170 protein-coding genes, 4 tRNA genes and 1 pseudogene (1 of these 175 running past the window's edge) are annotated in these 220,843 nt (G+C 38.9%); 98 read left to right on the top strand and 77 right to left on the bottom strand.

Annotated elements, in window-relative coordinates; translation table 11 throughout:
* From ABDV71_RS08610 to ABDV71_RS08695, 18 genes are all read left to right on the top strand, one after another.
* A protein-coding gene (locus tag ABDV71_RS08610; RefSeq protein ID WP_343532041.1) for a DUF5004 domain-containing protein crosses the window boundary here: on the top strand, positions 1-38 show its 3' portion. The gene continues 460 nt to the left of window position 1, outside the view; only the last 38 of its 498 coding nucleotides appear in the window; its start codon lies off the left edge, out of view; it ends in the stop codon at positions 36-38.
* 7 nt (positions 39-45) lie between these two features.
* The gene (locus ABDV71_RS08615; protein WP_343532042.1) at positions 46-816 is read left to right on the top strand and encodes a hypothetical protein; all 771 of its coding nucleotides are present in this window, start codon (positions 46-48) and stop codon (positions 814-816) included.
* An 8-nt stretch (positions 817-824) separates the two neighbouring features.
* Positions 825-2,294, top strand: a complete 1,470-nt coding sequence (locus ABDV71_RS08620; RefSeq protein ID WP_343532043.1) for a SusE domain-containing protein — start codon at positions 825-827, stop codon at positions 2,292-2,294.
* 117 nt (positions 2,295-2,411) lie between these two features.
* Complete coding sequence (locus ABDV71_RS08625; protein ID WP_343532044.1) at positions 2,412-4,802, top strand: glycoside hydrolase family 31 protein; 2,391 nt, start codon at positions 2,412-2,414, stop codon at positions 4,800-4,802.
* Between the two features lie 10 nt (positions 4,803-4,812).
* Positions 4,813-6,660, top strand: coding sequence for a glycoside hydrolase family 13 protein (locus ABDV71_RS08630; RefSeq protein WP_343532045.1), 1,848 nt, complete (start codon positions 4,813-4,815; stop codon positions 6,658-6,660).
* An 18-nt stretch (positions 6,661-6,678) separates the two neighbouring features.
* Positions 6,679-7,353 carry a beta-phosphoglucomutase gene (gene pgmB / locus ABDV71_RS08635; RefSeq protein ID WP_343532046.1) on the top strand — a complete coding sequence of 225 codons (675 nt, stop codon included), beginning with the start codon at positions 6,679-6,681 and terminating at the stop codon, positions 7,351-7,353.
* A 23-nt stretch (positions 7,354-7,376) separates the two neighbouring features.
* Entirely contained in the window at positions 7,377-9,695 is a 2,319-nt protein-coding gene (locus tag ABDV71_RS08640) for a glycoside hydrolase family 65 protein (protein ID WP_343532047.1), read from the top strand.
* A 132-nt stretch (positions 9,696-9,827) separates the two neighbouring features.
* Positions 9,828-11,504 (top strand): alpha-amylase family protein, encoded by a 1,677-nt coding sequence (locus tag ABDV71_RS08645; protein ID WP_343532048.1) that lies wholly within the window; start codon positions 9,828-9,830, stop codon positions 11,502-11,504.
* A gap of 17 nt (positions 11,505-11,521) precedes the next feature.
* Positions 11,522-12,889: an MFS transporter gene (locus ABDV71_RS08650; RefSeq protein WP_343532049.1), complete on the top strand. Its 1,368-nt coding sequence runs from the start codon at positions 11,522-11,524 to the stop codon at positions 12,887-12,889.
* A gap of 18 nt (positions 12,890-12,907) precedes the next feature.
* Positions 12,908-14,800, top strand: coding sequence for an alpha-amylase family glycosyl hydrolase (locus ABDV71_RS08655; RefSeq protein WP_343532050.1), 1,893 nt, complete (start codon positions 12,908-12,910; stop codon positions 14,798-14,800).
* 350 nt (positions 14,801-15,150) lie between these two features.
* The gene (locus ABDV71_RS08660) at positions 15,151-15,738 is read left to right on the top strand and encodes an RNA polymerase sigma-70 factor (RefSeq protein WP_343532051.1); all 588 of its coding nucleotides are present in this window, start codon (positions 15,151-15,153) and stop codon (positions 15,736-15,738) included.
* 125 nt (positions 15,739-15,863) lie between these two features.
* Positions 15,864-17,075 carry a FecR domain-containing protein gene (locus tag ABDV71_RS08665; RefSeq protein WP_343532052.1) on the top strand — a complete coding sequence of 404 codons (1,212 nt, stop codon included), beginning with the start codon at positions 15,864-15,866 and terminating at the stop codon, positions 17,073-17,075.
* Positions 17,076-17,267: 192 nt separating this feature from the next.
* The gene (locus ABDV71_RS08670; protein ID WP_343532053.1) at positions 17,268-20,663 is read left to right on the top strand and encodes a SusC/RagA family TonB-linked outer membrane protein; all 3,396 of its coding nucleotides are present in this window, start codon (positions 17,268-17,270) and stop codon (positions 20,661-20,663) included.
* A gap of 12 nt (positions 20,664-20,675) precedes the next feature.
* Positions 20,676-22,106, top strand: a complete 1,431-nt coding sequence (locus tag ABDV71_RS08675) for a SusD/RagB family nutrient-binding outer membrane lipoprotein (protein WP_343532054.1) — start codon at positions 20,676-20,678, stop codon at positions 22,104-22,106.
* Between the two features lie 8 nt (positions 22,107-22,114).
* The gene (locus tag ABDV71_RS08680) at positions 22,115-23,413 is read left to right on the top strand and encodes a DUF5689 domain-containing protein (RefSeq protein WP_343532055.1); all 1,299 of its coding nucleotides are present in this window, start codon (positions 22,115-22,117) and stop codon (positions 23,411-23,413) included.
* A 17-nt stretch (positions 23,414-23,430) separates the two neighbouring features.
* A complete protein-coding gene (locus tag ABDV71_RS08685) occupies positions 23,431-24,801 on the top strand; it encodes an SMP-30/gluconolactonase/LRE family protein (protein ID WP_343532056.1) in 1,371 nt (456 codons plus the stop codon).
* Between the two features lie 99 nt (positions 24,802-24,900).
* Positions 24,901-25,836, top strand: a complete 936-nt coding sequence (locus ABDV71_RS08690; RefSeq protein ID WP_343532057.1) for a phosphodiester glycosidase family protein — start codon at positions 24,901-24,903, stop codon at positions 25,834-25,836.
* 43 nt (positions 25,837-25,879) lie between these two features.
* Positions 25,880-26,779, top strand: coding sequence for a sugar phosphate isomerase/epimerase family protein (locus ABDV71_RS08695; RefSeq protein ID WP_343532058.1), 900 nt, complete (start codon positions 25,880-25,882; stop codon positions 26,777-26,779).
* Positions 26,780-26,832: 53 nt separating this feature from the next.
* Here the strand turns inward: ABDV71_RS08695 and ABDV71_RS08700 are convergent, their stop codons facing one another.
* From ABDV71_RS08700 to ABDV71_RS08715, 4 genes are all read right to left on the bottom strand, one after another.
* Positions 26,833-28,239 carry an alkaline phosphatase gene (locus ABDV71_RS08700; RefSeq protein ID WP_343532059.1) on the bottom strand — a complete coding sequence of 469 codons (1,407 nt, stop codon included), beginning with the start codon at positions 28,237-28,239 and terminating at the stop codon, positions 26,833-26,835.
* A 391-nt stretch (positions 28,240-28,630) separates the two neighbouring features.
* Positions 28,631-29,503, bottom strand: coding sequence for a phosphatase PAP2 family protein (locus ABDV71_RS08705; protein ID WP_343532060.1), 873 nt, complete (start codon positions 29,501-29,503; stop codon positions 28,631-28,633).
* Positions 29,460-30,713: a HAMP domain-containing sensor histidine kinase gene (locus tag ABDV71_RS08710; RefSeq protein WP_343532061.1), complete on the bottom strand. Its 1,254-nt coding sequence runs from the start codon at positions 30,711-30,713 to the stop codon at positions 29,460-29,462. The genes ABDV71_RS08705 and ABDV71_RS08710 overlap by 44 nt, the downstream gene beginning before the upstream one ends.
* Entirely contained in the window at positions 30,710-31,387 is a 678-nt protein-coding gene (locus ABDV71_RS08715; RefSeq protein WP_343532062.1) for a response regulator transcription factor, read from the bottom strand. Before ABDV71_RS08715 ends, ABDV71_RS08710 begins: the two co-directional genes overlap by 4 nt.
* A 107-nt stretch (positions 31,388-31,494) precedes the next feature.
* Between ABDV71_RS08715 and ABDV71_RS08720 the strand changes: the two genes are divergently transcribed.
* Together ABDV71_RS08720 and ABDV71_RS08725 are read left to right on the top strand one after the other, a co-directional pair.
* Positions 31,495-33,936, top strand: coding sequence for a TonB-dependent receptor (locus tag ABDV71_RS08720; protein WP_343532063.1), 2,442 nt, complete (start codon positions 31,495-31,497; stop codon positions 33,934-33,936).
* Positions 33,937-34,249: 313 nt separating this feature from the next.
* The gene (locus ABDV71_RS08725; RefSeq protein WP_113649210.1) at positions 34,250-34,447 is read left to right on the top strand and encodes a YqaE/Pmp3 family membrane protein; all 198 of its coding nucleotides are present in this window, start codon (positions 34,250-34,252) and stop codon (positions 34,445-34,447) included.
* A gap of 19 nt (positions 34,448-34,466) precedes the next feature.
* Here ABDV71_RS08725 and ABDV71_RS08730 read toward each other — a convergent pair whose 3' ends face one another.
* On the bottom strand, positions 34,467-35,348 hold the full coding sequence (locus ABDV71_RS08730; RefSeq protein ID WP_343532064.1) for a hypothetical protein: 882 nt from the start codon (positions 35,346-35,348) through the stop codon (positions 34,467-34,469).
* Positions 35,349-35,484: 136 nt separating this feature from the next.
* Between ABDV71_RS08730 and ABDV71_RS08735 the strand changes: the two genes are divergently transcribed.
* Positions 35,485-36,456: a hypothetical protein gene (locus ABDV71_RS08735; RefSeq protein WP_343532065.1), complete on the top strand. Its 972-nt coding sequence runs from the start codon at positions 35,485-35,487 to the stop codon at positions 36,454-36,456.
* Here ABDV71_RS08735 and ABDV71_RS08740 read toward each other — a convergent pair.
* Positions 36,453-37,415, bottom strand: a complete 963-nt coding sequence (locus ABDV71_RS08740; RefSeq protein WP_343532066.1) for a phytanoyl-CoA dioxygenase family protein — start codon at positions 37,413-37,415, stop codon at positions 36,453-36,455. The two genes, ABDV71_RS08735 and ABDV71_RS08740, sit on opposite strands and share 4 nt — an antisense overlap.
* Positions 37,416-37,501: 86 nt before the next feature.
* On the opposite strand from ABDV71_RS08740, the gene ABDV71_RS08745 reads away from it, so the two are divergent.
* The 10 genes from ABDV71_RS08745 to ABDV71_RS08790 all read left to right on the top strand — a co-directional run bounded on the left by ABDV71_RS08745 (position 37,502) and on the right by ABDV71_RS08790 (position 52,268).
* The gene (locus ABDV71_RS08745; protein ID WP_343532067.1) at positions 37,502-38,182 is read left to right on the top strand and encodes an aspartyl/asparaginyl beta-hydroxylase domain-containing protein; all 681 of its coding nucleotides are present in this window, start codon (positions 37,502-37,504) and stop codon (positions 38,180-38,182) included.
* Positions 38,169-39,113, top strand: a complete 945-nt coding sequence (locus ABDV71_RS08750; RefSeq protein WP_343532068.1) for a hypothetical protein — start codon at positions 38,169-38,171, stop codon at positions 39,111-39,113. The genes ABDV71_RS08745 and ABDV71_RS08750 overlap by 14 nt, the downstream gene beginning before the upstream one ends.
* On the top strand, positions 39,113-39,637 hold the full coding sequence (locus ABDV71_RS08755; protein WP_343532069.1) for an adenylyl-sulfate kinase: 525 nt from the start codon (positions 39,113-39,115) through the stop codon (positions 39,635-39,637). Before ABDV71_RS08750 ends, ABDV71_RS08755 begins: the two co-directional genes overlap by 1 nt.
* A 31-nt stretch (positions 39,638-39,668) precedes the next feature.
* Positions 39,669-40,493 carry a hypothetical protein gene (locus ABDV71_RS08760; protein ID WP_343532070.1) on the top strand — a complete coding sequence of 275 codons (825 nt, stop codon included), beginning with the start codon at positions 39,669-39,671 and terminating at the stop codon, positions 40,491-40,493.
* A 1-nt stretch (position 40,494) separates the two neighbouring features.
* Positions 40,495-41,079: a tail fiber protein gene (locus tag ABDV71_RS08765; RefSeq protein WP_343532071.1), complete on the top strand. Its 585-nt coding sequence runs from the start codon at positions 40,495-40,497 to the stop codon at positions 41,077-41,079.
* A gap of 2 nt (positions 41,080-41,081) precedes the next feature.
* The gene (locus ABDV71_RS08770; RefSeq protein ID WP_343532072.1) at positions 41,082-42,236 is read left to right on the top strand and encodes an ABC transporter substrate-binding protein; all 1,155 of its coding nucleotides are present in this window, start codon (positions 41,082-41,084) and stop codon (positions 42,234-42,236) included.
* Positions 42,237-42,241: 5 nt separating this feature from the next.
* Positions 42,242-46,240, top strand: coding sequence for a T9SS type A sorting domain-containing protein (locus ABDV71_RS08775; RefSeq protein WP_343532073.1), 3,999 nt, complete (start codon positions 42,242-42,244; stop codon positions 46,238-46,240).
* A 108-nt stretch (positions 46,241-46,348) separates the two neighbouring features.
* Entirely contained in the window at positions 46,349-46,747 is a 399-nt protein-coding gene (locus ABDV71_RS08780; RefSeq protein ID WP_343532074.1) for a hypothetical protein, read from the top strand.
* A gap of 57 nt (positions 46,748-46,804) precedes the next feature.
* The gene (locus ABDV71_RS08785; RefSeq protein ID WP_343532075.1) at positions 46,805-51,136 is read left to right on the top strand and encodes a CusA/CzcA family heavy metal efflux RND transporter; all 4,332 of its coding nucleotides are present in this window, start codon (positions 46,805-46,807) and stop codon (positions 51,134-51,136) included.
* 1 nt (position 51,137) lies between these two features.
* Positions 51,138-52,268 carry an efflux RND transporter periplasmic adaptor subunit gene (locus ABDV71_RS08790; RefSeq protein WP_343532076.1) on the top strand — a complete coding sequence of 377 codons (1,131 nt, stop codon included), beginning with the start codon at positions 51,138-51,140 and terminating at the stop codon, positions 52,266-52,268.
* 71 nt (positions 52,269-52,339) lie between these two features.
* Here the strand turns inward: ABDV71_RS08790 and ABDV71_RS08795 are convergent, their stop codons facing one another.
* A complete protein-coding gene (locus tag ABDV71_RS08795) occupies positions 52,340-53,398 on the bottom strand; it encodes an NAD(P)-dependent alcohol dehydrogenase (protein ID WP_343532077.1) in 1,059 nt (352 codons plus the stop codon).
* Between the two features lie 275 nt (positions 53,399-53,673).
* On the opposite strand from ABDV71_RS08795, the gene ABDV71_RS08800 reads away from it, so the two are divergent.
* A complete protein-coding gene (locus tag ABDV71_RS08800) occupies positions 53,674-55,113 on the top strand; it encodes a S41 family peptidase (protein WP_343532078.1) in 1,440 nt (479 codons plus the stop codon).
* A gap of 342 nt (positions 55,114-55,455) precedes the next feature.
* On the opposite strand, the gene ABDV71_RS08805 is transcribed toward ABDV71_RS08800, so the two are convergent.
* Positions 55,456-56,751, bottom strand: coding sequence for an erythromycin esterase family protein (locus tag ABDV71_RS08805; RefSeq protein ID WP_343532079.1), 1,296 nt, complete (start codon positions 56,749-56,751; stop codon positions 55,456-55,458).
* 277 nt (positions 56,752-57,028) lie between these two features.
* Here ABDV71_RS08805 and ABDV71_RS08810 point away from each other — a divergent pair, with 277 nt between their 5' ends.
* Both ABDV71_RS08810 and ABDV71_RS08815 read left to right on the top strand, forming a co-directional pair.
* A complete protein-coding gene (locus ABDV71_RS08810; RefSeq protein WP_343532080.1) occupies positions 57,029-57,979 on the top strand; it encodes a histidine kinase in 951 nt (316 codons plus the stop codon).
* The gene (locus ABDV71_RS08815) at positions 57,976-58,653 is read left to right on the top strand and encodes a LytTR family DNA-binding domain-containing protein (RefSeq protein WP_343532081.1); all 678 of its coding nucleotides are present in this window, start codon (positions 57,976-57,978) and stop codon (positions 58,651-58,653) included. The genes ABDV71_RS08810 and ABDV71_RS08815 overlap by 4 nt, the downstream gene beginning before the upstream one ends.
* Before the next feature lie 134 nt (positions 58,654-58,787).
* On the opposite strand, the gene ABDV71_RS08820 is transcribed toward ABDV71_RS08815, so the two are convergent.
* On the bottom strand, positions 58,788-59,243 hold the full coding sequence (locus tag ABDV71_RS08820) for a S41 family peptidase (protein WP_343532082.1): 456 nt from the start codon (positions 59,241-59,243) through the stop codon (positions 58,788-58,790).
* On the bottom strand, positions 59,240-59,884 hold the full coding sequence (locus tag ABDV71_RS08825) for a S41 family peptidase (RefSeq protein WP_343532083.1): 645 nt from the start codon (positions 59,882-59,884) through the stop codon (positions 59,240-59,242). The genes ABDV71_RS08820 and ABDV71_RS08825 overlap by 4 nt, the downstream gene beginning before the upstream one ends.
* 551 nt (positions 59,885-60,435) lie before the next feature.
* On the opposite strand from ABDV71_RS08825, the gene ABDV71_RS08830 reads away from it, so the two are divergent.
* From ABDV71_RS08830 to ABDV71_RS08845, 4 genes are all read left to right on the top strand, one after another.
* On the top strand, positions 60,436-62,235 hold the full coding sequence (locus tag ABDV71_RS08830) for an ATP-binding protein (RefSeq protein WP_343532084.1): 1,800 nt from the start codon (positions 60,436-60,438) through the stop codon (positions 62,233-62,235).
* A 115-nt stretch (positions 62,236-62,350) separates the two neighbouring features.
* Positions 62,351-62,977 (top strand): response regulator transcription factor, encoded by a 627-nt coding sequence (locus ABDV71_RS08835; RefSeq protein WP_343532085.1) that lies wholly within the window; start codon positions 62,351-62,353, stop codon positions 62,975-62,977.
* A 193-nt stretch (positions 62,978-63,170) separates the two neighbouring features.
* On the top strand, positions 63,171-74,426 hold the full coding sequence (locus tag ABDV71_RS08840; RefSeq protein WP_343532086.1) for a putative Ig domain-containing protein: 11,256 nt from the start codon (positions 63,171-63,173) through the stop codon (positions 74,424-74,426).
* A 9-nt stretch (positions 74,427-74,435) separates the two neighbouring features.
* Positions 74,436-75,350 carry a PorP/SprF family type IX secretion system membrane protein gene (locus ABDV71_RS08845; protein ID WP_343532087.1) on the top strand — a complete coding sequence of 305 codons (915 nt, stop codon included), beginning with the start codon at positions 74,436-74,438 and terminating at the stop codon, positions 75,348-75,350.
* Positions 75,351-76,577: 1,227 nt separating this feature from the next.
* Here ABDV71_RS08845 and ABDV71_RS08850 read toward each other — a convergent pair.
* The 4 genes from ABDV71_RS08850 to ABDV71_RS08865 form a co-directional block, all read right to left on the bottom strand.
* Positions 76,578-76,650, bottom strand: a tRNA-Gly gene (locus ABDV71_RS08850).
* 72 nt (positions 76,651-76,722) lie between these two features.
* Positions 76,723-76,807 (bottom strand) — tRNA-Leu (locus tag ABDV71_RS08855).
* Between the two features lie 51 nt (positions 76,808-76,858).
* Positions 76,859-76,931: transfer RNA gene (locus ABDV71_RS08860), tRNA-Gly, on the bottom strand.
* A 187-nt stretch (positions 76,932-77,118) separates the two neighbouring features.
* Complete coding sequence (locus ABDV71_RS08865) at positions 77,119-77,598, bottom strand: regulatory protein RecX (RefSeq protein ID WP_343532088.1); 480 nt, start codon at positions 77,596-77,598, stop codon at positions 77,119-77,121.
* 48 nt (positions 77,599-77,646) lie between these two features.
* Here ABDV71_RS08865 and ABDV71_RS08870 point away from each other — a divergent pair, with 48 nt between their 5' ends.
* Together ABDV71_RS08870 and ABDV71_RS08875 are read left to right on the top strand one after the other, a co-directional pair.
* Entirely contained in the window at positions 77,647-80,103 is a 2,457-nt protein-coding gene (locus tag ABDV71_RS08870) for a bifunctional UDP-N-acetylmuramoyl-tripeptide:D-alanyl-D-alanine ligase/alanine racemase (protein WP_343532089.1), read from the top strand.
* A 118-nt stretch (positions 80,104-80,221) separates the two neighbouring features.
* Complete coding sequence (locus ABDV71_RS08875; protein ID WP_343532090.1) at positions 80,222-80,812, top strand: DUF502 domain-containing protein; 591 nt, start codon at positions 80,222-80,224, stop codon at positions 80,810-80,812.
* Here ABDV71_RS08875 and ABDV71_RS08880 read toward each other — a convergent pair.
* Positions 80,809-81,303, bottom strand: a complete 495-nt coding sequence (locus ABDV71_RS08880) for a hypothetical protein (RefSeq protein ID WP_343532091.1) — start codon at positions 81,301-81,303, stop codon at positions 80,809-80,811. The two genes, ABDV71_RS08875 and ABDV71_RS08880, sit on opposite strands and share 4 nt — an antisense overlap.
* Positions 81,304-81,645: 342 nt before the next feature.
* Between ABDV71_RS08880 and ABDV71_RS08885 the strand changes: the two genes are divergently transcribed.
* The 4 genes from ABDV71_RS08885 (at position 81,646) to ABDV71_RS08900 (ending at position 83,750) form a co-directional block, all read left to right on the top strand.
* Positions 81,646-82,026 (top strand): hypothetical protein, encoded by a 381-nt coding sequence (locus ABDV71_RS08885; RefSeq protein WP_343532092.1) that lies wholly within the window; start codon positions 81,646-81,648, stop codon positions 82,024-82,026.
* A gap of 262 nt (positions 82,027-82,288) precedes the next feature.
* Positions 82,289-82,438, top strand: a complete 150-nt coding sequence (locus ABDV71_RS08890; RefSeq protein ID WP_343532209.1) for an AraC family transcriptional regulator — start codon at positions 82,289-82,291, stop codon at positions 82,436-82,438.
* 58 nt (positions 82,439-82,496) lie between these two features.
* The gene (locus tag ABDV71_RS08895) at positions 82,497-83,333 is read left to right on the top strand and encodes a sigma-70 family RNA polymerase sigma factor (protein WP_343532093.1); all 837 of its coding nucleotides are present in this window, start codon (positions 82,497-82,499) and stop codon (positions 83,331-83,333) included.
* A gap of 72 nt (positions 83,334-83,405) precedes the next feature.
* On the top strand, positions 83,406-83,750 hold the full coding sequence (locus tag ABDV71_RS08900; RefSeq protein ID WP_343532094.1) for a YciI family protein: 345 nt from the start codon (positions 83,406-83,408) through the stop codon (positions 83,748-83,750).
* A gap of 531 nt (positions 83,751-84,281) precedes the next feature.
* Here the strand turns inward: ABDV71_RS08900 and ABDV71_RS08905 are convergent.
* Positions 84,282-84,989: a TIGR00730 family Rossman fold protein gene (locus tag ABDV71_RS08905; RefSeq protein WP_343532095.1), complete on the bottom strand. Its 708-nt coding sequence runs from the start codon at positions 84,987-84,989 to the stop codon at positions 84,282-84,284.
* A gap of 15 nt (positions 84,990-85,004) precedes the next feature.
* Positions 85,005-86,513 carry a sodium:solute symporter gene (locus tag ABDV71_RS08910; protein ID WP_343532096.1) on the bottom strand — a complete coding sequence of 503 codons (1,509 nt, stop codon included), beginning with the start codon at positions 86,511-86,513 and terminating at the stop codon, positions 85,005-85,007.
* A 518-nt stretch (positions 86,514-87,031) separates the two neighbouring features.
* On the opposite strand from ABDV71_RS08910, the gene recR reads away from it, so the two are divergent.
* The 7 genes from recR to trpA all read left to right on the top strand — a co-directional run bounded on the left by recR (position 87,032) and on the right by trpA (position 94,433).
* The gene (gene recR, locus ABDV71_RS08915) at positions 87,032-87,649 is read left to right on the top strand and encodes a recombination mediator RecR (protein ID WP_343532097.1); all 618 of its coding nucleotides are present in this window, start codon (positions 87,032-87,034) and stop codon (positions 87,647-87,649) included.
* A gap of 3 nt (positions 87,650-87,652) precedes the next feature.
* Positions 87,653-88,468: an SDR family oxidoreductase gene (locus tag ABDV71_RS08920; protein WP_343532098.1), complete on the top strand. Its 816-nt coding sequence runs from the start codon at positions 87,653-87,655 to the stop codon at positions 88,466-88,468.
* The gene (locus tag ABDV71_RS08925; RefSeq protein ID WP_343532099.1) at positions 88,468-90,447 is read left to right on the top strand and encodes a tetratricopeptide repeat protein; all 1,980 of its coding nucleotides are present in this window, start codon (positions 88,468-88,470) and stop codon (positions 90,445-90,447) included. The genes ABDV71_RS08920 and ABDV71_RS08925 overlap by 1 nt, the downstream gene beginning before the upstream one ends.
* Positions 90,448-90,636: 189 nt before the next feature.
* Entirely contained in the window at positions 90,637-91,626 is a 990-nt protein-coding gene (gene trpD, locus ABDV71_RS08930) for an anthranilate phosphoribosyltransferase (protein WP_343532100.1), read from the top strand.
* A gap of 78 nt (positions 91,627-91,704) precedes the next feature.
* On the top strand, positions 91,705-92,328 hold the full coding sequence (locus tag ABDV71_RS08935) for a phosphoribosylanthranilate isomerase (RefSeq protein ID WP_343532101.1): 624 nt from the start codon (positions 91,705-91,707) through the stop codon (positions 92,326-92,328).
* A gap of 72 nt (positions 92,329-92,400) precedes the next feature.
* Positions 92,401-93,582 (top strand): tryptophan synthase subunit beta, encoded by a 1,182-nt coding sequence (gene trpB / locus ABDV71_RS08940; protein ID WP_343532102.1) that lies wholly within the window; start codon positions 92,401-92,403, stop codon positions 93,580-93,582.
* 83 nt (positions 93,583-93,665) lie between these two features.
* Positions 93,666-94,433: a tryptophan synthase subunit alpha gene (gene trpA, locus ABDV71_RS08945; RefSeq protein WP_343532103.1), complete on the top strand. Its 768-nt coding sequence runs from the start codon at positions 93,666-93,668 to the stop codon at positions 94,431-94,433.
* A 177-nt stretch (positions 94,434-94,610) separates the two neighbouring features.
* On the opposite strand, the gene ABDV71_RS08950 is transcribed toward trpA, so the two are convergent.
* The 6 genes from ABDV71_RS08950 to ABDV71_RS08975 form a co-directional block, all read right to left on the bottom strand.
* Complete coding sequence (locus ABDV71_RS08950; RefSeq protein ID WP_343532104.1) at positions 94,611-95,381, bottom strand: HEAT repeat domain-containing protein; 771 nt, start codon at positions 95,379-95,381, stop codon at positions 94,611-94,613.
* 30 nt (positions 95,382-95,411) lie between these two features.
* Entirely contained in the window at positions 95,412-95,945 is a 534-nt protein-coding gene (locus ABDV71_RS08955; RefSeq protein ID WP_343532105.1) for a hypothetical protein, read from the bottom strand.
* Positions 95,942-96,505: a GNAT family N-acetyltransferase gene (locus ABDV71_RS08960; protein WP_343532106.1), complete on the bottom strand. Its 564-nt coding sequence runs from the start codon at positions 96,503-96,505 to the stop codon at positions 95,942-95,944. Before ABDV71_RS08960 ends, ABDV71_RS08955 begins: the two co-directional genes overlap by 4 nt.
* On the bottom strand, positions 96,495-97,664 hold the full coding sequence (gene nhaA / locus ABDV71_RS08965) for a Na+/H+ antiporter NhaA (protein ID WP_343532107.1): 1,170 nt from the start codon (positions 97,662-97,664) through the stop codon (positions 96,495-96,497). The genes ABDV71_RS08960 and nhaA overlap by 11 nt, the downstream gene beginning before the upstream one ends.
* Positions 97,665-97,918: 254 nt before the next feature.
* Positions 97,919-101,254, bottom strand: a complete 3,336-nt coding sequence (locus ABDV71_RS08970) for a choice-of-anchor J domain-containing protein (protein ID WP_343532108.1) — start codon at positions 101,252-101,254, stop codon at positions 97,919-97,921.
* Between the two features lie 122 nt (positions 101,255-101,376).
* Positions 101,377-101,997, bottom strand: a complete 621-nt coding sequence (locus ABDV71_RS08975; protein WP_343532109.1) for an L-threonylcarbamoyladenylate synthase — start codon at positions 101,995-101,997, stop codon at positions 101,377-101,379.
* A gap of 90 nt (positions 101,998-102,087) precedes the next feature.
* Here ABDV71_RS08975 and ABDV71_RS08980 point away from each other — a divergent pair, with 90 nt between their 5' ends.
* Both ABDV71_RS08980 and ABDV71_RS08985 read left to right on the top strand, forming a co-directional pair.
* Positions 102,088-103,728, top strand: coding sequence for an FMN-binding glutamate synthase family protein (locus ABDV71_RS08980; protein WP_343532110.1), 1,641 nt, complete (start codon positions 102,088-102,090; stop codon positions 103,726-103,728).
* A gap of 1 nt (position 103,729) precedes the next feature.
* Positions 103,730-104,875, top strand: a complete 1,146-nt coding sequence (locus ABDV71_RS08985) for a TlpA disulfide reductase family protein (protein WP_343532111.1) — start codon at positions 103,730-103,732, stop codon at positions 104,873-104,875.
* A gap of 141 nt (positions 104,876-105,016) precedes the next feature.
* Here ABDV71_RS08985 and asnS read toward each other — a convergent pair whose 3' ends face one another.
* Positions 105,017-106,453: an asparagine--tRNA ligase gene (gene asnS, locus ABDV71_RS08990; protein ID WP_343532112.1), complete on the bottom strand. Its 1,437-nt coding sequence runs from the start codon at positions 106,451-106,453 to the stop codon at positions 105,017-105,019.
* A gap of 142 nt (positions 106,454-106,595) precedes the next feature.
* Here asnS and ABDV71_RS08995 point away from each other — a divergent pair, with 142 nt between their 5' ends.
* A complete protein-coding gene (locus ABDV71_RS08995; protein ID WP_343532113.1) occupies positions 106,596-107,948 on the top strand; it encodes a HAMP domain-containing sensor histidine kinase in 1,353 nt (450 codons plus the stop codon).
* Here the strand turns inward: ABDV71_RS08995 and ABDV71_RS09000 are convergent.
* The 11 genes from ABDV71_RS09000 to ABDV71_RS09050 form a co-directional block, all read right to left on the bottom strand.
* The gene (locus ABDV71_RS09000) at positions 107,918-108,961 is read right to left on the bottom strand and encodes a GAF domain-containing sensor histidine kinase (protein ID WP_343532114.1); all 1,044 of its coding nucleotides are present in this window, start codon (positions 108,959-108,961) and stop codon (positions 107,918-107,920) included. The two genes, ABDV71_RS08995 and ABDV71_RS09000, sit on opposite strands and share 31 nt — an antisense overlap.
* A gap of 634 nt (positions 108,962-109,595) precedes the next feature.
* Positions 109,596-110,216, bottom strand: coding sequence for a class I SAM-dependent methyltransferase (locus ABDV71_RS09005; RefSeq protein ID WP_343532115.1), 621 nt, complete (start codon positions 110,214-110,216; stop codon positions 109,596-109,598).
* A 324-nt stretch (positions 110,217-110,540) separates the two neighbouring features.
* Positions 110,541-111,731 (bottom strand): ADP-forming succinate--CoA ligase subunit beta, encoded by a 1,191-nt coding sequence (gene sucC / locus ABDV71_RS09010; RefSeq protein WP_343532116.1) that lies wholly within the window; start codon positions 111,729-111,731, stop codon positions 110,541-110,543.
* A 189-nt stretch (positions 111,732-111,920) separates the two neighbouring features.
* The gene (locus tag ABDV71_RS09015) at positions 111,921-112,541 is read right to left on the bottom strand and encodes a hypothetical protein (RefSeq protein ID WP_343532117.1); all 621 of its coding nucleotides are present in this window, start codon (positions 112,539-112,541) and stop codon (positions 111,921-111,923) included.
* Between the two features lie 12 nt (positions 112,542-112,553).
* A complete protein-coding gene (locus tag ABDV71_RS09020; RefSeq protein WP_343532118.1) occupies positions 112,554-113,291 on the bottom strand; it encodes a ferritin-like domain-containing protein in 738 nt (245 codons plus the stop codon).
* A 12-nt stretch (positions 113,292-113,303) separates the two neighbouring features.
* The gene (locus ABDV71_RS09025; protein ID WP_343532119.1) at positions 113,304-113,600 is read right to left on the bottom strand and encodes a hypothetical protein; all 297 of its coding nucleotides are present in this window, start codon (positions 113,598-113,600) and stop codon (positions 113,304-113,306) included.
* Between the two features lie 11 nt (positions 113,601-113,611).
* Positions 113,612-115,282 (bottom strand): DUF4173 domain-containing protein, encoded by a 1,671-nt coding sequence (locus tag ABDV71_RS09030; protein WP_343532120.1) that lies wholly within the window; start codon positions 115,280-115,282, stop codon positions 113,612-113,614.
* Positions 115,279-115,605: a hypothetical protein gene (locus ABDV71_RS09035; protein ID WP_343532121.1), complete on the bottom strand. Its 327-nt coding sequence runs from the start codon at positions 115,603-115,605 to the stop codon at positions 115,279-115,281. Before ABDV71_RS09035 ends, ABDV71_RS09030 begins: the two co-directional genes overlap by 4 nt.
* A gap of 58 nt (positions 115,606-115,663) precedes the next feature.
* Positions 115,664-115,975, bottom strand: a complete 312-nt coding sequence (locus tag ABDV71_RS09040; RefSeq protein ID WP_343532122.1) for a hypothetical protein — start codon at positions 115,973-115,975, stop codon at positions 115,664-115,666.
* 57 nt (positions 115,976-116,032) lie between these two features.
* Complete coding sequence (locus ABDV71_RS09045; RefSeq protein ID WP_113649151.1) at positions 116,033-116,329, bottom strand: transcriptional regulator; 297 nt, start codon at positions 116,327-116,329, stop codon at positions 116,033-116,035.
* A gap of 76 nt (positions 116,330-116,405) precedes the next feature.
* The gene (locus tag ABDV71_RS09050) at positions 116,406-117,038 is read right to left on the bottom strand and encodes a hypothetical protein (RefSeq protein WP_343532123.1); all 633 of its coding nucleotides are present in this window, start codon (positions 117,036-117,038) and stop codon (positions 116,406-116,408) included.
* 226 nt (positions 117,039-117,264) lie between these two features.
* On the opposite strand from ABDV71_RS09050, the gene ABDV71_RS09055 reads away from it, so the two are divergent.
* From ABDV71_RS09055 to ABDV71_RS09075, 5 genes are all read left to right on the top strand, one after another.
* Positions 117,265-117,915 carry an ABC transporter ATP-binding protein gene (locus ABDV71_RS09055; RefSeq protein ID WP_343532210.1) on the top strand — a complete coding sequence of 217 codons (651 nt, stop codon included), beginning with the start codon at positions 117,265-117,267 and terminating at the stop codon, positions 117,913-117,915.
* An 11-nt stretch (positions 117,916-117,926) separates the two neighbouring features.
* Positions 117,927-118,421 carry a hypothetical protein gene (locus ABDV71_RS09060; protein WP_343532124.1) on the top strand — a complete coding sequence of 165 codons (495 nt, stop codon included), beginning with the start codon at positions 117,927-117,929 and terminating at the stop codon, positions 118,419-118,421.
* A 20-nt stretch (positions 118,422-118,441) separates the two neighbouring features.
* Positions 118,442-119,047 carry a haloacid dehalogenase gene (locus tag ABDV71_RS09065; protein WP_343532125.1) on the top strand — a complete coding sequence of 202 codons (606 nt, stop codon included), beginning with the start codon at positions 118,442-118,444 and terminating at the stop codon, positions 119,045-119,047.
* Between the two features lie 40 nt (positions 119,048-119,087).
* Positions 119,088-120,668: a S41 family peptidase gene (locus ABDV71_RS09070; RefSeq protein WP_343532126.1), complete on the top strand. Its 1,581-nt coding sequence runs from the start codon at positions 119,088-119,090 to the stop codon at positions 120,666-120,668.
* A gap of 147 nt (positions 120,669-120,815) precedes the next feature.
* On the top strand, positions 120,816-121,082 hold the full coding sequence (locus tag ABDV71_RS09075; RefSeq protein ID WP_343532127.1) for a hypothetical protein: 267 nt from the start codon (positions 120,816-120,818) through the stop codon (positions 121,080-121,082).
* Positions 121,083-121,120: 38 nt separating this feature from the next.
* Here ABDV71_RS09075 and ABDV71_RS09080 read toward each other — a convergent pair whose 3' ends face one another.
* Positions 121,121-122,056, bottom strand: coding sequence for a M28 family peptidase (locus ABDV71_RS09080; RefSeq protein WP_343532128.1), 936 nt, complete (start codon positions 122,054-122,056; stop codon positions 121,121-121,123).
* Positions 122,057-122,180: 124 nt separating this feature from the next.
* On the opposite strand from ABDV71_RS09080, the gene ABDV71_RS09085 reads away from it, so the two are divergent.
* Positions 122,181-123,164 (top strand): aldo/keto reductase, encoded by a 984-nt coding sequence (locus ABDV71_RS09085; RefSeq protein ID WP_343532129.1) that lies wholly within the window; start codon positions 122,181-122,183, stop codon positions 123,162-123,164.
* 57 nt (positions 123,165-123,221) lie between these two features.
* Here ABDV71_RS09085 and ABDV71_RS09090 read toward each other — a convergent pair whose 3' ends face one another.
* The 7 genes from ABDV71_RS09090 to lpdA all read right to left on the bottom strand — a co-directional run bounded on the left by ABDV71_RS09090 (position 123,222) and on the right by lpdA (position 131,078).
* Positions 123,222-124,010, bottom strand: coding sequence for a PhzF family phenazine biosynthesis protein (locus ABDV71_RS09090; protein WP_343532130.1), 789 nt, complete (start codon positions 124,008-124,010; stop codon positions 123,222-123,224).
* A gap of 254 nt (positions 124,011-124,264) precedes the next feature.
* Positions 124,265-125,713, bottom strand: coding sequence for a glyceraldehyde-3-phosphate dehydrogenase (locus ABDV71_RS09095; protein WP_343532131.1), 1,449 nt, complete (start codon positions 125,711-125,713; stop codon positions 124,265-124,267).
* 129 nt (positions 125,714-125,842) lie between these two features.
* Positions 125,843-126,703, bottom strand: coding sequence for an RNA polymerase sigma factor RpoD/SigA (locus tag ABDV71_RS09100; protein WP_055130013.1), 861 nt, complete (start codon positions 126,701-126,703; stop codon positions 125,843-125,845).
* A 556-nt stretch (positions 126,704-127,259) separates the two neighbouring features.
* Positions 127,260-127,853: a hypothetical protein gene (locus ABDV71_RS09105; RefSeq protein WP_343532132.1), complete on the bottom strand. Its 594-nt coding sequence runs from the start codon at positions 127,851-127,853 to the stop codon at positions 127,260-127,262.
* Positions 127,819-128,622, bottom strand: coding sequence for a metallophosphoesterase (locus tag ABDV71_RS09110; RefSeq protein ID WP_343532133.1), 804 nt, complete (start codon positions 128,620-128,622; stop codon positions 127,819-127,821). Before ABDV71_RS09110 ends, ABDV71_RS09105 begins: the two co-directional genes overlap by 35 nt.
* A gap of 30 nt (positions 128,623-128,652) precedes the next feature.
* Positions 128,653-129,495: an MBL fold metallo-hydrolase gene (locus tag ABDV71_RS09115; protein ID WP_343532134.1), complete on the bottom strand. Its 843-nt coding sequence runs from the start codon at positions 129,493-129,495 to the stop codon at positions 128,653-128,655.
* Between the two features lie 194 nt (positions 129,496-129,689).
* Entirely contained in the window at positions 129,690-131,078 is a 1,389-nt protein-coding gene (lpdA, locus tag ABDV71_RS09120; RefSeq protein ID WP_343532135.1) for a dihydrolipoyl dehydrogenase, read from the bottom strand.
* Positions 131,079-131,415: 337 nt separating this feature from the next.
* Between lpdA and ABDV71_RS09125 the strand changes: the two genes are divergently transcribed.
* The 3 genes from ABDV71_RS09125 to ABDV71_RS09135 all read left to right on the top strand — a co-directional run bounded on the left by ABDV71_RS09125 (position 131,416) and on the right by ABDV71_RS09135 (position 137,042).
* A complete protein-coding gene (locus tag ABDV71_RS09125) occupies positions 131,416-134,553 on the top strand; it encodes a carboxypeptidase regulatory-like domain-containing protein (RefSeq protein ID WP_343532136.1) in 3,138 nt (1,045 codons plus the stop codon).
* Between the two features lie 180 nt (positions 134,554-134,733).
* Complete coding sequence (locus ABDV71_RS09130) at positions 134,734-135,990, top strand: M12 family metallopeptidase (RefSeq protein WP_343532137.1); 1,257 nt, start codon at positions 134,734-134,736, stop codon at positions 135,988-135,990.
* Positions 135,991-136,187: 197 nt separating this feature from the next.
* Positions 136,188-137,042, top strand: coding sequence for a dienelactone hydrolase family protein (locus ABDV71_RS09135; RefSeq protein WP_343532138.1), 855 nt, complete (start codon positions 136,188-136,190; stop codon positions 137,040-137,042).
* A gap of 131 nt (positions 137,043-137,173) precedes the next feature.
* On the opposite strand, the gene ABDV71_RS09140 is transcribed toward ABDV71_RS09135, so the two are convergent.
* Both ABDV71_RS09140 and ABDV71_RS09145 read right to left on the bottom strand, forming a co-directional pair.
* The gene (locus ABDV71_RS09140) at positions 137,174-138,355 is read right to left on the bottom strand and encodes an AIR synthase related protein (protein ID WP_343532139.1); all 1,182 of its coding nucleotides are present in this window, start codon (positions 138,353-138,355) and stop codon (positions 137,174-137,176) included.
* Between the two features lie 369 nt (positions 138,356-138,724).
* Positions 138,725-140,908, bottom strand: coding sequence for a glutamine synthetase III (locus ABDV71_RS09145; RefSeq protein WP_343532140.1), 2,184 nt, complete (start codon positions 140,906-140,908; stop codon positions 138,725-138,727).
* A 286-nt stretch (positions 140,909-141,194) separates the two neighbouring features.
* Between ABDV71_RS09145 and ABDV71_RS09150 the strand changes: the two genes are divergently transcribed.
* The 4 genes from ABDV71_RS09150 to ABDV71_RS09165 all read left to right on the top strand — a co-directional run bounded on the left by ABDV71_RS09150 (position 141,195) and on the right by ABDV71_RS09165 (position 145,201).
* Complete coding sequence (locus ABDV71_RS09150; protein ID WP_343532141.1) at positions 141,195-142,046, top strand: TonB family protein; 852 nt, start codon at positions 141,195-141,197, stop codon at positions 142,044-142,046.
* Positions 142,047-142,128: 82 nt separating this feature from the next.
* Positions 142,129-143,094, top strand: a complete 966-nt coding sequence (locus ABDV71_RS09155; RefSeq protein WP_343532142.1) for a hypothetical protein — start codon at positions 142,129-142,131, stop codon at positions 143,092-143,094.
* Between the two features lie 83 nt (positions 143,095-143,177).
* A complete protein-coding gene (locus ABDV71_RS09160; protein ID WP_343532143.1) occupies positions 143,178-144,029 on the top strand; it encodes a GNAT family N-acetyltransferase in 852 nt (283 codons plus the stop codon).
* On the top strand, positions 144,029-145,201 hold the full coding sequence (locus tag ABDV71_RS09165; RefSeq protein WP_343532144.1) for a glycosyltransferase: 1,173 nt from the start codon (positions 144,029-144,031) through the stop codon (positions 145,199-145,201). Before ABDV71_RS09160 ends, ABDV71_RS09165 begins: the two co-directional genes overlap by 1 nt.
* A 5-nt stretch (positions 145,202-145,206) precedes the next feature.
* On the opposite strand, the gene ABDV71_RS09170 is transcribed toward ABDV71_RS09165, so the two are convergent.
* From ABDV71_RS09170 to purL, 3 genes are all read right to left on the bottom strand, one after another.
* Positions 145,207-150,099 carry a C25 family cysteine peptidase gene (locus tag ABDV71_RS09170; RefSeq protein WP_343532145.1) on the bottom strand — a complete coding sequence of 1,631 codons (4,893 nt, stop codon included), beginning with the start codon at positions 150,097-150,099 and terminating at the stop codon, positions 145,207-145,209.
* A 13-nt stretch (positions 150,100-150,112) separates the two neighbouring features.
* Positions 150,113-151,036: a glycosyltransferase gene (locus ABDV71_RS09175; RefSeq protein WP_343532146.1), complete on the bottom strand. Its 924-nt coding sequence runs from the start codon at positions 151,034-151,036 to the stop codon at positions 150,113-150,115.
* A 107-nt stretch (positions 151,037-151,143) separates the two neighbouring features.
* The gene (gene purL / locus ABDV71_RS09180; protein ID WP_343532147.1) at positions 151,144-154,809 is read right to left on the bottom strand and encodes a phosphoribosylformylglycinamidine synthase; all 3,666 of its coding nucleotides are present in this window, start codon (positions 154,807-154,809) and stop codon (positions 151,144-151,146) included.
* 163 nt (positions 154,810-154,972) lie between these two features.
* Between purL and ABDV71_RS09185 the strand changes: the two genes are divergently transcribed.
* The 5 genes from ABDV71_RS09185 (at position 154,973) to ABDV71_RS09205 (ending at position 158,546) form a co-directional block, all read left to right on the top strand.
* Entirely contained in the window at positions 154,973-155,356 is a 384-nt protein-coding gene (locus ABDV71_RS09185; RefSeq protein ID WP_343532148.1) for a VOC family protein, read from the top strand.
* 1 nt (position 155,357) lies between these two features.
* On the top strand, positions 155,358-156,062 hold the full coding sequence (locus ABDV71_RS09190) for a methyltransferase (RefSeq protein ID WP_343532149.1): 705 nt from the start codon (positions 155,358-155,360) through the stop codon (positions 156,060-156,062).
* Positions 156,063-156,377: 315 nt separating this feature from the next.
* Positions 156,378-156,869, top strand: a complete 492-nt coding sequence (locus ABDV71_RS09195; RefSeq protein ID WP_343532150.1) for a metallophosphoesterase family protein — start codon at positions 156,378-156,380, stop codon at positions 156,867-156,869.
* Positions 156,870-156,893: 24 nt separating this feature from the next.
* Positions 156,894-157,943 (top strand): class 1 fructose-bisphosphatase, encoded by a 1,050-nt coding sequence (gene fbp / locus ABDV71_RS09200; protein ID WP_343532151.1) that lies wholly within the window; start codon positions 156,894-156,896, stop codon positions 157,941-157,943.
* 84 nt (positions 157,944-158,027) lie between these two features.
* The gene (locus tag ABDV71_RS09205; RefSeq protein WP_343532152.1) at positions 158,028-158,546 is read left to right on the top strand and encodes a DUF2911 domain-containing protein; all 519 of its coding nucleotides are present in this window, start codon (positions 158,028-158,030) and stop codon (positions 158,544-158,546) included.
* A gap of 278 nt (positions 158,547-158,824) precedes the next feature.
* Here the strand turns inward: ABDV71_RS09205 and rnhA are convergent, their stop codons facing one another.
* Together rnhA and ABDV71_RS09215 are read right to left on the bottom strand one after the other, a co-directional pair.
* On the bottom strand, positions 158,825-159,298 hold the full coding sequence (gene rnhA, locus ABDV71_RS09210; protein ID WP_343532153.1) for a ribonuclease HI: 474 nt from the start codon (positions 159,296-159,298) through the stop codon (positions 158,825-158,827).
* Positions 159,299-159,459: 161 nt separating this feature from the next.
* Positions 159,460-162,696, bottom strand: a complete 3,237-nt coding sequence (locus tag ABDV71_RS09215) for a S41 family peptidase (protein ID WP_343532154.1) — start codon at positions 162,694-162,696, stop codon at positions 159,460-159,462.
* A gap of 424 nt (positions 162,697-163,120) precedes the next feature.
* On the opposite strand from ABDV71_RS09215, the gene ABDV71_RS09220 reads away from it, so the two are divergent.
* From ABDV71_RS09220 to ABDV71_RS09240, 5 genes are read left to right on the top strand one after another with little or no spacing between them, the layout of a single operon-like run.
* Positions 163,121-164,353 (top strand): Pycsar system effector family protein, encoded by a 1,233-nt coding sequence (locus tag ABDV71_RS09220; RefSeq protein WP_343532155.1) that lies wholly within the window; start codon positions 163,121-163,123, stop codon positions 164,351-164,353.
* Positions 164,337-166,385 carry a polyphosphate kinase 1 gene (gene ppk1, locus ABDV71_RS09225; RefSeq protein WP_343532156.1) on the top strand — a complete coding sequence of 683 codons (2,049 nt, stop codon included), beginning with the start codon at positions 164,337-164,339 and terminating at the stop codon, positions 166,383-166,385. Before ABDV71_RS09220 ends, ppk1 begins: the two co-directional genes overlap by 17 nt.
* Positions 166,386-166,387: 2 nt before the next feature.
* Positions 166,388-167,287 carry an SdiA-regulated domain-containing protein gene (locus ABDV71_RS09230; RefSeq protein ID WP_343532157.1) on the top strand — a complete coding sequence of 300 codons (900 nt, stop codon included), beginning with the start codon at positions 166,388-166,390 and terminating at the stop codon, positions 167,285-167,287.
* 3 nt (positions 167,288-167,290) lie between these two features.
* Positions 167,291-170,881 carry a metallophosphoesterase gene (locus tag ABDV71_RS09235; RefSeq protein WP_343532158.1) on the top strand — a complete coding sequence of 1,197 codons (3,591 nt, stop codon included), beginning with the start codon at positions 167,291-167,293 and terminating at the stop codon, positions 170,879-170,881.
* Positions 170,882-170,884: 3 nt separating this feature from the next.
* On the top strand, positions 170,885-173,245 hold the full coding sequence (locus ABDV71_RS09240; protein WP_343532159.1) for a hypothetical protein: 2,361 nt from the start codon (positions 170,885-170,887) through the stop codon (positions 173,243-173,245).
* Between the two features lie 117 nt (positions 173,246-173,362).
* On the opposite strand, the gene ABDV71_RS09245 is transcribed toward ABDV71_RS09240, so the two are convergent.
* Complete coding sequence (locus tag ABDV71_RS09245) at positions 173,363-174,175, bottom strand: hypothetical protein (RefSeq protein WP_343532160.1); 813 nt, start codon at positions 174,173-174,175, stop codon at positions 173,363-173,365.
* Between the two features lie 294 nt (positions 174,176-174,469).
* Here ABDV71_RS09245 and ABDV71_RS09250 point away from each other — a divergent pair, with 294 nt between their 5' ends.
* The gene (locus ABDV71_RS09250) at positions 174,470-175,018 is read left to right on the top strand and encodes a GyrI-like domain-containing protein (RefSeq protein ID WP_343532161.1); all 549 of its coding nucleotides are present in this window, start codon (positions 174,470-174,472) and stop codon (positions 175,016-175,018) included.
* A gap of 47 nt (positions 175,019-175,065) precedes the next feature.
* On the opposite strand, the gene ABDV71_RS09255 is transcribed toward ABDV71_RS09250, so the two are convergent.
* The 4 genes from ABDV71_RS09255 to ABDV71_RS09270 are packed head-to-tail and all read right to left on the bottom strand — an operon-like array spanning position 175,066 to position 176,724.
* Positions 175,066-175,464, bottom strand: coding sequence for a glyoxalase (locus ABDV71_RS09255; RefSeq protein WP_343532162.1), 399 nt, complete (start codon positions 175,462-175,464; stop codon positions 175,066-175,068).
* A gap of 10 nt (positions 175,465-175,474) precedes the next feature.
* Complete coding sequence (locus ABDV71_RS09260; protein ID WP_343532163.1) at positions 175,475-175,924, bottom strand: SRPBCC family protein; 450 nt, start codon at positions 175,922-175,924, stop codon at positions 175,475-175,477.
* A 5-nt stretch (positions 175,925-175,929) separates the two neighbouring features.
* The gene (locus ABDV71_RS09265; protein ID WP_343532164.1) at positions 175,930-176,298 is read right to left on the bottom strand and encodes a DoxX family protein; all 369 of its coding nucleotides are present in this window, start codon (positions 176,296-176,298) and stop codon (positions 175,930-175,932) included.
* Between the two features lie 3 nt (positions 176,299-176,301).
* A complete protein-coding gene (locus ABDV71_RS09270) occupies positions 176,302-176,724 on the bottom strand; it encodes an SRPBCC family protein (RefSeq protein WP_343532165.1) in 423 nt (140 codons plus the stop codon).
* A gap of 133 nt (positions 176,725-176,857) precedes the next feature.
* On the opposite strand from ABDV71_RS09270, the gene ABDV71_RS09275 reads away from it, so the two are divergent.
* Positions 176,858-177,835 carry a helix-turn-helix domain-containing protein gene (locus ABDV71_RS09275; protein WP_343532166.1) on the top strand — a complete coding sequence of 326 codons (978 nt, stop codon included), beginning with the start codon at positions 176,858-176,860 and terminating at the stop codon, positions 177,833-177,835.
* A 327-nt stretch (positions 177,836-178,162) separates the two neighbouring features.
* Positions 178,163-180,904: a thiopeptide-type bacteriocin biosynthesis protein gene (locus ABDV71_RS09280; RefSeq protein WP_343532167.1), complete on the top strand. Its 2,742-nt coding sequence runs from the start codon at positions 178,163-178,165 to the stop codon at positions 180,902-180,904.
* On the opposite strand, the gene ABDV71_RS09285 is transcribed toward ABDV71_RS09280, so the two are convergent.
* The 3 genes from ABDV71_RS09285 to ABDV71_RS09295 form a co-directional block, all read right to left on the bottom strand.
* The gene (locus tag ABDV71_RS09285; protein WP_343532168.1) at positions 180,816-181,925 is read right to left on the bottom strand and encodes a histidine kinase; all 1,110 of its coding nucleotides are present in this window, start codon (positions 181,923-181,925) and stop codon (positions 180,816-180,818) included. The genes ABDV71_RS09280 and ABDV71_RS09285 overlap by 89 nt on opposite strands.
* A 414-nt stretch (positions 181,926-182,339) precedes the next feature.
* Positions 182,340-183,086, bottom strand: coding sequence for a LytTR family DNA-binding domain-containing protein (locus ABDV71_RS09290; RefSeq protein ID WP_343532169.1), 747 nt, complete (start codon positions 183,084-183,086; stop codon positions 182,340-182,342).
* Positions 183,087-183,464: 378 nt separating this feature from the next.
* Positions 183,465-183,540 (bottom strand) — tRNA-His (locus ABDV71_RS09295).
* 340 nt (positions 183,541-183,880) lie between these two features.
* On the opposite strand from ABDV71_RS09295, the gene ABDV71_RS09300 reads away from it, so the two are divergent.
* The 5 genes from ABDV71_RS09300 to ABDV71_RS09320 all read left to right on the top strand — a co-directional run bounded on the left by ABDV71_RS09300 (position 183,881) and on the right by ABDV71_RS09320 (position 190,077).
* Positions 183,881-185,377, top strand: coding sequence for an ankyrin repeat domain-containing protein (locus ABDV71_RS09300; protein ID WP_343532170.1), 1,497 nt, complete (start codon positions 183,881-183,883; stop codon positions 185,375-185,377).
* A 30-nt stretch (positions 185,378-185,407) separates the two neighbouring features.
* Entirely contained in the window at positions 185,408-185,890 is a 483-nt protein-coding gene (locus ABDV71_RS09305) for a DUF2271 domain-containing protein (protein WP_343532171.1), read from the top strand.
* Between the two features lie 8 nt (positions 185,891-185,898).
* Positions 185,899-188,094 (top strand): PepSY domain-containing protein, encoded by a 2,196-nt coding sequence (locus tag ABDV71_RS09310; RefSeq protein WP_343532172.1) that lies wholly within the window; start codon positions 185,899-185,901, stop codon positions 188,092-188,094.
* 174 nt (positions 188,095-188,268) lie between these two features.
* A complete protein-coding gene (locus ABDV71_RS09315; protein ID WP_343532173.1) occupies positions 188,269-189,303 on the top strand; it encodes an FAD:protein FMN transferase in 1,035 nt (344 codons plus the stop codon).
* A gap of 294 nt (positions 189,304-189,597) precedes the next feature.
* On the top strand, positions 189,598-190,077 hold the full coding sequence (locus ABDV71_RS09320) for a hypothetical protein (RefSeq protein WP_343532174.1): 480 nt from the start codon (positions 189,598-189,600) through the stop codon (positions 190,075-190,077).
* Here the strand turns inward: ABDV71_RS09320 and ABDV71_RS09325 are convergent.
* Positions 190,074-190,280 carry a hypothetical protein gene (locus ABDV71_RS09325; protein ID WP_343532175.1) on the bottom strand — a complete coding sequence of 69 codons (207 nt, stop codon included), beginning with the start codon at positions 190,278-190,280 and terminating at the stop codon, positions 190,074-190,076. The two genes, ABDV71_RS09320 and ABDV71_RS09325, sit on opposite strands and share 4 nt — an antisense overlap.
* A 254-nt stretch (positions 190,281-190,534) precedes the next feature.
* The gene (locus ABDV71_RS09330) at positions 190,535-191,155 is read right to left on the bottom strand and encodes a LysE family transporter (protein WP_343532176.1); all 621 of its coding nucleotides are present in this window, start codon (positions 191,153-191,155) and stop codon (positions 190,535-190,537) included.
* 221 nt (positions 191,156-191,376) lie between these two features.
* Here ABDV71_RS09330 and ABDV71_RS09335 point away from each other — a divergent pair, with 221 nt between their 5' ends.
* The 7 genes from ABDV71_RS09335 to ABDV71_RS09365 all read left to right on the top strand — a co-directional run bounded on the left by ABDV71_RS09335 (position 191,377) and on the right by ABDV71_RS09365 (position 201,377).
* Positions 191,377-192,807, top strand: coding sequence for an MFS transporter (locus ABDV71_RS09335; RefSeq protein WP_343532177.1), 1,431 nt, complete (start codon positions 191,377-191,379; stop codon positions 192,805-192,807).
* A 153-nt stretch (positions 192,808-192,960) separates the two neighbouring features.
* On the top strand, positions 192,961-194,259 hold the full coding sequence (locus ABDV71_RS09340; protein WP_343532178.1) for a sugar MFS transporter: 1,299 nt from the start codon (positions 192,961-192,963) through the stop codon (positions 194,257-194,259).
* An 87-nt stretch (positions 194,260-194,346) separates the two neighbouring features.
* Complete coding sequence (locus ABDV71_RS09345; RefSeq protein ID WP_343532179.1) at positions 194,347-194,802, top strand: dCMP deaminase family protein; 456 nt, start codon at positions 194,347-194,349, stop codon at positions 194,800-194,802.
* A 17-nt stretch (positions 194,803-194,819) separates the two neighbouring features.
* Entirely contained in the window at positions 194,820-196,889 is a 2,070-nt protein-coding gene (locus ABDV71_RS09350) for an ATP-binding protein (protein WP_343532180.1), read from the top strand.
* 465 nt (positions 196,890-197,354) lie between these two features.
* Complete coding sequence (gene guaA / locus ABDV71_RS09355; protein WP_343532181.1) at positions 197,355-198,881, top strand: glutamine-hydrolyzing GMP synthase; 1,527 nt, start codon at positions 197,355-197,357, stop codon at positions 198,879-198,881.
* Positions 198,838-200,058, top strand: a complete 1,221-nt coding sequence (locus tag ABDV71_RS09360; RefSeq protein ID WP_343532182.1) for an ABC transporter substrate-binding protein — start codon at positions 198,838-198,840, stop codon at positions 200,056-200,058. The genes guaA and ABDV71_RS09360 overlap by 44 nt, the downstream gene beginning before the upstream one ends.
* A gap of 155 nt (positions 200,059-200,213) precedes the next feature.
* The gene (locus tag ABDV71_RS09365) at positions 200,214-201,377 is read left to right on the top strand and encodes an RsmB/NOP family class I SAM-dependent RNA methyltransferase (RefSeq protein WP_343532183.1); all 1,164 of its coding nucleotides are present in this window, start codon (positions 200,214-200,216) and stop codon (positions 201,375-201,377) included.
* Positions 201,378-202,029: 652 nt separating this feature from the next.
* Here ABDV71_RS09365 and ABDV71_RS09370 read toward each other — a convergent pair.
* The 12 genes from ABDV71_RS09370 to ettA all read right to left on the bottom strand — a co-directional run bounded on the left by ABDV71_RS09370 (position 202,030) and on the right by ettA (position 210,506).
* The gene (locus tag ABDV71_RS09370) at positions 202,030-202,416 is read right to left on the bottom strand and encodes a VOC family protein (RefSeq protein ID WP_343532184.1); all 387 of its coding nucleotides are present in this window, start codon (positions 202,414-202,416) and stop codon (positions 202,030-202,032) included.
* A gap of 84 nt (positions 202,417-202,500) precedes the next feature.
* Positions 202,501-202,884 (bottom strand): hypothetical protein, encoded by a 384-nt coding sequence (locus tag ABDV71_RS09375; RefSeq protein ID WP_343532185.1) that lies wholly within the window; start codon positions 202,882-202,884, stop codon positions 202,501-202,503.
* A gap of 14 nt (positions 202,885-202,898) precedes the next feature.
* Positions 202,899-203,273: a glyoxalase gene (locus ABDV71_RS09380; protein WP_343532186.1), complete on the bottom strand. Its 375-nt coding sequence runs from the start codon at positions 203,271-203,273 to the stop codon at positions 202,899-202,901.
* Between the two features lie 142 nt (positions 203,274-203,415).
* A complete protein-coding gene (locus ABDV71_RS09385; protein ID WP_343532187.1) occupies positions 203,416-204,183 on the bottom strand; it encodes a DUF4262 domain-containing protein in 768 nt (255 codons plus the stop codon).
* Positions 204,184-204,213: 30 nt separating this feature from the next.
* On the bottom strand, positions 204,214-204,660 hold the full coding sequence (locus tag ABDV71_RS09390; protein ID WP_343532188.1) for an SMI1/KNR4 family protein: 447 nt from the start codon (positions 204,658-204,660) through the stop codon (positions 204,214-204,216).
* Positions 204,661-204,696: 36 nt separating this feature from the next.
* Positions 204,697-205,182: an SMI1/KNR4 family protein gene (locus tag ABDV71_RS09395; RefSeq protein ID WP_343532189.1), complete on the bottom strand. Its 486-nt coding sequence runs from the start codon at positions 205,180-205,182 to the stop codon at positions 204,697-204,699.
* A gap of 34 nt (positions 205,183-205,216) precedes the next feature.
* Positions 205,217-205,723: a hypothetical protein gene (locus ABDV71_RS09400; RefSeq protein ID WP_343532190.1), complete on the bottom strand. Its 507-nt coding sequence runs from the start codon at positions 205,721-205,723 to the stop codon at positions 205,217-205,219.
* A gap of 346 nt (positions 205,724-206,069) precedes the next feature.
* Positions 206,070-206,468, bottom strand: coding sequence for an NUDIX domain-containing protein (locus ABDV71_RS09405; protein ID WP_343532191.1), 399 nt, complete (start codon positions 206,466-206,468; stop codon positions 206,070-206,072).
* 43 nt (positions 206,469-206,511) lie between these two features.
* A complete protein-coding gene (locus ABDV71_RS09410) occupies positions 206,512-207,087 on the bottom strand; it encodes a MarC family protein (protein ID WP_343532192.1) in 576 nt (191 codons plus the stop codon).
* Between the two features lie 86 nt (positions 207,088-207,173).
* Entirely contained in the window at positions 207,174-208,307 is a 1,134-nt protein-coding gene (locus ABDV71_RS09415) for a DUF1343 domain-containing protein (RefSeq protein ID WP_343532193.1), read from the bottom strand.
* Between the two features lie 326 nt (positions 208,308-208,633).
* Positions 208,634-208,867, bottom strand: a complete 234-nt coding sequence (locus ABDV71_RS09420; protein ID WP_343532211.1) for a hypothetical protein — start codon at positions 208,865-208,867, stop codon at positions 208,634-208,636.
* A complete protein-coding gene (gene ettA, locus ABDV71_RS09425; protein ID WP_343532194.1) occupies positions 208,827-210,506 on the bottom strand; it encodes an energy-dependent translational throttle protein EttA in 1,680 nt (559 codons plus the stop codon). The genes ABDV71_RS09420 and ettA overlap by 41 nt, the downstream gene beginning before the upstream one ends.
* Positions 210,507-210,578: 72 nt before the next feature.
* Between ettA and ABDV71_RS09430 the strand changes: the two genes are divergently transcribed.
* The 4 genes from ABDV71_RS09430 (at position 210,579) to ABDV71_RS09445 (ending at position 212,352) form a co-directional block, all read left to right on the top strand.
* Positions 210,579-210,746 (top strand): hypothetical protein, encoded by a 168-nt coding sequence (locus tag ABDV71_RS09430; RefSeq protein ID WP_343532195.1) that lies wholly within the window; start codon positions 210,579-210,581, stop codon positions 210,744-210,746.
* A gap of 629 nt (positions 210,747-211,375) precedes the next feature.
* The gene (locus tag ABDV71_RS09435) at positions 211,376-211,843 is read left to right on the top strand and encodes a hypothetical protein (RefSeq protein WP_343532196.1); all 468 of its coding nucleotides are present in this window, start codon (positions 211,376-211,378) and stop codon (positions 211,841-211,843) included.
* Between the two features lie 24 nt (positions 211,844-211,867).
* Positions 211,868-212,062, top strand: coding sequence for a hypothetical protein (locus tag ABDV71_RS09440; RefSeq protein ID WP_343532197.1), 195 nt, complete (start codon positions 211,868-211,870; stop codon positions 212,060-212,062).
* Between the two features lie 32 nt (positions 212,063-212,094).
* Positions 212,095-212,352 carry a hypothetical protein gene (locus ABDV71_RS09445; protein WP_343532198.1) on the top strand — a complete coding sequence of 86 codons (258 nt, stop codon included), beginning with the start codon at positions 212,095-212,097 and terminating at the stop codon, positions 212,350-212,352.
* Between the two features lie 1,306 nt (positions 212,353-213,658).
* Here ABDV71_RS09445 and ABDV71_RS09450 read toward each other — a convergent pair.
* Positions 213,659-215,134: a PLP-dependent aminotransferase family protein gene (locus tag ABDV71_RS09450; protein ID WP_343532199.1), complete on the bottom strand. Its 1,476-nt coding sequence runs from the start codon at positions 215,132-215,134 to the stop codon at positions 213,659-213,661.
* A 119-nt stretch (positions 215,135-215,253) separates the two neighbouring features.
* Here ABDV71_RS09450 and ABDV71_RS09455 point away from each other — a divergent pair, with 119 nt between their 5' ends.
* The gene (locus ABDV71_RS09455) at positions 215,254-217,122 is read left to right on the top strand and encodes a TonB-dependent receptor (RefSeq protein ID WP_343532200.1); all 1,869 of its coding nucleotides are present in this window, start codon (positions 215,254-215,256) and stop codon (positions 217,120-217,122) included.
* A 178-nt stretch (positions 217,123-217,300) separates the two neighbouring features.
* Here ABDV71_RS09455 and ABDV71_RS09460 read toward each other — a convergent pair whose 3' ends face one another.
* The 4 genes from ABDV71_RS09460 to aqpZ all read right to left on the bottom strand — a co-directional run bounded on the left by ABDV71_RS09460 (position 217,301) and on the right by aqpZ (position 219,627).
* Positions 217,301-217,765, bottom strand: a complete 465-nt coding sequence (locus tag ABDV71_RS09460) for a hypothetical protein (protein WP_343532201.1) — start codon at positions 217,763-217,765, stop codon at positions 217,301-217,303.
* Positions 217,766-217,883: 118 nt separating this feature from the next.
* The gene (locus ABDV71_RS09465) at positions 217,884-218,297 is read right to left on the bottom strand and encodes a hypothetical protein (protein WP_343532202.1); all 414 of its coding nucleotides are present in this window, start codon (positions 218,295-218,297) and stop codon (positions 217,884-217,886) included.
* Between the two features lie 32 nt (positions 218,298-218,329).
* Positions 218,330-218,800: a DinB family protein gene (locus ABDV71_RS09470; RefSeq protein ID WP_343532203.1), complete on the bottom strand. Its 471-nt coding sequence runs from the start codon at positions 218,798-218,800 to the stop codon at positions 218,330-218,332.
* Between the two features lie 137 nt (positions 218,801-218,937).
* On the bottom strand, positions 218,938-219,627 hold the full coding sequence (gene aqpZ, locus ABDV71_RS09475; RefSeq protein ID WP_343532204.1) for an aquaporin Z: 690 nt from the start codon (positions 219,625-219,627) through the stop codon (positions 218,938-218,940).
* A 490-nt stretch (positions 219,628-220,117) separates the two neighbouring features.
* Between aqpZ and ABDV71_RS09480 the strand changes: the two are divergent.
* A pseudogene (locus ABDV71_RS09480) lies at positions 220,118-220,457 on the top strand (DUF559 domain-containing protein).
* Positions 220,458-220,843: the final 386 nt, after the last annotated feature.

Genomic DNA, 220,843 nt, shown 5'->3' on the forward strand with positions numbered 1-220,843 from the left:
TCATTCTTTCTTACCAATATGAATTCACTAAAAAGTAATGCCGTTATGAGAAAATTAATATTATCAATTATATTTAGTTTAAGTACACTGTGGGCTTTTTCACAAGTGACTTTTAGCCCGGCATCTTTTACCGCAGAAGATGAAGTAACCATTACTTTGGATGTTGCCGGAACTCCTTTGGCAGGTGTAGACGATATTTATATCTGGATATTTTCCAATGATGGTGTAGGAGGAGGAAAAGATGGACTTGTAAATGGCCAGTGGGGAAACTCTTCCGAAGCGGCTAAGTTTACCAAAATTGCAACCAATAAGTTCACTTTCAAATTTATTGGGACAACCTTATTTGGCCAAAGTCCCGCAGAACTGATCAATTTTGGCTTTTTAGCTAAAACTAAAGACGGATCTAAACAAACACAAGATTTTAAGCCGTATAAGTTCGATCCATTAATTTTTGTCCCTTCGCAGTTCAGGGTATTTCCTGCCAAGTTAGATCAAACAGACATGGCTACAGTATACTTTCATCAAGATTTGGCAACAGAGCAATCCTTACAACGATTGTACGATGTAAAAGTAACCATCATCTTTTATGATGCTGGAGGAAATGAATTTGCAAGGAAAGCGGATGTAATCGCCAAAAAAGAGTCGGATAAACTATACTCATACTCTTTTATCCCTGAAAAATTGATTACGCTTCCGGCAGGCACCACACTTTCTAAGTTCAGCTATCAATTTTCGGGCAATCTTAGAGATGCCAATGGTGGAAATACAGCCACTTACGGCCCTGTGATTGAAATGGCTTATTTAACCTTTAATTAATTATTGAGATGAAGAATAAACTATTTTATTTATTACTGTCATTATCAGTAATAGTTTTCGGATGTAAGAAAATCGATTTTGATAATGAATCGAAGGGCGAAGCATTAGGTGCCTTTACACTTTCGGCACCAGAGAATAATGCTATTCTGGTATTGAATAGCGCTACCCCTAATGCTCAAATACAAATTACATGGTCGGCGGCTAAACCAGGCGTATCCACGCCACCTACGTATACATTTGTAGCGGCATTAAAAACTGGTTCCTTGGCGCAACCTTTATTGGAGGTACCTTCTAACGACAATGGAAAAAGCAATAAATTGACCATCACGCAAAAGCAATTAGATGACCTACTGAAGGCCAAGAACATTGCTGAGGGGGCAAAAACTGATTTGATTTGGAATGTGGTGGCCAATAATGGTAGCAAAAAAGAGTTTGCAAATGCAAATCACAGCCTTTCCATTACCCGTTTTGGGGATGGCATCAGCAATTTTGTATTATATGGACCTGTATCTTCATTTACGACAAATGTAGTGCTTAACCCTAATTCTGCGACTGATCTGCTCACCTTTAAATGGCAGAAAGCTTTTCCTGGGAAAACAGCCAGCGCCGTTACGTACAAGCTCAAATTGGTAGCAGAAGGTGGAAGTTTCGATAGTCCAATCTATGAAGCGGTTTCTAATAATGCTGGCTCGGATTCTACATTTACCATCAGCCATCAAGCATTAGATTTATTGTTAACTTCTAAAGGTTTTACCGACCAAGCAGCGTCGGCAAGGTTACAGTGGACCATAGAAGCTACTTCTGGCAATGTAAAGAAATATGCGGATTACGTAAATGATTTGAGCATTATAAGAGAAATCAATCTATTCATGGTAGGTTCTGCAAGCGAACACCAATGGGACAACACGAACCCTACCTATATGTTCAGGGATGCTGGTAACGGCAGTCTGTACACCTATACCGGATATCTAAGCGCTGGCGAATTTAAATTTATTACCGCCGTAGGCAGCTGGAATACCCAATATGGTAGTGACGGGGCTGGTGGCGTTAAGGTGAAACCACAGAGCTCAGATCCAGATCCTGGTACCTTTAACGTGGTTACTGCAGGCTTCTATACAGTGAAAATAGATATCAAGGCTTTAACCTTTTCTATCACACCATACAACACCTCATCGGCTACCACATATGCATCTATTGGTATTATTGGTAGTTTTAATGGTTGGGGTAACATCAATGCGATGTCCAAAACTACCTTTAACCCACATATTTGGCAGATCGTACAGCAATTTGACCAAAATTCTGAACTGAAATTCAGAATTGCTACAGGTTGGGAAGTTAACTGGGGTGTTCCTTCAGGAAACGAAACGAAGAAGTACGGCGTGGGAACCCGAGACGGTAGCAACCTTTCCGTTAAAGCGGGCAAGTACAAAATATTTTTCAACGACCTTACTGCAGAGTATATTTTTTATAACCAATAGCTGATTGCTTTCCGGAAAGCTTTATCTACTACAGGTAGCAACTTTTCGGAAAGCGATGTTTTTAATATGAAACGTTTTTCCCTTTTTTTCCTGTGCTATATCTATATACATTGCTCAATGGCCCAACACGGGCCGGTAATGCCTGTTGGAAACATTACGCAGGTTGAAACACAAGCGCAAAGTTTAAGTTTTAAAACCGAAAATGCCTATGGCGAAATCAGGGTTTATTCGCCTAGTATCGTCAGAGTAAGGTTAGATAAGAAGACTTTGGCAAAAGATTTTTCCTATGCAGTAGTGATGGCACCGCAACCAACCAAGCTTAACATTACGCAAAATGAAAATGAAATTGTGCTGCAAACGGATTCATTGAAGGCAGTGGTTTCCAAGAAACCATTTGCTGTGGCATTTTATACGTTGGATGGAAAGCTGATCAACGAAGATGAAAAAGGCCTACAAAATTCATGGGTTGCCGAAGAAGTGACCGCGTATAAGCATATGCAAGAAGGAGAACGTTTTGTGGGCTTGGGAGAAAAAACCGGAAATCTAGATCGAAAAGGTAATGGTTACACCAATTGGAATTATGACGCTTTTGGCTATTCAACGGGACAAGACCCGCTATATTCCTCCATTCCTTTTTACATTGGCATACATAACGGTCTGAATTATGGTGTTTTCTTAGACAATACCTATCAAACCGACTTTAATTTTGGAGCTAGCAATAATCGATTTTCTTCCTTCTCGGCACAGGGTGGGGCACTAGACTACTATTTCATCTACCATCAAAAAATGGCAGATATCATTACTTCATATACCGCTTTGACCGGGCGCATGAAAATGCCTCCGCTTTGGAGCCTTGGCTATCAACAAAATCGTTATAGCTACTATCCAGAAACTGAGGTGATGCGTATAGCGCAAACTTTAAGGGAAAAGAAAATTCCAGCGGATGGCATTACCTTGGATATTCATTACATGGATCAATACAAGCTTTTTACATGGGACAAAAGTAGGTTTGGCGACCCCTTGGCAATGAACAAAAAGTTAAATGCCTTGGGTTTTAGAACCACAGTGATTGTTGATCCCGGCATTAAGGTTGAGAAAGGTTATGAAGCTTATGAAGATGGGATAAAAAAAAGAATATTTGTCAAATATCCAGATAGTACGGATTTTACGGCGCAAGTTTGGCCGGGGTGGTGCCATTTCCCAGATTTCACTGCCGTTAAGGGCAGGGATTGGTGGAAGGAAAAAATCAAGTTCTTTTCTAATACGGGGGTAGATGGCATTTGGAACGACATGAATGAAATTGCCAGCTGGGGCCAAAAAATGCCCTCGAATATTATTTTTAATTACGAAGGGGCTCTAGCTAGCCACAAACAAGCCCATAATGTTTATGGTATGCAGATGGCGAGGGCGAGTTTTGAAGGCGCTATTGCGGCAACCAATAAGCGTCCGTTCAATTTAACAAGAGCTGGTTATGCCGGTTTACAACGTTACACGGCCATCTGGACAGGCGATAACCGCTCTGAAGAAGACCATATGCTGTTAGGTGTGCGTTTGATGAGTAGCCTGGGTTTAAGTGGAGTTGCTTTCACGGGAATGGATATTGGTGGTTTTACAGGCAATCCATCGGTAAGTTTATATGCCCGTTGGATACAGATTGGTGCATTTAACCCTTATTTTCGTAATCATACTGCGGTAAATACCAAATCATCCGAGCCTTGGAGCTACGGAGAAGAGGTGACCGAAATCTCTAGGAACTATATCAACCTGCGTTACCGTTTACTGCCATATCTGTATGCCACATTTAACCAAGCTGTTACTACAGGCCTGCCAGTAGTGCGTAGTTTGGCTATTGATAACACTTTTGAACCCAAGGTTTACGACACTCAGTTTCAAAACCAGTTTTTATTTGGTCCCGCATTTTTAGTGGCCCCTTTCGAAAGTAACAAGAATTACGGTAACATATTTTTCCCGAAGGGAAAGTGGTATAATTTCTATACTGGAGAAGTTATTGAAGGCCACACGGAAAAGGTAATTGGTTTAACCATGCAAAAGCTCCCGGTTTTTGTGAAAGAAAGTAGCATTATCCCTATGCAATCTTTGGTGCAAACCACGGCCGAAAAACCAACAGATACTTTGGTAATCCACATCTATAAAGGAGATAGCAACAACAGCTTCAACTACTACGAAGACGATGGTGAAAGCTACAATTATGAAAAAGGCGACTTCTATCAAAGAAATATCGTATATGATGCCGTTAAAAAGCAAATTGTGTTTCATAAGGTAGAAGGGAAGTACAAGTCAAAATTCACCAAATTAAAAATTGTCTTCCATGGTTTTAATATCGCCGATAAAATCAATGTTGGTAAAGCTGTACAGGATGATTTTGTGTCTTTTCTTACACCAATTTCGCGTTTCGACCCGCAAGGTACAGCCAATTCAGTAGAAGGTTATAAAGTCAAAAGCGTGGTGGTGGAAAACGTCGACAAGCAATTCGAAATCAAGTATTAACTCTATAAAGATGAAGAAATTATACGCCGTTTTATTCGCCCTCTTTTTTGGAGCAAACTTATTTGCACAGCTTCCCAAGTTGCAACGTGTAGAGCCCGCTTTTTGGTGGACCGGTATGAAAAACCCAAAGCTCCAATTGTTGGTGTATGGAAAGGATATTTCAGCAAATAGTGTGGCAATCAACTATGATGGGGTAAAGCTGGTAGAAGTACACAAAGTAGAGAACCCCAACTATCTGTTTTTAGATTTAGAGTTGTCTTCAGATGTAAAACCCGGTAAGTTTCCCATCGTATTTAGTTCCAATAATAAAAAACAGGCCGAGTTTGTTTACGAACTTAAACAAAGGGTCAAAAATGATCAGCTGCACCAAGGAGTAAATACAAAAGATTTTATCTACCTGATCATGCCAGATCGCTTTGCCAACGGCGATAAAACCAACGATGTAGTAAAGGGGATGAACGAAACTGCACTAAAAAGAGATAGTATGTTCTATCGTCATGGGGGAGACTTGCAAGGCATTATCAACCATTTGGATTATTTGCAGGAATTGGGAGTAACCACACTTTGGCTAAATCCGGTATTGGAAAACAATCAGCCGAAAACTTCTTATCACGGCTACGCCAACACAGAAAATTATAAGATAGATCCAAGATTTGGAACCAACGAACTATACAAAAAACTGGTAGACGAGTGCCATGCTAGGGGAATGAAAGTAATCAAGGATTTGGTACATAACCATTTCGGGACGGAACATTTTACCATTAAAGATTTACCGATGAAAAATTGGATACATCAATGGCCTGAATACACAAAAACTACCTACCGGGAACAGGTGCATTTTGATCCATACGTATCTAAAAGAGATAAAGATTTGATGGAAAAGGGCTGGTTTGACAAACACATGGCAGATTTAGACCAAACCAATGTTTTTGTACGGAATTACCTTACCCAAAGCCATATTTGGTGGATAGAGTATGCCGGGTTGGACGGATTTAGGCTAGATACCTATGCCTATAACAACTTAGAGTTTATGGCCGACTGGGCTGGTAAGGTTACTGCCGAATATCCAAATTTCACATTCTTTGGTGAAACATGGGTACATGGCGTACCCAATCAGGCTTATTTCACTGAGGGTAACAAAATCAACCAGGGAATTGATACCAAGTTGCAAGGAGTTACAGATTTCCAGGCGCTTTGGGGTATTAATGAAGCTTTAACAGGAAAATTTGGATGGATGGACGGCTTAGTAAGGCTATATAACGTATTTGCCAACGATTATCTGTACAAAGATCCAACACGCAATGTAGTCTTTTTGGACAATCACGATATCAGTAGGTTTTATTCGGTAGTAGGCGAAGACTTCAGCAAATATAAATCGGGTATTGCGTGGTTGTTAACCACCCGTGGCATTCCACAATTTTATTATGGCACCGAAATCCTAATGAAAAACTATGCTAACCCAGACGGCTTGGTCAGAGATGATTTTCCAGGGGGATGGCAAGGAGATAAAAGCAATAAGTTTACTGCTACGGGCAGAAGCAACAAAGAAAACGAAGCTTTCAACTACGTGAAAAAATTGGCCAATTACCGTAAAAACAATGATGTACTACAAACTGGTAAAATGATGCAGTTTATCCCTGAGGAGGGAATTTATGTGTACTTCAGGTATAACGACCTTAAAACGGTGATGGTCATTATGAATAGTAATGCAGAAGAAAAGATACTGCCTACTAAACGTTTCGCCGAAAGAATTTTATCATCAACTGCAGCAAAAAACGTGGTAACGGAAGAAATGATTAACGACATCAGAACGATTAAAGTTCCTGGAACTTCTACCCTGGTGTTGGAGTTACAATAAATTTAAAAACATCGCACAATGAAAAATCAATCACCAGAAGCCTTAAAAGCTTGCCTCTTTGACCTGGACGGCGTTTTGGTTGATACAGCCATATACCATTTTAAAGCTTGGCGCAAATTGGCCAATAATTTAGGTTTCGATTTTACGGAAGCACAGAATGAGCAGCTTAAAGGGATCAGCAGGGTAGAGAGTTTGAATAAAATTTTGGAATGGGGGAAGGTAGAGAAAACCCAAGAAGAGAAACAGTTACTTGCCGATCAAAAAAATGAATGGTATGTCGCAATGATTTCAAAAATGACTCCTGAAGAGGTTTTACCGGGTACGGTAGCTTTTCTTACTGCTGTTAAGGCTGCAGGTTATAAAATAGCTTTAGGTTCTGCCAGTAAAAACTCAGCATTAATTTTAGAGAGAACACTGCTTAGCCATTTTTTTGATGAGGTGGTAGATGGCAACTTGGTTAGCAAGTCTAAACCCGACCCTGAAGTTTTTTTAAAAGGAGCTTCGCTTTTAGGGGTGCAGGCCAGCGAATGTATAGTATTTGAAGATGCCGTAGCGGGTATTGAAGCCGCGAAGAGAGCAGGTATGAAAACAATAGGCATAGGTAAACCTGAAATACTTACGCAAGCGGACATAGTAGTTAGGGATTTAAGCGAGATAACAGTTGTTAGCCTAAAACAATTAAGTGATTTATAAAGGAAGAAGATAGCGAAATATAGATGAAGAATTATATCAAAGCACACGAATGGAATATTATTGAGGAAGGTTTTGATCCTCATTTGAATAAAATATCGGAAAGTATTTTCAGCTTAGGCAATGGTAGAATGGGCCAACGTGCAAATTTTGAAGAAACTTACTCCGGTGAAACCTTACAGGGCAATTACGTTGCGGGTGTTTATTATCCCGATAAAACCAGAGTAGGCTGGTGGAAAAATGGTTATCCGGAATATTTTGCAAAAGTACTTAATGCCGCTAATTGGATTGGCCTAAGCATTAAAATTGATGATGAAGAGCTAGATTTAGCCAAAGCCAGCGTACAAGAATTTTCTCGTGTGCTTAACATGAAAGAAGGCCACTTGCAACGTAAATTTAAAGCTACCCTGGCCAGTGGTAAACAGGTCCAAGTTTCGGCTACACGCTTCTGTAGCATCGCTGATGACGAAATAGGTGCATTGGAATATACCATAAAGGCATTGAATTTTGATGGCAAGCTAACCATTACTTCCTTTACTGATGGAGATGTAAAGAACCAAGATAGTAATTACGATGAGAAATTTTGGGACTTTGTAGCCGATGACTTACAAGGGAATGATACTTTTTTGACCCTAAGGACTAAAAAGACAGCTTTTGAGGTATGTACAGCAAGCCATACAGCTATTTATAAGCAAGGCAAGGAAATTTCAGCGGAGCTGGAAGCGATCAAAAAAGAAAAATATATCGCACAGCAATGCAAGGTAGAAATCAAAAGTGGCGAAGAGCTTAGTATCGTAAAAATAGTTGCCAACCTTTCGTCAGAAAACCACGCTAAAAATGAACTCCTACAAAAAGCGAAAGTCGTTTTGGAGAAGGCCGTAAGCAAAAGTTTTAATACCCTGTTAACAGAACAAAAGCAGGCTTGGGCCCAGAAATGGGAAGAAAGCGATATCGTGATCGAGGGCGATGTTGCCGCGCAACAAGCCATCAGGTTTAATATCTTTCAATTGTTCCAAACCTACACTGGTAAGGATGATCGTTTAAATATCGGCCCAAAAGGCTTTACCGGTGAGAAATATGGTGGTTCTACTTATTGGGATACCGAAGCTTATTGTGTACCGTTCTATTTAGCTACGGCACCGCAGGAAGTGAGCAGGAATTTATTGGTTTATCGCTATAAACAATTAGATAAAGCGATAGAGAATGCACAAAAGCTAGGATTTAAAAACGGTGCAGCCCTATATCCAATGGTCACTATAAATGGTGAAGAATGCCATAATGAGTGGGAAATAACTTTTGAGGAAATCCATCGCAATGGTGCTATCGCTTATGCCATCTATAATTATATTCGTTATACCGGAGACGAAGACTATTTGCAACAGTACGGTTTAGAAGTTTTGGTTGGCATTGCACGTTTCTGGAAGCAGCGAGTAAATTGGAGCATGGACAAGCAGCAATATGTAATGCTAGGTGTTACAGGGCCAAATGAATACGAAAACAACATTAATAATAACTGGTATACCAACTACCTGGCCGTTTGGTGCTTAAAGTATGCACAAAAAGCAGCGCAAATAGTTGCCGAAAAACATCCCGAAAGATATCAAGCTTTACTTGCGAAACTAAAATTAGACAAAGATGAATTTGTAGATTGGCAGCATATTGTCGCAAATATGTATTATCCATATGACAAAAAATTAGGAGTTTTCCTACAACAAGATGGTTATTTGGATAAAGAGCAGATTTTGGTGAAAGATTTGCCAGCAGCAGATCGACCTTTGAATCAAAAATGGAGCTGGGACAGGATTTTGCGTTCTTGCTTCATCAAGCAAGCGGATGTATTGCAAGGTTTCTACTTTTTTGAAGATGATTTCGACTTTGATGCCCATAAGCGTAATTTCGATTTTTATGAGCCCCGCACCGTACATGAAAGCTCGTTATCACCTTGCGTACATAGTATTTTGGCTGCAAAATTAAATGACGAAGCTAGGGCTTATGAGTTTTACCTAAGAACTTCTCGCTTGGATTTGGATGATTATAACAATGATACCGAAGATGGCCTTCATATTACTTCGATGGCCGGAACTTGGATGAGCGTAGTAGAAGGTTTTGCTGGGATGAGGGTACGTGACGATAAACTTGTTTTCAATCCATTCTTGCCGGAAAAATGGAAATCGTTTGCTTTTACGGTAGGTTTCAGAGGTGCAAATATCAAAGTAAATATCAATGCTTCTGAAATCAATATTACAAATACTACCCAACAGCCCGTTCAACTGGTTATCCATCAGCATGATTATTTGCTCAACGGAAATACCGAGTTAAAGGTTGCCAATTCTTTATTGGTTTAAATTGATGTGATGATGAGCAATGGAGTGCAACATTTATTTAGAGTGATCAACATGAGGCTGGTTGGAATGTTCTTAGTGTCGATAGTTTTTTTACAGCTCTTTTCCTGTAAAACGATAGAGAATCAGCAAAAAATGAAGAAAGACAATTTAGTGGTTTATCAGCTTTTGCCCCGATTATTTGGGAACAAGGTTACCACCAATATTCCTTATGGGACCATAACGCAGAATGGCAGTGGTAAGTTTAATGACATTACCGATAAAGCATTAAAAGGGTTAAAAGAGTTGCAGGTAGATTATGTTTGGTATACAGGAATAATTGCACATGCCAGTTTAACCGATTATAGCAAATACGGTATAGCAAAAGACGATGCTGATGTGGTGAAAGGAAGAGCTGGTTCACCCTATGCCATCCGTGATTATTATGATGTGGATCCTGATTTAGCCGTAGAGGTAGACCACAGGATGGCCGAATTTGAAGCATTGATCAAACGAACCCACAATCAGGATATGAAGGTGATCATCGATTTTGTTCCCAATCACGTAGCCAGAAGCTATCAATCTAATGCTAAGCCTGCGGGTGTTACTGATTTTGGTGCAAACGACAATACATCGGTCGCATTTGATGTGAAGAATGATTTCTATTACCTGCCAGGGCAAGCTTTTCGAGTTCCTGTTTCTGATCATCAAAAAAATGAACTGTCTGCTTTGCAGGATGGCAAATACGAAGAAAACCCCGCAAAAGCAACGGGTAATAATGTGTTTAAGGCGCAGCCTTCGGCAAGCGATTGGTACGAAACCATCAAATTAAATTATGGTATAGAATACTTGGATGGAAAAGAAATAAAGCATCTGGAACCTATCCCACCGGTATGGACAAAGATGAAGGAAATCTTAGTTTACTGGGCAAAAAAGGGAGTAGATGGTTTCCGTTGTGATGTGGCCGAAATGGTACCCGTTGAATTTTGGAGTTGGGTAATCCCCGAAGTCAAGAAAGTTAATCCAAAGCTGATTTTTATTGGCGAAGCCTACGATCCAAAAGTGTATGCCCAATATATTAACAAAGGCAAATTTGATTATTTATATGATAAAGTGGGATTATACGATGGCCTAAAAAAGTTAATTAGAAATGAAGAACATGCCAATGCGCAAGATATAAGGAATGTTTGGCAAAAGGAAACCGCGGGTTTTGATCATAGAATGCTTCGATTCCTAGAAAATCATGACGAAGAACGTATTGCTTCCAAAGGATTTGCTGGAGAGGCTAAATTAGCTTTCCCGGCCATGGTCGTTTCGGCTACCTTAGGAAAGGGACCGATAATGCTGTACTTTGGGCAGGAGGTAGGTGAGCCAGGGGCAGGTGTTGAAGGTTTTGGACAAGAAGATAATCGTACCACAATTTTTGATTATTGGGGAGTGCCTAATCATCAACGTTGGATGAACAACGGAAAGTTCGACGGCGCAAAGCTGTATGAAAATGAAAAAGAAATTCGTCAGTTTTATAAAGAATTAATGCAAATAAGGGCAACAAGCGATGCCATTACAAATGGTGAAATCCGTGAAATTCCGCTGGGCGATCAAAAAAGAGCTTACGCCTACTTGAGGTATTCCCAACAACAACGATTATTGATCATCGTGAACTTCAATAGGACAAATCGCCTGGCACAACAGATCAAACTACCATCAGATATACTAGGGATTAAACCAATAAAAGAAGCCAAAAACTTATTGAACAATCAAAAATTGCCAGTTAAAGATGGAAGCATAACGACGACCATATTGCCCACCTCGGCACAAATTATAGAATTTTAAGCTAAACAAAGGAAATCATGACTCAAAAACCAATACAGAAGCCAGTGTTAAACCTATCGCAAATCATTAACATGAGCGTGGGTTTTTTTGGTATACAGTTTGGATGGGATTTACAGCGAGCCAATATGGGGCGCATTTATGAGAATTTAGGGGCAAATCCTGATCAAGTTCCCTTGTTGTTTTTGGCGGCACCACTTACGGGTTTGATTGTACAACCAATCATTGGCTATTTGAGTGATAGAACTTGGCACCCAACGTGGGGTAGGAGAAGACCATATTTTTTTATTGGTGCATTAATAGCATCGATAGCTTTGGTTTTTATGCCGCACAGCAGCGAGTTATGGATGGCGGCCAGTTTGCTGTGGATATTGGACGTGTTTGGCAACGTGGCCATGGAGCCATTCAGAGCTTTTGTATCGGATAAGCTTCCAGATCATCAGGTGAATAGAGGTTTTATCATGCAGAGCATGATGATTGGCTTAGGCGGGAGCATCGCCTCAGCCTTGCCATGGATCTTTAACAATATGTTCAGTGTAAGCAACGTAGCCAGTTTCGGCGAAATTCCCCACAACGTAAAGTACTCGTTCTATTTGGGGGCATTTTTCTTTTTTGCTGCCGTTTTATATACCGTATTAACCACTAAAGAGTATCCACCTACCGAAGAAGAAATCATAGAAAGCAAAAAGGGTAAAGGTTTTATCAATGGAGTTAGAGAAATTTTAGCCGCTTTTAAACAGATGCCAAAGCAAATGCGAATCATTTCCTTGGTGCAATTTTTTACCTGGCCAGGTTTATTCCTAATGTGGTTTTATTACACCACCGCAGTGGCGGTGAACGTATTCGGAGGAAAAGATGCCAGCGATCCGGTATATGCGGCAGGTGCCGATTTTGGTAGTTTAACCTTGGCATATTATAGTGTGGTTACCTTCCTGTTTGCCCTGATATTGCCTAAAATAGCTGATGCCTTGGGCAGAAAAGCCACTCATGCCATCTGTTTATTGTGTGGTGCTTTAGGGTTGATCAGTGTAGCTTGGGTCCACGATAAAAATATGTTGTATCTGTGTATGACAGGAGTAGGTATTGCTTGGGCAAGTATTCTATCTATGCCGTATGCCATGTTAAGCGGGTATTTGCCGAAAGCCAAAGTGGGTATTTACATGGGGATTTTCAATTTTTTCATCGTAATGCCTGAAATTATCGCGTCGCTAGGTTTCGGTTGGCTGATGAGGAACGTCCTAAACAACGATCGTTTATTAGCTGTGCAATTGGGTGGAGGTTTAATGATCTTGGCCGCAGTAATCTGTTATCTATGGATAAAAGACAATAGAAAAGAAGATAAGATTTTAGCAACTGAATTGGCCATAGAGGAAAATAAAACGGTTTAATCTCTAATTTTTTAGTCCATGAAGAAAATTATCTATTTACATGTGTTTTTGATATGTTTGGCTTTGGGGTGTAAGAAAAGCGAAAACCCAGGTCCAACACCGGAGCCAGTTGTACCAACTGTATCGTCTACAGAATTACCTGCGGAGGCTAAAGAAGGTGTCGTTTTTACAAACAATGGAACAACGGCTATCGTGACACTGTATGCCCCGGGTAAAAATTCGGTTGCTTTATTGGGCGATTTTAATAACTGGTCGGCCACTACATCCAAAATGACCAAAACCCCAGACGGTAGCTATTTCTGGATCAAGATCGACAATCTGAATGCAGCTGCAGAGTATGCTTATCAATTTTTGGTAGATGATCAATTGAGAATTGCGGACCCTTATTGTGAAAAGATTTTGGACCCTGTAAATGATGCCTATATTGATCAGGCAACCTATCCCAATCTCAAAACCTATCCAACAGGAAAAACTACAGGCATCGTGAGTGTAATGCAGGCCAGCCAACCAACCTATACTTGGAAAAATAGTTCATTCGTTCGTCCGGCCAAAAATAACCTTGTCATTTACGAGCTTTTAATCAGAGATTTTACTGCAGGACATACGTATAATTCTGCGTTGCAAAAGCTAGATTATTTGGTAGGATTAGGTGTAAATGCCATAGAATTAATGCCTGTAAACGAGTTTGAAGGGAATTTGAGCTGGGGTTATAATCCTTCATTCTACTTTGCTCCAGACAAGTATTATGGTACCAAGAACGATTTGAAAAAATTTATAGACGAATGCCACGGCAAAGGAATCGCGGTTATTCTGGATATGGTTTTGAACCATTCTTTTAGCCAATCGCCAATGGTACAACTATATTTTGACGGTAGTAAGCCCACCGCTAATAATCCTTGGTTTAATGTAGAGGCCAAACACCCCTACAATGTGGGATATGATTTTAATCATGAAAGCGGAGCGACCAAAGCATTTTCAAAAAATGTAATGAAGTTTTGGATGCAGGAGTATAAAATTGATGGTTTCCGTTTTGATTTGTCTAAAGGGTTTACGCAAAGGCAATCCAATGATGAGGCTAGTTTTTCGACCTACGATGCTTCAAGGGTTAACATTTGGAAAGATTACAATAATTATATCAAAAGCATAGACCCTCATAATTTTTATGTGATTTTGGAGCATTTTGCTGATGTTACTGAAGAAAAAATACTTGCGGATGAAGGAATGATGTTATGGAACAACATTAATCATAATATGAACGAGGCAACCATGGGCTGGTTGGGCAATTCTAACTTTCAATGGGGGTTTTACACTGATCACGGCTTTACTAGACCGGAAAATTTGATTACCTATATGGAAAGTCATGATGAAGAACGTTTAAATTATAAAAATTTAACCTATGGAAATGCCGCGGGATCCTATAATGTTAAAGTGCTAAATACAGCGCTAAAGAGACAGCAGATGGCTGCAGCCTTTATGTTGGCTATTCCGGGGCCCAAAATGGTTTGGCAATTTGGTGAATTGGGTTACGAAGTAAATATCGATTACAATGGTAGGACAGGAGAAAAACCCATCAGGTGGAATTATTTTGATGAGGTTGATAGAAAAGAACTTTATAACATATATGCTAAGCTGATTAGGCTAAAAAAAGCAAATGGCATATTTAATTCAACCAATTTTAGTTATAACCTAACAGGCGGAGTTAAATATATTAAGCTTACGGAGGGAAGTAATACAGTGGTGGTGGTAGGTAATTTCGATGTAGTAGCCCAAACAGCTAATATTGATTTTGGTAGTGGTGGTACTTGGTACGATGCGATGGGCGGCAATATTTCCCTGTCTTCTAATCATTACGGCCAAAATCTATTGCCTGGAGAATATCATGTTTATAGTAAAACAGCTTTGGTACCATAGTTTCATAATGTATTTGTAAGTATGTCGTCTTGAATCATTTGCTATCATCAATTTATCGCCGAAGAATAATCAGCCGATTTTTCCCAATCGCTAACTTCCATTTGGTTTGACCAACAGCTAGATTTTCACGCAGATGGTTTGCATAAGCTTTTTACTAATCTCTATTTAATGTTTGCTTAACATTAAGGCTGTTATTTTGTGGTTGAGATTCAAATAGCACATCGATCTATAAAATTTTAAGAAAATTTACCTTGTTGTTGGTTGATTTTCTTTTTGTTACTTTTACCTGTGTGCTTCATTTCAAAAGAAAGTAAACGATAGGTCATAAAACAATATTTTGGTGTTAAGATATGCTTCCTTTTCGGAGATTTAGTAATGAACAAATAAAAGACTTACGAGAAGGAAATGAACCTGCGTTCCAACACGTATATCTGTTCCTTGCACCAAAAGTATACAGTTTCGCTTATCGCTTTTTGAAAGATAAGACACAAAGCGAAGAGATAGTACAGGAAGCCTTTATCACGCTTTGGGAAAATAGACAGAAATTGGATGAGGAAAGGCCATTGGAACCTTATCTGTTCACCATATCCAAACGTTTGGTATTAGATAGTCTCAGAAAAGCAACCAGTTCCCAGGCTTTAAGGGAAAAGCTAATGCTTAAAATTTCCGAAAACCATAACGAAACTGAAGAGAGCATTATTCTTTCTGATCTGATGGCCTTTGCTGAAAAAGCGATACAAGAACTGCCCAAACAGCAACAAATTGTTTTTCGCCTAAGCCGTTTTGAAGGACTTTCCTATGAAGAAATAGGTGAACGCCTAAACCTCTCAAAAAATACCGTAAAAAATCATCTGGTAGTGGCCGTCAAAACCTTGAAAACGCATTTAGGTAACGAAGAAATGATTTACGCGCTACTGCTGTTGATCAATTTCTTTTGAAATTATCATATTGATTATAAGTTGTTTGTGCTTTTTTTGAAAAAATATCACCATTCAACTAGTCCTAAAGTTCCCTTCACACGTATTCTTTATATGTAGCCGCAATTTGCTGCTCTATAACCAATATGAACTCGGAAAACCACAGGTTGCAATTTTTGTTACAATCACTGATTGACCATACCATTACTAAGCAGGAACTTGAAGAGCTTGCAGAGTTATTGAAGCAATCGGACGATAATGAAGCTGTTAACGTACAAATGAGGCGCAGTTGGGAAAGTAACGAAGCTCCTCTTAAGAATCTTGATGAAGGATTATACGCCAAAATTGTTAGTGATTCTCGCTTTATAGCTGCTGCTCCCCAAAAGCAAACCATCATAGCAAAGTTAACTGCTCGAAATACTTTAAGATATTACGCGGCTGCCGCGGTACTCATTTGCTGTTTTTTGGGTTTGTATCTTTATAGGTATCAAGCATTGGAGCCAACAAGCAAGTCAAATACTTCTGAGTTTGCTCATAACAAGGGGATAAATGAACAAGTTGACCATGTCGTGTTAACACTTTCCAATGGGAAGAAACTGGTATTGGATCAGGCCGCCAACGGGCATTTAGGCAATGATAACAATGCTTTGATTTCAAAAACCAAAGATGGCCAAATTGTCTATAACCTTGGGAATATAGATACAGATAGTAGCGGTGAATTGGCTTATAATGCTATCTCTACACCCATAGGAGGTACTTATCAACTTATTTTGTCAGATGGGACTAAAGTTTGGCTTAACTCTAAATCAACGCTTAAGTTTCCGGTAGCTTTTAGTAAAACCCAAAGAAATGTAGAATTGGTAGGAGAGGGCTATTTTGAGGTTGCCCATGATAAAACCAAAACTTTCATGGTGTCGGCAAAGGATATGGATATACAAGTGTTGGGTACACATTTTAATGTTTCAGCTTACGATGATGATAACACCGTGAAGGCAAGTTTAATTGAAGGTTCTATAAAAGCAAATCACAACAACTCAGCTATACTATTGAAACCGGGCCAACAGGCTGTATTGAGAAACGGCTCTTCACAAATGATAGCTAAAAGTTTTGAAACTGATGAAGTAATGGATTGGAAGAATGGCTATTTCATATTTAGAAACGAACCCATTGGCGAAATCATGAAAAAGATAAGCAGATGGTACAACATAGAAGTCAAATACCAGGGCAATGTCAGTAATGAAGCGTTTGGCGGAAAATATCTGAAAAGCAATTCGCTTGCCGAGCTATTGAGCAGTTTGGAACTGACAGGTACCGTAAAGTTCAAAATCAACGGAAGGAGGGTAACTGTAATGCAATAATTCTACCACATCCAAACAGTTACATAAAATCAGGAGAGCTTGGACCCTCTCCCGATTTGCAAGCATCAAATGCTTTCCGGTAACTAAACTGACAAGAAGAGACAGATTAATTTAACCAGTATTCAAATGTATAAAAATTATACTTCTTTATTACGTGGAGTTTTCTGCGTGCCTTTAAAAATATTGCTCATAATGAAACTCATTATTGTTTTATTAACTATGGTAGGTTTGCAGGTAGCATGTGCTACGAGTTTTGCCCAGCAAATTACCCTATCTAAAACCAATGCAAAACTAGAAAGCGTAATTGCCGAGTTGGAAAAACAAACGGGTTATAACTTTATTTATAACTCTGGAATGATCAGCAAGATCAGTAACGTAACGCTATCCGTAAAAAATGCTTCTTTAAAAGAGGTGCTTAACAAAGCGTTAGAGAACCAATCGTTGAGCTTTACCATCAATGGTAATACAGTGGTCATTGTAGAGAAGGAACAGAAGCAGACGCAAATCAAAATTACGGGTACCGTAGTGGATAAGGATAATATGCCTATACCAAATGTTTCGGTAACGCTTAAAGACAGCAAGGTAGTTGAACTCACCAGTTCCGAAGGGAAGTTCAGTATCAATGTGCCCAACAGTAATGCAGTTTTGGTGTTTAGCTTTTTGGGCTTCGAAACTACTGAAGTAAAAGTGGGTAATCAGACCAATTTAAAAGTAGTACTCAAAGAAAATATCAATGCCCTAAACGAAGTGGTAGTAACCGCTTTGGGTATTAAACGTGAGGAAAAATCTTTAGGTTATTCGGTAACCCAAATCAAAGGCGAAGAATTGACCGATGCCATGTCCAATAACTGGACCGATGCTTTGACGGGTAAAGTTGCGGGTTTAAATATGATTAAATCAGGTGGTGGCCCAGCGGGTACCAACAAGATTATTTTAAGGGGCGAAAGTAGTTTAAGTGGCGATAATTCGGCACTTATTGTGGTAGACGGTGTAGTGGTAAGCTCAAAAATATCGGAAAGCAATGGTTCCTATTTAGGTACAGAAAATCCAGTGGATCACGGTAACGGAATCAGCGATTTGAATCCTGAAGATATTGAAAGCGTATCTGTATTAAAAGGGCCTGGTGCTGCGGCGCTTTATGGTTCAAGAGGAGCCAATGGAGCCATTATCATCACCACCAAATCCGGTAAGGAAAATCAAAAAGGTTTAGGTATTTCGTTCAACTCAAACGCTAGTTTTGGCACCATCAACAGATGGCCTGATTTCCAATACGAATATGGACAAGGCGCTATTGGTGTTAATGATTATTACTCTTGGGGAGTTACCGAAGATGGGCCGAACACTAAAAACACAGGCGCAGCCTGGGGCCCTAAATTTGACGGTCAGGAATATTACCAATGGGATCCGAACCTATTGACCAGAGGCAATGAAAGAACACCTTGGGTGCCTTATAAAAACAATAGGAAAGATTTCTTCGATGTTTCACAGACCTATACCAACAGCCTATCCATAAGCGGTGGTAATGCAAAAACCACTGCACGCTTAAGCTTCACCAATCTTCAAAATAAATGGATTGTGCCCAACACGGGCTATGATAGGAATACGATAGCTTTAAACGTTGCACAAAAAGTAAACGATAAACTTTCTATCACTACCAAACTAAGTTATAACAATAAAAGCAGCGATAACCTTCCCTCAACAGGCTATAACAATCAAACCGTGATGTATAACATCATTGCCTTAGTACCAAATGCAAACCTCGATTGGTATAAAACCTATTGGATTCCAGGCAGCGAAGGTTTAAAGCAATTAAGAATGTTCAGTAACGGTTTAGATAACATTTACCTATCGGTATATGAAATGCTGAATAAAATGAACAGGAACCAACTGATTGGTACGATTAGTGCAAATTATGAATTCTCTAAAAACCTAAATCTGATGGTAAGAAGCTCCATCGATTGGGCAGCAGAAGGAAGATCGCAACAAAAACCAAAGGATGCCGCAAGATTTCCAGAAGGGATGTTTCGTACGCAGGACCTAGACCAAAAAGAAACCAATAGCGACTTCTTATTAAATTATAAACAGAAAATAGGTAAAGATATAGAAGCCTCTTATTCCGTTGGAGGTTCGGCAATGATCAATAAATACAAAATTATTTCCATCAGTGCCGACAGGTTAAGATATCCTGGGATATACAGCTTCTCCAATGTGCAGGACAGGACCGAAGTAGTTTCGAGCACGAGAGAATATGCCGTAAACAGTTTATACGGTATGGCACAGTTTTCATTCAGGAATTATTTGTTCCTTGATATTACGGGCAGAAACGACTGGGCTTCAGTTTTGGCCACCAAGTCATCTCAAAAAAACGTGTCCTTCTTTTATCCTTCGGTAAACGTCAGCGCCCTATTCTCCGACATGTTCAAACTGCCCAAAGCCATTACCTTTTGGAAACTCAGAACCTCTTGGTCGCAAGTTGGCGGCGGCGGCGTAGTACCTTACCTAACAGGCTATTATTATAACCCTCGTACCACTTATCCATCTGGAATGGCTAATCCCAGCTATATTGCCAATGAAGATTTAAGGAATGAGCTATCGAGCACCATTGAGGTAGGTACCGATATACGTTTATTCAAAAGTAGGTTAGGCTTAGATGTAACCTATTACAGAAGCAATATCAAAGACCAGATCTTGAATGTTCCTTTGGATAGGGCAACAGGATATAACTATAGCGTAATGAATTCTGGTCTGGTACAAAATAAAGGTATTGAAATTCAACTGAACGGCGTACCTGTAAAGTCTAGGAAAGGATTAAATTGGGAAGTTACAGGGACATTTGCTGCCAATCGAAATAAAATTGTATCACTTGCAGACAGTGTAGATACCTATGTAATGCAAACTGGCCCTCGTGGTTCAATGGAAGCGAGAGTAGGAGGTCGTATGGGCGATTTATATGGATTGGGTTACTTGCGTTCACCAGATGGACAAATTGTATATAACTCGCAGGGCTATCCCATGCTTACCGAGCAGGCTATCTATTTAGGTAGGGCCACACCAGATTTCAACTGGGGGATTAGCAATGATTTTAGGTACAAACAATGGAGATTAAAAGTGTTGATTGATGGTCAATACGGAGCAGTTGCCTACTCCCACACCCATTCAGCAGCCTCAGTTGCAGGTAAACTGACCAACAGCTTACCAGGAAGATATACCGGAATTATTGGAAAAGGTGTGCAGCGAAACCCTGATGGGACCTATCGTCCTAATGATGTGGTTGCCGAGCAGGTAGGAACCTATTACACCGAACACTTTAAAGGTGATAACGTAGAAGCAAACACCTTCAGTACCGATTTCATTAAACTAAGAGAGATGAGATTGGATTATACCCTACCAGCAAGTTTAGTGAAGAAAATGAAACTGCAAAAAGCCGTGGTGGGTATTTATGGTCGGGATTTGTTTGTGTGGAGTGATTGGCCAGCCTACGATCCAGAATTTGGAACCTTAGGCAATAGCGACGTTCAAAGAGGATTTGAAGTAGCGCAATTCCCATCCGTAAGAACATTTGGCGTTAACGTATCATTTAGTTTTTAAGAAGAAGCCGAGATGAAAAAGATTATAGCAGCATTAATCATTACAGGAAGCTTAGTTTCTTGTACCAAGAATTTTAGTGAATTAAATACCAGCAAAGACGGTGCAGTAATGACTACTCCCGAAACTTTGTTGGGACCAGCAGTGCATGATGTATTAAAGAGGAACCTGAACAGATGTTTAAGGCTTACCCACGAGCTCATGCAAGTGCATGTAACCCTTTCTGATGGCGATGAAATACATCGATATGTGATCAGACCGCAGGAGTCTGATTATATGTGGAACAATTGGTACCTACAGTTGACCAACATTAGAGATATGTATGCCGGAGGTGATGCCATCAATAGCAATGCCTACATGGGCATTTCCTTGGTCTTAGATGCCTGGATATCCTCATTGTTAACAGACGTGTACGGAGACGTCCCTTATTTTGATGCCAATAAAGGTCGTGAAGGTATTTTACAACCTCGTTTTGATAGACAAAAGGCCATATACGAAGACTTGTTCAAGAAGTTGGAAAAAGCTAATGAACTATTTAAAACAGCCACTTTAGCCGATACAGAGGCCAAGTTGGATCCCATTTACGCAGGCGACTTAACTAAATGGAGAAAGTTTGGAAATAGTCTTTATTTAAGATTGTTGTTAAGAGTTTCGGGAACCGGAGAACTTAATGCCATCAATAAAATAGGAGAGATTGCAGATACCAAGAAAAGCAATTATCCCGTTTTCACCAACAACAACGATTCGGCTATTTTAAAATTCCAAACTACGGCACCTTACCTATCGGAATTTGCCGAATATCGAGACCTCGATTTTCAGGTAAATAATAGCTTGGGCGAATTTTTCATCAATAACCTAAATGAATGGAACGATCCACGTCGTGAAAAATGGGCCTCTAAAAAAGACAATGCCTACGTAGGGATTCAAAGTGGTTATCCCGTTGGACAAGTACCAGCACCGCAATCACAATATTTAGCCGCTTTAAAGAGCGAGCCACTTTTGGGAAATATCATTAATTATCCAGAACTGCAGTTTATTTTAGCGGAGTGTGCCTTAAAAGGATATATCCCGGGCGATGCACAACCTTACTATGAAGCAGGTGTCACCGCGGCCATCACCATGTGGGGGCTTACCGTGCCTACGGGTTACCTCACCGACTCGAGTGCACAATGGTACCCTAATGATGATGCCTCATTGAAACTCCATAAAATCATTCTTCAAAAATATTATACCTTATTTTTTACGGATTTCCAATCGTGGATAGAATACCGTCGTACCGGCTTCCCAGTTTTACCTAAAGGTTTTGGCTTGCAGAACGATGGAATCATGCCAACCAGATTAAAATACCCAGTGAATGTACAACGTGTAAACAGAGAGAATTACTCCATTGCGGTGGCTAATATGGGTGGCGACGATTTAAAGACTAAAGTTTGGTGGAATAAATAATGATGGAAATGAAAAAGAATTTAAAAATAGCAATAGGATTTATCTTAGCCTTGTTCGCTTTGGCATCATGTTCAAAAAATGAAAACGAGGCCTTGGGTACCATTAGTCCAATCATAGGAGTCAACTATGTTAAGGCACTTCATAATGGTGATGACGTTAATTTAGTGAAAGAAAAATTGATGGGCGCCACACAAATTGCGGGAGTGGTGATTTCAGATAAAAACAGTGGAAATTTTGACAGTAAAGAGTTCGTTTTACAAAATACCAACAAAGGCACCATTGCGGGGTTGGTCATTAAATTAAACGATCCCAATACGACCATCAATTACGGAGATTCGGTTAAAGTAGAAATCGAAAACTGTATACTGACAAGAGAAAAAGGAGTGATGAAAATCAAAGGAAACAGCCTAACACTTTCAAAAGTGACAAAAGTTTCCTCAAATAATACCCTTAAACCAATTGTTTTAACACCAACGCAGTTGTTCTCGCAATTTTATACCAGAGAAAGCACCTTAATTCAACTAAATAATACCACTATTCCCGATTTGATAGGTGGCGAAGTTTTTGCCGGAGAATATCGGTTAAGTGAAAATACTGCCATCTCTCTATTCCTAAACACAAGTGCCAATGCCAATTTTGCCCAAAAGTTTTTGCCTATGGTGGCTTCTTTTATTGGAATTCCCACTTATTACAATGCAAGTTCTGATTACTATAATACGGCGAAATTGCTCTTTAAAATGCCTAACGAAGATGCAGTCTTTAATCAAACAGGTTCCGTTTATTTAAACTTTCCGGAAGATTTTGAAGCGGCAGCAGCAAGTTCCAAATCACAATTTGTAATGCCTGCCATTAACGATAAGGTATCCTTTAAAACAGGAACGTGGCGAATTTACCAGGGAATTATTGGCGATAAGATTAATCAGGACAAGTTTAACCCTGTAGGTAAGCAGGCCATTAGGTTACAGGAGCAATTGAGTGTAGCAGCCTATTTGGAAATGGATTTCGATTTGCCAAATGGTGCTTCGCAAATTACCTTTTCTTATGGTGCTACCAATCCGGCAACGGGCACTGCTGTACCAAGCACTTTCATCTTGGAATATTCGCAGGACGGAGGTACCTCTTGGACACAGGCAGGCAACTCCTTAACCAGCGATGCAACGGTAGCGAAAGAAGCATCGTTCAGCTTAAATATTGTTGGAAACGTAAGGTTCAGGATCAATAAACTAGGGTTGGGAGCCAACGGGGCTGTGGTTAAAAATGGTCTGTTAAACATAGACGATTTTAAAGTTTATCAAAATGTCGATTAAATATTAATCATACAATTATGAAAAAGATATTATCTATTTTTTTAGCAGTAGTAGTCTTATTTGTCGCCTGCAAGAAAAATACATCAGAAAATACGCCTACAAATCCTTCCATTACCAGTATTGTGCCTGCCGTAGCGCAAGCAAACCAAGTAGTGGCCATTAACGGAAAACGTTTTTCAAAAAACACTGGAGAAAACATTGTGAAATTTGCGGGTGTAAGGGCCGAGGTAGTTTCGGCAACAGAAACCGAATTAAAGGTGAAAGTTCCCGCTAATGGTAGCACGGGCAATGTCACCATTACCATCAATAATCACACTTCCAAAGGCCCTATCTTCACTTATGGGGTTGCCGGAAACGACCCTATAGAATATGAGTACATTACCTCAACCTATGCAGGTTCCGCTACCGCTGGCAATGTTTATGGGGTGTTATTGGAAGCGCAATTTTCAACACTTGAAGGTGTAGCCCTTGACGAGAGCACTGGCGACCTGATTTTGGCAGATAGAGGCAACCAGATCATTAAGCGAATTAAGAAAAACGGAACGGAGGTTGAATTTGTAGCGGGTGTTAAAGGTGCAGGTACCGTAAATGGCCCTGTTGATGTGGCAAAATTTAACAACCCTTATAAAGTTGCGGTAGATAAATTTGGAAATATTTATACGGTGGATAATGGGGGTGCACGCATCAGAAAAATTGATATCGCCACCAATATGGTCTCTACTTTTGCAGGACCAACAGGTGCTAGCGTAACCACAGGATTTATTGATGGGCCAAGTACTACCGCCAGATTTAACGTTCCTATCGACGCGGTGGTAGACAATGAAGGATATGTTTATGTGGCCGATGCCAATAACAGCGCTATCCGAAAAATTAGTCCCGATGGAAATGTGACGACCTTGGCAGGAGCCGGCCCTTCGCAAAATGCTTTGGTAGATGGCGTATGGCCCAACGTAAGGTTAAACAGGCCTTCAGGAATTTGCCTGGATAAAGATGGGATGCTATTGGTCGCAGACAGGTACAATAACGCTATCCGAAAAATTGATCGACATACCGGAAAAACAACCACCATTGCAGGAACCGGTACCGCAGGTTTTAAGGACGATGAAGCACTAAAGGCCACTTTTAATCACCCTTTTGGTATTCACGCCGATAAACACAACAATATTTATGTGACCGAATTGAATAACAACGCGGTAAGGATGATCACACCAGAAGGCCGTGTAATTACCATTGCCGGCAATGGTGCCCTTGGCTTTGCAGAAGGAAAGGCCGGAGTATCTCAATTTTATAATCCTACAGACGTAACCGTAGATGACGATGGAAATATTTTCATAGCAGATATGAGTAATAACAGAATTAGAAAGATTGTTAAAGTTCCCAAAATCTAAACCATATCATGGGAGATTCCAATTTGGGATCTCCCTATTTTTGATAGAAAAACTTCATAATCATGGCAGTTAAAGCCATTCCCAAATCATAAATATCAAATGAAAGATAAAATACACTGGTTAATATTTTTGGTAGCTTTTTGGGCTGTTGGTTGTGCCCCAAAAAAGAACGCAGTTAGCTCAAATGCCACACTAGAACTATTGGATAAAAAAGACTGGAAAATTGATACCCTGCGTAAGGACATCGTTTGGTATCATTACAGTTCAACCAGCGACCCTGAATTTGCCAACCAAAATGTAAATGTAGTGAGCTTTGATCCGCGGGTTAAAATGGGCAATGCACTGTTGGAGTATAAAAAAGAGAAAGATTCCTTATCTGTATTTGCCTCGAGAATAACTGGGGCAGTTGCAGGGATTAATGCTACCTATTTTATTGAAAAGAAAGACTCTGCAGACTATATGCATCTTCGTTTAAAAGGTAGGGACATTCAGCAGGTAAAAGTACCCAAAAGCAGTATTTATTGGTGGAAGCATCAAGGTATGATGACTTTTAACGATGAAGGTACCCAGTTCGATATACAATTTTCTCCAGAAGATTTCACCAAAGTTAAAGCCTCCAATATCATTACCGGAGCACCCATGTTGATTGATAATTTCAAGCCCGTCGGTTTAACCTTTGCCGATACTGCTGGTTTAAAAGTCGATTTGAAAAAGCTTCATTATGAGCACTACCTTAAACACCAAGGTGTACGTCATCCGCGTACGGCAGTAGCCGTGACCAAGCAGGGCAAATTATTATTGATCACGGTTGATGGTAGGAATACCATGGCTAAGGGCATGTCGGCAAAAGAACTTACCCAGTTTTTGAGACGTTTCTTTAATCCAAAAGCAGCCATGAATATTGATGGCGGAGGCTCTACCATGATGTGGATCAAAGGCCAAATTCCCAATGGCATTGTAAACTATCCTACAGACAATAAAAAGTTTGACCACTACGGTCAGCGTATGGTCGAAACGGCCTTGTTCATCAAATAAATTGAATTAGAGATAATTGAAATAATTCCAAATCATAAAGAAAATGAAATTTAAACTACTTATAGTTACCCTGATCAGCTCGATCAGTATGAATGCACTTGCCCAAGGCAAGTTAAAAATTGGTTTTTCCATTGGTATTAATGCATTGACCCCTAAAAAAATGCAGCAAATTAAAGCGGCAGATATTGATTGTATTGAAACAGGTTTAACAGCTTACATCAATAAAGACTCTCTGACCTTTAAATTTTCTGATGCAGAAATGATCAGCAAGATTAAAGCTGCCAAAAAAGCGGCAGACGACGCTGGGGTGCAAATTTGGTCTATCCACATGCCCTACGGAAAAGAAATAGACATTTCCTTTGTAGACGAAGAACGACGCAAAAAAGTAATTGCCTTTCATAAAAAAGGTCTTGAGTATGCCAAGCTTTTACAGCCTAAAATCATTCTATTTCATCCTAGCTATTATTTAGGTTTAAACGAACGCGAAGAGCGTATCAAACAATTGGTGAAATCGGTAAAAGAACTCAATGCAGAAGTAAAAGCAGTTAAAGCCACTATGGTGGTAGAAAACATGTTGGGACCAGCGTTATTGGTGAGCAAAGGCGATCAGGAACGCCCGCTATTACGTTCGGTAGAAGAAGCCACCACCATATTCAAGATGTTCCCTAACGATGTTTATGCTGCGGTAGATCTGAACCATATTTCAAAGCCTGAGGAGTTATTGCTTGCCCTAGGTAAAAGAGTGAAAACACTACACGTAGCCGATGGTGATGGAAAGGCCGAAAGACACTATTTCCCCTGCGATGATAAAGGCGAGAACAACTGGAAAGCCATTTTTGAAGCTTTGGCAAAAATCAACTATAATGGACCTTTCATGTACGAGAGCAGCACCAAGGACTTGAAAGCTTACAGAGAATGTTATAACAAGCTTAGTGCGCTGTAGTTTCTGAGCGGAAAGACTTACGAAGTTTCGAAAACTTCGTAAGTCTTAAAAGCCTATGCCTTTACGCCAGTGGCATTCAGCATTAACTGGTGGAGTTCCGTATTGCGAACAAAAGGACTCATTAAAGTGCTGCCAGGGCCAAAGGCCGCTAATTCTACGTAATCGGCGGAGTGTTCCATAGAACCCCAATTTACCGAAGTATAATTGCTTTGTATCTTTCCGAAAAGTTCAAAAGGTAGTTTGCGCACATTATATAGCCCGCCGCCATCTAGTTTTTCGTAATGCGTTAAAATGTCTTTTGCTTGTTCATTAGAAATAGCATAGCCCTGTGCATCATGAATCAAGGCAATAAGGTTGGCAGCCGTATCATTTGGTTTGATATTGTTCAATACCCAATCATTGCTATGTTTGAATTTTTGCAACAAGTCAAATTTTTGATCGGCATTTTCCTCTCCAAAAAGTCCTGGGTTTCCATTTCCATGATCCGTAGTTATGATCACCAAGGTATTTTTGTCCCTTTCTGCAAACTCGATTGCTTTTTCTACGGCCAAATCAAATTCTAGTTGATCAAATAGTAAACCCGGCGTATCATTAGAATGGGCGGCCCAATCTACTTTCCCACCCTCTACCTGTAGCACAAAGCCATCCGTGTGATCTTTCATTAGATCAATAGCTTTTACGGTCATTTCCGCCAAAGTAGGGATGGTAACCTGCTGGTTTTTATCGTGGGCATAGTCTAGACTATAAGGAAGGGCATCATTGTCAAATACGGCAAGTATCGGCTTTTGATGGTTTAGTGCTAACATTTGTTGCTTTGTTTTGGCAAGCTGATAATCTGCTTTTTCAAATTGCGAATACACATCTACTTTATCGCTCCTTTTCTTTGCATTGAAATATTTATCGCCGCCGCCCATCATCACATCAAACCTAAGCGGTAGATATTGTAAAGCGATCTCATTTTGGTTGCTTCTAGATTTATTACAGATGCAAAAGCCTGCAGGCGTGGCATGTGTAATGGGAACCGTAGTTACGCAACCTACTTTTTTGCCTGCTGTCTTAAATTTTTGAAGTATTGGCGTGTTGCATGAACCATCGGCATTTACATTTAGCTTTCCGTTGTTTACCCTAACACCACCTCCCCAAGCAGAGCTTGAAGCTGCGGAATCTGTCACCATCGAATCGGCAGAAGCGGTGTCCATAAATGCTCTTACCACTTTGTTTTCACGGTACAGGGAAATCCATTTGCTTTCGCGGCCGTACATGCGTTGAGACATCAGATTGGCCATGGTGAGGGTACCATTACTCATGCCATCGCTCACCAAAAAAATAATGTTTTTGGCAGTCCCAGCAATGCTTTCTTCTAATGGACTAAATAATTGCCCAAAAGACTCTGTGGTGCTTAACAGCGAAATGCCTAGGGCTGATAAGGTGCCCTTTTTAAGAAAATCCCTTCTGATCATGTTACAAAATTAGCGGCCGAATATTAAGTGCACATTAACTTGCGTCGTACATCAGGTTAACTTTGTTGGCTTTTGTCATTCCGAGGTACGGCCTGCCCCGATTTCTCGGGGAGGAATCTCCTCTTTTTCCTACTAGATTCTTCGCTGCGTATGTTAGACTTACGAAGTTTTTAGATGCGCAAGTAAAATTAAACTTCGTAAGTCTTATTGTATTAGATCCTTCGCTACGCTCTTGATGACAAGCGTAACGCTTATAGCCCATCGAGAAATAATCATAAAAATTGCCGCCACCGGCATGAACAAATTATCAATAGGATGAAAGCTTGTCGCTCTAGAGAGGAAAATTTTCATCCAAATTAATATTGGATATGCAATTGATAGGCTTAATCAGTTATGGATGTGTTGAAACCTGACTGTTAAAAGTGTATTTTAAGCTAATACCACTAGCACCGTTTTGATATAAAGGAGCAGCTTGGAAATTCTGCTGGTTAAAACCTAATGCGTGTTTAAGATAAGGATAAACTAAATAGCTGAGTTTGGTAGACAGGATGCCAAAACCTGCGCCAGCCACCACGTCACTAAACCAATGTTTGTTATTGTACATCCGGAGTGTACCTGTAGCTGCGGCAACGGCAAAGCCAGCATAGCCAATCCAGGGCGATTGGTCTTTAAATTCCTGATGTAATTGTTCGGCGGCGGCAAAAGCGGTAGCGGTGTGACCAGAAGGGAAGGAGTTGTAGTTCGAACCATTAGGCCTCATGCGTCCGGTACTGCTTTTTAACCCCTGTACAATTGCCGCGGTAAAGCCAGTGCTTAGTAGGGCAATAAAGGTTTGGTCCTGTACACTGTTTCGGCCCTTAATACCCATCATATCTAAGGTATACATTCCTGCCAGTGGTGTATATTGTAGATAATTGTCAATTTTTGCCACAAACTGAGGGTTATGTTCCATAAGTTCCGTTTTGGTACTCCAATCTAATTGCAGCAAAGGTTTGTTGTTAAGCGACACAATCCCGTAGGTAATTAAAGTAGCAGGAAAAATATAAGGTTGGTAATTTCTAAAGATAGAAGGATTTGGAGCAATATCATTATGAAATGATACTGTATCAGCAAGCTGTGCCCATAGCATAGACGGGAGTAGGCATAGAGATAATAACAAGGTTTTCATCACCGACATAATTTTAACCAAGCTAAATCTCAAACCTGAAGTAATTCTGTAGTTAGAAAAGCAAAGTGAAAGTGTGTAAGTTGTTGCGGTAGACATAACTTATTTGAAAGTTCTGTAAATTGATGATCTGTTTTGCAATGGCAAGGCCCAAACCCATTCCCTCCGAAGCTGGATTTTTATAAAAGCGTTCAAAAACCTGTTGGTTGTCTAATCCATTTTCATTTCCTGTATTTGAAATTACTAATTTATTTTCTGACAAGTCGATATGAATATTCCCCCCTTGATAATTGTGTCTAATGGCGTTACTAAACAGATTGTTCAATAAAATATCTAGCAAATATTTGCTCATGTTTATTTCCTTTGGCTGTAATTGTTGTGAGTATTTGATGCCTTTGTTTTGCATGAGCTCCTGAAAATGTATGGCCTTTTCTTCAATAAAATGCTTTAGGTTTAGGCTTTCCTGTTCAGTTACCAATTTATTTTCAATTTTTGCCAGCAAGAGGAGCGAGCTGCTCAAACGGCTTAATCTGCTCACGGCATGATAGATCTCTTCGATCAGTACACCTTGTTTCGAATCCAGTGGACTTTCCTGTAAAAGCAGGTCCAGTTTAGCGTTAATTACCGCAAGCGGGGTCATCATTTCATGGGAAGCATTATCTGTGAAAGTTTTGAGTTCCCTATAATCTTTTTTAACCCGCTCGGCCATAGTGGCAACTGCTGTATTCAATTCGTTAAATTCATCAATTTTAGTGTTGTTACTACGCATGTCCTCTTTTTGAGCAAGGTTAAAAGCTTTCATGCGATTTAAGGTTTGATAAAAAGGTTGCCAAATACGATTAAGGACCAACCTGTTGATTAATAAAAGCGAAACCAACAGTAAAATGGTTACACCAATGGTAATCAGGAAAATGATGCGAACCAAACCTTCCGATTCGGCTCTGGATTTACTGATGGTAACCAAATAATTTTTTTTATCAAGGGCAATGGTAGTGGCTAAATTTCTGCCCGGCTCCAGTTCTTTTTCCTCTTCGTTATAAAATTCGCTGTAATAAAAATCCCTTTCAATACTTTGCCCTTCTTTCAACAGCTCGTATTCAACCTTTTGATGTAAAAAATCGCCGGGAGAAGGTAGGCGATGATAGTTTTTTACATAGGCTTCAATTTCCCTTTCTTCGATCACTAAGTCTCTGTCCATTTTTTCGGTAAGAATAAAGTGGATGGCTACGTAGTAGATGATGCCCGTAATGGTTAGCACAATAAGTGAAGTAAGAAGATTGGCCTGGTTGTATTTCTCCGCAAGTTTCATGGCATCCCAAATTTATAGCCCACACCGTACATGGATTTGATGTAGTCTTTACATCCAGCTTCTATCATCTTTTTCCTTAGGTTTTTAATGTGCGTGTAAATGAAATCGAAATCATCTGACAGGTCCATTTCATCGCCCCAAAGATGTTCGGCAATGGCATTTTTGGTAATCACTTTGCCTTGGTTGGCAATAAAATAGATCAGTAGGTCATATTCCTTTTTGGTAAGGCTAAGCAATTGTCCTTCTATTTTTACCTCTTTGCCCATGAGGTCTATTGAAATTTCTTGGAAGCTCATCACATTGTACCCCTGAAAGTTCTTTCTACGTACAATGGCCATAATCCTGGCCTTTAGTTCCGAGAGGTGAAAAGGTTTCACCAAATAGTCATCGGCACCAAGCCCCAGTCCATTTAAACGGTCATCTAAGGAGTTTCTGGCAGAAATGATCAGCACGCCATCCTGTTTGCCCATTTTTTTAATCTCTTCCAGTATTTTCATGCCATCGCCGCCAGGTAAGCTAAGATCTAATAAAATACAATCATAGCTATACAGACTGATTTTTTCCAGTGCGGTATGATAATCCATAGCCAGCTCGCATACATCGCCCTCTACTTTCAAATAGGCGTATATGCTTTCCCTAAGTTCTTCTTCGTCTTCTACGATTAGAATTTTCATGATATACCTGTTAACGATTAAGGGAAAGGTAGCGTATAAATCTGTAGTAAATCTGAGTGCATGTAAGTACCACAACTTCTAATTTTCAACAGATTTGGCTCCTAACTATGCAATATAAAAACAATGGAGGAACCATCATGTCATTTAGGAAAATACTTTTTTTATTATTGTTGTTAGCAGCCAATCTTTTGCATGGGCAATCCGTTAAAGTTACCGTTTCGGGTTTGCTTAAAGATGGAAAAACTGGAACTGCGCTGACCTATGCCAATATTGTGGTCAAAGCAAAAGCCGACCAGCGCTTTGTGACCGGAACCATTAGCGATATGGAGGGCAGGTTTAAACTGGCAGATATGGCCAGTGGCGAATACCAACTCGAAATCAGTTTGGTGGGCTACCAAAAGAAAAACCAAGCTCTTAATATAGGAACTTTAAATCCGTTTTTAGATTTGGGCGAATTGGCATTGACGGAAGACTCACAAACATTAAGTACAGTAAACATTGTAGGGCAAAGTAATGACGGCCTTTCGACCAAAATGGACAAACAGACCTACAATTTGAGTAATAATGTTGCCCAGTCGGGAGGTTCGGTGCTACAGGCCATGCAAAATCTACCTGGAGTAACTATTCAAGATGGTAAGATACAATTAAGGGGAAATGATAAGGTGGCGGTATTGGTTGATGGGAAGCAGAATGCTATGACTGGATTTGGTTCACAAACGAGTTTAGACAATATTCCCGCATCAGCGATTGAACGGATAGAAGTTATCAATAACCCTTCGTCTAAATACGATGCCAACGGAAATGCGGGCATTATTAACATCATCTATAAAAAAAACAAACAAGAGGGCTTTAATGGCAAGGTTGGTTTAACCACTGGGCTGGGCGCTTTATGGGTAAGAAGGGAAAATTTGCCGGAAATTAGGCCACAGTATCAAGCTACGCCAAAAATTAATCCATCCCTTTCGCTCAACTATCGGAAAAACAAGCTCAATACCTTTTTACAGGCCGATTGGCTTTATACGCAAACGCTTAATAGAAATGAATTTGCCACTAGAACTTACGATGATGGAACCATCATTAATCAGCAGGTAAAACGTAACCGAACCACTACCTATAGCACGGTGAAAACGGGTATAGATTGGAATCCTGACGAGCAGAATTCCTTAACGGTATCTACTTATTTCAATAGGGAAAAGATTTTGGATAGGGGTGATATTCCTTATTTTAATGCTGACCTATCCAATAGGTTAAGGTTATGGCAGTTTTTGGAAGATGAGGTGAAATATACCGTTACAGGTTCGGCAGCTTATCAGCATAAGTTCAAACAGCCTGGACATTTGCTCAATGCAGGATTAAATTATACTTGGCATAGGGAAGATGAAAAGTATTTCTTCACCAATATGATGCCCACCTTTACCGGTGAAGACGCTTTTAAATTATTGTCTGATGAGCACGTGATCGATTTTAATTTGGATTACATCAAGCCTTTGAAGCAGGGTCGGATTGAATTGGGCACTAAAGTCAGGAGACGGTCTATACCCACCAATATGCAGTTTTTTCCAGGGCTAAACTCACCTATAGATGTTAATGCAGGAGGTTGGGCCAATTATAAGGAAACCATTCCGGCGGTATATGCCAGTTATGTTTTTGAAAACAAGGATGTTGAGGTGGAGGCAGGTTTGAGATACGAGTATGTAAAGGTGCAATACGATGTAAACCCTAACCATAATACCTATAAAAGCGATGGTTATGATTACTTCCAACCTTTTCCCAATTTACGTTTTGCCTATAAAATTAACGAACGTAATAAGCTGTCGGCCTTTTTTAACAGAAGGGTAGATAGACCGAATGAGGTGGACATCCGTATTTTCCCAAAATACGACGAACCTGAATTGCTAAAGGTGGGCAATCCAACGCTTCGTCCACAGTTTACCAATACCATGGAGTTGGGGTATCGTTTGCAATGGAATAAGGGAAATATCTATGCGTCTTTATATCATAAAATGATTAATGCTACCATTACCCGAATTGCCACCGCTGTACCAGGAAGCACCATTTTGTATAATATTTTTCAGAATGCAGGAAAGAGCTATAATAGCGGTAGTGAAGTGGTGTTGCAACAGGAAGTTGCTCCATGGTATTCGTTCAATACCAGCTTTGCCATTTATCAAAATAAAATAAATGCCTTTAGCATCACCAACCAATATCCTGTACCAACTACTTATAACGTTGGTGAAGAAAAAATTACTTCGGGCAATGCAAAGCTGAACAACATCTTTAAACTTAAAGGACAAACCCAAATCCAGTTATCTGGTGTTTATTTAGCTAAGGATATTATTCCGCAAGGGACTATTGGGGCTAGGTTTTCAATGGATTTAGGGGTGAAAAAACAGATACAGAAAGGTAAAGGCGAACTGTTTTTGAATGGCAATGATATCTTGAATACGCTTAGACTTGATAAGAGGATTGTAGGAAATGGCTTTGTGCTGGCCAGTAAAGACTACCTGGAAACCCAAGTGTTTAGGCTAGGTTACAGCTACAAGTTTTAAGCAATTGTAAAAAGCCTTTCTTGTTTTGCAAGAAAGGCTTTTTACTTTTAGATGGTATGTTTTTTCGATGTCGTTAATCAACCTGTTGTGATGGCCTGATTGGAAATCCGAAGGATTTTAATCTTTATAGCAAAGAAAAGTAGAAGAAGTATGCGACTCCGTAGGAGTCGTACCAAAGGCAGTAGGTTTTTTATAAATATTTGACCTCTTTGAGGTCTTTAAAAAGCCTAGCCATTTGCAAATTCAGAAAGTCAATGCTATCTTGGTAAAGACAAACGGCTTTGAAATCGCCAAAATTTATACAGAACGAACAATGACCTTAATTGCTATCTTCTTCCCATTTATTTCATTTATCCTTAGGGGTAGGATCATCACCGGAATCATTTGTTTGATTTTGCAGATTACCTTGATTGGATGGATTCCTGCAGCAGTTTGGGCGGTAATTTCCTTGCAAAATTCCCGAGCAGATAGGAGGAATGAAAGGCTGATAAGGGCGATGAATAGAAGGTAAGAGAATGTACTGACCTAAATTAATCACATAACTTATCGATACTTTCAAGTACCTGATGATAATAATTCAACTTGTTAGGGGCTTTAATCGAAATTACCTCTACACCATTCACTTTTAGCAAATCAAGCTTGTGCTTTGATAAGGCAACATACCCTTCCGGAATGTAATAGTAGATTTTATTGGTAATGGAAATCTTGTTCTTGTAAAACTTGCTGCGGGCCCTAAAGGTCAATAACCACCAAAGGTCTGTTTCTATAAAATCCAATGCTAGGCCAAGAATAAAAATGTCCTTGGTGAAAAATAGATCAATCCACGACTGATTGGCCAGGGCTTTTTTAGATTGTAGTCTTTTCAATAACGACGCTTTGGCCACGTTGGGGCTAGTGTAATCCGTGCCTGTTACCACGTAGTTGCGCATGTTTTGTAGTTGACCGCAATAGTGCTCAAAGCCCAAATTAATAGACATGGGGTGGTTTGCTTCGCCATGCAAATGCCAGTAATTAGTGCCATTCAACTCATTTCTTCTAAAAATACTATATAAACGTTCAACCACCACGCCAGTGTTTTTGAGCAAATTGGTTCCTTGCAGGGTGTAATCGTAATTAGTAGTCATGATGTTTGCTGCAGACAATGCCCTGATTTGATGATGAATATCATTTTGGTCAATTTGAGCTACATTAGCGGCAATAAAAGCCTTCAAATCTCTCTCTTCAATCTGCTTGGTTTTAATGGCGGCCAAAAAAATCTCCTCGTAAAGCATGGGAAAGGGCTTTTCCTTATGAATGGTCACTCTGTCTGAAACTTGGCAAAAATCGGTAATCTTTTGCAACAGTTCTGCCCAGCTTACTCCCGGAGAAATGTTATTAATGTCGTTTCCAATCAGCAGTGCAATATCTTTCATCTTGGCCATTTGAGTAAAGCGAAGATATTATTTTAGTTCATTGTTTGGGTATTTTTAAGACAAGCATTTTTATTTGTAGCTTTATTGCATATGCTAAATAGGTTTTAAAGCAGTTCACTTAATTATAAGAAGATTAATGCTCGCACTTGAAGTTAAAAAGCAATTACTGTCGGTTTCTCAAGATATTTTATTGGATGAGGATTTTCATGAATCATTGGCTCCTGCAATAATGAAATATCATCAATTGTTGTGCGAAGTGCTCAGGATAGATCCGAATGGAGAGCAGGACAGGGCGCATATTGAAACCGAGAAAGGAAATGCTATTGGCACCTTTTGGGCCGCAAATTGTGTGAAGGAAATTTTTAGAACACAACGCTTTGTGAAAGGTTTGGAACAAGCTATTAAAGACTTACTGAATAGCGGGCAAAAACCAGTGCATATACTATATGCGGGTACGGGACCGTTTGCAACTCTCGCCCTGCCTATTATGCTCACGTTTCAGCCTACCGATGTCCAGTTTACTTTGTTGGAAATCAATCAAAACAGCTATGAAAAGCTTAAAGAACTACTGGAAACATTAGATCTTTTACCCTATGTGAAACGTTTTGATTTGGCAGATGCTACAAATTACGTTTTAAAGGATCATGATGTTGACATAGTATTGAGTGAAACGATGAATTTGGCGTTGTTTAAAGAGCCTCAAGTAAGCATTATGATGAACCTAAGTCGGCAATTAAAAGGTCGTAAAATATATCTGCCTCAGGAGATCAAGGTAACTTTATGTAAGCAAGGAAACGGTAATAATTTAGAGCGTCTAAAAACACTTATTCAGTTTGATCAATCTTGCCTCAAAAAATTGCTTAAAAGAACCAAACTTAAACAAGAGGTATTTGAAAAAGTGGATTTGGATGTAGATTTGAAACAAGGAGATAGATTGTGCTATCTTACAGAAATTCATATTTATAAGGAACTGAAGCTTGGACTGAACGATAGTTCTCTAACCTTGCTAAAATATGTAAAACCAAGCATACAACTAGGTGAACATCAATTAAGTGTTCAATATCAGGTTAGCAATAATCCTGGATTTGTTATTGAAAACAGGAGTTAGCGCTCAAAGCTAACATACTGTACAAATCTAGGACAGTCGCTATTGTTTGGGCTTGCGGCGTGTGGGATGCTTTGTAGCCAAAGAATAAGATCACCCTTTTTGCCATCAATGTACTTGATTTTTTCCTGTTTCTTAATTTCTTCAATGGCCGTTTCAGGTGTTTGTTGGCTTAGTACTTTTTCTATGTTTTGATGAAAACCGGGAACTAAGGTAAAAGCGCCTCTATTGGCAGGTACATCATTCAAATAAACCAAACCTTGTATATAGTACTTTGGCCCTTCTGCAAAATCAATATCCCAATGTAAGTTACTGCCCAAAAACTTGAAAGAATTGGTTTCGGGTGGGTTGTAGCTTACTTTTTCACAGTTGGGTATTAAATTGTTTGATTGATATAGGTCTGCAAAAATGGCAAACAACTTTTCGTTGTTTCTTATTTTTTCGATGGGCTTTCCCTGATAAAGTTGCAACATTAGGCCCATCAGTTTTTCATTTTGTGGGTACCAGGTTGCTGACTGCTGTAAATCTATTTGTAGGGTTTCGCAAATTAAGGCAACCACTTCATCGCAATCTTGTTCTGGAATAATATTGTTTAGGTGTAAATAGCCCTGTTTTTCCCAAAAATCAAAGGCTGTTGGCGTAAGTATGGTGGGCACTGTAAAGGTTTCTTCCTTTTCTCTATGCACAAGCCATTGGTTAAATAAAATGCGCTTTTCTTCATAAAAACTTTCTCCCTTTAAACTCACTAACCAATTTTTGAAATCAGAATCGCTGGTACAGTTATGATAGAGGAACTCATAAACCTCAAATAGACCTATTTCAAAAAGATTTAAGAAATACTTTTCTGTTTTGGTAAAGTCACTATCTGCTAATGAGTTTGGTTGCTGTGGATTGTTCTTGGAACGGTATATGCTCAAAAAGGGGAAATCATTTGCAGACGAATCCATGGGGAAAGTTTTCAAGTTTGTAAATTAGATGCTGGTATTATCAAATACTTCCCTAATTTAGGCTTATTCAACATTTATTCACAATTAAACCTCTTAATGTTTTGTCGGCTATTAAATTTGATCTCACCTATGATGCCCTCTTGTTGGCTCAGGAATTAGAAAAAGCATTGAATGATAATTGGATAAGCCATTACAATACAAAAGATTATTATGGTGAATGGAAAAGTATATCGCTGAGGTCTGCATCAGGTTCTTCTACCGATATTTACGCCAATTATGGGAATGAACCTTTTAAGGATACCCCACTTTTGACAGAATTGCCCTATGTCCAAAGTATCTTGGCCGACTGGAAATGCGAAAAAGAAGCAGTTAGGTTTTTAGCACTTTACCCTGGAAGTGAAATCAAACCCCATAAGGACCTAGGATGTAGTTATCAAGATGGTAATTTCAGATTGCATATTCCAATTTTAACAAGTGATCAGGTAAGTTTTGTAGTCGATCAGCAAAACTATCAACTCGATCCTGGCACCTGTTGGTATATGGATTTCTCAAAAATACATTATGTGAAAAATGATGGAGACACGGTAAGAGTACATTTGGTCGTCGACTGTTTGCGGAATAAATGGACTGATGAACTTTTTGAAGCAAATGGTTATCAGGAGCCCTCACGAAAAATGTCCTTAGAAGAAGTTGGGAAGATCATTGCCCAGTTAGAAATCCATCAAACAGAAGTGGCTAATCAACTGGTAGAGCAACTCAAAGCGGAATATGGACTATCTTAAACACTGGATTCCATATGATTTGAAGTTCGTAGATGGGCAATGGCACTGCTTGTGGCTTGCCATAGGTCAGCACCATTTAAACGAACCTTTTTTTGATGAAAGCATCAGTCTGTTGAAAATCAAAAAAGGTGATAATAGATATATCTCTACTACCGGCTTAGAAATTTTGTTGTTTGCCTTGGAACGTGAAGCAGTTCCAATAAGCTGTTTTATTTTTCACGTATCTAGATGCGGTTCAACGCTGTTGTCGCAAGCCTTGTCGGTAAATGCAACGAATATTGTGGTTCCCGAAGCCCCTATTTTTGATCAGATACTGAGAATGAGAGAATTTGATCAGAGCCTTTCTGATGATGACCTCAAAAACATTTTTCAAAAAACAGTGGCTTGGTATGGCCAAAACAGAACCGGGGAATATCAACAATACTTCATTAAGCTAGATAGTTGGCATGTTCATTTCTATCAACAATTAAGGTTTTGGTATCCAAAAGTCCCTTTTTATTTTTTAACTAGAGAGCCTTTTGCCATCATCAAATCTCATATCAAAAGAAGAGGCATTCATACTATACCAGGCTATATTCAGCCCATATGGCTCAATATTCAGTTAAGAGATGAACATTTTCGGGACTTTAATTATTATACTGAATTGGTAATTGATGGTTTTTATCAAAAGAACATACATGTCTTCAACGAAAATGATGAGCTAAATTATTTTTATGATTATGGAATGGGAGTGGAAAACATGCTTTATCATTTCTATAGTAAAGTATTTAATGAAAGTAGGCCATCTGAGTCTAGCCTGCTTAGATTGACCAAACACAGTAAACACCCTGAACAGACTTTCAGTGGCGATAGCGAAGTGGTTTATGAGATAAAACATTCGAAATTGTTGGAGAATTATCATCAGTTGTTAAAACAAATCAAATCGCTATAATGACGAAGGTAATTCAATTTACAGGCTTATCTGGGGCGGGAAAAACTACTTTGGCTAGTGGTATTAGCAAGGTGTTAAGTGAAATGGGCTTTAAAGTGCTAATTATAGATGGTGATGAGTTTAGGCGTACGTATGCGGCTGACTTAGGCTTTTCAAGAGCGGATAGGCTAAAGAACATTACTCGTATGGCAAATTATGTGAACAGGCAGAAAAGTAGCTATAATTTCATTTTTATCTCAGCGATCAATCCTTTCGAAGAAACCAGGCAGTTGTTAAGGACACAATGCGCCGCTGAGCTGGTATATGTTAAATGCCCATTGGAAATACTTATTCAAAGAGATACCAAAGGTTTGTATCGTAGGGCTATGCTTCCCAAGGAACATCCAGAATACTTGGGAAATTTAACGGGTTTAAACCAAGTTTTTGATGAACCAGTTGAAAATGTGTACGTTATAGATACTAGTGTTTTGTCGGAGGAAGAGGCAATAGAAACTATTAGAGAAAAATGTTGTATTCCATTTTAAAATAGATATTTTTACATTATAACTCTTTCTCATGACAACCCGAAGATCCTTTTTAAAGGGCCAACTCGCTCTCTGTAGTTCGCTTTTACTTGCTTCTAGTTTCGATGGATTGGCTAAGGCTACCAAAATTGTCAATATTAAGGACAATAAGGGTATACTTAACTTGATGTGTTGTGCTGATGTAGGTCATTTGAAACATTATGTTCATTCCATTAAAAACTTTGAGCTATCAAGTATTAACCTTTTTGCTGGAAGCATTGCTGTTAGCCCTCAACTTGGAGAATTGCTTTATGGTTTGGAAGCAGCCAATTATCATGCGATTAATTTTAGTTGGCAAAAAGGCCAAACGAGCATAAATGATTTAGTAAAGGTAATAGGCAATGCCTCCTTAAGTTTTGTAAACTGTAATTATGCTTTTGAAAGCAAAAGGCTTCAAGAGTTGATTTTACCTTATATCATTATACATCATGGTAGCACCAAAATAGGAATTACAGGCATAGGTGCCCAAACAGATGAAAAGGGGATCTCCTGTAAGAATCCAATTGTTTCTCTGAACAAAGTAGCTCAACACTTGAAAGAGCAAGAGCATTGTGATAAGGTTATTTGTTTGGCCGATTTAGGCTTCGATAAACAAGCAGCAATCAATAATCTCAAACTAGCCCAAGCCACCAGCAATGTTCAGCTCGTTGTTGGTGCAGGGGAGAACCCAAAAGGCGCTACCGCTTGGAGTTTAAGAAATAGCGCTAAAGATGAGGTACTGGTAAGTGCTAATCAAAACACTCATCGTTACACGAACCTATTGCAGTTCAATTTTAATCAAAATCAATCTTTAACTTTTAATACTAAAAATATTTAATATGGACGAATATCTGGCAATCATCAAAATGTTCGCTGCTACTTTTGCGCCTAGGGGTTGGGCATTTTGTTCTGGTCAACTTATTGCAGTAAACACTAATTCCGCTTTGTATGCCTTGCTGGGAACTAATTTTGGTGGCAATGGCCAAACAACTTTTGGTCTTCCTGATTTAAGAGGAAGAGTTCCTGTAGGTTCTAATGGTGGGATTGCAGGCCCTGGTTTAGGCGCTTATGTTTTAGGACAGGTGGGTGGAACAGAAAACACTGTTTTAACACTTAACAACTTGCCAGGACATACCCATACTGCTACAGGTGCTGCCGTAAAAGGTAGTTCTGCTATAGGTAATACCGATACTCCTATCAACAATTATTTGGCGTTAAGCCCAAAAATAGGTTCTGGTCCTAATGCTGCAACTTTAAAGACATATGTAACGCCAGCTGCAGCAGGTACAACTGGTGACATTGCTGGAGTATCGCAACCTACAAACGCTCCATCAGGTTCAAACTCCCCTTTCAGTAATATGCAACCTTATTTAGGAATGAATTATATTATTTGCATGGAGGGAATATTCCCTAGTAGAAACTAACAATGAATAGGGCTCTCAAAATAGGCTTCTTACTACCTTATTCTGGCATGTACCCATTTTATGGCCAACATATGATGACGGGCATTGCTTGTGCTTTGGTGAAGAATAAAATAGCGGCAAGCCAATTTCAGTTTATTCCTGCATATGTGGGTAATGGAGAGCGGACTAAGTATGGGGAGGAGTCCAAAAGGCTTATTTTTTTTGAAGGAGTAGATATTTTAGCAGGTATGGTTAGCATTAAGGTAATTGAAGACCTTAAGCCTATCCTACAAAATTTTAACAAACTTGGTTTGTTTTCAGATTTTGGTGAATATATTCCTACAAGCGAGACAACAGGAGCAAATATATTTAACCTTTCTATGAATCTTTGGCAAAGTCAGTATGCTTTAGGTAAATGGGCAGTTAAAGAATTTGGTCCTGACGGGCAATTGGTAATGCCCATTTATGAAGCAGGCTTTAATCTTAGCGCCTCTTTTACCGAAGGAGCCGCTGTTGCAGGATCAACAGGAGTAAATAGTTTGGTATTACCTCAGGATTATGCCAACAACCAGCATCTTGACCTATCACCCTTTTTTGAAGCCCTAGAAAAACAGACGCCAAATTTTGTGCACGCTATTTTTACCGGAAAGCTGGCTAACCAGTTTTTGTGGCAATGGCGTAAATCAAAATTCTATGACACTGTCCCTTTAGTGGTTACCGAAAATATGGCTTATAGCGAAGCCCTATTTGAAGTAGAAGATATGAATATCAAAATGTACAGCGCTAGGTCGTGGCATAGGGAAATGCAGCATCCAAATAACAAAGTATTTGTAAAACAATTTGAAGATTTTGCCAAGCAAGAAGCTAATGTATTTGCTTTATTGGGATATGAAAGCGGTCTCGCGCTATCGGCAATGCTACCACAATTGTTAAAAGGAGATGCTGCCGAGGCGATATTCCAATTGAACAAAAAGGGAGTGGAAGGCCCTAGAGGGCTAGTTGGCAATCAGCATCTGGAAGTGAATAACTTTCCGCCAATAGATATTGTAAAAATACAAACGGGTACACCCAAAACGGTACAAACCATTTTAGCTTGTGAAAACGCTTTAGGATTTGATACCACAGATGTAATAGCACACACACAAAGTGGATGGCTTAATCCCTACATTTCAGTATAGAAGATATGAAGAAATTTTACCTTAATCTCGTTTTGTTTATCTTGTTGCTTGCCTCAAATGGGGTATATGCACAATATACTGCTACTAATTTAGAAACTGGTAATCAAAATGTGGCCCTTGCCAAAGATGCCAATGGCAACATATATACAACCCGTTTTCAATCGGCAGGCTTATATAAAGTGGTTAAATATACCAATGGTACGGGATCACCAACCGATATATATACAGGTTTGCCCGTAGTGTTATTGGATTACCCCCTGGGGTTGGCGGTAGCTGGTAATGGAGATGTATATGTTAGCTCCAGTGTTGGCGATGCAGATGGAAAAATCATTAGGTTAGATGCTAGTAATGGCTATAATGCTACCATTGTGCAAACTGGAAGGTATTTTACTGGATTAGCTTTTGATAATCAAAATAGATTATATGCGCTAGAATATAATTCAGGTAACTATGCAGTAGTGAGGTATAGTAATCCAAGTATCGTAAACAGTGCCGGAACAAATCTGTATAGTAGCATTCCAAGTGCTCAAGAACTTTCCTATCCTACCAGTATATCGGTAGCCACTGATGGTACCATTTATTTCAATAATGTATTTAATATTGATGGTGGCTCTACTTATAAAGGTGGCATAGTTAAACTAACTACTACCAATGGGATTACTTATACCAAAGCAGATTTAAATACTACCAATTATACATCGGCATTATATATTGATGAATTTAACAACCTTTATGCTATAGAATCGCCTGCTGGTACCTATAAGCTCTATAAATATACCGGGGGTGTAGGTCCTGCAGTTGAGTTTTATTCTGCGGCTTTTTCGGCCGGTTATCCGTATTTAGCTTACGGTATTACCGCTCATAATAATACTGTGTATGCCATTGACGGTGATAATGGGTCTGCCGGAAGTAGATTGCTCAAATTGGCCCCGAATGATGTGACACCACCTTCAGTGCCTGCAAGTTTAGCAGCTGCTTCGGCGGGTGGTAGCAGAATTAATTTAAACTGGACGGCAAACGCCGCAGGTGAGAATATTTCGGGCTATCGAATATATGGTGGTACAACTCCTGAACCAACACAGCTAATTGCATCAATTCCAACCGGAACTACCACCTATACCCAAACGGGACTAACCGCCGGACAACAATACTATTATAGGATTTCTGCTGTTGATATTTATTTTAACGAAAGTAATAAATCAACTGATGTATCTGCTGTCCCTAAAAAACCTGTCATCACTTCGGCTACTTTTGACGCAAGTAACAAACAACTTACTATAACAGGTACTGATTTTTTAACCCTTACAGGTGCTACAAACGATATTTTGGTATCTAAGTTAACACTTAAAGGAGAGAATGGGGCAACTCGTGTTTTAACCACTGGAAATGTGGAAATTACCAATAATACAACCTTTTCGGTTATCTTAAATGCGGGCGATCAAGTGGTTCTTAATCCCATTTTAAATAAAAACGGAACTAGCTCAACGGGAGGAACTACTTATAATTTGGCGGTAGCAACAGGATGGGCAGCCGGAGAAGATATAAGTGTAAATATTGCTCAAGCCGCTATCCCGGTAATAGTTAGCAATGTTGCTATACCTACCATCACTTCTGCCAACTATAATGCTTCAACAGGAACTTTGGTCGTAACTGGTACGGGCTTATTGGCACTTGCCGGCAATGCAAATGATATCGTTGCAAATAAATTTACCATTAGGGGAGAAGGAGGAAGTACTTACAGCCTTACTGATACTCAAAATGCAGATATCGGTTCGGGCACTTCATTTACGTTGACCTTGAGCGCCACTGATAGAGCGGGTGTGAATCTGCTTGTCAATAAAAATGGTACCAGCTCAACAGATTTAACTACCTATAATTTGGCAGCTGCTGAAGATTGGAATATAGGTGCAGATATTGCTGTGGTTATTGCAGATTTAACGGGAAATGGTATTATGGCTAGCAATGTAGCAATACCTACTATAACTTCTGCTGCTTACGACGCCTCAACGGGTTCATTGGTAGTGACTGGAACGGGCTTTTTAAGTTCAAGCGGTGCTAACAATGATATTGTAGCCAATAAGTTCAGGTTTACAGGGGAAGGTACAGGCAACTATACCTTAACTGACACACAAAATGCGGAAATTACCTCAGGCACTTCATTTACGTTGACCTTGAGTGCCACTGACAGGGCTGCTGTGAATCTGCTTGTCAATAAAAATGGTACAAGTTCAACAGGCGGCACTACCTATAACCTGGCAGCGGCTGAAGATTGGAATGCTGGCGCAGATATTGCTGTGGTTATTGCAGATTTAACTGGAAATGGTATTACGGTTAGTAATGTGGGGATACCTACTATAACTTCTGCTACTTACGATGCTTCAACGGGTTCACTAGTAGTAATAGGGACAGATTTTTTGAAGCTGAACGGCGCTAACAATGACATTATAGCCAATAAGTTCAGGTTTACAGGCGAGGGTACAGGCAACTATACCTTAACTGACACACAAAATGCGGAAATTACCTCAGGCACTTCATTTACATTGACCTTGAGTGCCACTGACAGGGCTGCTGTTAATCTACTTGTCAATAAAAATGGTACAAGTTCAACAGGCGGCACTACTTATAATTTGGCGGCCACTGAAGATTGGAATGCTGGAGCAGATGCAGCGGTGGTTATTGCAGATTTAACAGGCAACGGTATTACAGTTAGCAATGTTGCCGCCCCAAACATTACCTCAGCGACCTATAATGCTACAACAGGAATATTGGTGGTAACAGGATCAAACTTTTTAAAACTAGATGGTGCCGCTAATGATATTGTTGCTAGGAAATTCAGGTTTATAGGTGATGGAGGAAACGGTTATTCGCTTACTGACACTCAAGATACAGAAATTACCTCTGGCACTTCGTTCACATTAACCTTGAGCGCTACCGATAAAGCGGGTGTAAACCAAATTCTCAATAAAAATGGAGCCACTTCAACAGGTGGTACTACCTATAATTTGGCAGCAGCCGAAGATTGGAATGCTGGTGCGGATCCGACATCAGTTATTGAAGATTTAATAGGTAATGGAGTTACCGTAAGTGGAGTTGCGTTACCTAGTATCACAAGTGCAACTTATGATTTTGCCACAGGAACTTTTGTGGTAACCGCTAGTAACCTATTATCGCTTAGTGGTGCAAATAATGATATTATAGCCAATAAATTTACATTTAAAGGTGAGGGTGCAGCAATTTATACGCTAACCAATACATCTAATGTAGATATTATTTCGGCTACTACTTTCACTTTGGTATTAAGTGCTACTGACAAAGCAGGTGTAAACTTATTGGCTACTAAAAATGGGACAAGTTCTAATGGAGGCACTATCTATAATTTGGCAGCAGCCGAAGATTGGAATGCTGGTGCAGATGCTGCATTAACTATTGCAGATTTAACAAACGCAGTGACGGTTGCTAATTATGAGTCGCCACTTCCAATCGAATTGGTGTCTTTCTCTCACAAGAAGACAAATACAGAGATAGTATTGAACTGGTCTACCAGCGCTGAATCGAACAATAAAGAGTTTAAATTATATAGATCTTTAAATGGAATAGATTTTAACATAATTGGTACCGTAGCAGGAGCAGGCAATAGTTCACAACTGCGCAACTATACTTTTACAGATAGTCAGCCAATTATTGGAACCTCGTATTATAAGCTTACTCAAATCGATCGCGATAATACAGTTAAACTGGAGAAAATAATTCCTGTAAGTTTCCAATTAAGTGCAGATCAGGTGGTTGTCTATCCAAATCCAGTGCTTAGTCAACTCTACATTAAAACAAATAATCTGCGTTTTAATAAGGCAATCATTTCTGATGTAAGTGGTAAAATTATGGGTGTTTACAACATTACTTCTAATGATGAGACTCTGAACTTAACAAACCTTCCAAAAGGTCTTTATTTCCTAAATCTAACCGGAGATAATGGGAAAATAGTGAAGAAAATCATTAAGAATTAATCAAGATCAGCGCTTTGGATGGTTTAAAACTATTCAAAGTGCTGGTCTTTATGTAACAATTGATTGCCAATCATTGCATTTTTGCCTCATTTGGCTAATTTTGGGGCGTTGAAAAGAACCTTACACATATTACTGCTGAGCTTGTATCTGCTTTCCACTACTGAATTACAGGAGTTGGCCAAGCTGCCCGTGCTCTTTCAACATTATTTTGAGCACAAAAGTTTGGATAGTAACATTACCTTCTTTGCCTATTTGGAACATCATTATAATGATATTCCCCACACGGATAATGACGAAGCAAGAGACAATCAGCTTCCCTTCAAAACACAGAGCCTTTCGGCAGCAAATGCATTAAGTCCTGCCTTGCCGCCTTCATTTAGCTTAAGCCTTAAAAAAGTCTATCAAATACTGCCCAAACAAAAAATATTGATCAATAATGATCATGCTCCCAATTCGGCCTATACCGGAAAAATTTGGCAACCGCCAAAAGCTGTAATTCTTTCTTAATACTGAACGGCACATAATGCCGTAGCGATTAATTAGAAACGATTATCCCCATTTTTCATGCTGAATAGAATTATTGAGTTTTCTATTAAGAACAAACTCATTATTGGGCTATTTACCATTAGCCTTATTATATACGGAAGCTTTGAGCTGACCAAATTACCTATTGATGCCGTGCCTGATATTACCAACAATCAGGTGCAGATCATTACTACGGCACCCTCTTATGGTGCTACTGATATCGAGCGATTGGTAACTTTTCCTGTAGAACAGGCCAATAGCAACATCGCTGGAATTAAAGAAATAAGAAGTTATAGCCGTTTTGGACTTTCCTTGGTGACCCTTGTTTTTAACGATGATGTAGATGTATACTGGGCTCGACAACAAGTGGCCGAACGCTTATTGGTGGTGCAGGAACAAATTCCACAAGGGATTGGAAAACCAGAAATGGGACCTATCTCTACAGGTTTGGGCGAAATTTACCAATATGCGGTTAAGCCTAAAAAAGGTTACGAAAAACGATATGACATTACCGAACTGCGTACCATTCAAGATTGGATCATCAGACGCCAATTACTGGGTGTTAAAGGTGTAGCCGAAGTAAGCAGCTTTGGTGGAAAGCTTAAACAATACCAGGTCACGATTGACCCTAATAAATTGGTGGCACATAAGGTAACCATCAGCGATATTTTTGATGCCCTGGAAAGCAACAACCAGAACACAGGTGGAGCCTATATCGAAAAACAATCGACCGTGCTTTATATCAGGAGCGAAGGATTGATTGGTAGTAAAGAAGACATCGAAAACATTGTAGTAAGGAATAACCAAGGGTCAACGCCTTTATTGGTAAGAGATGTAGCCAATATCGAAATCGGGTATGCTACCAGATATGGTGCCTTAACCTTTAACAATGAAGGCGAAGTTTCGGGCGCCATTGTAATGATGCTGAAAGGTGCCAACAGCAATGTAGTGATTGACGACATCAAGGCCAAAATCAAACAGATTGAACAAACCCTTCCTGAAGGTGTGGAGATCGTACCTTTCTTGGACCGTACCAGTATGGTAAACAATGCCATTAAAACCGTTGAGACTAATTTGTTGGAAGGAGCATTGATCGTGGTGTTTGTACTGGTGATATTTCTGGGCAACTTAAGAGCGGGCTTCATTGTAGCATCGGTTATTCCATTGTCCATGCTGTTTGCGATTATCATGATGAACCTATTTGGGGTGAGTGGCAACCTCATGAGCTTAGGTGCCTTGGATTTTGGCTTGATCGTTGACGGGGCCGTGATCATTGTAGAAGCAGTGATGCACCAGCTCAGTCACAGTAAAAAATTTGCAGGCCTATCCATCCTGAAACAGAATGAGATGGACTTGGAAGTGAAAAGTGCTTCGTCCAAAATGATGAATAGTGCCGTGTTTGGCCAAATTATTATCCTCATTGTTTATCTGCCTATTTTTAGTTTGCAGGGCATTGAAGGGAAAATGTTTAAGCCCATGGCACAAACAGTTGCGTTTGCATTGCTGGGGGCATTTATCCTTTCTTTAACCTACATCCCAATGGTGTCTAGCTTGTTTTTAAGCAAGAAGATTAAAATGGCCCCTAACATTTCCGATAGGGTAATGGCCAAGGTAGAGAATAGCTATTCCAACATGCTCCGCAAAGTATTGGGCATTCCAAAAATGGTGATTGGGGTAGTGTTGGCCTTATTTGTAGCTGCAGTAGTGGTCTTGTCTAATTTAGGCGGCGAGTTTATTCCATCTATCGAAGAAGGAGATTATGCGGTAGAAACTAGGGTGCTTTCGGGCAGTAATTTAAATACCACTATTGAAAACGTACAAAAGGTAGCCGGCATTCTTAAAGCCAGATTTCCGGAGGTAAAAAACATTGTGGCCAAAATAGGAAGTAGCGAAGTGCCAACGGAACCATTGCCAATGGATATGGGCGATATGATCATTAACCTCAAACCCAAAAACGAATGGACCTCGGCCAAAGGCTTTGAGGAATTGTCAGAAAAGATGGGCGAAGCCGCCAGTGAAATTCCCGGGGTAACCACCAGCTTTCAATTTCCTGTACAAATGCGTTTCAATGAGCTGATGACAGGAGCTAGGCAAGATGTGGTGTGTAAGATTTTCGGGGAGGATTTTGATACGCTGGCACTGTATTCCAAAAAGCTGGGCAACTTGGTGAAAAAGGTACAAGGAGCTACCGAAATCTACGTAGAACAGATTTCTGGAACACCCCAGATTGTAATCCAATATAACCGAGCAGCCATTGCTCAGTACGGCTTGAACATTGCCGATATTAATAGAAATATCAATACCGCATTTGCCGGGCAAAGCACGGGACTGGTGTTTGAAGGCGAGAAACGTTTTGATCTGGTAGTCCGTTTGCAAAACGATAAACGGAAAAGCATAAAAGACGTACAAAATCTACTGATCCCAACGCCACGTGGTAACCAAATACCTTTGGCACAGGTAGCAACGGTTGCTTTGGTAAATAGCCCAAGCCAAATCCAACGCGAAGATACCAAGCGCCGTATATTGGTAGGTTTCAACGTAAGTGGCCGCGATGTGGAAAGCATTGTAAACGAGCTACAGGAAAAGGTAAGTGCCGAAATTAAACTGCCTACAGGGTATAGCATTACCTACGGCGGTTCCTTCGAAAATCTGAACGAAGCCAAATCAAGATTAATGATTGCCGTACCGGTATCGCTCATCCTGATTTTCCTCTTGCTATATTTCGCCTTTGGTTCCATCAAATACGGGCTACTCATTTATACGGCCATTCCATTATCTGCCATTGGAGGAATATTCCTGTTGGCATTGCGAGGCTTGCCATTTAGCATCAGCGCCGGAGTAGGTTTTATTGCCCTATTTGGTATTGCGGTATTAAATGGTATTGTATTGGTTGCCGAGTTTAACAACATTAAAAAAACAGGAGAACAGGATATGAAGAAAATAGTGTTAAAAGGGACTAAGACCCGTTTAAGGCCTGTGCTTATGACTGCTTTTGTGGCCTCTTTGGGCTTTTTGCCTATGGCTATTAGCAATGGCGCTGGTGCTGCGGTACAACGTCCTTTAGCTACCGTAGTCATTGGCGGGTTAATGATCGCCACCTTACTCACCTTATTTGTCCTTCCTATTTTATATGTAAGTTTCGAAAAAGGGTTGAAGCTAAGAAAGAAACGTTTGAAAGCATTAACCATGGTTTTCGTTTGCTTTGGCCTTTCTTCTGCTAATGCTCAACAAAGTATTACGCTAAGTGCCACTTTAGATAGTTTGTACAAAAATAATATTAGTTTAAAAAGCAGCCAGTTAATGGCAGATTATAGTCAACAATTGAGCAAAACTGCTACTACCATTGCTCCTTTGAACATTAATGGCGAATATGGCAAGTTCAATAGTAATCTGGTAGATAATAAACTGAGCATTAACCAGAGTTTTAGCCTACCAAGTGTTTATGCCAAGCAAAAGGATAAATTGTTGGAAGAATGGAAGGCGGCTTTGCTACAAAGGGAACTAAGTAAAGCAGAACTCACTAAAATTACAACTCAGGTTTTTTATGACCTGCTAATAGTAGCGCAACAACAAAAGCTTTACCAACAAGCCGATAGTTCTTACAGAAAGTTAAAGCAATTGGCGGAGCTAAGGTTAAAAAGCGGAGAAAGTAACTTGCTGGAAAAAGCCAGTGCCGAAAACCAATTGCTGCAGGTAAATACCAAATTGAAAAATCTTCAGATACAAGAAGCAACTCTACAACAACAGTTGGCCTTTTTGATCAATACACCATTGTTGTTGAAACCAAAAGCAGAAAACTTACGCGTAGGTATCACATTTGCTGACACCCTAAGCTGGATGAATCATCCCTTAATCAAACTCCAACGACAGGAAGAGAAGGCTGCTTTGGCCAGTACAAAAGCAGAACAAGCTAAACTACTACCTGAGTTCAATGTAGGTTACAATAATACCACGTTGAGGGACGATATTAAATTTGATCAGAGCGACCGCTTCCAATCTTTTCAACTAGGTTTGAGCATTCCCTTGTTTGGCGGATCGCAACGTAATAAGATTAAATCGGCGAAGGTTTATCAGGAATACCGAAAGTCGGAAACCGAAAATGCCAGTAGACAATTAAGCACGAATTTAAAAGCTGTTTATATACAGTATCAGCAACAGCAGGATGTGGTAAGCGGGCTTGAAAAAGACGGGTTGAAGACGGCTAAGGAAATCACCACGACCTTAAACAAACAATTACAGAACGGAGAAATCAATTACTTGGAATGGACCATGTTGAACAACCAGGCCATTGCCATTAGGGAGAGCTATTTTGAAGCCATCCAACAATTGAACAAAAGCATTACAGAACTTAATTACCTTTTAGCGCAATAACATGAAGTACCCATTATATTTAGGAGCCTTGGCCATTGCCATGATATTTGCCTGCAGTAGCAATAACGAAACCAAGGAGCAGGCCGAAGCTCCGGTGAATGAAAATGAAGTAAGCTTAACACCCGAGCAGGCAAAGCACATTAATCTGCAAACTGGTGTAGTAGCCTATGGAGAAATTAACGAAACCCTAAAGCTTCAAGGCAAGATAGATGTACCGCCTCAAAACCTAGTGTCGGTAAGTATTCCATTAGGTGGCTATCTTAAAACCACCAAAATGCTTCCAGGTACACATGTGAGCAAGGGACAGGTCATTGCGGTGATGGAAGACCCGCAGTATATCCAAATGCAACAAGACTATCTGAACATCAGCAATAGATTAAGTTATGCCAGTAAAGAGCTTGCTCGACAAAAAGAGCTTAACCTAAGCAAGGCCAATAGCGATAAAACATTGCAGCAGGCAGAAACAGAATACAAAAACCTTAAGGTGGAACAAACTGCATTGGTAGAGAAGTTAAAGCTGATCAATATTAATGCAGCACAACTGCATGAAGGGAAAATCTCTAAGTCAATCAACATCTATTCGCCCATTAATGGTTATGTAAGCAAGGTGAACGTGAATATTGGAAAGTATGTAACCCCATCAGATGTGATTTTTGAACTCATTAATCCTAGTGATATCCATTTGAACCTCACTATTTTTGAAAAGGACTTGCATCAAATCAATATTGGCCAGCGGGTAATTGCCTTTACCAATGTAAAGCCAGACGTGAAATACGAAACGAAGGTAATTCTGGTAAGCCATAATGTGGGTGAGGGCGGTAATAGCGAAGTGCATTGCCATTTCGAAAAATATGACAAAAACTTGGTGCCAGGGATGTATATGAATGCCGAACTACAATTCAAAAACCAAAAGGTTCAGTTCTTGCCAGAAGAGGCGGTGGTAAGTTTCGAAAATAAAGACTATGTATTTGTAGAAACAGCCCCTCGCAAATTTATCATGAACGAAGTGCAGGTAGGGGAAACCTCAGAAGGTAAAACCGCCATCACTACTGATCTGAAAGGTAAACAAGTAGTGGTAAAAGGAGCTTATTCTTTGTTGATGAAATTGAAAAACACCAGTGACGAAGAGTAGATCGAAAACTTTGTCAATCTTATCGGTAATTAATCCATAAGATTGACAAAGTTCTCAATATTGCGACAAGACTACTTCTTCAACGAAGCCATATCAATTACAAATCGATACTTGATGTCGCCTTTCAATAAACGTTCATAAGCCTCATTGATCTGGTTCATGTCAATCATTTCGATGTCGGCAGTAATGTTATGTTTGCCACAAAAATCAAGCATTTCTTGCGTTTCGGCAATACCACCAATCATTGAACCTGAAAAGCTTTTACGGCCTATAATTACACTAAAAGCAGCTACAGGCAATGGTTGTTCAGGAGCACCTACCAAGGCCAAAGAACCATCTACACGAAGTAGGCCCAAATAAGCATTAATATCATGCTCAGCCGATACCGCATCTAAAATAAAATGTAATTTGCCTCTGTATTTATTCATTTGTACAGGGTCGGTAGATAGTACTACTTCATCAGCACCCAAACGTTGTGCTTCCTTAAATTTACTTTCCGAAGTGGTAAAAGCCACTACATGAGCGCCCATGGCTTTGGCAATTTTGATGCCCATATGGCCTAAACCACCAATGCCCACAATACCTACATTTTTACCTGGACCAACATTCCAATGTTTCAATGGCGAATAAGTGGTAATTCCAGCACATAACAATGGTGCGGTAGCCGCAAGGTCAAGGTTTTCTGGGATGCTAAGCACGTAGTTTTCGTCTACTACAATACTTTCTGAATAACCACCGTATGTTTGCACATTTGGTAAGTATTTGTCTGGAGAATTGTAAGTGCCTACCATACCGGGCTCGCAGAACTGTTCTAAGCCTTCTTTGCAATATTGGCACTCGCGGCACGAATCTACAATACAGCCAATACCTACAGTATCGCCCACCTTGAACTTTTTAACATGGCTACCTACATTTACCACCTTTCCAACAATTTCATGTCCAGGTACATTTGGATAAACAGTGTTGTGCCATTCATTTCTAGCTGTATGTAGATCAGAGTGACATACACCGCAGTAAAGAATTTCAATTTTTACATCATGGGCAGCTGTCTCTCTCCGTGGAATGCTAAGGCCTTGTAATGGTGCATCGGCAGCCTCGGTGCCATATGCTTTTACGTGGATTGTATTCATGATTATTATTTTTGTTTTGGGGTTTGTAACGCTAAATTTATTAAAGTTTGGCCGCATTTAATAGCATAAACAAAACAGTTTGGTGGCCTATTTCCATTAATGACTCGGAGTTTACAAAAAGTACGTATGTTTAGTGCTATGTTTTCAACATAGACCAACTATCCCCTCAACAAAATGGCTTCCTGTGGATTTGCGATGGCAAGCATGCTGAACGATTTTTACAATTTTATATTGTTCATGATAGCTTTCTTTGCATTATAAACACACCGTAAATAATGAAACTTAAAGCAATTCTTTTCATCGTTCTTCTTTTCGCTCTAAACGCTCTAAACCATCTTTATGCACAAGAAAGTGTCTGTAACTGTAGCGACGCTTTGAAAAAGCTCGTGGTAAAGATAGAAAACGAGTATCCCGGCTTTGAAGAGAAGACTAAAGACAAAGTACTTTACGCCAGTTTTAAGGCCCAGTTAACAGAACAAGCCTCCCAGACCGAAAAAACAAACTGCTTTGAACTCTTAAAAAAGTATACCGCTTTTTTTAGGGATGGACACATTTGGATTAATCCTGCAACCACCATCAATACAAAGGGTTCGGCAAGTACGGAACTGGTTAAAATAGATATAGAGAAGTTTCGCGAAAAACTGAAGACGAACAAGGACCCTTTGGAAGGCATTTGGAAAAACAAATTTGAATGGACCGGTGGGGTAGTCTATGAAATTGGCATAACCAAAAATAGCGATGGCACCTACATAGGTTTTGTAGTGAGTGCTAGCTCTAACTTTTGGCAAGCTAAGGAAACCAAATTTAAACTGTTTCCGGGTGGCAAGTTTGAGTATTATACTTTCGATAAAAAGCTAAAAACAGGTACATACGAAATCTATGATCATAGCATCATTTACTTTAAAGAGGCAAGGGCCGCTTTTGTCAAGGAACTACCTGCCACTCATTTAACCGAGGAATTTACCAGAAGAAAAGTAGGGGAGTTTTACGGATTTGGAATACGCCAGCTTAGCCCTAAAACAACCTTGATCACCTTACCCTTTTTCGACTATCCTTTCGTGAAAATCATTGAAGAGATGGTGGTCAATAATCAATCTTTGATAGCAAACAGTAGCAACCTGATCATCGATGTAAGAGGGAATTCGGGAGGAACAGATAATGCCTATCAAATGTTGTTGCCCTATATCATGACCAATCCCATTAGAAGCATGGGAGTTGAATATTTGGCAACGCAAACCTTAATTGATGGGCTTGGAAGTTATATTAAAACAGTAGCTCAAGACAAAACAAAACAGGAGGAAATAGAAATGGTGAAAAGATGGATCACGCTTTTTGAAAAAGATAAAGGAAAGTTTGTAAATGTAAATGATCAGACATTCTCTATACAAAAAGTTGATTCATCGGAGAAAAGTCCTAGTCAAATCCTTGTGTTAACTGATAAGAGGGTGGGAAGCTCTGCCGAAAACTTTGTAATGAAATGTAAACAAAGTAAAAAAGTGAAGGTAATGGGCAATGTAACTTCCGGCGGACTGGATTATGCTTCTGCAAGATTCTTCAATTTTGGTTGTCCCGAATACATGCTGCAGTTACCAACCTTTCGTTCGCTAAGATTACCAGACTATCCTATTGATAACATCGGCCTTCAACCCGACCTTTATTTAGACAAAAGCGTTAAAGATTGGCTTCAATTTGCGTTGGACTATTTAGAAAAATAAGGTTTGGCGGTTATATAGCATGTAAGTTAAAAGGATTACATACATAGACTTACGAAGTTTTCAAAACTTCGTAAGTCTTGGCTCCGTCCTCTCGACATTCCAGTCCCCTCTGTTTTCAAGGGAAATCTCCCTAAAAATGAGAGAAGAGTGCTTGTGAAAGTGCGAATTATTAGCCATTATTAAGCTCTATCTGTCATTCAGAGCGCAGCGAAGAATCTTGGAGTGTTGTTATAGGAGATTCCTCGTTATACTCGAAATGACAGGTGAGTAATAGTAAAGGACCTCTTTACTACTTAACGGTATTTGTTTAATTGTTCATTGATAATTTAGAATTGGTCATTATTATAACTTACTAGGTGCATGTGTTTGCTTAACAAACAGAAAAGCATCGTAGAGCTCGGCAAGGTTCACTTTGTCATACAAACTTGCATCGCTTTTAATGCCATAGCCTACAAAACGTTGTGGTTTAACCAGGTTTGGACCGAAAGTATCGGTGAAAAAATAATGACTGGTTTTGGGCGATGTACTTAACAAGGCTTCCCACGAACCTTTAAGCGGAGCCTCAAGTGTATAAGGTAACATCACGGTAGTGTTTACTGGCCTAGCATCACTTGTGGCACCAAACTGGCCAAGAGCAGTGGCTGTGCCTAGCGCAAAATAATTATTGGGAAATAGTTTTAGGAGGTATTTTCCTGTGCCGCCTACCGAATTATCGAATACCTCTTTTTTCGCTAGATGTGCATCATGTGCCCAAATAATCACTTTATCGTCCTTGCTTTTTACAATCAACGAAGTGTTATGCGCCATCAGGCTATCTCTGGATACATATTTGGCTTTAGGGTAAAACGGTTCAAAGCCTTGTTTAAGGTTTACAAGTGCCAATAGCAGATCAGCTTCGATATCGGTGGCAATATTCATACCCTTGATTTGCTGTTGTATCGAATCGGTAGTTACATAAGCCTGACCACACAACTTGTTCAAGTTTTTCCAATCAATTTTAAAGTCTTTTTGGTTCATGCCAAACCAAGCCTCATCTTGTATGTTGGCGGCAGCGCTAAGGTTCAACAGCGCGTGGTCAAAAGTATTGATGCCAGCTTTTTTAAACAATAGGGTTAACATCTCTATATCTGGCTTTTGTACAGGGTAGTCTATGCCATGTACCGAAACCTTGCGCACATGGTTTTTATTGTAGGTTTTGATCCAGTCTAACATCTCTTTGGTCTCCTTATTCTGCCAAATACCTATCATGTATTTTTTCATCAGGGCGGCCACATCGGCCGAACTGTTCAGTTGTTGGTTCAGTAACCACATTTCGGTCACATCGTTTTCAAAGGCCACGTGGTTAAAGCCCTTTTCCTCAATCAATATCCTGCTGATGTAGTATCTCAATTGATAAAATTCTGCGGTTCCATGGGTTCCTTCTCCAAGGCCCACAATCTGTTTGGCGCTCATCTTCGCAATCAATGGCTTAACAGAAGCTTTAAATGTTTCATAGTTTTTAAGCGATACCTGCTTGAGCAATTTCTCTTGGGCGTTGCTTAGTTTGTCGACCGTATCGGTTCGTTGTGCAGTAACAGATAAGCTTTTGAACTGAAGGATGATGGTGAGGCAAATACCCAGTAATGTAATGTGTTTCATGTTTCTTTGTTTTCTGTTGCAAATGAATGAAGATGGAGGAACTAGGTCGGTAATTATTCGACCAGTAGCTTTGACGGCACGGTGAATACACATTGGCTTATATTCGTCGTGCAAAAACACCGCTTTGTCGTGCAGGTAAAAAGGTTTCAACTATTTTGTCGATTTTTGGAAAGTGATCAAAAGAACAGCATTCAATTTCTCCACTATATTCGAAATCCTTGTTTGGGTATTTTATGTGGCTCTTTATAGATATTCCTATCTAGTAGAAAACTCTGGGTTGAAAAATACCCCACATAACAACCTGCCTTACCCCATGATTTGCCTGTTTAGCATTTGTAGCGCTCTGCTGATCATTCCTTATTACCGATGGGCTGTTCCCAAGTTGTTGCATTTAAAGAAATATGCTTGGGTAATCCTCATCACCATTGTCTATTTTGTTTTGCTGACGCCATACATCAACATAATACTTTCGTGGGTTTTCAAGCAGTTTACTTACGGAGATCCGGTATATGTTTATTTTGATCAACGGTACAATGGTTTCTTTTTAGATTGGAACCTGATCATGACCGATTCTATCGCCTTTTTGAGCATAGCTTTCTCTAGGTTTTCCTATCAGAACGAGGCCATGCGTCATAAGGTAGAAACCGACCATCTGCAGCTTCAATTGAGTTTGTTAAAGGCGCAGCTTCAGCCACATTTTCTGTTCAATACCCTTAATAGTTTGTACGGAATGAGTTTAACACAATCCAAGGATACGCCTAGGTTTATTTTGTTGCTGTCGCAGATGATGCAGTATATCTTGTACGATTGCAACCAGGAAGAGGTGGGTTTGGAAGAGGAATTGAATTTTTTGAAAGGTTATTTTGAGATTGAGCAGAAGAAGTTTCCAGATGCAACTATTCAGTTTGATATTCCACGCGAAATTCCAAAATGGAAAATGCCCCCATTATTATTTTTGCCCCTGGTAGAAAATGCCTTTAAGCACGGACGCCACAAACTGGAAAACAAGGCAGGGGTAAGGGCCACGCTCAAAATTGAAAAGGGTTTGTTATCTTTCTATATCGAAAATGAAATGTTACCTATTCAGCCTTTAAAAAGTAAGCACGGTGGTATTGGTTTGGTAAATATCAAAAAGAGATTGGAACTGTATTATCCGGGCAAAAACCAACTCGAAATAACAGAAACAAATGACATATACAGGGTAAACCTAAGTATTAAAACAACATGAGATGTGTGATTTTAGATGATGAGCCTTTTGCTCATGATGTGTTGAAGCATTATATTGAACAAACTCCTGGGATGAAACTGGTAGCGCAGTTTAGAAATTCAGTAGAAGCTTTTGAGTATTTGGAACGGAATGTTGTTGATCTGCTCTTTTTGGATATCGAAATGCCGCTCATTAATGGCATTAGCTTTTTAAAAGCACTAAAGCAAAAGCCAAAAACCATTTTTACTACCGCTTTTAAGGATTATGCTTTTGAAGGTTTTGAATTGGGTGTTGAGGATTATCTGTTGAAACCTTTCTCATACGAGAGGTTTATGAAGGCGATGGAAAGGCTAAGCCCTGCTGCTAGTGAAGCAAATGTTTTTGATGATCAATTAACCATTAGGGTAAAAGAGGGCCATTTGAACATTAAACAACAAGATATCAAGTTGATTGAAGGGAACAAGGATTATGTTAAAATTGTAACCAATACAGAAACACATTTGCTATACCACACCTTAAAAGGAATCTTGGATAAGCTAAATCCAGCATATTTTATTCAATCGCACCGATCATATGTAGTAAATAGACTATTTATTTCCCGTATTGTACAGGATAATTTGATCCTTAATGATCAGCAGTTTATTCCCATAGGACAATCTTATAAGAAGCAGTTGATGGAGAAATTGAATAGTTAGGGTAGTGGTTGGTAGTTAGGGATTGGTTCACTGGTTCGTCCCATTGCTCCTTTGTATTCCATTAGCAATCAATCATTCACCATTTAACCTATGTTTAGTGTATCATCATACTATATCTCCACTTTGAAGAAAAGCTACCTCTCCATCGCTTGCTTAACATAATTGACCTTATCTATTTCTTTGGCGTCAATTCTTACTGTTGGTTTTATCCCGATGTTGTCGATAGGGTTTTCTGGAAGACGTTTAGAACGTCCAATGGGAATCACCAAATTGAAATCTTTACATGGAATATCAAAAAACTGGGTGTTGTTATAATCTAAGGTGCCTGCAGAATTCTCGCCATATATTTTAACCTTTTTGCTCTGTATTGCGTTTAATAGAAACGACTCTGCAGAACTTGCTGTATTTCGGTCGATTAAAACAGCGACTTTTGAAGGGTATTGATAGATGGTATCTCGTGTGATGTCGAAACTTTCCTTTCCAGATGGGTTCACAAACTGATTGGGATATTGCTTCATCAAATCAATCAACTTCACTAAAAAGTCCTTGCCTGCTTGTGAAAGCTCTTCATCTTTTAGGTTCTCAGTCAATATTTTGATGTTTTCTTTGGATGAGAGATATTCATCGGGTTTGATTTTGATGGTGTCACTATAGATATAAGGATCAATCCGCTAAAAGCATAATCTGTGCCGCCAGTATTTCCTCTTAAATCGATGATCCAATGGGCTGAATTTGCTAAGGATGATTTGTATTTGCTAAGTAAGCTGTCAATAATTTGCTTTTCACTCCATTCAAACGAAGGTAGCCTTAACAAGATTGTTTTGTTGTCGAGAATTTTAAAGTTGGTTTTCCACTCTAGTTTTTCCGTTGAAGGTGAGATAACAACTGGTTTAGCAAATTGCTGGCTTAACTTTTTTGCCAATTCAGGGTATTTTTTTCTATACCTCCAATCAAGCTGAACACGAAGGTGATTGTCTTTAAAATAGTTGGTAAATGTTCGAAGCAGTACATAGCATGAATCGACACTGTTGGCTTTTAAAGCTTGTTTTTTTAACGAAGCCGCAAACTTTTCATATGCCTTGCGCTGGTTGCCTTTAACTTTATCATTGAAACCTGCATAATCTGCTTTTACATGGGTGATGGTGTATTCAAGATTCTGGGCGCAATCGCATTGTTGTGCAAATGAAATTAAAGGAATAGATAAAATTAGGATAGTAATGAGTCTTTTCATATCAGTACGAATATACGTTTTTAGGAGCTGAGTTGTTAGTGACTAGGGGTTAGTAGTTAGGTATTAGTGGCTAGGGATTAGTCAAGCATCATCGTTGTCATTCACAAGCACCACCGTTGTCATTCAGAGCGCTAGTGAAGAATCTCTTTGAAAGATGCTATTAGAGATTTCTCGTTGCACTCGGAATGACAAACATTGTTTATTAGTTTTTACAAGGGTTAACCCTCTCTCCGCTGTGCGGTTTCTCTCCCTAAAAAGGAGAGAAGAGTGCTTGGGAAAGTTTGAAGTATTGGTTCATCAGTGTCGCTTTTGTCATTCAGAGCGTAGCGAAGAATCTTTTGGATGCTATTATTGGAGATTTCTCGTTTCACTCGAAATGACAGGTAAGGCGACATACTAAGTTTGTTTATTGTTCATTATTCATTGTCCATTGGCGTTTGTTTATTGTTCATTAACCATTAAAACCAAAAGCTTTCTTATCTTAGCAACGTAAGCCCAAACATCTTTTGAAGTCTCTATACGTTATTATTTTTTGCTGTATCACTCATGTCATGGGTTTATCTGCCCAAGAGCTGTCAGTTGTCAACCTAAAAGGGCAGGTGCTCGATTCTTTACGCAAAGAATATCTGAAGGACCACGATCAACGGGAGCAGCTCGAAAAAACATGGCACAAACTCGGCGTAAACAACAATAATAAAGAGCTGATGGCCTTTGTAGAGGTGATGAAACTATCGAGGGTGAAAAAGAATGTTCCCCAACTGGTAGAAAAGTTCAGCGAAGAGATTGGAAAAAAGTACAAAGATTATCCCAATGTACAGGCCATGGCCTATCAAATGGTAGGCTATCATTACTTTATTGGCGAAATCAATTACGAAAAGGCCTTTGCCGCCTATGTAAACCTCGAAAAGTTACTGGATGTTTATGGCCCGAAAACCATTGGCAACTATGCCGACTACTGCGCGGAGATCGCTTCGGCCTATTACAAGTTCCGTAATTATAAAAAGGCCATTGAAATGGGAAAGAAGGGCGTAAGCTATGCCGCCAATCCCTGGGATTTTTATAACACCATTGGTCTTTGCCTTCGTGAACTGCACCAATTGGACTCGGCCATCTATTACCTTAACAAAGCGGTAGATGCGGCGATCTCCAAAAAGGCTCGCGACATTTACCGCACCATCTCTTTAGGCAACATTGGTTATTGTTACTATCTGAGAGGGCAGTACCTTAATGCAAAGCCACTGCTTCAGGTGGATCTACAGGGCGCACTCCATATAGACGATAAGGGACTTGCGGCAGGAGCAGAAATCCCTTTGGCCGATATCTATCTGAAAGAAAAGAACCTTGTAAAAGCCAACCAATTGCTGGACAGTGCTAGGAGCCACATTGCCAAGAGCAATCAGTTAGACCGTTTGGAGAAATATTACCCCGTGCGTAGCCGTTACTATCAGTTGGCGGGCAACGTACAATTGGCCTTGGCCTATCGCGATTCGGTGATTCGAGCCATTAAACGGAACGATTCTATTTTCAATTCATTGTTGGTGCTGCGGGTACAGCAGCGTACCGATATGGAAAAGCTTGCCGAAGAAAGGGGTAAGCTGGAAAATTATAAGAAGCTGTCGCAAACACGCATCATTGCCATCATTGTTTTCTTTATCCTCCTGTTGCTCATCTTCTTTTTAATTAGGCGCTATCGTGGCCGGATAGAGAAGGACCGCAAACAGATCGAAGAACTTAACCGTATGATGGAACTAAGGCAACGGCTAAGTGCAGACATGCACGACGATATTGGCAGTACCCTTAGCAGTATCTCTATTTACACGCACTCTTTATTAATGCAGTCGGATAATGTTGCGGAGAAAGGAGTTTTGGAAAAGATCAAACAGAATGCACAGAACGTACAGGAAAACCTTGGGGATATTATTTGGAGCGTTAACCCCAACATGGATTCGATGGAGCAGATCATTTCCCGTATGCGTGCCTTTGGTGCCGATATGACGGAGCATGCCGGCATTGCTTTGCATTTTGAGATTGCCGAGGGAGTGGCCGAACTGCCCTTGAACATGATGAAAAGGAAAAACCTTTACTTGATCTATAAGGAAGCAGTTAACAATGCGGTAAAATACAGTGGATGCTCACAATTAAATGTTTCGCTTCAGTTAAAAGCGGAACGTTTGGTCATGGAAATTGTAGACCATGGAAAGGGTTTTGATACCAAGGCGGCGTCACAGGGAAATGGGTTGAGGAACATGCATCGAAGAGCCAAGGAGATCAATGGAGAACTGTTGATGAATAGTACCAAAGATGTAGGGACTAGCATTGCCCTGAATATTGGCCTCGTACCTGATAGCTAATATTAGCTATTGTAAAATAGCCCGTCTGTCCTAATTTTGTACGTTGCTTTTGTAAAAGGTAAAGCTGATCAAACAGCTTGGAAACAGGGATAGGCAAAACAAAATCTCACTACATATGAAAAAGAGGATTATCTTATTTGACGACGATACCACCCGTAGGGATAGCCTTTCTATGCTCTTGAACATGTGCACTGATATGGAATGCGTGGGTACTTTTCCCAGTGCTACCCATGCCGTAATTGAAGTGAGAAACCTGCTGCCCGATATGGTGTTGATGGATATAGATATGCCGGGAGGTGATGGCATTACAGGTACCCGCGAAATTAAGGCCGAGTTCCCCGAACTGCCCATTATTATGCAAACCGTTTTTGACGATAACGAACATATCTTTGAAGCCATTAAAGCAGGTGCCAATGGTTATCTACTCAAAAAAACACCTCCCGATAAACTGTTGGTTCAACTTAGGGAAGCTTTGGAAGGCGGAGCGCCCATGACCTCGAGCATAGCCATTAAGGTATTACAGTTTTTTCAGGAAAAGCCCATTACTTCCTATAACCTTAGCGATCGTGAAAAAGGCATCCTTAAACTATTGGTTGAGGGGCATAGCTATAAAATGATTGCCAACAAAAGCGGCATTGCCTATTTTACCGTCTGCAACCATATCAAAAAAATCTACGAGAAGCTGCACGTAAACAGCGCCACCGAAGCAGTAAGGTTGGCCCTGCAAAAGAAACTGGTGTAGTTTACCTGATCCACATTGTTATGGCCTCAAAGTACCTGTATGCTTAGGTAAAGGCAGCCATTGATGGCTACTATTAGCTATTGATGTAGGTTTCATTTTATCCTTTTTTTGGCTTGTAAAAATTGATTGTTAACGCTTTTAATAAACCGATCAAAAAGGAACCCGTTCCGCCAAACTATTTATAAAGGAAAATATGCTAAATTTCTACACCTCGACCTTTGCCCAAACCAAAGGCCGTTTTCTCCATTGCTGGGAGGTGGCCAATTCACGTGCTCTTAATTTCAGGCAGGTATGCTTGATTTTAATGGTGATCGTATTGTACCCCTTTGTTACGCTAAAGGCCCAACAAAGGCCCAACATTAGTTACAGTCAAAGTAGCTACAATTTTAGTAAAGGTGTTGCTATTGCGCCAATAGCGGCACCAAGCAACAGTGGGGGTACCATTCCCGCTAAAATAAGAGGGGGTGTAGAGGAGTCGTTTGGACTTGGCGGATACAATGCGAACAGGATTTCTAAAAGAGAGGATGGCAAGATGATGTCATTCATCTTGGGAAAAAACACCATCCATAATGTTGACTTAACGAATAGAAGGGTAACCGACTCGTTAATAAATAGGGACAAACCCTGGGGCATTGTAAAAGATAGTAAGGGTAATGTGTATTGGACAGAAACGGGCTCCTATCAAATTGTTACTAATCCTAACCGGAATGACGAAACGAGTTATTTGGCGGGTGCTTTGGCTTTGGGAGAGAATGCACCGAAAATAGGTGGGGCCATCTCGTTTTTCAATAATGTAAGCTCCCTTTATTCCTATTTTTCGGGAGGTGATGACCTACTCAGGAAAATTACGGGGCAGGAGGCCAAGCCTAACTACATCTTAAGGTTTTCGGGCAAGATCTATAAGTTAACCCCTGGTTCCAATACTCCACAGGTTTTTCTTTCGGATGTGCAAATGCCAACGGGATTGGCCATAGATCAAAATGATAACCTTTATGTAAGCTGCTTTACCGCTAATTTTACGGTAAAGGGCGGCATTTCTTTCTCTGGCGGAGAGGTAGAAGTGGTTGACGATGAAAGTGGAACCTACAATGCAAAGATAATTAAGATTACACCAGAGAAGCAGCAGACCGACATAGGAAGCTGGCCAGGTATTGATTACCCTACGCAATTGGGTATAGATGCTCAAGGAAATATTACCCTAATGTACCATTATGGCAATAATATGGTTAATATCGGTATCACTAGGATTAGAAAATATCCAGAAGGACAAACTACCGGAAATACATATCCCAAAGCTGTATTTTTATTAAATGGTGGAACGGTTGCAGGTCAAGCTTACCCTGCGTATCAGGATATGGCTGTAGATGCTGGAGGAAACGTATATCTGTCAGATTTTTATGCGGATAAGATCATGATGTTGCCCATGGGAGGTAGCTCATCAAGTGCTTTGCAGGTCTTTTCGGAAAATGCCTTGTCGCCATGCGCCTTGTACATAGATTTGAACAATAACCAACTTTGGGTAAAAGAAGGTAGATATACCACTACCGGAGCCATTAAGAAATTGAGTTTATATGGCTATGCGGTAACTCCAAGTTTGCCCTTAGGTCTTTCGCTAACAACTAATGGAACCATTACGGGTACGGCCAGTACCGTAAGTCCAAATAGACCGTATACCATTACAGCAAGTAATGTGGGAGGTTTTTCAAGCGCCAATCTTAACATTGAAATACGACAGATTGCGGCACCGAATATCAGCTATGCTACCAATGTATATAATTTGCCAATAGCACAGGCAGCCACCATCCCAACGCCAAATAATGCTGGCGGTTCCTTTAATCAGCAAATTGGACCATTAAAAGTGGACAAGGTATATAAAGGGGGCACCAAAATGAGGGGCTTTGCCTTTGATGCCGACGGCAATAAATACTTCTGTCAGCCAGATTCTAACCGCATCATGAAAATTGATGCCGCAGGAAGAATGTCGGTATATATATCAGGGCTGAACGAACCTTACGATATAGAGATTGACCGTACTACGGGTGTTTTTTACTTCACCGAAAAAAGAGGTCTAACACTAAAAGCAATGTATGCGGGTTTTGCCGCGCCTACAACGCTGCTTACGGGTAGTGTAACCTCTATGGCCATTGACCAGGGAAACTATCTATATGCCTGTAACCCAGGCTTAGGGTTGATCTACCGATACAACCTAAAAACCAATGATCTCGAGACTTTTGCAAGTAACGTGGGGAGAGTTTTCTGGATATCTATTTATAATAATGCTATTTATGGGTTGACTGCGGACGGGGTAGTCAAAAAAATCCCAATCAGTAATCCAAGTGCTATCACTACAGTTGCAAACTTAGGCAGCAATGGTTTTGAAATGGCCATGGACGATTACGGGAATATATTTGCTGCGGGCGACCGTCTTTTTAAAATTGCTGCAGGTAGCACAACCGTAGAAACATATACGATACCAAATAACAATGCGTGGTATTTCGAAGGTTTAGGCGTTGATCGGGATAATAACTTATATGTAACCTCTGTTGCTTCTGGCTATCAAAGTTTTGAGGTTATTAAAGTTACTGCCGGAGGTTTTGTGATCTCGCCATCATTACCAGCAGGACTTACTTTTAATAACAATGGTACCATTACGGGTACGCCAACCACCATTACCGCCGCTAAAGATTATACGGTAAAAGCAGCTAATCCGTTGGGAGAATCGAGTGCCGTGATCAGGATTGGGGTAAATAATGTACCAACCACTAATCTTCAATATGTATTCCCTGCCACTATTCATAGAACAATAGCCTTAGGAGAAATTTTGCCAACGGTAACAGGTGGTAAGCCAGATAGTTTCAGTATTGCCCCAACACTTCCCGATGGGCTTGTGTTTAACACTACTACAGGTAAAATTTCGGGAACGCCAACTGCAAACAAAGTAGCAACAACTTATACTATTACCGCTAACAATACAGTGGGTAGCGCAACTGCTACCATTAATTTTGCAGTGACCGAAATTCCACCATCGAGTTTAACTTATGCCATGGCTAGCAATGTTTTACAAAAAGATATTGCAGTAAACCTAAACCCAACGGTTACGGGTGGTAGTATTGGCGTAACTTACGCGGTTAGTCCAGCTTTGCCTGCCGGATTAAGTTTCAGTACCAGCACTGGTGTTATTTCAGGTACGCCAACAACCATTACTGCTCAAAAATCATATACCATTACTATTAGTAACAATGGCGGTAGCCAACAAACCAGTTTCAATCTTTCGGTAAAACTGGATCCACCTAGTAATTTGGTTTATACCATTGCTGCTAGTTTGCTGCGCGATGTTACCCTTGAAAATGTTACGCCAAGCTATAACGGTGCGGGAGTATCAAGTTTTAGCATTACGCCCACTTTGCCTGCAGGATTAAGCTTTAATACTACTACGGGAGTAATTTCTGGTAAACCTACGGCAGTAAGCGCAGCTACTAGTTATACCATTACGGCCACCAATTTGGGTGGTAATACTACCACAACCTTTTCATTGGCGGTAAGGGTTGATGAACCAAGTAGTTTACAGTATGCTATTGCCAACAGTATTTTGCGTAATCAGGCATTAACAGCCATAACGCCAACTTACGAGGGTAGCCCGGCAGCATCTTTTAGTGTCAGCCCAACTTTACCTACCGGATTAAGCTTTAATACTACAACCGGAGCCATTAGCGGAACACCAACGGTAATGACGGCAACTAAAAGCTATACGGTTACGGCCACCAACGATGGGGGTACTGGTACGGTAACATTCCCACTTGAGGTGAGGGTTGACCCACCAATAAATTTGAAATATGATTTTGCGCACACCAGTTTGTTACGAAACAATGCCCTACCAACGGTAACACCAACCTACACCGGTAGTCCAGCCACTGGCTTTAATATTAGCCCAGCTTTACCTGCGGGTTTAGCATTCAATGCAACTACTGGAGCCATTAGTGGTACACCAACCGCTATTACAGCTGCACAAACCTATACGGTTACGGTTGTTAATGACGGCGGTAGTAGCACGGCAAGCTTCTCGTTATTGGTTACGGAACTTGCGCCTACCAGTTTACAATATACATTTAGCAATTCATCGCTATTGCGAGATGTGGCCATTACTGCGGTACGTCCGTCCTATGGAGGTGGTACGGCAACTTCATTCACCATTAGTCCTGCCTTGCCTGCTGGGCTAACGCTCAATGCATCAACAGGAGTAATATCGGGTACACCTACGGTAATTAGTGGCAATACTAATTATACTGTTACTGCAGGCAATACCGCAGGTAATACCACGGCTTCATTCTCCTTGTTGGTAAGGGTTGATCCACCAGCAAACTTGCAGTATACCATTACGTCAAGTGTGTTAAGGGATATTGTTTGGAGCAATAAATTACCTAGTTATACAGGCGGCAGTCCTATTGCCAGTTTTAGCATTAGTCCTACTTTGCCTGCTGGTTTAGGCTTCAATACTTCTACGGGTGTTATATCAGGTACCCCAACCGCTATTTCAACCAATAAATCTTATACGGTTACAGCTACTAATGACGGTGGAAATACTACTTACTCATTTGATCTGGCTGTTCGTGTTGATGCTCCAACTAATCTTCGCTATGATTTTAGGGACACCGAACTGCAAAAAGATGTAGCCATGTTAAGTGTTACACCAAAATATAGCGGTAGTCCAACCAATACCTTTAGTATCAGTCCAAGTTTACCAACGGGATTGGTTTTTGATAGTTCAACGGGTCAAATATCGGGTACGCCTACAGTGCTCAGTTCGGTAACCAACTATACGGTTACAGCTACCAACGATGGTGGTACTGGTAATGCCAGCTTCTCGTTATCTGTTTCTCGTATTCCAACACCAGAAATTACTTACGCCACTACCAAATACAGCTATACTAAAGGTACACCAATTACTGCGATTCCTGCCCCAACCAATACAGGTGCAATATTTCCGCAACAAAGAATTGGCGAGGCGCTTTACACTGGATTAACTCAACCAACTGGGGTAGCTACCGATGCTGCTGGTAATACCTACATTGCCGATTATGAAGGTGGAAATGCAAAAATCAAAAAACTAGAAAAAGGCGGAACAGAAATTACCGACTTTGTATCGTCGGGCTTAGGGGCCATAGCTCCTTATGATCTAGCGGTAGACGTAGTCGGAAATGTTTATATGTCGGCAGGCGGCACCATTAAAAAAATTACCCCTGCCAAAGTAGTATCTGATTTTGCTACTGGCCTTAACAATGTTGGAGGCTTGTTTATAGACACCGACAATGATCTTTATGTTGCTGAATATAGTGCAGGCCAGATCCTCAGGTTTGCCAACTGTAACGCCACGGCAAAAACCATCCCAATAACAGGGCTTAATATTGGTGCAACGCTAGCTACACCTGCAGAAAACCCGAGAGATATTGTGGTAGATAAACAGAAAAATATTTATGTGCTACAGGCGGGTCTGTTGTCAGATTATCGGGTATCCTTTATGTTCCTGTTTAAATACTTTGCTTCGGATAGCTATGCAAAAGGTACCAGAAATCGTATCCTAACCTCGGTAGATTTCAGTAGCTACATGACCATAGATAAAAAGGACAACTTATATATCAATACTGATGGAAATAGTGTCATTATCTTAAATAACTATGTAGACAAGGGAGGTAGGCTTTACTCGCAATTAACATCGGGTAAAATGAAAGGAATTTCATTAGATGCCGATCAGAATGCATTTTATGTCTTAGCCGAAACCAATAGCGCTTTGGGTAAAAACTTCCAATTTGGTTATAATACTGCAGGCTTGCCCAATGGTTTGGTTTTAAATGCCAACGGTACCATTACCGGTACACCAACGGCTGTAAGATCGGAAACTAATTACACCGTTACCGCCAATTCATTTTATGGCAAAAGTACAGGTACACTGCAAATAACGGTGGTTGATACCGTGCCCAAGTTTCAATATGCACAACCAAACCAAGTGTTAACCGCTGGTGTAAGTAATTTGAACATTGCACCAACCAAAACAGGAGGGCCTATCAATTCGTATTCGGTAACACCTACGCTTTTACCAGCGGGAATTAGCTTTAATACCACAACAGGTACTTTTAGCGGTACACCTACTAAATTACAAGATACCATTAGCACCTATGTGGTTGCTGCAACCAATACAGGTGGTACAGGGAAAGACACCGTTACTTTTAAAATTAATGATAAAATACCAAGCGGTTTGGTATATCCACCAAACTACGTGCTTTATGTAAATAAACAATTTAGGGGAGAAGTACCCACCATTTCGGGTGGTGCGGTGACCAAATGGAGCATTTCGCCAGCATTGCCCGAAGGTTTATCTATAGATACCTTAACAGGTGTTATCATAGGTTATGCTAACGTGACCAGCAGTGCTGCAAACTATACGGTGAAAGCTGAAAATAGTGGCGGTGCTACCACAGGTGTGGTTAACCTAACCGTTAAGGATTTGCCTCCAAGCATTTCTTATGCCCAGCAAAATACCTTCAAATTTAAAAAGGATGAAACCATCACTAAAATAGCACCACCAGACAATACTGGCGGTCCGATAGTGTCATACAGCATTTCAGGGCTACCTAATGGTCTTACGCTCAATACTGATGGCTCTATTTCTGGTAGGCCAAACAGCTTAACGAAGTCTACAGAGTATAAAATCATTGCCAATGGTGGGCAATGGGGCAAAGACACCACCAGCCTAAGCATTGAAGTAGTTTCGCTTCCACCAAATACCATCACTTATAACAGTCCGGTAACCTTAATTAAAGGAACTGCCATCACCAATATTGCACCAAGCTATACCAGTACAGGCGGTGATCCGGTAGAACAATTTACCATTACCCCAGAACTACCTGCTGGATTAACCCTTAACCCAACTACAGGGGTAATTAGTGGAACACCTACACAAATTTTAGGTAGCAATGGTCAGCTATATTATGTAACGGCCAGCAACGGAGCGGGCAACAATAGTACCTCTTTATTGTTCCTTTTAAAGGATTTGCCACCAGCAATCACTTATCAAACAGAACATGTGCTTACTAAAGGAGTAAACGCTTCGTTGGCGGTTAATTCAACAGGAGGTGCAGTAACCAAATACACCGTTAGCCCGGCATTGCCAACAGGCTTATCGCTCGATTCGCTAACGGGGCACGTTTATGGTACCCCAAGTGCCTTAACGCTTAGAGCCAAATACAGCATTACAGCAACTAACTACGGTAACCCGGCTAAAACGGCTGATGTTTATCTGACCATTGTAGATCAAAAGCCAGCGATCAATTATGAAGCATCACATCAATTGGTAAGAACTGTTGAAATAACACCGATTACGGTAAATTCTACAGGTGGAGCGGTAATCAGTTACCAAATAAGCCCAGCCTTGCCAGAAGGACTAAGCCTTGATGCCCTTACGGGAACCATTAGCGGTACGCCAACATTAAGTGCGGTAGAGAAAACCTATACCGTTACTGCAACCAATACAGGGGGTAGCATTACGGCAACCATGAATATTGCCGTGAAAAATGCGAAACCTGTAATTGCTTACAATAGTGCTTACGTATTCAATAAGAATATAGCTGTGAGCGATATTGCACCTCAATCTACAGGAGGTAACCAAATTACGTTTAGCCTTAATCCAGCTACATTACCAAATGGATTGAGTTTTAACACCCAAACAGGGGTAATTAGCGGAACACCTATTGATACGGCAGTATTGCGTACTTATGACGTATACGCGGTAAATGATGGTGGAAAAGATACCGCAACGTTTACCCTGAAGGTTAATGAGAAAATCCCAGGTGATATCAGCTATGCTGAATTAGCGGATGATTTCTACGTAGGTCATGCCATTAACCCTATGGTACCAATTGTTGGTGCCGATGGTGGTGCAATTGCTCGTTTTACCATCAGTCCAACCAACCTAGCCCCAGGCTTGTCTTTCAATACGCAGACAGGGGTGTTAAGCGGTACACCAACAGCAGACTATGTGAGGACAAGTTACACGGTTACCGCACATAACTCTGGTGGTATAAAACAAACCACTATGACCTTTGCGGTGATTAAACTTTCGGCAACCCTAGCCAAAACAGATGCAAAATGTAATGGCAGTGCTACTGGAAGTGCAACGGTAACCGTTATTGGCGGAAAAGCACCTTATAGCTACACTTGGTCGCAGGGGGCTACGGCCGCAACGGCTAATAACTTAGTCGCTGGAACTTATACCGTTGTCATTAAAGATGCTAACCAAACAACCATTACCCGTACGGTGACCATTGAAGAACCATCAGCATTAATCATCACCAACATTTCTAAAGTTGACAACCAACAAAGTGGCGGTGCAAGCGGTACGGCAACAGCCACCGTTACTGGTGGGGTAGGTCCGTACACTTATTCATGGTCTGCCAATAACAGCACTACTGCTAACGCAATTGGATTAAGTGAGGGCAGTTATACTTTAACCGTTACCGACGCTAACCAATGCGTGGCTACCAAAACGGTATTTATTGATGCTCCTCCGGCAGCACCAATGGGGCTAATGGCCACAGCGGGTAACGCACATAACATTTTAACTTGGTCCGCCAGTTCAGAAACTGATTTGTCGGGTTATAAAGTGTACGGGGGTACTACAGCTAATCCAACTCATCTGTTGCAGGTTGTTACCGCACCAATTGTTACTTACACTCATAATAACCTTAACAATGGAACACCTTATTATTATCGCATCACATCGGTTGATAAAGGTGGGTTTGAAAGTGTGTACAGTACTGAAGTAAGTGCAACGCCACAAGGCACACAAAGCATTTCATTTGCAGTGTTGCCAGCTAAAACCTATGGCGATGCCGATTTCAGTGCAGGAGCTACCACAAGTTCTGGTCTTACGGTAACCTATACTTCCGATAATCCACAGGTAGCTACTGTTGTTGCTGGAAAAGTGCATATCGTGGGTGCTGGAACTGCCAATATCACTGCGGCTCAAAACGGTAATCAAAACTGGCTTGCTGCGGTGAGTCAAACCCAACAGCTTACCGTAAATAAAAGAGCTTTAACCATTTCGGCCAATGCCCAAGATAAAACTTATGATGGGCTTAGAAATGCTCAAGTAAGCCTTAATGATAATAGGGTTACTGGAGATGAAATAAACGTAGCTTATACTACCGCTTTATTCAACAACAAAAATGTAGGAGCAGGTAAGTTGGTAACAGTAAGTGGTATCAACATTAGTGGAATAGCTGCGCTAAACTACACGCACAATGTTAGTGCAACCACCATTGCGGATATTAATGTGAAGGCATTGACGATTACGGCAATGGCACAAAACAAAACTTACGATGGAAATAATAATGCCAGCGTTACTTTAAATGATGATAGGATAAGCGGAGACCAATTGGAAACTTCTTATACCTCGGCAAGCTTCAACAATAAAAACGTTGGAACAGATAAAGTGGTGAACGTTTCGGGCATTCGCATTAACGGTACCGATGCTGGAAATTATACCATTAACACCAGTACAGCTACTACGGGTAATATCACCACAAGAACGCTTATCGTAAGTGCAAGTGGTATCCATAAGGTTTACGACGGTAATGTAAGCGCAACCGTTAATGTTACCGACAATCGTGTTGCTGGTGATGTGTTGAATGTACAGTACGCCAATGCCGTATTTGCGGATAAAAAAGTGGGAATAGCTAAAGAAATAGCCGTTAGCGGTATTCAGATTAACGGAGCTAACGCCGCAAACTATACGGTGAATACAACAGCTAGTACCACGGCCAACATTACCGCTAGAAACTTAACCGTTACAGCGGCAGGAAATAGCAAGGTTTATGATGGTGGTTTTACGGCTACGGTAAACTTAACCGACGACCGGGTAACAGGCGACCAACTCACTGCTGCATATGCTATTGCCATGTTTGGCGACAAGAACGTGGGCACTAACAAAAGTATAGCTGTCTTTGGAATTACCATTAGCGGTACCGATGCCGCTAACTATTTGGTTAATGCTACCGCAAACACTTCGGCGGCAATTACGCCTAAGGTACTTACGGTTACTGCCGACAATAAAACCACCATTCAAGGTTTGGCCTTGCCAGCATTGACGGTTAAATATGCTGGTTTTATCAATGGAGAAGATAACAACAGCTTAACCACGCTTCCATCATTAAGCACCAGCGCAACAAGTACTTCGCCACAAGGTGACTATCCAATTACGGTTACAGGTACTACTGCTCAAAATTACAGCATCACTCCAGTAAATGGTGTGCTTACTGTAATCCCAGGAACACCAACAAGTTTGACCTTTAATCAAGGTTTACTTTTAGAAAACAGTGTTTCCGGTACCATCGCAGGTGTTTTAAATAGCACTGCTCCAGATCCAAATGCAGTATTTACCTATAGCTTGGTTACTGGCGCTGGAGATACCGATAACAGTAAATTTAGAATTGTTGGGAATAGTATCCATACCGCGGCGGTGTTTGATTACGAAACGCAAAATAGCTTCAATATCCGTGTAAGGACAACCACCCAATACGGTTCAAGTTTAGAGCAAACATTTGTGGTTAATGTAACCGATGTGAACGAAGTGCCAACTTTGGCAAACATTGCCAATCAGACCATTTGTTACACTTCTACCACGCAAACAGTAGCTCTTAGTGGCATTACTGCTGGTCCAGAAACTAATCAGAATGTAACGGTAAGTGTCGCTAGCAACAACAGCCGTTTGTTTAGTTCGCTTACTGCTGGCAATGTAAACGGTGGAAATGCGCTGGTTAATTATAGGCTTGCTTCGGGACAAAGTGGTTCGGCCACCATTACGGTAACCATTACCGACAATGGAGGTATTGCCAATGGCGGGGTAAATGTAATCAGCAAAACGTTCGACTTGGTGGTAAATGCCTTGCCAGAAATAGAGATCACGTCTGATTTGGGTACCTCATTCTCGAAAGGACAAACGACAACCTTAACCGCTACTGGTGGTGTTACTTACCAATGGTCTGGTCCGTCAGGAATAATAGGGGATAGAAATACAGCTACGTTGAAAGTAAGACCTGATCAGGCAAATAGTACCTATACCGTAACCGTAACTACCACTGCGGGATGTACTTCTACTCGTCAAATTACTTTGACCACGGCTGAAGACATCCGCCAGATTGCTGGAACGAACATCGTTACACCAAACGGCGATGGGGTGAACGATAACCTAATCATTAAAAATGTAGACCTATATCCTGATAATGAATTAGAGATTTTTGATAGGGCAGGAAGAAAGATCTATACAAAAAAAGGCTATCAAAATGAGTGGAACGGAATGCTCAACGGGATACCATTGGCCGAAGGAACCTACTATTATATCATCAATTTCAAGAATGTAGGGAAGTACAAAGGTTTCATTACAATTATTAAAGATTAACCAACATTAATGATTCATAAGATGAGGATGTTAAACAGTATAAAAGTTCTGCTATCGGTGGCATTTGTGGCTGCCGCTAGCAACCTGAAGGCGCAGTTGAACCCATTGGCAACCATGTACTTTCAAAATCAGTATGTAAATAACCCCGCCTATGCGGGTACGGATAAGGATTTAAGACTGGATGCGGGCATCAGGTTACAGGACAACCGAATGCCAGGCGCACCCAAAACCCAGTTTATTACGGCAACTTATGCCTTGACCGATAAAGCGGGATTAGGTTTTAACCTCAATGCTGAACAGGTAGGTCTGATCAAGAAGGTTAGAACGGTGGCCACCTATGCCTACCATTTGCCTTTAAATGCCGAGGATAGGATTAGTTTTGGCCTATCGCTGGGTTTTACCGACCAACTTGTAGACTACAATACAATCAATGGACAGGTGAATGATGGAACCTTAGGGAACTTTAACCAAAGGGAGACTTATGTTGATGGAGATTTTGGAGTGCGCTACAAGCGGAAACAGTTTACTTTAGAAGGTGCTATTCCCAACCTAAGCAATTTTTATAGAGATAAAGCAAAGACAGGTAGTGCAGCTAACTTGGCAAGATATTATGCCGCGGCTTCTTATCAATATTATTTAGCTGGCACTGTTTTAGAACCTAAAATAGCTTTTAGGGCAGTAGATGGTTTTAAGGATATTTTTGATGTAGGCTTAAATGTTAGGTTTGTAGATGATAAGCTAAATCTTTTTGGCTTATACCACACCTCCCAAAGTGCCACTTTTGGTATAGCGGCAAAGCTAGCGTCCAATATGTCGATGAATTTCATGTATACCTCCGCTACGGCAGTATTGGCAGGCGAAAGCAGTGGTTCCTATGAAATCAATTTAAGATTGGATTTGTTTAAGAAAAAAAATAAGCATTAGGCTAAATGATAGCTCTCTTTAAAAGCCTTTCAGAAATGGAAGGCTTTTTTTGTGCTTGGTCATTGTTTATTTGTTCATCGGTTGTTAGTTTTATTGATTATTGGTTCACTTGTTCATTAGTCTATTCCGTTCCTGTCTTGTCATCATACTTGTCATTCAGAGCGTAGCGAAGAATCTCCATGTTTGTTTGGTCATTGGTTTTTGTTCATTGCTTGTTAGTTTTATTGGTCATTGGTTTTTGATTATTGGTTCACTTGTTCATTTAGCCTATTCCGTTCCTATACCGTCACCTCGACTGTACCGGAGAGGTCTTTGGGCTTTGTCATTCAGAGCGCACGTGTACCGATGATGGAGTGCAGGTGCGCTTGAAAGGGGGAGGGTGGAGAGTTCCGCTCTTTTTGGATACGATTCAACCTTTTTGGTGGCTTCTACACATAAAATGAACTGCTCAATATGTGCCACAATTCAAGGGCCCTTATTTCTAGTTGACGTACCATATCGTTGTTGTGGCAATTAATTTACATAAGCTTTGGCCATCGCAGTGCTAGCAGGTGAAAATAGTGGTTCTTATGAAATCAATTTAAGATTGGATTTGTTTAAGAAAAAAAATAAGAATTAGGCTAAATTATAGTTCTCTTTAGAAATCTTTCAGAAATGGAAGGCTTTTTTGATTAATCTGTTAGTTTATAGGGAAAGAATTGCTTTCTAAAGAGATACTAAATAAAGTAACAGAAATAATTTGTAATGTATGAGATAACAAAAAATGAATACTGCAAATTTTAAAAAAGAGAAAGCCAAAAAACATTTAAAGTTTTTTGGCTTGCGTAATAAATTTGGTGAATAGTTTATTCTCTAAATTAATCTTTTGGCCTGTGTTTGTGTGGTTTCAAATCAGGATGTTTTGGCTTTGTCTCAGGTAAAACTCTTCTTCTTTTGTCATCTTGGCCATTGTCTTTTTTTGGTTTTGGCCCTGGTTTAATTGCTTGAACTTGTTCCATAATATTTAAGATTATAATTTATGGCATAAATGTATCTGTTTAAACCCAACATAATTTATGGGTTTCCGTAATAGCAAAAATCGATACTTTTCAGTAGCATAGAAATTTTGTGCTCAGGGCCGGGATCGAACCTGTTGCTTGTTAATGGCATCCTGATTGGATAGGGACGTGTCTATTAGCCCCATCGCCATCTTAAAAAGAAAAGCCTTCCCATCAGGAAGGCTTTAAGAGCGAAAGACGAGATTCGAACTCGCGACCCCAACCTTGGCAAGGTTGTGCTCTACCAACTGAGCTACTTTCGCATTTTCTTTTCAAGGAATCATCAACATGAAATCTCGAAAAAAAACCTTCTTTATCTAAATAAAGAAGGTTTGTACTGAAGGCGGGAATCGAACCCGCACGCCTGTTGAGGGCACAGGATTTTAAGTCCTGCGTGTCTACCAGTTCCACCACTTCAGCAAGCAATAAATGCTTTTTAAATTAAATGCCCCCTGGTAGGAAGGCATTTAGAGCGAAAGACGAGATTCGAACTCGCGACCCCAACCTTGGCAAGGTTGTGCTCTACCAACTGAGCTACTTTCGCATTGTTAATATCATCCGATATTTCAAAACTTTTTGACTTTTTTAGGAGGCCATTTCCGTTTTGGTGATGCAAATATACGCAGATTTATATTTCTGCCAAGAAATATTTAATAAAAAATTAACAGTTTATTCTAACTGGTTGTTTTTCATATTTATATACTTGCAATGCCATGAAATCATTATTTAAATCAGATTGATTTCAGCAAAAGAAAAATTAAATCTTTTTCATAACCTTTGCTCTGAAGATAGTTGACAAGCTTCAATTGACGCTTTAAAAAATTTTTCTCTCGCTCTAAGGCCTGCTTTTTCTCCAGTAAAATCCGCAAAGTCTCCAAATATTCATCTTCATCAATACTGTTGATCGCCTTTTTGATGATGGGTTCAGGTACTCTTTTTAATTTTAGTCCCTGTTTGATCTTGAACTTTCCCCATTTTTTAATCTTGAACTTTCCCGAAACATAAGCCATAGCAAAACGCTCTTCGTTTAAGAAATTCTCTGCAATTAAAGTGGAAATGATTTCTTCCACCTCATTCGGTTTCATTTGCCATTCGTAAAGTTTGTCCCTCATTTCCTGTTGCGAACGTTCCTGAAAGGCGCACCAATTGGCAGCTTTCTGCAAAGCCGTCTTTTTATCGTAATTGTATTTCTTTTCTTTATCGGTTTTCATAAATATTTGCTGAAATTCGTAAAAAATTCCCATTAACCCATCACGGCCATGACGAAAGAAAGCTATACCATCCAACAAATCGCCGAAATTTTAAATGGCAAAAGCTTTCTAATCAATCCACTAGCAAATATCAAAAGCCTCATTGTCGACAGTCGTAGTTTGGCAGATGCGCCTCACAGTTTATTCTTTGCCATCAAGGCACAGAGAGACGGGCATCAATTTATTGTTAATGCCTACCAGCAAGGGATCAGAAATTTTGTGGTTGAAAAGGCCATGGAAGCAGACCAGTTTCCTGAAGCCAATTGGATTGAAGTGCCCGATACATTGGCGGCACTGCAAAAATTAGTGACTTATCATCGTAGCCAGTATCAATTAAAAGTAATTGGTATTACAGGTAGTAATGGAAAAACCATTGTTAAAGAATGGTTGTATCAGTTGCTGTCGGTAGATGAACGAGTAGTACGTAGTCCTAAAAGTTATAATTCGCAAATAGGGGTGCCTCTGTCGGTTTGGCAACTGAATGACAACCATCAGTTGGGGATTTTTGAAGCCGGTATTTCCAAGCCCAATGAAATGGAGAAACTGGCCGCTATTATTCAACCCACCATAGGCGTACTGACCAATATTAGGGAAGCACATGATGAAGGCTTTGCCAGTAAGGAGGAGAAGTTAAAGGAAAAACTCAAGCTGTTTAAAAAGGTGGAGACTTTTGTTTACGCTCCCGAACATATCATCGCAAAAGATATAGATCTACCAGGAAAGCAAAAATTTACCTGGAGTTTTGTTCAGCCAGCAGATCTGCAAATCAGAGAGGTGATTACGGAAAATAACAAAACACGTATCCTTGCCAAATATCAGTATCAGGAAATTGAGGTTGTTGTTCCTTTTACCGATGCGGCATCTATAGAAAACGTGGTAATTTGCTGGGCAACTTTACTGGCCATGGGGTATGTTGTGGAAGAAGTGGTTGCTAGACTTTCAAAGCTAACCAGAGTGGCCATGCGTTTGCAATTGGTGAATGGGATAGACCAGTGTTCATTAATTGATGATAGTTACAGTGCAGATATTTCGTCCTTGGCCATTGCTTTAGATTTTCTCAATCAGCAGAACCAGCATCCTAAGCGTACGTTGATTTTATCTGATTTACAAGAGACGGGTAAAACGGCAGATGAACTGTATCAGGAAATTGCCTTGTTATTAAAGCAAAAGAAAATACATCGATTAATTGGGGTGGGTGAACACATATCTGCCCATGCGGATTTGTTTGAACTGGAAAAAAACTTTTTTAAGGATACCGATGAATTTTTATCTAATGTAGGCCAGCTCGATTTTAATCACGAAACCATCTTGGTCAAAGGCGCTCGTAAGTTTGAGTTCGAAAGAGTCATTAAGCGCTTGGCGCAGAAAATACATGATACGGTATTGGAAATTAACCTTAATGCACTGCTGAGCAATCTTCAATCCTATAAAAGTAAATTAGCACCTGGGGTAAAAACCATGGCTATGGTGAAAGCTTTTTCTTATGGTAGTGGAAGTTTCGAAATCGCCAATTTACTACAGCATCATAAAGTAGACTACCTAACCGTAGCTTATGTAGACGAAGGCATTACTTTACGTAAAGCGGGCATTACCTTGCCATTAATGGTAATGAGTCCAGAACCATCAGCTTTTGATGCCATGCTAAGGTATAAGCTAGAACCCGAAATTTATAGTTTGGAATTGCTACAGGACTTTCTCCATTTTCTGCCGAATGAGGTAAATGATTTTCCGGTACATATTAAATTGGATACTGGTATGCATCGCTTGGGATTTCAAGAGGAACATTTGCCCGAACTTTTACAACTATTGAAGGACAACCAAAAGCTGAAGGTTGTTTCTGTTTTCACCCATTTGGTAGCAACAGATGACGAACAGCATGATTCGTTTACCGAGCAACAGGTGACCGGCTACAATGGAATGTACCAACAACTAGTTGCTGAACTTGGTTATTCGCCCATTAGGCATGTACTGAACACCTCTGGCATTAGCCGCTGGACAAAATATCAGTTTGATATGGTAAGATTGGGCATAGGCCTATATGGTTTTGATGCTGCCCATAAATCCATTGATGAACTACAAACAGTGGCGGTGCTAAAAACAACCATCTCACAAATTAAACATTTGGCTGCTGGAGAAACGGTAGGCTACAGTAGGAGAGGAGTTTTGCCCAATGGGGGAACCATTGCTACCGTTAAAATTGGTTATGCCGATGGTTATAATAGAGCATTTGGCAATGGGATTGGCAAAATGTTGGTGGGAGGCAGACTGGTGCCTACCATAGGTTCTATTTGTATGGATATGTGTATGCTAGATATTACTGGCTTAGCACCAGCGGTGGGCGATGAAGTGATTGTGTTTAATCACGAGCATAGTATTGTAGACTTGGCCAATGCTATTGGCACTATTCCTTACGAAATACTCACCAATGTATCCCAAAGGGTTAAAAGAGTGTACTACTACGAATAGTTGGTTGGTTGGTTGGTTGGTTGGTTGGTTGGTTGGTTGGTTGGTTGGTTTTTTGGATGACCAAACAACTAAACACCCAAAAAACAAAACAACCAATTTAAAAGGTTAATTTTACACCATGAATAAGATTGGAAAAGCTTTGTTGAACTACCTGATTAGAGGATTGTTAATTGTGGTGCCCATTGCGCTAAGCATCTTTATTGTGGTGTGGGCAGTAACCACGGTAGATAGCTGGGTCAACATCAATAGCATTTTTGGGGTAGATCCAAATACGGGCGAGAGCAGAAATATCCCGGGGCTAGGTTTGGTATTGGTCATTCTGATTATTCTAGGTGCAGGTATTTTCGTTACCTATTTCGTTACCGAGCCCATGTTCAATTGGTTTCAACGCTGGCTAAATAAATTGCCACTGTTTAATTTTATTTATACCTCTATTAAAGATCTAACAGAAGCTTTTGTTGGTGATGAGAAAAAATTCAACCATCCGGTATTGGTAGAGGCCGAAGGCGATATGAGGCGTATAGGGTTTCTTACACAAAATGATTTGAGCAAACTGGATATGCTTGATGAAGCCATTGTTTACTTCCCATTTTCCTATTCCTTTGCGGGACAGATCTACATCGTTAAAAAGGAAAAAATTAAGCCTTTGAACATGAGCGCTGCCGACGCAATGAAATTAGTGGTGAGTGGTGGCGTTACCCATCTTTAAATCCCTCTAAGTATTACCAAAACGGCAACTAGAGAAATAAAGGCTACCAATAAGCGAGAAAAGAACTCTCTGATATAAAGTCCTGTAAGCAGGGCCAGCTCATCGTTTAAGTTTTGTCCTACCACCATGCCTGAACCCGAAGATGATTTATAATGAATTTGGGTGTTCTGATGGTTGCTAATGCTCCATTGATTGAGCCAGCCATTGCTGTAATTCCATGATAAGGGAATCTGTCCAGGCAAGCTGATAACTGCACGCATTTGCCATATGTTCATCTTGATACTGCCCAATTCAACGTGGTTGTCGCCGTATATCGTAACAGTAGTATCTGTATAGCTTTTACATTTAAACTGATAATTGGTCTGCGACATGATGCCAATGGCATGGTTGTTCCAAGTATTGAAAATAAGATTGCCGCAAATTTGTCCATCGCAGAAGATTTGATAGGAGCTATCAAATACGCCCTTTGTCCATGTTACTGTTTTTTCCATGATAGCTTTTTTGTATTAGATGGTTTAAATATCCTTGCGTTACAAAATATCAACATTGGATATATAAAAACCAAATTTACACAACATACGAAGCTATTGCTTGTTTGGATTGTAACGATATTTAGAGAAAGTTCAAAAAATAAAGTTTCAGTAAAATACATCAAAGATTAAAAACAGGTAAAACGGTTGTAATCCTTTATTTAGAACCGTTTTATGATTTTTACGTAGCGCGGTAAAAAGCAGGAAAAAGGTGAGCCTCACAGCAAAATAAAATGAGCCTTTCAGAAAAAGCAAAGCAGGCACAAAATTTCTAAATTTGTATAGGAATAATATCAGCAGGTTATGAATGTACAGCAAGAAGATAAATACGACACATTAAGCTATTCAGGAATTTTTCTTTCCTGCTTTTCCGAATATGGCACACACTGTGTACATTCCAAACCCGAACACGTTTTGGTGTATATCTATTCGGGCGAACAGGTAATCGTTGACAGGAACAAAAAGACCATAATAAAAGCAGGAGAATGTGCATTTATCAGGAGGGATAACCGTCTGCAAATGTTTAAGAACAGTAAAGGCGCAGATTGCTACAAAGGTATTTCGCTTACATTCCAACGGAATGTATTGCGGGAGTTTTACAGCAGGATGAATAAAGCGGAGATACCCAAAAGTGTACCTATATCCGATAAAAAGGTTTTCAAGCTAAATCCAAGCCTACAATAGAGAGTTTGCTCCAGTCGCTTACGCCATATTTCGACAGCAATATAAAACCGACAGAGGGCGTAACTCATTTAAAACTATTGGAGGGTATTTACGCTTTGCTCAATAGTTCGGAGCAATTTTACCCGATACTTTTCGACTTCGCCGACCCGTGGAAAATTGACCTTTTAGAATTCCTGAATGAAAACTATATGCAAGAATTTTCAATGGAACAAATTGCAGGGATTTTAAAAAGATAAGCAGCCTTACACCGCAAAAATGGCTTATTAATAAACGTCTTGAAATGGCTTACATCAAACTTAAAGAAGAAAAGAAAAAAGTACAGGAGGTTTATTCAGAAGTTGGATTTAAAAATCTTTCCCATTTTTCTACTGCATTTAAAAAGCAGTATGGCATACCACCAACAGAAGTGTAATAGTTTTAAAACTTGTCACATTCTTACCTTTGAAATTGTCTAACTCTAAAGTCAAAAAATGGACGATTTGAAACGATTAAACAAAAAGCTATTTCCTTATGCTTACAACATTTTGGGAAATATTGACGATAGCCAGGACGTCATTCAGGAAGTTTTGATAAAATTCAATGAAAAAGAGTTTAGTACAATTTCCAATCCAAATGCGTATCTGATAAAATCGGTTATCAACCAAGCCATCAACCTAAAAAAGAAAAACGACAGAGAAAGGCAACAAAAAATCACATTGCCAGAGCCAATAGTTACCAATCAGGGCGAAAACAAAATTGAATTAGACGAAATACTCAACTATTCAATGCTTGTGTTGCTCGACACATTGAATACAAAAGAAAGAGCCGTTTTTTTACTCAAAGAAGCGTTCGATTACGAACACGATGAAATCGCTGAAATATTAGAAATTTCGGTAGAAAATTCAAGGCAACTACTCACAAGAGCCAAAAAGAAACTGAAATTACGGAAACCCGAAATCACAACTTCGTCCGCAAAAGACCGAAAATATTTGGAGAAATATGTGGAAACAATCCGTAAAGGCGATGTCAAAACTTTGGAACAATTGCTGTCTGACGAAGTGCAGGTTTTGGCAGATGCAGGAAGCAAATTAAAGGTTATATCTCAATTAACTTCAGGAATTGACGACACAGTTAAACTGATGACCTATGTTTTTGAATACTATCAAAAAGACCTTGAAATAAAAATCGAAGAAATCAATCATCAATCCGCACTATTGTTTTACAAAGGTACAACATTGATAAACTGTCAGATATTTGAGCTAAACACCGACGGAAAAATCACAAGTATTTTTTCTGTCGTTGACCCGGGCAAACTGATGAAAATTTAAAATCCCCTCTGCTTTTTGTCACGTTCCGCAATTTGGAATTGTCTGGTAAGAAACAATTAAAATTTTTAGACAATGAAAGAATTTGCATTAATTTTCAGATTAAAAGACATTTCCGATTTCAGACCATCTCCAGAGCAAATGCAGGAACGTATGAATTGGTTAGCAGGAATTGCTTCACAGAACAAATTAGTGGACAAAGGCAACACGCTTCTGCCAAATGTAGGAAGTGCCAAAACCATAAAACCTAATAACGTGGTAACGGACGGAGTTTATGCCGAAATCAAAGAGTTTATCAGCGGTTATGTTCTGGTAAAAGCCGATACCATTGATGAAGCGGTAGAAATTGCAAAAACCAATCCGATTTTTGACCAGGTAGGCGGGAACATTGAAGTGAGAGAAGTTCTGAAAAGGGATTAACATTTGATAATATAAAATTGAGCCTTACAGAAAAGTAAATTGAGCCTTACAGCAAAACCGTTGTAAGGCTTTGTTTTTAATTTTGTATCATAAAATGTAGGGCAATGGAAACAGCAACAACAGATATACTAAATTAGGTGCGGTAGATGATGTAAACGGTTTGGCAACCGCATTGGGTTCAGGAAATGTAACCGTTACTTTCGAAACGGAATAAGAAATCCAATAACATTGAAATAGCTAACGGATAGATTCTATAACAAAACGTTGAACGAATTGTAATGGCAATAATGGATTAGAGATTGAAGTTGTATATTTTTGAGAGAATAGATTTCGTATATTTGCTATTGAGCTAACGGAAACACGTTGAAAAGCAAAGCATAAGCACCGTTACCAAATCGTTACCTAACTTCTTTGAGTATCTCTATAAAAGCCTTGTATTCAGCCAATATAGCTTTTTCATAAAAACTTTAAAATAAAAAAACCTTACAGAAACTTGTCTATAAGGTTTTGTGTTTCTAATCAGCTGAAAGCCTAGAAATTTGGTTTCAGTACATACTTGTCATAGAACCTAAAGATATGTTCGGCCGCTTCTTCGGCGGTGTCCACCAACCTAAATAAGTTTAAGTCCTCAGCATGGATATTATGCTCTTTCTCTAGCATGGTGTCTTTTAGCCAATCAACCAATCCGCCCCAATAAGCCGAGCCGACCAACACAATAGGAAAACGGGCAATTTTGCCGGTTTGAATCAATGTTAAAGCTTCAAAAAGTTCGTCCATGGTTCCCATGCCACCTGGCAATACAATAAAGCCCTGCGAGTATTTCATGAACATTACCTTTCTTACAAAAAAGTAATCGAACTCTAGCAAACGGCTAGGTTCAATGTACTTATTGTGGAACTGTTCAAAAGGCAGATCAATATTTAAACCTACAGACTTACCGCCATTCATATGGGCACCTTTATTTCCAGCCTCCATAATACCTGGGCCACCGCCTGTAATTACCCCATAGCCACGCTCAGTTAACAAACGTCCACATTCAACAGCTATTTGATAATAAGGATTCGTTTCTGCAGTTCTGGCCGAACCAAAAATACTTACACATGGGCCAATCTTCGATAGCTTCTCAAAACCATCTACAAATTCGGCCATAATTTTAAAAATCTGCCAGCTATCAGTTACTTTAATTTCTTGCCAATCTTTGTTGGCAAATGCGCTTCTTATCTTCTCTTCACTATTCATACTTTTAATTGGGTTTTAAAATCTAGTTTGCTGATCTGTTTTTTTGCTGATCAGCAATAGTCCCATAAAAGTAATAAATCCGTTGATTAAAATAAGTTCTACACTAAAAACATATCCACCCAAAAGCTTTTCTGCATTGGTAGCAAATATATAGCAAAGGATAGGGGAAATAATGCATACGAAAGGAACTAGTTTGTCGTGTAGTCCACGCGATTTTACAAATAGTCCAAATGAATATAATCCCAGTAATGGACCATAGGTGTACGAGGCAATCAGGAAAATTAAGCTTACTACCGATGAACTATTGAGGGAGTTGATGATTACAATCACGAAGAACATCAATAATGAAAACACAATATGCACCAGGTGTCTTTTCTTCACTGCATCTTTCTTTTCCGCATTTTCTTTTTTGTTCATACCTAAAAAGTCTACGCAGAAAGAAGTGGTCAAGGCCGTTAACGCACTATCGGTAGTGGCAAAAGTTGCCGCGGTTAAACCCAGCATAAACACAATGGCTGGTATAGTAGTTAAATGGTTAAGGGCAATTTCCGGGAATAAAAGATCTGTTCTTGGTTTGCCGGTAATATGGTCTAACGGAATTTCGATACCGTTTTTAGTAGCGAAAATGTAAAGCAAAGCACCAACACTTAAAAAGAAAATGTTTAATACCACAAATATCCCTGTAAAGGTGAACATGTTTTTTTGAGCTTCACCAATGGTTTTCATGCTCAGGTTTTTCTGCATCAAATCCTGATCAAGACCAGTCATGGCGATGGTTACAAATATTCCACCAATGAATTGCTTGCTGAAATAAAACTTGCTAGTTAAAAAATCTTCAAAGAAGAAAATTTTAGAATAGCTACTGCTTTTTACTGTTTCAAACGCTTGGGGAATGCTTAAGCCCAAGCTATCGCAAATGAAGTAAATGGTTAAGAAAACAGATAATACCAAGAAGAACGTTTGCAGTGTATCGGTAATAATGATAGTTTTTAAGCCACCTTTAAACGTGTACGACCAAATTAAACCAAGTGAGATTAATACCGTTACCCAAAAAGGAACACCATAAGTGTCAAATATAAAGCGTTGTAATACAATTACTACCAAGTATAATCTTGTGGCCGAGCCAAGGGTTCTACTCACTAAGAAAATAAACGCCGCTGTTTTGTAGCTATAATAACCTAAGCGCTGTTCTATATAACTATAAATCGATGTTAAATTCATCCGGTAGTACAAAGGCAGTAATACCGTTGCAATAATGATAAACCCGACGGCATTTCCCAAAACAAACTGGAAATATTGGAATTGGTTTCCTGCGGGAGCGCCAACTTCGCCCGGTACCGAAATAAAAGTAACCCCTGATAATGCGGTTCCAATCATCCCAAACGCTACCAAATACCATTTAGAGTTTTTGTTCGCTAAAAAGAATGTAGAGTTGTCGGATGAATTTTTCGACGTCGCAAATGCAATCGCGATTAAGACGCCAAAGTAGCCTATTAAGAAGCACAGTAGTAATGTTGAACTCATATATAATCTGATTTGTTGCTAAAAGTAGCAAAAACTTGCTAAAACTTGCAAAAGTGCGAGCCTAAAAAATAAAGATATACTTTTTTGTGGGGATAAATAATATGAATAGAATTGGCGGTCAATCTAAGTTAAACCTAGCGATGACATAGGCTATATGTCCAGAGCAATATGTTATTGAAAATTTTTTATTTGTAAAATCCGATTTCGATTTATTAATATTTAACTTATTAAACTGATGCTGAACTAAATTCGCTTCGCAGCTACTCCGTGGTCAGCATGACGGAGCATTGATTTAACGTCACTCTGAATTTATTTCAGGGTCAGCCAGATATTAAAATAGTTAAACAACTATAGATTAGTAATGTAATAATCGAAATTGGTTTGTAGTTGGTTGATTTTTAGTGATTTGTTTTTTGTTGTTTCCCGTCTGCCCTAATTTGTTTAATAATTTGTTATTAATTATCAATTGTGCCAGAACAACGCTTTGCCCTATGGGCTTAAATCCCTAATTTTGCAACATGAATTTTTCTTCCAAGTTGCTTGAAGATGCAGTGAATGAGTTTGGTAAGTTACCAGGTATTGGCCAAAAAACGGCATTACGCTTGGTCCTGCATCTTTTGGGGAAAGAACAGGCAGAAGTGGCACAATTTGGAAATACGCTAATCAAGCTGAAAAACGAAATCAAGAACTGTAAGGTTTGTTATAATATTTCTGATCACGAAATCTGCAATATTTGTTCGGCACCAAAAAGAGAAAAGGAAGTGATTTGCGTGGTTGAAGATGCTAGAGACGTAATGGCCATTGAAAACACCAATCAATATTTTGGTGTGTACCACGTTTTAGGAGGGTTAATTTCACCTATGGATGGTATTGGCCCTTCTGATCTGAACATTGAGAATTTGGTAGAGCGTGTCAAAAATTCTGAAGTTAAGGAAATCATCTTGGCCTTAAGTGCTAATATGGAAGGTGATACCACTCTATTCTACCTGCATAAAAAATTGAAGGACTTTAATATCCCAATTACCACTATTGCCCGAGGAATAGCCTTTGGAGGCGAGTTGGAATATGCCGATGAGGTTACCCTTGGACGTTCAATTGCCACAAGAGTACCTTATGAAAATACCCTAATGAAGTAATTTATGAGCTTAAAAGATAAAACCGTAGTCATCACTGGCGCATCATCGGGCATAGGAAAAGCACTAGCCTACGAAATGGCGAAAAGGGGAGCCAATGTAGTACTGGCCGCACGGCAGTATGTTACCCTTTGTGAAATTACGGCAGCGCTAGAAAAAGAATACGGTATTAAAGCCTTGGCCATACAGGCTGATGTGAGCAAAGAAGAGGATTGCGAAACATTGGTTAAACAGACCCTGCTCACTTTTGGCAAGCTCGATGTGCTTATTAACAATGCCGGTTTGTCTATGCGAGCTTTGTTTAAAGATCTAGACCTGTCCGTGCTAAAAGATTTAATGGACGTTAATTTTTGGGGTACTGTTTATTGTACCAAATATGCCTTGCCAGAAATCTTAAAAACAACCGGTAGTATTGTGGCCGTATCATCTATTGCCGGTTATAGAGGCTTGCCAGGCCGTACAGGTTATTCATCCTCAAAATTTGCCATGAATGGTTTTATGGAGTCATTACGTACCGAACTGTTAAAAACCGGAGTACATGTAATGGTGGCCTGTCCAGGTTTCACTACTTCCAACATTAGGGTTGCGGCGTTGTCACAAGATGGAACCGCCCATGGCGAAACCAGTATGGAAGAGGGAAAAATGATGACCGCCGAAGAAGTGGCACAACGCATATGCGATGGCATTGAACAAAGAAAAAGAACTTTGATCATGACAAGACAGGGTAAGCTTGCCGTTTGGGTAAATAAGCTGTTCCCAGCATTTGCCGATAAAAAAGTATTTGAACTTTTCACCAAAGAAAAAAATCCCCTGATTAAGTAATGAAGCGTTACAAGCAAAAAACGCTCATTTTTGTCTTGTTTGGATTTTTGTTAAATCACCTTTTTACCTCGGGAGTTTTTGCCCAGAAGCCTTCGCACGTCCTAAATAATAGCAAAGATTATTTACAGATTGTTAAATATTATCGCTATCTAAACCCAGATTCGGCACTTTATTATGTGAAACAAGGGCTTAAGGTAGCAGAAGCACAAGGAGATTCTTTGGGCAAGGCCGCCCTGTTAAATCAATATGGCATGATCGACGATAATGCCACACGATATAAAGACTCTCGCGAGAAATATCTGGAAGCAGAAGCCATTTACAGAGAGCACGGCGATGAGATAGGATTAGCCGCCACCTTGGTGAGGTTAGGAGTGGTGGAAAAACGCAAAGGAAACTTCGACAAGGCTTTAGCGTATTTTATGGATGCCCTCAACATCAGTGAAAAAAATGGCCATAAGCTAGGTATGCTCGAAGGTAGAGTGGTGTTTGCGGAAGCTTATTATAGTTTAGGCGAGTATGAAAATGCGCTAAGTAATTTGCGTATCGCAGAAGAAATAGATAAACAAATCCCTCTTTCTAATTTATCTCTCAATATGTACATTAACTATGGTTATGTATATACCAAAATAGGAGACTATGAAAAAGCTATCAGCTATTTAAAAAAGGGACTTGTTAAAAGTAATAGGCCCGATTTTAATGGTTTAAGAATTAGTTTGATGGTGCAGTTGGGGACTGCTTACTTTAAAAGTGGAAAGCGCAATCAGGCTATCACTATTTACAAACAAGCATTGGCTTTTACCAGAGAAATTAAAAATGTATTGAGAGAGCAATCAACCTTGGTAGAACTATCGCAAGTGTATATTAAAAATCAGCCAGATAGCGCCCTTTTTTATCTTGCTCAAGCTTTAGAAATCGCGGAAAAGCACAAAATGTACCGTCAGCAAATTACCGCGTTGGATAATATTGGTGATCTGTATAAAGCAAAGGGCAATTTGGCCAAGGCACTTTATTATCGAGAGCAACGCAATAGTTTGGCCGAGCAGATATTCTATACCGATATGATGAAACAGGTTTCGAGCTTGGAAAGTGCCTACGAGCTTGAAAAATCTAAAACCCAGCTAGCCGAACTCACGGCACAAAGCAAGGAGCAAAAGATGGTTAAGAACATCATTCTTTATGTAGCCATTGCTATATTTTTGGTGCTCATGATTACCTTGGGCAACTATTTTCGCTCCAGACATTTGAACAAGCTGCTTACCGAGGCCAATAAGGAGTTGGAAGAAAGTAACGAAATCAAGGATAAGTTTTTCTCCATCATTGCTCATGATATTCGGTCACCTTTGGTGTCAACCATTAGTATTTTAAGACTCATTGCCGATAAGGAGTTGAATCAGGAAATGCAGGAAAAAATGGTAGAGAAATTGGTAACGCATTGTGATAGTAGCCTAGAAATATTAGATAAGCTCCTTAAATGGGGGCAAATGCAGATCAAAGGCGTTCGATTAAATGTTTCGGAGTTTAATCCTTTGCCAAATATCTATCGTAACCTAGGGCTGTTGCAGGAGGCGGCTGCGCAAAAAAAAATTACCATTGACGTTGATATTGAAGAGGGAGTTGTGTTGAAAGCCGATGCTGACCACTTCGACTTTGTGGTAAGAAATTTATTGGCCAATGCTATTAAATTTACCGAGAAGGATGGAGAGGTAGAATTAAAAGCTAAGGCTATTGACAAAAACACCATCAAATTTGAAGTAAAAGATAATGGTGTAGGCATTAGCCAGTCTAGAATTGAAAAGCTTTTCGAATTATCTGCAACTGGAACTAAAGGGACATCGGCGGAGGAAGGTACCAGTTTGGGCCTGATCATTTGTAGAGAGTTTGTAGTTGCCAATAATGGTAAGCTCGAAGTACAGAGCGAGATTGGTAAGGGAACCACTTTTTCTTTCACGATGAAGGGCTTTTTGAAAAATATTACATAAAAAATAAAATCGTTTTTGCATTTAAAGAAAAACAATTACATATTTGCTTACAGAATGAGACAGGTAAACGTAAATACAATTTGGTGGTGGCATAACGCAATAGCGTGATGTAACCTTTTGTACGTTTATTTTTTTAATAAGAATATTTTAGAAGGTTGCTGATGAGGCAACCTTTTTTTGTTGATAACCATGAAGAAGATATTAAACCACCTTTTCGAGAACAAAACTTTTAGCAGCGCCGAGGCTCAAAAAATATTAACCTCCATTGCTATGGGCGAATTCAATAATGCTCAAATTGCCGCATTCATTACTGCTTATTGCATGCGAAATATTACCGTAGAAGAATTACAGGGCTTCCGCGACGCCATGCTAGATTTATGCCTAAAGGTAGATTTCTCAGACTTTGAACTGGTAGATCTTTGCGGTACGGGTGGCGATGGAAAGGATACTTTTAATATTTCCACGCTAGCTTCATTTGTAGTGGCAGGGGCAGGGCATCAAGTGGCCAAACATGGTAACTATGGTGTTTCTTCTGGCTGCGGTTCTAGTAATGTAATGGAGTATTTGGGCTATAGTTTCACTAATGATGAAAGTGAACTGAAACGTAGTTTAGATAAGGCAGGTATCTGTTTTATTCATGCGCCTTTGTTTAACCCAGCAATGAAAACGGTGGCGCCTATACGTAGGGAGCTAGGAGTGAAAACCTTTTTTAACATGTTGGGGCCAATGTGCAATCCGGCAAAGCCGAAAAATCAAATGGTAGGGGTATTTAGTTTGGAACTGGCTCGTATTTATGCGTATTTGTATCAACAAACAAATAAAAACTATACTATTGTACATGCGGTAGATGGCTTTGATGAAGTGTCGCTGACGTGTGATTTTAAAACTTTCAGCAAAAAAGGAGAGGCCTTGACAAAAATTGCTGATTTAGGTTTCGAAGAATTGCAGGAACCGCAAATACAAGGAGGCGATAGCATCGAATCATCGGCTAAAATATTCATGGAAGTATTAGAAGGAAAAGCTACTGATGCCCAAACCAATGTGGTGTTATGTAATGCCGCATTAGCCATACAAACCATTAAACAAAATGCAAGTTTCGCCGATTGCTACTACGAAGCAGAAGAATCTCTACTAAGTAAAAGAGCATTGGGAAGCTTTAAAAATTTGATAGCAGGATAGTATAACCCCCTTAGACACCTTAGAACATCTAAGTCTAAAATGCGCTAAGGTGTCTAAGGGGGGTTAAAAAGACATAGTATGAAAATGAAAATCAAAGTTTGTGGGATGAAACATGCGGCTAATATTGCTGGGGTGGCCAACTTACGTCCTGATTATTTGGGCTTCATCTTCTATCCAAAATCTCCAAGATATATTAGCGAAGTTTCTGCAGAGCTGATCAAATATGTTCCTGTCGATATTAAAACCGTTGGTGTGTTTGTCAATGAAGAAATCAACGAAGTAAAATTAAAGGTAGCTAAATATCAGTTAAAAGCAGTACAGTTGCATGGAGCAGAAAGTGTAGACTATTGTGCTGAACTCAAGATTTTAGGCGTGGAAGTCATCAAAGCATTTGGTGTGCATCCAGAATTTGATTTTAAACAATTAGAGCCTTATGCACTAGTGGTAGATTATTTTCTTTTTGATACTCAAACCCCCGTGCATGGCGGTTCAGGAAAAGTATTTGACTGGCAACTTCTAGAAAAATATCAATTGGATAAACCTTATTTTTTGAGTGGGGGAATAGGACTAGAACATGCTCAACAAATTACAGGCATACAGGATGCACGGCTTTATGCCATAGATGTGAACAGTAAATTTGAGCTGGAGCCGGGTTTGAAAGATGTGGAACAGTTAAAAGAGTTTTTTGATAACGTAAGATAAACTGTCATTCCGAGAGCAACGAGGAATCTCATAGATACTTCGCGATGCTCAGTATGACAAAAAAGAGATAACATGAATTATTTTGTAGACGAAAGAGGATATTACGGTGATTTTGGTGGCGCTTACATCCCCGAAATGCTTTATCCAAACGTAGAAGAACTGCGCCAGCAGTATCAAGCCATTATTGATGACGAACAATTTCAGCAGGAATTTAAAGCCTTGCTAAAGGACTATGTCGGCAGACCGTCGCCGCTTTACTTGGCCAAACGATTATCTGATAAATATGGGGCAAATATTTTCCTTAAACGAGAAGATCTTAACCATACCGGAGCGCATAAAATTAACAATACCATAGGCCAAATTTTACTTGCCGAAAAGCTGGGCAAGAAACGGATCATTGCCGAAACAGGTGCCGGTCAGCATGGGGTGGCTACTGCCACTGTTTGTGCCTTGCGTGGTTTGGAATGTGTGGTTTATATGGGCGAGGTAGACATTAAACGCCAAGCGCCCAATGTGGCCCGAATGAAAATGTTAGGCGCAAAAGTAGTGGCAGCTACGTCGGGAAGTAAAACCCTTAAAGACGCCACCAACGAAGCCATGCGTGATTGGATCAGTAATCCCGTAGATACCCATTACATCATCGGTTCTGTGGTTGGTCCACATCCTTATCCAGACATGGTTGCTCAATTTCAGTCGATCATCTCTTTCGAAACTAAAAAGCAGTTGCAAGAGCATACCGGAAAATCATTGCCTGATTATGTATTGGCCTGTGTGGGTGGCGGAAGTAATGCCATGGGAATGTTCTATCATTTTATCGATGATCAGAGTGTGAAACTGATTGCTGTTGAGGCAGCAGGTAAAGGTGTAGATAGTGGCTTTTCGGCCGCAACTACTACCTTGGGTAAAGAAGGAGTACTACATGGCAGTAGGAGTATTTTAATGCAAACGCCGGATGGGCAAGTGGTAGAACCTCATTCCGTTTCTGCAGGATTAGATTACCCCGGTATTGGTCCGCAACACGCACATTTGTTTAAAACAGGTAGAGGACTTTATGCTTCCATCACCGATGATGAGGCGCTACAAGCAGGCTTGCTTTTAACCCAGTATGAAGGAATTATTCCTGCTATTGAAAGTGCCCATGCTTTAGCTTATCTTGAAAAAATGCAGTTTAAAGCTGGTGATAATGTAGTAGTTTGTCTTTCGGGCAGAGGCGACAAGGACATGGAGACTTATATGAAATATTTTAATTTATAAAGGTAAAACGTGAAAGGATTTAAGGTATTGGGTTACGCCCTGTGCCTAATTACTAATCACTAACTACTAAATACTCGACATAAATGAACAGACTTCAACAATTATTTCAGCAACAACAAAAGGAGTTACTCTCCATTTATTATACTGCCGGCTATCCAAATTTAAATGATACCCTGGATATCGCCGAGGAATTAGAAAAAGCAGGTGCCGACTTTTTAGAAATTGGGTTCCCTTATTCGGATCCTGTAGCTGATGGACCCATTATACAAGCTAGTAGTAAGCAGGCTTTGGATAACGGCATGACCTTGGCCATTTTATTTGATCAACTGAAAGATTTGCGCGGAAAAGTAAACATTCCTATTTTATTAATGGGCTACGTAAATGTGGTATTGCAATACGGTGTAGAAGCTTTTTGCAGCAAATGTAAGGAAGTAGGGGTGGATGGTTGTATTATTCCAGATCTGCCGATGTACGAGTACGAGGAATTATACCAATCAACCTTTGAAAAATATGGTTTGAGCAATATCTTTTTGGTAACTCCTCAGACTTCTGAAGCGCGTATCCGTAAAATTGACGATTTGAGTAATGCTTTTATTTACTTGGTATCATCATCGGCCACTACTGGCAGTAATTTGTCAGTTTCTGAAAGTGCTACAGCCTATTTTAAACGTATTGCCAATATGAACTTGAAAAGCCCGGTAGTCATTGGTTTTGGTATTTCAGATAAAGCAACCTATCAGGCAGCAAGTCAATATGCTAGCGGTGCCATCATAGGCAGTGCTTTCGTTAAAAATATGGATGCGAGTAACCTAAAAGGAAGCATCAGGGAATTTATGGCACAGTTTAAATAAGGTTCGAAACATAAAACTAACCACATAGATTAAACAGAAAAAATAAAAAAAACTATGTTTCTATGTGGTTTAATATAAGTGTATTGGCGACATGAAATTAAAATCATTTGTCAGTCTGAGCCTGTCGAAGACTTTTTGTTGAATAACAATGTTTCGACAAGCTCAACATGACATTGCCTATAGGGTGTCTCCGTAGAAATGTTTGGAGATATAATTAATCGCTTCTTGCTGGGTCAAAATGGAGAAATCTTTATATCGATCGTGAACATCAATAATTTCCAGAATGGCCTTGTCTACCAAATCCTTATTTTGCCAAGTCTTTAAATCAGCAATTACAGTAGCTAAACATCCTTTTTTATACGCAATTTGTCCAATTACATGAACCAGTGTATTGCTTACCCTTTTAGTAGGGTCATGTTCTAGCTGTTTCAACAAAGGTAGTATGTCTTGAGGATATTTTCTTCCCCGAAGCTCAATGCCATGACAAATTTCGCGTCTAATTTCCTTGTCGGGATGATGTAGATAAGTTTGAGCCCAAGTCAAAACGGGGTCGGGGTTTACTTCACCCATTTTTTTCACAGAGCCAATTACTGCATTTCTAACAGCATGGTGCTCGTCAAACAATCCCTTATCAAAAAAAGGCTGCACCGTCTCAAAATCCCATTTGCCAATTTCGCCTGCGGCGTTAATCACCGTTTGCCTCACTTTAAAATCATTATGGCTCAATAAGCTATTTAATAAATGGATAATGGTGGGCAAATATGTTTGATTAATTTTATAAATTTTTCCGACTGCTAAATAAGCTGTCTTTCTGATGTAGGTATCTTCATTGATGAAATATGGGAGTATATTGCCGCATTTTGCTATAACAATATCATTGAGGATAACCTCTTGAATTTGTTTTACCAACAAATCCCTTTCTTCCTTAACTAAATCATAAAAGGCCATTTCAGCTGATATTACAATGCTATGGATTTGTTATTTGATGTAGATTTCTTTCGATAAAGTATTGATTTTTGCTTCATAGGCCTCTATTTCGACATCATACTTATTGCTACGTTCATCTAAGGCTTTATAAAGTAAAGTATAGTATTCTTTGTTTAATGTACTATAAGTTCTATAGGTGGCTATTTTAGGTTGTATACTTTTATGATGTGCTAGCTTATCCAAACTATCAATCATATCTAGGTTTCTGTCCCAATAATAAATGCCAATATCCCTAATGTTAGATAAGGCTTTTTCCCTGCCTATTGCTACTGTATCTACCGGAAAAATATCTTCGGCCATATTGGCCATAGAGTAAAAGTCAATCATGATTTCATCAAACTTTTCTTTATCCTTAAAACCATTGGCAAAGGAATAGATATCGACATGATTATTGTTCTTGAGCGATGATTGCATGTTTCTTATAACTGCTCTAAAACCAAAAAAAGCACCTACAGATGCAATAAGTAAGGGGATGGCAATGGCAAGAATAGTATAGAGAGGTTTACTGATGGGTTTTTCGTTCATGTTTGGTTATTATTTGGACCGGTTTGTTTTATCCATGCGGTTTTTTGAAGTTCAAACCAATAGTGGGGAATATCTTCGTATAAAAAATTGTCTTTTAATTGAAGTCCGCACTTTTGTAAAACGTTTACTGAACCTATATTTCCTACCTCGCAAATGCCATTAATAACCTCCAAATTCAGGGTCTCAAAAGCATATTTAATGCAGGCCTTTCCTGTTTCGGTAGCAATCCCCTTACCCCAATACCTTTCAATTAGTCTGTAACCAAAATCATGGTAGTTTGCATTGTTGTTAATGGGCTCTATAATATATTTAAAACCTGTCCACCCAATAAAATCGCCATTAGCCCTGTCTATAACTGCCCAGCGACCAATGCCCAAATCAATGTATTGCTTTTGAATAAACTTGATCACGTTTTCGGCATCTTCAATAGTTTTGATTGGGTTTTTACCTAAAAAGGTATGCACATTTGGGTTGCTGTCCAATTCAAAAATCCCTGCTGCGTCAGCAAGACTCAGCGGCCTGATCAAACATCTTTCCGTTTCAATAATGCTATTGAGCATATTTACGTTTTAAGGTTTTAAGAAAAATGAACCCAACAAGGCCAGATAAAACCGAGGCGCAGAGAATAGCAAATTTGGCTTCGGTAACATGTAAATGGTCTGAAAATGAAAGCATCGCAATGAAAATAGACATGGTAAAGCCAATTCCTGCTAACATACCTACCCCAATAATATGTTTCCAGTTGGCTGCCGAAGGTAACTTGGCCAGTTTAAGTTTTACAGCTAGGTATGAAAATAGACTTACCCCTAATGTTTTGCCCACAAAAAGTCCAAAAATAATGCCCAGGCCCAAAGGAGAAGCCAATCCCGCTATCATGCCGCTTTCAAAAGTGATATTAGTATTTGCCAGCGCAAAAATAGGCATGATCAAAAAGTTAACAGGCTTGGCTAGCGCATGTTCTAGGTTTTCTAAGGGCGATGACGTTTGTGTTCCGGTAGGAATTGTAAAAGCCAATAGCACTCCAGCAATGGTAGCATGTATGCCTGAGTGATGCATAAAATACCAAAGGAAAATTCCGGGTATTAAATAAAACCAAAGCGATTTGATTTTGAAATAATTTAAAGTTGCCAAGGCAATCACAATTGCTCCGGCAATGTAGAGCTCCTGCCAGTGTATTTGGTCGGTATAAAAAATAGCAATCACCAAAATGGCCCCTAAATCATCAACAATGGCTAGGGCTGCTAAGAATATTTTTAATGAAGGGGGTACATTTTTACCCAGCATCGCAATAATGGCCAAGGCAAAGGCAATATCGGTAGCCATGGGGATACCCCATCCGTTAGCTGTTGGAGTACCTTGATTAACACCCCAATAAATACCGGCGGGAAGTAACATGCCGCCAATTGCCGCCAATACCGGTAATGATGCTTTTCGAATATTGGAGAGTTCGCCTGCAACCAGCTCTCTTTTAATTTCGAGACCTACCAATAAAAAGAAGATAGCCATTAAACCATCATTGATCCAAACAGAGGTGCTATAACTGATTGATGTGTTGCCTAGCTGGAAACCCAAAGTTTGATCTAATAGCTGCTGGAAGGCTTGTTTTTCGCTAGAATTGGCAATAATCAGTGAAAAACATACACAAAATAACAAAAGTATTCCTCCTGTTTTTTCAGAATTGAAGAACTTGGTAAAAGCGTTTTTGTTGAATTTCTGCATTTGGCTAAAATACCAAAATTAAGACGCTATTGGAAGACATTTCGTAGCTATTTGATGCCCGTTTCCCATACAAAGGAGAGAAGAGGATTGCGGAAGCAGTAAGGCTTTTGAAGGGACTTTCATTAGATGTAAATGGATTGAAATGGCTGTTAGAAGGAGGAATGATGGTTTGTTCCTTTTTCTAAAACTATCAAAAAAGCCATAAAAAAGGGATGCCGTTAGGCACCCCTTCATCAAAGATCTATTGTTGTTGCTTATTCCTTTACAAATTTACTTTGGTAAGTAGCGCCGTTGTCGGTAATTTGAATAATGTAAATACCCCTTGCCAATTCTTTTACTTTTTGGTTAAGCTGGTGGTTTAAATCATTGGTATTGCCAGTGGTACGTAATTGAATCCTACCATCAATACCGCTTACCGATAATCGCAACTGATTACTGCTGCTCGAATAGTTTAAGGCAATATTGTTTTTTACCGGATTTGGATAAACAAAGAAAGTAGCTTGATTGCTGCCCAAAAACCTAACCGGTTTTACTTCCGAATAGCTGTATTTGCCATCGCGGTCTACTTGTTGAACTCTGTAATAGTTAATGCCTTGAGCTGGATTTTGGTCAATAGCTTCATAAGCGGCGCCTTGTGGGCCTTTGCTTTGTTGTTCGGCAACTTTGGTGAAGTTTTTACCATCCAAGGAACGCTCTACCACAAAATGACTATTGTCTGTTTCCGATTTGGTTTCCCATTTAAGCGTCACCACATTACCGTTAATACTTGGCGTAAAATATCCCCAGTTTACACTTAAAGTGGTGTTGAAAAAGTATCTGGTTTGAATTGGGTAGTGGTCGGTGGTAGTACTGCTATAGCTAGTTACCATGGTTGTAACCTGATCTAAAACTTCGGCAGAATTGCTCAGGTAATTATCATTTAAATTTTTGTTGATGATTACATTGTCAATAACCGTAGCAAAACCGGCAGTCGACCTTTTTCCTGCTAAGCTTAAAGGCAAAGTTACGGGGAAGTAATTGGTTTGATCTGTGGTGAAATCACTATAAGAAGTTCCTGTTCCGGCAGGTTTAGGTGCAATGGTTTTATCAGGATTAAGCACATCGTTAAAGTCACCCAAAATAATTACTTTTTTGCCCGCTAAATTAGCGTCAATATATTGCTTAAGCTGTAAAGCACCACCTTTTCTTCTGTCGTAGGCATCATTCTTTTCCGCATCGGTGCTACCAGTATTGGCCTTGGCGTGTATCTCAATAAAGTAAACCGTTTCCTCAGCACCATTAACTAATACTTTTGCCTCCATTAAAAATGGGAAACGACCTGATGACCAGTTTTTATAAGGAGAATTGGTGCCGTTGTTAGTAAGATTGCTTGGGTAATAGGTATCTCTTAACACACCAAACCAACGCACGGGTTTAATGATATCGGTACGGTACATAAAGGCCAATTTTTGTGCTTGCGGATAACCCGAGTGGTTTTTATCGTCGGCGTATGAACCAAAATCGCTGAATATTACATTATAGCCCGCAGGTAAAGAACTGTTTCTGAACAAGGTCGTATCAACTACTTCCGATAGGCCATAGATGTCGGCATTAAGATTGCCAAATATGGTTTTAACATTAGCGGCCTGTTGTGCCTTATTGCTTGGTCCATTTGAAGTAGCCCCAAACCATTCAATATTCCAGTTCACCACTTCTAAGGTATTGTTGGTGTCAAACGTATTGCCAGAAAGGTTTAAGGTTTGGTTGGCAGTGCCATTAGTGGCAATGGTTAACTGTTGGGCATAATTGGTATTGGCCATAGCTGGCGCAAATTTTACAAAAACAGTTGATGACGCGTTGTTGGCTTCGGCCAAAGTATAGGTGGCCGATGAAGTGAAAGGGCCGCCACTGGTTTTGGCAATGTTAAAATTAGCAGGAGCTATTAAAGTAACATCATGGGTGAGGCCACTAGCTGAAAAATTGAATGAACGTTCGGCCGAGGTGCTGCCTGCTGCTTGATAGCCAAAGTTGATTGAAGATACTGGTAAGCTAAGTTCAACCGGAGCTGGGGTAGAAGAATTACGAATAGAAAAATCATCCAAAGTCCAACGAGCTCCACTAGAAGGCGTAGCATTTGGTGAGGTGTATACAAAAGCGATGTAAACCGTTCCCGATTTATAATTGCTCAGATCTATATTGTCTGATTTGGTCCAAGTATCAGATTGTATGATAGGAAACTTGCCGTCAATATTGGTCCATGTGGCTGCATTTGGACTGCCACTACCTGAATAATTGGTAGATACTTTTAATTGCAAGGTGTTGCCCGCAAAAGCAGTTCTGCTCCAAAATGACAATATTGGGTAGGTCATGGTCGAAAGATTGAAGGAAGGTGAAATCAACCAATCTTCGTTTTCGGTGCTTGATGAAGCTGAACCCCCATTAATTTGAACCGCATTGCCGCTGCTTGCTTTACCGGTAGCGTCTGAAGCATCTCTACCAAAAGAAGTACAAGCCCAAGTTTGCGTACCTGTAATGCTTTGCTGCGTAAAGCCAGCAGGAAGGGTGGTACTTCCAGCAGGAGTACAGTTTTCGAAATCATAAGACAAGGCAGAAGGGTCGACACCCGTACCGCTTAATGCCACACTGGTTGGACTAGCTGAACCACCAGTAATATTAATAGTGCCATTGTTAGCACCTGTGCTGGTTGGGCTAAATTGTACAAAAACATCTTTGTTATTCCCAGTAAGTTCAGCTCCGGTAAAAGTAATGGAGGTGCTATAAGGACCGCCATTTGTTTTTGAGATACCGTAAGGCGTAGCGGTGGTTAAGGTAACATCGGAACCATCTAAATTAGCGTAGGTTAGGCTCAGGGGACTCTGTGCAGAGGTTAGGATATTTTGGTTTCCAAAAGACAAAGCAGGGGCGGTGATAGAAGGGGTGTTTGTGTTAACTGAAGCATTTTCAATAGAAAAATCATCGATAGCTAAACCATCATCTGCTCCACTAGTATCAAAATCTACAAAACGAATAAAGAAAACAGTACCATTTGCAATGTTCAATCCAGTAATTGTATATTCGATGTTTTTAGTTTGGATAGTGCTACCTCCGTTAAAAGTTGATGAGCTAGGGTCATTTTGATAGTCAAGTTCATTCACATCCACCCATGTTCCAGTGCTTAAGCTAGTGGCATCTGTACTGTAGGAAAAATCCAACCTATCACTGTGATTTGTTGCTCCTATTCTCCAAGTTTGACCTACAAAAGAAATTTTTAATTTAGTAATTGTACCGCCAGAAGTATTTTTGAAGCTAGCTCCAAATGAAGGTTTTAAGTTTCCACTGAGTAATGAGCCTAATGCTCTATTAGTTGATGATGCTGAAGTTCCAAAGCTATAGGTGTCACCGCCATTAGAACTGCCCGTTCCGGCAGTATAAGTGGTATTGGCGTTAGCACCTGTTTCAAAAAAAAGCCAACCAGTGGGCATTACGCTGCTTATTCCAGAGCTCGCTAATGTGTTGAAATTTTGTGTATAAGCAGTGGAGCCTAAGTCGATTTGGCCGAAACTCCATAATGCATTAACACAAAAAAGAATAATAAGTAAAAGTCTTTTCATATAATAAGTTTTGCTGTCCAAATTATTTTGAACGCGACAAAGCTACCCCGCTCTTATTACGATGGTGTTAATCAGATATTAAAATAGAAAGGTTAATATATACTTAACGATAGCTTAAAATGTTATAAATACTCTTCGATATCTCCCTTGCCCTCTCTGATCACTTCAAAATCGCCGTTGGTGCAGTCTATTACTGTCGAGGCCTCGTTGTCGCCATAACCGCCATCAATCACCAGGTCAACGGTGCTTTCATATTTTTCATGGATAAGCTCCGGATCGGTAGAGTACTCGATTACTTCATCATCATCTTTAATAGATGTCGAAATAATAGGATTGCCCAATGCTTCCACAATTTGACGGGCAATGTTGTTGTCAGGTACACGTATACCTACTGTTTTCTTATTAGAGCTCAGTAATTTAGGAACGTTGTTATTGGCGTTAAAGATAAAAGTAAAAGGCCCCGGAAGCGCTTTCTTAAGCACCCTGAAAACTGTGGTGTCAATAGGTTTGATATAATCTGAGATGTGCCTTAGATCTGAGCAGATAAAAGAAAAATTAGCTTTCTCTGGCTTAATGCCACGTATTTTGCAAATTTTCTCAATTGCCCTATGGTTGGTAATATCGCAGCCCAAACCGTAAACCGTATCGGTTGGGTAGATGATCAGGCCACCCTTCTTCAATACTTCTACAGCTTGTTCGATGGCTTTTGGATTGGGGTTTTCTGGATATATTTTGATAAGCATGCGTAAAAATAACAAAATGATGGCGTACTTGTTTTAGTATCGGGTTTTATATTGCTACATTAGCAAAAAACGGACATTTAATTAATTGAGATGAGAAAAGCATTTGTAGCAATCGCAGCTTTTTTGGTAGCATTTACGGTAATGTTAGGCATGTACCAACCTTTTTTATGGTGGACTTTTCTGTTCACTGGACCATTTGTTCTGCTAGGCATTTATGACATGATCCAGCCTAAGCACAGTATTGTACGTAACTATCCTGTGTTTGGCAGGTTAAGGTACTTTATGGAAAACATGAGGCCCAAAGTTTACCAATACTTTGTAGAAAGTGATACCAACGGTACGCCATATAATCGATTAAACCGTTCGCTAATTTACCAAAGAGCAAAAAGAGAGCTGGATACCATTCCTTTTGGAACACAATTGAATGTTTACGACAGCGGTTACGAGTGGCTGAGCCACAGTATTATGGCCATCAGTCATCATGATTTAAACCTACATCCTAGGGTAATGGTTGGTGGACCAGATTGCAAGAAGCCTTACTCGTCAAGTATTTATAATATATCGGCCATGAGTTTTGGTTCGTTGAGTCAAAATGCAGTATTGGCTTTAAATGGAGGCGCCAAGTTGGGTGGTTTTGCGCACAATACAGGTGAAGGTGGTATTAGTGATTATCATCGTCAGATGGGGGGAGATCTGATCTGGCAAATTGGTACCGGTTATTTTGGTTGCAGAAACTTGGACGGAACTTTTAATGGTGAGGCCTTTGGCGAGCGTGCAAGCGAGGATCAGGTGAAGATGATTGAGATTAAGCTTTCGCAAGGTGCTAAGCCTGGCCATGGAGGTATGCTGCCTGGTAAAAAAGTAACTGCCGAAGTTGCCCGTATCCGCTTGGTTCCAGAAGGTCAGGATGTGTTGTCGCCTCCTGGACACTCAGCTTTTTCTACCCCAATGGAATTAATGGCTTTTGTGAAGAGGTTAAGAGATTTATCAGGCGGAAAACCTGTTGGTTTTAAATTATGTATAGGCCGCCGGAGTGAGTTTTTTGCTATTTGCAAAGCGATGGTAGAAACAGGTATTTATCCTGATTTTATTACTGTTGATGGTGGTGAAGGTGGAACAGGGGCGGCGCCGCAGGAGTTTTCTAACTCGGTAGGTATGCCTTTGCGTGATGCGGTGGCCTTTGTTTACGATGTGTTGGTAGGTTTTGACCTTAAAAAGCATATTAAGATCATTGCCTCAGGTAAAGTGTCCACCGGTTTCGATATTGTTAAAAATATTGCTTTGGGAGCTGATATGTGTAATGCGGCACGAGGAATGATGTTTGCACTAGGTTGCATTCAAGCGTTGGAATGTAATAGCAATACCTGTCCAACTGGCGTGGCTACGCAAGATCCAAGCTTAATGAAAGGCTTGGTGGTAGAAGATAAAAAAGTGAGGGTGAAAAACTTTCATAATTTAACCGTGGCCAGTGCGGTAGAGCTTTTAGGCGCAGCGGGATTACGTGAACCCGGACAGTTAAGCAGGGCTTATATCAACAGGAGGGTTAATCCTAATGTGATTCAAAACTACAGGGAAACCTATCCTTATATTCCAGAAGGTTCTTTATTGAAAACGCCCTATCCATCTCGTTTCGAATTGGGAATGACCTTGAGTACATCGGCTAGTTTCTTGCCTACAGATTATAAAGTAACCGAAGTAGATTATCAGACTGCTAACCCATATCACGATTAGAATGAGCTATAGAAAGAATTTGTTTACATATTTTCTAATATTGTTTCCGGTTTTCATATTTGCCCAAACGCCTTATTCAATTACAACGACTGAGAGCCAATTAAAAGATGGAAGTAAAGTGTATTTGGTTTATACTGACGGCGATCGCAAGATTACCGACTCTACATTGGTGCAAAATGGTAAATTTAAATTTGGAGGCTCATTGAAATATCCAGTGATATCTAGGATGTTTTTGCATAAAAACCCTTACGTGGTTAAGCTGAACAAAGGAGAGCAAATAGATTACCTAATGTTTTATCTTGAGCCTGCTCAAATTAAAATGGCGATTTCTGATTCTATAAAAAACGCGATCATTAGTGGGTCTTCCGAAAATGCCGGCTTTAAAGATTTAAAATTGATGTTGAAGCCAATCGATAATCAGTATACAGATTTAAGGAAAGAGTACGAAGCCTTGCCAACAGAAAAACAAAAGGATTCTTTGATACTGGCTGGCTTTATCGGTAGAGAAAATGAAATCACACAGAATGCTAATCGATTACATTTAGCTTTTGCTAAGAAAAACGCGGGCTTGTTTGTAGGGTTAAATAGTTTGGCACATGTAGCTGCCGTGCCGGAATTTTCTAGTGAAATTAAAACTATTTATGCGAAATTGCCAATGGCGCTTAAGGAAAGCCCTGTAGGGAAGGGGATTTTATTGTCTATGGCTTCAAATGATCATACCAAGATAGGGGCAGTTGCTATAGATTTTGAACAAAATACTCCTGCAGGTAAACCTGTTAAGTTGTCTAGTTTTAAAGGTAAATATGTGCTGGTGGATTTTTGGGCAAGTTGGTGTGGGCCATGTAGAGAAGAAAATCCTAATTTGGTGTCTGCTTATAAAAAGTTTAATGCTAAAGGATTTGAAATTCTAGGGGTATCATTAGATCAGCCTGGAGAACGTGCAAGATGGGTGGATGCAATAAAACAGGATAATCTTGTTTGGACGCAGGTTTCAGATTTAAAAGGCTGGGATAATGAAGCGGCAAAAGCTTATGGAATTAAGTCTATTCCTTCAAGCTTCCTATTGGACCCTTCGGGGAGAATTATTGGGAAAGATTTGAGGGGCAAGGAATTGAATAACAAACTAGCAGAAATATTTTCTAAATAATAAATAGAGTATTAAAGAGATTTCTCGCTGCACTCGAAATGACAGAGGATACGATGACAAGGGGGCTGAAAAAAAGATAAAGCCGCTTAAAATTTTAAGCGGCTTTGTCTTTACTCCTTATTCCTTTATCCTTGTTCTGAATTAAAACTCAGCACTTTTAGGGAAACGAGGGAAGGCAATTACATCGCGGATGTTGGTCATGCCCGTTACGAATAGCACTAAACGCTCAAAGCCTAAGCCGAAACCAGCGTGCGGTGCAGATCCAAAACGACGCGTATCTAGGTACCACCAAAGTTCTTCCTGAGGTACGCCCATTTCATCCATGCGTTGTTTCAATACATCCATACGCTCTTCACGTTGCGAACCTCCAATCATTTCGCCAATACCTGGGAATAAAATATCCATGGCAGCTACCGTTTTGTTGTCATCGTTTAAACGCATGTAGAACGATTTGATGTCCTTAGGGTAGTCGGTTAAAATTACCGGACGCTTAAAGTGTTTCTCTACCAAATAACGCTCGTGCTCACTTTGTAAATCAGCACCCCAACCTTCAATCAAATATTTGAATTGTTTTTTCTGGTTAGGTTTCGAAGCCCTTAAAATATCAATAGCCTCTGTATAGGTTAAACGTTGGAAATCGTTAGCTAAACAGAAATCTAATTTCTCCAATAATGAAAGCTCACTGCGTTCGTTTTGAGGTTTTTGTTTTTCCTCCTCGGCCAAACGGTTGTTCAAGAACTCTAATTCTTCTTTGCAGTTCTCTTTAGCATAGCTGATGACATATTTCATCATATCTTCTGCCAATTCCATGTTGTTTTCCAGGTCAGCAAAAGCAACCTCCGGCTCAATCATCCAGAACTCTGCCAAGTGGCGAGTAGTGTTTGAATTTTCAGCCCTAAAAGTAGGTCCGAAAGTATAGATGTGACCAAAGGCCATTGCCGCTAGCTCGCCTTCCAGCTGACCAGATACGGTAAGGTTAGTGGCACGACCAAAGAAATCTTCTTTGAAGTCAATAGCGCCATCTTCGGTACGAGGCGTGTTGTCGAAATCTAACGTAGTTACTTTAAACATTTCGCCAGCACCTTCGGCATCACTGGCCGTAATTACTGGCGTATGCATGTACACAAAACCACGCTCGTTGTAAAACTGGTGAATGGCAAATGCCAAGGCATGACGTACTTTGAAAACAGCGTTAAAAGTATTGGTTCTAAAGCGCAAGTGTGCAATTTCCCTTAAAAACTCCAGGCTGTGTTTCTTAGGTTGCAGAGGGAATTTCTCAGGATCGCTGTCACCCAAAATTTCAACATCGGTAGCTTTAATTTCAACCGATTGGCCCTTACCCAATGATTCGACCAAAATACCGGTAGCTTTAATAGCTGCACCAGTAGTGATTCTCTTCAACAAATTCTCATCGGTATTATTAAAATCAACTACCACTTGGATATTGCCCATGCAAGACCCATCGTTTAACGCAATAAACTGATTATTTCGGAAGGTTCTAACCCATCCCATAACCGTTACCTCAGTGTTAAAATCTGTAGATTTTAATAATTCCTTAATTTGTTGTCTCTTAATCATTTTGATTTTTATTGTAAAAGTTGCAAAAATAAGCATTTAAGCTTTAATTTTCGATATCTTGAGCGTTAAATTTTAAGGTCACGTTGCCCATCTTTCGGTGAATATAGTTATGTTTGGTTTTAATCTTATTTTTCGATAAACAGTGGCAAAATTACGTTCCTGGCTTAATACTGATTATATTATAGGTAATCCCAAAAAATTTTCACTAGAAGAGAGAATTTTCAACACTTTTTGTGTTATCGCTGTTGTTGCCCTTTTTTTAGAAATTTTCTTTAACTATTATATTGGTCTTAAGATAGTTGCCCTAATCTGCTTATTTGGCACCTTGTTTTCGGCGGCGCTTTATTACTTGTCTCGTAATCAACGGAAAACCAAATTGGCCATTAGAAGTTTGGGGGTGGTGGCCAATTTCACTTTTTTGCTTAATTATTTCTTCAATTCGGGTATTTATGGACCAAATATGGTACTCTTTTGTTTGATATTGCTCATTACCATTGTAGTGGTCCCCAAAAAGGAGCTAATGGTTTGGGTAACATTGAATGTGATGACCGTTTTTGGAGTATTGATATTCGAGTATTTTAACCCTGAGGCAATCCCAAATGTATATGTCGATAATTTGGCCAAAACAATAGATTTTGCGGTAACATACGCAGTGGCGGCTTTGTTGATCTGCTTGAGCATTGTCTTTATTCGGAACAATTATGATAAGGAGCGGAGTATCGTTTTTCAGAAAAATTCGGAAATTGAGGAAAGAAACGAAAGGATAATATCCCAAAATGTGGAGCTCGAAAAGCTAAATTCGGAAAAATCAAAGATGTTTTCCATTGTAGCGCATGATATTCGTTCGCCATTAAGTTCTATATTGGGCTATTTGGAGGTTTTAGCAGAAACAGACATGACCGAAGAAGAGAATGATAAAATTAAACAGCGATTGCTGCAGGTGACTAAGGATACCTCGGAGATGCTGGCCAATGTGCTGGCTTGGTCAAAATCTCAATTGGATGGTGCTAGGGTAGATATTATTGCAGTGAACGTATTCAGGGAATTGACCAAGGGATTGAGCTTGGAAAGGAGTATCGCTGGTAGGAAGAATATCGCCCTTGATTTAGTTCTAAAAGAGGAAGTGCTGGTGGCTGCGGATTTGAATATGTTTTTAATTGTGGTGCGTAATTTGGTTAACAATGCTATTAAGTTTACTCCCGAAGGAGGAAAGGTGCAGGTTTCGATGGAAGTAAACCATGAAAACTGCTTTATAAAGATTAAAGATAACGGTTTGGGAGTAGGTAAGGATGAACAGGATAGCTTGTTTAAGCTAAGAGCGCATTCAACTTTTGGAACTAATAACGAAAAAGGAGTGGGGCTGGGGCTTTTACTTTGTAAGGAATTTACCGAGTTGCAAGATGGCAAGATATGGTACGAGGCTAACGAAGAAAAGGGAAGCACCTTTGTAGTTTCGTTTAATCTTTATGGTGTTGTTAAAGGCAGGGAGATATAAAAACAATAATTTCCCGTTTGTTCGTTGCTAGCTGTGCTGATTTTTCCTTTGTGCATTTCAATCAGTGTTTTGGCAATGGAAAGTGGAGTGCTTTGCGGTTCATCCTCTAACAGGTAAAAACTTTCGGTATGATGGCTTGCGATGCTGATTTCGATATAATTTTCTTTTTCTGTTAATGTGAAATGGATACTCCTCGGGCCCGATAAGATTGCCAAGTGTTCTATAATATAATTGAAAGCATTTTTTAACCGATGTGGGTCGCCATAAATAACAGTTTCTTTATCGTTTTTTATGGTAATATCATATTCCCCGAAATCTAGTTTGATTTGTTTCAGGAGTTGTGATAAGATAATCTCCTCCACATTGAGTTTGAAAGAGTTATTGTGAATCGGGAAAGCCATTTTTAATCTTTCCAGATTGGAGAAAACCCTGTCGTTCGCTTTTTCTATACGTTCTGCCAGTGTATTGATGGTTTTACTGTCGTCAGCCTTTCTTTTTAATAATTCGGTAGTAAGGGCTATAGAGGTGAAAGGGTTTTTAAGGTCGTGGACTGTTTTATGGAGAAAATCGGTAAAAACTTTTTTGATTTTTTGTGTCTCGAAATGCTTTTCCAAGACAAGAGCTGTCATTTGAGCGATATTCTCAAATAAAACGATTTCTGAGGCATTTAGATTGTCTTTTTGACTGTCTATAGCGATGATTATTCCTAAAGTACTCCCGTTTTTGGAAATTATAGGCGTACTGCAGTAGAATTTAATAGCTTCGGTGTCTCGCAATATGATATCGTTGCGAATAATTGTTTTAGGCGAGCTTAGGCTTTCGTTATATATTGCAGGTACTTGTTCTGGCTTTAATGTTGCGATTTCTTTTTGATCAATAATGGATAGGCCGTTTTCGGTGGTTAGCAGGATTTTGTTTTTACTTATGTTGAGGCTTTTTGCAATCATGCTATTGATAGGGCCAATAATGGCGAATAGGTCAAGACTGCTCAAAGTTTCATCGTTCTTTTTCATGGTATTTCTAATTAACGCCTAAATCCCGCTCATTTATATTGCTAATATACTGCAAATAATTTTCACTTAATTTTTATGTGTTTTTATGTTTTTGTATGTTTTTTTGTGATTTTATTGTTTTTATTTATGTGTTTTTAATTTTTTATTGATTTTTTGCGTGTTTTTTAACTTATATTTTATTATTTAATTGGTTTTTGTTTGTTTTTTGTGTTTGTTTTTTGAATTAATCAGTTGATTTTTATTGTTTTTGATGTTTTTGTTGAAAAATAATGTTATAAAATTGAAATTTTGTTTTTAAAATCAAAATAATACTTTATATTTGTGGTGTTCATACAAAAAAGTACATTTATATTTGGTTTGATTAAAGCTCTGGTTGGATGGCCAGAGCTTTTCATAAAACAAATGAAATGATGAAAAGATTTTAAACTAAACCTAAACAACCTATAAAAAGCCAGTCATTTTTGATTGGCTTTTGTTATTTTACGGGGTTGTTGATCCAATACGGGCATTTCCTGCGTTCGTCATTGCGAACAGAAGAATGGTGGTGTGGGGTGAAGTAATCTCATTTATGTTATCATCGCTCTGGCCATTCCTACGTTCGTCATTTCGACCTCATGGAGAAATCTAATCGTATTTATTTTTTTCTCGCTATTACAATAGTGTGTATGTCAGGTTTTTTAAAAGCTACCTTGGAGACGTGAATGTCGCCAAAACCATTGGCTTTTAATTGTGTCTCTACTTCTGCCAATTCATGATATTGGAAATAAACCCTGTCGCCTTCGTGATTGGTTTTAAATTCAGAGGCTTGGGGGTTGCCTTCAACGAAGCTCAAATAGATTAGGCCGCGATCTGTCAGTAGTTTACTTGAATTGCTGATGAACTCATTGCATTCCTCAACAGATAGGTAGGGAAGGTAGAAGCCCGCAATAATGCCATCAAAACTATCACTGATTTGATTGATTGCTCTAGCATCCATCACTTTGAAGCTTGCAGTGGGATTATTCTTTTGTGCCAATTCAATCATTTTGGGAGCTACATCAATACCCAAAATTTTAAAATCCGGCCTTTTTTTTAGCAAGTACTTGGTGATGTTTCCTGGGCCGCAACCAATTTCTAATATGTTGGCGCTTTTTGCAGTAATGTTCTTACAAATAAAATCATAGCTTTCGTTATACAGGTCCATATCCATGAACTTGTCTTCGTAAATTTTTGCGACTTTGTTCCAGGTTTCGAAAGTTTCTTGGTATTTGTCCATGAAGTGGTTTGGTTATTTGTATAAAACTAAGAAAAGTCCGAGATATTTTGTCTGTAGCAGAACAGTTTAAGTGATTGGAATACAGGTTTTGGTTTATTAAACCCGATTGTAGCGAAAATACTTTTTGTAAGTCACGGGAACGAGATTTTATTGCATGGTTAAACAAAAAGATTGCCTGCCTGCGGTAGGCAGGTAGTGTAAAGTGGGACTTTCTTGGCCAAAGGGCTAAGAATTGCTTTTTTGAAAAACAATGAAATATCTGTAAAATAAAAAAGACCAGTTCGACTAGCGACTGGTCTTTTTGGTATGTGTCTTAATGACTTTTTAAGCTAGCACTTTGGTTACTAGGTCTGCAGCCTCTTTTAACAAGATTGCAGAGTAAACTTTCAAGCCAGACTCGTCAATTAATTTTTTAGCTTCCTCAGCATTGGTTCCTTGTAAACGAACAATGATTGGAACTCTAATGTCGCCAATTTCTTTATAGGCGTCAATTACACCTTGAGCAACTCTGTCGCAACGTACAATACCACCAAAAATGTTAATTAAGATAGCTTTTACGTTAGGGTCTTTTAAGATGATATTGAAACCAGCTTTAACAGTTGTAGCATTAGCGGTACCACCAACGTCTAAGAAGTTAGCAGGCTCACCACCAGCAAGTTTAATAATGTCCATGGTAGCCATTGCCAAACCAGCTCCGTTAACCATACAACCTACGTTACCGTCAAGTTTTACATAGTTAAGGTTGCTTTCGCTTGCTTCTACGTCAGTTGGGTCTTCCTCCAATTTATCACGCATTGCTGCATAATCTGGATGACGGTATAATGCGTTTTCGTCTAAATCAACCTTAGCATCAACGGCAATGATTTTATCGTCGCTAGTTTTCAATACTGGGTTGATTTCGAACATTGAAGAATCGGTTGAATCGTAAGCTTTGTACAAAGCAGCAACAAATTTCACCATTTCTTTATGTGCAGCACCACTTAAACCTAAGTTAAAAGCAATTTTACGAGCTTGGAAACCTTGTAGGCCAACTTTAGGGTCAATTTGTTCTTTGAAAATCAAGTGAGGGGTGTGCTCGGCAACCTCTTCAATGTCCATACCGCCTTCGGTGCTGTACATGATGATGTTACGGCCAGCAGCACGATCTAAAAGTACGCTCATGTAGAACTCTTTAGTCTCCGATGGACCTGGGTAGTAAACATCTTGTGCTACTAACACTTTGTTTACTCTTTTACCTTCGGCACCAGTTTGTGGGGTAACCAATTGCATGCCCAAAATATCGGTAGCTCTTTGCTTTACTTCATCCAAATTTTTGGCCAACTTAACGCCGCCTCCTTTTCCTCTACCTCCAGCGTGGATCTGCGCTTTAATCACAACCCAGTCAGAGTTAAAGTCAGTTTTCATTTGTTTAGCGGCCTCAACAGCTTGGTCAACTGTGTCAGCAACAATGCCTTCTTGTATAGCAACGCCAAAACTCTTTAGAATTTGTTTACCTTGATATTCGTGGATATTCATTAGATTAAAAATTTGCCCAAATCTACAATTTCCAAACCTTTATGCCAATAGAAAAATTGATTTAAATGTAAAGAAATCGCAATGTTAACTTATTGCTGTGGTTAAATGGACGAATTGTTAAATTGTTGATAGCCTTAATCATGTTTCTTTTTAGTTTTTTTATATTGGATAGCTTTAATGAATCTTACTTTAGAGGACTTTTTTCTTTGTTTTAAAATCTCCATAACAAAGGGAACCAGTGGCCCCGCTTCCATACTCTAGAACTACATTATTGTTGTATTGCATAAACATGCATCCATCATTATATTGTTTGTGCTCACTATCTGTTAAAGGCTTTTCAAATATTTTGTAAGAAAACATGGCCATGCCACTCCTTTGATATCCTATCGTGAATGGGTTGCCGTTTTCAATAGAAATGCAATCTACTTCATCTAATTTTTCTTTAATATTGAGTAGGGTCGCTTTAGACCAGCCTAGTTTTTTTAATAAAAATTCTGTTTTTGTAGAATTGATGTTTAAATCCCAGTTATTGTCAGATATATCTGCAGCATTTACATGAAATATGCCCAGATTTCTGTTGCTCTCAAATTCTAGAGATATGTGTGTGTCCTTTGGAGTGATAGAATTAATATAGGTTATGATTTCGGTTATTTGTTTAGAATTTGTCTTATAATTTTCGATTAAATCTTGAGCGTTGTATCTCTTTCCGAAAAGAATCATAAAAGAAGTGATTCCGATAAAATAGATTATAATTAATGTACCCGAAATTATTCCAATTATTGTTAATATCCATTTGAAGATTCTTTTCATGTTTTTTTATTTTTAGATATTGGCGTAAGTTGTTGATTTCTTTTTGGAAAGCTTTTCAATGGTTTTCTCAAATTTCAAACTCATTTTTTTCCAGTACCTTCCAAAATCCACCCCGCCAGCTTTAAATAGTTTTTGATGTGCGTGCCAAACCACCAAGGCTGTAGAAAAGTAAAATACGTAGTAGTATTTATAGGTAAGGTATTTCATCAATCTATTCTTTTGGTTAAAAATGACATGTAGACGTTCAATTTGAAAGGAGATATGAGGCGCTTCATCTATTAAAATATCGGTGCATATTTGTCTTAATAGCTTGCAATTGGTAGCATCTTTTAAACATTGATAAAATATTTGTGCGGCACTTTCTACCGTGATTACGGCTATGGTCCAAAACTCCATATCGGTATGAAGTCCCCTAAATTTCCTGAATAGGCTATCTCCCCAGTTTTTCTTAATCCTTTTTTCACCAATCAGGTCTAGATATCTTCCTAAGTTCTCACCATGTTTTTGTTCCTCTTTGATGAATAGTTTGATGGCCTCTACGTAATTTTCGTCATTTGATTTCGAAGCATATTTGGTAGCGGCCTTGATTAAATTCGAACCATCGGAAGTTTCGCCCAGTTGCCACGCCTGTAATGATTTAAGGATGTTTTGTCGTTCATTACTAGTCAAGTTTGGAACGATATTCCAATCGATTCGGTGTTGCTGTAGGTTTTGTGTAAAGTATTGCACCCAATTTTTGGAGGTTTGCATTTTACTTAGTTTTTAAAAATTAAATAAGCCCATTAGATGTAAATAAATTAACACCACGGGAATGTTTAGGAGCATTAAACCAATGGCTTTAAGGTGCTCAACGAACATTCCTTTTTTTGAAAAGGCAGAAACGATTACGATTAATAAGATGGTGGTATTGTAAAGGATAGCCAGCAATAAGTAACATAGTCCAATAACTAAAAAAATTGAGCTGTTGGTAATACAATAAGCTAAGAATAAGAAAGTGCCTATCGAAAAGGACCATATGGCACTTTGTCTGCCTATTTGAATTTCTGTATAGCATTTCATTTGTGCTTGGTTTAAAGTTTCTCCTTCAACGCTTTCGTTGCTTCCCATTCCAAATAGCTAAAAGATACCCATGAACCGATATGCTGTTTTTTCAAAAACCATTTTATTCTATTATCAAGGTGCTCATTGAGATCATCCTGAGCCTTTTTGGTTGCAAGTGTTTTGCGCTCCAAATCACTTAAGGGTTTAGCTTTGGCTAGGCTATCTATGGAAGTGGAAACAGTATCTGGAACTACTGAAACTACGTCGGTACTTATTGGTCTAAAATGATCTTCGGAAGTAACATGTTTGGTTAATTTATCGCGGTTTTTCTCAAGTAGGGGTAGGGTCTTTTCTGAAAAGCTCATTAAATGTTCAGTGTCTATGCCAATTTTGTCAGATTGGTTGAGGTTGTAGCTCACAATCATTACATCCCAATTCACAAAACTCAATAGGATCAAAAGCACGTACCATATTTTTGAGTTTACACGATAGAGATAAAAAGTAGTTTTGTGTTTGGCTACCTTAATATATACGGTTATAAGCCCAATTAAGCTAAGTGTGGCAAAAACCAATACCCCAATACGCTTATAGGTAAGGCCATGATTAAAAATGTAATCGTAATCTCTATGGAATACCGAAGCAACCAGAAACACATTTTGTGCAATCCAGAGATAGGCCAATAATTTGATCCATTTGTTTTTACGATAGAAGTTAAGGTTTCCACTGAAGAAGAAAATGATGATTAGCATGGCAATAACGATACTGAAAATTAGGGTATAAGTGCCGTCATGAAGGTCAGCCGAAAAGTTCTTGTTAGTTTCAATAGCTCTGTTTAGCCACAGCGTAACTACATCTATACTATTGAGCAATAATAACAGAATATTTAAACCTGCAAAAGAAATGATGCCGATGATGTTTTCGGTTTTCAAAGCCATTTTTCGTTTGATCAAGTTGCCTGCCAATAACGTACGGAATTCGTAACCAAAAGAAGGTCTTTTTAGATCTCTACGTTTACGTATTAATAGATCTTCGTTGGCAAGTTCTATTTCAGTCAAGGTCTTACTTCTTATACCGACAATAATCCCAGCAGTAACGGTGCATCCAAACAGGATGAAAAGAAACTTTTCAATGCTAATGTCCACAAAAAAGAAACTGAATAGGTTGATGAAGAAATCTCTGACACTATTGGCTATGGTGTTGGTGTATTTTGCGAAAATGGGGTTGGCAATGCTGTATAGAAAACAGAAAATGGCCACCATTACAAACGGTAATAAAATATATTTCGCCGGCCTGATTATAGGTTTTACGTTTACTTTTCCCAGCTTGGTATTCTGTAGCTTTCTAATAATACCATAAGGACCACTTATTGCTTGCAACATGCCTAATAACAAAGCTGTGCCAGTCGATTTTAACAGTTCAAAATGGGCATTGCCTAAATATATCAATAAGGTAATGAACCAGGTGACAATGGCTAGGGTTGAGTTGTCGTATATCAGATAGAAAGAGATGGCCAGATGCCCTATGGCGGTAATCAGTTTATGGTTATGATAGGGGATATCGCGGTCTGTAAAGGTGGCAATCATCACCAATACGGAGAATATGGCAAAGTTGCAGCCAATGGTTTCGTTCCAAAATAGAAGATTGAAAATCAATCCGCCAATAGCTATGAGGATCAGCCGATAATCAATTTGTTGTTTCATAATTTGATATGGTTTAATTCAGATATCTGGATAGATAGCCAGGCAAATAATATGGCTATGGGAATGTTGCTGAGCATAAGGAGTGCCGCCAGAAGAATTTTTCTCCAAGCAGCACTATAGGAAATGAGATGCAGTAATAAGATGAGTAGGGTCAGTCCGTTTACAAAAACAGCCAGAAGTATAAAACAAATGCCCAATATCACGATATCGCGAACGCCGCTCAAGGCATATAATAAGAAAATGCAGGTGCCAACAAACAATGATGTACTGGCGCATCGTTTTGCCACATTAACAATTAGCAATTCACCATTGATATATTTCATTTTATTTAAAGTGCTTTGTATTTCAAAGTTATAGTTCAAAAAAAATATTTGCTGGGAGTTAACTTCCAGCAAAAGGTGTCCCGAAAATGCCCACTGCTAATTCAACCCATATTAAGCAAAGAACTAGGAGTATGCCCAACGTAATGATAACCCTCCAATTGGCAGATTTTACTTTGCGTGTAACCAGTTCAATGGCTAGGCCCGTAATGCTTAATAGGATGCCCATAATGACGAAATCGAATAATTTCCAATCAACCTGACTGGTAAATTGCATAGCAACCAATGGAATGGCTAAAATGACTGCTACCATAGCAAATGTGATAATTAGCCTTTGTTTGGCGGTAGTTTTTAATGTTGTTTCTGTTTTCATGATTTTATTATTTGTTTTTAAAGTACTTTGTTTTTCAAAGTTATGGTTCAAAAAAAATTAAATTCCCTTGATCATTTTCTCTAAAGCATCTAAATGAGCTTTAAAGGTTTGTCTTCCCAGGTCGGTAAGCGTATAAGTGGTGTTTGTTTTTCTTCCAATAAAAGCCTTGTGCATTTTAATAAACTCTGCTTGCTCCAAAGTATTCAAATGGGAGGCAAGGTTACCATCGGTAAGTTCCAATAACTGCTTAAGGTCATTAAAACTCACGCTATCGTTTACAATAAGCACCGACATTACGCCTAGCCTTATCCTGCTATCAAAAATCTTGTTCAGTGCGCCTATCGGGTTTTTCATCTTGTTTATTTACGATTTTAGAATTACGATTTACGAGTTGGTATAACCGAACGTATGATCCAATACCTAAAATTTTTTAATTTTCACCTTTCTCATATTTGAAATACATGATGCTGCCGTACAAAATATGCAGTATGCCAAAACCAGCGGCCCAAAAATACAAACCTAATCCGATATTGAACATGGCAATAATGCCTAAAATAATTTCACAAATACCTAAAAAGCGAATATCTGAATAAGTGAACTTACTAGCATTGATAAGTGCCAAGCCGTAAAAAACCAAAGTACTGGGAGCAATTAAACCAACAGCATTATTATGATTAAGTAAAAGTCCTATCACAAAAAGCCCTCCGGTAAATAACGGGATAAATAAATTGATGATCAGATTTTTACTGGTATTGTCCCACAGCGAAAGATTTTTCTTTTTGCCTTGTCGGTAGGTGAAAAAGATTCCTCCCAAAACAGCTATAATAAGGACTAAAGCACCAATTTTTAACAGTTCAATTTTAATATCCAAATCAGCCTTCATGCCATAGCCATAGTCGCCTGCCACATATGCTTTTAAAGCTTGATGGGCAAAATAGGCACCAACAAGTGCGGTTGCTCCCGCAAAAATACCAGATAGTCCGCTTAATGAGATAAACTTCGAAGAACGGTTCATGATATTCCTAATATCATTCAGCGTATCTAATTGTTCTTTTTGGTTCATTTTAAAGTGCTTTGTGTTTCAAAGTTAAGAATGAATTTTTGATTTGCAAATTTTTTATTGAAAGTTTTTAGACGACGTTGAGTATTTAATAGATTTTAGCACATTTAAGGTGAACAAGCTTTGCTGGTTAGAAGGTGAATAGAATGGGGGTATAAATTTCAAAATGAAGATTCAAGCTTGTTTATTTGCACTTCATGCTTTTGCTGTAATTCAGTACATTTGCGCTATGTTAAAAGCCAAAGGGATAAAAAAAGCTTACGGAAACCTTCAGATACTTAGAGGGGTAGACTTTGAAGTAGAACAAGGTGAGATTGTAAGCATCATTGGAGCCTCTGGGGCGGGAAAAAGTACACTTTTGCATATTTTAGGAACTCTTGATCAGCCCGATGAAGGAGAAGTTAGCCTAAAAGGAACTTCGGTTAGCAAATTGTCGGGCGAGATGTTGAGCGTTTTTAGAAATCTAAACATTGGCTTTGTTTTTCAATTTCATCATTTATTGCCTGAATTTAATGCGCTAGAAAATATCTGTATTCCAGCATTTATTGCAAAAAAGAGCAAAAAGGAAGCAGAAAAGCGGGCATTTGAATTATTGGATTTATTTGATCTTAAAGAGCGGGCCTACCATAAGCCTAACGAACTTTCGGGAGGCGAACAACAACGCATATCAGTAGCCAGAGCTTTGATCAACCAACCATCTATTATACTTGCCGATGAACCTTCAGGCAATTTGGATTCGACCAATGCCGATGCATTACATCAGCTCTTCATTAGTCTTCGTGATAATTTTAAACAAACTTTTGTGATTGTTACCCACAATGCGGAATTAGCGCAAATTAGTGATAGGGTAGTAACCATGAAAGATGGATTAATTGCATAATAATTAAAAACTTGAAAATTCTAATTACCGGAGGTAAAACAGCCACCTCTTTAAAGTTGATAAAGGCTTTTGACCGAGCTTCAATTATTTTAGGCGATTATGGTGATGCCCCTTCCATCAAAGTTAATGCTTATGAATTTGCCAGCTTGGGTGCATGGAATGCCGAAGTTTTAGCACATAACTTGTTGGCCAAATGTTTGGATCATGGCGTTGATGTGCTGCTCCCTTTGTACGAAGCGGAGATTGAAGCTGTTTCAAAATCCCTGGTATTATTTGAAGAATTTGGGCTGAAAGTTTTATTGCCAGAACCAGAGCAGTTGGCAGTATTGCTAAATGGAACAGCAACAAAACAATGGGCTATTTTTGATAAGGGGGTTCCTATTAGTGCCGAACTCCTAGATGCAGAAGCCACTTCAAGAGCATTAACGGCCAATTTGAATGGTGCTTATTATTTTAATGCTGAAACAGAGGCTTTTACTTTGGTCTCTATCCAAAATCCTTCTTAAACCGTCTGTATCTTACAAATATGTCTTTCGAAAAATATCTATCAAACAAAAAAGCACTGGTCATTACGCTTGATGATGCTTTATATCCCCAAAAAGATTACCTGCTACAGGTTTATTATCTGTTCTCGGAATTTATGGCCTATTCTGAGCAAATTGACGCGAAAGCCATTGTTGATTTTATGAGTAAGGAATATGTAGAAAATGGAGCGCAAAAAATGTTTGCTAAAACTGCCGCAAAATTTAATATTCCCAATAAATACGAACATAATTTTGATCTGCTTTTTGAAACAGCTCGACTGCCCTTAAAGTTGTTGCTTTTTCAGGGGGTATTAGAACTTTTGCAGGAAGCGGTAACCGATAGAGTTCGTATTTTTATACTGGCAGATGGCAATCCCGCAGAAGCCATCAATAAAATCAAGCAAATAGAATGGAACGGGTTGCAAGAATATTTGAAGGTATATTTCACAGCGGAATATGATAATTCGATAAACAATACTTTAGTTAAATTATTAGAGGAGCAAAATATTGATAAAGATGATGTTGTAATGTTTATTTCTAAAAACCAATTTGAAAGTAATTCCGTAGATTCTAGTCTAGAAAGTTTTTCTGTAACAGAAATATTGTAAAAAATATTTCGTTATTTAGTGATGCTTATTAACTACTAAAATGAATAAAAAATATTTCTTGATGTTATCCATTGCATCAATGATGGTTTTGGCTGCTTGTAAAAAAAGCAAAACTCCTTCGCCAACATCAAGTAGGACTCAACTGACTTTAGATTCTATCTTTCTTTACGCAAAAGAAATTTACTATTGGAATGATAAATTGCCTACTTATGATGCTTTTAATCCTAGGCAATATACTTCTGGTTCTACGGATGTGACAAACTATAAGACAGAGTTGTTGAATATTGCCAAATATTCAAGTCCATATGAATGGACAACAGGCTCTGCAAGCCCTAAATATTCATATATCTTTGATAAAACAGATAAGAATCCAACTGCATATATTGATCCCGTTTCTTCAGTTGATCTAGAGGGAAATGGAAATGATGTGGGCATGAGATTTGCAATTTTTACCTATTCAAATGATCCAGGTTATATTTTTTATGTAGGAGCTGTTTATCAAAACTCACCTGCTGAAAAAGCAGGTATTGTTAGGGGTGATCTAATCAAGAAGATTAATGGCGTAAGTTATGGGGCAAACTACAATTCAGAATATAGTGCATTGAATACAGCTTTGGCAAGTACTAACATGAGTTTAGAGGTTCTAAAAGCAAATGGTTCTACCGTAACATACAACCTCACTAAGTCTGTATTTAAAAGTAGTCCTATCTACAAAACTAAGATATTTACTTCTGGAGCTAAAAAAATAGGTTACGTAGCTTATGCTAGATTTTCAAATGCCGCTAATTCAGAAACAGAATTAACTAATATTTTTAATGATTTTGCAAGCAACGGTGTTACTGCTTTAATTGTCGATTTAAGATATAATGGTGGAGGCTATGTAAGCACTGCCGAGCATTTGATCAACTTAATAGCGCCATCAACTGCATCTGGGGTAATGTATACAGAATACTATAATTCAACAATGCAATCAGGTAATGCTAAAATATTGTCCAACCAACCTTTGTTAGATGCTGCCGGCAAAATTAGATATGGTTCAAATGGTGTAATGTTAACGTATGCAAATGTTAACTATTCGACAGCTTCAAATACCGCTTCATTTTCTAAAAAGGGTAATCTAACCAATGTTAAAGACATTGTATTCTTGGTAAGTGGAAGTACCGCCTCCGCCAGTGAGCTAGTGATCAATAGCTTAAAGCCGTATATGACGGTAAGCTTGGTTGGAAGAACTACCTATGGCAAACCTATTGGCTTTTTCCCTGTAACGATAGAGAATAAATACGACGTTTATTTTTCATTATTCGAGACCAAAAACTCTTTGGGACAAGGAGGTTATTTTGACGGAATGACACCTACTGTTTCCACTTCGGAGTTAATTACCGATGTAAATAATAGTATTTTTAATGCCATGTATGATTTTGGCGATGCCAGAGATGGTTATACTAAGGCTGCATTAAGTATATTGGCTCCTAATGCAACCTTTACCAATGGCTTAATTGCTACTAAATCAGTAAATGCTTCTGGTAAAACCATGATAGCTACGGAGAATGTTGCTAGCTTGGAATTGGTAGACCGTCAATTTAGAGGAATGGTTGAAGATAGGTTCAAGTTAAAAAACTAAAAAACTGTTAAAATATTGAAAAGGCCGTAATTGCGGCCTTTTTTTTGTATTCAAAATTTTTACAAAATATTGCTTAAAAATTAAGATGCAAAATTGTCTTTCTTGTAAAAAATTGTTAAGCTTGTTTACACATAAAATTGAATACTTATGATAGGGGAATTAATTGAAAAGGAAGAGATCGACGTAACCGAGTTTTTGCCTGCAGATGTACAGTTGTCTGAAGAGTTGTTGTCTAAACTTTCCTCTGTGCAGAGGTTAGGGAATGAATTTAAGTCTAAAGCGGACATTGCTTTTAACACTAAGCATGGTGTTAAAAAGGTGAGCACAACCGTATGGTCAGTTACGGAAAAATATCTACAATTGAAAAATAACGTTCACGTGCCAATAAAGTCAATAGTTGATATAGATTTCTAACAAAAAATCCCAACTTTTAAAGCTGGGATTTTTTGTTGCTATTGCTTTTTCATCTGGAGATTTTCTCTGAAAATAGCTTGAATATCTCTTTGCTTATCTATGTTTAAAATCACTTCTTGGATAACGCTTACCGCATTCACATAAAACTCTTTATTAATATTTTTGAACTCATCGGTCGCTTTGTGATAATCAACATGGTCTTCAACCCCAAAGTAGATGAAAGGAATATTTTTGGCGTTAAAAGCTCCTTGGTCGCTCTGGTTGGTCCAATCATCATGGCCAAGCTTAGGGTCGTCATGGCCTAGCATGATTTTTACGTTGGGATTAGTGGTAATCAGATATTTTTTTAGCTGAGGATATTTAAAAGTTCCAACAGCATAAAGCTCGCCTTTGTCATTGTGGCTGATCATATCCATGTTAATGTTCAGCTTTATTTTTTCTAAAGCTACCGGAGGGTTGGCAACAAATGCTTTAGCGCCTTGAAGTCCCATTTCTTCCGCATCAAACAGTGCGAATACCAAAGTGTTATTAGGTTGGTGCTCTTTAAAGTACTTGACAAAGCTTAATAGTGCGCCAACACCTGAAGCATTGTCATCAGCACCATTATACACTTCGTTTTTGATTACCCCAATATGGTCGTAGTGAGCAGAAATCACAATCACATCATCGGTTTTACCTTTTATATACGAAACTAGATTAATTCCTTTAGTAATGCTGTTTCTGCCTTTGATTTCGAAGTTTTGTTCATAAGAGCCTAACGATGGGAGGGGAGCTACACCAATTTCTTTTAAACGTTTGGTAAGGTATGCCCTAGACATCTCACTGCCCTTAGTGCCTGATTTACGCCCTTCGTATTCATCAGATGATAAAATTTCCACATCCTTTAACAGCTGACTGTTTACCGTTTTTGCTTCCTTTACCGAGCCACAGCCTAATTGAAACGCCAACGGTATAATTAATAATAATCTTCTCATAAATTTTCTTTGAAGCTTAAAGTTATGAATATCTAACAAAAAAGTTTTGTTTTTGTAAAATCATTAAGAGGTGAGCGGCGCTCTGCCGATAACTTTCTAAATTGCCCTATCAAATTTTCATATGATGGAATATAGAAGACTAGGAAAATCAGGGTTGCAGGTAAGCGCCCTTTCATTTGGTAGCTGGCTAACTTTCGGTAACCAAATTAGTGATAAAGTAGCTGATGAACTGATGGGGGTTGCTTATGATGCTGGTGTCAATTTTTTTGATAATGCGGAAGGCTATGCCGAAGGGAAGTCAGAGATAGTAATGGGAAATATCCTTAAAAGTAAAGGCTGGGATCGCGAATCGTTTGTAGTTTCCAGCAAGGTCTTTTTCGGAACAGCAAAGAAAGGGCCTAATCAAGTAGGCTTGTCTCGAAAGCATGTTGTTGAAGCATGTAATGCAGCGTTGAAACGTTTACAGGTAGATTATCTTGATTTGTACTTCTGTCATCGTCCGGACAAGAATACGCCCATTGAAGAAACCGTTTGGGCCATGAACACGTTATTACAGCAAGGTAAAATTTTATACTGGGGAACATCCGAGTGGAGCGCTGCCGAAATTATGGAAGCTATTGCCGTTGCAAAGCAGTACAATTTGATTGGGCCAACCATGGAGCAACCACAGTTTAACCTGTTTGAACGCAATAAGCTGGAAAACGAATATCTGCACTTATTCAACAATCATGGTTTAGGTACAACTATTTGGTCGCCATTAGCTTCAGGTATTTTGTCTGGAAAATATACCAATAGTGGGGTAGAAGGTACCAGGTTAGGAATGGCGGGATTGGAATGGCTTAAAGATAGAACTTTGGCTACCGATAGAATGGAGAAGGCAGAGAAGCTACAACAATTGGCAAATAAGCTTGAGGTTTCTTTAGCGAAGTTATCTATTGCTTGGTGCCTGAAAAATCCAAATGTGAGCACGGTAATTTTAGGTGCTTCTAAAGTGCTGCAGTTGCAGGAAAACCTTCAGGTGTTAGCTGTATTGCCTCTGTTAACGGAAGAAGTAATGAACGAAATAGAAGGGATTGTAGGAAATAAGCCTAAGTTGGCAGATTTTTAATTTGGAAGATAAGGTTATTATCGAGGCAATTGGTTTTCTATCAATTGCCTCGTTTTTTTAGATATATATTTCACCTTTAAGGTAGGTGACAGCATTGCCGCTCATTAATACACGATCTCCTTTTAACTCACACCACAACTCGCCTCTTCTTTCTGAAATTTGATAAGCATGGAGTTGTGTTTTTCCTAGTTTTTCAGCCCAGTAGGGAATAAGGTTACAGTGAGTAGAACCTGTTACCGGATCTTCGTTTATACCCGCTGCAGGAATGAAAAAGCGAGAAACGAAGTCACAATTATTTCCTTTCGCGGTTACAAGTACCCCATCTTTATCGATTTTTGCCAAGGCGGAAAAGTCCGGCTTTAAGTTTTGAATATCATCCTCACTCTGATACACCAACATGATGTCTCTAGCTCTAAGTACCTCTATTGGTCTCTTATCGCCAATGGCTGCAATCAATGCTTCAGAAACTTCGTGTTTTACTACGGGTCTGGAAGGGAAATCTAAGGTGTACAAATCGTTCTTTCGCGTTATGGTTAAGGTGCCAGCTTTTAAAGTATGAAAATGAATCTCATCTTTAGTATAGTTTAACGCCGTAAATAGGACATGGGCAGTTGCCAAAGTGGCGTGGCCACATAAATCAATTTCAAAGGTAGGCGTAAACCAACGTAATTCATAATGATCACCCTGTGGGATGAAAAATGCAGTTTCCGAAATGTTGTTTTCTGCCGCAATTTTTTGCATTTCACTGGTAGGTAGCCATTCTGTTAAGGGAACTACTGCTGCTGGATTGCCTCCAAATAGCTGATTAGTGAAGGCATCTACTTGATAAATGGGGAGTTTAGTCATGATCCTAATTTAGCTTTAACGTATACAAAAATAAAAAGGGCGCATCCATTAAGGAATGCGCCACAATATAGTAGTTTGTTTGGTTAATTGACTAATTGCTATTGTTTGACTATTGTAACTTATAATTAAGCAATTAAACTACATTTTAGATACTGGCGGTCATCCTCCTGAATTTATTTCAGGGTCTTTCATATACAAAAAAGATGCTGAAATAAATTCAGCAAGACGTTACGTCTAGACCTAACATGGGAATTTTAATAATAAGTAAGCCTTACCACGCCCGCAATTTTCTTGGCTAAACGGATCACCTGGCGAGTATAACCGTATTCGTTATCATACCAAGCATAAAGTACAACCGATTTGCCATCTTTTGAAATGATGGTTGCCGGCCCATCTACGATAGAAGCGTGACTGTTACCGATTAAATCAGTGCTTACTAGCTCGTTTGAAACCGAATATTCCAGTTGCTCAGAAAGGTCACCAAAAAGAGAAGCCTGTTTCAATACCTGTTCAACTCCTTCTTTGTTAACTTCTTGGTTTAAAGAAAGGTTTAAAATAGCCAAAGAAACGTTAGGTGTAGGCACACGAACGGCATTTCCGGTTAATTTTCCGGCTAACTGGGGCAGTACTTTGGCCACGGCTTTATCAGCACCAGTTTCGGTGATAACCAAGTTTAAGGCAGCAGAACGACCTCTACGATATTTTTTATGATAGTTGTCCAACAAGTTTTGGTCATTGGTATAAGAGTGAACCGTTTCAATATGACCTTTTTCAATGCCAAAATTATCCTCTACAATTTTCAATACAGGAATAATCGCATTTGTGGTACACGAAGCGTTTGAGAAAATGGTTTCTTCGCTGAAATTGAAATCAGTATCGTTAATGCCAGTTACAATATTAGGAATATCGCCTTTGGCCGGTGCAGTTAATAATACTTTACTTACACCTTTGGCTTTTAGGTGTCTGCCTAAACCTTCTCGATCACGAAATACACCCGTATTATCAATTACTAATGCGTCGTTAATGCCATATTGAGTATAATCAGCATCTTCAGGGTTTTTCACCTCAATTAAATAGATGGTTTGTCCATTTACAATTAATGCTTTATTCTCGTGATCTTCTACAATAGTTCCGCTAAAAGGTCCATGTATGGAGTCGGTACGTAGCAATTCGGCACGTTTGGTTAGTTCCTCATCACTATAGCTGCGAGTAACGATGGCTCTTAAACGTAATTGTTCGCCTTTGCCAGCTTGTACAATCAATTCTCTTGCGGCAATACGTCCAATGCGTCCAAAACCATACAAAACAACGTCTTTTGGCTTTAAATTGATTTTGTCTTTACCGATGTGGCTTCCCAGTCTGCTAATGATAAAATCATGCATTGACGATTGGTTGTTGCTTTCATCAAGCCACTCAGAAGCCAATCTGCCAATATCGATACGAGAAGGGGCAATGCTCGATTTTGCGATGGTGTTGGCAAGCTCTAATGTTTCATAGATAGAAATATCTTTTCCACTAATTTCTTTGGCGTACTGATGATATGCAAGAATTTCACTACTACCAACATCAAACAAAGGCTTGCGGAAAAGTACCAGTTCGATAGATCTATCGAACCATAAATGACCTACACACTTGATGAGCTCAAGTGCTTTTTTTTCTTTTTCAATCCAGTTTTGAAACTCTGATTGATATTTATTAGACATACAAGAAATTATTTTGGTTTAGAAATGCCGCAAAAGTAAAAAAGATCGGGTATTCTCCCAATCTTTTCTGCTTTTATTTTCTTGTAAAATATTGTTTTATAGTGTGTTAAAAGTACACTATGTGTGATGTTAACCTAAATACGATTTCAAGATTTTGCTTCTTGAAGTGTGACGTAAACGTTGTAATGCTTTGTCTTTGATTTGACGCACACGCTCACGTGTTAAATTGAATTTCTCTCCAATTTCTTCTAACGAAAGCGGATGGTTAGTGCTTAAACCGAAGAATAATACAATGATTTCTCGTTCTCTTTCCGTAAGTGTAGATAGTGAACGCTTGATTTCTTCCGAAAGCGACTCGTTGATCAAGTTGCTATCCGTATTAGGTTCGTGGTTTTCTAGTACGTCAAGAAGTGTATTTTCTTCACCTTGTACAAATGGTGCATCCATGGAAACATGGCGGCCAGAGTTACTTAAAGTATCTGAAATCTTATCAACTGTAGTCTCTAAAATATCTGCTAATTCTTCTGGAGAAGGCTCACGTTCATATTCCTGCTCTAATTTAGAGAAGGCCTTGCTGATCTTGCTTAGTGAACCTACTTGGTTTAAAGGTAAACGTACAATACGGCTTTGCTCGGCAATAGCCTGCAAAATCGATTGACGAATCCACCATACAGCATAAGAAATGAACTTAAAACCTTTCGTTTCGTCGAAGCGTTTTGCCGCTTTAATTAAGCCTAGGTTACCTTCATTAATTAAGTCACCAAGTGTTAAACCTTGATTTTGATATTGTTTAGCTACCGAAACCACAAAACGGAGGTTGGTTTTGGTTAGTCTTTCAAGAGCAGCTTGATCTCCCTCACGAATCTTACGGGCTAAAATTACTTCTTCTTCTGCGGTAATTAAATCTACTTTTCCAATCTCGTGCAAGTATTTGTCTAATGATTGACTTTCGCGGTTGGTAATGGATTGGGTTATTTTGAGTTGTCTCATTTATGTGTATTGATCCTCGTTTTGTTTTTCAGAGCTGCAAAAATAATGTTTTTTTATGCATATCTGAAAGTTAAATTACTGAAAATGTTGCGTTTTGTCATGTATTTTTGAACGATTTCTTTACTACAAAAATCATTCCATTTAAAGTATTGTCAGTATTTCTATGTTTTCTGTTTTGTAAAATAAATTTATTGTATATCAATAAAAAAATATTGATATATAAAATATTTGTATAAATTTGTTTAACGTTTTTTATTTAATTAAAATGATAAAAGGCGATATGTTGGCAGTTTTGCTCAATTAGAAGCGCAAAGCAATATAAAGGAGTGTGTTAATTTTTATACAATAACGATGAAAAAGATTAAATTTAGTGGTTGTTATTTCTGTGGTACTAAAAAACAAACCTGAACTTGTTTTAAAATACGTGTCATCTGCATTGGGAAATTTTTTGGGATATATGACACAAGCCTAATAGCATATGTTATTGCAGAGGTGTTTCTGGTAGGAGCAAAGCTTAAGCAAGATGCAGAACTAACTATCTAAATATTAGCGGGTGTCATAAATACAATCGTACCCCATAGCCCATAAAAAATATTCTCGTAATAGGAGTTGTGGTACGGTTTTCAAACCAACTGATTAAATAAAGATCGTTGGTATTCGTTTCAGCATAAAGACCTACAGCTTTAATGGCAGATTTTTGACCTCCTGAAATCTTTACTTCTGTACTAAATCCTAAGTGTATTTTTAAAGCAGTAGACCACCAATAATAGCCATCCGGATATTGGTTTGGGTCAAACTTCTTATCAAAATTACGGCCTAGGGTATAGGAAATAAATAAGCCAGGATTGATAGGTCTCCAGGTCACATTTTGGCCTAATTGAATTTTGAAGGGTTTGTAATCGAACTTTGGAGTAAGAATATTAAGACTTCCTCCTTTGCTTGCAGGTACAAAACCGTAATTAATACTCAATGAGATTTTTTCGCTAAGAAAATGATAGCCAGCACCTCCACTTACATATCCAATGCTACCACCATATTGTAGATTGATATAATCAGGAGTTAATGCCTTCAGTATTTTATTTTGCCCAAAGGCCAGCGATGGAATAAGAAAAATGCTAAAAATTAACAGGAGTGGTTTCAATTTGTCCATTGGAAATATCTAGGATAGTATAAGCTCTTTTAAGTACTGCGTTGGTAATGATAAAAGGTACACTGTTATCGTAAGGTCTGTATGTTTTGTCGGGCTGATGTTGATGTGCATGAAATGAGGCTAAAAAGCCAGGTGTACTATTAGCTAATTGCTCATAAACAGGCCTAAGATTAGGATCGAAATCAGCATCATTTGGTGGAACATGCGAAAACGCAATAATGTTGGAAGTGCCAGGGTCAAGCTTGAGATTAGCTTTTAACCAAGCAATATCAGGAACGGCACCGTTAAAATTGTATTCACGACTATTAGAATCAAAGCATACAAATTTTATCGTTCCATAGTTGAAAGTAAAGTTAAATTCACCGAACATTCTTTTGAAAATGTGGGGGCCGTTAGCTACCAAATCGTGATTTCCGACAATTGAAATAAAAGGGACTTTCAGTTTGGAGTAAATGCTATAAATACCTTCAAATTCCAATAATTGTCCAAAATCAGAAATATCACCATTTAAAATCACAAAATCGACATCGTTTCTAGCATTTACATGGTCTACAAATAGCTGGGCTTCCTTATACATTCGTTGAGTGTCACTGGAAATAGCTACCCTGATTTTTGTCCCTGCTTTTTTTTGTTGTAGCTTGGCTATTTCAGTGTTGTTGACATTCTGCGGCGTGCCATCCCTAAATTTTTGGTTAGGGCTAAATTCTACACCATTGCAACCAAACACCAGCATGCTTGCAACGGTGAGATAAACGAAAAAATTTTTCATTAATGGATAACAAGAGCGTCTTGCTATTGTTTATAAAATATCTGTAAGTGAAAAGGTGTCTTTTAAGCGGATGCCTTTTTCTGTTTGTTGAACGGTACAGCATTCATTAACTGGATCGTGTTCTAAATACAAAATGTAGTTGTTTGCTGCGGCTTCTTCTAAAAACGCTTTTTTTTCTTCAAGAGTTTTCAGTGGGAACATATCGTACGACATGACGTAAGGAAGTGGAATATGTCCTGTAGAGGGAAGTAAATCGGCCATGTAAACAATCGTTTTATCCTTATATTGTAGTTGTGGCAACATCATCGCATCCGTGTGTCCATAGGCAAAGCGGATGTTAATGCCATCATGGAAATGCACATTGTTTTGGGTAGGAATAAAGCTTAATTGACCACTTTCTTGGATAGGAAGGATGTTTTCTTTTAAAAAGGAAGCTTTTTCCCTTGCATTAGGTGTAACGGCCCAATCCCAGTGTTGTTGATTGCTCCAGTAAACAGCATTTTTAAAAGCAGGAACTAATTTATCGCCTTGTCTTTCAATAGAGCCTCCACAATGGTCAAAATGCAAATGGGTTAAAAAGACGTCGGTAATATCATCTCTATGAAAACCATGCGCTGCTAGGGATTTATCTAGGGTGTCATTGCCATGCAAATAGTAATGACCAAAGAACTTTTCATCTTGTTTGTTGCCCAGACCGTTGTCTACCAAAATTAGCCTGCCGCCATCTTCAATCAGCAAACACCTCATGGCCCATGAACACATATTGTTTTCGTCGGCAGGATTGGTTTTTTGCCAAATGGATTTTGGTACTACGCCAAACATGGCGCCACCATCTAATTTGAAATTTCCTGTATTTATAGTGTAGAGTTTCATGATGATTTACGATTTTAGATTGACGAGTTACGATTTGCCCTTGTTACAGTATCACTTTGAGCCTGTCGAAATGTAAATCTTGGTTAACTGGTAAATTGATATTTGGTTAATTGTTCAATGAAAATTGGATTAAACAAAAATTGGTTAATTGCATTACAAACAATTAACCAATTCAAACAGTTTAACAATTAAACTTATAAGTGGATTACTTCTCCGTAAGCATCTGCAGCAGCTTCCATAATGGCCTCGCTCATGGTAGGGTGAGGGTGTACCGATTTGATCATCTCGTGTCCTGTGGTTTCTAATTTACGGGCCACTACAATTTCAGCAATCATTTCGGTTACGTTAGCACCAATCATGTGCGCACCTAGCAATTCGCCATATTTAGCATCGAAAATTAATTTTACGAAACCATCTTTTGCACCTGCAGCGCTTGCTTTACCCGAAGCTGAGAATGGGAATTTACCAATTTTCAATTCGTAACCAGCCGCTTTAGCCGCTTTTTCGGTGTAACCTACTGAAGCAATTTCTGGCGAGCAATAAGTACATCCTGGGATATTGTTGTAATCTAAAGGTTCAACATGCATTCCCGCTAGTTTCTCTACACAAATGATGCCTTCTGCAGAAGCTACGTGAGCTAGTGCTTGACCAGGAACCACATCGCCAATGGCATAATATCCTTTTACAGAAGTATTGTAATATTCGTCGACTACAATTTTACCTTTATCCGTTTTGATGCCTACTTCTTCTAAGCCGATGTTTTCGATGTTGGCTACTACGCCAGCTGCCGAAAGCACGATATCACATTCAATAGTTTGCATACCGCTAGCAGTTTTAACCTGCACTTTACAGCCTTCGCCACTTGTGTCGACAGATTCAACACTTGAAGAAGTCATGATTTCAATGCCTGTTTTTTTCAGGCTACGCAACAATTGTTTCGATACGTCCTCGTCCTCTACTGGAACAATGTTTTCCATGAACTCAACAATGGTTACCTTAGTTCCCATGGTCGCGTAAAAATAAGCGAACTCCACACCAATAGCACCAGAACCCACTACCACCATTGATTTTGGTTGTTGTGGCAATACCATTGCTTGGCGGTAGCCAATTATTTTTTTACCGTCCTGTTTTAAGTTAGGTAACTCTCTTGAACGTGCGCCTGTGGCAATCACGATATTTTTTGCTGTAAGTTCTTTTTGAGAACCATCAGCTCCTTTTACTTCTACTTTGTTGCCGGGCTTTACTTTTCCGGTGCCCATAATTACGTCAATCTTGTTCTTTTTCATCAAGAACTGAACGCCTTTGCTCATGCCATCGGCAACACCACGGCTACGTTTAACCACCGCTTCAAAATCAGCCTTGGCTTCCGAGGTAGTAATCCCGTAATCAGCAGCGTGGTTGATATATTCGAAGACTTGTGCACTTTTTAATAAGGCTTTGGTTGGGATACAGCCCCAGTTAAGGCAAATTCCACCCAATGATTCGCGTTCTAAAATGGCCGTTTTGAAACCTAATTGAGAAGCTCTGATGGCAGTAACATATCCGCCTGGACCGCTACCTATAACAATTAAATCGTAGTTCATATTCTTTTTAAAAGGAAATTAACGTAATAATTTGCTGCCAAAATTAAAAAAAATGTTGATTAAACCATGCTATGCCGCCGTAAGGTTATTGTAATAAATAAATGGCCTTAATGAAAGATTGTTAAGGTTGAGTTTAAAATATTGTTAATTTAACATTTAATCTGTTCGTATATACCACTTTACGTAGTATGCATTCTATGTTAAGTGTGGAAAAGTTTTGGCAGACTTAACAATTTATTCATATTAAGAATACTTTGGGAGCGCAAATTAATCCCTAGATTTGTAGCGGTATTTTTAACATATCTTAACAAAACAATTAAAAACTCATTAAAAGAGCATGAAAAAATCTTTACTATTAAAAATTGTAACGGTTGTTCTTGTGGTAGTTGGCCTCTTTGGCACAGCTAACGCTCAGGTAACTACTTCGTCAATGACTGGTACAATTAAAGATTCAAAAGGTCCTTTGCCTGGTGCGGGCATTAAGGCAACTCACCTTCCTACTGGTACAGTGTATTCTGTAACTACCAACAACGATGGAAGGTACATCATCAGTAACATGCGTGTTGGAGGACCGTACACTGTTGAAGTAACTTATTTGGGTTACCAATCTTCAAAAATCGAAGACGTAACACTTAAACTAGGTGACACCTACGCCTTAAATGTAACAATGGTGGAAGCTGGTAGACAATTACAAGAAATTGTAGTTAGCGGTAAAAAAGATGCGGTTTTCAATAGCAAAAGAACTGGCGCTTCTACAAACATCAGTAAAGAGCAAATTGAAGCATTGCCTACTTTAAGCAGGTCACTTTCTGATTACTGGCGTTTAACCCCTCAAGCTAATGGTAACTCTTTCGGCGGTGCAAACCAAAGATACAACAACATTACCATTGACGGAGCTGTTAACAATGATGTATTTGCTGCATCTAGCTCGGCAATCACTCCCGGAAGTAATGCTAACACTCAGCCTATTTCTTTGGATGCTATCCAAGAAATTCAGGTAGTTTTAGCACCTTATGATATTACTTATGGTAACTTTACTGGTGCGGGTGTTAATGCCGTTACTCGTTCGGGTACAAATAAATTCGAAGGTTCAATTTATGGATTTGGACGTAACCAAAATACAGTTGGTAAACAACCAAACGGTTTAAAGTCAGCTGACTTTACTAACTATCAATATGGTGCACGTTTTGGTGGCCCAATCATTAAAGATAAATTATTTTTCTTCGTGAATGCTGAGTTCGGTAGAGTTAAAGCGCCTACATTATTAAATGCGGGTGAGCCGAATGCTTTATTGACTGTAGCACAAGCACAAGAAATTGCTACTTTCGTTAAAAACACTTATGGCTATGACGTAGGTGCTTATGGAGCTTCTGATAACTTAACACAAAGTGATAAATTGTTCGCACGTATTGACTGGAATATTAACAAGAATAACCAGTTAATGTTGAGACATAATTATATTAAAGCTTTTGATGATGTTTTCTCTCGTACTGCAACTAGTTTTAAATTTGGAAACAATGGTGGAAGAAACAACAATAATCAAAATATCTCTGTATTAGAGTTGCGTAGCACTTTGTCTAAATCAGTATCAAATCAATTATTAGTTGGTTATTCTAGAGTAAGAGATGCCCGTTCAACAACAGGTGCACTTTTCCCTCACGTTCAAATCAATAGCTTTAACGGGTCTACGAGTAACCAAATCGTATTTGGTTCTGAAAGAAGTAGTACTGCTAATCAGCTAGATCAAGATATTTTTGAATTTACTGATAACTTAAAAATTTCTGTAAACAACCATACTTTTACAGTAGGTACACACAACGAGTTCTTTAAATTTAGAAACTTGTTCGTGAACAACCGCTTTGGATACTGGCAGTTTGCAAACTTTGAAGATTTCAAAATTGGTAAAGCAACAAGAGCAGAATCTACCTCGCCAATTACCAGTAATCCAGGTGAGGCTCGTTTCTCAGCTGCTCAGTTAGGTTTCTATGGTCAAGATGAAATCCAGGTGTCACCTGAATTCAAATTAACCGCTGGTTTACGTATAGATGTACCTTTGTTCTTTGATAAGCCTAATAGAAACCCATTAGCGGAAACCGTTTTTGGTTATAGAACTGACATTACTCCAAGAAGCCTTCCTCTAGTTTCGCCTCGTTTAGGATTTAACTATGACGTTTTCGGAGATAGATCGCTTCAATTACGTGGTGGTTCAGGTATCTTCACAGGAAGGGTTCCTTTTGTATGGTTGTCTAACCAGTTTACCAATAACGGTACATTATTCTCGACTGTATTTCAAAATAATCCAACTGTACCATTCATTGCTGATCCATACAAACAAGCAAATGCGGCACCAGCTGGAGCTACTTATGAACTTAACTTAGTTACTCCTAATTTTAGATTGCCTCAAATGTTCCGTTCGAACATAGCAGCCGACTTTAAATTGCCTGGAGGTATTGTGACTACTTTAGAAGCTATCTATAACAAAACAATTAATAACATTGCCTACAGAAACTTAAACATCGCTGGAAGGTCTACAACAGGTGTAATCAATCCTGCGCTTTCTGCTGGAGCTGATACCCGTCCGGCTTATGCAGGTAAAGTAAGTAGTACAGTAACTAATGCATTGTTAATTGAAAACAGCAACAAAGGTTCATCATATACCTTAACTGCTCAAATGAAAAAAGATTTCAACTTTGGTTTGAGCGCTAGCATGGCTTATACTTATGGCCAAGCTAAAGAAGTTAACAGTGGTACAAGTTCTACAGCTTTATCGAACTGGCAGTTTAACCAAATTGTAAACGATCCAAACGATCCAGATTTGGGTTATGCAATCAATGACATCCGTCATCGTATCATCGGTAGCCTTTCTTACGGAGTAAGGTATGGTAAGAATAAGCTTTTTGGTACTTCATTCTCAGTATTCTATGCAGGAAGATCTGGATTACCAATCAGCTACTTGTACTCTGGTGACCTGAATGGTGATGGCGCTAACCAAAATGACTTGATTTTTATTCCTGCAAAAAGATCTGATATCAGGTTGTTGCCTTTGACTGTAGGTTCAGGTGCTAGTGCGAGAATAATCTCTCCTGATGACCAATGGGCTTCTTTGGATGCCTTTATTAAAAATGATAAATATCTAAATTCAAGAAGAGGTCAGTACGCTGAGAGATTTGGTGGACGCATGCCTTGGGAGCACCAATTTGACGTAAGATTGCTTCAAGATTTAGGTGGTTTGATTAAAGGTACTTCTAACAAAATCCAATTGTCAGTGGACGTGTTCAACGTTGGTAACCTACTTAACAAAGAGTGGGGTCGTGGATACTCGTTGGGTAACAATGCTTCTACTTTAATTAATTATACGACTTCTAGTGGTGGTGGTTTCACTTTCGCTCCTCCTGCAGGTAACACAGCCTATCAAATTAACCAAACATCTTCTAGATGGGCGGCTCAATTTGGTGTACGTTACTTGTTTAACTAGTAGTTAAATTTACAAAAAGAGGTTGTTTTAAACCTTTTAAATAAAAAATCCCCAAGCAATCGCCTTGGGGATTTTTTATTTTTAATTAAAGCGTTTTACAACTTTTTTGTTTATAAGTTATTGATAATTAATTTGTTATGAATGATTAATTTGTTATATTGAAAAAAACAGATTAACGATATGACGAAAAAAATCAAAATTAATGCGGCTTTACTAGTGTTATGCTGCATCATGTTAGCCTTAGGGTGTAAAAAGGAAAATGAAAAAGATATTCCTAAACAAGAGGAAATACAAAGTAAAGGAAGTTATGTACTCTATAAGTTAAAAGACGGCGGTCAAGTTTCAGTTTATATCAATGAAAAGGGAGAATACATAGTGGGTGGCGATGTAATTTTGTCAAAAGACCAAATCAGCTACTTAGAAGCAAATAAAATTGGATCTAAAAATAATGGTAACCAAACCCAAAGCACTTTTACAGCTGATTTTTTAAGATTGTGGCCGAACGGTATTGTTTATTATGTAGTTAACGACCCTAGTAACGCTTCGAATATTGCAGCAGCAATGGCTCATTGGGAGGCAAATACTTCAATTCGATTTGTACAAAGGACCAACCAAGCTAACTACGTCATTTTTGTTGGGGACCCTAACTCAGGTGGAGGGCGGTCGGAGTTGGGCATGATAGGAGGTCCTCAGTATGTTGTGCACGGTCCTAATATGGGAATAGGAGTAATAATACATGAGATTGGACATGTGGTTGGTCTGATGCACGAACAATGTAGGGCGGATAGAGACCAATATATTAATGTTAACTATAATAATATCCATAATGATTATAAATATCAATATGATACTTATATAGTTAAAGGAATAAGTGGATGGCAGTTGGGATCCTTTGACTTTCATTCTGTTATGCTTTATATGCCTTATAGCCCTGCAGCGGCAATAAATGGGAGTACTGTTCCGCAAATGACGAAGAAAGATGGTTCTTTATGGGCTTATAATAGTATCCTCTCAGATGGCGACATTCAAGGAGTAAAATACTTATATGAGCCAGTATATATATCGTTTACTTCTGTTTACGACCCAAATAATTCTTATTATGAAAGTGATGGAGCTAATGAGAGATATCGTTACACTTATAATTTTACTATGCGATTTTATAGTGATGTAGCCTGCACTATTCCTCTAACTTTAGTTCAAGCTTTAAAAGTTAAATTGCGTTTTTATACTGACTCACAGGAGAGTTACCAATATCCAGTTTACTCTACTTATTCAGAGTTTGAGATTAATGCTGATGTTGGAATGGATAGTGTTTATTTAGGGCCTGTAGTTAAATATTGGGATACAGAATGGGGTAATATTTACGGCTACCATGCTGAATATTATAGATTGAGTCAGTCAGTTGGGTATAAATATGATATTTCACTGGGCTATTAATATTAAGGAGATTTATTAATGAATTCTATTATCTACTCCTGTGTGGCGTTATCACCAGAACTCTAAACTTTAGCAAAGAATCATATTACTTGTCATTTCGACTTTATTGAGACTTTTTGAGAAAAAATTCCCCAAGCGAAAGCTTGGGGAATTTTTTGTTTATGCCTAACTTAGTTTAAATCCTTAATCTCAAAAGCATGGACCAAAAAATCATCAATTTGTACGATTCGTACACCCATAGCCATATTAGTCGTAAAGAATTTATGAAGAAGCTGGCCATTTTAACGGGTAGCACGGCATTGGCTTTGTCCGTTTTGCCAGCCTTGGAAAGTAACTATGCTGCGGCGGCTACGGTGAATGACGATGAGGTGTTTAGTGAAGAAATTACCTTTCCTGGTGCAGACGGCGATATGGCTGGCCTTTTTGCGATGCCTAAGGGTAACAAGAAAAAGTTAGGAGCGGTAGTGGTTATTCATGAAAACAGAGGTTTAACGCCACATATTAAAGACGTGACCAAACGTGTAGCCTTGGCTGGGTTTTTAGCTTTAGGCGTTGATGCCCTTTCGGCTTTTGCTGGTACGCCAACAGACGAAAACAAAGCGAGGGAATTGATTGGTAAATTAGACCCTGAAAAGAATTTGCAGAACTATTTAAAAGCTTTGTCCTTTTTAAGGGCCCATCCATTGGCAAATGGTAAAACTGGATGTGTAGGTTTTTGTTGGGGCGGTGGCATGGCCAATAAGCTAGCTGTAAATGACCCGCAGTTGAATGCCGCAGTAGCTTATTATGGTTCGCAGGCAAAGACGGAGGAGGTGCCTAATATTAAAGCTAGTTTGTTATTGCATTACGGCGGTTTGGACGAACGTATTAACGCAGGTATTCCCGCTTATGAGCAGGCTTTAAAGGCTAATAAAATCAATTATCAATTATATGTGTACGAGGGTGTAAACCATGCCTTTAATAATGATACTTCACCAACGAGGTATAATGAAGCTGCAGCTAAATTAGCTTGGCAGCGTACCATCGATTTGTTTAAGAAAAAACTTTCATAATTGGGCAGGGGATTGCTTCGTCGTTTCTCTTCTCGCAATGACAATAATGGCAACGTCATTGCGAATTCAGTTGGGAATCTATTTTTGAGCTTTAATAGATTCCTCGTACCTCGGAATGACAGTTTTAAAGTTTAATTATAAATAAACTCGCCAAACTCACTTTTAATCGTTACCTGTTTTTGCTGGCTACTTTCCACACGACCAATTACTTGTGCATCGATGTTGAAGCTCTTAGAAATAGCAATGATATCTTCAGCAATTTCGGCAGGTACGTAAAGTTCCATACGGTGCCCCATGTTAAACACCTTGTACATTTCCTTCCAATCAGTGCCAGATTGTTCTTGGATCAGTTTAAATAGCGGTGGAATAGGGAATAAATTGTCCTTAATTACATGTATATCTTCATTCACAAAATGAAGCACTTTGGTTTGCGCACCACCACTGCAATGCACAATACCGTCAATTTGCTTGCGATATTTATCTAATATTTGCTTGATTACAGGAGCATAGGTACGGGTAGGGGATAATACCAGTTTTCCAGCCGTTACGCTTTCTGTATCGCTAATTTGTACTTCGTCGGTAAGTTGTTTGCCACCTGAGAAAACTAAGTCAAAAGGAACACCTGGGTCAAAACTTTCAGGGTATTTAGTGGCGATAGATTTTTCGAAGACATCGTGACGGGCAGAAGTTAGTCCGTTAGAGCCCATTCCACCATTGTATTCACTTTCGTAAGTAGCTTTGCCATAAGAAGCCAAACCTACCACTACATTTCCTGCCTTAATATTGTCGTTGCTGATGACCTGGTTACGTTTCATGCGGCAGGTCACCGTAGAATCTACGATAATGGTACGCACTAAATCGCCTACATCGGCAGTTTCACCGCCTGTTGAGTAAATAGAAATGCCTAAATTTCTCAGTTCAGCTAAAATTTCTTCTGTGCCGTTAATGATAGCAGCAATCACTTCGCCAGGTACCAAGTTCTTATTACGGCCAATAGTAGAAGACAATAATATTTGATCGGTAGCACCTACACAAATCAAATCATCAATGTTCATGATGATGGCGTCTTGTGCAATACCTTTCCAAACTGAAATATCGCCGGTTTCTTTCCAGTAGGTATAAGCTAAAGAGGATTTTGTGCCAGCGCCATCGGCATGCATGATGTTGCAATAATTTTCGTCGTTCCCGAGGATATCAGGAATGATTTTGCAGAATGCTTTAGGGAAAATTCCTTTGTCGATGTTTTTGATGGCTGCGTGTACATCTTCTTTAGATGCCGATACGCCACGCTGGTTGTACCTATTGTCGCTCATAATTGCTGCAAAGATAGGTTTTTAAGCCGAAAGCATAAAGCTGAAAACACAAAGAAATAGCGATGTGTATTTAATTAGAAAAGCAGTTTTGGTGTTCATTTTTATCGTTGGTTGGGCTCTACGTTTTAATCTTTTTGTTGTGGGCACCGAAAAAACCTCGTAGGTTTTTAAAACCTACGAGGTTTAAAACTAACGATTGCAAAAGATTGTAACGGAAAGCGGGACGGACTTTAATTAAAGTAGGGTTTTGCTTTTAGTTAACATAGAGATTCCTCGTCGCTGCGCTTCCCTCGGAATGACAAATAAAACAAAACAAAAAAGGTGCAAAGTTGAACTCTGCACCTCTATTATAAAAAGAAAATTTGCTGCTTATTTTAAGAATAACAATTCTCTGAATTTAGGCAATGGCCAAACGCTATCGTCAACAATCTGTTCAAGTTTGTCAACATGGTAACGGATAGTGTCGAAGTGAGATTTTACTTTCTCGTCGTAACCAATTGCTTTTTCGCGAGTATCTTCAATTTTGTTTACTTGCTTACGGTCTTCTAACATTTGATCAACGCTAGTTTTTACGATAGACAAGTGGTTAGAAATTTTGTCAATAATAGCCAATGGAGTAGCAAGTGCTTCCTTGCTCAAACCAAGTTCTTTTAATCCTTTAGCGTTCTCGATCAATGAGTTTTGGTAAGCGATTACCGCAGGAATAACTTGACTATTGGTTACATCGCCAAATACACGTGCCTCAATTTGAAGTTTTTTGTAGAAGTTTTCCAACAAAATTTCGTGACGGGCGTGTAGTTCACGTTCGCTGAAAACATTGGTTTTAGCGAAAAGCTCAGTAGTTTTTTCGCTAACGTAAGCGTCAAGGGCTTTAGGCGTAGTTTTGATATTTGATAAACCACGTTTTTCTGCTTCTTGAGCCCATTCGTCGCTATAGCCATTGCCCTCAAAACGAATAGCTTTTGACTCTTTGATGTAACGTTTGATCACAGTCATTAAAGCAACGTCTTTTTTGTCGCCTTTTTTGATCAATTTGTCAACGTCTACCTTAAATTTGGTTAACTGATCTGCAACAATCGCATTTAACACGGTCATTGGAGCAGAAGAGTTAGCGGAAGAACCTACCGCTCTTAACTCAAACTTGTTTCCAGTGAAAGCAAATGGTGAAGTACGGTTACGATCGGTATTGTCCAATAAAATCTGAGGGATTTTAGGGATGCCTAACCATAGTGAATTATCTTCTTTTAGTTTTTTGCTTAAACGTGAGTGTTCAATTTCATCTAAGATCTCATCTAATTGCTGACCTAAGAAGATAGAGATGATTGCTGGTGGGGCCTCGTTAGCACCTAAACGGTGGTCGTTGCTTACCGAAGCGATACTAGCTCTTAATAAATCTGCATGCTCATAAACCGCTTTAATGGTGTTTACAAAGAAAGTTAAGAACATTAAATTGTTTTTAGGTGTTTTGCCCGGTGCTAATAAGTTTTTACCAGTATCGGTAATTAACGACCAGTTGTTGTGCTTACCAGAACCGTTGATGCCAGCGTATGGCTTTTCGTGCAATAACACTTTAAAGTTGTGACGACGAGCAACTTTTTCCATTACGTCCATTAACAATTGGTTGTGGTCAATGGCTAAGTTGATTTCTTCGTAAATAGGAGCACACTCAAATTGAGATGGAGCTACCTCGTTGTGACGTGTTTTCAAAGGGATGCCTAATTTGATTGCTTCGTTCTCGAAATCAACCATGTAAGCAAATACACGTTCTGGAATAGAACCAAAGTAGTGGTCTTCTAATTGTTGTCCTTTAGCAGACATGTGTCCAAATAATGCACGGCCAGTAAGTACTAAATCTGGGCGAGCGTTAAACAACGCTAAGTCTACTAGGAAATATTCTTGTTCAATACCTAAAGAAGCATTTACTTTAGATACGCCTTTGTCAAAATATTGGCAAACCTCAACAGCAGCTTTATCAATAGCTGATAGGGCTTTTAATAAAGGAGCTTTGTAGTCTAACGCTTCGCCTGTATAGGCAACAAATACGGTTGGAATACAAAGTGTTTTACCAGCAGGGTTTTCCATAATGAAAGCTGGAGAAGAAGGATCCCAAGCAGTGTAACCGCGAGCTTCGAAAGTGTTACGGATACCGCCGTTAGGGAAACTTGAAGCATCAGGCTCTTGTTGAACTAAAGCACTGCCTGCAAATTTCTCGATAGCACCATCGCCGCTTGGCTCAAAAAATGAATCGTGTTTTTCAGCTGTTGTGCCAGTTAATGGTTGGAACCAATGCGTATAGTGAGTTGCACCTTTGCTCATTGCCCAAGCTTTCATGGCCGTTGCAATTTGATTTGCATCGTCATGATTAATTAATTCACCTTGGTTAATCGAAGAAATTAGTTTTTCAAAAACATCTTTAGAAAGATATTCTTTCATTTTCTTTTTGTCGAAAACATTCGAGCCGTAGAATTCTGAGATTTTGGTTGATGGAGCCTTTATTTCAGGTATTTCTCTGGTTTGTGCTTCTTTTAGTGCTATGGTTCTTAAGCTTTTCATTTATTTATTTGAATTTTTATTCAAAAATAAAATATTTTGTGGTTTTTGATTAAATTTTTGTTAAAAAACTTAAAAAAAATATTTTTTTATGTGAAAAAATGATTTTTTGTGTGGTTTTTTATCTTTTTTGTGTGTTTTGTTGGCTAAGTGTCGAAATGTGGAGTGTTTTATGTATTTGTTCGATTTTATCATAATTGCCAGTTTTATCCTATTGACAAAAATATTTTTTCATCCCCGTATGGAATTTGAATATAACTAACATCATAGTTGAAAAAACCGATTAGCTATGTTTAATAAATCATCAAATTTGTACGGTAGCGAGTGGCTCGCTCTTGTATTTGCCAACAGAAACCAAAACTATGGCGCTTATGAATTAAGAAGACAATCTTCTAATACCTTGTTGAAGGCATTTTTTATTGCGGCCCCTTTGTTTGTCGCAGCGTTTGTTGGTCCGTCTATTGCTTCAGCTTTTAAGGATGATAAAGAAGTGGTTGAGTCTGTAGAAAAGATTGTGGTAGTGGATGAGGTCATTCATGAACTTAAACCGAAGCAAGAAGAAAAGAAGGTAGAACGTAAAGCAGAGATAGAAGCGCCAAAGGTGGTAGCGCCGAAAGTTAAATCTGTAGCTATGCCTGACAATATTAAAGTAGTAAAAGATGATTTGGTTACTTTGCAACCACCAACTTCTGATGAAATTAAAAGTGCAGTTGTAGCAAGTACTACACAAGACGGGATTGCTGGTAAGGGAAATGCAGATGTGCCAACAGCTCCTACAGGATTGGGTTCGGGCACGGGCACCACAGGTACGGGCACTGAAATTCATGACGTTAATGGGGTTGATGTTTATCCAGAGTTTCCTGGAGGTATGGAAGGCTGGGCCAAATATATTCAAAGAAATTTGAGATATCCAAGTATGGCTCAAGATGAAGGTGTACAAGGAAAAGTATTTTTAAGCTTTGTGGTAGAGAAGGATGGAACCATTACTGATGTAAAAGTAGTTAAGGGAATTGGTTATGGTTGTGATGACGAAGCGATGAGGGTAATTAAAAAATCACCACGTTGGAAAGCTGGTATGCAGAATAACCTGCCGGTTAGGGTTAGATACAATATGCCTATTAGCTATACGATAAGCAATTAGTTTTTAAGTTTAATGTTGATTTGTAAAGCGATGGAAATAATTTCCATCGCTTTTTTTATATTTTTATCTTCGCTATCAAGATATGGGTTTTGAATATAAAACATTAACAGCAACAGAATGGACTAAGGAGCTTACTGGTATTGGGAGTCAGTCCGTTTTTGCTGACCTGAATTATTTAGATAGCTTCGAAAAAGCTTACAGTATTGATAAAAGGATGGTGGGGATTTTTGAAAATGGCAAAGCTCATTTGTTGATTTCCTTTTTCGAAAGTAAGAAAAACGTTGTTTGCCCAAATCATTATTTCTTTCAATTCGTGTGGGAGAAAGAGCGTATGCTTTCTTGGCGTAGAATTATAGTTTGGGAATTTTTTATAGAGGAATTAAAAACGAAATATTCCAAAATTCATTTTAGGTTGCCGATTACGGTTAATGATGTACGGCCTTTTGAATGGGCAGGTTTTAAGTATCAATTGAAGCACACTTATATTAAAACACTGGATGGTCGGCCATATCATCAAAATTTAAAACGAATTTTAGCAAAAAAGCACGATTATAGTTTTGCCACCCAAACTGATTTTGCCAAGGTTTGGTCAAAACATCAAGCAGATTTGGAAAGTTTTTTGTTTTCTTCTTCTTTTATTTCTAGAACAATCTCTTGCTTTAAGTTATTGCAACAGCAGGAATTTGTTACTACCTATAATATATATACTGGAAGGCAATTATTGTCGTCTATTATTGTGCTATTAGATAAAGGCCAGAAAAAAGCTTATTTCCCGCTGATTGGTAAAATAGATCAATCACAATCAGGTGCCGCTGCTTATTTGTATGATTATACATTTTCCCAACTGAAAATGGAAGGTATTGAAGAAGTAGACTTGTATGGAGCAAATATGAAAACCATTGCCAGATTTAAGCATAAGTTTGAACCTGAATTGAAAAGCTTTTTTGAAGTGAGATACGATAATAGGAATAACGGCTTAGCTCAGTTGAAGAGAAAATTGAAGGAAGTGGTAAAAAAAATAGTTAGAAAGCGTAGTTTGTTATGGTGAGGCAAGTAGATAAAGAAGAATGGCTAACTATTATTGCAAACCAAGGGCGGCAGCTTCGTTCGCTTTTTTTTAATCCTGAATTTTTGGGAGTTGTAAAAAATGCTTTTGGTTATCAATTACATTATTATGTAGCCATTCAAAAGCAAGTTCCTTTGTTTGTTGCGGCTATTTTTTCTAATGGAAAAAATGTGGTTGTTCCGCTAGCCTTTACTTATTCGTCAATTTATCTTGATCAAACGATCAGTGATAGGAGACGAGTGGACCTCTTGCAATCATTTGTCTGCCTACTTAAAAAGAATTTCAAGAAGATTTCTTTCAGGTTTAATACCGAAATGGAGGATTTGAGGCCGTTTATTTGGGAGGGCTTTCAGGTAGATTTGAGATATACTTACGTTAAACGGATAGGAGAGGATGTGCATGAAAGCATTTTGCGAAATGTAGAACGGGCAAAAAGTGAAGATTTTTGTTTTAAGAGTGCCGCTGTAGAAAAAGAATCGGTCAAGAAAAACCTGGATGATTTTCGTAATTATGGGCTGTCTGGTTCGTCTTACGATCAATATCACCAATTATTTGAACAGCTTTCTTTAATGGGATGCTTAAAGTCCTTTAATGTTTATAAGGGAGGAGAGCTGGTTTGTGCTAATATTGTTCTGTTGGATGAAGAAAGGCATCAACTATATACTTTATTGATCAATAGAACTAGTCATAAAAATGCCACGTCATATTTATACAAAGAAACCATTGAATGGTGCGCTGTTAATGGTTATCAGTTTATTGATTACTGTGGGGCTAATGATGAGCGGATATCGAATTTCAAATCCTATTTTAACCCTCACTTAACTCCCTATTACTTGGTCAGTTATTCGCCGTATGGAAGTTTTGCCAATAATGCACAGCGAAAAGCCAAGACAATTATTAAGCGTATTGTAGGATAATGGAAAAGTTAAGGGTGTTGTTTTTGCCTGCATGGTACCCGAGTAAGTTTAACAAGGTTGGAGGGGTGTTTGTTAGGGAACATGCTAAAGCAATTAACCAACAAGTAAAATTAGCGGTATTTCATGTTTGTGAACATACTCATTTGCGAAAGCTTCATGCTTTTGAAGAGGTAACAGAAGATGATATTTTAACTTATCGTTATTACTATAAGAAGTTTTCTGCAAAATGGTTAAGGCCACTGAATGTTTTGATTTTTTTTGTAGTGGCTTTTGTTGGTTATCAAAAGGTGAAAAATAAATTTAATCCCAACTTAAATCATGTGCACGTACTTACAAGGATGGGGCTGGTAGCACTTTTGGCCAAATTGTTTTATAGAATTCCATTTGTGATTACCGAGCATTGGAGCAGGTATTTGCCAGAAAGAAATACTTATAAAGGAATACTGAGGAAAATAATCACTAAGCTCGTGGTTAAAAAAAGTTTAGGGATGTCGGTGGTTACCGAAGACTTAAAGAATGCGATGTTGACGTTTGGCCTCAATCACCAGAACTTTCCAGTGATACCTAATGTAGTGGATACGGATTTGTTTAAGCCAGATTGTCAATCAAAAGATGACTTTATTTTCTTGCATGTTTCGGGTTTAAATGATCATGTGAAAAATGTAACAGGGATTTTAAGGGCATTTCAAAAATTGCTTTTAGAAATAGAAAAGAGTAAAAAGGTTAAGTTGGTAATAGTAGGGGATGATGATTTAGAAAGACCCATTTTAGAGAGTTATTCTGATGAAATAGGTTTGAAAGAATTTGTGTCGTTTGTGGGTAAGAAGTACAGCAAAGATTTGGTTCAAGAATATCAACGAGCAGATGCTTTTGTGTTGTTCAGTAATTTTGAAAATCAGCCTTGTGTGATTTTGGAAGCTATGAGCTGTGGTTTGCCAATAATTAGCTCTGCGGTAGGTGGTGTAGCAGAAGTTGTGAGTGACGAAATAGGTTTGCTTGTACCTGCAAAGAACGAGGATGCACTAAAACAAGCAATGTTGGACATGTACTATAACAATGAAAAATATAATAGTGCGATAATAAGAAGGAATGCAGAAGAGAATTTTGCTTATCTCGAAGTATGCTCTAAATTGATTAATTTTTATAATATTTCGTTGAATAAGAAAACCTAGCTCATTTATCTCATTAAATAAATTTTTCCAAAGTTCTTTTTGAAAAAAGAATCGGTATTATTGGCTCTATGTTTGATCTCTGATTTATCGTTGTTTTCAAGTATAACATTGTAGAAATAAACTCCATTGGCAAGCCTGTCGCCAAATTGATCGGTGCCATCCCAGGTAAAGTTGGAAATGTTATTGCCAATGTTGATTGGACCTAATTCATTTTTGAAAACTTCTCTCACTATTTTTCCCGTTACGGTCATGATTTGTACCTTGATTTTGTCTGGTACTTTACCGGTTACCTGGAAAACAAACTTCATAGAAGTGGTAAAAGGATTTGGATATGGCAGGAAATTGGTGATGGCTTGTTCATTTATTACTTCAAAATTTACTAGGTAGTCGTTGCTGGTATTATAATTACCTGAGGCATCTTTACCACGTAATTTTAAACTATATCTGCCATCTGCAAGCGTATTTGGAGTATAAAGGAAGTCTATTTTATTATTGCCAGTTGTACCCATATTTTGAACGCTAACTTTGTTATCGCTAAATGCTATTCTCTTATAGGTTTGTTCATCTTCTTTTTTTAAATATAGTTCCACATTTGTGGTATCCTTTAACAATAGAAAATTGTTTTCGTCAGCAATACTTATAGAAATTTTTGGATTGGGAGAGACGATTTCACCATTAATAATACGTTTGTTGTCAAAAAAGACATCAATTACTGGTTCTTTTTCATCTCTAATTACATTAAAATTATAGACTGCGTAATTGTTAAGTTCATTTTTGTCCTTATTGTCTTTTGGGTTCAAAGATAGTTGAAGTGCATTAGCCCCTGGAATATCTTTAGTTGAAAGAGAAAAATTAATTTTGTCTGTTTCGTTATAATTCAAGGGTTTGTTTGTCTTTATGGTCCCATTTAAAACACTTCTGTCTGCTTTAGTAAGTTTGTAATTTACAACAACAGAATCTGAAATCTGTTTCTCCAAGTTGGTATAGCCGATGGCTAATTTTACTGAATCTCCCTGATTAAGTGAACTGCTATGAAAAGTGTTTAAAATGTCAGGATTAAATGCAATATCAGCATATGGAACATATGTTACTCTCCATCCTTTAAGGTTTGGTACTGATTTATTTTGCGTGTCGGAAATGTTGACATTTAATTTAAGAAAAGGATAAGTGTCCGCGGCAATATCAGTCAATGCAATTGTTGGTGTTGTAACAGATTTTAACGTAGTTTCTGCACCATTGTGATCAATGCCAATAACATTGTAGGTTAAGTTGTCTGAGCTTTGGGTTGAGAAATCAAATATCGCTTCGCTCCAGCTTGATGCTGGACCAATTTTTTCGGAAGTTAACGCGCCATTATCCCAAGGGTAATGTAGGTCATAAGAAAAATCTATAAATTGTTGGTCTGCAGGAGTGGCAGAGCTATAATCGGCGGTCAATTCTAAAGGTGTTATCTTTTTGTTGATACCTTTTTGGGTCCAGAAAGCATATGGCTCACCATTATTTACAGATGTTATTTTACTTAGGCTTAAGCTGGCAAGAAGGGTTTGAGTAATTTGAGGGAGGTTTTTAGGATTAAAGTTCCTTCCGCTAAAACCCATTACATAATATCCATCGGGAATGTTTTGTAGGTATTCATTAAGTGCTTCAATATCAATGGTATTATTTGTGTCAAAAAGGAATTGGCCTGTACCGTTAATACCATTGTTTTTAAAATTATAAATACTTGGATAGTTATACATTTTAAATTGCGTAATAGGGTCAACAGCGGCAATCGCAAAGCCTTCAAAATCAGTACTGTGAAATGCAATGGCACCTACGGAAATACTCATTCTCATGCGGCGTTCTATATTGCTAGGTCCGTTGTTACCCTTGGTTCTAAGCAAAACTGGAAATGCAGTTGTTGTAAATTCAAATTGCTTAGAGTTGCTGTTCAGTATAATGTTTTTTGGTGCGATTTCATCATATTGTTGGTGGTGAGATTGATTCCATCCATTGGAAATATTGTTTATATAAACAAATGAACTTGTTTGCCAATCGGTATTCTGATTGTTTAATTGTTTTGCTCTCCAATAATAAACTTTCTGATTCTCAAATAAAGTATTCGGTTTCCATGAAATAAATGCATTTCCGTTAATATTTGGAGATGTTTTTTTCCAATTGCTGTTGAAATTCTTTACCGTATCAATCTCAAAAACATACTGCTGATCTTTGCTAAAAATATCATTGGCCTGTATCTTCAATGTTATTTCAATTTCATTAGTAATGGCATATTTTGCCGGTGATACTAAAGTAATTCCATTCGATCTGATAAGGTAATTGAATTCTGCAGTGTTGTTAACCTTACTAAGTTCTTCAATAGTGTTGTCAGGGTCAACGGTTATCGTAAACTTATTGTTTCCGGCAACATTAGGAAGACTATTGTCCAGTTCTATCACCACTGTATCGGTGTTTAATACCTTTTCGTAAGAAAAAATAGGATACTGATGTACAGTATTGTTCGGCAGTGTTCTGGCTACCTGTACGGGGATATTGTTTGAGGTAGATTTACCAATATTTTTTACAATAGTAAATAATTTGATTTTAGGAGAGTTAACCGTTACATTTTGATCTTGTAAACCAATATCTTCATTTTTAATTTCGTAATCGGGTAGGGATGGTGAATAAAGGCTAATAGTTGGGTCGCCTAACAATACATACTGTCTTAAATGTGCCCAGTTCCAAGTATCGCTCGGATGTTGAAATGCTCTCGCTGCCCTAGCCATATTTTGTGCAATAGAACCTCCATAATTTGTATTAAAGGCATTTTGATAAAATAGACGGGTATAGTTGTAAAGATATGAGGCTAGACCTTGACTGCTGGCTCCAAACCACGCAATAGCTCCTTTGCTGTTTTGGAAGATATAGTCTTCGCCTAAAGAACCGTCTACAAAAGCATTGGCTGTGCTACATCCATTTATGATATATAGCAACAGCTTGTTGCTATTATTTAAAAAAGAAGGATTCCCGATAGACACTGCGGTGGTAGTTGTGCTTCCATGTCCCAAAAAGTTCAGTACGCTTACACCATCATTAATGTTTGCACTTATCTTAGCCATTAGGTTATCGGTGACAGGATCGGTTACCGACTTGTAGTAATTGATTGTTTTGGCGCCGAAATACTCTTTATCTGCTATCGAAGATAAGTTTTTTAAGTAGGCAGAAAATGATATATCTTCTGAACTGTTGGCACCACCTGTAATATTGATGATGTTCTTTCTCCAGATGAAATTATCCTGCTGGTCGTATTGTTTTAACTTATTTAAGTAAAGTCGCACTTCTTCATTTGTCTTGGCTGGTATACGACCAGTAGCCAATGCCGGGGCCATGGTGTTGTCAACAATTTCAGAAGTTAAGTAAGTATCGGAAGGAGGGTAGCCCATAGTAGGAACCAAATCTTCTTCTAGCCTTATTTTAGGTAACTCATAGCCTTTTCCAAGTAGCAAGAGGTACTCCGGTTTGGTTGTGGCGCCATTCATTAAATATCTTACGAAATTTTTAATGGCTAAGGGATGATGCTGGCCGTAATAAAACTGATTGTATAAGTTATCTGTGGTAACTACCGTTGTGTTAAAACCTTTTGATATTTTGTAAGCCGCGTATTCATTTGCGGCATCAAGCAAGTTTTTATGGGTAACAATTAAAAGCTTTGCTTGGTTTGTAGATGCTTTTATCAAATTGAGGCTAATGTTTTCAATTACGGGTGTTTTGTAGGATGTACTGTTAAATAATACAAGATTATTACTCGAAGTGTTTTTTACCACAAAATTTGTTACAGTACCTAATTTTGAACCCAAATATCTAAGCTGATTAACTTCATCCAAAATATACGCTTCGTTCCAATTGGTATTGGTGAAACTAAGCAGAGCTTCAGGGTTGGTAGATACTATTTTAAAAGGCAAAAAGCCAACACTGGCCCCATCTAATCCTCTAGCATAGGTAATACGGGCAAAGGCTACTGATTGGTAATCAGTGGCTGCCCCTAAGTCATTTACGGAAGAAAAGTTAACAGTGGTGTTATTGCCTATTAAGTTATAACTCAGATTGGCAGTGGCATTAGAGAAAGCGTAACCCTTAAATTTAACATCGTGCAAAACAGAACTGCCAATACTTACACTAAGGTGGTGGTTATTTCCCGCTAAATCAGTAGAATTTGCATTGGATCTTCCTGCTACATAAAAAGAAAGTGTTGGGGTAAAACTATTGGTATTGTAGGCATTTGGGGTTGATAGACTGTAGCTCTGTGTAGTACCCATAGCATACATATTACCCATGTAACCTTCACCTGCTTGATATTCAGAAAGCGACATTTGGTCGATAAGCAAAGCCGCTGGATTATAATTTTGTGCAAGATTTAAAGAGGCGGTATAACTAATAAAAGATTCGGAAGTTAAACTGCCTGCTGATAGTGATGTATTTGTGTATCTTTTTCCTTGCGCTGTTCCAATGGTTAAAAAATAATAGGCGTCATCGCTAAAAAGGCTGGTTTCTGAATTGGGTTGTTGGTTAGTGTTGTATAAAACTTGGTCAAGCACCCCATCATTTTTTTTTCCACTAAATTCTATAAAATCTCCGTTCTCGAATATATTGTTATTCTCACCTTCTACATGTAAAGGAACTTCTACGCCCCTATAAAAGATTTGAAAATTTTTAGGATTGGGATTGTTACTCAAAAAACTAGTATTAACTAATTGGGCATGTGAAATGCGATATACCCCATCTTCAGATACCTTTATTCTAAGGTATTTTTGTCCATCTTTAATCCACTCATTTCCAAATATGCTTTGGCCAAAAACAGAACCTGATAATAGGAGAAGAAGATAACAAAGGAAGAACCTCATAATGGTTTTTTTAAATGGCATACCATCTGCTAATTTATTGAATATTTTGGTTTTTCGAAGCTTGCCTTATAAAGAAGCTATATATAGTTAATTTTAACGTGCGAAAATTAAACGGATGTGTTTTAAAAGCTAACAGCAAATTTTTAAGTGCTAGCTTCTTGTTTTTGTGTTGGCGTAGATAGATGCTTGCTATCCTGTTATAGTATAGCGATTGTTTTTTTGAGGAACTGAGTTGTGTTAGAGACAAGAAATGGTCAAGTTCAGTTTTCTTAATATTTCTGCCTGTTAAATAGGCATTGCTTATTTCCTTTTGTTTTCTGTATAGCTTTTTTGTTTTATTCGATGCACTATTTGGAGTAAGCCTGTAATCTATTAGTACTTCATTTAAATTAACTATTTTGCCGTGATGAAACATTTTCGCCCACAATAGCTTATCTTCAAAATGATGAATAATATCTTCATTATAGCCTCCACATCTTAGATAGGTATCAGTTTTGAAAATTACACTACTACTAATAAAGGGATTATAATCTTCAAATATTTCGACTCTGTTAATAATTTGGGATAGCTGGCTTTTATAAAGAAAATTTCCATCATTATCTATAATATTAGCGTTAGCGCCTACTAAAACAACTTCTGGGTGACTGGATATGAAATCCATTTGCGTAGAAAAGCGTTCTTTAAGGCATCTATCATCTGCATCCAAACGTGCAATATATTTGCCTTTGGAAGCTTTAATGCCTATGTTCAGCGATTTAGCGTGTCCTACATTTTCATGGTTGATGACTTTTATTCTTGAATCTTTATAGGATTCAATTATGGAAAGAGTATTATCGGTAGAGCCGTCGTTAACAATGATGAATTCAAAATCAGTATAATTTTGGCTTAATACGCTATCAATAGCTTCTACTATATAATTTTCGCCATTATAAACAGCCATTACAACACTTAAATCCATTTTTTAATATTGATTCTGATGAGCAAGTTACTGAAAATAGATTTTACTTGATTGCTATAATTTACCAAAAAAATAACCCGCTTGTATGCTAAGCGGGTCATGTGAAATTATTTCTGGTGCTTCTCCAACCACTTCCTGGCATTTACAAAAGCTTCCATCCAAGGAGAAACCTCATCTTTTCTGCCAGCAGGGTAATTTGCCCAATGCCATTGGAATAAGGAACGCTCAATGTGAGGCATCATTACCAAGTGTCTTCCTGTATCGTCGCACATCATGGCAGTATTGTAATCAGAACCATTTGGACTGGCTGGATATTGATCGTATCCGTATTTGGAAACAATCTGGTATTTCGATTCCTCATAAGGTAATTGGAATTTTCCTTCGCCATGCGATACCCAAACACCAATAGTGCTGCCCGCTAATGACGATAACATCACAGAGTTATTTTCCTGAACCACTAACGAAGTGAACACACTTTCGTGTTTATGGCTGTCGTTGTGAAGCATCTTAGGTTTTATTTCGTGGTTTTTGTTGATCAGTCCCAATTCGATGAACAACTGGCAACCGTTACAAATACCTACTGATAAAGTATCTTCTCTATTAAAGAAATTTTCTAAAGCCACACGAGCCTTTTCGTTATACAAGAATGCACCTGCCCAACCTTTTGCAGAACCTAGTACATCTGAGTTGGAGAAGCCACCAACAGCACCAATGAATTGGATATCTTCTAAAGTTTCTCTGCCCGAAATTAAGTCGGTCATGTGAACATCTTTTACATCAAAGCCAGCCAAATACATGGCATTAGCTACTTCACGCTCAGAGTTACTTCCTTTTTCACGTAAAATAGCTGCTTTTGGACGAGGTTTGCTCGCATCAATTACAGGTTTTTTACCATCAAATTGAGCCGGGAAATTGAATTTTAAAGGTTGGTTTTTATAATTGTCAAAACGTTCTTTCGCTTTTACCTCACCACTTTGTTTGCGGTCAAGCAAGTAAGAAGTTTTATACCAAACATCACGCAGATGCTCAATATCGAATGAATAGTTTTGCGCTCCATTTGCTACGTTCATAATTGCCTGTGCTGTAGCAGTTCCAATTTTATGGAACTTAACTCCCTTAGCAGTTAAAATAGCTTCAACACTTTCGTCTGCTTGGAAAACCAAACTGATGTTTTCGGCGAATAATACTTTTAACGCATCAGTTTCGCCTAACGAAGTCAGGTCAAGGTTTGCACCTAAGTTTTTATCTGCAAAACACATCTCTAAAAGTGTGGTGATTAAACCACCGCTACCTATGTCGTGTCCGGCTTTAATTTTTCCAGCTTTGATTAAATCCTGAATGGTGTTAAAAGTGGTGCTAAATTGAGCAGCGTCTTTTACGTCAGGAGTTTCGTTGCCAATTTTATTTAAAATTTGAGCGAAAGATGAACCTCCCAATTTATAAGTATCATTACTTAAGTTGATGTAATAGATATTGCCGCCATCTTTCTGTAAAACGGGCTCTACTACTTGGGTGATGTCGTTACAGTTTCCAGCTGCCGAAATAATTACGGTTCCTGGTGCAATTACATCACCATCTTTATATTTCTGCTTCATCGAAAGCGAATCTTTTCCTGTTGGGATATTGATTCCTAAATCGATAGCAAAATCTGAACAGGCTTGAACTGCTTGGTATAAACGGGCATCTTCGCCTTCGTTTTTACAGGCCCACATCCAGTTGGCCGAAAGTGAAACGCTTTTCAAACCATCTTTTAATGGTGCCCAAACAATGTTTGATAAAGATTCGGCAATCGCAATTCTGCTACCTGCACCAGCATCAATCAAAGCTGAAAGTGGGGCATGACCTACCGAAGTGGCAATACCTTCCTTACCTTGAAAATCTAATGCCATTACGCCTGCGTTGTTCAGGGGCAATTGCAATGGTCCAGCGCATTGTTGTTTTGCTACACGGCCGCCCACACATCTGTCTACTTTATTTGTTAACCAGTCTTTACAAGCTACGGCTTCTAATTGAAGTACTTGCTCTAAATATTCGTTGATTTTATCTTGACTATAAGTTACTGCGGCATATTGATGATTAACGGTTTTGTCTTCCATAATCATCTTCGGAGAGCTGCCAAACATGTCGCTAAGGGCTAAATCCATAGGTTTAACGCCCGTAGTCGCCGATTCGAAAGTAAAACGGTGGTCGCCAGTTACTTTACCTACAGTGTACATGGGCGAGCGCTCACGGTCAGCAATTTTTTGTAGCGTGGCAATATGTTCTTCACCAATTACCAATCCCATACGTTCTTGAGATTCGTTGCCGATGATCTCTTTTGCAGATAGGGTAGGGTCGCCCACTGGCAATTTATCTAGGTCGATTTTCCCACCTGTGGCCTCTACTAATTCCGAAAGACAGTTTAAGTGACCGCCAGCACCGTGATCGTGAATAGAAACAATGGTATTGTGGTCGCTCTCTACCATGGCACGTACTGCGTTGGCTGCACGTTTTTGCATTTCAGGATTAGAACGTTGGATGGCATTTAATTCAATACCCGAACCATGCTCACCAGTATCTGCAGAAGATACTGCTGCGCCGCCCATACCAATACGGTAGTTCTCACCACCTAAAACTACGATGTTGTCGCCTGTTTTTGGTTCTTGTTTTTTTGCCTGATCTACTTTGCCGTAGCCAATACCACCAGCAAGCATGATTACTTTATCGAAGCCTAATTTACGATTGTGCTCTTCGTGTTCGAAAGTCAGCACAGAACCTGTAATGAGTGGTTGGCCGAATTTATTTCCAAAATCAGAAGCTCCATTAGAAGCTTTGATCAAGATGTCCATTGGAGTTTGATATAACCATTTGCGTTCTTCGACACCTTTTTCCCAAGGACGATTTTCTTCCAAACGAGATAAGGCAGTCATGTAAACTGCAGTTCCGGCCAATGGTAATGAACCTTGTCCACCAGCTAAGCGGTCTCTAATTTCACCACCAGAACCTGTAGCGGCGCCATTAAAAGGTTCAACGGTAGTAGGGAAGTTATGGGTTTCAGCTTTGATGGAAATTACCGAATCAAAGTCTTTAGTTTGGTAAAACGATGGCTCATCTGGTTTAGATGGTGCAAATTGTTGCACTTTAGGTCCCTTAACGAAGGCCACGTTATCTTTATAGGCAGAAACAATATCGTTTGGATGTGTTTCTGAAGTTTTCTTGATGAGTTTGAACAGAGAAGTTGGTTGCTCTACGCCATCAATTACAAATTTGCCATTAAATATTTTGTGACGACAGTGCTCGGAGTTCACTTGAGAAAAGCCAAAAACTTCAGAGTCTGTTAAAGGTCTTCCAAGTTTTTCGGCCAGTCCGTTTAAATAATCAACCTCTTCGTCACTCAAAGATAAACCTTCTTGTTTATTGTAGGCAGCAATATCGGTAATTTCTAAAATAGGTTCCGGTTTGATGTTAATGGTAAAAACATCTTGGCCAAGCTCCTGATATTTTTGCGAAAGCATCGGGTCGTAGGCAGAAAACCCTTCATCAACCTTTTTAAATTCCTCAATTCTGATGATTCCCTCCATGCTCATGTTTTGGGTAATTTCTACCGCATTGGTACTCCAAGGGGTGATCATGGCAGCTCGCGGACCAACAAAAAAGCCGGTTAAGGTACTCTCGGCGCTCAATTTAGCTCCGCCAAAAAGCCACTCTAGTTTTTCTGTATCAGTTTGGGATAAAATTTGGTTTGTTTGTACAACAAAAACCTCGTCAGATTGACCTAAAAAGAAATGAATCATGCTTATTTTTTGAAGATGCAAATTTAGGTTTTTTTTAGGAGAAATTTAGTTGTTTTTGGGTTTATTTGTATGCCGAATTATTGAATTTTGAATCGTGAAATTTTGAATGATTTAATAGCCGTCATATCTTCGGACATCCGACTTCGAACTTTTGACTTGAAAAATGTTTAAACGTATTCACCATATTGCTATTATTTGTTCTGATTATGAACGTTCGAAAGAATTTTATGTCAATAAATTAGGATTTGAAGTGCTTCACGAATTTTATCGCGAGGAACGCAAATCATGGAAGTTGGATTTGGCTGTAAACGGCCTTTATCAAATTGAATTGTTCTCTTTTGAAAACCCGCCTGCAAGACCTTCGAGACCGGAAGCTCAAGGTTTAAGGCATTTGGCTTTTGAGGTAGATGATGTTGCGGTAACCATTGCTGAATTAAATGCAAAAGGTATTATTGCCGAACCAATTCGGGTCGATGAATTTACTAGTAAGCAATTTACCTTTTTTACAGATCCTGATGGATTGCCTCTAGAAGTCTACCAAAAATAAGATGAAGCACATTTTTCGTTTTAAACAATTTGAAGTTGACCAAAGTGGCTGTGCCATGAGGATCAATACGGATGGTGTGTTGTTGGGAACGATGGCTAAACATCCAAATCCGCAACGAATATTAGATATCGGCACGGGTACCGGGGTAATTGCGCTGATGTTGGCACAACGTTTCCCCGGAGCTAAGGTTCATGCGGTAGAAATAGATGAGCAAGCTTCAATAACCGCTGAAAGAAACTTTCAAAATTCAGTTTTCAGTAAGCGATTGTCCGTTCATCATATCGCAATCGAATTATACAACGATTCGGAACAATTTGATTTAATCGTGAGCAATCCGCCGTTTTTTGTAAACGACCTTAAAAATGTTGAAAAAAAGAAGGAAATGGCAAGACATGCCAGTAATACCTTTTTTGATGATTTGATTAAAAAAGTAGCTGGTTTGTTAAGCCCAGAAGGGTGTTTTTGGGCAGTGCTGCCTATTAAACAAGCCCAGGATTTAGTAGAAAAAGCCAAAGCGGAAGGTTTGTTTCTAACGCATTTAATTAAATTGCACTCGGACGCCACCAAGCCAGAGTTTAGGCGCATTGTTTGTTTGGAAAGAGAGAAGTGTAGCCTGGTAGAAGAAGGTTTCATGATTTACGAAAGCGAAAAGAAATATACCAAAGCATATGAGCTGTTGCTGAAAGATTTCTTTTTGGCATACTGAGGGTTTTTACAGCAAGAATGAAGAACAAGGAGCAAAGAATAAAGATTGAAGGCCTTCCCGTGTTACATAGGAAAATGCTTTTTGTTTACTATCTGTCATCAAGAGGAACGAAGAATCTCCTTTGATATGCAATAACTTAGGGATTCTTCACTACGCTCAGAATGGCAGAGCAAACAAAAAGATTGCAGCGGAAAGCCTGGCAGATGTAAAATCGTAGCCTTGAAAGTGTTTTTCAAAAAAAATAATAGCATGGTTTGGGATTTTAGGTTAGTAATTCTCAAATCTTGATACTCCACACTCATATCTAATGACAAAATGAAAAAAATAGGTTTAATATCAGACACGCATGGCTTTTTGGATGATGCAGTGTTTAAATATTTTGATGATAGGGATGAAATTTGGCATGCAGGTGATTTTGGACCTAGTGTAATTGAGCCTTTGGCTGCTTTTAAACCATTGCTTGGTGTTTATGGGAATATTGATGGAGCAGATATTCGAGCACAGTTTCCAGAACATTTGAGATTTAAGTGCGAACAAGTAGATGTTTGGATGACACACATTGGCGGTTATCCCGATAGGTATGCGCCGCAAGTTAAGAAAGAAATTTACACTAAGCCTCCGCAGCTTTTTATCTCTGGACATTCGCATATCTTGAAAGTTGTTTTCGATAAAAAAATACAATGTTTGCATATTAATCCCGGTGCGGCTGGAAAACACGGTTGGCACAAGAAAAGAACTTTGATTCGCTTTTGTATTTCCGAAGAAAAAATCCATACCTTAGAGGTCATAGAATTAGGGGATAGATAACGTAAAAAATACACTAAGTAAAAAATGTCGGGTATAAAAACATTAGGCCAGTTTATTATTGAAAAGCAAGCGGATTTCCCGTACGCTAAAGGAGAGCTTTCTCGTTTGTTGAGAGATATTGGTATTGCCGCAAAGATTGTAAACCGTGAAGTAAATAAAGCTGGTTTAGTGGATATTTTAGGTGATGCGGATACCATTAACATCCAAGGAGAGGGGCAAAAAAAATTAGATGTATATGCCAATGAGCAATTTATATCGGCTTTAACAAGCGGTGGAGAATGCTGTATTGTGGCTTCAGAAGAGGAGGATGATTTTGTACGTATCGATTCGCCAGTATCTAAAAATGCCAGATATATTGTTTGTATAGATCCCTTGGATGGTTCTTCAAATATCGATATCAACGTAACGGTGGGTACCATTTTTTCTATTTACAGAAGAAAATCGACCGAAGGGCCTGCTACTTTGGATGACGTCCTGCAAAAGGGTACGGAGCAAGTTGCTGCGGGATATGTCATTTACGGCTCATCTACCATGTTGGTTTATACCACGGGAAAAGGGGTGAATGGTTTTACGCTTGACCCTTCTATTGGCGAGTTTTGCTTGTCGCATCCGAACATGAAAATTCCCGAGGACGGTATTATTTATTCTATTAATGAAGGGAATTATGTTCATTTCCCAGAAGGGGTGAAGAAATATATCAAATATGCTCAAGTAGAAGATAAGGCCACCAATAGGCCATACACCTCAAGATATATTGGAGCAATGGCAGCAGATATTCATAGAAGTTTGATTAAAGGTGGTATTTATATGTATCCAACTACTTCGGCCTCACCAAAGGGAAAGCTACGCTTATTGTACGAATGCAACCCAATGGCCTTTATTATTGAACAGGCTGGCGGTGTTGCTTCTGATGGTCTGAACAGGATTTTGGATATAGAACCTACTGAACTTCATCAGCGAGTGGCTATTTTTATTGGCTCACCCAAAATGGTGAAAAAAGCAGAAGAGTTTATGGCTGAGTTTTCGCCTGTTCAAAAAATGCAGGAAAAAGCAGTTGCCACGCAATCAGCATAGATGCATAAAAATATTAAGGGGTTTCAAAACAATTTGTGGCTTTAAGTATTAACTTAGTGGAAGTTATACGATAATTATTAAGTTATGAAAGCAACAATCAAATCACTTACTTTTCTATTATTTGCTGGCTTTGTATCCTTTGGAGCGGTAGCGCAAGAAGCAAAACCTAAAGCTAGTCCTGCGGCTACAGCTACCGGTAAGGTTAATGGGGCCACTATTACGATTAATTACAGCAGTCCTGCGGTAAAAGGGCGCAAAATTTGGGGTGGGCTAGAAGCTTACGATAAAGTTTGGCGTGCTGGCGCTAATGATGCTACCACTTTTGAAACGGATAAGGATATTAAAGTGGAAGGCAAGAGCTTACCCGCCGGAAAATATAGCTTTTTCTTAATCCCTAGGGAAAGCGGTACTTGGACAGCCATCTTTAATAAAGAGCCTAAGCAATGGGGCGCCTTTAAATATGAAGAAGCTAAAGACGCTTTGAGGGTTGATGTAAAGGTGAAGCCTTTAGCCGAAACTCAAGAAAGATTGGTTTACAACGTGAATAGCAAGGGGTTTTCTTTGGATTGGGATAAAGTATCTGTTCCGGTGGCAGTGAAGTAGGATTTTAACCACTCGTGTCGTCATTTAGGCAGCTGTTCCGATTGTTATGAGGAGTACGTGGATAACGGAAGCTGGTTGCAGTGTTTGGACGTCGGAAATAACGTTCAAATAATCGTCATTTCGAACGTAGAGAGAAATCTAGCATTAAGAAAATAAAACGTTAGATTTCTCCTCATACTTCGTCGCAATGAAGTAGCCTAATAATGGTCATTCGTCGCAATGACTAAATATAAACGTAAAGAAAAACCCATATCTCTGATGATATGGGTTTTTATATTTTAAAGTAAACTGTTGCTATTCCGTTCCGCCTCAAAAACACTGTCAATGGCCCAGTTTGCTTTGTCTTGCGAAGCGGCTACGGCCAATCGGTCACAGCGTTCGTTTTCTGGATGTTCATTATGGCCTTTGATCCATTTGAATTTAACCTGATGTAATTTGTGTTGCTGAAGATATTGTAGCCACAAATCTTTATTTTTTTTGTCTTTAAAGCCTTTCTGTAGCCAGCCAAATACCCAGCCTTTTTCTACTGCATCTACTACATATTTGCTGTCGGAGAAGACAATGACTTGTTGTCCTGGAGTTTTTAAAGCCTTAAGGGCAACAATAACAGCCAAAAGTTCCATACGGTTATTGGTGGTCATTCTAAAACCACCACTTAATTCTTTATAATGTTTGCCTGAACGTAGGATTACTCCGTAACCGCCAGGACCTGGATTTCCGCTCGCTGCTCCGTCTGTGTAGATTTCTATCATAATGCAGTGGCAAAACTAAGTTTTATGAGTGATAGTTAGGTATTGATGTGGAAAAGAAGCCTTTTTAGTCCTGAAGATTGTTTAGCAAGGCTTGTAATGGTGTTGTTGTAAACGTAGTGAGAAATCTAATTGCTGGATTCCTCACTACGTTTGAAGTTGGTTTATTTAACTGTTTTAAGCAACTCTGCAATGGCTACTTCAAGTTGTTGATCTTTTCCATTGTCTATTAAACCAGGCATGTTTTTTACTTGAATATCTGGTTTAGTTTCGTTGTTCTCTAACCATTGGCCAGCTTTGTTTTTTGCGCTGATTGGAACTGAGCCCCAACGGGTTCCGTCAGGAAGCATTTCCCAGCCTGCAAAACTACAAGTGCCCGGTACTGGCATACCTACCGTTTTTCCAATGCCTAGATCTTTATAACCGCATGAAAAGCAATGACCATCACTGTAATTAGCTTCATTAAACATGGCTAGGGTTGGTTTAGTCCATCTAAAAGTTGGCTCAGAACCCACAGAACGTTGTTCAGTGGCATAATCCAAGAATTTTTGACCAGTGAAGAACATGGCCAAATCTGATACCAAGTCACCACCACCGTTAAAACGGGTGTCGACAATTACAGCTTTACGATCGGCAAACTTACCCATCATTTCTTCATAAATGTTACGATATGGGCCATCGCTCATTCCAGGGATATGTACGTATCCAAGCTGTCCTTTGCTTAGGCTATCTACCTCGGCTTGGTTGGTTCTTACCCAACGTCTGTAAAGTAATTGGTTTTCGGCGCCAAGACTGATAGGTTTAATGGTTATTTGTTGTCTTTCTTTAGTTTTAGGGTCAAGAATTTCCAATAATGTAAATTGATCAGCCTTCCTGTTTAAAAACTTAGCTACATCTTGATTTGCTTCAATCAATACACCATCGATTTTTTCAATGATCATTCCTGGTTTTACACTTAATTTAGCTTTGTCTAATGGCCCGCCAGAAAGTATTTCATCAATTAAAATACCATCGCCTTGATGTTTGTAGCTGGCAATAACACCTAATGACGCAGTAGCATCGGCGTTAGGAATAGTTCTGCTGAAACGAGCTCCCGCGTGTGATACATTCAGTTCTCCCAATAGCTCTGATAGCATTTCAGCAAATTCATAGCTGTTACCAATATGCGGAATGTACTTTGCGTAAGCAGGTTTTAAGGCATCCCAGTCGGCGCCATGCATGGTTGGAGTGTAGAACATGCCTTTGTTGCGTAACCATACGTGTTCAAACATATAAGCTCTTTCGGCTGCGGCATCAACTTCTACTTCACCATCAATATTTATTTGATCACGTTTGTTGTTGTCTGTGTTGATTTTTGAAATACGACCACCACTTAATAAATAGAGGTTCTTTTGCGCTTTATCCCATGAAAGACTGCCTCCCATGCCATCTAATGGAATTTCCATTTTGGTTTCTCTAGTGCGCAGGTTGGTGCTCCATAAATTACTTCCTCTTTCAAAACTAGCTAAATAGTAAAGCTTTTCGCCATCTTTCGAAAGTACAGCATCGCTTAATGAAGAAGAGTGGATTGTTAATCTGGCTTTGCGCATATCCAAGCCATCCCAATCAAATACTACTGTCGAATCTGGTTTTACCGGTTTTGCTTTAGGGTCCTTAGCTTCTTTTTTTGCGGCCTCTTCTTTGGCTTTCTTTTCAGTAGCCTCCATGTCTTTTAGCAGTGCAAAATCATCTTTGCTTAAGTTGAAACGATCCCAGCCATCCTTAGTTAAGAACAGGCTGTAAACGTCGCGTTGTGAAGAACCGCTGTTAGCATGGGCTTTCATACCATCACGATTACTGAACCATATCAATTGTTTACCGCCATTTACCCACTTGGCACTGCCATCGCCATAACCACTTTTGGTTAAGTTTTTCATGGCTTGCTTACCTGAAGCATCCAATAATACCACTTCGCCGTTAGACATGGTTGGCTTGTAAGTAGCTAACAACCATTTACTATCTGGGCTCCAAGTGAAATATTGGTCACCGTCTTGCATGTAGAAAAGCTGGTCTGGGGTAAGCAAGGTTACAGTATTTTTATTGCCTATCTCCATTACTTTTAATGTCCTGCGGTTTTCAATGAAAGCCACTTTTTTGCCATCTGGAGATAGTGCAGGCATGTAGTTGTCATTTGAATTGCTAACTAAAGGCTTTTCTTCCAGCAGGGTAGCAGCAAAGAAATAAGGCTCTTCTTTACGGGTTTTCCTAGTTTCGTAAATGCGCCATTTGCCATTGCGCTCACTCGCATAAACAATAGATTTTCCATCTGGAGCAAATTCTACAAAGCGTTCTTGTTCTGGTGTGTTGGTAATTCTTTTGGTCATTTTACCATCCACTGAAGTTACGAAAACTTCACCGCGAGCAATAAAGGCAACTTCTTTCCCATCGGGAGATACAGACATTTCTCTTACACCACCGTTAATAGTGATAAAACCATCATTGTTGGCTTTTTCTTGGGTGTTAATGGTTACATTTAGTTTTTGAGGGCTTGATCCAGGTTTTAAGGTATAAAGCTCACCATCATAACCAAAAGACAAGGTGCCATTGTTGGCGGCACTTAAAAACCTTACTGGGAAATTTTTGAATTTGGTAATCTGCTCATTCTTTGCTTTTTCTTTCAAAGGCATTTTGTGAATGTTGAAAGTGCCACTTTCTTCACTTAAATAGTAAATGCTCTGCTCATTATCTGCAAACACCGGATTTCTATTTTCACCATAAAAACTAGTGATTTGAGTATGTTTATCGGTTTTTTTGTCGTACACCCAAATGTCTCTAGCAATAGACGATTGATGATGTTTACGCCATTCGTTTTCGCCACCTTTCTTATCGTGGTAAATCATTTTTGAACCATCCTTGCTGCTTTGTACAGCTTCTGCTGGAATAGTGAAAATTTGTGAGATGCGGCCGCCAGTAGTAGGTACCGAATAAAGCTCGGGTTGGGAGCCGGTAGGGAATTGACGATGGTTAACGGCATCTTGTCTTACACCGCCAAAAACTACAGACTTATTGTCTGACGAAAAGCTAAATGGAACTTCGTCAGCAGAATGATAGGTTAATCTTTTGGCTGGACCACCGTTTGCATCCATCACAAATACATCGAAATTGCCATAGCGGTCGGAGGCAAAAGCAATTTGCTTGCCATCTTTACTCCATTGAGGCATAAAATCATGGGCCTCATGAAAAGTGAGTTGTTGTGCATTCCCTCCATTGCTAGACACTTTATACAAATCGCCTTTATAAGTAAAAGCGATGGTGCTGCCATCTGGAGAAATGGTTGGATATCTCATCCATTGTGGTTTCTCTTGTGCAAACATGGGTGTTGACAAAAGAAAACCCAGAGATAAGGTTAGTAGTTTCTTCATAAACTTTTTTAAGTTAAATCTAGAAGCTAAAATAAGATATACTTTTTAGGAAATAGGTAACAAAACTGATGTTTTATACTAACCTTTTAGGTTGCTGGAATTTCCTAAACCATCATGGTTGATAAAGTCGCTGTGTACTATTTCTTTATTAATGATTGAATTGGCAACATGCAGTATTCCTATTGAAAGAAAATGGGATACGTCATTATGCCCTTTCTTAGTAAACTAACGGATTATCTGGTGCATGGACCATTGATGTTGTAGCTTTATTGTCACCTTTTCGTGTACACAGAAGCATATTTTGTGGTAACTTAGTAATTAAGGAGGTTGATGCATACAATTTTTAGGGATGTGTGCCTGGCTTTGTAATTTATTTAGCTTTCATCCCTGCTTAATATTTATTTTTGAGACAAATTAGTAGAACATGAATTACCATCAACTACAGCAAGAGATAGAAACTTATGTGGTCAATTATTTTAACGGCCATCATAATGCTGATCTGGTTTATCATAATTTAGCGCATACCAAAAGAGTGGTTCAGGCCGCGGTACAAATAGCGAATCATTATCAGTTAAAAGATGATGATTTTTTTATCGTTTATGCCAGTGCTTGGTTTCATGATACAGGATATTTTATAGAAACCCGATCGCATGAAGAAAAAGGAGCGGAGCATGCGGAGACTTATTTGACCAATTACCAGGTAAGCAAAGAGGTGATAGCTGCAATAAAGAGCGCTATTTTATCTACCAGATTACCGCAAAGCCCTAACAATTTAAATGAGCGCATTTTATGCGATGCAGATTTGTTTCACTTGGGAAGCGAAGATTTTAGCGAAAGATCAAAACTATTGCATAAAGAGGTGGAACAGCTTTGCGGGAGAGAAATCAGTAAGAAAAGCTGGCGTTTGAAGGACATCGAGTTTTTGGAAAGCCACCAGTACCATACCGATTATTGTAGGTTGTTACTTGAAACGCAAAAAAACAAGAATATCGCTAAGCTTAAAAAGAAGTTTAATGAAGATGTTTTGGCAGATGCAAACAAAGAAGATTTTACCCCTACTAAATTGAAGCACGAAAAAAAGGAAAAAGCAGATAAGCTTACTAAAGAAGATAAGGACTCACTACCAAGCAAGGGGGTAGAAACCATGTTCCGTATCACCTCGGCTAATAACCAACGTTTGAGCGATATGGCCGATAATAAGGCCCAATTGCTCATTACGGTTAATTCAATTATACTATCGTTGATTGTGAGTTTATTGCTGCGCCGCCTCGAAGATAATGCTTATTTGGTAGTGCCTACTTTTATATTGTTGTTGGTGAGTTTATCGTGTATCGTGTTCTCTATATTGGCTACCAGACCGAGTATTCCAAAAGGCATTTTTACCAAAGAAGATGTAGACCAGAAAAGAGTAAACCTGGTGTTCTTCGGTAATTTTTACAAAATGCCGCTGGAAGAATATCATAATAGCATGGAAAAGGTAATGGCTGATCGAGATTTTTTGTATGGCACCTTGATCAAGGATGTGTATTCGCAAGGGGTAGTTTTGGGCCGAAAATATAAGCTCATTCGAATTGCCTATAATATTTTTATGTTCGGTTTAATCACTTCAGTACTGGCTTATATTATTTTCTCTGCCGTTTATGGTAAATTCTCCTAATATACTTGGTGTGGCTACACCTATGTTCGATAGGGATTTGAGTTGGGTATCCTTTAATGGGCGTGTATTGGCAGAAGCAGAACGAGATGCCACGCCACTTTTGGAGAAAATCAAATTTCTGTCTATCTATTCCTCCAATTTGGATGAGTTTTACAGAGTGCGTATGCCTGTTTTGCAGGCTCTGAAAAAGCTGAGCAAAAAGGAGAGTAACGACATCCAACAGCAGGATAATTTACTGAAACAAGCTACCGGAACCATTCATCAGCAACAGGAACTATTTGGGTCCATATTGAAAAGTACGGTGTTGCCCCAATTAAAAGCTCATGGAATTCATTTTGTTTATAACGAGGCTATTCCTGAAAGATTAGATGATGAATTAAGCAATTATTTCTTAAGTAACATTCTGGCATTTCTTCAGCCAATTGAAATATCCAATTCCAAAACGGAGTTTTTCCCAAATAACAACGAACTCTATTTTCTGGTAAATGTAGAAATCGAAGGGAAAATGACCAGCCATGTGCTAAATATACCTTCCAATGAGCTATCTCGTTTTTACGAAACTACTGTTGACGGAGAGAAATACGTATTGATCATCGATGATATTATTCGTCAAAATATTCCGTTGCTGTTTAAAAACAAGAAAATTAATGGTTGCTACAGTTTTAAGATTACGCGTAATGCCGAAATGGAGCTGGAGGATGAATATAATGTCGATATTGCCGATTTGATTGAGAAGCAAATCCAAAAACGTGATTTGGGTTTGGCCACTAGATTTTTGCACGAGCCTGGTATTCCACAACCAACATTAATGCTTTTGATACAGCAGCTAAATATTGGGCATGCGAATGTGGTGGAAGGAGGAAGGTATCATAATTTGAAGGATTTGGGAAGTTTTCCCATTAAGGATGCCAAGTTGAGCAATGAGAAATGGCCTAAAGTAGTTTATCCAGCATTTAGAAAAGACATTACGCTGAACCAGCAAATTGTCGAGAAAGATTTGCTCATTAATCCGCCATACCAATCGTATGATAGTGTATTGCGTTTTTTCAATGAAGCTGCCACTGATGAATTGACGACCGAAATTTACACCACGCTATATCGAGTAGCCAGCGATTCGAAAATTGTAAATGCCTTGATTACTGCTGCAAAAAACGGTAAGAAAGTGACAGTGTTGGTGGAACTGAAGGCACGTTTTGATGAAGCCAACAACATCAAATGGGCGAAAAAAATGAAGGCAGCTGGGGTGGAGATTATTTATAGCGTAACCGCCTTGAAAGTTCATGCGAAAGTAGCTTTGGTAAAACGTAAGCACAGTATTAGGATACAGTATACGGGCTTGTTTGCTACTGGAAACTTTAATGAAACCACTGCCAATTTTTATACCGATCATATTTTAATGACGGCTCATCAAGACATGTTGCGCGAACTCGAATTGTTGTTCTTGTTTTTGGCCAGACGTGAAAAGCCATCAAACCCTTATCTCATTAAGTTTAATCATTTATTGGTGGCGCAATTTAACTTGCAAGCCAGATTCTTGGAGCTTATACAGCGTGAAATTGAATTTGCCAATTTGGGACAGCCTGCTGCCATCACTATTAAACTAAACAATTTGGAAGAGGAAGTGATGATTAATAAATTATATGAAGCAGCCAATGAGGGAGTGAAAATCAATCTCATTATCAGAGGGATTTGTAGATTGGTGCCAAGGGAAAATATTAATGTCAGACGGATTGTTGACCGTTATTTGGAACATGGTAGAATCTTTTTGTTTCATAATAACGGCAGTGAAGAAATGTTTCTGGGTTCTGCGGACTGGATGAGCAGGAACATTTACAGAAGAATTGAAGTTTGTTTCCCTATTTTGAATAATGGAATCAAGGCAGAGCTTAAGGAGATACTATCACTACAACTAAACGATAATGTACAAGCGGTGTATATCGATGAAGAAATGAACAATATTCCGGTTCCAGTGGAAGGTGATTTGGTTCAATCGCAATACGCCATTTATCAATATTTAAAAAACAAAGCATAACCATGAATAATTACGCCATCAAAAAATATCAGAAATTTTTGTTTTTAGTCCTTGTATGTGGCTTTGGTTGTACCATTACATTGCTTTCTTGTGCGCAGGAAAAGACAAAAAAGAATGCAAATCCTCCAGGTTATGATCTAGCTGCTCCACAAAAATATAACATGCCAGATGTATTGCAGGAAATATCGGGTATTGCTTTTTTAAATGGGAATAATGCAACCGTTTATGCAGAGCAGGACGAAGAAGGTAGAGTTTTTATGCTTCCATTGGGTTCAAAAAAGCATACTTCTACCAAGTTTGCCAAAAATGGCGATTACGAGGATATTGCCATCGCTAAAAATAAAGTGATTGTACTTAAAAGTAATGGCGACTTGTATTCGTTTCCTATTGCGGAGACCCAAAAAGCAGAAGCTTCAAACGTGGTGGAAACCAAATCAATTTTACCCAAGGGAGAATATGAAAGCATGTATGCCAATCCCGCTACCGGACAGCTTTATATATTGTGTAAAGATTGCAAACAAGATAAGGGCTCAAAAAACACCAGTGGTTTTATCCTGAACATGCAAAATGATGGACGTTTTACATTGGCCAGTAATTTTAATGTAGATGCCAGTAATCTAGAAAAATTAACGGGCCGAAAAAAGGGAGTTTTTCGCCCTTCTGCCTTAGCCCAACATCCCATCACCAAAGAGTGGTATATCGTTTCTGCCATCAATAAGGCATTGGTGGTGGCCGACCAACATTGGAAAATTAAGGCGGCTTATCATTTAAGCTCAAACACATTTAACCAACCAGAAGGAATTGCCTTTGACAAGCAAGGAAACTTATTTATTTCTAACGAAGGGAACGACACTCAATATGGTAATATTTTGCGATTTGATTATAAAGGAACTAAAAAGTAGCTTATGCTTAAAAAAATTACGCTAATTGTTCTGTTTACTTTAATTGGTTTTGTTGTGTTTGCGCAACAAGAAGTGAAATACCGTGTCATTTTAATTGGCGATGCTGGAGAAATGAACACAGGCCAGTTGGAGTCTTTGAAAAGTGCGGCAAATCATGTCATCAAAGGAAAAACGACCGCTCTTTTCTTGGGCGATAACATTTACCCAACGGGGATGGCATTGCCTGGAAGCAGTAATGTTAAGGAAACCGAGCAGATTTTAAAATCGCAATTTGAACCTATGCGAGCCAATGGTGCTGCGGTTTATTTTTTGCCTGGTAATCACGATTGGGATAAATCTGGACCTAATGGCTTGGCAAAAATTCAGGCACAGGGACAATTCCTAGCTTCTTTTAACGACCCTTTGCTAAAACTCATCCCCGATAGTGGCTGTCCAAATCCAGTAGCCATTAACCTTACCGATAAACTGACCATTATTGCCTATGATAGTGAATGGTGGCTTTTCCCTTACGATAAATCTAATCCGGATTGCGAGTGCAATAGCAAAGAAGAGGTTGTGATGAGGATGCGGGAGCTCCTTGCCCAAAACAAGGATAAAATGATTATTCTGGCTTCTCATCACCCATTTCAGAGCTATGGGGCGCATGGAGGTTACTTTACCTTTAAAAACCATCTTTTTCCGCTTACGTCGCTCAATGATAATTTATACATTCCCTTGCCTATTATTGGTTCTCTATATCCTTTTTTAAGAACAACTTTTTTAAATCCAGAGGATATGAAACATCCTTTGTATAAGGAAATGATTGAAAAGGTAAACGGTGTTTTTGGCGAGGTGCCTAACGTGGTTTATGCTGCGGGGCATGAGCATGGTTTGCAGTTGATTAAAAGCAAACAACTTCAGATTGTGAGTGGCGCTGGAGCAAAGCACTCGCCCAATAAATTAGGAAAAAACTCGCTGTTCCATAGTTTCGAAAATGGTTATGTAGTAGCCGATCAGTTGATGAACAACGACATGCGTTATGAGTACTATACTTACAACGATACAGGAGTAAACAAAGTTTTTAGCTATACACAGGCGTTTCAGCAGGTAGAAAATACCCCATTAAAAGTAGCTAAGGTGATTACTGCAGATAGTGTGATGGTAAAAGTAAAGCCATCGTTTGATAGCGTAAGCAGGTTCCATCGTTACCTGTTTGGAGATAATTATCGGAAAGACTATGCTACGGATACCAAATTGCCTGTCATTCGTATTTCGGAAATTGAAGGTGGCCTAAAACCAACACAATTAGGTGGTGGAAATCAATCTCGTTCACTAAGGTTAGCCGATAAAAATGGCAAGGAATATGTGCTACGAAGTGTTGAAAAATACCCCGAAGTATTATTGCCGCAAGGCTTAAGAAATACTTTTGCCAAGGATGTAATGCGTGATAACATGGCTTCACAACATCCATTTACAGCATTGGTTGTACCTGTTTTAGCTAAAACTGCAGGTGTGCCGCATAGTAATCCCATGATAGGCTTGGTTTCTCCAGATGAAAATTTAGGTGATTATGCACCGCTGTTTGAGAACACCATATGTTTGTTGGAAGAAAGAAACCCTCTTGGACCTTCGGACAATACGGCCAAAATGTTTAAAAAACTAGATAAGGATAATGATAACACCTACGATGCCAAGCTGTACCTGAGAGCAAAAGCTTTGGATGTACTGCTTGGCGATTGGGATAGGCACGAAGACCAATGGCGCTGGAAAGCCGACAGTACCAAGAAAGGCTTAAAGTATATCGCCATCCCAAGAGACCGTGATCAAGTATTTTTTAGGGCCGATGGAAAAATACAACGTTTTGCCCAAAAATCAGATATGTTACCTATGATGCAGGGCATAGAAAAGGATTTGAAAGACGGGAATTGGTTTTTATGGGAAGGTAGAGCGATGAACAGCAAATTATTGTCGCAATATACCGAAGAGCAATGGGACAAGGATGTAAAAGAGTTTTGCGACCTTTTTACCGACGAGATTTTCGAGGAAGCTTTAAAAAGATTGCCCAAAGAAAGTTATGCTTTAAGACATGAGCAATTTTTGGCGCAACTCAAACAACGTAAGGCTAGTATTCCAAAGGTGATGAATGAATATTATCATTTTTTTAATCGTATTGTGGATGTACAAGCAAGCCATAAAAATGAAAAGGCCGAAATTAATGGATTGCCAGATGGTCATTTAAAAGTAGAACTGTATAAAATTAATAAGTCTGGGAATGTAAAAGATGTAACTTTCAGCCGCGTTTTCAATCCTAAAATTACAAAACAAATCCGCTTATACATGAGAGACGGGAATGACAGCGTATATCTTAACAATAAAACCTCGCCCATTACTTTGAAAATTATTGCTGGGCATGGGAAAAAAGTGTACAATGTAACCGCTTCTCGTCAATCTGTACGTTTGTTTGGTCTTAAAGATGAAAACATATTTGATGGAGAGGATGCCCATAAACTGCGCATCAAACTATCAAGTGACACTGGGAATGCCACTTATTTGGGAAAAGATTTATATAGCAGAACATCGCTATATCCTAATGTGGGCTATAATGTAGATGATGGCTTTTCTTTAGGTGCATTCATGAACATTACCAATCCGGGCTTTAGAAAACAGCCTTATGGCAATTCGCAATCCTTTAGTTTGCTCTATGCCTTTGCTACCTCGGCGGTTAGGTTTAAATACACAGGCGATTGGTTGAAAGCCATGGGTAATGCCGATGTGGTAGTGCATGCAAGTGTGCAGGCACCTGATAATACCCGTAACTTTTTTGGGGTAGGTAACGAAACTTCTTTTGATAAAAACATCAGGTACTACCGCACCCGAATGAACCTCTTTCAGCTGGAAACCAGTTTGCGTTGGCGCAGGCCAAAATCTACGTTTAGTGTAGGGCCAAGCTTTCAATTCTATACTTTTGATGAAGAAGATAACCAAGGTAAATTCATCAACAATACATCGGAACTAAATTCTTCTGATCGTTTGGTAATCAACCACGAAAAGCTTTACGCAGGAGTAATTGTTAACTTCATCAATAACACCAGAGACAATGAATTGCTCCCAACCTTGGGTAGTTATATTGATTTTAAATTATTGGGCTATCAAGGTGTAAATACTACGGCAAGGTCATTTGCTCAGTTTAACGGTTCCATTGCCTTGTATAAAAATTTAGATGGACGTGCAAATTTGGTATTGGCCAACAGATTTGGTGGAGCTGCAACAGTAGGCAATCCCGCTTTTTATCAGTATGCCTATTTGGGAGGCGAAGGAACGTTATTGGGCTATAGACAATATCGCTTTGCGGGCAAACATAGCTTTTATAATAATTTGGAACTAAGGATCAAATTGGGTGATTTTATTAGCTATGTGTTGCCTGGACAGGTAGGACTAATGGGTTTGTACGACGTGGGACGGGTATGGGCAAAAGATGACGCTTCGAATACTTGGCACCATGGTGTTGGTGGAGGCTTATACTTCTCGCCAGCACAATTAACCATTTTAAGGGTAATTGCCGCTTATTCAAAAGAGGGATGGTATCCTCAATTTTCAATGAATTTTAGATTTTAAGTAATGAACACCAACGTTATCAAGATAAATAAGAATGAATGTATTGCTTGTCAGATAGAGTGGAATCTGTCTTTTAGGCCATTGGTTGCTTATTTAAAAAGAAGATTAAAAACCGAAGAAACCATCAAAAAAGAGTTCTATAGATTTTTGTTGGAAAAGATAGAAAACGAAGGAGCATTGGCAAAAAATCTGATGGTTGACGATTTGGCTCAGTATAGAGATACTTTAGAGCTTATCTTCACCATTTTAACGCCCCTAATGGCCAATGAAAAGGAATTGTATTGGGCTTTGAGTACACCGGTTCCAGACCAAATTTTCTTTAGTACCGATTTACTTTATGACTTCATTCAAAAAAATGTAGAAGAACACAGTAAAGTTGGAGGAGGGGAGTACCAAAAGAAAAAAGAAAAAGACCAGATCAAGTTCATTTATAACGTTATTTTAAAACGCTACTATAACTATTCGGCACTTACCAACAACGAAATGCGTTTTGCCTACAACAATCCGGAAACAGGGCTTACGCAATATTATAATGTTAATGTAGATACCCAGTTTGTAGATATTAGCTATAACAAAAAGGAACTGCCTGTACTCAATTTTGAGCAGTTTTCTGGTTTTGTAGATGATGAACGAGGTTTGGAGCTTTTGCACGAGGTATTGCCCCTAAGCGATTTCAAGTTCGATGGATTTACCGTAATCTCTGTAACTGATGTAACGCTACAACATGCAATAGATGGAATTAGAGAAGCTTTGGTGAACCATAATTACCAAACAGAGGCCTATCAACATGTGATACAAACCTTAAGAACCTTGGGAGGGAATGCCGATATAGAATTTGGCTTGTTACCACTAATTACGGTTAATGGCAAACCTATTCTCGATGTTGATGATGACTCGAGTTTGCTCATTAACGCGGGTAAACATTTCGGAGTAGATGATAGTGTTTTTTACAAGCAATTAGAATTATATAAAAACAATCCGCAACCCATTTTCTTTAATAAAATTACCGATGAGCAGGTAGAGAAAACCCCATTTATGGAGGCTATCCGAAAAAGCGGTATTAAATCCTACTCTATTTTGCCTGTTTTTTATAATGCCGAGTTGGTTGGCATATTAGAAATATACTCCAAAAAAGAGGTGTTAATAGATGAAATGTTGCTTTCGCGTTTACATTCGGCCATGCCGCTATTAGGACAGCTATTCCAATACCGTATAGAGGAGTTCAACGCGAAGATGGATGAAGTACTTAAAGATAAATTCACAGCTTTACAACCTTCGGTACAATGGAAGTTTAACGAGCAGGTATGGGAATTCATCAAGAAAAACAAGGGAAATAAAAATGCCCAGAATATGGAGACCGTCACGTTTAAAAACCTATATCCATTATTCGGGGCCATTGATATCAGGAACTCTACCATTGAGCGGAACCAAGCATTAAAAGACGATTTAAAGATTCAGTTAGATAAGTTGAGCGCTTCGCTGGTGGCATTGAAAAAAACAGTTAAACTTGATCTTATAGACAAAATTCTATACAGTTGTAAAAACTGGTTGGAAAAGACCGATAATTTTATCAGTTCCAGCGAAGAAGACTCGTTAAACGAATTTTTGGAATTTGACGTGTATCCTGTGCTTAAACATGTCGAGAAAAATCATCCTTTGGCAAAGGAAATTGTGGATGAATATTTTGAAAGTATCAATCCCGATACTGGGATAGCATACCAAAACAGAAGGACTTTGGAAACCTCGATGCAGTTTATCAATTCATCGGTAGGGGAGTATTTGGAAAGTGCCCAGGAAGAATTGCAGAAAGCCTTTCCATTTTATTTTGCGAAGTTCCGTACTGATGGAGTAGAATATGATATTTACATTGGGCAAGGCATTACACCTGACGTGCCTTTTGACATGCTCTTCCTTAAAAATATGCGGCTTTGGCAATTGCAGTCAATGGTGGATATTGCCCGTTTGACCAATCGTTTAGTTGATAAAATGGAAAAGCCATTGTTAACCACCCAACTTATCTTTATACATTCGAACCCAATAGATATTAGTTTTAGGAACGATGAACGACGCTTTGATGTAGAAGGAAGCTACAACATCCGGTATGAAGTCATTAAAAAGCGAATAGATAAAGTTAAAATCAAGGACAAAGAAGAAAGGTTAACGCAGCCTGGAAAAATTGCCATGATTTATTATAATATTTTTGAGGCAAATGAGTACCAAACTTATATTGGTTATCTGCAAAAGCAAGGACTTTTATTAGATGACTTAGAAATGCTTGAGTTGGAAGAATTGCAAGGAGTAAGTGGTTTGAAGGCTTTAAGGGTTGGCGTAAATTACGACGTTGAAAAAACGGATATTAACTAATAATGCAAATATTAGCTACTATTAAGTTTGCTATGTGTTTATGTGGTTCATTTATAGGTTTTAAACCTAAAGGAAAATGATAACCACATAGACACATAGGGGTTCATTCCGTATATGTTAATTACTAAAGCCTAACTTTATTTTATATCTGTAAAGCTTTCCGTTGATTTCCTGCTCTAATTTCAATACCTCATTTGTTTTTTTACTGATCCAGAAAACTTCCTTGTTGCCTTTGGTTTCATGCGTAAGCAGCCAACAATCAATTTTTTGGTCATCGTAACCAATTAATTGTGCACTGCCGCTCACAGTATAAGCAACCTTTTGATATTTAGATGCAGTACCAGGATCGTAAAATGGAACAACAAAGGTTACCCCATTTTTATAGGGTAGTAGGGGAAAGGTTTCCAGATCTAAATGCCAGTTCAGGAAAAATTTATCTAGAGATGATTTGTACCCTTCCCATATTGTTTTTGCTTGATTTTCTGTATCTGTATCACTTAATTTATGCCCATTGTATTCAACGGTTTTATTTATAAAATCAACAATAGTAAGGCTTACCACTTTTGCAGTGGATGTTCTGGAAGCTTGTCTTTTCCACCATGTTCTATGGTATAAGGGTTTCATTGTTTTGGCATCAGAAACCGATTTTACGATGTGCATAATGCTGTCTTTGTCTTCCCATACCTGATCAATCTCAATAGCTGGCACGCCATTGTAATCAGTCTTTTTGATGGTTCTTGTCCAAAATTGGGTTTGCGTTCGCACAGAATCCTTGTTCATTTTAAAATACACAAGGTATCGGTGGGTGCCTTCTCGTAAAACTTTGGGGTTGATGTTTTTTTCTGAGATAAAAACAGTATCTGTCTTTTGTGCATTTGCTGCGAAAGAAGTGCAAAAAATGCAAAGGGCAATTAGTAATGAATAGCGCATAGCATATTTGTTTAGTTTAGAAATGTCTAAATAGTCAGCTTCCTTATTGTAAAGGTAAACTGATGATTAGGTTGGTTTATTTGGTTCTAAATTAAGACTGTGCGTTTTCTGCTTTGTTACAGAGGGTAAAAGAAATCTTATGTATTGATTATTAGTTGTTTAAGGAAGGTTTGGTGAGTTTTAATTTCTTTGCTCTGTGGCAGTTTTAAAATTTTTGCGAGCCGGAAAAAACATACTGCCATAGGGTTGTCATTAGTGCTTCATAGGTTTACATCATCAAAATTCAATGAAGTCATGAAAATAATCATTAACAGCTTGGTGCTTCTAGCACTATTTGTTGCCCCTACAAGGGTACAATCTCAGGAACAAAAATCAAAAAATATGAATGATCAAACCATCGAGAAATTTAACATCATTGGCATTTCTGTAAGAACAACCAATGCCAATGGGCAATCTATGAAGGACATCGAGTCACTATGGGGAAAGTTTTGGGGAGAGGAAATCCAAAAGCAAATCCCTAACAAAATCAACGATGATATTTATGCTGTTTATACAGATTACGAAACAGATTTTACGGGTCCCTATACCGTAATTGTCGGATTGCCTGTTAGTTCTCTGAAAGAGGTTCCCAAAGGCTTTGTGGGAATTAGCATCGAGACCACGAAGTATCAGAAGTTTGTATCTAAAGGCAAAATGCCAGAAGCGGTGTTGAATACTTGGTTACAGATTTGGGCAGATAAAGAACTAAAGCGTGCTTACAAAGCTGATTTTACGATACATGGCAAAAAATATTATGATGGCGATAATGCAGAAGTGGAAACCTTTATTTCGATAAAGGAATAGCACAGCTAATTTTAGCTGAAATTTGTTTATAAAATCTGAACCAGTTGTTAAACATACAATATCCACCTGATATCAAAGGTATCGGTAATTTCAATGAGCTTTTCGTCATGGTTTCTGGTAAAAAAAGTCTTTTTGTTAAATTCCAATTTTTCAATGAGTACTTTTCTAGTTTCAATATTTGGACATTGTATAAAAATGGCCATATGGTTTCCTGGTATCCTACCTTCGTTATGTACCAGGTCAGAACCATGGATAACGATGGTGTCGGAAACAAGTGATGCACTTACTACAGGTGCTTCCGAATAGTCTTGTAGCCCTTTTTCAAAAGTTTCAAAATGCAATGTCCCACCAAAGCAGGTTTGGTAAAAAGTGAGTGCCCCCTTACAGTTCCCAGAGAAGGTAAGGAAAACAGCACTCACTAATTGATCACAGTTAGGCGCACTCATGGTGGGAATATTAAGCGTCGGGAATTTCTGGCTCTACCAGTTTCATCAATTTCTCCAACGACTCCTGCCAGCCTAAATAACACATTTCGGCAGGAATTACTTCCGGAATCCCTTCCTGCACCACTTTCAATTCAGTACCGCAAATTACTTTGTTCAACCATATGGTAGTGGTCATTTCGCCGGGCAAATTAGGGTCATCAAAAGTGTCGGTGTATTTAATGAATTCATTTGGTTTGATCTCAAGATACGTTCCACCGAAAGAATGCCCATTGCCCGTACTGAAATTGATAAAGGTCATCTTAAACTGACCGCCTTCTTTAAAATCCATTTGCTGTACGGTACATATAAAACCGTAGGGCGGTAACCAGGTAGCATGCGCTAGTGGATCGGCAAATGCCCTGAATACTTTTTCAGGACTTGCTTTAATTACCCTATGTAGGGAAACTGAATTACTTTTCATGTTGATTATGATTTAAGTTTAAGGTTATACACGTATGAGACCATTAGGATGGCCAATACTACTAATGGCATGAGCATATAGGCAATGTTCTTATCTACGCAAGCATGGCTGATGAAGGCGAAGATCAAACTAAAGGTAAGTCCTGCATAGGCCCATTCTTTTAATTTATTTGGTGTTTTAGGAAACACAATGGCCAAACAGCCAAGTACTTTACAGATGATCAAAGCATAAGCAAAGTAATCAGGATAGCCCAATGGTTTAGTGCCTGCGGTTACATAGTCGGGCATAAATAGGACAGTGCTCAACGGCATAACGCCTTCCCAAAGTACAATGATGACGGTGGCTATCCAAAAGATAATTTTGTGAGTTTTCATAACCTATTTCGCTTCAACGTATTTAATGAAATTGTTTAAAATGGCTTGCCATCCTGCTTTTTGGAATTCAGGGTCATTTTGAGTTTCAGGATCAAAAGTGGTGGCTAAATGAGTTTTGCCATCTTTTTCCGTAAACAATGTGGTCGCTTGTCTGCCATCGCCCATGGTGTAGGTAATTTCCTCATGTGGAATCACGCGGTCGTAAATCCCCTCGAAATCAAAACCAACACTTCCATCCTTAGCTTCCATTCTGTTTTTAAACTTTCCGCCAACCCTTAAATCGTTTTCACTGCTTGGCGTGTGCCAGGTAGCTGGATCGGCAGTGTTCCATTGCATAATGTCGCTTGGCGTATTCCAAGCCTCCCATACTTTTGCTACGGGAGCATTCACTGTTGCTTCTACCGTAATTTTTGATAATTGTGTCATTCTCTTTTTTAGATTGATTTGATATTTCAAAGATAGGGTGGAAGTAAAAGATACAGCTGTTGCAAAAACGACAAATAAGGGGTGAATTGTGACAAAATAATTTTTACCTTGTAGCTCCATAATATTCATTGATATGCAGATTTCTGTTTTTGTGCCTGAATATGGCGTAATTGAAGCCGTAACCCCACCGTTTAGGACCTTTCATACCGCCAATGAGTTTTTGACCACATTTGGCAAAAAGCCTATTTTCAACGTGGAGTATGTTGGTCTAAACGAATATGTACCTGCCAACAATGGCGAATACATGATCAAAACCAATCGCCTGCTCAAAGATGTAACCGAAACAGACTTGCTGATCATACCACCTACTTTTGGTGATATGTCCAAGGGCATTAAAGCTAACGCAGAAGCCATTCCTTATTTTAAAAAGCTGCATGACCAAGGCGCAAGTTTGGCCAGCTTATGTATTGGTGCTTTCCTTTTAGCGGAAACAGGGTTGCTCAATGGCAAAAAATGTTCTACCCATTGGGCCTATATTAATGAGTTTAAGGAAAGATATCCGAATGTGGGGGTTGAAGATGGGGCAATTATTACAGAACATGATAATATTTATAGCAGTGGTGGAGCCAGTAGCTTGTGGAATTTGATTTTATACCTGGTAGAGAAATTTGCAGATAGGGAAGTGGCCGTGATGGTCTCAAAATACTTTGCATTGGACATGGGGAGAGATAGCCAATCTCAATTCGCCATATTCAAAGGCCAAAGAAATCATGGAGATGAAGATATTCAAAAAGTGCAGGACTACATCGAAAAAAACTATAGCGATAAAATATCTACAGAAACGTTGGCGAAACTCATCAATTCAGGTCGTAGAACTTTTGAAAGGAGATTTAAGGAAGCCACTAACAACACCCCATTAGAGTATATACAAAGAGTAAGAATTGAAGCGGCCAAAACTTTTTTTGAAGCTTCGAGAAAAAACGTGACCGAAATTATGTTTGATGTTGGTTATACCGATACCAAATCATTTAGGGATATTTTTAAGAAACTTACCGGGCTTACGCCAATTGAGTACAGAAATAAATTTGCGAGGCTATCTAATGAGATTTAGAATTAACGGTTGTACTTGTATAGTTATAACGTTTTGGTATATTTGTCTTGAGAGCGTTAATTTAGAGGTGGGGATTTCCTTCGGGAGATTCCTGCCTTTCTTTTAGGAGTTTCTACAACTTGTGAGAAAGTTTCTACCATTGGATACCTAACCTAATAACGCTTGAAATCGTATCTGGTCTTTCCGATAGTTATGGGGAACAGCCTTATTGCCTTGCGAAATGCTTCTATTTAAACGTGAATTGCCATTATTTGTGATTTTGGATAGGTTTTTGGATCAACTCTCCCCTTATTTTTTACCCTTCCTTTCTAAGCCTAGCTTTGGTGTATGGAAATTAAAAAATACAGCGTATGCAGGGCCTGTACCATTCCAAGGGAAGGCAGGCTCGAAGACTATTGGGCGCAGTTGAAGGCCTTAATTGGTGAAGCTTCGCCAGCTCTGTTCGAAAAGATAGCCAATCTGAAATCCTCGTCACTAGAAGGGCGCACGCGCATAAGCGTTGAAAGATATTTCAATAGGGCGAAGTTCCGTCCGGTGCCCTACGGCAGGTTCTGTACGGTGGGCCTGTTGCCCTGGTTTGGAGATTCGGGAGCTGAACCAATGCTGGCAACAGATACCACAGTGATACACTTGGAGGATTGGAGCAGAGCTAAAGGATTGGCTTCTGAGGTTGGCGGTGCAGTTTGGGCAGAGGAGCTTTGCTGGCGAGTACAGTCGACATTGTATACCGTTCAGGGGGTACATTACTTTTTTCAAGCGACCGAGGATCAAACGGAACTGTTTTCGTTGGAAGGTTTCCCAGAACTGGACCACTTGCTGGACTTCTGTCGACAGGAGCGCTCGACGAGGGAATTGAGAAGTTTTGCAGGAGAAGATTGGTACATCTACCGCGAGCTGATGGCGCAGCTTTTGGAGCTTCAGGTATTGATGAATAGTAGCCTCCCGAACCTGACGGGGCAAGATTATTTCGGGCGCTTAGATGGCAAGGAGGATGCTGCGCTGGGTACGGATGGCTATGCCATTGCTTTTCGCCATGCCGAGCAGGGATTCTGTGATTCACTTTTGCAAAGAGAGCTTTTGACCTATATATCCTTTGCCCAGCAAAATATACCAAGTCCGCCCCTAGCGGATCTTTCGGCATTCGCACAGGCTTTTAGCCGTCGCTATGAAAACCAGTGGCAACCGCTGTCTATGGTATTAGATCCCGACAAGGGCCTAGGCTATGCAGGGGTTTGCAATCTGAAGAATAAAGATATGGAAGTATTACTACCCAAACGACAGCTAGAAGCTCCACAAATAATTTTAGATGGGCTGTCACGCTTTTTGCTGAACGGGATGATTAATGGTGGTGGCAAGGCGATAGATTTGAAGGGATTTGTGAGCAAAGAAAATGAATCTACGGTATTGCCCAATACGCTAAGTGTGCTGCTACAGCCGGCGGGCAATCGGCAATGGGCCTTGGAACATATCGGGGGACCAAGCGCCACAACATTATTAGGCAGGTTTGGTAGCGATGACATGATTGGGACCTTTGCCGGTAGTCTGGCAGCCTTCGAGGCCCAGGCAAACCCGGGCGTGAAGTTCTTTGATATTGCCTATCAGACGGGAGAGCGCACGGACAACATCAATCGTCGCCCACAGCTATATGAAATGGAATTGGTATTAGGGGGTTGGTCAACGCATCCCTGTCAGTTGCAGTTGTCCGATATTTTTATCAATGTGGCTGATGGTGAGGTACTGCTTTATAGTAAGCAGCACCAGTGTAGGGTGGTACCGAAAATGGCTTCGGCCTACAATATCCTGCGGTCGAGTCACCCACTGCTGCGCCTATTGGCAGATCTGCAGTACCAGGGGGTACATCATCAGCTCCTTCCAGATTTGTCTCAACGTTTTCCAGGGATGGATTACTACCCAGCCTTAAAGTTTGGCAAGTTGTTGCTGCAACCTGCCCGTTGGAAGGTGCCTGCTTCTGCTAAAAAATCGCTTGCGCTACTGGAAGACTGGCTCTTGAAAGCTCAAGTGTCCAGATGGGTAAGGGCTGGCAGGGCCGACCAGTATCTCTGCCTGGATATAGAAAGAGAAACGGACCGGCAGCTCTTGTTGGACAGCCTTTCGAGGGAGACGAACATGGACTACATTTGTGAATGGGCCGCTGGTGGGGCCAAGGGTATGGTGGATGGTGCCGGACAACGTTTTGCTTATCAGTTGCAGCTGGTGCTGGGGCATAATCGGGAAATCTATGCGCCGATAAATTCCTTTGAGCCACCTAATGATTTCAGTTCTTGGAAAATTGGTGGAAAATGGCTGTATCTGTCACTGTATACGGCAACGCAACACCAGCCTTTGGTTCTGTCGGAACTAGTGGGACCTTTGGTATCTAAGTATGCGCAGCTAATCGAGGACTGGTTCTATATCCTGTATGGTGATCCCGAAAAGCATATCCGGCTGCGCATCAGATGGAAAGCCGGGGTGCAAGATGGTGCACGCTGGGCGCTAATGGGTGAAGTTGGAAGCTGGCTAGGTAGCTATGGCATCAGAGATACGGTCATACGTGCTTACGCACCTGAGTGGCAACGTTACGGAGCTTTAACAATGGAGCTTGCCGAAAGGTTCTTTGGACTAGATAGCGTGTCGGCATTGGAAGAAATGAAGATGGACGAGGAGCAGCGGCTGTCGTGTTGTTATGGCTGGATTTGGGGAATGGTGTCTGCTGCGTTTGAGCTGGAAGAACAAGGGCAATTTCTGGAAAAGATGGCAAAAATGTTTGCAAGCGAGATGAACTGGAATCATGTGGTGTTCAAGGCCATGAATCAATCTTGGCGTGTAATAGGAGAACCCGGCCTATCGGCCTTTCCGAAAGAGGAGTTGTTGTCGGCCTGGGAGAGGGTGAGTAGGTTGGCGTCACAGGAAAAAAGTGAGCAGCTTTTGGCTGATTTTATTCATATGCATGTGAACCGCAGATTTCCCGAATATGCCAGGGTCAGGGAAGCACAGTTGTACCAGTATTTGTTATTGCACTGGAAACGGGTTGCAAGGTCAATTCAAGGGCTATCTGTAGCTGCACGCTAAATCCTCCGTTGCCATCAGGACCATAGCTAAAATGATGGTTTTGGCCATAGGTAGCCTGCAATCTTTTGGAAAGATTCTGTAGTCCTGTATGGGTGGATATGGTTGGTTTTTCTGCTGCGATTTTGTTCCATGTAGAAATCTGTAACTGTCCATCTTCAAGTGATAGCTGCATGCGGGCATTACTTTCGCTAAGGTCGCCATGTTTGAAGCAATTTTCGGCCAAGGTGAGTAGGCCCAGTGGAATCAGGTACAGGTTGCACACTGCCAGTTCATAATCCAGCTCGAGTGTGCCAGTATTTTTTCTGAGGGAGTAGAGGTAGATCACATCTTCGATCTGGGCGAGCTCTTCGCCTAGTTTTACCGTTTCGTCGGTATGTCCAATATCGAAGGCGAAACGCATCACATTGGCCAGCCTAGTCACCGCCTCACTGATCTGGGGGGCGGATTTCATTGATTGGAAGTGGATATAATTCAGTATGTTGAACAAAAAGTGCGGGTTGATTTGTGCTTTTAGGAAGGCAGTCTGCATCAGGTCAAGCTCTCTTTGAGTTTGTTGTTGGCCGATGATGGCTAAAAGCTGCTGCTTTTCCAGCTCCTGCGCATGCCTGCGCTGGGCGATAAAGCTGTACAGGTAATAATAACCCGTAGAGAAGCCAATGAAGAACATTCCGCGGTAGCCATTGCGTAGGAAACTTTGCCAAGTCATGCCATACAGGGGCTTGATAGGCTTGTCTAATAGGTGGGTCAGAAAGATTTCACCTGCCCAATGGGCTACGATATAGGTCAGTAGGAAGAGGATGCAAAAGAGCGGGATCCAAAGCCATTGTCCCTTCCGTTTACCCAACCAGGGCAGTACGGTGTTGGACTGGAAATAGAACAGGGCAATGGTGATACCGTAATGAACGAAATAGTTGATTACGGGCGCGCTCATGTCGTACAATAGGTTCGTGATAACCGTTTCCCAGATGATGAAGAGAGACCAGACTAGTGCGTGGATCCTGAAAGTTTTTTTGTTGATCATTTTCGGCATTTTACATCGGTAAATCGGGTTTTCAAATAACAGATTTTTCTTTGGCTATTGCAAGGGGTATTTTTAAGAGATAAACCCTATATGTTATGGAAAAAACAAAAATTAAATTGGAAGTCAGGAAAGTGGGTACTTTCAGCAGACCTGTGGCAAAAGTAGTCGGCTCTGAAACGGGCGACCCCACCTCCGAGATGAGCTCGATGAGGACTACCATCTCGTTTCTCGCACCAGCTCCCCGTCCTCTAAATTAACGTTCTACATGGGCACTTTCAGGAAATCGATGGTAAAGGTCGCCGCTCTCGATACTGGCAATCCAACGTCAACAAGGACCTCTATCACAACGACCTTAGGTAGCGTGATATATCGGGCTTCCGCTGTGATTGTTGGCTAAATGGAATGGGAAAGGGATTAGCGTTTCTTTCCCATTTTGATAATGCGCTCTTCCAAAAATGATTGGAAGGCCGGGCGGTACATCTCGCCTACGGTGATTTTGGCACCGCTAACCATGACTAAGGTATTGCCCTCCACATATTCAATATAGTGCTTGTTGATAATAAAGCTTCGCTGGACTTGGATAAAGTCTGGTTGTCCGTTGAGTTTCTTAGCCAATTCGCTCAGGCTCATGTAAGTAATCACTTGACGGTCCAAAGCTTGTAGTTCCACGTAGTTGTTTTTGCTTTCGATAACCACCAGTTCCTTGAGCTTCACTTTAACCAATTTGGAACCCTGTTTGGCCTTCACGAAGATGAAGTCTTCCTCGCTACCAGTAACGGTATCCGCAATGTTGTTCTTTTCTATTTGGGCTTCCTGTGGGAAGAGCCGGTGCAGCGTGGACAATAGCTTAGCCAAGGAAAAGGGTTTCAGTAGGTAGGCATCGGCTTGGATTTCGAAGGCCTCGAAGGCATACTTTGTGTGTGCTGTCGTAAAAACTATTTTGTCCACTTGGCTACGAACGGATCCTGCCAGTTCAATACCGTTCACCTTGGGCATGTCCACGTCCAATAGCAGCAGATTGGTCCTATGCTGTTGCAAGTAGGCCATGGCGGCTACGGGATTGGTGAAAGTGTCCTTAATTTCCATGCCAGGAAAACTTTTCATATAGGAGACCAGTCCTTCGACCGCGTTTGGGTCATCATCTACTATTATACATGTCATATGGGCAAAAATTTTTTATTGATAGTAACAGCTCCGCTGAAAATAGGTTTTTACTTCCACTTTCTCAAGCGGAAATGGGTGATTTTATGTTTACTGCTAAATCTTTAGATAAATGTCGAAGTAGCACTGATTATTTTTAGTTGACATAGGCCTATTCAGTTTTTAGAGATTGTTGTTATAAGTAAAATTTTATTAATGAAAATAACCTCCTTCTTAGACGGTTTCAGGATATAACTACATTTTTAGCATTTGAGTCACCTATTTTCGGATTAAAGTACTCATCCTTTTGATTGCCTTTAAAAATGTGTCCGAGTTGTGTCTGTGTTTTCCATAAATGCAAAAAAAGCAGCTCTTTTCAGAACTGCTTTTTAAAACGATGGGTGGAATATGGGGCTCGAACCCACGACCTCCTGAACCACAATCAGGCGCTCTAACCAACTGAGCTAAAACCACCGTGTTTTTGAGAGCTACAAAAGTACAACTTTATCCATTCCAAACAAATATTTTTCTGCTAAAAACTTTAAAAAAATGCAAGAGGCTATTTTTCAAATATTTGTGCTGCAAAGCTAGGGGACATATAAAGCCCTAAAGAAGTAATTGAAGTATTTTAATAAAGCAGAAGTCACTCATAATACCCATAATTAATGGAGGTGTGATGATTTTTTTTGATAGTTCTAATGCTCAGCAGATAAAATAATGACGCAAAGCGAAAAAAAGCATCAGTTTTATTATGTGGATTTAGTCTAAATAAGTAATTTCGCAGACAAATTCATAACCTTATTCTAAAAATAGAAATGAAGAAAGTAATATTCGTTGCCGCACTTGTTCTTGGGCTTGGCTCAGTACGGGCACAAAATAAAAATACTTTGTTACAAGCTGACTTTTGGAAGCAAAGCCCAACGGTAGAAGCGGTAAAAGCTGAAATAGCCAAGGGGAACAATCCTGCTGCATTAGATCCAAGAGCTTTTGATGCCACCACAATGGCCATTAATAACAACGCACCTACCGAAACCATTAAATTTTTGGTGGAACAACAAGGTAATGGCGTTAGCAAAGTTACTCACGATAGCCGTATCTATTTACACTGGGCGGCACTAAGGGGCAATGCAGAGGTGGTTGAATACCTGATTGCGAAAGGTTCAGATCTCCAAACACCAGATAGCCACGGAAGCGAGCCCATAGTTTTTGCTGTATCAGGTGGGCAAAAAAACGTAGCGGTTTATGATGCTTTCGTAAAGGGTGGAATTGATCTTAAAAAGAAATATAAAAATGGTGCTAACCTATTATTATTAGGTATTGCCAACGATAATGATTTGGCGATTGCCAACTACCTTACTTCTAAGGGACTTTCTTTGAAAGATGTAGATAGCGAAGGCAATACTGCATTTGATTACGCGGCTAAAAGTGGTAATGTTGAGGTATTGAAGAATTTATTAAGTAAAGGAGTGAAGGCAACTAGCGCTGCCTTAATTTTTATGTCGCAAGGTGGACGTGGTACCTCTGCACCAATTGAATCTTATAAATATTTGGTAGAAGAATTGAAGCTCAATCCAAATTTTGCGAACAAAAGCGGCAATGTGTTGCATAGCATTGTGCGCAAACCAAACCAAGAAGAAATCATTAACTATTTCTTGGCAAAAGGGGTAGATGTAAATAAAGCTGACGAAGATGGCGTAACACCCTTTATGAATGCTGCCGCGGGAAAAAACTTAGCGGTAGTAGAATTGCTGGCCCCAAAAGTTAAAAACATCAACGCCGTAAATGAAAGAGGCGAATCTGCGTTAACTGCCGCAGTAGCTACAGGTTCACCAGAAGTGGTTGCTTTCTTGTTGAACAAAGGTGCTGATGTAAAAATCGAAGACCAAGCCGGACATAACTTAGCTTATTATGCGGTACAAAACTACAGACCAGCAGGCCCTCAAGCAAATGCCAATGCTAAAGACGAACTTACAGAGAAACTTACCCTGTTAAAATCAAAAGGATTGAATATAGAAGGTGTTCAAAAAGATGGTAGCACCTTATACCATATTGCTATTGCAAAAGCCGATTTAGGTTTATTGAAAAAACTTGCAGCTTTAAAAATCGACATCAATGCCAAAAACAAAGAAGGTTTAACCGTATTACATAGAGCTGCATTGATTTCGAAAGATGATGAAATCCTTAAATATTTGATTGCTTCTGGTGCGGATAAAAGTGTAAAAACAGAGTTTAATGAAACAGCTTATGATCTAGCTGCTGAAAACGAATTCCTATCTAAAAAGAATATTTCGGTGAACTTCCTTAAAAACTAACATCTTACTACTCAAACAATACATATATAAATGAAATCTTTTCTTAAAATAGCTGTGCTAGGTCTGTTGTTAAGTTTCTCTTCACAAGCAATGGCCCAAACTTCAAAATATAAGTGTATGCTGCAAATGAATGCTTATACAGGTGAAGGAGCATACATTGTCGTTTCTCTGATCAATCCAAAAGGAGGGTACGAAAAAACCTTGTACATGATGGGCAAGGACAAAAAATGGTACAATGGATTCAAAGAGTGGTTCAAGTTCTTTAGCAAAACCCAAAAGTTAGATGCCAAAACTGGTGCCTCTATTGGTGGTGGCGACAGAACGATGGTGAATTTGGACATAGATGATGCAGTTGTAGACAAAGGTTATAAACTACGTTTCGAATCGTCTGTGGAAGACCAAAAATACCACCTTTCAGATGTTGAAATCCCATTAACTGCCGAAGCTTTAGCAGGCAAGGCCGATGGAAAAGGATACATCAAATACATTAGATTTAGTAAAGTTCAACCGTAAATAAAAGAATGACCTTATCCATTTGGCGCTACGCCCATTTGGCATTGGCATTAATTTCATCGCTTTTTCTAGTTATGGCATCGGTTACCGGTGCCATACTTGCTATTGATGCGATTCAAGAAAAAATGCCTTCTTATCGTGCTGCTAATTTCAATGAAATTACCGTGGCGCAAACCGTTCCCGTATTAAAGAAAAACTTCTCCGAAATTAGCGAGCTTGAGGTAGATCATAATGGCTTTGTTCGTTTAAAAGGTTTTGATGCAGAAGGCAACGAAGTGGATTCTTATGTAGATCCTACTACGGGTAAAATTCTTGGAAAGCCTAAAGAAAAGAGCGCTTTTGTAGAATGGAACATTGCGCTGCACAGATCCTTGTTTTTAAAGGAAACTGGAAGACTTATGGTAGGCATTATCTCTTTCCTGCTTTTGTTGATTGCTATTTCCGGAATGGCTTTGGTAATCCAGAGACAACGAAGTTTGGCCAAGTTTTTCACTAAGGTAGTGAAGGAATATTTTGCACAATACTATCATATCATTACCGGCAGGTTGATCCTTATTCCTGTTTTGGTTATTGCCCTCACCGGAACTTACCTGAGCATGGCAAGGTTCCAACTTTTTCCTGAACACAAGGCCGAACATAAGAAAATTGTAGCTCCAACCCAGGAGCCCGTGCAGCAGAAAATAGAAGAGTTCACACTCTTTAAAAATACCAAACTTGCAGTCGTTAAAAAGATAGAGTTTCCATTTGCTGAGGATCCAGAAGAATATTACAACTTTAAACTAAATGATAGGGAGCTGATTGTTGATCAGTTTAGTGGCAAGGTGTTGAGCGAAGTGAAATATCCCACCACCTTGGTGCTGGAAAATCTTAGTTTAGATTTACATACAGGCCGTACTAATATGGTTTGGGCGATTATTTTGGGCATTGCCTGTTTAAATATCCTGTTTTTTATCTATTCTGGTTTTGCCATTACGTTAAAACGCCGTGCAACCAAGATCAGGAACAAGCACAAAACCAACGATGCAGAATTTATTTTGTTGGTTGGAACCGAAAACGGAAGTACCCTACGTTTTGCCAATGCCATTCACGAACAGCTGATGGCCCAAGGAAAGGTTTCCTACTTGGCACAACTGAACCAATATCAGGTTTTCCCAAAAGCGAAGCATCTATTGGTATTTACGTCTACTTATGGCTTGGGCGATCCGCCATCAAATGCCAATAAAGCATTACAGTTAATAGAGAGATATCCTCAAAAGCATGAGGTCAATTTTTCGGTCATAGGGTTTGGTTCGCATGCCTATCCCGATTTTTGTGAGTTCGCTAAACAGATAGATGAAAAGCTGGGCCTACAAACATGGGCTAAACCATTGACGGAACTTCATACTATAGATGATAAATCGCCTGTTCAATTTGTACAATGGGTTAAAATGTGGAGTGAAAAAGTGGGCATTGAACTAGCTACTACACCTGCACTATATGCAAAAAAACCTAAAGGTCTGCATAAAATGATGGTGTTGGCCCGCACAGAAGTTTCGGAAGCAGAGCAAACCTTTATGCTTACCATTAGAACCCCAACACGTACCAAGTTCACCTCGGGCGATTTATTGGCTATTTATCCAGCCGATGATAATAGGGAACGATTGTACTCTGTGGCCAAATGCAAAGGAAATATACAATTGGTCGTGAAGCTTCATCCATCAGGCTTAGGGTCTAACTATTTAAATAATTTGAAGGTAGGCGATACCTTTAGGGCCCGAATGGTTGTTAATGAATCCTTTCATCAACCTAAAAATAAGTCTTTGGCCATGATTGCCAACGGAACTGGCATAGCACCTTTTCTGGGAATGATCATGCAGAGCCACAAAAATGTCGATAACCACTTGTACATAGGTTTCCGTAAAGAAACAGAGGTTATTAAACAGCATAAGGTTTTTCTAGATCAACAGATGCAAAACCATAAGCTAAAAAATTACCAAATTGCCTTTTCAAGAGAACAAAATCATTGCTATGTGATGGATTTGATTCGCAATGATGCCACCTATTTAGCCCTTTTGTTGAGCAATGGGGGCGTGGTGATGATCTGCGGCTCTTTACAAATGCAACAAGATGTGGAAAAGGTAATTAATGAGATTTGTGTTAAAATAAACGGAAAAGATTTAACGTATTATAAAGAAAATGGGCAATTACTTACCGATTGTTATTAGATTATAGTCGTCATTGTGAGGAAGAATGACGAAGATCACTTCGTATAATTTAGTATTGTTGTCATTCCGAGGAACGAAGAATCTATTTTGCTAATGCTCTCGACTTATTTTTAAGAATTTAATTTGAATATTTCAATTTTACATATCTTAACAAAGTTGCCTCATCAACTTGAGATGAGGAAAATAAAAGCGTCGTTGCGAGAAAGAATAACAAAGCAATCTTTTTCATTTTTTACTTTCCTTTTTCTCTTCGCCCTTGATGCAAATGCACAAGTTTTAAAAGAGCGGGCAGTAACCCTTATGGGCAGTCGTTTCGATATCAGTATTGTTGCCGAAAATCCGCAAGTCGCTGATCAGCACATTAATGAAGTCATTGCAGAAATGTCCCGTATTGAAGATCTTATTTCCGATTGGAAGGCCAGCTCACAGATTTCCGAAGTGAACCGTAATGCTGGTATCAAAGCCATAAAGGTAGATCGTGAGGTTTTTGACTTGACCAAACGCTCGCTGTATTTTTCAGTCATCACCCAAGGTGCATTCGACATCAGTTATGCGGCCATGGATAAAATTTGGTATTTTGATGGTTCTATGAAAGCCATGCCAAGTGAAACTGACATCAAAAAATCAGTAGCCAAAGTTGGGTATCGAAATATTGAACTGGATAGTGCAGCTTGTACCATCTTTTTGAAACTAGCGGGAATGAAAATTGGCTTTGGTGCAACGGGCAAAGGCTATGCCGCTGATAAGGGACGTGAGCTGATGGAAGCAAAGGGTGTAAAAGCAGGAATCGTGAATGCCTCTGGAGATATGACCACTTGGGGAACCAAACCTGATGGCAAACCTTGGTACGTTGGTATCACCAATCCCTTTAATGAAGAAAAGGCGATTGCCGTTATTCCGTTAAAAAGAGAAGCCATTACTACTTCTGGCAGTTATGAAAAGTATGTGGAATTTAATGGGAAACGCTATGCACACATCATTAACCCTGTTACTGGATATCCTGCTACGGGTTTAATCAGTGTAACTGTATTGGGTCCAAGTGCCGAAGTGGCCAATGGCTTCAGCACATCGATCATGGTTTTAGGGAAAGAAAAAGGCTTAGCTCTGATACGCCAATTTCCGGAGTATAGTTGTGTAATGGTAACCGATGAAGGAGTAGTGGTGAAATCCAAAAACTTCAGAGGGAAATTAAAAAAGAAGCTAAAATAATCTAAATTCTGTTAAGCATATTTCCCCTATGTGTCTTATGTGGTTTTTAGTAAACCTTCAGCAGGTTTGTCATCCCTGAAAGGGGAAGTTGTCTAAATGAACTACATAGACACATAGAAGCTTCAATAGCACCAATAAGATGTTGTGATTTATCCTTAGTTTTTTATAAAATATAGCTATTGGAGATGTATCCTCCCGCTATGTGTTTATGTGATTATATTTCTCCAGAATTCAGATTAAAATAATTAACAGACATTTCTCTATCTTCGTTTTAAGCTTTGAACCTCTTAAATAATGAAGAAAATCTTTTTACTGCTGCCGTTACTTGTTCTGTTGTCGAATGCTTTTGCACAGCACATTTTCCCAAAAAAATATACTGATTGCAATACGACACGTTTCTGTTTGGATTGTGGCGACACCAAAGTGACGGTAGATAGTGTGGCCTTTGCGGCTATGTTTAAGGAAGTGAATTCGAAAGCTTATGTCAATAATCTAAAAGGCAATATTATGATGCAGGTGTTGGTTGACTCGCTAGGGCAAAGTTGTGTATTAAGCCATACCGAAACCAAAGGCCATATTGTTACCGATAAAATTGTAATGGCCTTGAATGATTTTAGAGGCTGGAAACCAGCAGTAACCAAAGGAAAGAAAGAAGAGCTGGTATCTATAGCCGTATGGGTGAGTATTAAAGAGGGTGAAATTACCGGTAGGATAGAGCGTATGACCGAAGAGTTCATTAACAAGCTATTTGGCGATAGGACCAAGAAGAACTAGAGTTGATGCTCATCAATCAGCTCGCCAATTTGACTAGCGTAATCATCATTTAATTCCTTAGAAGTCCATCGTGTACTGCCATTAACGGAAATAGGATGTACTTCACCTAACTTTTCGTTGCCATCAAAAACATCGTAAGTTTCGTTTAATCGAGGTTGTATGGTCAGTATCTGTCCAACTAAATTGATCTCAAAAGGTTCCATAATTGTGATTTGTTTTAGGTTTAACAATGAGATAGGGAAGTTGTTTTAGTGCAGGTAATTGTTGGAGGTGCTAACTTTTATCCCTCAAATGGATAGAGGTGGCAATGCTTGGAACTTTGAATTTCTTTAATACGAATCTATTTATCACCTTCCAGTTCTCTCTCCTTGAAAGGACAGAGTTAGAGAGAGGTTTTATCTTACATATTCTCCTCTGGGAGAGATGGCCTAGCAAGAGAGAGCATTGGAAAACAGAATTAATAAAACTGCAGATAGGTCTTTACAATCAACCAAATCGCAAAACCGATAATGATAACGCCAGCTACCTTGTTAAGTTTTTTTAGCGTACTCTCTTTAATACGGTAGCGAAGCTTGCTGGCATAATAGGTTTTTAAACCATCAACAGAAAGTTGAACAATCATAGCAACAAGAAAGCAAAGTATTTTTTCCGGCAGTGTATTTAGCTTTACTGAAATAATACCACTTACAATAACCCAGAACATAAGGGTGGAAGGAGTGAGGATGCACATTAAGAATCCCTTTAAAATATATCCCCGTTTGCTCACTTTGATATTGTCGCCTTCCGAATAGTTGATTTTTACGTTAGATAACAGATAGTAAATGCCCACACCAACAATAAAAATACCGCCAACAATACCCACATATTTATCAAATTCTCGTTGGTATTTAAAAAAATGAGAGCCAAAAAGCACAATGCTGATTAAAATGAGGTCACTTACAATCACACCCGAAGCCAAAGAAAAACCTGCTTTAAAGCCCCTTTCAATACTGGTTTTAATCATGGCAAAGAATACCGGTCCTGTTACAAAAGATGAAATTAGACCCGCCCCAATACCCAAAATGATTGCTTCAAACATTTATTGCTTCCTTGTAATTTCTGCTAATATGCAATTTTCATAGTTAAAAGCTCAATTTTTATTTAGTTTTTACATTTTAGGAAACATCAGGTTTAAGGTTAAACGCAGTGTGAATTTATCGATTTAAAACGCGTTTAAAGAAAGTGTACTAAGTACACTAATATGGAAAAAAATAACTATGTTTAGCGCAAATTTTTTCAAACCTTAAATTTTAACCAAATATGGAACAGAATGTAAAAACCAATTGGGCGCAGTTTATCCCCCTAGTAACTGTGTTCTTCTTTTGGGGGTTCGTGGCAGCGAGTAATGACATACTCATTCCCGTTTTTAAAGAAGCATTTAAGTTGTCGCAAAGTGAAAGTCAATTGGTGTCGTTGGCATTTTATATTGCCTATACCGTAGGTTCATTAATTTACATAGGAATATCGGCCTTAATGAAAACCGACCTGATCAACAAAATAGGGTATAAGAACAGCTTGGCACTAGGCTTGGTCATTTCTGCGGTAGGAACCCTGCTATTTTATCCGGCGGCCAATACGGGTTCATTTCCTTTAATGCTTTCTGGTTTATTTATCGTTGCCCTAGGTTTTTCATTACAACAAACGGTGGCCAATCCGTTGGCTATTGCCCTTGGTCCCATCAACACAGGTTCACAACGTTTAACGTTGGCTGGCGGTATTAACAACCTTGGTACTACTATTGGACCATTGATTGTTAGTTTTGCTATTTTTGGTACTGCAGTAAGTGAAAATACTACGCTTGACATCCAAAGCGTTAAAATTCCATATTTGATTTTAGGAGCAGCTTTCCTTGCTGTGGCTATTTTCTTGAAATTCTCGGCATTGCCTGATAAGCCAGCGCTGACCGAAGCCGCGGAAGAAGATTCGAACCATAAAGGTTCAGCTTTGAAATATCCGCAATTAGTATTGGGTATGATTGCCATCTTTGTTTATGTAGGTGTAGAAGTTTCGACCGCAAGTAATTTGCCCGATTATATGAAGCATAAACTTGGCTTTGAAACCAAGGAAATTGCCCCTTATATTTCCTTGTATTGGGCCAGTATGATGATTGGCCGTTGGACAGGTGCTGTTGAAGCCTTTACAGATAATGTAAGTTTGAGAAAAATATTAAGGTTTATTGCGCCATATTTTGCATTTGGAGTGTTTTTATTGGTAAATGCTGTTGCTAAACATGACCTGGCACCTTTCTATATATACGCACTGATCATTTTCGTTTTAATTATCGCCGATATCTTAAGTAAAGGTAACCCTGCTAGGATGTTAATGATTTTCTCGGTGATAGGCATTGTTGCCCTGTTAACGGGTATGTTCACTAAAGGAATGGTAAGTGTTTATGCCTTTACCAGTGTAGGCTTGTTCTGTAGTACACTATGGCCTTGTATCTTTACTTTGGCCGTGAGCGGTTTAGGAAAAAATACGAGCCAAGGAAGTAGCTATTTGATTATGATGATCATGGGCGGAGGCATTATTAGCTGGTTGCAAGGTTATGTATCTGAGTATACGGGCATTCAATACAGCTATGTAATCGGTATTTTATGTTTTGCTTATTTGGTATTTTATGCACTAAGGGCAAGTTCTATTTTAAAAGCACAGGGTATTAATTTCGACCAGAAAGTATCCGGTGGTCATTAAATCCAAAAAACATTTATAATAAAGAGCCTCGACTTTTAGGTCGGGGCTTTTTTATGGTCAACACAAACGTTTGCGACTTTTTAATTATTAAAATTATTTAAAATGCTGACCGTTTTGCTTAAGTTAGACGAAAATTAAAACCAAACTGAAATAATGAATTCTAACCAAACCCAAAACAGGACGGCGTTATTACCTATGATCATTTGCTGTGCTCTGTTTTTTATTTTTGGCTTCGTAACCTGGGCCAACGGTACATTGATTCCATTTTTAAAACTAGCATTGGACCTTGAAACTGATTTGCAAGCTTTCTTTGTGACCTTTGCTTCGTACATTGCCTATTTCTTTCTAGCCTTACCAAGTTCATGGATCTTACATAAAATTGGATTTAAAAATGGATTAGTACTGGGAATGGTAATCTTGGGCGTAGGCTCGTTGGTTTTCATCCCCGCTGCCGACAATAGGAGCTATGGTTTGTTTTTAACGGGTATCTTTATTCAAGGATCAGCAATGGCATTGTTGCAAACTGCGGTAAACCCTTACCTAAGTATTATTGGCCCTATAGATAGTGCGGCCGCACGTATTTCTATCGCTGGATTGTGTAATAAAGGAGCAGGGGTATTAGTGCCTATTATTTTTGGGATTTTATTTTTAAAGAACTCTGAAGAAGTAACCGCTAAAATTAATGCAACCACTGATATTAATGTGAAAAATGCCATTTTAGATGAGTTGTTGCAGCGTGTCCACACACCTTATATTGCTTTGGCAATAATTTTTGTATTGTTCGCTGTATTAATTAAGTTCATTAACTTACCGGAAGTTAACGAAGAAGAAACTGCTGTAGAGGAATCTGCCGAATTGAAAGAAAATAAAGCTGTCAAAAAGACCAGCGTTTTCCAATATCCACATTTGTTTTTGGGAGCTTTTGCCATCTTTTGTTGCGTAGCGGCCGAAGTAATGGCTGGCGATGGAATTGCTACTTATGGCCGTGAGTTACATATTGCACCTAACTTGGTACGTTTTTCAACCTCGTTTACCTTGATTTGTATGTTGGTTGGTTACGTGGTAGGTATTATTACTATTCCTAAAATAGTATCGCAGCAAATGGCATTGCGTATTTGCGCTACATCAGGAGTGGTATTGTCTATTATTTCGGCATTCTCTTCTGGTTATGTTTCTTATTATTCTGTGGCCTTGCTAGGTTTGGCCAACTCTTTAATGTGGCCTGCCATTTTCCCATTGGGGATTAAAGGTTTGGGCAAGTTTACCAAAACAGGTTCCGCCATTATGATCATGGGAATTGCCGGTGGCGCTTTGGTGTTGCCGATTTACGGGTTCTTAAAAGATACTTTACAAATTGATTTTCAACACGCATTTTTATATACGATGCTGCCTGCTTACTTATACATTATTTATTTTGCGGTAAAAGGCCATAAAGCAGGTTCAACTAAATAGTATACGTCCATTTTAGAATGCTTTAAAAAATGTTATTTTTGAAAACTCTCTGGTTGTCCATCAGAGAGTTTTCATTTTTATTGACCCATGGCAAAATCATTTAACGAGATATACATGAACTTAGCGTCGGACCTTGCAGGACGCTCACACTGTGTGAGGGCCCATGTAGGCGCGGTACTAACCAAAGACACCCGTATCATCTCCATAGGTTACAATGGTCCGCCACCTGGTACTCACAATTGCGATGAAGAATGGCCCGAAACCGGTTGTGATAGGGATAGTAAGGGCAGTTGTTCCTTAGCCCTGCACGCTGAAGAAAATGCTATTCTTTATGCTGTTAAAAATGGCTCTAAAATAGAAGGAGCTACCCTTTACACAACTTTGTCTCCTTGTATTGCCTGTGCTAGGTTAATCCTTTCTTCGGGTATAAAGGAAGTGTTTTACAGAGATTCTTATGCGGCCTATAAAGGCTTGGCAAGTGATGAGGGAGTAGACTTCCTGAACAGGTTTGGCGTTAAGACCACACTTTTGAATGGTAATTAATTTTACTATTTTCGAATGTGCAAATCATACCATCTAAAAAAATACGCTATGGTAAGCTCTTTTGGTTGCCAATTCTTCTATTAGCTCTTGCTTCTTGTAAAGATACAACGAATAAAGGTCTCAATCACTTAATAGACTCCGTTGCCAACAAAACCTCTTGGGGCTATAACGATGAAAAAGTTAAGACCAAAGCTTTAAAGACGCTACGACAAGCACTTGATGGCGATCAGAAGCTGTCGGCAAAATCCAAGTTCGATATTTATAACGCCTTTTATTTCTATTATTTCTTTGGTAGGAAATATGAAAAGGCCCTGCCTTACACGGATAGCATGCTGAACGTGATTGAGGCCACCAAAGACAAAAAAAGGTATATTAAGGAGTTAGCGGGAACCTATTATTGTAAAGGTGATGTGCTGTTTAGGCTTGGTGCTTATGAGGAAGCTTATAAAAACTACTTCTTGGCCAAAAAACTTCAGCCTGTAATTACCGACAGGTGCGCCAATAGCAATTATAGTTACCGCATTGCAATGATTTTATATCGGCAGTCAAAATACACGGATGCCATACACTACTTTCAGGAAACTTTAGAAGAAGTACGCACTTGTAAGCAAAATTTTCAGGAAGTTTATAAGCAGCAGGAGCTTTTCAATAACATTGCACTTTGCTATTCCAAATTAAGCAAGGCCGATAGTGCATTGGTTTTTTACCAAAAAGCTTTAACCTTTATAGAAAAGAATGATACTGTTCCCATTAGAAATTGGTACTATAAGTCGGCAAGAGGGGTAATTTATGGAAATATGGGTGGCGAGCTATTGTCACAAAAGAAATTTGATGAAGCTGAAAAACTGCTAAAGCAAAGCATTGCGATTAACGACCAACCCAAATATGATACGGTAGATGCCGTGACGGCAAAAATAAAGCTGATTAAAGTCTACTTAGAAACCAATCAAACTGATTCGGCGTTTAAATACCTTAAAATTTTAGAAAAGGATAGCAAAAGGCTTAAGATGCTTGATCATATCCAATCGTATCATTTCTTAAATGCTAAATACCTAAGCAGTGTAGGCCAAAATCAACAAGCATTTGATCATCTGTACCGTTACACTACTTTAACCGATTCTTTACAAAAGGAGTTGGACAAGATTAAATCTACCAATATTGACGAGCGTTTCAGGAATTTGAACAATGAAAATGAAATCAATAACCTGAAAAGGGAAGCCGAAATACAGCAGCGGTACCTATACATTACTTTGTTGTTTATTTGTATGGCCGTTTCTATCGTGGTATTGATTTATAACTACTGGCGAAAATCAAGGCGTAACGTTAAACAGCTCACTACGTTGAACAACGAAATATCTCTGCAAAAAGATAAGCTACAGGAAGCATTAATTAAACTAGGGCTGAGTGATAAAGAAAAAGATACCATTTTAAGAGCGGTAGCGCATGATTTGAGGAATCCCGTAGTTGGTATTTCGAGTTTAACCAAGCTCATGATCTTAGAAGACGAAGAGAATGTGAATATTGATAAACTTAAACTGATAGATGGCGCCTGCAGTAATGCTCTGCACCTTATTGATGATATTATTGAGGCGGCGGAAAATAAGGAAGGTTTGGATATTACGTTGAAGAAGAATGAGCAAGACTTGATTCCTATTGTGAAAAATGCCATCGAGCTGTTAAAATACAGGGCTGATGAAAAAAAACAGCTCATTGTTTTTGAAACCGATACTCAAAATCTGGCAATCAATATTTACGGGCAAAAAATAGAAAGAGTAGTGGGAAATTTAATTAGTAATGCCATTAAGTTTAGCGAAATAGGTAAGGAGATAAAGGTTAAGGTTGAAAAAAAGCAAAATGAAGTACTGGTGAGTGTAACAGACAAGGGCATCGGTATCCCTGATAAAATAGGTAAAGATATTTTCCAGTTATTTACGCCGTCCAAACGTTTTGGTACCAAAGGTGAAAAGTCTTATGGTCTGGGGCTTTCCATTTGCAAACAGATCATTACGGCACACGAAGGTGAAATAGGTTACAAAAATAACCCAGGTGGAGGTACTACGTTTAGTTTTACCTTGCCACTTGTTTAATTCATTGGTTTAATAGTTCATCGGTTTATTAATAGGTATTGCTGTCATTCAGAGCGTAGCGAAGACCGCGAAGCAGCTACAAAGTAAATCTCTCTTACCACCTAAGACACCCTAGTTCATTTTAGGGCGTTGCGCTTAGATGTTCTTAAATGTCTAAGGTGGTAAAAAAATAAAGTGAACCATCTGAGCTTTAATCCATTTTAAAGTCCGAATAAGCATCTTAAGCAACCTCTTTATAGCAATGTTTTCAATTAAATAGACCTGATAGTAGTGAGCATCCCGATGTCATCCTGAGCTTGTCGAAGGATATTGGGATAAAGCGAATAGCAGGGTTGTAGGGAGTATGAGCACTAAAATTGCTCTTCAAAAATGTAAACAGCAAGCAAGAGTTTAAATACTAACATCTAAATACTAATATCTATTAAAATCGTACCACTAAAATCGTAAATTTCCTTACCTTTGCGCATGCTAGAAAAAATCATTATCCTCGATTTTGGTTCGCAATTTACACAGCTGATTGCACGTCGTGTTCGCGAACTAAATGTGTACTGCGAAATTCATCCATTTAACCACATTCCAGAATTAGATGCTACCGTTAAGGGAGTTATTCTTTCAGGTAGCCCATTTTCGGTACGTCAAGAAGATGCACCATTTGTAGACTTGAACCTGTTTAAAGGGTATCCGCTATTGGCAGTTTGTTATGGAGCACAATTTATTGCACAACAAAGTGGAGGAAATGTAGAAGCATCGGCCACTAGGGAGTATGGTAGGGCTAACTTGAGTTTTGTGAATAACGAAAATCCTTTGTTTAAAGGTATTTTGGTCGATTCGCAGGTGTGGATGAGCCATGGCGATTCCATTACCCAAGTACCTGAGCATTTCGAAATCATTGCCAGTACACCAGAAGTAAAAGTAGCAGGCTATCAAGTAAAAGGCGAAGAAACCTATGCCATTCAGTTCCACCCAGAAGTAACCCACAGTATTGACGGTAAAACTTTGTTGAATAACTTTTTGGTAGGTATTTGTGGTTGTGCTCAGGATTGGACTTCAGATGCTTTTGTAGAAACTACTATTGCCGAACTTAAAGCACAATTGGGAAATGATAAAGTGGTTTTGGCACTTTCGGGTGGTGTTGACAGTAGCGTAGCTGCGGTATTATTGCACAAAGCGATTGGCAAAAACCTTCACTGTATTTTTGTTGACAATGGCCTGTTGCGTAAAAACGAATACGAAAGTGTATTAGAACAATACAAAGACTTTGGCTTAAATATTAAAGGTGTTGATGCTAAAGACAGGTTTTTAAGTGAGCTAGCAGGAGTTGAAGACCCAGAAAAGAAACGTAAAATTATTGGTCGTGTGTTTATCGAAGTATTTGACGATGAGGCACACCAAATACAAGATGTAAAATGGTTGGCACAAGGTACTATTTACCCTGATGTAATCGAGTCGGTTTCCGTTAAAGGACCATCGGCCACCATTAAATCGCACCATAACGTAGGTGGTTTGCCCGACTTTATGAAACTTAAAGTAGTAGAGCCACTAAAAACTTTGTTTAAAGACGAAGTACGTAGAGTAGGAAACACTTTGGGCTTAGAATCGTTTATTTTAGGCAGACATCCTTTCCCAGGTCCAGGTTTGGGAATCCGTATTATAGGAGAGGTAACTGCAGAAAAAATTGCGATATTACAAGAAGCAGACCATATCTATATCCAAAACTTAAAAGATGCTGGTTTGTACGACCAAATTTGGCAAGCAGGAGCCATCTTTTTACCGGTACGTTCGGTTGGGGTAATGGGCGATGAGCGTACTTACGAAAATGTTATTGCGTTAAGAGCTGTTGAGTCTTTAGACGGAATGACCGCTGATTGGTGCCATTTGCCTTATCCAGTGCTCGCTAAAATATCCAATGAAATTATTAATAAAGTAAAAGGAATTAACCGAGTTGTGTATGATATTAGTTCGAAACCGCCAGCAACTATTGAGTGGGAATAAGCTTTTAGGCTTATTAGCTGTCATCGTAGTTTTTGCTGCGTGTTCGCCAAAAATAACAAAGCCGGTGGCAACAGCCCCGGCTAAACCTGTTGAACACAAACCTGCTGCAAAGTTTACACAAGGAAATATCAGTGTTTTTATTCCCTTTCAGCTCAATAAGTTCAATTTAAAAACTGTTACCAAAGCTCAAATTGGCAAGGCCGATATGGCCCTTGATTTTTATCAGGGTTTAATGTTAGGCATTGACTCGGCCGCTAACGAAGGCTTAAACTTTAAGGTAAACGTTTTTGATAGCAGGGACGATAATAGCCAACTGGCAGCTTTAAGCAAACGGGAAGCTGTAAAAGCCAGCAATTTAATGATTGGTCCTATTTTCCCCGATGGGGTTAAATACATGGCACAATTTTCAGAAGCGAACAAAATGCCTATGATATCGCCTTTGGCGGCTTCAAAACCTACAGAGTTTAACAATCCTTACCTTATTTCGGTAGTGAATAGCATTGATCAACACGGTGCAAAAATTGCCGATTACATTGCTAAGCAGTACAAGGCCGACCAAACCATTGTAGTGTTGATCAATACCAAGAAATCGTCTGACGAACAATTTGCGGCACCCATCAGGAAGCAGTTTGCTGAACAACATCCAAACTTTACTGTACAGGAATTTACCTCTACCTACATTTTCGAAACCAAGATGATGAAAGGGAAAAAATATGCCGTGGTAGTTTGTTCGGATGATGCTCCTTTTGTAAGCCCCAGTTTAACCAAGCTTTATCGCCTGAAAAATGTGGCTGGTTATCCGATTCAATTGTTTGGACATCCAAATTGGGCCAAGCAAACCTACAATATTGACCAGTTGCAAAACTTACAGACGGTATTGAGTAGTTCTTACCATATTGATTACAGAAGTAAAGCTGTAATTGATTTCATTAAAGCTTATAGGGCTAAATATGAATTTGAACCTACAGAATATGCTTTTAAAGGTTTCGATACAGGATATTATTTTGGCAAGCTGATGGCCAAACATGGCTTAAACTACCTCGATTTTTTGATAAAGGAAAACTATAAAGGCTTGCACAACGATTTCGATTTTGATTACAATGCCGAATATGGTTTTTATAATAAACACTTAATGTTGTTGCAGTATAAGAATACTTCGCTAAGTCAGGTAGATTAGTAACTAGTGGTTAGTAGTTAGGAATTAGTGATTAGGGAAGAGCAAGGGAAAAGTAAGAAGTTATAGATTGTGAGTTGTCAGTTTCCAATAAACTATTGAATCAGTGAACTAATGAACCAGCCAGTAAGCAACTAAAAACAACAAACCAACCATTAATGAAAGTACACCATCATATTAGGGCATTTGAACAGGTTTTAGCAAGTTACGATGGTAAGTTGCCCTTGCACAGGCATCTAATTGTTTATTTTAAACAGCACAAACAAATGGGCTCGTCGGATAGGAGGTGGGCCAGTAGGTATATTTACAGCTATTTCAGATTGGGTAAGGCACTTTTGGACCTACCCATCATTGAGCGTTTGGCGGTAGCCGATTTCTTGTGCAATAACGATTTAAGCCTAATTACCGAACATATTTTTCCAGCGGCGGCAGCACATATGACTTTGCCAATAACTGAAAAGCTTGCTTTTGTAAAAACGCAATATCCCGACTTTCAGTTAAAAGATGTTTTTCCTTTTGGAAAGCAGTTGTCTAATGGAATAGATCAACAGGCTTTTCAGTTTTCTCTATTTATACAGCCAGATTTATTTATCCGCGTAAAGGAAACACATTTGCCAACCATTAAAGCAAAGTTGGAAGAAGCTGGTGTGGCCGTAAAAGAACTGGCCGATACTACTTTGGCTTTGCCTAATGGCACAAAGTTAGAGCAGGTAATTGACGATGCCCGTCTATATCAGGTACAGGATTTTTCTTCCCAAAAAACAGGGGATTACTTTGAGCCCAAACCTTACGAGTATTGGTGGGATTGTTGTGCAGCATCAGGAGGGAAGTCGCTATTGATACATAGCTTAGAACCTAAGGTGAAATTATTAGTGAGTGATGTAAGAGAAACCAGTTTAGGTAACCTACAGGAGCGTTTCCAGTTGGCAGGCATTAAGGACTACCAGAAAAAGGTGATTGACCTGTTGCAGAACAACGACCAGATTTTACACCATTATGAGTTTGATGGTATTTTGTTGGATGCTCCCTGTTCTGGTGCCGGCACTTGGGGACGTACACCAGAAATGCTCTACTTTTTTGAGGAATATAAAGTGGCTAATTATGCCAAATTACAGAAAGCCATTGCCGAAAATGTGGTGAAATACCTGAAATCTGGTAAGCCACTAATTTATATGACCTGTTCGGTATTTAAAGAGGAAAATGAAGATGTGGTTGCCTATTTGTTGGAAAACTTACCTTTAAAATTAGAAAGCCAGGAATTGATTAAAGGTTATAATGATAAGGCCGATAGTATGTTTGTAGCGAGATTAATTAAGAACTAAAAGGCCGCTTCTATTATTTGTTGTCATTTCGACCATAGGGAGAAATCTCTGGGCATTATATCTCCCTTTCAGGGTTGTTGCTTGTTGGAATAATTATGCTAGAACAATGGCATCATTTCGTGGTTATTATAAGGTATTAGCGCTTCGACAGGCTCAGCGTGACAAAGTAGGAAGGGGCATGTCTTATTATCATCATTTGGCTTTTTTGTCATTTGTTTTTTTGTCATTTCGAACGCAGAGAGAAATCTCTAGACTATATCACCCTTTCAGGGTTTTATGTTTTGATGGATTTATGCTAGCGTAATTACACCACTTCGTGGTTACATGGAAAAGCGCTTCGGCAGGCTCAGCGTGACAAAGCAAAAACATTTACTGAATAACCTTATATATCATTCTCAAGTCCGAAGGACTGATATTATACTAGAAAATAGAATTGATTAATCAACTGCGAAGCGGCGACATTATTCCCATTGGGTAGCCAATAGGCTAATGCTTCCCTTTTAACTTGCCACGCAAGTAATGGATTGCTTCAAACAAGATTGCCAAAGCTCCAACATATACCGTAAATTGCTCAAATAAGTTCATTTACCTTTTCTTATTTAGATAAATATACGGATTCGATGTTACATTGAGTAACAAATAACTATTGATTTTATGTTGTTTCTTCCAAAAAGGCAAGAATATATCCATCGGGGTCAGCAATGTAAAATTCTTTGCCGTATGGTCTTTCGCACAAAGGCTGGGTAATCTGTATGCCTTTGTTCACAAAATCGTTGTATAAAGTTTCTACATCCTCAATTGAAAATACGATATCAAGGTCATCGTGCTCTAATTTGTGCTGTCTTTCTTCGAGCGAAGGGCTGCCCAATTTTAAATGAATGGAATAGCCATCTTTGATGATCCCCGCATAAAAGTCTTCGTACCTGAAATCTAATTCAAAGCCAATTTTTTGGGTGTAAAATTCAATGGAAGCGCCAATATCGGCAACAAGCAATTGAGGACTCATTTTTTTGATTCTTAAATGCGTATTGATGTCCATGAGATTTATTTTTGTTTACTTGTAAGATGATATCAATTCAGTCTTTCAAAATAATGTTGACAACAGCTGTAGCTTTAACTCTTATTAGTCATCAATATATAATGTGTTTAGGGAACGATGAAATTTTCCATTTTTGAACACTAAAATATATACGGAATTTCTTTGTTTGACTATGCTATCGTTTAATTCAAGTAAAGGTTCTCCCTTTTCAAGAGGAAAATAATTTGTAATTGTTATGCCGTTGGATAGTTTTGCGGTATATGCGTTATGATTTCTCCTGTCATTAAATAAATAAACTACTTTTCCTGTATATTCTTCGGCTAGAATATGGTTTCTCACTGAATGATCAAAAAAGCCAAAATGACCTAGAATAATAATGACTCCAAAAATAAATACGGCAAATAGGATGGCAATAATCTTGATTGATTTAGGGAATTTAAAATCTTCATCTGGGTTGCTAACTTGCATTCTATGTTGCCAATTTATTTGTTTCCTATAGTTTGTAAATTAAAAACGGTACCAGCTGGGTCTTGTATCCAATGCATGTTATTTGGAAGCTCTTCAATTTCGTCGCAAGTTTCTACGCCGTTCGATAATAAATAACTTGTGGCTTCCTCAACGTTTGGAACGGTAAGCTGTAACCAGGTTTCCGAATGGGTGTAGTTGTCCACGCAATCTAGCCAAATCACATTATGGCCAAATTTTACTTCGTGTGTCCTGGAAACGGTTGGATTGGTGATCGGTATTTCTTTTACTTCTAACTTCAATATTTCCTTATAAAAAGCAACAGTTTTGTCGTATTTACTTTTGGGGATTTTAATGGCGATGTTAATACCTGCTTCAAATTTTACGTCCATAGTCTTTATATTTTTCAGTTAAATTAAGGTTTATGTTAAGGTTTGATAATGGTTTGTATGCTCCTTGAAAATTTAAAATGATTATTAGTGTTTTGTTGTTCAATAAATTATTTAATAGAATTTATGATTAGTAATCATTGTTTTATTCTTCATCACTATATTCTACTGTATTTCTTATCCATTGTCCTCCTAAAAAATCTCTTTCGGCCTCCTCATTATATTCGAGGTCAAAAATTTCGTTTAAAGTATTATCATGTTTTATGATTTCCTTCAACGCAACAATTCTTATGTCTTCTGGCATTTGATCACCTGTTAAAAACTGCCAATCCCCATCATCATCGTGAACAACCCTTAATATTGGTTTTTGTTCTTCAACCCATTGTCGAGTTGTAAAAACAGTAAGGTTTTTGGGTTCCATAAATTTAAAATCAACATTTCTATCAAGTAAAGGTTGTTTGTATAAAAATTCTTCTTCAAAATTCTCTTCCCAAGGGAATTGGTCATTTCTGTCTGTCCAAATAAGTTGAAGAGCATTAAAATCTTCATTTTGATAATACTTTAAACCTGCACCAAAATAATCTCGAATGTTTCTTGGGTCTATAGGTAAAAACATTGCTCGATTATTTCTAAATATCTCGGTGTAAATTTTTCCGCATTCGATTTTCTCTCCATTTTTTATGTTTTCGGCAACGTCATTTATAATCTCATGCCCTATATCATTCGGAAGGTCAAAGCAGATTATTTCTGGGTGATTATATGTCCTGCTTAATCCTATGCTGTAAACAAAAGAAGGTAAATAAGCGGTTGATGTGACTGTAATAACCTGAAGACCAAATTTTCCAATGTTTAACTTGGTCAGTTCTAGCAAGTCATCGCTACTCATGCAATTATGTTCGGTTGCTTCTGACATAGTAATTTATATTTTCAGTTAAATTACGATTTATATAATTCCTAGTTCGTTTTGCCAATCATATAGTCCGCCCTTATCAAATACATTTCCTTTTAAAAATCTTTGAAGAAATTCGGATAAGGACGATGTGAGGGGCTTATCCTTATGCTCATCAATAAATATTTCGTATTCTCCATTTGATTCAATCCGAACTCCCCACATGTCTGAGTAAACCATATATTCCGCAATGTAAAACCAGTTATCCGCGTTGTTTCGGTTTTCCTGCATAATCTCCGAAAGTGGAATCATATTAAATATATCCTCGTTACAACCGAAACCATTGCAGGTTAAATAAAATTCCTTAAAATCTGTGGGCAATGAAAAACCCATTTGTGTTTCAAAATTAGCAATGTCCGAAAGCTTAGCAGGAGCATTAATCTCAAAACCGTTATCCTGATGTTTCTGTTGTATTAGATTTACGATTTGGTTGATCTTCATTTTTAAAAATTAAGTTAGATAGTCCAGATATAACTATTAACTATTAGAATCCACTAAAAACTCAAGCACTTGCTCAAAGTAGTTCCTCAAATCACTATATTCTTCTTCACCTGGAATCCAGTTTGCAAATTTCCAATATTTCCAAGAGTCGCTATCCGAGCTAGGAGGAATAAGTAAAAACTGTTGTTCTTCCGAAGCTCCGCCAATAAGTATAGCATTATCTAATTCTTTGATTTGATAAATTTCATTTATCTCTGGTAGTATTTTCTTTAGATAATTTACCTCCTCGAGTTTTGAAAAGCTAGGTTCTATGTCATTTGGCCCCATAAAACCATTGGTAATCAAAAGAAATTCTCGATAATCTTTGGGGAATTTTACGTTTAAGCGGGTTTCTGCTAACAAGATTTCATTTTCACTTACAGGCGTATTTCCCAGCCAGTCGTTAGTGACCGTTTTTCCTTGAGATTCCAAATCTTCAAGTTCAATCGATTTCCTTGATATTGTTTCTAATAATTCTTTCATAGATACATTCAATTTACAGTGGTTTATTATCGAATTACTTGCAATTTTTCATGTCTTTAATCAATTCTTCTTTATCGTACCATATTTGATATTCTTTTGGAACCAAGCCATTAATTAGCTCAATGGCCAAGCCAATATCGGGTTGATAGTAATTGCTTAAATGGACCATTTTGCTTTTAAATCCTTTTTTCAGTTTAACCGTTATTTGAGAGCCATCCCTTATACAAGGATTGGAATAATACTCTTGTAAACTGCCAATGTTTATATTAGAGAGCTTTTCGAGTGTTTCATTTGCTTGTAAGGAGGTTTTGAACAGAACCGAATCTCTTTCTTTTTCAAGCTGTCCTTTGAAAATAATTTCAAGGCTTTTATTCGTTAGTACATACTGAACGGCATAGGCCATTGAATAATTTGCATTGTAAACGATGAGTTTAAATGGTTTGAGTTTTAATGCTGTGTTGTTTGACGGAGATTTGACATTGACTCCAGTTCCACAGGAAATCAAAATTGAAGCCATCAAAATGAAGAATAATCTTTTCATTTCTAAACAGATATTAATGTTTCCTTTGTTATAAAGAGCCATGTAAAACATTATGATATACCTAAGATATAAAAACATATACTTCCCATCATTTCTTTAACAAATTTTAAGCTTTTGTTTTAGCATGTCGCCATCGCGGTTCCGTTATTTCGACCGTAGCGGAAACCGCGAAGCTCTACGAAGTAAAGTCTTTGGAATTGCTATTTAACTTTAGATAGGTTTTATCACATTGTGAGATTTCTCCAAAGTCGAAATGAAGTGGTATGAATGTTTGTGGTAAATCTTATCGTACCTATTGAAATAAGGATTTTGGAATGGGGTTATTGTTCCTTATTATCTACAACTATTAATCTAATAAGCCATTTTGTTTAAGGTGGTCAAAGATAATTTTATCAACTTCTGATATTTTATCTTTGTCAGCATATTTCAGCCATTTTATTTCCTCAATTTCAGCACTGGCCTTTAATTGACCTACATATTTCCCCGAATAACAAGTCATTTTTACGATGATCCCTTCTGCATGTCCGTGCGCTTGGGCTTCAAAAGTTCCAACGTAGTTTAGTGTTTTACCATCAATTTCTACACTCAGTTCTTCGCTGATTTCTCTTACTAAAGCTTGCTCATCAGTTTCTCCAATTTCTCTTTTCCCACCTGGAATGTAATACTTGTCCTTTCCATAGCTTTTTGTAGAAAGAATCGTTTTGTTCTTTAATTCTATCCAAGCAAGTTTGTCGATGATTTTCATTCTGGTAAAATAATAAAGACAAATTAAGGGGGAATAAAAATGGTTATAACCCGGTGTTGGTCCTGAAAAGCTTAATGGCAATGGCTAGTAAAATAACCCCAAAGCTTTTTCTGAGTACGTTTAATCCTGTTTTTCCCAAAAGTTTTTCGAGCCTTGCGGTATTTTTGAGCACAAAGTATACAAATACCATGTTGAGGATAACGCCCACCAAAATGTTTTCGGTACGGTATTCGGTTTTTAAGGAAAGTAGGGTGGTCAAAGAACCTGCACCAGCAATCAAAGGAAAAGCAAGCGGTACAATGGACACGGTTTCTGGAGCTTCGTCCCTAAAAAAGTGGATGCCCAAAACCATTTCCATGGCAATAAAGAAAATTACCAATGAACCCGCAATAGCAAACGATTGTACGTCGACCCCAATAACACTTAAAACCGATTTTCCACCAAATAGGAACAAAATCATGATGGCAGTAGCTACAATGGTTGCTTTTTCCGATTGGATATGCCCTGCTTTTTTTCGCAAAGAAATGATAATGGGAATTGAGCCCAGGATATCAATAATTGCAAATAAAATCATGGAGGTAGATAAAATCTGGTTGAAATCGAATTGCAAGCGGTCCATAGATTTGATTTTTTTTGTAAAAGTACAGCTTATTTGTTAATTACAAGTTTATTTTCAATCTCCCCGTCGTTAAGCGGAGCACGTACTTAGTATAAGAGGAAGGGTTTCATGGTGGTATGCCATTCGTTGGCACTGGTGTCAACTTTCTCGTGAATAATTTTTTGAAAGGCATTGGGCAAACCCAGCAGTTTGTCTAAATGCTTGCTGCCATTTGGATTTACATTGGTCAAGTAGTTTCTTTCTTTAAGCTCTTTTGGAAATAGTTGGTAGATGATTTGAATAAGTTTTACAAAATAGCTTACTGCTTTAAAATGGTTCTGATTTAAGGGGGTAATTTTTAGACCATAGCACGGTTCGTTTTCATAAAGGCCAAAATTAGGGATGTAAGCTACTTTTTCAATAGTGGCATCGGTTAATTCCCGTGCTACTTGTATGGCCAATTGTTCGTGGTCTATCCATGGTGCGCCAAACTGTTGAAAGGCATGGTCGCTGCCTCTTCCTTCGTTAATGTTCAGGCCTTCAAAAAGGCAGGAACCTGGGTAAACGTAGGTAACTTCTCTTTGCTGTATTGCAGGAGAGGTGGGATAAAAGTGGTATCCTGTGTTGGTGGCTCTATCCCAATATTGCATGGGCATTACCTCTAGCTTTAATTGCGGATAATGGCTTGCTTTAAAGTATTGTGCTAATTCTGCAAAAGTACATTGATGGTTAATGGGAATGGGAAAACGGCCAATAAAGGAGCTGCATGAAGGTTCCAATAATGGACCTTCGGCCATGTCTAGCGAACTGGCAATAGGATTGGGCCTGTCTAAAATCAACATAGGTTTCCGGTATTTTTCGCAGCTTTCCATCACGTAGCTCATGGTCCACAGGTAGGTATAAAATCTTGCGCCAATATCGGGCAGGTCTACAATAACCAAATCAAGGTCGGAAAGGTCTTCTTGGGTGGGGGCCAGTTGTTGGCTATAAAGACTAATGATGGGTAGTTGTGTTAATTGGTCTATTTGATGGTCGATAAACTTTCCGTCTTCGCCCTGAGCATCGAAGCCATGTTCAGGTCCAAAAATCTTGATGAGTTTAAACCCTGCTTTTTGCAATGCTAGTCTGGTATTCATACCATCTTGAGTAACTGAAGCTTGGTTACAGACCAATCCTATACGGGTATGGAGATAGGGGTGGGGGTTTGCTAACAGTACATCGATACCGAATTTAACTTTCATGAATTTAAGGTAGGGAAAATTTGATTAACTGGTTGTTTGGTTTGTTGGTTGTTTTTTTTTAGGAAGCACCGTTGTCATTAATAGTACTGCTGTCATCAATAGCATTGTTGTCATTCAGAGCGTAGCGAAGAATCTTATAAATTAATATACCACCTAAGACACCTTAGTTCATTTTAGGGCGTAGTGCTTAAATGTTCTTAAATATCCAAGGTGGTAAAAATAAATCGAACCATCTAACAAATCTAATTCGTTTAATAAGATTAATCTAAGTGTTTTATGATATGCTTCAGAGATTCCTCGTTACTCTCGGAATGACAGGAAAGGCATTACCCTTTGTTTTTAGCCCCGACAGCAATGAAAAGCCCGTAAGGGAGCGAAGCGAGTGCGGACTTGTAATGCATGGCGGGACTATCGGTATTTGATGGGAAGTACATTTGCGCTTCAAAAAAGACAATTGCACTAGAAACAAAAAAGGCGCCTTTTTTAGACGCCTTCTTTAAGATAAGTTTGAGAAATTCCTTATCCCAGTTTTTTATATCTAATTCTTTTAGGGGTAACATCGCCTAAACGTTTCTTACGGTTTTCCTCGTAATCAGAATAGTTACCTTCAAAGAAATACACTTGCGAATCGCCCTCGAAGGCTAGAATGTGCGTACAAATACGGTCTAGGAACCATCTGTCGTGACTAATGACCACGGCGCAACCCCCAAAGTTTTCTAAAGCTTCTTCCAAAGCACGTAAAGTGTTTACGTCGATATCGTTCGTAGGCTCATCCAGCAATAAAACATTGGCACCTTCTTTTAAGGTGATGGCCAAGTGTACGCGGTTACGTTCACCACCCGACAGTACGCCAACTTTCTTTTGTTGGTCGGCTCCATTAAAGTTAAATTTAGACACGTAAGCTCTTGAGTTTACCTGTTTGTTGCCCAACAACATATTGTCCAAGCCGTCGGTAATGTTTTCGTAAACCGTTTTATCAGGATCAAGGTCATTGTGCATTTGGTCTACGTAGCCTAACTTTACTGTTTCACCAACCTTGAAATCGCCATTGTCTGGTTGCTCTTGACCGGTAATTAAACGGAATAAAGTGGTTTTACCTGCACCATTTGGTCCAATAATACCTACAATGCCCGCTGGCGGCAGGGAAAAGCTCAGGTCTTCGAACAACAGTTTACCGTCATAAGCTTTTGAGATATGGTTAGCTTCGATCACCACGTTACCTAAACGAGGTCCCGCAGGAATAAATAATTCTAATTTTTCTTCACGCTCTCTTCCGTCCTCGCTGGCTAGTTTGTCGTAGTTAGACAAACGTGCCTTTGATTTGGCATGACGTGCTTTAGGGGCCATACGCACCCACTCCAGCTCACGCTCCAATGCTTTTTGACGTTTGCTTTCGGTTTTTTCTTCTTGTGCTAAACGTTTAGCTTTTTGGTCTAACCACGATGAATAGTTGCCTTTCCATGGAATACCTTCGCCACGGTCAAGTTCTAAAATCCAACCGGCAACGTTATCCAAGAAGTATCTATCGTGGGTTACGGCAATTACAGTGCCCTCGTAGTTTTGTAAGAACTGCTCTAACCAGTCGATACTTTCGGCATCCAAGTGGTTGGTAGGCTCATCTAACAACAATACATCTGGCGATTGTAGCAATAAACGGCACATGGCCACACGGCGGCGCTCACCACCCGATAATACACTGATCTTGGTGTCGGGATCAGGGCAACGTAAGGCATCCATGGCACGCTCTAGCTTGTTGTCTAGTTCCCAAGCGTTAGAAGCATCAATTTTGTCTTGCAGTTCGCCTTGGCGCTGCATCAATTTATCCATTTTATCGGCATCGGAGTAGTTTTCTTCTAATCCAAAGGCTTCGTTAATTTCTTCGTATTCTTTAAGGATGGCCGTAATTTCGGCTACGCCTTCTTCTACCACTTCACGTACGGTTTTTTCTGGGTCTAGTTCTGGTTCCTGTGCTAAATAGCCTACCGAGTAACCTGGAGAAAATACCACTTCGCCTTGGATAGATTTATCTAAGCCTGCAATGATTTTTAATAGGGACGATTTACCTGAACCGTTTAAACCTACAACACCAATTTTGGCGCCGTAAAAGAAGGATAAGTATATATTTTTTAAAACCTGTTTTTGTGGCGGATAGATTTTGCTCACTCCCGCCATTGAAAAGATTATTTTTTCGTCTGACATTGTTTATTGTTATTATTTGAATGCTTTTGTTAAAATAAGGGACAAAATAAGGGACAAAAAATTTAATCATTTATGGCAACTTTCAAATATTCTCAACCTTATATTCATCCGAAATCGTACAAAGATAAACAAGCTAAGCAGGTAGACAAATGGATTGTTCGATATAATATAACATTTGAAGATGGTACTGTGTATTTCGGGAATACTATCCATGCCAGTACGTTCCAAGCTGTTCAGTAGGTGATATGGATTTGTAGCTTGACTCTTACCGCTCAGAGAATACCAGATTCTTGTTGCCCCTCTATTTCACCCTTGTCAATAATCTTTGGAAATGCTCCTTTTGCTTTGCAAAAGCCCTTACGGGCTGCCAGAAGCACCCAAAGAATAACAGCCCAGAAACAAATAAGATGTCCGATTTTGATTTTCTTTTAAAGCTGTGTTTCCTCCACCAAGAATCGATTTCGACCATCGAACAACACCTTGTTCCAGAACAGGCTTGAACAGTCTTAAATCATCTTAAAATCAGTCGATTGAACACTTTTTAGCGAAAATCAGTGCCAGTTTGCGGCGTTAGATGTGGCCAGTTTGCAAAAAAAGCAGTGGCCAGTTTTGGAATAATCTACAACTTTAGAGTCTGCCTAAGATAATATAGTGTGAAAGCTGTAACAGCTATCATAACCCAATCTGAAACAGTACCCCATACTTCAGCCGAAAAAGTGAAAGCTCATTCTAAAATCATAAATCTAATATTGGAAAAATATTCTACATATGGTAAGAGAGCGTTAATTTAGATGATGGGGATAGGACTTAGGTTTTATCTTCATTTCTTTTTAAAACTCTTTTTGTTAGTTTTACTAAATTTTATGACGATGGTTTCTAATATAACATCTGGCTTTACTTATTATTTATTTAATAAAATAAATTCAAAAGTTATTGAATGGAACTTGCAACCATTAATTGGTAAGGCACTTTTTAAGAAACACGAAAGTATAGCTTATATAGAACTAAAGATTTATGGTTCTATGGAAGATAATTATTTAAGAAGTCAAGTTATATGGAATGTTACCGATTTAACATCACTGCATTCTAACTTTAAAACTGAGATAGAGAAAAGCTTTGCATTTTTTGTAAGATATGTCTCTGCGCTTAAAGGTGAAGATATTAGATTGCAATTTGAAGTAAATGATGCTGCTCTAGACTGCACAGCACATCGACAAAATCCATTCGAATATGCTGCTAATTATGCACTATTAGATTGTTTTAAGGAAAGTAGCCTAACGTTTAAGAAAGAAACTGTCGAAATTCTAAAAAGAGGAATGACAGCGTATTTGAAATAGTTTTTGTTAATTAATTAAATAGAAATGATATCTGAAAATGATAGAGAGCAAATAAAAAAGATTGCTATTGCGAAATCAACTGACTCTGTTTGTTTAACAGATGATAGGGTTGTAACGATAAGAAACGTAGATTATAAGGGTAAAACCTATAACGTTGATATAGATAAGGTAAGCGATAATCCAAATACTTGGATGGTAACTAGCGTAACAGAAGTTTGATACATGGCGGAAGCCATGTATTTTTATATAGTATGACTTTAAAAGAAGCAAATGATTGTGTTAAAAGAAATCAGGATTTGATAGGCAGTGTATATAATGATACTGAAATATTAAGATTGGCAATAATACCAATTAACCCGAAAATTCTCAATGAAGCTGTTAGAATTACATTAGAGGGCAAACAGAATTGGCATCTAATTAAAAATGAGACCGAGTTTAGTGTTATAGGCGTTTTAAAATCAGATGACAATTTAGGATGGGAATATCTTTCAACTTTGTTGTCTTATTAATTACCGCATAAAAGAGTAATATCTATGTAAAATGATGAATACTAGGGTAGGTTTACAGAAAATAGTTCCAGCAATTATAATTGAATAGATGTCTTAAGGTAGATTAGCGAATTGATACTCGTATCATTTAGGTATGTAGCAGACTTGATTAATATGCGAAAAATATTTTTACCAGATGAGGATAGAGATTTGGATAGTATTCAAAATCTGAATATTGACACCCGAAGACGAAAAAGAATTAAATTATTGTTTTTAATGCTTACGGCAATAACATGTAGTTTAATTATTATGATTGTTCCGAATGGTACGCTATTTATTGGAATGCTTTTTTTATCTTTACTACCTGTATTTTTTATCACCACTAGTAATAAGATTTTGGTAACATTAACATCAATATATCTTTTTCTACAGCTGATTGTTTTTCCTCTTATTTACGTGACTTTAATTAGTATTAATCTTAACAGTTTAGAGGTCAATTCATCTGTAAAGAACGAGGAGCTGAGAATAGCAGAGGAACAACTTTATAAAAAATACCATCCTAAATAGTTATCTAATACAATAAAAGCTATTGAAATGGAAATGACTTCTAAGAATGAATTTTTATGGAGATACTTTCATGATGAGAAATTTAATCTACAGGTTATGAAGCGTATTATGGCATTAGGATATCCAATCGAGTTGGGCACGACCAAGTATGTAGAAGATGTTTAGTTGCCGATAGCACCAAATATTGAACAGCAGATGTTATACCGTTTTTAGTGTTTTTTGCTTGTTAAGCAACATTAACAAAGCCTTTTCTGCACGAGTTTTTCTGGTTGCTTCTTGTTTAGCAGAGCCTACCCAATCGCAATAACCTTGTTTGTATGATTTGGTTAATGTTTCGAAGAAGTCGCTGCCTCTTTACTTGCTTTAAGTAGTTCTTCAAGCTCTGCAGGTATGCCTTCTATATGTTCGCCTTTTTTTAACATGAATTGTATGTTTTGGTAAATCGACGGTAAATATGAAAAATTTACTCGAATTCCCATATTGTAAGCCTAATAATATTAGTATGGTAAATCGTTAGATTTCTCTTCGTTATGCTTCCTCATCGAAATGACGACGTGGTGAATACTAGTTAACCAATGAAATAATTAAACTAATCAACCGAACAACTATCGGAGGTCTAAATCCTCTAAAATGAACTAAGGTGTCTTAGGTGGTATATTTAATTAATAGTTAAATTGTGAGATTCATCGATGCGCTCTGAATGACAGCAGAGTTTGTTAATAAAGCAATGAGCTAATGAACCATTGAACGAACTAACAAACTAACCAACTAAACAACCACTCATAATCTCTAAACTCCTTTCCATCTCATCTGTTGTTAAATGCCCAAAGCCCATGCGCATGGCAATAAGGTTTTTGTTTTGGTAAAGAATGTTTTTGGGAATGAACAAGTCCTTTGCTTGACAATCTTTGGCCAGTTTCAACAAAGAAATAGGTGTATTCCATTCCAGCCACACGGCTAAGCCCCCAGTAGGTAAGGTAAATGAAAGCTGATGCCCAAAATGTTTGGCCAGCAATGCACAGCAATTATTTCTACGCTCCTGATATACTTTTAGCGACTTTTTAAGGTGGCGGTGGATGTCGCCCTCGGCAATCATCTCTCCCAAAACCTGCTCCATCACTACATCCCCCTGTCGGTCTAAAATGCCCATGTATTTCTGCATTTCATTGATAAAGTTCTGCGGCGCTACCACAAAGCCAGTACTGAACGAGGGTACCAGCGATTTACCGAAGGAGCCCACATAGATCACCATTCCGTTAATATCAGCACTGGCCAATGGCATAATTGTACTTTTTTCATATTGAAAGTCATAATCATAGTCATCCTCAATAATGATAAAGCCATGTTCCTGTGCCAATTGCAAAAGTTTGATACGCCGTTGGGCGCTTAAGGCTACAGTAGTGGGATAGTGGTGATGTGGAGTGATGTAGACCAACCTGATTTTAGTGGTTTTCAGCTTTTCTTCCAATTGTTCAACATCAATTCCCTGTTCATCCACACGTAAGGTATTGACCTTGGCGCCAGCTTTATGGAAAATCATATTGGCCGTAAATAAACTTAGTTCGCCCACCATAACCAAATCGCCCGATTCAATTAAAAGCTGGGCAATAATGTAAAGACTCATTTCGGTACTTCTGGTGATCAATAAATTGTGTTTGGAAATGTGCAGGCCACGGGAACTGTTCAGGTAATTACTGAGTTGCTCCTTAAAATAAATGCCGTCCTGTAAACTCCCAGCAACCATTTTTTTATGAATGTTCTTTCTTTTCATAGAGGCGCTGTACAAACTGGATAGGTAATTAACCTGCGTTAAGCGAATATCGGGAGTGCCGTCATTAAACTGATAAGTACTATTGGTATGCTCAAAGGGATTGTCTAAAATATTAGATTGTTTAAAAGAATAACCTGTTTTTGAGGGATAATTGGCCAAAGAAACCAGGGCATCATAGGGACGTTCGCTCTTGCTTTTATTGTCCATTACATAAGCGCCCTTGTTGGCATGTATTTCAATCCAACCTTGATGGTGCAGGTCTTCGTAGGCTGCAATCACCGTTTTACGATGTAACTGCAACAGTTCGCTTAAGGTACGGCTGCCTGGCATTTTGCTTCCCGGCATTAAATAACCTCGTTGTATGGCATTGATCAACTGTTGTGCCAACTGTAAATAAACGGGAGTTTTTGTATTTCTATCTAAATGGATGAAGCTTAAAAAAGGAATATCAACCGGACTACTCATATTCTTGAAACTGGACTATTTTAATGTTCCGGAAAGATACGAGTTTTGCGAAGAAATTTAGGTGACCAATGGTGGCTCACTAAACTTTACATCTTTTAAACTTTGCAATAACAACCACAATGAAGAAAATTTTACTGTCGATACTTACGTTTACTTCAACTTTTACTTTTGCCCAAGAAAATAAGCAGGACACCACCAAGCTTAACGAAATTGTAATTTCGGAAAATAGGTTGCAAACCCCTTTTAGTAAACAAGCCCGAAATATTCAATTGATTACCAAGGAGCAGATTGCTCAAATGCCCGTAAAATCTATCAATGAAGTATTGAGCTTTATTGCAGGGGCCGATGTACGCCAACGTGGACCATTTGGCACACAGGCTGATATTAGTATTGATGGTGGAAGCTTTGAGCAGACCCTTATTTTATTGAATGGGGTAAAAATTTCTGATGTTCAAACCGCCCATCACTCGATGAATATTCCAGTACTCTTATCCGCCATTGAACGCATTGAAGTTTTAAAAGGCCCTGCGGCAAGGGTATATGGCATTAATGCCCTAACCGGAGCCATTAACATTGTAACCAAGGCCAGTAAGCAATCTGCAATCGACGTAAACCTTCAGGCTGGTTCTTCTTTTGAAGATAAGGTAGCAGGTGATGGTAAAGGAATTTACGGCGGTGCTGCGGCACAGGTAGCAATCAACATGGCTGGGAAAAAAAGTCAACACTTGGTTGGGTTTGGCATTAACGATTACAATGGACAACGCTATAATAGTAGCACTTACGACCATAAGTTTTTTTATCAGGGGAATATCGATTTTAATGAAAGCAACAAGTTGAATTTGATGGGTGGCTATATTAACAATGCTTTTGGTGCCAGTGGATATTATGCTGCCCCTGGTGATAAGGAAGCTTTTGAAATTGTAGAAACAGCTTTGTTTGCCGTGGGTTCATCACATCAATTGGGCAAAAACTTTAGCTTGCGTCCCCGAGTGAGTGCACGTTACAATTGGGACGATTATCGTTATTTCCGCAATGATCTAACCCGAGCTCGTTCATTGCACCAAACAGGCGTATGGTCGGCAGAATTGAACAGTACGTTGAATTCTGCCATCGGCGATTTTGGCTTTGGTTTGGAAAGTCGTTCCGAAGACATTAACAGTACCAATATTGGCGATAGGGAAAGATACAACCATGGTGCTTATGTAGAATATAAGACCGAAGCAGTGAAGAACCTTCTTTTAAACATTGGAACCTATGTGAACTATAATACCCAATATGGTTGGCAAGCTTTTCCGGGATTAGACATGGCCTACTTATTTGCGCCAAAATGGAAATTTGCGTTTAATGTAGGCTCTAGTCAACGTATACCCTCTTTTACCGATCTGTACCTCAACCAACGTCCGGGGAATATCGGAAATCCTAACCTGAAATCAGAAAATGCTTGGCAATATGAACTTTCCCTACAATACAAATCAGATAGTTTTAATATCCAGGGGGGATATTTCTATCGCAACATCTCTGATTTTATTGATTGGGTAAGAAATTCAAGCGCAGTACCTTATCAGCCTCAAAACTTTGGAAATAATAAAATACAAGGCGTTAACGTGGGTATCGGACAGTCTATCAGTTTAAGCAGTAAAAGCAGTTTGAGTTACCAATTGAGCTATAATTATCTGCATGCCGGCGAAATGAGCTACGCCTCTAACGTAACTTCAAAATATGTGGTCGAGAACTTGAAGCATCAGGCTTTAGGTAGGTTGATCTATAAATACACCAATTGGCAATTAACCTTGGGCGGCAGATGGATAGAAAGAGAATTGAAAAATCCATACCTCATTGCTGATGTACGTTTGTTATACGGAAAGCAAAATTGGAATATTTATGCCGATGTGACCAACTTGCTTGATAAAAACTATATTGAAGTAGCTGCGGTGCCACTACCAAAAAGGTGGTTTGCTTTGGGAGCTAACTTTAGATTTGCTTTATAGTTGATAGGTTAAACTTCTTCCTGCCCTCTCCTTAAAAAGGGGAGGGCATTTGATACTGTTAAATCGTTCTGTACGTATTGCAAACATTCATTTAGCGGAAACTTTTCTAAGTATTTCTCTCTCCCTTTGAGGGAGAGATGCCGAAGGCAGAGAGGGTTTATTTTATATCCAATGACAATTAATTCCTGATTTCTATATCCAATTGTCTACCTTCTGCCACTGCTTTTTTATCCATTGAGGCACCTATAGCAGAACCAATAGCCATTCCAATGGGTAAACCAATAGCCATTAAACCAATATTGCCTACGCTTAAGCCAAAGGCCACGCCAATAGGTAAGCCAAAAGCGGTAAAGCCCAGTAACATCCAAAGATTTCTGTAATGGTTTTTAGGGACAATTTTATGCTCTTTTTCTACTTGTTTTAAAATAGATGTTTGCGCTTGTTTGATCAGTTTCCTTAAATCATTTCCAGTAGCTGACGAAGCGTTAATGGTTTCAATCAATGCATTGATGGATTTGATCAGCTCTTCATTCAGTTGCTTCTTTCTCAACTCATTTAGAAGTGACCCAAATTGGGCGTAAAAACTGTTTAGTTTAAAGTCGTTAGCAAGGTCGGTTCTCTCTTTTAGTTCAATAATATTCATCAGTATGCTTTGTAGTTTATTTGAAGACAAATTAAGTAAACACTTTAAATTGTGGGGTATTTATTCTTTTTTAAATCATTAAAATGTTAAGAAACATTAATTTTTACCTTAACTATCTTCAATCTCTTAATGTTCTATCTTTTTGCTTTACCATGACGATATATTTTTCATCACATTCTTGAAGCTGAACGTAATAGTTCATGGCATTGCCTGTGTTTTGTAAGGTAATGGTATCTTTTGATAAGGAGAAAGAGATATAGTTATTGCTTCTTAATTCACTGGGTTCGTCCATGTTGGAATCTTTTAATTGAACAGTATACTGCTTATTATGATGGCTAATGAGCGCCGTGCCCATTACATTGCGTTTCGGTGTAATTAAATGGTAGCTAAATCCCTGTTTTGTAGCTCTTAGTCGAATACTTATTTTGCAAGAAGTGCTTTTATAAATACCCTCAAGTTTGGGTCTGCTTTTTTGTGGTTGCGTTAACAGCAACATGGTCATTAAAGCACTTAGTATTAATTTGATTCCCATGGTAGTTTAATTACAATTTACGTTAATATACGTTATCTCATGATATCGGTATCTACAGGAACATAACCCAAATGCCTACTTAACGAGAGTATTTGTCCTTTGTGATGGTATTCATGTGTTATAACATGGCTAAACAGTTTTAAAGCAGGAGCAAATTCGGTTACGCCGTTGCTTGGGTAGGCAATTTCATCTTTAAACTGCTCTATATTATCTATAAAATTATATATTAATAAATCTATGTCGTTGAATAGTGCCTTTACTTCTTCAATATTGATATAGTCCGAATAGCTTGCATAGGCCATATTTCTTTGCAGAGCAATATTTCCAATCCAAAACTGATAAGTAGTTGCAATATGTACCAATAAGTTCCTCATGCTACCGCCACGACCAAAAGAGGAGTTTTCGTTCACAAAATCTTGTGGCGAAATACTGGTGCAGTAGTCAAAAAGGACCTGTCTGGAACTGCACACCCATTCGTATTGTGCTTTAGCAAAGGTGGTCATGAAGTTAAATTAGGTTGCTTTAATGTATTAAAATTAAAAAAATATAAAGAACTATCGGGGTCTATTAAGGCAACAAAAAAGACTTGTGAAGGTTTTAAGCTCCGCAAGTCTTTGGGTATACATTTAATAAGAGTAAATTAGTCTGTGTTTTCTTTAGCATCAAATGCTCGGTAAACCAAGCCAGCAATAATTGCCCCCAAAATAGGGAATACAATGAACAGCCATAGTTGAGATAAAGCCCAATCGCCAACAAAAAGAGCTTGGCTAATGCTTCTTGCAGGGTTAACTGAAGTGTTGGTTACCGGAATGCTAATGAGATGGATAAGTGTAAGCGCCAAACCAATAGCAATGCCCGCAAAACCTTTAGGTGCTCTGTTGTCGGTTGCCCCTAAAATAATGATGAGGAACATAAAGGTCATCACCAGTTCCGTAACCATTGCCGAGTTCATACTGTAGCCGCCGGGCGAGTGTTCGCCATAACCATTTGCTGCAAAATTCCCTATGCTACTTCCATTGCCGGTAGCAATAATGTATAATACACCTGCTGCGGCAATACCTCCTAAAACTTGAGAAATGATATAAGGCAAAACGTCTTTAAAGCCAATTCGGCCGCCTGCCCACAAACCAACAGTTACTGCGGGGTTTAAATGGGCACCGGAAACATGTCCTAGGGCGTAAGCAATAGTAAGTACGGTTAAACCAAAGGCCATGGATACGCCCACTAGTCCAATACCTACATTGGGAAAGGCAGCGGCTAATACAGCGCTACCACAACCTCCAAGCACCAACCAAAAGGTGCCTAAAAATTCAGCTAAGTTTTTCTTCATCGTTTTTCATCATTGAGTTTTCCTAATCGTAAGGCTTTTCGGTTACGCCCCGTTTTTTAAAGTGGGTTCTGGCCTCCACTTATGTTTGTGGGATTAATCATCAAATAGAAGGATAGGAGCGAGGAAAAAAGGGAGAGAATCTAAACCAGTGCTGAAATAAAGGGTATTATAGCAAAGAAAATTGGCTGATACTGGTTAAATAGGAAGTTTCGGTAGGTAATTGCAGTTCGTGGAGGTATCGTTCTAAGGGGCGGAAAGGCATTGATATAGAATAAGTGGTAGCCAAATCCTTAGTTTTTTGAATTTGATACTAAGGTTGTCAACCTTAAATATATTTCTATAGATAAAATATTCGGTTAAATACATTTGTTTGATCATTAGGTATAACCAAATTTAATAAAAAAAAATCTGTTTTCTCAAAAGTAAATAAATAAGGTTTTTAATATCAGTTGCTTGTGTGTAAATTAGAGAATAGATAATCCTACTACCTATGGACGCTAAATCTTTTCGAAAAGAACTGCGGAAAAATCAAACTTCCGCCGAAGCTACATTTTGGCACTTAGTGCGAGCAGGAAGATTTTACAAATTAAAATTTAGACGCCAACATACCGTTGTGAAATATACGGTAGATTTTTACTGTCCTAAATTTAAATTGATTGGATGGAAGTGTTCATGATAACTTAGGACAGTCGTTACACGATGATGAAAGAGATACTTTCCTAAAGGAACTAGGGTTCCAAGTCGTCCGATTTGAAAATGATGCTGTGCTAAAGTGCCCTGAAACAGTATTGAATTATTTGGTGGTTCATTTAGGATTGGAAAAGGAGTAGGTCTTTCTGGTTGTAGGGGAAATGATTTAACACCGTCCAGTTCTCTCTCCTTTTTAAGGAAGGGTTAGGTTTTTATATAGTACACCCTCTCTGTCCTTCAGACATCTCTCCCTCAGAGGGAGAGAGGAGCATTTGGGAATGGTTAGGTGATATTTGAAGATTTGCGATACATAAATGATTTAGCACGCCCTAGTTCCCTCGCCTTTTTAAGGAGAGGGTTAGGGAGAGGTTTTTATAGTACACCCTCTCTGTCCTTCAGACATCTCTCCCTCAGAGGGAGAGAGGAACGTTTGGGAATGGTTAGGTGATATTTGAAGATTTGCGATACATAAATGATTTAACACCGTCCAGTTCTTTCTCCTTTTTAAGGAGAGGGTTAGGGAGAG

This window comes from Pedobacter sp. (assembly GCF_039594775.1).
In the GTDB taxonomy this organism is placed as follows: Bacteria; Bacteroidota; Bacteroidia; order Sphingobacteriales; family Sphingobacteriaceae; genus Pedobacter.

Coding starts and splice junctions, on each gene's coding strand:
- ABDV71_RS09035 (WP_343532121.1), bottom strand. CDS start 115,605: ATGAAATATATCAATGGTGAATTGCTAATTGTTAATGTGGCAAAACGA.
- ABDV71_RS09450 (WP_343532199.1), bottom strand. CDS start 215,134: ATGAGTAGTCCGGTTGATATTCCTTTTTTAAGCTTCATCCATTTAGAT.
- ABDV71_RS08980 (WP_343532110.1), top strand. CDS start 102,088: ATGAGAAAAGCATTTGTAGCAATCGCAGCTTTTTTGGTAGCATTTACG.
- ABDV71_RS09150 (WP_343532141.1), top strand. CDS start 141,195: ATGTTTAATAAATCATCAAATTTGTACGGTAGCGAGTGGCTCGCTCTT.
- ABDV71_RS08800 (WP_343532078.1), top strand. CDS start 53,674: ATGAAACTTAAAGCAATTCTTTTCATCGTTCTTCTTTTCGCTCTAAAC.
- ABDV71_RS09205 (WP_343532152.1), top strand. CDS start 158,028: ATGAAAGCAACAATCAAATCACTTACTTTTCTATTATTTGCTGGCTTT.
- ABDV71_RS09325 (WP_343532175.1), bottom strand. CDS start 190,280: ATGGAACCTTTTGAGATCAATTTAGTTGGACAGATACTGACCATACAA.
- ABDV71_RS09400 (WP_343532190.1), bottom strand. CDS start 205,723: ATGAAAAGATTATTCTTCATTTTGATGGCTTCAATTTTGATTTCCTGT.
- ABDV71_RS08725 (WP_113649210.1), top strand. CDS start 34,250: ATGACCTTAATTGCTATCTTCTTCCCATTTATTTCATTTATCCTTAGG.
- ABDV71_RS08685 (WP_343532056.1), top strand. CDS start 23,431: ATGAAAAAGATATTATCTATTTTTTTAGCAGTAGTAGTCTTATTTGTC.
- ABDV71_RS09140 (WP_343532139.1), bottom strand. CDS start 138,355: ATGAGCGACAATAGGTACAACCAGCGTGGCGTATCGGCATCTAAAGAA.
- ABDV71_RS08970 (WP_343532108.1), bottom strand. CDS start 101,254: ATGAAAAGACTTTTACTTATTATTCTTTTTTGTGTTAATGCATTATGG.
- ABDV71_RS09320 (WP_343532174.1), top strand. CDS start 189,598: ATGAAGAAAATCTTTTTACTGCTGCCGTTACTTGTTCTGTTGTCGAAT.
- ABDV71_RS09050 (WP_343532123.1), bottom strand. CDS start 117,038: ATGAACCAAAAAGAACAATTAGATACGCTGAATGATATTAGGAATATC.
- ABDV71_RS09005 (WP_343532115.1), bottom strand. CDS start 110,216: ATGGACAAATACCAAGAAACTTTCGAAACCTGGAACAAAGTCGCAAAA.
- guaA (WP_343532181.1), top strand. CDS start 197,355: ATGCTAGAAAAAATCATTATCCTCGATTTTGGTTCGCAATTTACACAG.
- ABDV71_RS09430 (WP_343532195.1), top strand. CDS start 210,579: ATGGCAACTTTCAAATATTCTCAACCTTATATTCATCCGAAATCGTAC.
- ABDV71_RS08700 (WP_343532059.1), bottom strand. CDS start 28,239: ATGATCAGAAGGGATTTTCTTAAAAAGGGCACCTTATCAGCCCTAGGC.
- rnhA (WP_343532153.1), bottom strand. CDS start 159,298: ATGATAGAAATCTACACAGACGGAGCAGCGAGCGGAAATCCAGGTCCT.
- ABDV71_RS09260 (WP_343532163.1), bottom strand. CDS start 175,924: ATGAAAAGTAATTCAGTTTCCCTACATAGGGTAATTAAAGCAAGTCCT.
- ABDV71_RS08920 (WP_343532098.1), top strand. CDS start 87,653: ATGAGCTTAAAAGATAAAACCGTAGTCATCACTGGCGCATCATCGGGC.
- ABDV71_RS09085 (WP_343532129.1), top strand. CDS start 122,181: ATGGAATATAGAAGACTAGGAAAATCAGGGTTGCAGGTAAGCGCCCTT.
- ABDV71_RS09360 (WP_343532182.1), top strand. CDS start 198,838: ATGATATTAGTTCGAAACCGCCAGCAACTATTGAGTGGGAATAAGCTT.
- ABDV71_RS08870 (WP_343532089.1), top strand. CDS start 77,647: ATGACGAAAGAAAGCTATACCATCCAACAAATCGCCGAAATTTTAAAT.
- ABDV71_RS08815 (WP_343532081.1), top strand. CDS start 57,976: ATGAGATGTGTGATTTTAGATGATGAGCCTTTTGCTCATGATGTGTTG.
- ABDV71_RS09280 (WP_343532167.1), top strand. CDS start 178,163: ATGGAAATTAAAAAATACAGCGTATGCAGGGCCTGTACCATTCCAAGG.
- ABDV71_RS09020 (WP_343532118.1), bottom strand. CDS start 113,291: ATGCAAACCTCCAAAAATTGGGTGCAATACTTTACACAAAACCTACAG.
- ABDV71_RS09305 (WP_343532171.1), top strand. CDS start 185,408: ATGAAATCTTTTCTTAAAATAGCTGTGCTAGGTCTGTTGTTAAGTTTC.
- ABDV71_RS09220 (WP_343532155.1), top strand. CDS start 163,121: ATGAATTACCATCAACTACAGCAAGAGATAGAAACTTATGTGGTCAAT.
- ABDV71_RS09300 (WP_343532170.1), top strand. CDS start 183,881: ATGAAGAAAGTAATATTCGTTGCCGCACTTGTTCTTGGGCTTGGCTCA.
- ABDV71_RS08750 (WP_343532068.1), top strand. CDS start 38,169: ATGGACTATCTTAAACACTGGATTCCATATGATTTGAAGTTCGTAGAT.
- ABDV71_RS09105 (WP_343532132.1), bottom strand. CDS start 127,853: ATGGACAAATTGAAACCACTCCTGTTAATTTTTAGCATTTTTCTTATT.
- ABDV71_RS08785 (WP_343532075.1), top strand. CDS start 46,805: ATGCTGAATAGAATTATTGAGTTTTCTATTAAGAACAAACTCATTATT.
- ABDV71_RS09435 (WP_343532196.1), top strand. CDS start 211,376: ATGGTTTCTAATATAACATCTGGCTTTACTTATTATTTATTTAATAAA.
- ABDV71_RS09370 (WP_343532184.1), bottom strand. CDS start 202,416: ATGGACATCAATACGCATTTAAGAATCAAAAAAATGAGTCCTCAATTG.
- ABDV71_RS08630 (WP_343532045.1), top strand. CDS start 4,813: ATGAAGAAATTATACGCCGTTTTATTCGCCCTCTTTTTTGGAGCAAAC.
- ABDV71_RS09365 (WP_343532183.1), top strand. CDS start 200,214: ATGAAAGTACACCATCATATTAGGGCATTTGAACAGGTTTTAGCAAGT.
- ABDV71_RS09420 (WP_343532211.1), bottom strand. CDS start 208,867: ATGTTACCCCTAAAAGAATTAGATATAAAAAACTGGGATAAGGAATTT.
- ABDV71_RS08805 (WP_343532079.1), bottom strand. CDS start 56,751: ATGAAACACATTACATTACTGGGTATTTGCCTCACCATCATCCTTCAG.
- ABDV71_RS08975 (WP_343532109.1), bottom strand. CDS start 101,997: ATGCTTATCAAAATATATCCAGAAAACCCCAATCCAAAAGCCATCGAA.
- ABDV71_RS09455 (WP_343532200.1), top strand. CDS start 215,254: ATGAAGAAAATTTTACTGTCGATACTTACGTTTACTTCAACTTTTACT.
- ABDV71_RS08670 (WP_343532053.1), top strand. CDS start 17,268: ATGAAACTCATTATTGTTTTATTAACTATGGTAGGTTTGCAGGTAGCA.
- trpB (WP_343532102.1), top strand. CDS start 92,401: ATGAATTATTTTGTAGACGAAAGAGGATATTACGGTGATTTTGGTGGC.
- ABDV71_RS08895 (WP_343532093.1), top strand. CDS start 82,497: ATGGACGATTTGAAACGATTAAACAAAAAGCTATTTCCTTATGCTTAC.
- pgmB (WP_343532046.1), top strand. CDS start 6,679: ATGAAAAATCAATCACCAGAAGCCTTAAAAGCTTGCCTCTTTGACCTG.
- ABDV71_RS08835 (WP_343532085.1), top strand. CDS start 62,351: ATGAAAAAGAGGATTATCTTATTTGACGACGATACCACCCGTAGGGAT.
- ABDV71_RS09065 (WP_343532125.1), top strand. CDS start 118,442: ATGTCTTTCGAAAAATATCTATCAAACAAAAAAGCACTGGTCATTACG.
- ettA (WP_343532194.1), bottom strand. CDS start 210,506: ATGTCAGACGAAAAAATAATCTTTTCAATGGCGGGAGTGAGCAAAATC.
- ABDV71_RS09015 (WP_343532117.1), bottom strand. CDS start 112,541: ATGAAAAGAATCTTCAAATGGATATTAACAATAATTGGAATAATTTCG.
- ABDV71_RS09275 (WP_343532166.1), top strand. CDS start 176,858: ATGCAGATTTCTGTTTTTGTGCCTGAATATGGCGTAATTGAAGCCGTA.
- ABDV71_RS08905 (WP_343532095.1), bottom strand. CDS start 84,989: ATGAATAGTGAAGAGAAGATAAGAAGCGCATTTGCCAACAAAGATTGG.
- ABDV71_RS08840 (WP_343532086.1), top strand. CDS start 63,171: ATGCTAAATTTCTACACCTCGACCTTTGCCCAAACCAAAGGCCGTTTT.
- ABDV71_RS08865 (WP_343532088.1), bottom strand. CDS start 77,598: ATGAAAACCGATAAAGAAAAGAAATACAATTACGATAAAAAGACGGCT.
- ABDV71_RS09390 (WP_343532188.1), bottom strand. CDS start 204,660: ATGAAGATCAACCAAATCGTAAATCTAATACAACAGAAACATCAGGAT.
- ABDV71_RS09290 (WP_343532169.1), bottom strand. CDS start 183,086: ATGACATGTATAATAGTAGATGATGACCCAAACGCGGTCGAAGGACTG.
- fbp (WP_343532151.1), top strand. CDS start 156,894: ATGTCGGGTATAAAAACATTAGGCCAGTTTATTATTGAAAAGCAAGCG.
- ABDV71_RS08985 (WP_343532111.1), top strand. CDS start 103,730: ATGAGCTATAGAAAGAATTTGTTTACATATTTTCTAATATTGTTTCCG.
- ABDV71_RS09405 (WP_343532191.1), bottom strand. CDS start 206,468: ATGAAAATCATCGACAAACTTGCTTGGATAGAATTAAAGAACAAAACG.
- ABDV71_RS08680 (WP_343532055.1), top strand. CDS start 22,115: ATGAAAAAGAATTTAAAAATAGCAATAGGATTTATCTTAGCCTTGTTC.
- trpA (WP_343532103.1), top strand. CDS start 93,666: ATGAACAGACTTCAACAATTATTTCAGCAACAACAAAAGGAGTTACTC.
- ABDV71_RS08770 (WP_343532072.1), top strand. CDS start 41,082: ATGAATAGGGCTCTCAAAATAGGCTTCTTACTACCTTATTCTGGCATG.
- ABDV71_RS09375 (WP_343532185.1), bottom strand. CDS start 202,884: ATGCAAGTTAGCAACCCAGATGAAGATTTTAAATTCCCTAAATCAATC.
- ABDV71_RS09230 (WP_343532157.1), top strand. CDS start 166,388: ATGAATAATTACGCCATCAAAAAATATCAGAAATTTTTGTTTTTAGTC.
- ABDV71_RS09215 (WP_343532154.1), bottom strand. CDS start 162,696: ATGAAGAAACTACTAACCTTATCTCTGGGTTTTCTTTTGTCAACACCC.
- ABDV71_RS08875 (WP_343532090.1), top strand. CDS start 80,222: ATGAATAAGATTGGAAAAGCTTTGTTGAACTACCTGATTAGAGGATTG.
- ABDV71_RS08950 (WP_343532104.1), bottom strand. CDS start 95,381: ATGGCCTTTTATGATTTAGTTAAGGAAGAAAGGGATTTGTTGGTAAAA.
- ABDV71_RS09130 (WP_343532137.1), top strand. CDS start 134,734: ATGACGAAAAAAATCAAAATTAATGCGGCTTTACTAGTGTTATGCTGC.
- ABDV71_RS08755 (WP_343532069.1), top strand. CDS start 39,113: ATGACGAAGGTAATTCAATTTACAGGCTTATCTGGGGCGGGAAAAACT.
- ABDV71_RS09045 (WP_113649151.1), bottom strand. CDS start 116,329: ATGAAAAACCCGATAGGCGCACTGAACAAGATTTTTGATAGCAGGATA.
- ABDV71_RS08665 (WP_343532052.1), top strand. CDS start 15,864: ATGAACTCGGAAAACCACAGGTTGCAATTTTTGTTACAATCACTGATT.
- ABDV71_RS09340 (WP_343532178.1), top strand. CDS start 192,961: ATGAATTCTAACCAAACCCAAAACAGGACGGCGTTATTACCTATGATC.
- ABDV71_RS09040 (WP_343532122.1), bottom strand. CDS start 115,975: ATGAAAACAGAAACAACATTAAAAACTACCGCCAAACAAAGGCTAATT.
- ABDV71_RS09310 (WP_343532172.1), top strand. CDS start 185,899: ATGACCTTATCCATTTGGCGCTACGCCCATTTGGCATTGGCATTAATT.
- ABDV71_RS09330 (WP_343532176.1), bottom strand. CDS start 191,155: ATGTTTGAAGCAATCATTTTGGGTATTGGGGCGGGTCTAATTTCATCT.
- ABDV71_RS09090 (WP_343532130.1), bottom strand. CDS start 124,010: ATGACTAAACTCCCCATTTATCAAGTAGATGCCTTCACTAATCAGCTA.
- ABDV71_RS09465 (WP_343532202.1), bottom strand. CDS start 218,297: ATGGGAATCAAATTAATACTAAGTGCTTTAATGACCATGTTGCTGTTA.
- purL (WP_343532147.1), bottom strand. CDS start 154,809: ATGATTCATTTCTTTTTAGGTCAATCTGACGAGGTTTTTGTTGTACAA.
- ABDV71_RS08775 (WP_343532073.1), top strand. CDS start 42,242: ATGAAGAAATTTTACCTTAATCTCGTTTTGTTTATCTTGTTGCTTGCC.
- nhaA (WP_343532107.1), bottom strand. CDS start 97,664: ATGCAGAAATTCAACAAAAACGCTTTTACCAAGTTCTTCAATTCTGAA.
- ABDV71_RS09415 (WP_343532193.1), bottom strand. CDS start 208,307: ATGAAAGTTAAATTCGGTATCGATGTACTGTTAGCAAACCCCCACCCC.
- ABDV71_RS09030 (WP_343532120.1), bottom strand. CDS start 115,282: ATGAAACAACAAATTGATTATCGGCTGATCCTCATAGCTATTGGCGGA.
- ABDV71_RS08715 (WP_343532062.1), bottom strand. CDS start 31,387: ATGAAAATTCTAATCGTAGAAGACGAAGAAGAACTTAGGGAAAGCATA.
- ABDV71_RS08640 (WP_343532047.1), top strand. CDS start 7,377: ATGAAGAATTATATCAAAGCACACGAATGGAATATTATTGAGGAAGGT.
- ABDV71_RS09155 (WP_343532142.1), top strand. CDS start 142,129: ATGGGTTTTGAATATAAAACATTAACAGCAACAGAATGGACTAAGGAG.
- ABDV71_RS09240 (WP_343532159.1), top strand. CDS start 170,885: ATGAACACCAACGTTATCAAGATAAATAAGAATGAATGTATTGCTTGT.
- ABDV71_RS08720 (WP_343532063.1), top strand. CDS start 31,495: ATGCAATATAAAAACAATGGAGGAACCATCATGTCATTTAGGAAAATA.
- ABDV71_RS09245 (WP_343532160.1), bottom strand. CDS start 174,175: ATGCGCTATTCATTACTAATTGCCCTTTGCATTTTTTGCACTTCTTTC.
- ABDV71_RS09165 (WP_343532144.1), top strand. CDS start 144,029: ATGGAAAAGTTAAGGGTGTTGTTTTTGCCTGCATGGTACCCGAGTAAG.
- ABDV71_RS09135 (WP_343532138.1), top strand. CDS start 136,188: ATGGACCAAAAAATCATCAATTTGTACGATTCGTACACCCATAGCCAT.
- ABDV71_RS09440 (WP_343532197.1), top strand. CDS start 211,868: ATGATATCTGAAAATGATAGAGAGCAAATAAAAAAGATTGCTATTGCG.
- ABDV71_RS08710 (WP_343532061.1), bottom strand. CDS start 30,713: ATGAAACTTGCGGAGAAATACAACCAGGCCAATCTTCTTACTTCACTT.
- ABDV71_RS09265 (WP_343532164.1), bottom strand. CDS start 176,298: ATGAAAACTCACAAAATTATCTTTTGGATAGCCACCGTCATCATTGTA.
- ABDV71_RS09170 (WP_343532145.1), bottom strand. CDS start 150,099: ATGCCATTTAAAAAAACCATTATGAGGTTCTTCCTTTGTTATCTTCTT.
- ABDV71_RS08655 (WP_343532050.1), top strand. CDS start 12,908: ATGAAGAAAATTATCTATTTACATGTGTTTTTGATATGTTTGGCTTTG.
- ABDV71_RS09460 (WP_343532201.1), bottom strand. CDS start 217,765: ATGAATATTATTGAACTAAAAGAGAGAACCGACCTTGCTAACGACTTT.
- ABDV71_RS08615 (WP_343532042.1), top strand. CDS start 46: ATGAGAAAATTAATATTATCAATTATATTTAGTTTAAGTACACTGTGG.
- ABDV71_RS09100 (WP_055130013.1), bottom strand. CDS start 126,703: ATGAGACAACTCAAAATAACCCAATCCATTACCAACCGCGAAAGTCAA.
- ABDV71_RS08795 (WP_343532077.1), bottom strand. CDS start 53,398: ATGAATACAATCCACGTAAAAGCATATGGCACCGAGGCTGCCGATGCA.
- ABDV71_RS09270 (WP_343532165.1), bottom strand. CDS start 176,724: ATGACACAATTATCAAAAATTACGGTAGAAGCAACAGTGAATGCTCCC.
- ABDV71_RS09145 (WP_343532140.1), bottom strand. CDS start 140,908: ATGAAAAGCTTAAGAACCATAGCACTAAAAGAAGCACAAACCAGAGAA.
- ABDV71_RS09255 (WP_343532162.1), bottom strand. CDS start 175,464: ATGAGTGCGCCTAACTGTGATCAATTAGTGAGTGCTGTTTTCCTTACC.
- ABDV71_RS09195 (WP_343532150.1), top strand. CDS start 156,378: ATGAAAAAAATAGGTTTAATATCAGACACGCATGGCTTTTTGGATGAT.
- ABDV71_RS08790 (WP_343532076.1), top strand. CDS start 51,138: ATGAAGTACCCATTATATTTAGGAGCCTTGGCCATTGCCATGATATTT.
- ABDV71_RS08765 (WP_343532071.1), top strand. CDS start 40,495: ATGGACGAATATCTGGCAATCATCAAAATGTTCGCTGCTACTTTTGCG.
- ABDV71_RS09115 (WP_343532134.1), bottom strand. CDS start 129,495: ATGAAACTCTACACTATAAATACAGGAAATTTCAAATTAGATGGTGGC.
- ABDV71_RS08910 (WP_343532096.1), bottom strand. CDS start 86,513: ATGAGTTCAACATTACTACTGTGCTTCTTAATAGGCTACTTTGGCGTC.
- ABDV71_RS08955 (WP_343532105.1), bottom strand. CDS start 95,945: ATGAACGAAAAACCCATCAGTAAACCTCTCTATACTATTCTTGCCATT.
- ABDV71_RS09335 (WP_343532177.1), top strand. CDS start 191,377: ATGGAACAGAATGTAAAAACCAATTGGGCGCAGTTTATCCCCCTAGTA.
- ABDV71_RS08735 (WP_343532065.1), top strand. CDS start 35,485: ATGCTCGCACTTGAAGTTAAAAAGCAATTACTGTCGGTTTCTCAAGAT.
- ABDV71_RS09345 (WP_343532179.1), top strand. CDS start 194,347: ATGGCAAAATCATTTAACGAGATATACATGAACTTAGCGTCGGACCTT.
- ABDV71_RS08650 (WP_343532049.1), top strand. CDS start 11,522: ATGACTCAAAAACCAATACAGAAGCCAGTGTTAAACCTATCGCAAATC.
- ABDV71_RS09410 (WP_343532192.1), bottom strand. CDS start 207,087: ATGGACCGCTTGCAATTCGATTTCAACCAGATTTTATCTACCTCCATG.
- ABDV71_RS08620 (WP_343532043.1), top strand. CDS start 825: ATGAAGAATAAACTATTTTATTTATTACTGTCATTATCAGTAATAGTT.
- ABDV71_RS09315 (WP_343532173.1), top strand. CDS start 188,269: ATGAGGAAAATAAAAGCGTCGTTGCGAGAAAGAATAACAAAGCAATCT.
- ABDV71_RS09385 (WP_343532187.1), bottom strand. CDS start 204,183: ATGTCAGAAGCAACCGAACATAATTGCATGAGTAGCGATGACTTGCTA.
- sucC (WP_343532116.1), bottom strand. CDS start 111,731: ATGAATATCCACGAATATCAAGGTAAACAAATTCTAAAGAGTTTTGGC.
- ABDV71_RS09380 (WP_343532186.1), bottom strand. CDS start 203,273: ATGGACGTAAAATTTGAAGCAGGTATTAACATCGCCATTAAAATCCCC.
- ABDV71_RS08880 (WP_343532091.1), bottom strand. CDS start 81,303: ATGGAAAAAACAGTAACATGGACAAAGGGCGTATTTGATAGCTCCTAT.
- ABDV71_RS08830 (WP_343532084.1), top strand. CDS start 60,436: ATGGGTTTATCTGCCCAAGAGCTGTCAGTTGTCAACCTAAAAGGGCAG.
- ABDV71_RS09395 (WP_343532189.1), bottom strand. CDS start 205,182: ATGAAAGAATTATTAGAAACAATATCAAGGAAATCGATTGAACTTGAA.
- ABDV71_RS09080 (WP_343532128.1), bottom strand. CDS start 122,056: ATGAGAAGATTATTATTAATTATACCGTTGGCGTTTCAATTAGGCTGT.
- ABDV71_RS08675 (WP_343532054.1), top strand. CDS start 20,676: ATGAAAAAGATTATAGCAGCATTAATCATTACAGGAAGCTTAGTTTCT.
- ABDV71_RS08825 (WP_343532083.1), bottom strand. CDS start 59,884: ATGAAAAGACTCATTACTATCCTAATTTTATCTATTCCTTTAATTTCA.
- ABDV71_RS08845 (WP_343532087.1), top strand. CDS start 74,436: ATGATTCATAAGATGAGGATGTTAAACAGTATAAAAGTTCTGCTATCG.
- recR (WP_343532097.1), top strand. CDS start 87,032: ATGAATTTTTCTTCCAAGTTGCTTGAAGATGCAGTGAATGAGTTTGGT.
- ABDV71_RS08695 (WP_343532058.1), top strand. CDS start 25,880: ATGAAATTTAAACTACTTATAGTTACCCTGATCAGCTCGATCAGTATG.
- ABDV71_RS09110 (WP_343532133.1), bottom strand. CDS start 128,622: ATGAAAAATTTTTTCGTTTATCTCACCGTTGCAAGCATGCTGGTGTTT.
- ABDV71_RS08925 (WP_343532099.1), top strand. CDS start 88,468: ATGAAGCGTTACAAGCAAAAAACGCTCATTTTTGTCTTGTTTGGATTT.
- ABDV71_RS09055 (WP_343532210.1), top strand. CDS start 117,265: ATGTTAAAAGCCAAAGGGATAAAAAAAGCTTACGGAAACCTTCAGATA.
- ABDV71_RS09250 (WP_343532161.1), top strand. CDS start 174,470: ATGAAAATAATCATTAACAGCTTGGTGCTTCTAGCACTATTTGTTGCC.
- ABDV71_RS09025 (WP_343532119.1), bottom strand. CDS start 113,600: ATGAAATGCTATACAGAAATTCAAATAGGCAGACAAAGTGCCATATGG.
- ABDV71_RS09185 (WP_343532148.1), top strand. CDS start 154,973: ATGTTTAAACGTATTCACCATATTGCTATTATTTGTTCTGATTATGAA.
- trpD (WP_343532100.1), top strand. CDS start 90,637: ATGAAGAAGATATTAAACCACCTTTTCGAGAACAAAACTTTTAGCAGC.
- ABDV71_RS08705 (WP_343532060.1), bottom strand. CDS start 29,503: ATGTCTACCGCAACAACTTACACACTTTCACTTTGCTTTTCTAACTAC.
- ABDV71_RS09190 (WP_343532149.1), top strand. CDS start 155,358: ATGAAGCACATTTTTCGTTTTAAACAATTTGAAGTTGACCAAAGTGGC.
- ABDV71_RS09470 (WP_343532203.1), bottom strand. CDS start 218,800: ATGACCACCTTTGCTAAAGCACAATACGAATGGGTGTGCAGTTCCAGA.
- ABDV71_RS09125 (WP_343532136.1), top strand. CDS start 131,416: ATGAAAAAATCTTTACTATTAAAAATTGTAACGGTTGTTCTTGTGGTA.
- ABDV71_RS08935 (WP_343532101.1), top strand. CDS start 91,705: ATGAAAATGAAAATCAAAGTTTGTGGGATGAAACATGCGGCTAATATT.
- ABDV71_RS09175 (WP_343532146.1), bottom strand. CDS start 151,036: ATGGATTTAAGTGTTGTAATGGCTGTTTATAATGGCGAAAATTATATA.
- ABDV71_RS08960 (WP_343532106.1), bottom strand. CDS start 96,505: ATGCTCAATAGCATTATTGAAACGGAAAGATGTTTGATCAGGCCGCTG.
- ABDV71_RS09235 (WP_343532158.1), top strand. CDS start 167,291: ATGCTTAAAAAAATTACGCTAATTGTTCTGTTTACTTTAATTGGTTTT.
- aqpZ (WP_343532204.1), bottom strand. CDS start 219,627: ATGAAGAAAAACTTAGCTGAATTTTTAGGCACCTTTTGGTTGGTGCTT.
- ABDV71_RS08625 (WP_343532044.1), top strand. CDS start 2,412: ATGGCCCAACACGGGCCGGTAATGCCTGTTGGAAACATTACGCAGGTT.
- lpdA (WP_343532135.1), bottom strand. CDS start 131,078: ATGAACTACGATTTAATTGTTATAGGTAGCGGTCCAGGCGGATATGTT.
- asnS (WP_343532112.1), bottom strand. CDS start 106,453: ATGATTAAGAGACAACAAATTAAGGAATTATTAAAATCTACAGATTTT.
- ABDV71_RS09070 (WP_343532126.1), top strand. CDS start 119,088: ATGAATAAAAAATATTTCTTGATGTTATCCATTGCATCAATGATGGTT.
- ABDV71_RS09095 (WP_343532131.1), bottom strand. CDS start 125,713: ATGTCTAATAAATATCAATCAGAGTTTCAAAACTGGATTGAAAAAGAA.
- ABDV71_RS08660 (WP_343532051.1), top strand. CDS start 15,151: ATGCTTCCTTTTCGGAGATTTAGTAATGAACAAATAAAAGACTTACGA.
- ABDV71_RS08645 (WP_343532048.1), top strand. CDS start 9,828: ATGAAGAAAGACAATTTAGTGGTTTATCAGCTTTTGCCCCGATTATTT.
- ABDV71_RS08900 (WP_343532094.1), top strand. CDS start 83,406: ATGAAAGAATTTGCATTAATTTTCAGATTAAAAGACATTTCCGATTTC.
- ABDV71_RS09075 (WP_343532127.1), top strand. CDS start 120,816: ATGATAGGGGAATTAATTGAAAAGGAAGAGATCGACGTAACCGAGTTT.
- ABDV71_RS08760 (WP_343532070.1), top strand. CDS start 39,669: ATGACAACCCGAAGATCCTTTTTAAAGGGCCAACTCGCTCTCTGTAGT.
- ABDV71_RS08730 (WP_343532064.1), bottom strand. CDS start 35,348: ATGAAAGATATTGCACTGCTGATTGGAAACGACATTAATAACATTTCT.
- ABDV71_RS09000 (WP_343532114.1), bottom strand. CDS start 108,961: ATGAAAAAGAACGATGAAACTTTGAGCAGTCTTGACCTATTCGCCATT.
- ABDV71_RS08690 (WP_343532057.1), top strand. CDS start 24,901: ATGAAAGATAAAATACACTGGTTAATATTTTTGGTAGCTTTTTGGGCT.
- ABDV71_RS08885 (WP_343532092.1), top strand. CDS start 81,646: ATGAATGTACAGCAAGAAGATAAATACGACACATTAAGCTATTCAGGA.
- ppk1 (WP_343532156.1), top strand. CDS start 164,337: ATGGTAAATTCTCCTAATATACTTGGTGTGGCTACACCTATGTTCGAT.
- ABDV71_RS09285 (WP_343532168.1), bottom strand. CDS start 181,925: ATGATCAACAAAAAAACTTTCAGGATCCACGCACTAGTCTGGTCTCTC.
- ABDV71_RS09445 (WP_343532198.1), top strand. CDS start 212,095: ATGACTTTAAAAGAAGCAAATGATTGTGTTAAAAGAAATCAGGATTTG.